Raw genomic sequence first — 230,686 nt, 5'->3', positions numbered from 1 at the left:
GACGAACGCGCAGCGTTGAAGCCTGCCGTGTTAGAGATGAACAAGTGTCCGAAGATGGGAAGCTAGGGAAGGGGCCCGAGCGTCAGATTCTGGGTCTGCTCAGACCTCAGTGCGTTCGGCCAGTTCCAAAGCGTCCTCAACGTCGACGCCCAAGTAGCGCACTGTGCTGTCGATCTTGGCATGGCCGAGGAGGATCTGAACGGCGCGGAGGTTGCCGGTCGCCTTGTAGATGATCGACGCTTTCGTGCGCCGAAGCGAGTGCGTCCCGTAATCTTGAGCCGGAAGGCCGATGCCGACGACCCACTCGTGCACGAGGCGGGCATATTGCCGCGTGCTCATATGGGCCATGTAGTCGTTTCGGCTTGGAAAGACGAAGTCGTTCAAGGTTCCGCCGCGACGCTCCAGCCATGCCCGCATCGTCTTTCGTGCAGTGTCCATCAGTTCGAACTGGACCGGCCGTCTGGTCTTCTGCTGAACCACGACAGCGCGGGCTCGGACGCGCCCGCCAGAAACTACATCTCCGATCCGCACCCTGACCACATCACAACCGCGCAGCTTGCTGTCGATCGCAAAGTCGAACAGCGCTCGGTCGCGCAGTCGTTTATGCTGGTCGAGCCAGAAGCGAATGGCCCATACCTGTTGCTGTTTCAGCGCGCGCTTCGCACCAATTAGCCGGCCTTCGTTCCAAGGTCGAAGTTCGCGAAAGGCGGGATCCATCGACGAGTGACCCATTGATCATCTCCACCGAACCAGACTGCCAAACGAGCATACGAAGGCACGGTAAATCGGCGGTTTCGAGATGCGGTTAATTGATCGGCGGTAACCCTGAACGAGTGGCCGATTCCGGTTCCCGCCTCGCAATCGTTAGACGACCGAACGTGGGTCTTTGCCGCCGTCGCGAGACGTGGCCGTGCGGAAAAGCTGCTACCTTCGATAGAACTCCGCCACCATCAGCAACTGCTGGATCGCCCGCAGCTCTGCATCCAGGTGGAGCGACAGCTTGTCTACGGTCGCGAGCATGTCAGCCTTGTACCATCGCCACTCCGATGGGGGCACGCGCAACCACCGCGTTTGGTATGCAACGAACTCTTGCCCCAATTCCATGCAGTCGATCTTCATGCCTCTGGCGACGATCTTGCTCGAAGTAGGGGCGTGAGCGACGATTGGATCGAAGATGCTGCCATGCTTCAGGCGTTGGTAGCGCTGGAAATGCAGGCCGAGCGCGGTTCGCCGATCCGTAAGCAAGGCGCATGCATCGACGCGGTCTTGTGTCACCAAAGTCCGGGCGCGCCGCATCATCAGGCTTGCCCGCAGGACGTAACCCTCGGCCTGAGTGCGCAACGCTGTCCGTTGATCGGTCGACCCGAAGAGGCTCGGTACCTCCGACAGGCTGCTGTCGATCACGCTGCCACGTCCTGCTTGACTGACGCCGTTTCGTTTGCGGCCGAGATCATGACACTCGAGAGGATGGCATAGGCGCTGGCCCATGCGGCCTCAGTCTCGGGGTCAAAGCGCGCACCCAGCGCCCCGCGCAGCGTCTCGATGAGCGCCACGCCGACGATCGAGTAATGCCGCTCCTCGACACCATAACCGACATGCCTGATGGCCAGCGCCCGGGCGACCGGCACCACCTTGTCGAATTGATCGAGCGCATCGACGACGGCTGCGAGCGTGAGAAACAGCTTGCGACCTTGATCGTCGATATCGCCGTGGAACAGCGCGCGCGTTTCCGGCGCCAGCGTGAACAGCCGATCATAGAAAGTGTGTGCTGCGCCGGCGGCCGCTGGCAGCACGTGGGCGAAGCTTTCCTGAACCAACTCAATCTGATCGCCGGTCATCATGAGCCGAAGGTACAGCGCAAAAGAGACCGGTGCGTTAACGGGGCGCGGTGATCGAGCCGGTCGGATCTCGGCTAAAAGAACGAGGGTTAAGGATATCCGGGATGCATGGGGCACGGTCTCAAATCCGTCAGAACGATGACCAGTCCTCCTGCGCGGTCGGCCGCAACGCGGTGACCCGCGGTGCCGAGCGCACCACTTCGAGCGTGGAACGCTGTCCACCGACATCGTGACGCTGCTGGGCCGGCCGATGGTCGCTCTTACCGGCAAGCGTGAAGCGCGCGACCTCCGTTGCCAGATCCTGCGCTTCCGACGCCAGGGTGCGGGTCGCCGCGGTCGCCGTCCGCAACCACCGACACATTGTTCAGCGTCGAGGCCATTGCCGTCATCGCGGCGTTGAAGTCGTGGCGGACCGTCTCGAATTGCGCAGCAAGCGGCGCGTCGATCTGTAGCGTCAGGTCGCCCGCCGCCATCCGTCCGAGCCCGGAGCCCAAAGCCTCGACCATCGCCTGCGAGTCCGCGGTGGCGCGTTGGATCGTCTCGGCATTGTCGCGGAAGACCCGCATCGCCCGGCTCATACGCCCGACACAGTCGCGGTGATCGGAGAACAGGATGTCGGCGTCGAGATCGCCCGCCGCGAGCGCTTCCATCCGCACCACGGTTGTGACGTAGGGATCGCTGATCAGCTTGCCGCTGTACCAGGTCAGCAGAACCGGCAACGACGCCAGCGCCGAGCCGCCCAGCATGATGCTCCACACCTCGGTCGCCGGCGACATCGCCGCCATGTAGATCAGGCTCAGGCTCAGCGCCGCGACGAGGATCTGAAAGGCGACGACTACACGAAATTTGACACGGATCGGGGCGTTGTTTCGGAACCAGGCAATCATCTTCGTACTCCTACCGGCCGGCAGAACTAGCGAAGCTCAATAAATTTCCATTGGCGAAATAGTGATTTGCCACGATCTGTGTAATCGAAAATGCATGGTTAAGGTTCGAAAGAGTTTGTCGGCTCTATTTAACCATATCTTGTCGCTTTACCGCTTCGAAAGCTAGAGAAGGCAGCCGCGACTGACGATATAACATTCATAGTAAAGACGTGTTCACCATTCCAATAGGCTTGCGAAACGCCCCGATTGCTAAAGCGCGATTAAAGAGCTCCAATATCTCGGGGGTTATAAGGAAAGGCAGTGTTTCGCGTTCTGCTCGTGATCATCTCAAACGAGCAGGAACACCGTCAGCGGGCATGGTGCTGGTGTAAGTTCGTCCGGCCATGTTTCGCGTCGAGTGAGAGGCGGGGCAGTTCGCGCCCCCTCCCACGAAGATTCTATGACGCGTCGGTCAAAGCCCCGGCGCTCCTGCCTCGGCAATCGGGCGCTCCATCAATCGTCGCATCGCATCGACAATTTCAAAGCGGTCGATTGGCTTGGGATAGAATTCCGCACGCTCCGGGAGCGACACGCTTTCGCGCGTGAAGTAGGCGGCGGTCAGGATGATCTCGATCGGTGGCCAGCGCTTCCTGATCGCCGCAGCAATCTCGATCCCTTTGCGACTGCGCGGCATGTCGAGGTCCATGTAGACCAGACGGATATCCAGCCGCTCTTCCAGAAGAGTGATCGCGTCGGCGCTGCTCATCGCTTCCACCGCTTCGAAGCCGGCATCCTCGACCATGCTGATCGCGTCGATTCGCAAGATCGGCTCGTCCTCGACGATCAGCACCGGCCATCGTGTCAGAGGTTCAGACTGTCCCATGCCTGTACGCGTTACGCCTCTTGCACCTGATACAGCGGTGCAGTCGCCTCTACGGTCAAACCTTCCGGTCCATAGGAAAGCGTAACGCCCCCGGAGCCAGTTAGTCCCATGCGGATCAGGCGCGAGCCAAACCCTTTGCGCGTCGGCTCCATCGCTGGCGGTCCGCCGCGCTCCGACCAGTTCAGACACAGCATGTCCTGCTCTTGATCACCGGTGACGGTCCACGATACCGCCACTTTGCCATTAGGCGCCGTGAGCGCGCCGTATTTGGCGGCGTTGGTGGCCAGTTCATGCAGCATCAGCGACAACGACAAGGTGGCCCTCGGACCGATAATCACCTCGGGGCCGGACAGCAGGAAACGATCTTCGCCGAAGGTTGCCAAGGCTACCTTTGCGACGTCGCCCAAACCTGCGCTCGACCATTGATCCCGCGTCAGCACGTCGTGCGCTGCGGCAAGAGCAGTCAACCGCTTCCCGAACGAGCGAACGGCCTCTTGATCCTCAACCTTGTTCAACGTCTGTTGCGCGAGCGCTTGCACCACGCTCAGCGTGTTCTTGATGCGGTGGGCCAATTCCTCGTTGAGGAGAAGCTGCTGCGCGTTTGCGGCGTCGCGATCGCGCCTCGCTACGACTTCGGAGGTGGTTTCCGTCACGACGAGGAAGATGCCTGCGACCCGGCCGTCCTCATCCCAGATCGGACTATGTGAATGCGTGAAGAACGCTTCTCTCGGCACGCCGTCGCGATCCGGCGTGTAACGTCCGTTCTCGACAAACACCGTCTTTCCGGCGCGCACCTGATCGAAGACCGGCGTCAGCTGGTCCCACATCTCCGACCACCAATCGCGCGCCGGTTGTCCCATATGCCGTGGATGCTTGCGGCCGAGACTCGGCGCATAGGCGTCATTGTAAAAGGTGAAGAGCTCCGGACCCCAATGCACCATCATCGGAAACCCGGAGGCGAGCACGATCTGGACCGCCGTTTTAAGCGTTGCCGGCCAGGCAATCGGATCGCCTAGCGGGTGATTGGTCCAGTCGATCGCCCGCAAGGTGTCCGCACAATCGCCGCCGATTTCCGTGAACGGGTTATGTGGGTCGTTGAGGACGAAATCAGTCACAAACCGGCCATATTGCCTTCTCTGCTGCTATGCAGCTGTTTTTTCATTTTTGCGTTGAGAACCCCCTCGTTGTTGGCGGTCTGAACGTCTGACCAGACTACGGCCTTCGGGCGGAGGCGCCATAGGGTACTAAGCGGGTAGAAGCGCATTCTTCGATTAGCCAACGCCCTCAGCGCAGCATAAACAGAGGCGGAGGGTTGCTCTGCCTCAACGGCAAATTTCGGTGGGATGCGGACCCAGCTCGCGGCGTCCCAAGTGCACCGAAGCTTGCTCGCCATGAGTGGGCTCAGGCCCGCATGGGACATATCGATCGATCAACAAGGATGTCCGATCGAGATGGCTGCGTGAGATCAAGAACGTCATGGAAAGCGCTTGCGGTGAGCGGTCGACTGACGTGGTACCCTTGGATCGTATCGCAACCTTCCGCGACTGAGAAGGCGAGTTGCTCGCTCGTCTCGACACCTTCAACAGTCGTTTTGATGCCGAGGCATGCGCTCATCGTGATGATCGCCCGGATGATTGCCGCGCTTTCCGGATCGTCGGGGATCTGACGCACGAAAGACTGATCGATCTTGATCTTGTCGAACGGGAATTTGCGCAGATAGCTCAGCGACGAGTAGCCGGTGCCGAAATCGTCCATGGAAATCCGCACGCCGGCCGTTCGGAGTTCGGCCAATGTCTCAAGCGTACCCGCCTCGTCGTTGAGCAACACGCCTTCCGTGATCTCCAACTCCAGACGGCTTGGTTCCAATCCGGATTCACGGAGCGCCGACAAGACAACCTTGCTGAGCGCAGGGTCACGGAATTGCGCAGGCGAAAGGTTCACCGCCACGCCGATGTTTGCGGGCCAACTTACCGCTTCGGCGCACGCTGTTCGCAACACCCAGTCGCCAAGCGGGAGGATCAGTCCGGTTTCCTCTGCCAGTCCGATGAAGTCCACCGGAGGGACGAGCCCCCGGTCGGGATGGTTCCAGCGCACCAGCGCCTCCGCGGACGTAATCGCGCCGGTTTGAGCGTCGACCAGCGGCTGGTAGTGCAATTGCAGCTCTCCGTGGCTGATCGCGTGCCGCAGGCCGATCTCGAGGCGACGCCGCTTCTGTGTCTCCTCATCGAAGTGCGGGTCGTAGCGCCGCCAGATCGCGCGACCGTCCGACTTCGCGGCATAAAGTGCCAGATCGGCGTTCCGCAGCAGTTCGGCCGGGTCGTTGCCGTCCTGCGGCGCCCAGGCGAAGCCGACGCTCGCACCAAGGTGCAGCGCCTGTCCCTGATAGATGAAGGGCCGACCGCCGATCGTTTGCACGATGCGCTCCGCCAGGATGGCAACGGAGTCGAGATGATCTGCGGCAATCTGCAAAACAGCGAATTCGTCACCGCCAAGCCGGGCAAGCACATCGCCGTCTCGCAGCGTCGCCTGGAGCCGCTCCGCCACCATCTGCAGGATGGCGTCACCTGCGGCGTGACCGAGCGTGTCGTTCACTGGCTTGAAGCGATCGAGGTCGAGCATGAGCACCGCGAAGGACTGATCGCGCTCCCGTCGCGAAGCCGTGTGGATTGAGAGCAGATCAAAGAAGCGCCCGCGGTTGGCGACACCGGTCAGCGAATCGCTGAATGCCAAGGTGCGCATGCGTGCCTCGGTCCGCAGCCGCTCACGCTGGTCACGTACGGCAATGACCGTCTGGAGCTTGTGCCCGAGCGCGACCTGCGCGCGCAGGATGCGGACCGGGATCGTGTCGCCACTCGCGCTGACGAGCTGTGCCTCACGCTCTTCCCGCTCGGGCATGCTGGCGAAGTCGACACCAGGGAGCAGTTGGCTGAGGAAGGCACCCGGAAGCGTGCCAGGCGCGTAGCCGGAGAGACGCTCGATGCTCTGATTGGCGGTAGTGACTTCGTCCTCGGTGCAGATCAGCAATCCTTCAAGCGCAACATCCGCGAGCTCGCGTAGGCGGCGCTGATCGAGGCGGAGCCTTGCTTTTGCGGCGAGGTCGAAGCGCCAACCAAATATCGCAAGGGTGAGGAGGGCGATCGACACGCCCGCTACCCACGGCGCGATGGTTGCAGGCGACATGGCGGTCGCCGGGAAACTAACAGTCGCATCGGGGCGAACGGTCATCGCCGCCATGCCGCAGAAGTGCAGAACGGCGATCGAAAGCAGTAGTAGTGGTGGCGCAGCGCGGCGAATGAAGCGGCGTCGGTGCGCCAACGTCATCATGCCCAGCCCGGTCAGCGGCACGCCAACGACGAGTGAGAGCAGCACCAGCACCGGATCCCATGCGATGCTGCCCCGGACGAGGTACGCCGACTGACCGATGTAGTGCAGCGCGGCGATGCCAACGCCGATGACGAGCCCTGCGACAAATTGCTGCAGGCGGCGGCGCGAGCGCATCGACACGAGAATGCCCCCGCCGATACCCACGATAGCACAAGCTAACGATGCGATGGTGACCAGCGGATCGAACGCGGCTTCAATGCCTGGCTGGTAGGCCAGAAGCACGATGAAATGCGTAGCCCATGCCGTACAGCCACCCGATACGATGCTGACGAGAGCCCATCGGAAGCGAAGCGCATCGACTGCTCGCGCCGCATGCCGCGCGATCGCGAATGTCGCGTAGACGCCGACAGCACAGACAGCAGCGGCAAGCGCCACAAGCCGCAGGTTATGACTTTGCGCCGTACAGTGCGCGATGGTATGGAGCAGACCCATAACGGCGCGGTACGCCGCAAAACTTAACGTTTACGGTAGCGCCTCTATGATCATGAGCGTGCTGCAGTGCCTGCTTCGAGTTCTAGCCATCGGCAGCCCGCCCTTTCAAAGGCCAATGCTACTTCAGCAAAAAGTTTGGGTGGGAGCCGGCTCAACACTCTCCTAGGGTCAGGACCCATTGATGTGAGCGTCGCGATCTGATTCAGGCTCCGCAAGGAGACCCGGATGAGCGACCTCTTTTGGCTGACGGACGATCAGATGGAGCGACTGCGGCCGTTCTTTCCCAGGAGCCACGGCAAGCCGCGCGTTGATGATCGACGAGTGTTGAGCGGCATTGTGTTCGTGAACCGCAATGGGCTGCGGTGGCGCGATGCGCCCAGCGCCTACGGGCCGCACAAGACGCTTTACAACCGGTGGAAGCGCTGTTGCGCGGCGGGCGTGTTCACGCGGATGATGGAAGGGCTTGCGGCGGCGGGAGCCGAGCCGAAGACGGTGATGATCGACGCCACCTACTTGAAGGCGCACCGCACGGCCTCGAGCCTGCGGGGTAAAAAGGGCGATCTCGGCCGTTTGATCGGCCGCACCAAGGGCGGCATGAACACCAAGCTCCATGCCGTTACCGACGCGAACGGCCGACCCTTGAGCTTCTTCATGACGGCGGGCCAGGTCAGCGATTATACCGGCGCGGCAGCGCTGCTCGATGATATGCCAAAAGCGCAGTGGCTACTGGGTGATCGCGGCTACGACGCCGATTGGTTCAGGGACGCTCTGCAGGCCAAAGGCATCCAGCCCTGCATCCCGGGCCGGCGATCCCGCAACGAGCCGGTCAGATACGACAAGCGGCGCTATCGGCGACGTAGCCGCATCGAGATCATGTTCGGATGCCTCAAAGACTGGCGCCGCGTCGCGACCCGCTACGACCGCTGCCCAACTGCATTCTTCTCCGCCATCGCGCTCGCTGCCACTGTCATCTTCTGGCTGTGATCAACGAGTCCTGACCCTAGGCTGTTCGGCACCAAAAGCGCTGACGGCTATCTGTCGTAATGAAGATGAACGAACGTCGGGTATGGGGAAGCTCTGCGAACCGACTGAGCGTCCGCATGTGGGTCATCTTCGTACGAGCGCTCTTCGATCAACCACCTCGTAATTCTCGCGTGAACGATTGTGCATCCTTGGCAAGCAGGCTCAGCGCGCTACCGAGCAACTGGCTGTTCTCCCGGAAGCGATGGACGGAGGCGACGTTTTCCTCCGCCGCGGACGAGATCTGCTTGCTCGCCTCTGCCAGACGGCGGCTGCGCTCGCGCACGCTTTCCAGCAATGCGTCCAGGTGACGGACCGAGGAGGTTTGACCGCGCGTCATCCCGACGACGTTCTGCGCGACCGTATCGAGGTCCGCGATCAGGCTATTGAGGCTGTCGGTGCCATCAACCACCGCCACGATTTGTTCCTGAACCGCGTCGATCTTGGCACGTGCGTCATTGGTGGACATGCTCGTACGGCTGGAAAGCGACTTGATCTCGGTCGCGACCACCGCGAAGCCCGTGCCGGCTGGCCCCGCGCGTGCAGCCTCGATCGTGGCGTTCAGCGCGAGCAGGTTCGTCTGCTGTGCGATCGCCTCAATCACGTCGACGATCTGCTCGATCGATTCCGCCTGCGCCTGGGTCCGCGCGACCGCGCTCTGCGCATTTACCGCATGTTCGTTGATCGAGCGGGCTGCCCGGCTTGTTCCCGCCACTTCTGTATCGATGCTGGTGAACGCGCACGCCATCCGCTGCGTCGCTTCGTTCGCCTCTCGCATCTCCTTGGTTAGCTGATGCGCGATCACGTCAAGATCCTGCGCGAGCTGTTGCTCCGCGCCGGCCGACGACAACAGGCTCTCGGCATGATGATCGAGATGCACCATCGCGCGCTGCGCCTCGCGGATCGCGCCTGCCACCCGGTCCTCGAAGGAACTGGCGAGCTGCGCCATGATCGCGCGGCGTTGCTGCTCCGCCTGTTCCTCGGTGTGGCGGATCGCCGCCGCGTTGCGCTGCTCACGCTCCTGTGCCTCGTCGCGCAACGCCGCCGCTTGTCGCTCGAGCTGTCGACCCGTTTCGCGCTGCGTCTGGAAAGTCTGCAACGCCGTGACCATCAGGCCGAACTCGTCGCGTCGATGATAAGATGACAGGTCCAGATGGTCCTCACCGTTCATGACCGCTCGGGTCGCACCCGCAATCTCGGTGATCGACTGCACCGTCGACCGGCTTATGACATAGGCGAAGCTCAGTCCGAGCAGGATCGCCACAGCCGACATGATCAGGATCAGCAAAATCGTGATGCGCGTGGTGAACACCGCTTCGGCGGCGCTGGCGTCGGCGTGGGCAACCCCTGCCGCGGACACCTGCCTGATCCGTCGCTCGACCAGCGCAGCATGGGCGCGAAAGGGTGCGATCATGGCGGCGGTGCTCCCGAAATCGAGCTCAAGCATCGACGTGATGACCCCTACGGTTTCGCGGTAGCGATCCAGCACGGCAACGGCGCGCGCGATCGTGTCGCGATCGGTCGGGTGCCCGGCGCGATAGCTGAGCAGATCGGCGCGCACCTGCAACAGGCCGTCCTGAATCTCCGCGGTATCGCGGGAAACGTCGAAGGTTGGATTGGCGGCCTTCGCGACGAGCAGACGGTAGACGCTTGAGTCGTTCGCGCCGAAGCGGCGCTCAATCGCATTCAGCTGCCCGACGTCGTGCATGTCGCCGTGGACGATCCCGCTGACGCTGCGATCAGCGACCAGCAACGCGGCTGCACTAAGCGCCGCAACCGCGACGAACAGTCCCAGCATCAGCAGCGGCGTCGCCGCCACCTTGGTGGCCAGCGAGCGATCAGCGAGCCGGATGCGGCGTTCGATCCAGTCTGCCAGCGTTGAGATCATGTCAGATGCTCAGCCGCAGGCCGGCGCGAATGCGGCGATCTGCCGGGATCGGCGAGCCGGCGACCCCGCCTGCGAGCGTGAGGTTTTCGGCTGCCACATAGGCGGCAACGTGCGGAGAGAAGCGGTAGCCCAGCCGCGCATCAATCCCCAGCGCATCGCGGACGCGGAACAGCGCGAGCTGCTGCCCGGTCGTGAAGGCGAACTGGCGGGTCGGGGAGGTGTAGCGGGCCAGCATGCTCGTGTACCAGCGCGCGCCGGCATCATAGCCAAGCTCGAAATTGGCTTTGTGCTGCGGTGTCGTAAATCGCGGTGAGAAGGCTAGCGCGATCGGTGCCACCAGGCTGCCGACCTGTTCGTCGGTGTGGGTCCACGTATAGTTGCTGCGCCACATTACGGCGCCGCGCGTGCCGGAGGCGGATAGCTCGACGCCATAGGTGTCGTAGTCACCGGCCACCTGGAAGCGGGCGACCGCCACCGGAGCCGGCACGAAGTGAAACTCGAGGAGGTCCTGCAATCCGTCGCCCGGCGATGCGATCGCCTTGTCGGTATGCGTGTAAAAGCCGGTCATCTCCAGGCGCGCACTGCCCAGCGCATGCTCGTAGCCGATCTCGCCGCTCCATGTGCCGACCGGGTCGAGCGCGGGCGCGCCCGCCACGAAGACCGGGAACGGCAGGGGGGTGGCGGTCACCAGCGGGATACGAACCCCGAACGTGGTCAGCGACGGTAGTTGGTATCCGCGCCCGCCATTGACGCGCAGCCGCCCGCTCGTGCCCACCTGCACCAGCAGCGCTGCGTTGAGGCTGACGCGGCTGAACGCACGGTCGAAGTCGTGCGGATCGTTGAAGGCCGGCTCCGCCACCGCGCCGCTCACCTTCAGCCACAGCCGGTCGAGTCGCGCTGCGGTGGTGAGCGCGACACGGTCACCGAAATGCATGTCAAGCATTCCGTCGATCGACGCCACGTCATAACTGACCTTGTCGGCGAACTGCGCCTCGCCGGTGATCCGGTTGTTGCGATATTCGCTTCCCAGCCGGAAGACGTTGTTCTCGCCAAAGCGATAAAGTCCGGCCGCCTTGAGCGAAACGATGCGGTTGCCGATATCGAGCGTGGCTTTCGGCTGGTCCTTGACCGCGTCGACCCCGTAAGTGGCATCGAGCCAGTTGACGAAGCCGTTGAAGGTCAGGCCGCCCCAGCCGGTATCGCGCGACACGGTCGCATGCAGGTTGCCGCTGCGATAGTTCTGGTTGGAGAGAATCTGGCTGGGCAGATACTCCATCTGCTCGTTTGTGGCGTAACCGCCGCCGATCGCTGCCGTCAGCGGGCCGACCCGCGCGTACAATTCGCTGGCCACGTGCGAAGCGGCCACGTCCCGGATGCGCCCGGGGGGCAGCAGCGTGTCGGGAACGCGCCGCTCGTCCTCGCGCATGTGCTGTCCGGACAGCTTGACGCCGGCGCCGGCCGCGATCGGTACCATCAGCGATCCGGCCAGTCGCGACCGGTCGTGATCGCCGATCGCGGCCACCGCCGTCACAGCCAGCGTCTCGTGCGGCTTCTTGGTGATTATGTTGACCACGCCGCTCGCGGCGTTGAACCCGAAGAGCGCGCTGGCGGGCCCGCGCACCAGCTCGATCTGCTGGATATCCTCGATCGGTACGCCAAGCAGGTTCCAGTCCGTCATGCCGTAATGGTCGAGATACACTTGGCGCCCGTCGACCAGCACCAGCAATCGCGCATTGTAGCTCTGCACGCCGCCGCGAACCGCGATGTCGCTTTGCCCCGCGGTCCAGCGGTTTACATCGATGCCGGCATATCCCTTGAGCAACCCTGGCACGTCATGCGCCGGCGAGCGAGCGATCTGCTCCGCGGTGATGATGACCGTGGAGGCCGGCACTTCAGAGGCACGTTGCGGTCGGCCGGTGACGCTGGTGGTCACCGGCTCGCCCATCGCTCCCGCGAGGGCCGAATAATCGACGGTCTGGGCAGCTGCGGGAAGAGCGGCCGGAGTGAACACGGCCAAGCCCAGCACCATGCGCAACAGGCGCATCATCAAATCTCCTTGACCAGCATCAGGAATGCCGATCCGAACTTGGCATCGACGGCGCGCGCGGCGGCGCGATTGACGGTGATCTGCACCCGCGGGCTCGTCGCGATTGCGACGACGCACCGGCCAGAGGTCACGCAGGACTGGTCGGAGGTAATCGTCACCGTATGCGCGCGCGTCGCCGCCTGCGCGATCTCATCCTGCTCCGCGCGCAAGCCGACGGTCACGAAGGCGACCTGCGCGCCGGGCAGTCCGGCGAGTGCGTTCGCCGTGATGCGCCTGGTACGGAGCCGTCCCTTGCTGGCGCTAATCGCCCGCTCGATCGCGGCCGCTTCTGCGACCGAATCGTCGTTGCCGGGCGCGAAGATGATCGCAGCCTGGATCGGTCCCGAGGGTGGCAGCTGGAGGAACGAGATGACCCGGGTCGCGACGGGCACGTTGAGCTCCGCCGCCGTCGGAGCAGCAAGACTCACAATCCAGATACTGGCGATGATGATGAAAGAGGCGCGCACCTGTAAATTCCCGTCGTTGCGCTCACGGCCTACGGAGGGCGCCTCACCATTTGGTTAACAAGAGAATTTTGTTGACCGCGGCGCTTGCAAGCTCGGGAGGCGCAAACCGACCGGTTCGGCAGCGGGAAGGCTCGGACTGCCGGCCGCTCTCAACATGCGAAAAACGCCGTTTCAAGCGCCCGCGCGAGCCCGGTCACCGAAGAACGCTACGAGAGACCAGCGATTACAGGGTTTTGTTTATGAGTATGGACTAATCGGGTTTGAAGACGAGCACGGCGCCACGGGCTTGGATTTGATGGGAACGTCCGTGAAGCCACGTTTACTGATCTCCGCCGCTTGCGTGCTGTCACTGCTCGCGCCGGCCGCGTCGGCGACGCTCAACGTGCCGGTTGCGGCGCGCGTCCTGTCGTTCGTACAGCCAGCGCCTTCGGGGATCATCCCGGTCGCCATCGTCTATCAGGCGGGAAATGCCGATTCAGAATCCGAGGCGTCAGGGATGGAGCGCGCGCTGGCGCGCAGTGCGGTCAGCGGTCAGGCGTTGATCCGCACGCGGCGGGTGATGGTGTCGAACTTAGCGCAGCTGTCGGGATCGCGCGCCGCCTTCGTCACCTCCGGATTGCACAATTACCAGAGCGATCTTGCCGAGACCGCCAGCGCTCAGGCGATATTGACGATCACTTCGGACACTGGCTGCGTGGTGGCGGGTCGCTGCGTGGTGGGCATTTCGGAAGGCGCCAAGACACAGATCGTCGTGAGCAAGGAGGCCGCGCGGCGCAGCAGGATCCGCTTTGGCTCGGCGTTCCTCATGCTCGTCAAGGAAATCTGATCCGTGCGCACGTTCCGTATTATGCTGACCTCCACGCTGGCGTTGGTCGCGCCTGCCGCCGGGGTCAATGCGCAGATTGTAGACCATGCTGCCTTGAACGAGGCTTTCGGCGAGCCCATCACCACCAGCGTGACGGGCAAGCCGCAGCGCGCTTCGGAAGCGCCTGCCTCGGTCACCATCATCACCAGCGACGAGATCGCGCGATCGCCGGCGAGGAACGTCCCCGATCTGCTGAAGGCGCAGGTGGGAGTCGACGTGAACCGCTGGACCGCCGGTCAAAGTGACATAGCGATCCGCGGTGGTGTGCAGACCTATAATGCGCGGCTGCTGGTGCTCGTTGATGGCAGGCAGGTGTATCTCGATCATTACGGCATGACGAACTGGAACCTGCTGGGTGTTCAGCTCGACAATATCCAGCAGATCGAACTGGTGCGTGGGCCGGCAAGCGCTTTGTTCGGGTTCAACGCAGCGAGCGGTGTCGTCAATATCGTCACGAAACGTTCGGGCACCGACACACGCTTTGCCGCGCGCGCTGAGGGCGGAACGCACGGCTACGGGCGGCTGAGCGTGACGACCGCACTGCCCCTGGCCCCCGACATCGGCTTAAGCTTGTCGGCTGGGCATCAGGAGGAAGACGAACGCCGCATTCCGGCTCGCCTCTACCAGCCGCCCTTTACCCGCGGCGTCGGGGCAGACCAGCTCAGCGGGACGTTGTTCGTTCAGGCCGCAGCGCGGACGTCCATCGAGCTGAACGGTGGCCTTGGCGGTAACCGTCAGCTCGAGTTTCTTCCCAGTCAGATCCTCACCGAGCAGCGGTTCCGCAACCAGACGTTGGGCGCGCTCGTCAATCATGACACGTCGTGGGGCAGCCTGAGCGCGCGCAGCTACACGAACTGGCTGCAGGCCGATTACGGCATAACCACTCCGGTCACCGATCCGTACAGCGCCGTTGCGGACCTGCGTGCGAAGAACCGCATCTCCGTCAGCGCGGGCTCCGCTCTGGTGCGGCTGGGCGCGATCGGCAGTGCCCGGGTCGGCGTGGAATATCGCGACAATCAGCTATCGTCCGAGCGACTGTATTCAAAACGGATTGGCTACAGGGTCGCAGCGCTCAGCGGAATGCTCGATCTGCATCCGACCGACCGCGTCGCGCTGACCGGCGCGGCGCGGGTCGACAGACTATGGCTGGAGCAGGGCGGGGCGATCCTTACCCCGCAGATCGACCCGGTCGCGGCCTATGACCGCACCATAACGCCGGTCAGCTTCAACGTCGCGGGTTCGGTGCAGATCGCCGAAGCCGGTCGCTTGCGCGTCAATGGCGGGCGCGGATTGCAGCTCCCGTCGCTGATCGACCTTGGTCTTCACGTCGCTATCCCTGCGCCTGACGTCCCTATCCCTGTCTACCTCGTCGGCGATCCTCGCCTGTCGCCCGTCAAGGTCGACAGTCTGGAAGCGGGCTACTCGCAGGGCTTCGCCTCGGGGCTGCGCATGGATGTCACCTTGTTCTACACACGGGTGGATCGATTGATCGCTTCGCCCGGAGGCGCGGTCGATGTGACAGTGGCGTTCACGCCCGAACCCGTGGCCGTCGCCCGTTTCGCGAACGTCGGCGCCTACACCAGCCACGGTATCGAGCTGGCAGCGAGCGGTCGCATTCAGTCCAGGATTGGCTGGTCGGCCAACTACAGCCTTGCCCGGATTGACGAGAACATCCCCGCAAACCGCAATGCGGCTTATTACGCGCTTTTCCCCGAAGCGGCGACGCCGCGTCACCGCGCGAACGTGACCGCGGATTACGCGGATGACATATGGTCGGCCGCCGTGGCGACACATCTGGCGACGTCCAGCCGACAAAGTAGCTTCCTGCCGGATACCAACCTCATCTCGATCCAGGTGCCAACATCAGTCAGCGTCGATGCGAAGCTGACACGGGCGGTCGGGACGCGGGCGAAGATCTATGTGGCCGGTGAGAACCTGACCGCGGCGCAAGGCGTCTATTCCTCGCCGATTCCCGCCGACCGCCGCATTCGCGTCGGCGTCAGTGCCCGGCTCTGAAGACCACCGCTGGCTGCGATCGACCTTCAGGCGGCGTGTGGCGATCATGCCAGATACGCCTCGGCCGCCTCCTGCGAGAGGAAAACATCCGGGTGTTGATTTCCACTGAGAGCTGACCCGGCGAAGGTATAAATTCCCACCGAGAAGTGACCCGTGTCTCAACCTCACCCCGGCTGGCTGCCGGGGGGTCAAGGAGTGATAGACATGGCGTTACTGAGCGTCATCCGGCGCTGGGCATTCCGGGATGGAATGTCGATCCGGGAGATAATCCGCCGCACGGGACTGTCGCGTAACACGATCCGCAAATACCTGCGGTCGGATGCGTTGGAGCCGAAGTTCCAGGTGGTCGACCGGCCGAGCAGGTTGGACCCGTATGCCGAGCGGCTGTCGGGCTGGCTGAAAACAGAGACGGCCAGATCGCGCAAGCAACGGCGCACGGGCAAGCAGATCCACGCCGATCTGGTCGCGCTGGGCTATGACGGGTCCTACAGTCGGGTAGCGGCTTTCATCCGGGCGTGGAAAGCGAACCGTCAGGTCCAGGAGCAGACAACGGGCCGGGGTACGTTCGTGCCGCTGGTGTTCATGCCCGGCGAAGCCTTTCAGTTTGACTGGAGCGAAGACTGGGCCGTTCTGGGCAGCGAACGGGTGAAGTTGCAGGCAGCGCACACCAAGCTGTCGCACAGCCGGGCGTTCATCGTGCGTGCGTATCCGCTTCAGACCCACGAGATGCTGTTCGATGCGCACCAGCATGCCTTCCGGCTGCTTGGCGGGGTGCCGCGGCGCGGAATCTACGACAACATGAAGACCGCAGTCGACCGTAGTCTCCGCGCACAACGCCACGCTCACTCGGCTCAAAGAACGCATAGAGAAGGCGAGAGCCGCGGGTGAGATCGATGGATCGGTGAACACGCAAACTCTCGCTCGCTTTGTACAAACCGTGCAGACTGGCATGTCGCTCATCGCGCGCGATGGCTCCGTCAAACCAAATGCACCGGCTGGTAACCCGGTAGGATAGGGCGGGGCCATGCCCCGCCCGCGTAAGTCCGCCTCGCCGTTCCGCTACTTCAACTCGTCGCCTGAGGTGATCCGGCTGGCGGTGTTAATGTACGTTCGGTTTCCGCTGAGCCTGCGGAACGGCGAGGATCTGCTGTTCGAGCGCGGGATCGACATCTGTCATGAGACGGTGCGGCTGTGGTGGAACAGGTTTGGTCCGCTGTTCGCCGGTGACATCCGCCGCCAGCGGGTGAGCCGAATGCGCGGCTTTCGTCACTGGCGCTGGCACCTGGACGAGATGTACGTGAAGCTGAATGGCGAGATGGTCTACCTGTGGCGAGCGGTCGACCATGAAGGCGAGGTGCTGGAAAGCTATGTCACCCGGGCCCGCGACAAGGCAGCCGCACTTGCGTTCATGAAGAAGGCGCTGAAGCGCCACGGCTCACCGGAGGCGATCACCACCGATGGTCTACGCAGCTATGGTGCTGCGATGAACGAGCTAGGCAATGCCGAGAAGCAGGAGGTTGGCCGCTGGGCGAACAACCGGGTCGAGAACAGCCATTTGCCATTCCGACGACGAGAGCGGGCGATGCAGCGCTTCCGCCAGATGAAGACGCTGCAGAAGTTTGCCTCGATCCACGCTAACGTTTACAATTACTTCAGCCTGGAACGCCACCTTATCGATCGACAGACCTACCGGGAACGACGCTCCGCCGCGCTGGCGGAGTGGCAGGCGCTTGTCAGCTGAACGTCGGCTTCAAAGATCGAAATGCGTCGTGTGGAGAGCGATTCGCATTAGACCGACAGCACCCTAGTGCGATCGATGGGTTGCGTGAACCACCATCGTCACCGCCTTCAAAGACGAACTCAGGATCAGGGTGGGTGGTTCTCGAAGACTTTCCTTCCGGATGCATTCCGCTGGAGAGTCTCTTCGTTCTATGGCGGCATGCGGTGCCGTGATCGGCAAGCCGCTCGTCAGCGTCCACGTCGCTCCCCATGATCTTCAATTCTCCGGTGATCATTAGTATGACTAAATGTAAGGCATGATCGGGTCCGTAACGCCGGGCCGCACTAGCCACACTACGCATTTTAGCCCTTGACGTTACATTGGTTTGTCATACCGTATACGAACTTAGCAGATAGAGGCATAGGTGGATTCGAGAACAATCTTGACCTTTTTGTTCACTGGATCAGCACCACCGTAAGGCCAGTGCAATGATATCGCTAACACAAATTTGTGTATGATACCGCAAGCCTCTGAAACCTCCTTAGATTTCACGGCTCTGGACTCATCATAACAGTGAATGGCAAGCGTTTCCTTCACAATTCTGGCGATGAGACCACAGAAAGACAAAGGATAAGTGGAGCGCCTCGTTCGTTCGATGGGTGAAGCTTACCAGTTATGTTACAATTTCTGGATCACTGATCTTTAAACGCAACTCGTTTTTAACGAACGCGTCAATATTCGCACCGGCAAAAATGTTGAGGGCATTAGCAAGCACCTGGAGGGGGAAAATGAAAATGCGACATCGTAAACTGACCGTTGGCGCCTCGGCCCTGATCCTTGGAATGAGCGCGCCGGTATCGTCGATTGCGGCACCAGCGACGCTACAGGCCGAGATTGAGCCGGCGAAGACCAGGGCCGAGATCGCGGCCGAACGACGAGAGGCGCGTCGCGCCGCGCGTGCAGGCGCGCGCCGGAAGGCGGCCGTGGCACGGTCCGGCGTCGCGACTCCCGAACGTGAAGGATTTGCAACGGTCGCCGGCGGCGACATTATCGTGACCGGCCTCCGCGAGAGCGTCAGCAAGTCCATCGACAAGAAGCGCAAAGCACGACAGATCGTCGATGTCATCACCGCCGAGGATGCCGGCAAGCTGCCCGACAACAACGTGGTCGAGGCGATGGCGCGCGTTACGGGCATTACCGTTACCCGCAGCGGCGGCCGCGCAAACGGCTTCAACATCCGCGGCTTGGCTGGTGTGCAGACCACGGTTAACGGCGTTGAAGGCGCAACTGCGCCGCTGCCGTTCTCCGAGGGACGCACGCTCGCGCTGGAAAGCGTACCAGCGGATCTCATTAAGTCAGTCGAAGTGTATAAGTCGAGGACGGCAGATCAGATCGAGGGCGGCATCGGTGGCTCGGTGAACATCGAACTGCGCCGACCATTGGACCTGAAGAAAGGTCTGACGGTCGCAGGCAGCGTCCGAGGCACCTATGCCGAGCAGGGCAAACTCTGGAGCCCGTCGATCAGCATGCTTGCGGGAAAGCGCTTTGACACCGGCTTAGGTGAGTTCGGAGTCCTGCTTAACGGCGCCTACGTCAAGCAGCGCTATGCCGAGGCATACAACAACAGCGAGTCTCCCGATTTGGTCGGCGGGCCGGATTCTCGCATCCGCGCCAGTTTGCCGGCTTCTCAACGCGCAACCGTCGTCACCCCGTACCGGGCGCTCTACGGCACGAATGACGGTGAACGTGAGCAGAAATCGATCAGTGGCGTGCTGCAATGGCGAGCCAACGAAAAGCTCAACATTGTATTGGAAGGCTCCTACTTTGGAGAAGAGTACTCCGATCAGTTCAGCTCACTCTATGTCCGGACACGAGAAGACTACTACGTCCTCAGCAACATTCGCAGCGCGCCAACCGGTGTTTTGCTCGGCTACGACATCACCAACCCCGCACTGGCAGATGGTACGCGTCCAAATTTCGGGAACATCGTCGCAGGCTTTGAAGGCGGAGAGAACCGAGGCAAGTCAGAAAACTACCGCACGAACCTAGAGGCGCACTTTGAAAGTGAAGGTGTCCGCATCGACGGAACGGCACAGTACCAGTGGAGCAACAACGATTACCACGGAATAGGTCACGGTGGCAGCTACGAGGGGCTTTCCAAGGTCCGAGTCGACTTTGACTCGCCGAAGGTGCTCGGCAATGGTCCCTACTTCGAGTTCGACGTCAGCCCAACCAACCCGGATCTCGCTCGCATCCAGTTCCTACGGGACAATCTCGGTCACGGCGACAATCAGCAGTTCTCCACGCAGTTTGACGTCTGGAAGGAGATCGACAGTGATGGGCTCCTACGTGCCGCAAAGTTCGGCGGCCGTTATGCGCGCAATACCGCCTTCTTTCGGGACAGCTATCGCTTCGCAGGCTATTTCGATCCGGCGTTGTCGCTTCCTACATCCGCGATACCGGGTGTTCAAACGACATCGGTGACCCCCAATCTACCAGGCGGCTCTCCGCTAAGTTGGGTTCAGCTCAACAATCGTCAACTCTACGATAACTGGGGCCAAGTGGTGCCGTTCATCGCCGGAAGCAAGTATCAATTCCTTGATGGGCCAGGCAGGGATCAAGGAGCAGCCGTTTTGTTCGGCAGCCCCGAACCATCGGCAGCCAACGCGATCTACACGAGCAACTCCGAAGAAAATACCTTCGCTTCTTATGCAACGCTCGATTATGCCGTGAAGGCATTCTTCCCGATCGATGGGAACATCGGCTTACGATATGTCAACACCTGGGGAGAAATCAACGGCGCGAGCATACGTCTCGGCACGCCGATCCTCGATCCGGTCACCAGATTGCCGACCGGCCAATTTGGTCCGGACAGCACCGACACCACGTCGGTAAGGGTGAACTATGTCGACCTGCTGCCCAGCGCCTTCAGCAACATACACCTGACCGACAAACTACAACTGCGTATCAGCTACAGTCACAATGTTCAGCGCCCAAGCCTTTTCCTGCTACGTAATTCCCGTGTCATCAATTATCGTGATCCGAACGACCGGCTATACGCAGGTAACCCGAATCTAAAGCCCACGACCACCGACGATTACAACGCCTCGCTTGAGTGGTATCCTGCTGCCGGAAGCACTATTTCCCTCGCGGCTTTCCGCAAGAACCAAACGGGGTTCATCTACGAGACTGCGCAGATCGAGCCGGTTCCCGAACTTGGAAATCAGAATCGCATCGTCGTTCAGCCCAGGAACGCCGGTCCTGGGCGTACGCAAGGTCTCGAGTTCCAAGCCACTGGCTTCTTCCGTTTCCTTCCCGGCTTTCTCCGGAACCTCGGCGCGACGGCAAACGCAACATGGATCCCAACGGCGGAAGTTTCCCTGCCACGCCAGATAGAGAGTGAGAACGCGACCGATCCGATCCAATACGAACTTGTTCGCAAACGTGCACCCTTTACGTCGAGAATGTCCTACAATCTCATTGGATATTACGAGACCCCCGCATTCAGTGCCCGCCTCGCTTACAATTGGCGCTCCAGCTATCAAACGGACGTGAACGCGATAAACGAGACCTACATCATTTCGTCGAACCCAACGCAACGTCTCGATGGGGCGATAAACTTCACTCCCGTGAAGTACCTCACGTTTAGTTTGGAAGGGCAGAACATTCTACGGAACGTCGATAGAAGCTACTATTATTTGTACCCAGAACTTCCAGTCGGTTTGCGAGCCATGGGTAGAACCATTACAGGAAGTGTTCGCTTCCGCTTCTGACCGCATCTACTGGACTAGGCGCCGCATCGCCTAGGCCCCGTCCGACCGGCCGTCTGGATCCGCCGCCCTGCTTCGACGACGGCGGAGATCCAGACGGTACGAGGCAGCGCTCACACCGTATCGACTGGGAATCGGTCATGCATCGTGGCCGCCGACACCGCCTAAGGCTCGGCGGAAATACTCGCTTGGCTGGTCCACGAGCGTGACATCCAGCGGCACATCCCGGTGTTCGACAAGTCCGCCCGCCACGACGGCACGTTCGAGCGCTATGCCTTCACCTACGACCATGACGACGACAGCTACGTCTGCCTTGGCGGCAGGCGCTTGCGCCCCAAGAACCGCAACTTCGCAATCGCGCGGCGCGATGTCGGGCAGGACGGCTTCATACGCTATCGCGCGCGAAAGCAGGACTGCGGCGGCTGCGCCCCGCGGCAACGCTGCACGTCCAACATGCCGGCGCGCAAGGTCACCCGAGTGACCTCTGGCTTGCGAGCCTGATCCCCTGCGCCCGCGCCGACAGGCGCATTGAATTTCATCGCTGAGCGATACGCTCGAAGTACGTAAATGCGGCGATCGGCATGACGCGGCAGATCGGCTCAACCCCATAGGCTTCGCGATAATCGTCGATGATGGCGATCATGGCCCGATCGGGCGGTCGAGCTCCGCCTAGGCAAAATACGCGGACGCCTTGCGAAGGATCTCATTGGCCTGACGCAGCCCGCGGTTCTCGCGCTCCAACGCCTTGAGCTTGTCGGTAACCTTGGTCAACAACCCGGCGCGCTTGCCGCTGTCAACCTCGGCCTTCTTCAGCCACTCATTCAGCGTCTGTGGCGCGCAGCCGATCTTCTCCGCAATGGGAAACCACCGCTGCCCATCGCGACGCGTGGTCACGCTCGTGATCAAGCACCATCCGCACCGCCCGCTCGCGGACCTCAGGCGCAAATTTGTTCGTCGTCTTGCTCATATAGGCTCCACTTTCTCAGGAGTTGGAGCCTCCGACAAACCCGGGGCGGTTCAGCTCTCTCGGTTACTTGCCGCGTCAACGGAACCACGACGGAGCCGGCGGTCGATAATCCCGCAGGCTCCGGCGGTGCATCAGCCCACCACGGTATGCCTATCGACTATCCACACCTGCGACACGGGCCCGGAATCGGCACGGCGTACCGTGGCGGTCTCCATGGCCGGCTGCGCCTGCTGCCTCCCACCCGCGTTGGCGCTGCCCGGCGCATACTCCACGCCGGAGCGACCGGGGAATTCGTGGATCGGCCCGCCCGTGCGGTTCATCCGCGCGAAGTTCGGGATCGCGGTCAGCGGCGAACCGTCCGCCCAGCGCCCGCGGATCGCGACCACGCCGCCCAGCAGGTCGCCGCGCCATTCCGGCACCAGCGCCTCGCTGCCGATCGGCAGGTCGATCCGTGGCTGGTCGGCCCGCTCGACATTATAGACCAGTGGCCCATACCGGAGCGCTACCTTGCCGCGCGTCGCCTCGATCCGCTCGTCGGCGGTGACGCGCTGCACCGCCAGCGGCAGCCCCAGCTCGACCTTGTCGCCCTTGCGCCATTCGCGCGTGATCACCGCATAGCCCTTCTCGATCCGCGGCGTCACCGCTTCGCCGTTCACCGCCAGCCGTACCAGCCCGCCGACCGCCGGCTCGGCGCGATACAGCGCGCTGGTCGTGCGCTGCGGCACCCGGATGCGCAGCGCGAAGCGGCGCGTTTCCTGCGGGTTGACGGTGATCACCACCGCACCCTTCCACGGATAGTCGGTTTCCTGCACCATCTCGACGGGCGTCCCCGCCACCTCGCCGACCTGGATGCGGCTGCCGACGAACAGGTTGACGTACAGCCCGTCGTCGCCCTTCACATAGGTCCAGGTCGGCATCATCAGCAGCGTGCGCGGGATGTTGCCGACGCAGCATGGGCAGGTGTGCCAGCGCGCGCGCTCGGTATCGACCAGCGGGTTGGTATAGCAGAAGCTGGTGCCGGCCAGATCGGTCGCGCCGAGCAGCGCGTTGTACATCGTCTCCTCGTACAAATCGGCGTATTTCGCGTCGTGGTACGACAGGTTGAGCTTGTACTGAAAGAAGATCAGCCCACAGCTCGAGCAGGATTCGCAATAGGCATTGTTGCGCAGCGCGTAATTGCCACCGAACCCTTCGGAGGTGTCGCCGCTCCCGACCCCGCCGGTGACGTAATATTTGCGGTTCACCATATTGTCCCAGAGCGACATTACTGCGCTCTGGTAATCGCGATCGCCGGTTTCGGCGGCGATGTCCGCCATCCCCGAATAGAAATAGACCGCGCGCACCGCATGGCCGACCGCTTCATATTGCTGCTCGGGCGGCAAATGGCTCTGGTCGTATTCCGCCCCGCCCTCGCGGGAATCGAGCAGGAAGCGCGCCAGCTTGATATAGGCGTCGCCGCGCGCATGGCCTTCGACATCGTTGACGAAGCGCCCGAAGCGTACCAGCGCCTGCTCCATCTCCTGGTGGCCGTCGAACCACGCCTTCTTGCCCGGCCCGATATGCGCGACCCAGCAATCCGCCAGCTTCTTGGCGGCGTCGTACAGCCGCAGGTCGCGCCCGCCGGTCAGCGTGTGATGATTGATCGCCGATTCGATGAAATAGCCCGCGACATAGCCTTCATGGTCGGCGCGATGCTCCGGCGACCAGCGCTCCGGCCAATGCCGGCGATCGGCCAGCGTATAGGCGGTGTGCAGATAGCCGTCCGGCTCCTGCGCGGCGAGGATGATCGGGATCCACCGCTCCAGCGTCGCGCGCATTTTCGCCTGCGCCTGCGCGATCTCGGCGTCGCCCTGCGCATCGACCATCAGCGCGATGCACATCGATTCCACCGTCTGGTGCACCCAGGCATTGGAGAAGACATAGCCCTTGTGCGGTGCATGGGCCTCGCCGCGCAGCGCCTTGCCCGCCTCGACGAAATTGTCGATCCCGCCCTGTCCGTCGGTCAGGTCGGTGCGTTCGCAATAAGCGATGCAATGCGGGATCCAGTTGACGATCAACGCCTTGGCACGCGCATTCCATAGCGGACTGTGGATCGCATAGGGCGTGGTATAGACGACATCGAGCCGCTTGGCCGGCGGCGCCGCCGCGGCGCGCAGCGCCACCGTCGCGGCAGCCTGCTTGCCCTGCCCCGTCGCCGCCAGCCGCAGCACGTAATCGCCCGGCTGGGTCACCATCGCGCGGGTCGTGGGTGCGCGGGCATCCGCGAACACCACCTTGCCCGGTCCGCTCACCTGCGACCAGCGGACGGTGTCGCCGGGCTGGCGCTGAAGCCAGTCGGCCTTTCCGGCGAGATACGTCTGCCCGCCGACCACCACCGTCCGGTCGATTCCCGCCCCGACCACCGGCGCGAAGGCGGGCACGGGCCCGGCGTTATAGACCTTCCACTGCAAAATGCCGACCGATTTGCTGCCGTCGCCGACGAACTCTAGCCTCAACCTGTCGGTCGTCACCCTGTCGAACGTCATGCGGTTGTAGCGGTCCAGCGCGATGCCGCCGCCGCGCACGTTGCGCACCGGTACGAAGTCGTACCCGTTCCAGTAGAGCAGGCGAACCGACCTAGGGGCAGCGATGCCCTGGTTGTCCCGCCACCAGTAGACGTCGATGCTGTCGGTCGTGACCGGTAGGCTCCAGTCGTAGACCACCCACTGCCGATCCGTAAGCGGCCAGGTGCCGTACACCCCACGCGCGGTGTCAGATGAATTCGCCGGTTCGGCGCCGTTGTTCAGCGCTTCGAAGGTGGTGTCACCAGAGACGAAGCCGCCGCTGGCCTGCGCGACCTTCGCCAGGTTCACCAGCCCAGCGAAGGCTTCGGCCTGCGCCTTCGAACCGGAAGCGAGCGGCAGACCCAGGCCGCTCGCGAGTCCCAGCAGCACATGCCGCCGGCCAATGTCGGCTCCGGACGCCTGCCCACCATGGTTATCGCCGCCTTGCGCCATCTCACCGAACTCCGCTCGCCATATTGTATGACTATCTTCATCTTCCATCGGCCTTCCTTGATCAGTCGAAGAAATCGGATTGGTCGATTTTCAGACTTGACCCGCCGCGTCCACGTCATACCGTATACGAATGAATTTCAGCGAGTCCAAGATGAAAATCGGGTCGTCGGCCGCAAACCTCCGACGAACACAATCATATGCAATCAGATGCAAAATGATAACGCTAACCTCTGGTGGTTGCGCACTTAAAGGACGTCCATCGGCGGGTTTCCGACGCAATGAACGGAAGCCTGACAAGAGAACATTTTGTCGTCGTGACGTAGGTCTCGCTTCCAGTAGTGGCAACGATGAAGTTGTCGAGAGACGACAACGAGTCGATACCGCGTGTTGCGGAGCGTCGATGTTCAGGCGCATACGATCATGGGGGCGGCGACTTGGACCGATGATCGGCTGGCATGCATCTCGGTGCTCGAAGGGGATCAGGGCCCTCGGCACCGATCGGACGTGATGATCGTCGAAATTTTGTAGGACAACAACCTGGTGGCATTTGCAACCACCGGGCCGGAGGATCGTCATCCTTCGCCGGCCGAACCGAGAGCTTCGAGACAATCAACCACGTGAGATGGACAAGGGAGAGTGTGGCATGAAGATCTTCAAACAAATGGGCGCTACGGCGATGATCGCATTGCTAGTGGGCTGCGGCGATGCCGGAGACGATCGGTCGTCGCCAAGTGCGACGGCCGACCTACAGTCGTACACCATGGCGCCGGCGCAATCGACCACGCTGGCATGCCAGAGCCGCTCCAGCCGTCAACCTTGGGGACGCGTGGACCTGCGAATCTGGACGCCGCGCGCGACACAGGAGGCGGAGCACCCGCTCGAAACTCCTGGTACCGTGACCGGCGCTCCGTTTTCCGCGCGCCTCGTGCAGGCATACGGCGAGGACTACGGCGAGGCGAGGCAGACAGTCATTCTCGAGTTGGCGGACGGATGCCGCCGCCAGTTCCGCGCGGAGTCCTTCATCGATGCAGATCGTGCGTTGATCAACGCCGAACAGGCCCGTCGACCTTCCGCACCGGACAGGACGGACTATCCCGTCAAATATCGCGATGGTGAGACTTCGCCGGAGTTGATCGCGGCCGGCACGCTGGCGGTCCACACCACGCAGCACTTCGCGATCTGGTACGGCAAGCGGACCGACGGCGAGTTCTACCGCACGATTGCCGATCAGGGCCGTCCGATGGATCAAGTGCTTCGCGAGACCGGCGAATGGCTTGAGAAGCAGTGGCTCATCAACCGGGACGTCGTGCAGGCGCCGATGCCGTACGCCGCCGGTACGGGACGCCACAAGCTTGACGTCTTCCTCTGCGGGACCGGGCGCCCGCTACCCGGCTACGACGATCTCGAAGGGTGCGGCGCGAGCGCCGCGGAGACGATGGGCGTCTCGGCGTGGGCGGTGGCCAAGGGGTCGAACGTGCTGACGCACGAGTTCGGCCACATGATCCAGTACTACACCGGCGGTTTCCGGGACAAGGGCGACGCCGGGATGATCTGGGAGACCGGCGCCGAGTGGAACGCGTTCACCGTCAACCCGGCCTTCAACGCATCCTCCGCGGATTACCTCAACCAGCTCGAAAACGGGTTCCTGTTCTCACCGGCACGGTACGGCGCCAACCCGATCATGACCTACCTGTACGAGAAGGATGCCACGCGGCCGCTCGTGCTCGGCACGTGGCTCCGCAACCTCCGCAATGCCGCCGGGGCGACCCACGAGGACTACCTGCCCGCGTTTGTGCGCCTGGCCAAGGAGGCCGGCATCTATCCGAACGGCTACGCCTCGTTTGCCGACGATGCCGGTTGGTACGGGGCGCGATTGGTGGCCATGGACTTCCTCAATCAGAGGGCGATGCTCGACCAGCTGCGCGCCACCCGCACCACGACTTGGCTGGCACACTTCTACACTCCGCTCGCGTCCGTCGCGACGTCCACCGACGCCACTCTCTTCACGCCGCCCGCACAGCGACCGCTGCTGCAGTGGGGCACCCACATCGTGCCGCTGACCTCTTCGGGGCAGCAGGTGAAGGTAACGCTCACCGGTGGTACCACCGCCAACCAGGCGGCGTGGCGCTTCACCCTCGTCGCGGTCGATGCGAACGGCGCTTCCACCTACGCTCCGCTGACTTCAGTCGTCGGCAAGGCCGCCGGTAGGGTCACCATGCTGCCGCCCTCAGGATCGAAGCTGTATCTCGCGGTGACGGCGACGCCGTACGCATACGAGACGCTGGGCTGGCAGGAGAATGGCCAGCCGGTTCGCGGCACCCGTTTCCCGTACCGTGTCAAGATCGAGGGCGCCACGCCCCGCACAGGCTCGGCGGAGGCGTGCGACCCGACGACGCAGCCGGGCGCCTGGACGACCAACTACACTCTGTCCGGCAACAAGGACAGCGGACGGCCGTGCGCCTGATGCGTCCGATCCCTCAACCATCGAACAGCAGGAAGACCTGGATGCCACTAATCAGTATGCTTGCGGTTGCGCTGATCGCGATCGCACCACTCGACGCCGCCGCAGCCGCGATGCCCATCAGCATAACCGGCACCTTCGACGGCACCTTCGACGGCAGATCGTTCACCGGCAGCTCTCTAACGTTCGTTGGCACGGCGGAGGATGATGCTCCAGAAGATGTCTTCGACGAATTCCACTATCGCCTCGCGTCGTTGTCGGTGACGATGAACGGGACAGAGCATCGGGTGACGGAAGCCGCCATGTTCTTCTTCGCACCTCTGTCGCGACTGGCCGGCATCGTCGATCCGGATGCGACCAAGGGTCTCGTACGATTCGACTACAGCGCGGGAAACCGCTTTCATTCCGACGGGCAGACGCAGCCCTTCATGACGTCCGGCGGGTATCTGCTGCTGAGTGCAGGAACGAACATTGCCTTGACCGGGGCGTCGGTGGCGGCGGTACCGGAGCCGGGAAGTTGGGCGTTGATGATGCTGGGGTTCGCGACGATTTGCTTCGCGCAGAGGCGGCGAGGCCGTTCCTCCTCGACGGACAGGGCCATCGCGACTGCTCAGCTGCATCGTTCGACTACTCGGTGGGTGGCCTAGCAGCGGGCCTTGGCCGCAAACAGGTCCGAAAGAGTCGTCGGTCGACGCGCCGTCGTCGATCAGTCGCGGGTGCGCCGTCGCACCCGCGACCGAGTCCCGTAATCGCCGCCGCCGCGCTCCGCGGAGCGGCGGGTGCCGCCTTGCCGATCCGGTGGCGGCGACGCACGGGCGGGACATACCAAATGGCGTGACGCTGGATTTCAGCCAGGTGGGCGACCCCACGGACAATGCCTTCGTTGAGCCGTCGACGGCAGCTAACTGACGTGCTCCCCAAAGCTCCTCCAGTCATAACTGGAGTCCGGGGTTGTCATGGTGCCCGTCGGGGCGGTGTTGCACAACCCGCTTGGCAGCATCGGCGGGCGTCAGGCCGCCAACACCACTATGCGGGCGCACATGGTTGTAATCGTCGCGCCAGAGCCGCAGCACCGAGCGGGCGTGGCCCAGCGATACGAACAGCGTCTCGTTGAGGCATTCGTCGCGCAGGCGGCCGTTGAAGCTCTCGACATAGCCGTTCTGCTGCGGCTTGCCGGGCGCGATGTAGTGCCACTCGACAGGCCGCTCCTGCGTCCATCTCAGGATCGCGAGACTGGTCAGCTCGGTGCCATTGTCGCTGACGATCATCAGCGGTGGTCTTCCCCTGGTAGCGATGATGGCGTCTAGCTCGCGAGCGACACGCGCGCCTGACAGCGAGGTGTCCGCCACCAGCGCCAGGCACTCGCGCGTAAAGTCGTCGACCACCGCCAGGATGCGGATACGTCGGCCACTGATCAGCGTGTCGCTGACGAAGTCGAGGCTCCATCGCTGGTTCGGTCCCTGTGGCAGCGCCATAGGCGCTCGGGTGCCCATGGCTCGCTTTCGACCACGCCGGCGCCTGACCCGAAGGTTCTCCTCGCGGTACAGCCGCAGCAGCTTCTTGTGGTTCATGACCAGCCCCTCGCGAGCCAGCATGATACCCAGCCGCCGATAGCCGAAGCGGCGGCGCTCCGCCGCGATCTCGCGCAGCCGCGACCGTAGGTCGCCATCATCACTACGCCGGGGCGCGTAGCGCACCGACGTTCGATCTACGCCGAAGATGGAGCATGCCCGACGCTCGCTGATGCCGAAGCGCTGCCGAGCCTCCTCGACAGCTCTCCGGCGAGCGGCAGGCTTTACCAGTTTTTTGCTGCCGCCTCCTTGAGCACGGCGTTGTCGAGCATCGCGTCCGCCAGCAGCCGCTTCAGCCGCGCGTTCTCGTCCTCCAGCACCTTCAGCTTGCGCGCCTGAGACACGTCCATGCCGCCGTATTTCGCCTTCCAGGCGTACAACGTGGCGCTGCTGATCCCGTGTTTGCGGCACACGTCGACGGTCTTCATCCCGCCTTCCTGCTCGCGCAGCACCGCGATGATCTGCTCCTCGCTGAACCTGCTCTTCTTCACGTCCGTCTCCTCACGAAGGCGGACTCTAGCTCAAACTGGCGGAGTTTCAGGGGAGCAAGTCAAGCAGAACGCCACTCTCTCGCAATGCGATGTCGAAGCCGTGCTCGCCGTGTTTTTTCAGGAAATTACCGGACGGTACTGTCAAACCAACGTACCGGCTCGCTCGTGAGCCGCGTAGGGTTGGTGCTTTCGCCTGCCTGAGCTTTGCTGGCGCCGCTGTCAGTGCTGTGAGCTTGCTTGGTATTCCCCGAGGTCGACCCTCTTTTGCCTGCTAAACAGCAGGCAAACGGGCAAGAAGCTCGCCTTCAATCGGCCATGTGCAGTTGCTTTGACAGCACCCGTCCGCCCCCTCAACGCCTTCTGGCGCGCCGAACACGCGGGTTCGGAAGTTAGCGGATTTCGCCGGATGGCAGGATTAGCCGTACAGGGTAAAGGCGTGTCGTCTTATCGTCCGCCGCCCCCCGCAGCGTGATTTGATCGGGGTCAGTCTCATCATACGCCATCGATGGAGCGAGAGCGCCGTAATCGGTCGCTCCCTTCAGCTTGTCCTTGGCGCGCCGTAGCGCTTGAAATTCAGCCTTGCCGAAGGTGCGACCGATGGTGCCAATCTCATCGTAGTTGACCGCGGCATAGCCTGCGCGGTCCAAAGTGGCGGGCGCGACCGGCTCGACGCCGGCCGCGTTGAGGCACGCGGCCACGAAGCCGCCGCACCACGGCACTTCTTCATCGCGCCACGCGACGCCGTTGAAGCGGCTTGCAGTATTGAGGAAGGCCAGCAGCTTGCTGTTGTGCGTCGGCCCGAAGATTTCGCGCGTGCCAAGTTGTGCCCGCGCCGTGACGAGCCACGGCGGTTAGGTTGCTATGTTGAACTGTCCTTTTTTGAGACTCGCCGACCCTTGCCAAGCGAGTTGGGGGTAGTCACGTTGACTGTGGGTCTCTTCGGGGGGGCCTGCCGCGTCCCGCTCGACCCCTAATCAGAGCGGGACGCGCGCCTTTATCGCCTCAGTGAGCGCACCTGCTGCTGGCGACGAAATATTAACCTCGCGGCTTTATGAAGGGATTGGGGTTTGGCCCCCTGTTGCTTAACGCGCCCTGCGGCTTCCTCCGATCCTGTCGCAGGGCGCAATAGGCTCAGCCCAGCTTGTCGATCTCACGCAACGTTGCCGCCATCTCCGGCGGGACCACAGACTATCCAGGAAGAGCGGCGTCCAGCGCGTTGATCGCGCTTTGTCCACGGCGCTTGAAGAAGCTGATGATGCCAGCGCTGACCGCGCCGGTGCAGGCTAGAGTTCTCAGAGCGCTGCTCTTCAATGCCGCATTAGCGTCGTGGACAGATTGACCGTCCCCGCGGATCGCGAAGCACTTCCTGACGAACATGCCCGTTGCGTGCCTTGCCTTGATACAGTGCGCAGCCTTTTGCATCGTACTCTATACGTGCGTCACGATAGCCCAGGCGCTTACCGACCCGCTGGAATGCTCTCACTTCGGCACTGGGGAGCGCATCGTTCTCGTACGAGCGACTGCCCGACTCACTCCCCAACTCTGCGGCAATACCGACAACGAGGCGGTCGTAGCTTGCTAGCTCGGCTGCACTGACGAAGCCTTGCTGATGCTCGAAGCCGGTCATTTGTCGTTGAGCCTGCATGAGTTGGTTGCGCAACGCCGCTGATCGTGCCGCGGAGAGCTTGCCGTGCTGTTCTGTTACGCGTACTCGGTCGATCGCAGCGGCAAGGCGTGAGCGCATGTCTTTGGTCTGTTGCGCATTGTCTGGCCGGTAGGCCGGATTACCGCGGGGCTGGGCAACCGCAATCGTAGGGGGCGTTGTGCCGGTTACGAGCAGAGCGGTCACGGGAAGAAGCAGCTTGTGGAACGTCATGGGTCAACTCGTGGGAAGTGGAGCAGCCAAGACGCTCGATGCAATGGTATGATCCGGTGTATCACCAATTTGGGTTAGGCCGCGTACGATTTGCTCCGAGTACAACACGATCGAACCAAGTGGTGAGAGTCGCGGAGGTGAGGAGCGGCTGCTAATTGGTCATCATAGCAGAAGCATAGTTGCGCCGGCAGCGGGAACAATCCGCGCGATGCCAGCATGAAGCGCTTATGTGCAATCGCTATCGCATGACCGAGGCGCAAATCGCGCTGGCCGCCCGCTACGGCATCGAGGCACCTTTTCCGCCCGATAACACGATCCCGCCGCCTGAGCTGTTTCCCGACAGGCCTGCCTTTGTCGTACGGCAACAGGGCGACAGCCGGGTACTAAATACCATGGCTTGGGGCTTCCCGCTCAAAGTGCCGGCTAAGCGGATCGACAAGGTGACTGACAAGCCTGTCCTGCTCAACAAAAGCGTGACGAACGTTCGCAACTACACGTCGCCATTCTGGCGATCGGCACTGATGAACCCGGAGCGGCGGTGCCTGGTGCCTTTCACGAGCTTCAGCGAATATGGGCAGACCCGCGGGGCCGACGGTAAGCTGCCACTGCATTGGTTCAGCGTGCCCAGCCGGCCGATCGTCAGCTTCGCGGGTGTGTGGCGGCCGGTTGAGGGCGGGGCGGTGTTCGCGTTCCTGACGACCGAGCCGAACCCACTGGTCGCGCCGATACACCCCAAAGCGATGCCTGTGCTTCTGCACGAGGATGACGAGGAGCGCTGGCTGACCGCTCACGTCGATCAAGCGATCCTGCTCGCGCAGCCATACCCGTCTCAGCTGATGTCAGTCGAGTGAGCCGCGCCCCGGCTCCGTTCCCACGACGCCGCGGCTTGTTCGGTTTCCTCAGCCAGTCGGATGATGGTGGCGCGATCGCTCTTACTGGTGAGGTTTTCCGCCACGCGGCGCCATCGCGCTGCTTCGCTTCGAAGCCGGGAGCCGTTTATTTCTTGCGATTGCTCGGCCACCCGTCACGTCTCCGATGCATGAGCTATCGATGAAGGTTGCGTGGCTAACGAGCTTTGCTGATTCAGGCCAGTGACCCTGTCGTACAATCTAGGCGGTTTGTCGGATTTGCAGTCTCTAGCGACGGGCGGCCGTGCTGCGATCCTGACGAGAGACTGCAAAACCGCGCATCCAATCGGCTCGCTCTCGTTCGACCAACGTTGTGCGATAAGGGCAGTCAGCAGTTGACGTCTGACGCACAGCGCCCGCCTTCAAGCCTTCAGCATACGCGTTTTGAACCATGTCGAACCCCTTGCGACTCGGACGGGTAATCGCCGCGTAGCCGTGTCCTACATTGGTTACAGTTACATAGTTAACGAAGATTAATGCGAAGCTCGAATTGGTCTTTCGCTAGGTAGATGGTGGGAGAGAAAACGCCCGGCACGATGGCCGGGCGAGGTCAGGAACCCTCCAGGCGGGGTATCACATAGGTATTTAGCAAGCAGCGAGGTTGCAAGCAAGCTAGCTATGCAATTCGCCTCTTGCTCGCGAGTCGCGCAAAGCCGATGAATTGCGCGCGCATGTGTGGGTCTGCCACGAGGCTGACGTCAGCTTTCACCTGCTCGACAAATCGCTCGAGATCCTCCCCCGGCCGCGGCGGCTGGTCCATTGACCAGTGTGGAAACTCGCGATGCTCGATCGCTCCGGCAAATATCTCCACGATATCGCTATGGTTCCGATTTCGCACAATGCGCGCCATGAGCCCCTCAACGGCCGGACGCTCGCCTTCGATAGCTTGAAGGAAGCGCACACCGTCATACAGGAATAAGCCGGTGATCCCGTCCTGCAGGTTACGTTGAGTGGATGTCTCGCAGAGCTCTCTCAACTCGTCTTCGTTCAGGAAGTGCGTGGCGCGACTGGAATAGATGATGCGAAAGAGCACTGCCGTTCCTTGACGGTGGAGGAGCTCTCATAGTCGGGCGCCCACTGCAAAACAGCTAATTGATCTGGATTGTAAATTTTCGCTGCGACAACGAAGCTCGCTGAAGATCGTCATTGTAATGTTCCGGGCTGCCTCAGAAGCTCATAGAGCTTGGCGACCTCATAGAGGCGATCGGCTTCAGCGGTTCGGCCAGCATGAAGCAGCTCATCGATCCGATCTTGAAGCCAGTATGGCGTGTCCGGGCCTCGGCGACGCTCGATCGCGATCAACTCGCTCCACTGGGCCCGGCGTATCGTCAAAAGTCCAGTCCTCGCCGGTCGATTTCGTCGGCCATCGCCTCCATCCGCGGGTCACCGCTATCCCACGTCGTCCGCGACCATTCGGTGATGAGTTCCTGATCCGTCCAGGTGGCGAGAGCCTCAGGTGTCGGTGGCCGCTGCGAATCATTGTCGGGCATTTGGAAAGGCTAGGCTAGTTAGATGACGGCGCAAGCCCGGAAGCGAGCCCCGTCCGGGCAACGGCGAGTCCCCCACGGATCCAACGCTCATCGAGCGATCTGACAGAATTGTAACGCCCGCGTAACTCGATTTGTGTTTGCAATCGTTATCAGCTGTATACGATCGGTTCCCACCCCCGCCCTCGATGGGCTCGCCGGTCGTGTAAAGGAGAGAAGTCTGTGACGCGCTCGCAGCTGAAAAGCGCCTTGATGCGGGGGAACCCGACCCTCTCCGCAAGAGACATTGACGCCGTGATGACCATCTTCTTCGAAGACATAACGGACCGCCTGACAGAAGGCGGCCGTGTTGAACTGCGAGGTTTCGGCTCGTTCGCGACACGTGCGCGGCAACTACGTGCCGGTAGGAACCCGAAGACTGGTGAGACGATTCAGGTAAAGGCGTCTCGCAGGCCGTACTTCAGGCCTAGCAAAATGATGTCCGACCGCTTGAACGTCGACACAATAAAATCGATTGAGGGTTGAGGGCACCGTCAAACCAAACGCACCGTCTGGTAATCTGGTGAGGGTGGCGTAGGGCCGGGAATGCCCCGCCCGCGCAAGCCAGCCTCGCCGTTCCGCTACTTCAACTCGTCGCCCGAGGTGATTCGGCTGGTGGTGCTGATGTACGTGCGGTTTCCGCTGAGCCTTCGGAATGTCGAGGATTTGCTGTTCGAGCGCGGGATCGACATCTGCCATGAGACGGTGCGGTTGTGGTGGAACAGGTTTGGTCCGCTGTTCGCCGGTGACATCCGCCGCCAGCGGGTGAGCCGAATGCGCGGGTTCCGTCACTGGCGCTGGCACCTGGACGAAATGTACGTGAAGCTGAACGGCGAGATGGTCTACCTCTGGCGAGCGGTCGATCATGAAGGTGAAGTGCTGGAAAGCTACGTCACCAAGACCCGCGACAAGGCAGCAGCGCTTTGCGTGGCTCCGTCAAACCAAATGCACCGTCTGGTAATCGGGTGAGGGTGGGGTAGGGCAGGACATGCCCCGCCTGCGCAAACCAGCCTCGCCGTTCCGCTACTTCAACTCGTCGCCTGAGGTGATCCGGCTGGCGGTATTAATGTACGTTCGGTTTCCGCTGAGCCTGCGGAACGGCGAGGATCTGCTGTTCGAGCGCGGGATCGACATCTGTCATGAGACGGTGCGGCTGTGGTGGAACAGGTTTGGTCCGCTGTTCGCCGGTGACATCCGCCGCCAGCGGGTGAGCCGAATGCGCGGCTTTCGTCACTGGCGCTGGCACCTGGACGAGATGTACGTGAAGCTGAATGGCGAGATGGTCTACCTGTGGCGAGCGGTCGACCATGAAGGCGAGGTGCTGGAAAGCTATGTCACCCGGGCCCGCGACAAGGCAGCCGCACTTGCGTTCATGAAGAAGGCGCTGAAGCGCCACGGCTCACCGGAGGCGATCACCACCGATGGTCTACGCAGCTATGGTGCTGCGATGAACGAGCTAGGCAATGCCGAGAAGCAGGAGGTTGGCCGCTGGGCGAACAACCGGGTCGAGAACAGCCATTTGCCATTCCGACGACGAGAGCGGGCGATGCAGCGCTTCCGCCAGATGAAGACGCTGCAGAAGTTTGCCTCGATCCACGCTAACGTTTACAATTACTTCAGCCTGGAACGCCACCTTATCGATCGACAGACCTACCGGGAACGACGCTCCGCCGCGCTGGCGGAGTGGCAGGCGCTCGTCAGCTGAAGGTCGTCGTTAAAGACCGAATTGCATCGTGTGGAGACGGGTTCGCATTAGACTGACAGCACCGCCACTTGCCTGTTTCAGCGGGCCAACCGAGCCGATCGTGGTGGGCATCGGCTGGCATGAATTCCCGTCGCCGCGCGGGCGGTCACCGCCAGCTCTGTTCGATCTAGAAGGCCGGCAGCACCGCGCCTTTGTAGGTTCGTTCGATGAACGCGCGGGTCTGCGGGCTACGCAGCGCCGCCACCAGCTTGCGAACGCGCGGATCGTTGCCCGCGCCGGGGCGGCCGACGACGACGTTGACGTAGGGCGACTCCTTGTCCTCGATCGCGAGCGCGTCGCGCGTCGGGTTGAGCTTCGCGTCGAGCGCGTAATTGGTGTTGATGAGCGCGAGATCGACCTCGCCGAGCACGCGCGGCAACGTCGCCGCTTCCAGCTCGCGGAAACGCAGGTTGCGCGGATTCGCCGCGATGTCGCCGATCGTCGCGAGTGGCTTGGCGGGATCCTTCAGGCGGATCAGCCCGGCCTTTTGCAGCACCAGCAGCGCTCGGCCGCCGTTGCTGGGCTCGTTGGGAATCGCGACGCTGGCGCCGGTGGGGACGTCCGCGATCGTCTTCCAGCGCCGCGAATAGGCGCCCAGCGGTTCGAGGTGGATGCCGGCGATCGACACCAGTTTCGTGCCGCGCTCCCTGTTGAATTGATCGAGATAGGGCTTGGTCTGGAAATAATTGACGTCGATCTGCCCCTGATCGACCTGCTGGTTCGGCTGGACGTAATCGTTGAAGACGCGGACTTCGAGAGCGACGCCTTCCTTTGCCAACACCGGCTTGACCTGCGCGAGGATCTCGGCGTGCGGCACTGCGGTGGCCGCGACGGTCAAGCGGTTCGTATCGCCTTTGCTGCCGCAGGCGGCGAGCAGCAGAGCGGCGGCGAGCAACGTGCGACGGGGAAGCATCAGGATCCTCAACGATGGTCCAGCCGGCGCGCGAGCCAGTCGCCGCCGAGCTGGAGGAGTTGGACGAGCACGACCATCAGCACCACCGTGACCAGCATCACGTCGGTCTGGAAGCGCTGATAGCCGTAGCGGATGGCCAGATCGCCCAGGCCGCCCGCGCCGACGACGCCGGCCATGGCGGTGAACGAGACGAGCGCGACCGCGGTGACGGTGGCACCCGAGACGAGCCCCGGCAACGCCTCTGGCAGCAGCGCGCGGGAGACGATCTGGCGGCGGCTCGCTCCCATCGCCTGTGCCGCCTCGATGGTCGCGCGCGGTACGTCGCGCAGCGCCTGTTCGACCAGCCGCGCGTAGAAAGGCGCGGCGCCGACGACGAGCGGCAGGATCGCGCCCGTCACCCCCAGCGAGGTGCCGACCACCGCAAGCGTGACCGGGATCAGCACGATCAGCAGGATGACGAACGGCACCGAGCGCAGCACGTTGACGGCGACGCCGAGCAGGCGGCTGAGCCAGCGCGCCTCCGCGATCTGTCCACGGCCGGTGACGAACAGCAGCACGCCGAGCGGCACCCCGGCGAGGATCGTCAGCGCCAGCGACGCGCCGAGCATCACCAGCGTGTCGCGCGTCGCCACGGCGATGTCGCTCCAGACGACGTTGGCGAACCAGCCGGTCATGCCGCTTCCCCGAGCAGCGCGCGGGTTGCGGCATGATCGCCGTGCAGCACCGCGTCGAGCGGGCCGCTGTCGACCATGCGACCGCGATCGAGCACTGCGACATGGCTGCACACCGCGCGGACGACTGACATTTCGTGGGTGATGAGCACGATCGTCAGCCCGAGTTCGCGGTTGAGGTCGCCGAGCAGCGCCAGCACCGAGCGCGTCGTCTCCGGATCGAGGGCGCTGGTCGCCTCGTCGCACAGCAGCACGTCGGGACGGGTCGCTAGCGCGCGCGCGATCCCGACGCGTTGCCGCTGACCGCCCGACAGCCGCGCGGGGTAGCTCGCCGCCTTGTCGGCGAGCCCGACGCGGTCGAGCAGCGTGGTCACGCGGGCATCGCGCTCGGCCCGCGGCACGCCGGCGAGTTCGAGCGGCAGCGCGACATTTGCGGCGACCGTGCGGTTCGCGAGCAGCCCGAACGACTGGAAGATCATCGCGACGCGGCGACGCAGCGTGCGCAGGCGGGACTGATCGAGCGTGGCAAGGTCGATGCCGTCGACTTGCACCGTTCCCACGCTGGGCCGTTCGAGGCCGTTGAGCAGTCGGAGCAGGGTCGACTTGCCCGCGCCCGAGCGACCGATCACGCCGAAGATCGCCCCGCGCGGCACCGCGAGCGACACGTCGTCCAGCGCGCGCGTGCCGTCCGGAAACGCCTTGCCGACGCCGTGCAGCGCGATCATGCCGCTTTCCTTGCGTAAGATGCGATGCATCCCATCGCATCGGCTGGCTGGCTGCGCACGAACGTCAACCAGACGGGCGGCGTGGGAGCGGCGGGATCGGAGGCGAAACGGTCGGCGTGGCGCGTACGATGGCCGGGCAGCGTCGCGTTCGACGTGGCGAACAGCTGCGCGGATCGTTGCGAGTGTTCGTGTAAGAGGGGCAGGGCGGTCATGCGGTTCCCGAAGTTGCCTGCGCTAGCTAGCCGGTACGGACGTGTAATGGTCAGCAATTCGGCTTTCGCGACGACTAGTGAAGCTTGAGCAGCGTCGGTTGCGCGCGCTTTGCGTGCGGCGTTCGGGGCGACGGGCACATTCGGGAATGGTCCGCTGGCGCATCTGAGCTTGTCAGCGAAATACCTACTGTCCAAACTTCACCTCTTCCCCGTTCGTCAATTTCGTATACGGTATCACATGAGAGCGGATCCTCAAGGCACATCGCGCCACGAGGATCATTGACGAACCGCGACCGGGACCGGCGCGCCTCGGATGACGTTCGTCAGACAAGAGATGCGGAGTGCGGATGGTGGGACACGATCGGATGGTGGATAGCGGCACGGTGGGGCACGCCATCGGGGTTGGACGGCGCAAGGTCCTCGCCGGACTGGCCACGAGCCTCGGACTGCCGCTCCCGTCCGGCGGTAGCGCCGAGGCGGCGACGACGGAGCGGGTCAATCTCGCCAAGGTGGCGCGGGCGAGTGGCGGCTTCGTGTCCGGGGATACGAGTTATGCGGCGCTGAACAGCGGCGCCGAGCCGCAGAATTCCGCCGATGCGTCGCGCGGCGCCTACGGGACATGGCCGCAGACCGGGCCGCAATGGGTGGTCTATGAATGGGATCAGCCGGTGTCGACCGACAGCGTCGACGTCTATTGGTGGCAGGACGGGCAGGGGATCGCGCTGCCGACCTCGTCGCAGCTTGCCTATTGGAACGGGTCGACGTTCGTGCCGGTTCGCAACCCGCGCGGCGGCGGGGTGGCGGGTGACCGCTTCAATCGCACCACCTTCGATCGGGTCACCACGCAGAAGCTGAAGCTGACGTTCGTCGGCGACGGCGAGAAGTCGGTCGGCGTGCTGCAATGGAAGATCTATAGCGCCGGACCCGTACCGGCCTTCGCGCCGGTGGTCGGCGCGGGTGTCGATCGGGCCGTGGTGGTCGGCGGGCAGACGTGGCTGGCGGGCAAGGCCGAGTGGCTCCAGCGCCGCCCCGGCGATACCGTCCGCTGGTCGCAGGTGAGCGGGCCGGGCAAGGTGGTGTTCGCCGATGCCGGCGCGACCGCGACGCGCGCAATGGTGACACAGCCCGGCGATTATGTGTTGCGGCTGGCGGCTGATGCGCAGGGCAAACGAGCGGAGTCGACGCTTGCCTTGCGCGCGGAGGCACCGCCGCCCGCCAAGCGGCTCGATGTCGTCTATACCACGCCCTACGCGATCCACAGCCCGCTATGGAAGGCGCGTGCCAAGGCGTTGATCGTCAACTGGATCCCGCATTGCATCGCGTATTGCGAGCGTACCGACCTGACCGACGGGCAGGGTGGGATCGACAATTTCGTCGAGGCGGGCAAGGCGCTGCGCGGCGAGGCCCATGCACCGCACAAGGGCTATGTCTTCTCCAATGCCTGGGTGCACCAGACGGTGGAATCGATGTGCATCGCGCTGATGGTCGATGCGCAGGGCGACGCCGAGATCGTGCAGGCGCAGGCGAAAATGCGCGCGACGCTGGAGCGGTGGATCCCGATCATCCTCGCCGCGCAGGAGCCGGACGGCTATCTGCACACCGCCTATACGCTGGCCGATCGCCGGCATTGGCCGGAGCGCTGGTCGCCGGAGCATCGCGCCGACCATGAAGGCTATGTCGCAGGCTATTTCATCGAATCGGCGATCAACCATCACACGCTGACCGGCGGGCGCGACCTGCGGCTATATGATGCCGCCAAAAGGCTCGCGGACTGCTGGGTCGCGCATATCGGGCCGGGCAAGAAGGCGTGGTTCGACGGCCACCAGGAGATGGAGCAGGCGCTGGTACGCTTCGGGCGCTTCGTCAACGATGTCGAAGGCCATGCGCGCGGCGACGCCTATATCAAGCTGGCGCGCTTCCTGCTCGATTCCCGCGAGGGCGGGGCGGAATACGACCAGAGCCATTTGCCGCCCGAGCAGCAATATGAAGCGGTCGGCCATGCAGTGCGCGCGGTGTATTTCTATTCGGGCATGGCGGACATCGCCGCCGAATCCGGGGACCGCGATTATCAGAGCGCGGTGATGTCGCTCTGGGACAACATGGTGAACCGCAAATATTATGTCACCGGCGGGGTCGGGAGCGGCGACACCTCCGAAGGGTTCGGCGGCAATTACGCGCTGCGCAACAATGCCTATTGTGAATCCTGTTCGAGCTGCGGGCTGATCTTCTTCCAATACAAGCTCAATCTCTCGTATCACGACGCGAAATACGCCGATTTGTACGAGGAGACGATGTACAACGCGCTGCTCGGCGCGACCGATCTGGCCGGCACCAGCTTCTGCTATACCAACCCGCTGGTCGATACCGAGCGCGCGCGCTGGCACACCTGCCCATGCTGCGTCGGCAACATCCCGCGCACGCTGCTGATGATGCCAACCTGGACCTATGTGAAGGGCGACGACGGGCTGTACGTCAACCTGTTCGTCGGCAGCCGCATCCAGGTCGGCGAGGTGGCGGGGACGCCCGTCGAGATGGTGCAGGAAACCGACTATCCGTGGAAGGGTGCGGTGGTGATCACCGTCAACCCGCAGGAAACGCGCCGCTTCGCGCTGCGCATCCGGGTGCCGCAGCGCACGACCAGCGCGCTGTATCGCGCCGAGCCGGCGGTCGGCGGGCTGGTACGGCTGGCGGTGAACGGCGAAGCGGTGACGCCGCGGATCGAGAAGGGCTATGCGGTGATCACGCGCGAATGGCGCAAGGGCGACAAGGTCGAGCTGGGGCTGCCGCTGGCGGTGCAGCGCGTCACCGCCGACGAGCGGATCGAGGCGACGCGCGGCAAGGTAGCGCTCCGGTATGGGCCACTGGTCTATAATGTCGAGCGGGCCGACCAGCCACGGATCGACCTGCCGATCGGCAGCGAGGCGCTGGTGCCGGAATGGCGCGGCGACCTGCTGGGCGGCGTGGTCGCGATCCGCGGGCGCTGGGCGGACGGTTCGCCGCTGACCGCGATCCCGAACTATGCACGGATGAATCGGACCGGGTGGGCGATCCCCGAATTCCCGGGTCGCTCGGGCGTCGAATATGCGCCGGGCAGCGTGCCGGCGGGTGGGGTGCAACAGGCGGTCGCGCAGGAGCGGCGCCGGGAGCCGGGGCCGCATTCGCTGGTATGGATCGCGCAGGGCGGGAAGGGACTGGCCTGAGATGCGGGCGATGAAGACGATCGGCCGTGCGCTGTTGCTCGCGGCCGGCAGCATGGCCGGCATCGCGGCGGCGCAGGCACCCGGCGACGACTATGTGGCCCACGCGATCGGGGTGCCGCCGGCGGAATGGAAGCTCGATCCCTTCTACAAACGCTATGTCGATGCGGTGGGCATACCGATCACGTCTTCGGCGGCGGTGCCCGATGCCGCATTGCTCCGCGCGCGCGACATCGTGACCGAAATGCTGATCGAGCGTCCTGACGTGCGGCACGTGATGATCGCGCAGCATATCCGCGTCGCGATCCTGGGTGTGCAGGAGGGCACGGTCGACTTGCCCGAACAGCGCGACTGGAAGAAGCCGACACGCGACGATCCGCGGCTGACGATCTGCGAACGCAAACATTATGACGAGCGGATCGGGCGGCTGACCGATGCGCAATATTGGAACGGTCGCGCGCGCGGCACGGGCGGGCAGCTCGTCAGCGCGGGCGCCGAGAATTTGCTCGGCATTCCCGGCACGCGCTATTTCGGTGAACATATCTTCGTCCATGAATTTTCGCATGGCATCCTGAGTGCGGTCGAGGTCGCCGATCCGGCGCTCTATGCGCGGGTCGAGCGTGCCTATGCCGCGGCCGCGGCGCGCGGCATGTGGAAGGGCGAATATGCGATGACCACGCTGCAGGAATATTGGGCGGAGGGCACGCAGACCTGGTTCAACTCGAACATGCAGGCGGTGGTCGACGGACAGGTGATCCTGAACGACGCCGACCTGCTGCGCTATGATCCGGCGCTCTATAACGTGCTGTCGGAGGTGTACGGCAGCAACCACCATCTGTCGGGGGATGTGTTCTACAGGCATCCAGCACGGGTGCGGCCGGGCGCGCCGGCCGGCGCGCCGCCGGTGGCAACGGCCGAGGTGTGTTGAGGGTGGCTGTTGATGTGTTGGGAAGCGGTTTGATAGTGCTGGGTTGAAGTGTCTACGCGCGTCACCCCGGCGAAGGCCGGGGCCCAGTTGGGAAGGCCGATGTAACAAAGCGCGACGCGCATCATCAGCGTCCCCCAACTGGGCCCCGGCCTTCGCCGGGGTGACGCGGTGATTTTGACGATGTGCGTTCTTTAGCTTCAACAAGCGGCTGGCATTTGCTTGTTTCTGTCGCCCCGGACCCTCCGGCAAGCTCAGGAGGGCCTTGATCCGGGGTCCCGGCTCGACCCTCGGTGACGAAGAAGCGGGGCCCCGGGTCAAGCCCGGGGCGACGAGCGCTTAGCCTCTCGACGCGTCGCAACTCGCGATCACGGTCGGCTTCGCCTTCGTCGGCGCCGCCGCGCGCGGGGCGAGAGCCTCCCATTCCTGCACCGCGACCCCGGCGTATTTGCCCGCGCTGCCCGAAGCATCGAAAACCGCGCGCAGGCAGCGGGTGGTGATCGCCGGGAAGCGCACCGCCTGCCAGCCGTCTACGGCGGTGCCGTAAGCGCTGGCGCGCGGCACCGGCTTCCATCCGCCCTGCCAATATTCGAGGTGCCACGCACGCGGCGGTGCGACGCCCTCGTTCGCACCCGCGGGGTGATCCCCCCAGAAGTAGATGCGGCTGCCGTCGAGCGTGACCGGAACCGGCCAGCGATATTCGATCCACTGCTGCGGCGGGTTGTTCGGCGACCAGCTTCCCCACAGGTCGGGGGGTAGCGGATTGTCCTTGATGATGCCGTCATTGAGCGACTTGATCCAATATTGCAGCGGGATCGGCTCGTTCGAGGCAGTGGCGTGCGCAGACGCGGCGATGTTGCGCGTCGGGGCGGCCGGCGGCTGCGGGCGGCGGGTCGGCGTGATCGGCCGGATCGCGGCGGGGGTGACGCCGTCGTCAAACTCCATCCGGTCGATCGCGACGCTGCGACGGAAATGCCCGCCGCCGACCGCATCGGCGGTATGGTAGGTCAGATACCATTGCCCCTTGAACGCGACCGCGCCGGAATGATCGGTGGTCGAGCTGACCGGCGGCAGCACGACGCCGCGATAGGTCCAGGGGCCGAGCGGGGAGGGCGCGCTGCCATAAGCGATGCAGGCGTGATAGACCGCGGGGGTGCAGGGCGATGTCGGCCCGGCATGGTTGCCCGCATAGAGCATGTAATAGGTGCCCTTGCGCTTCATCAGCCACGGCGCCTCGAAGAAGCCGGTGAGTGTGTTCACGCGGATCGCCTCGCCCTTCGGCGTCAGCATGTCCTGCGCCAGTTCCACCCCGCGCAACTGCCCGAACGTGCCCCAATAGAGGTAGACGCGCTTGTCGTCGTCGATTAGCACGGTGGGGTCGATGTTCTGGATATTGTTGGGGACGCCGACGCGCTGCGAGATGATCGGGCCGGACGGATGCGCATCGCGCCACGGTCCGGTGATGCGGTCGGCGACCGCGACGCCGATCGCGAACCGGTCCTCCGCGTCGCTGTTCCGCTCCAGCACCGGTGCGTACAGGTAATAGCGGCCGTCGAAGCCCTTGACGATCTGCCCCGCATAGGCGCGGCCCGGTTCCGCCCAGCTAAAAACCGCCTCCGGCCGCGCGATCGACGGATAGTGGCGCCAGCGACCCGACGCCGGGTCCTTTGTCGACAGCAACTGCCACTCGTTCATGATGAAGTCGTTGACGTTGGGTGCGGCCTCGTCGCGCCCGGCGAGGATCCACAAGGTGTCGCCTTCGACGAACGGTGCAGGGTCGGTGGAATAATAGCGGCCGTCGGCGAGGATCGGATTGCCCGGCGCGACGACCGGGACGCCGTCCTGCGCGAGCAGCGCGGCGGGGACGGCGACGAGGGTGGCGGCAAGGAGGAAGCGGTTCACTTTGCGGTTCCCTTTTCGGCGAGCAGCCGCGCTCCGAAGAGCGGACCGGCGGTTTGTCCCTCGTGCGGCACCACGCGGACCCGCAGCACCGTCTTGCCGCGGGTCAGCGCCTGCGGCAGCGGATAGTCGATGTCGACGAAGCGGCCGGGCGCGCTGCCCTTGAGCAATTCGCTGGCGACCTTCACGTCGTCTACCAGAATGTCGAAGCCGCGGTTGCTGTCGTCGCCCCAATAGGTCGCCTGCAGCACCAGCGGACCGGGCCGCGCCTTGAGCGTGAACGCCAGATAGCCGCCGGAGCGTATGTCGCGTCCGTTGCGGCCGCGATAGCTGACCGGCCACGACAGCTCGCTTTCGAGATTGTGGTCGCGCTCCGGCTGCATCTCGCCGAAGTGCATGACGTCGATCGATCGCGCGGCGACATCCTGCTGGCGGGCCTGTTCGGCGCGGAACGCGGCTTCCTCCTTGCGCCACTCGCCCTCGGTGAACTCGCGGAAATAGACCGCGCTGCGCCGCTCGTACTGGCGGTAGAAGGGGACGAACGTCAGGTCGCCGGGACGGCCGACGCCCGTGGTGGTGAAGGTTCCCGCCGCACCCGCGACCGGCGTGAAGGCGGCGAGGACGTTGTCGCCGACCAAGGCCGGCTCGACGCCCTGCCACGGCGTCTCCGCCGGCCCCATGTCGGCGGCGAGCACTAGCGGGCCGCGCAGCACCGCGACCGGGCCGCCGCCCTGCGCGACCTCGGTGCGGAGTTCCAGCGGGAGCGTGATCGCCAGCGTGTCGCCGACCTTCCAGCGCCGCTCTACGATCACATAGCCGCCGGCGTGCTCGGTTTCGACCGGCGCGCCGTTGACGGTGACCTGCTCGCGGCCCGCCGCCCAGGCGGGCACGCGCAGCGCGACCGGGAAGCGTCCGCGCTTGCCGAGCGTCGCGAAGGTCAGCCGCGCCTCGGGCTCATAAGGATAGCCGGTCGCCAGCGTGAGCGTCGCAGCACGCGCGCGCCATTGCGCCTGCGCGGGAATGTAGAGGTTGATCAGCAACATGCCGTCGCCCTCCCAGAAGATCGAGTCGCCGTGCTTGGCGTGCGCCTCCATTCCGCTGCCGCCGCAGCAGACGAAGCCTTCGTGACCGGCCGGTGCATGGTCGCGCGCCGCGCCCGACAGCATCGGGGTGAAATAGGTGAAGCCGCGCGTGCGCGGGTTGATCTGCGACAGCGTGTGATTGAGGTGCGCGCGCTCGTAATAGTCGAAATACGCGCCGTCGGGGGTCTGCGCGAACAACTGCCGCGACAGTTTGAGCATGTTGTAGGTGTTGCAATGCTCGCAGGTCGCCTCGCTCAAATTGCGGGCGATGCGATCCGGGCCGAAGAAATATTCGCGGTCGGCGTTGCCGCCGATGACGTAGCTGTGGTGCTTCGTCACGCGGTCCCAGAAGAATTGCGAGGCGGTGCGATAGCGTTGCTCGCCGGTCAGTTCGTAGAGCCGCGCCAGCCCGACCAGCTTGGGCACCTGCGTATTGGCGTGGAAGCCGGCGAGCTTGTCCTCCTGGTCGGCGAGCGGATCGAGCACGCGGCGATCGTAAATACGCCGCGCGACCGCCAGCCAGCGCGGGTCCTTGGTGCGTGCGTAGAGTTCGGCATAGCTTTCGTTGAGCCCGCCGTATTCGCAGCCCAGCACTTTCTGCATCTGCTCGTCGTCGAGCGCGGCGAGCACCCGCTCGAAATAGGTCGCGAGCCCGAGCACCACGGTCAGCGCCTGCGCATTGCCCCAGCCGGCATGGACGTCGAGCAGACCGGCGAACAATTTGTGCACCGTGTAGAGCGGCGACCACGAACCGTTGAGGTCGAACCCGCCCGAGCGGATCTCGCCGCGCATCAGCTCGGGGAAGATCTCCTCGCCATCGACGATCGCGCTCTCACCCTTCCGCTTGCGGCCGAGTGCGCCGACATAGCCGGTGCCACGCTTCGCCTGCGCTTCGGCGAGTTCGGCGACGATATAATCGGCGCGACGGCGGCATTCGGTGTCGCCGGTCTGTTGATGCATCAGCACCAGCGCGGTGAGGTAATGGCCTAGCGTGTGGCCGGCGAGCGAGTCGCTCTCCCAGCCGCCGTAGATCTCACCCTTGGGCTCCAGCCCGGCATATTTGCGGAAGTTGTGGAGCAGCCGGTCGGCGCTGAGTTCGAGCAGGTATGCGCGATCCGCCTCGACCGCGGTCGCGAAATCGGAGGGAGCAAGGCGGACGTCGGTAAGTGGTAGCGGTGCGGCGCGCGCCGGAAGACGCGTGCGCTGGGCGGCGTGCAGCGCACGCGGCAATACCATCGCGATCGAAAGCGTGGCCGCTCCAGTCATCAGCGCTCGGCGGGAAAGGGCCGACATCCAACTCCTCCTATTGATCGCCCGTCTTTACTCGGACAAGAAACGTATACGATATCTGCCATGGCGCAAGAGTGTTGGTCGGACGAGGGAAGAGAAACGATGAAGAAGCCTTCGGTGGCGCTGGCGATCATGATGGCAGGCGTTGCGTCGGCCCCGGCGCCGGCGCGTGTGGCGGTGCCTGAACTGCCGGCCAAGGCGGGAGCGACGCTGCGGGTCGCGTTCGACCGGCGTGCACCGCGTCCGGGCGTGCGGCTGCTGGAGCTGACGAGAACGCGGACCGGATGGGAGGGACAGCTCACCTCGGATTGGTATGGCACGATGGCGATGCGCAACATCGTCCGCAGCGGCGACACGATCCGCTTCGATGTGCGCAACATCAACACGCCGGGCCAGCCAGTGCGGCGCTGGACCGCGCGGCTTACGCCGGCGGGTGTCGCGCTGATCGGCGGTATCTGGTTCTCGAAGGTGAGGCAGATCGGAAAGCCGGTCGGCGCGGCGCGCGCCGCCGCGCTGGCGCATCATGAAGTGTCGCTGCCGCCGCTCGGTACGATCGCGCCCGACGGGCTGGCGGCGACGCCGCCGATGGGGTGGAGCAGCTGGAACAGGTTCGCCGAGCGGATCGACGACCGTACGATCCGCGCGATCGCCGACGCGATGGTGTCCACCGGGCTGCGCGACGCGGGCTATCGCTACGTCAACATCGACGACGGCTGGCAGGGCGAGCGCGGCGCGAACGGCGAACTGCGCCCCAATGCCAAATTCCCCGACATGAAGGCGCTGGCCGATTACGTTCATGCGCGCGGATTGAAGCTCGGCATCTACAGCTCGCCGGGGCTGAAGACCTGTGCGGGCTATACGGGCAGCTACGGCCATGTCGCGCAGGATGCGCGGACCTTCGCGCGCTGGGGCGTGGACTATCTCAAATACGATCTCTGTTCGGGCGAGTGGCAATATGACACCGCCGATACCGTACGCCGTAGCTATTACGAGATGGGCGCGGCGCTGAAGGCGACCGGGCGCGCGATCGTCTATTCGCTGTGCGAATACGGGCGGTTCGACGTGGCGGACTGGGGGCGCGCGGTCGGCGGGCATCTGTGGCGCACCACCGGCGACATCACCGACGATTATGCGAAGATGAGCGAGATCGGCTTCGAGCGGAACCCGCGCTTCGGCCATGCCGGCCCCGGCGGGTGGAACGATCCCGACATGCTGGAGATCGGCAACGGCGGGATGAGCGAGGACGAATATCGCACGCATATGACGCTGTGGGCGATGTCGGCCGCGCCGTTGATGATGGGGCATGACGTGCGCACGACCAGCGCGGCGGCGCTGGCGTTGTTGTCGCGTCGCGCGGTGATCGCGATCGATCAGGATGCGGCAGGGGTTCAGGGCAAGGCGGTGCGCGTCTTCGGCAAGCAGGAAATATGGGCGAAGCGGCTCGCGGATGGCGGTGTGGCGCTCGCGCTGTTCAATCGCGGCGCGCAGCCGGTGCGGATGACGGTGGTGCCGGCGGACGCGGGCCTTGCGCGCTTCTCGGCCTTGCGCGAACTGTGGCGCGATGCGGAGGTACCCGTGTCGGCGGCGACCTTCGACGTGCCGGCGCATGGAACCGTGCTGCTGAGAGCCGAGGGCGTGCTGCCGTAGTGGCGGATTCTTCTCGATCTCCGAGCGGCGAACGGCCGGACGTCATGCGCGCAGCCCTGCTGCGCGCCCGTACCGTGGCGATTGACGATGCCAATGACACTACAGGCTTGAAATTGGTAAGCTTTTGGTGCTCAAGACTTGCGATGGTTTTCGGGCGAGCGACTCCGCTATCTGACAAGTCATTGCGGCGTCTCCTTCCGTATACCATTGGCGGTGGAGGCAAAATTTACCGCAGACTGAGGTTTGCACGCGGGTAGCGCTTGACAAAAACACGGCGCTGCTTATTAAATAAAAAAGCCTTATTAAATAAAAGACGTTTTCAGGGATGAAGGGGAGGATCAATGCGTAAGATCACCATGCGCGGCGCCATGATGGCGGCCGCTTCGCCGGTCGTACTCACCATGGCGATGACCGCGAGCGCTTCGGCGCAGACCGCCACGCCCGATGCCGTGGCCACCTCGGCCGATCAGGTCGCCGCGCCGACGCAGACCGACGACGGCGCAGGCGATATCGTCGTCACCGGCATCCGTGCGTCGCAGGCGCGCGCGATCGAGGTGAAGCGCAACGCCGACAGCGTCGTCGAGGCGATCAGTGCGCAGGACATCGGCAAGCTGCCCGATGTCACGATCTCGGACTCGCTTCAGCGCATTGCGGGCGTCCAGATCCGTCGCGACGCGGGCGAGGGTGCGGCGATCAACATTCGCGGTCTGCCGCAGGTGACGACGCTGCTCAACGGCGAGCAGTTCCTCGGCGCCAATTCGGTGACGACCGTCCAGCCGAACTTCACCGACATCCCGTCGCAGCTCTTCTCGGGCGCGACCGTGTTCAAGTCGCCGACCGCGTCGTTGCAGCAGGCGGGCCTGTCGGGTACCGTCGACCTGCTGACGCGCCGCCCGTTCGACCTGAAGCGCGGGATGACCTTCTCGGCCGCCGCCGAGGGTCAATATGGCGACAAGACCAAGAAGTGGAATCCGTCCGCCAACGGCCTGATCGCCTTCCACGGCGAGCGCGTCGGCCTGCTGGTGTCGGCGGCGTATAGCGACCTGACGCTCGCCAACAGCTTCCGCGGGATTCAGGATTACGGCGTCGCCCTCCGCAACGAGAGCGGCAGCGCCACCAACGCCGGCGACTTCGCGGTCGGCAACAACGGCGTCAGCCGTGGCTCGCCGGTGCGCAACAGCAGCGGGGCGATCGTCGGCTATGACGTGAACGGCGACGGCGATGCCAATGACGCGTTCATCACGCCGCAGTCGCACACCGCCTGGAACCGCATCACCGACCGTCAGCGCTTCGGCGCGAACGCCTCGTTGCAGTTCGAGATCAACGATGCGCTGCAACTGACCGCCGACGCTTTCTATACGCGCCAGACGCAGTATGATCGCACCGCCGGCTTCCAGTTCCAGAACGTCGACTGGCTGTCGTCGCCGTTCCTGCCGACCAAGTCGCGCGACACCGGCGCGACGTCGGGTGGCTACAACGTCAACACCGTGCAGCAATACACCTACAGCCTGCCGAACTTCGACAGCTATGCGGAGACCTTCCGCACCAAGAGCGAGTCGCAGAACTACAATCTGCAACTCGACTGGAAGCCGTCCGAGACGTTCAAGGCGACGGTGCGCGGCATTTACGGCAAGGCGTATCGCAACCGCGACCAGTCCTATACGCAGTTCAGCCTGACCAACGGGCGGCAGTGGGCGTATAACGGCGTTGGCAATTATCCGGGCGGGGACGTCACCTTCAACCCGACCGGCTATTCGATCTACAGCGACACCGCGACCGTCGACTATTCGAGCGGTGCGCCGGTGTTCGGTTTCTCGCCTGGCTTCCTCGCGCAGGCGTCCGATCCGTCGCGCTACGGGTTGAAGACGATCTCGTCGGAGGGCAACGTCTATCAGAACGGCGACATCTGGGCGCTGCGTGGCGATGCCGAATGGCAGGCCAACGATCAGCTGAAGGTTGCGTTCGGCGGCCGCTATGGCGAGCGCAGCGTCAACCAGTTCACCTTCGACCGCGTCTCGCCCTTCTATGCCGGCAATCGCGACAATGCCGCCAACCCGGCGGCGGGCTGCCTCGTCAAGTGGAAGGCGTTCGACGTCAACCTCAACGACAAGTCGTGCCCGGTGCTCGACGCGCAGGGCAATGCCTATACCGCTGGCCTGACGCGGCAGGCGACCGATCCGATCTTCGCCGGGCTCATCAAGCAATATGCGCTGCCCGCGAACGGCGCGCCCAACCTCTACGTCCTTGATCCCAAGGCGATGGATGACAGCGAGGCGTGGCAGAACAAATTCTACCCGGGCAGCCAGAACCTCGTGAACCCGGCGCTGTCGTTCGACGTCCATACGCGCCAGATCTCGGGCTATGCGCAGGTGTCGGGCGAGGGCGAATTGCTGGGGATGCCGTTCCGCGCAAACGGTGGCCTGCAGGTCGTCAACACCAAGCTCAACGTGCGCCAGAACATCGTCGGCAACCCGCAGCCCTATGGCGTGTCGGGCGTCGACGCGGGTGATCTGGTCACCAAGCGCGAGTTCACCGACTTCCTGCCGTCGATCAACATCGCCTTCGACGTGACGAGCAAGCTGCGCGCGCGCGCCGCTTTCTCGAAGACGATGACGTTGCTCGACTTCCAGCAGTGGGGCGGCGGTCTCAACGTCGGTTACGCGATCAACACCACGATCAATCCGGCGCGGTTCGAGGCGCAGACCGCCACCTCGGTCGGCAACCCGAACCTCAACCCGTGGCGCGCGACCAATGTCGAGGGCAGCTTCGAATATTACACCGGGCGATCCAGCCTGCTGGCGGTGGGTGCCTTCTACATCGCGGTCGACAGCTTCATCGCGAACACGACCGAGATCCGCAACGACATCCCCGACAATGACGGCGTGATCCGCCGTCCGGTCGTCACCAACACGCTGGCGCAGGGCGAGGGCGGCACGCTGAAGGGCATCGAGGCGTCGGCGCGGCAGTCGCTGGCCGATTACGGCGTCAACGGCTTCCTCGGCGGGTTTGGTGTCGATGCGAACTACACGCTGTCGCTGGGTGATGCCGGGCTGGTCGATCTGGCCGGCAACAACCAGCCGTTCCAGGACAATTCGAAGCATCAGGTCAATGCGGCGCTGTGGTTCGAAAAGTACGGGTTGCAGGCGCGTGTCGCCTATAACTATCGCTCGAAGCGGCTGGTGTCGTCGAATTACGGCGGGATCGTCGGGCTGGCGCAATATCAGGCGCCGACCAACTATCTCGACGCGTCGATCTCCTACGACGTGACGCCGTTCATCACGCTGTACGGGCAGGCGTCGAACCTGACCGCCGAAACCGAGCGCTACTACCTGACCTGGACCGATCAGGTGTTCAACGAGAACATCTATGAGCGGCGCTTCATCGCCGGCGCGCGCGTGCGCTTCTGATCGTCTCGATGGCCGGGTCGTCACCGATTGACGATCCGGCCTTTTGCTGCGTCATTGCTTCGCTACGCTCGCGATGACGGGCCGCGGCGGGGACGGAAATCGACATGCGTGATCCGATACGATCGATCGTGATCGTCGGCGGGGGGACGGCGGGCTGGATGGCCGCGACGTTCCTCGCACGGCGGCTGGCGCATTTGCGGCTGACGATCACCGTCGTCGAAAGCTCCGCGATCGGGACGATCGGGGTCGGCGAGGCGACGGTGCCCGCGATCCGCGACTTCTTCGCGGCGATCGAACTCGGCGAGGCGGACGTGCTTCGCGAGACCGAAGCGACGATCAAATACGGCATCCGCTTCGCGGGGTGGAAGGAGCCGGGACATCATTTCTTCCATCCGTTCGGCCTCTACGGGGTCGGTGCGCAGGGCGTGGCCTTCCACCATTATTGGCTGAAGCTGCGCGCGGGCGGCGATCAGACCGCGCTCGGCGCTTATTGCCTGGCGACGCAGCTGGCGGAGCGCGGGCTGTTCCTGCCGCCGGTCGATCGGCCCGCCAACGATCTGGGCGTGTTCAATTTCGCGGTGCATTTCGATGCGTCGAAATTCGCGGCGCTGCTGCGGCGGCTCGCTCTTGCGAATGGCGTCGCGCACGTCGACGCACGGATCGCCGCTGTGTCGCGCGACGGCGAGGACGGGCGGGTCAGTGCGGTGACGCTCGACAGCGGACGTGAGATCGCGGGCGATCTGTGGATCGATTGTTCGGGGTTTCGCAGTCTGTTGCTGGGCGAGGCGCTGGAGGTGCCGTTCGTCGACTGGCGGCGCTGGCTGCCGTGCGACCGCGCGGTGGCGATCCCGTGCAAGGCGGCGCAGGTGCACCGGCCGTTCACGACCGCGACGGCGACCAGCGCGGGGTGGCGATGGCATATCCCGCTGCGGCACCGCGTCGGGAACGGGCACGTCTATTGCTCGGACTTCATCGACGATGCGGCGGCCGAGGATGCGCTGCTCGGCGCGCTGGAGGGCGAGGCGATCGCGACGCCGAACCGCATCCGCTTCACCGCCGGGCATCGCGCGCGCTTCTGGGAGAAGAACGTGGTCGGGCTGGGCCTGTCGTCCGGCTTCCTCGAACCGCTTGAATCGACGAGCATCACGCTGATCCAATCGGGGCTCGAGCGACTGATTCCGCTGTTCCCGACCCGCGACGTCGACCCGCGACTGGCGGCGACCTACAACCGGCAATCGGTGCTGGAGTTCGAGCGCATCCGCGACTTCCTGATGCTGCATTACAGCGGCAATCGTCGCTTCGGCGAGCCTTTCTGGGACCATGTCCGCGCGATCGAACCGACCGAGGGATTGCAGGGCAAGCTCGACGCATGGCGCGCGGCGGGCGAGTTCGTGCGGCGTGAGTGGGATACCTTTCAGGATGCGAGCTGGCTGAGCATGTATGCAGGATTCGACGATTTGCCCGCGCGTTACGCGCCGCTGGCCGACCAGATACCGGAGGCCGACCTGCGTGACAGCCTGACGCGGATGCGCGCGGCGATCGAGGCGACGTTGCGCCATGCCGAGCCGCATGCCGATTTCCTGAACCGCGTCCACGCAGGCCGGGCATGAACGTCGCCGCGCTGTTGCGCCTGACGGGCGCCAATATCGAACATGCCGGGCTCCACAACCAGCGCGTCGTGCTGCACGCGATCCGTGTCGCGGGATCGGCGACGCGCGCGGAGGTGGCGGCGGTCACCGGGCTGACCACTGCGACGGTCACCAATATTACCAACCGCTTGCTCGACGAGGGCTTGCTCGGTCGCGCCGGACAGCGGCGTGGCGGGCGTGGGCAGCCGGCGACGCGGCTGTGCGTCAATCCCGACGGGGCGTTCGCGATCGGGGTGAACATCGACCGCGATCACCTGACGATGGTGGTGGTTGATTTCGAGGGGCGGTCGCGCGCCAGGATCAGCCGCGAGGTCGCCTATTCGAGCCCCGAGGACGTGCGCGCCTTCTATCGCGAGCAAGTCCATACGCTGCTGAAACAGGGCGGGATTTCGCCCGCGGCGCTGAGCGGGATCGGGGTGGCGCGGCCCGACGATCTCGGCGCGATCGATCTGCCGGGGCGGCCGCGCGACTATGATCGCTGGTCGACGCATGACGTCGCCTCGCTGTTCGCCGGGCCGCTCGACCTGCGGGTGACGGTCGAGAACGACGCGGCGGCGGCGGCGATCGGGGAGATGCAGTTCGGGCTCGGACAGCAATATGCGAGCTTTTTCTATCTGTTGATTACGGTCGGGCTCGGCGGGGGCGTGGTGGTCAACGCGCTCTACGATCGCGGCGCGAACGGGCGGAGCGGCGAGATCGGCTTCCTGCTGGTCGAGGACCACGAGGGGCGGCGCGTGCCGTTGCAGGAGGTGCTGTCGATCGCCGGACTGACGCGGGCGCTGGAAGCCAAGGGGTTGGGCGGGAAGGCAATTCACGCGCTTGATCTAGGCGATCCGGCGGTGGCGGCGGTGACCGACGCATGGGTGGCGCGCGCGGCGGCGGTGCTGGCTCCGCCTTTGATTGCAGTGAGTTGCCTGCTCAACCCGGGTGCGGTGCTGGTCGGGGGGCGGCTGCCGGTCGCGCTTGTCGAGCAATTGGGGCAGGCGACGAGCGCGCTGATGCAGCGTGATGGCGGCTATGCGCCTGTTTTGGCGCCGATTCGTACGGCTGCGCTGGCGGAGGACTCGCCGGCGATCGGGGCGGCGTTGCTGGCGTTCGGGCATCTGCTGCTGCCCGCCGACACGCCGGGACGGCAGCCTAGCGCGATGATTTCACGAGACAAAGGGCGGTAGGATGAAGCGCGGGACTACAATGATCGCCGGAATGTTGCTGGCAGGGAGCGCGCAGGCGCAGGAAATCGGCAACGCCGGGCCGTATAATGCGCGCTTTCTACAAGGCGGTATCGGGATCGAGCGGCCGCTGGAGCGTGCCGACGCGCTGGTCGCCGCAGGCGCGCCGTACACGATCGCGACCTGGGTCGACGCGGGTGCGCAAAACGACGCGTCGGGGACGCTGATCCGCCTTGGAATACCCGCCTCCGCGCGCACCTTGTCGCTCGAAAACGGGCGAATCGTGCTGCGCGATGGCACGTCGGCGCTGCGCGGTGCCATCGTGCCGACGGGCTGGCATCATCTCGCCGCGGTGTCGGACGGTGCGCGGGTGACCTTGTATCTCGACGGCCGGCGCGTCGGTGGTGGCGCGGCGCGATCGAGCGCGGTCGCGCCGCAGATCGCGATCGCACCGGCGACGCCCGGCGAGCCGCATTTCGGCGGGCAGTTGATCGACGCGCGCGTCACCGGCACCGCGCTCGATGCGCGACAGGTGGCGGCGATCGCACGCGCCAAGCCGGATGCGGCTTTGGTGCAGATGACCGAGGTTGGGGTCGGCTGGCCGTTCCAGAAGCAGGCCAATATCGGGCTCACGACGCAGCAGGACGCGTGGACGCTGCCGCAGTCGCGCGATGGTGCCTATACCGCGCCGGTCGCCAAGCCGGTGGCGAACGCTGCGGTGATGCAGCCGCTCGACGACCATCGCTGGCAGGTGAATGGCTGGACGCTCGCCGCCGCGCCCGAGGTGAAGGGGGACGGTGCGGTGCTGTCGCGGCCCGGCAATCCTTCGGGGACGTGGCGCGCGGCGACGGTGCCGGGGACGGTGCTCCAGACCTTGGTCGATCGCGGCGTCTATCCCGATCCCTATTACGGGCTGAACAACCTCAAAATCCCCGAGAGCCTCGCGCGGCAGGATTATTGGTATCGCACGCGCTTCACCGTCCCCGCCGCGGTGGCGGGCAGAAGGCTGACGTTGGTGTTCGGCGGGATCAATTATGCGTCGGAGATCTGGGCGAACGGACAGCGTATCGGCGAGACGCAAGGCGCGTTCGTGCGCGGGCAGTTCGATTATGTGCCGGTCGCGGGGGAGAATGTCATTGCGGTGCGTGTCTCGCCGCCGCCGCATCCCGGCATCCCGCACGAGCAGTCGGTGAGCGCGGGGGTCGGCGAGAATGGCGGGCAGCTCGCGATCGACGGGCCGACCTTCGTCGCGACGGAGGGTTGGGACTGGATTCCCGGGATCCGCGACCGCAACACCGGGCTGTGGCGGCCGGTCGAGCTGGTCGCGACCGGCGCGGTGCGGATCGGCGATCCGCATGTCGTCACCGACCTGCCGCTGCCGCGCACCGACCGCGCCGACGTTTACGTCACGGTGCCGCTCGACAATGGCGGACCCGCAACGCCGGTGACGGTGCGCGTCGCGTTCGAGGGCGTGACGGTCGAGAAGCAGGTGACTGCGCCGACGGGCAAGAGCGAGGTGAGGTTCACCCCCGCCGAGTTCCGCCAGCTGAGCGTCGCCAACCCCAAATTGTGGTGGCCGAACGGCTATGGCGCGCCGCACCTCTACGACGTGACCTATCAGGTCGCGGATGCACGGGGCGTATCCGACACGCGCAAGGCGCGGTTCGGGATCCGCGAGGTCAGCTACGACCTGTCGCTGTTCGATGCGGCTGGCGCGCTGCGGCGTGTCAACGTCCAGACCACCGACGGCGGGCTGGCGGGGACGCCGCTGATCGACATCCGCCACGCCGCGATCAAGCAGACGCCGACCGGCTGGGCGGAGTCGCTGACTGCGGCGGGCGAGACGTCGCGCGGCGTGACGCCGATTACCGAAACCTTGCCCGAGCCGCACCTGACGATCCGCGTCAACGGCGTGCGGATCGCGGCGCGCGGCGGCAACTGGGGCATGGACGATGCGATGAAGCGCGTCAGCTATGATCGGCTCGCGCCCTATTTCCGCCTTCAGCGCGAGGCGCATATGAACATCATCCGCAACTGGATGGGCAACAACAACGAGGATGAGTTCTTCGACCTCGCCGACGAGAACGGCATGATGGTCCTCAACGATTTCTGGCAGTCGACGCAGAATTTCCAGATCGAGCCGGAAGACGCCTCGCTGTTCCTCGACAACGCCCGCGACACGATCGCGCGCTATCGCAACCATCCGTCGATCATCCTGTGGTTCGGGCGCAACGAGGGCGTGCCCTATCCGGTGCTCAACGAGGGGCTGGCGAAGGCGGTGTTCGAACTGGACGGGACGCGCTGGTTCACGGGCAGCTCCAATGTCGTCAATCTGCAGGGGTCGGGGCCGTACAATTACCGCGCGCCGGTCGGCTATTTCACCGATCTCGCCACTGGCTTCTCGGTCGAGACGGGGACGCCATCGCTGTCGACCGCGGAGTCGATCGCCAGCTATGTGCCGGCCGGCGACCGCTGGCCGCTGGGCGACGTGCTCGCCTATCACGACTGGCATTTCGGCGGGAACGGCGACACCAAGACGTTCATGGCCGCGCTTGACCGTATGTATGGCGCGGGCACCAGCTTCGCCGACTTCGAGCGCAAGGCGCAGATGATGAACCTCGAGACGCACAAGGCGATGTACGAAGGGTTCCTTGGGCATTTGTGGACCAAGAATTCGGGGCGGCTGCTGTGGATGACGCACCCGGCGTGGCCGTCGAACGCGTGGCAGATCTATTCGTGGGATTACGATACGCAGGCGTCCTATTACGGGGCGAAGAAGGCGGTCGAGCCGCTGCACGTCCAGTTGAACCTGCCCGGCAACGAACTGGTGGTGCTCAACACGACGCAGGCCGATGCCAAGGGGCTGACCGCGCGGGTGAAGGTGGTCGGGCTCGACAATCGTGAACTGTTCGCGCGCGACACGAAGCTGGACGCGCTCGCCAATCGCGCGACCGCGCTAGCGGCGGTGCCGCTGGGCGAACTGTTCGCGGCGAACCCGATGGTGCTGGTCAAATTATCGCTGATCGGCGCGGACGGGGCAGCGGTGTCGGAGAATTTCTACTGGCGCGGGCGCGACGAGAGCGCGTACCGGGCGCTCGACACGCTGGCCCCGGCGGCGCTGACCGCGCGCGCGGCGGCGGCGGTGGTCGAGGGCGATGATCGCGTCGTGCGCGTGACGCTGGCCAACGACACCGCGACGCCCGCGCTCAACGCCAAGCTGACGCTGGTCGATGCGCAGGGCAAGCGCATCCTGCCGGCCTTCTACGACGACAATTATGTCTCGCTGCTGCCCGGCGAGCGGCGGGAGATCGCGATCCGCTACCCGGCGGCGGTCGCGGGGGCGCCGCGCGTCACGCTGCGCGGGTGGAACGTGCCCGCCGCGACGATCCCGGCCGGGTGATTGACGGCAGGGGATAAAAGGGGTTGGCTGGCGCGATGAGCGACGATCGAACCCTGATGATGACGCGGCGCACCTGCGTCGGTGGCCTGCTGGCGCTGGGCGCATTGCCGGCGCGGGCGGCGGTGGCGGCGCCGGCATTATGGGTCGGCACCTATGTCGCCGAGGGCGGGGCGGGCGTGGTGCCGCTGCGCAAGGTCGGCGATGCGTGGGGGACCGGCGCGGCGGTGCCGGGCATTCGCAACGCCTCGTTCGCGGTCGGCGGCGCGCGCGGGCTGCGCTACGTGCTCGACGAGCAGCAGAAAGGCGGGCTGGGCGTCTACGATCGCGGCTTCCGCGGGGTTGCGACGTCGTCGACGCTCGGCGCGGACCCGTGCCATGCCGCGCTGTCGCCGGACGGCGCGATGCTGGCGGCGGCCAATTATTCGAGCGGGAGCGTCGCGCTCTGGACGCTCGACCGCGCGACCGGGCTGCCGAAGGGGCCGGTGCTCGCGCTCCAGCATCAGGGCAGCGGCCCCAACAAGGAGCGGCAGGCCGGGCCGCACGCGCATTGGGTCGGCTTCACGCGCGACGGGCGGACGCTCCATTCGGTCGATCTGGGTGCGGACGCGATCTTCGCGCACCGGCTTGGGCCGCAAGGTGTGACGGGCACCGACATCGCCTATCGTGCGACGCCGGGGTCGGGGCCGCGGCATCTGGCGCGGCATCCGCGGCTGCCGGTCGCCTATCTGGTCGCGGAGCTGGCGAATACGGTGACGGTGCTGCGCGCGTCGCCGGACGGGCGGTTCGTGGTGCGCAAGGTGCTGTCGACGGTGCCGCGCGCGTATCGCGGCGAAACCTATGCCGGGCATATCGCGATGAACGCGGCGGGCACGCGGCTGTATGTCTCGAACCGCGGGCATGACAGTATCGCGACCTTCGCGATCGATGGCGCGGGCGACCTGCGGCCGATCGGGCATGTCGCCAGCGGCGGGCATTGGCCCCGCTATTTCCGGTTGCTGGAAGCGAGCGGCGAAATGCTGGTCGCCAACCAGCGGTCGGGCGATGTCGCGCGGCTGCCGATCGGGCGCGACGGCGTCGTGGCGCGTCCGACGCAAGTGGTGCGAATCCCGTCGGCGGTGTTCATCGGCGTGTGACGACGATCTTCGCGCACGGGGCTTCCGTCGCGCGAAATGATTGTTATCCTGTGTTTCTGTCTCAAGATGGAGAGTGGGATGTCGATCGTCGTCAATGGCTTGGCGGTGGACCCGCCCGGCGATCCGCGCGTCTCGCTGCTGGATCACCTCCGCGAGACCTTGCACCTGACCGGCACCAAGAAGGGCTGTAATCAGGGGGCGTGCGGGGCGTGCACGGTGCTGGTCGACGGCGAGCGTATCCTGTCGTGCCTCGCACTCGCGGTGCAATATGACGGGCGCGCGGTCACGACGATCGAGGGGCTGGCGGAGGGCGATGCGCTGCATCCGTTGCAGGCGGCGTTCATCGAACATGACGGTTTCCAGTGCGGCTATTGCACGCCGGGGCAGATCTGCTCGGCGATCGGGATGGCCGCCGAGGCCAAGCGCGGCGTGCCGAGCCATGTCAGCGCCGATCTGGGCGGCGCGGTGACGCTGACGCGCGAGGAGGTGCAGGAGCGGATGAGCGGCAATCTGTGCCGCTGCGGCGCGCACAACGGGATCATCGACGCGATCCTGGAGACGGCCATGATGGAGGCGGGCGCATGACGCCGTTCAGCTACGAGCGCGCGGGTGACGTCGCAGAGGCGGTGCGGTTGGGCGCGACGCCGGGCACCGCGTATCTGGGCGGCGGGACCAATCTGGTCGACTTGTTGCGCGAGACGGTGGCGCGGCCCGAGCGGCTGGTCGATGTCTCGGCGCTGTCGGATGCGATCAACCAGACGGCGGACGGCGGATTGCTGATCGGGGCGGGCGTGCGCAACACCGCGCTGGCGGCGCATCCTTTGGTGCGGGAACGCTATCCGGTGTTGGCGCGCGCGATCCTCGCGGGGGCGTCGGCGCAAATCCGCAACATGGCGACGGTCGGCGGCAATCTGATGCAGCGGACGCGCTGCACCTATTTCTACGACACCGACGGATCGCGCTGCAACAAGCGAGCGCCGGGCAGCGGGTGCGACGCGCGCGATGGGTTCACGCGCATCCACGCGGTGTTGGGGGCGAGCGAGGCGTGCGTGGCGACGCATCCGTCCGATATGTGCGTGGCGCTCGCCGCGCTGGATGCGGTGGTGCATGTCGAGCGCGACGGCGCGACGCGGACGGTGGCGTTCGGGGACTTTCACCGGCTGCCGGGTGAGCGGCCCGATCTCGATACCGTGCTGGAACCGGGCGAGCTGATTACCGCGGTCGAGCTGCCGGTGCTGCCGGTCGCGGCGCGCTCGACCTATCGCAAGGTGCGCGACCGGGCGAGCTATGCCTTTGCGCTGATCTCGGTGGCGGCGGCGCTGGAGATGGACGGCGAGCGGGTTGCCGACGTGCGGGTCGCGTTCGGCGGGGTGGCGCACAAGCCGTGGCGCGCGACGCGGGTCGAGGACGCGCTGCGCGGCGCGGCGCTGACCGACGAGGCGATCGGCGCAGCGGCGGCGCGCGAGTTCGCGGACGCGCAATTGTTGCGCGACAATGCGTTCAAGCCGGCGCTGGCGACGCGGACTTTGGTGGCGGTGCTGAACGCGCTGAAGACGGGAGAGACGGCATGAGCATCGTCGACGACGCCAAGCAGGCCGCGCAGGGGCTGATGATGGGGGCGATGCAGAAACTGGTGCCGCTCGCGCCCGACAGCTGGATCCCGGGCGGGGTGCCGGACCCGCTGATCGCGCGCAAGCACGGGTTGATCGGGACGCCCGTGTCGCGGCTGGACGGGGCGCTGAAGGTCAAGGGCGCGGCGGCGTTCGCGGCGGAATATCGCTTCGAGCACATGACCTATGCCGCTTTGGTCTATGCGCCGATCGCGCGTGGGCGGGTCGCGGCGATCGACAGCACGGCGGCGGAACGCGCACCGGGCGTGGTGCTGGTGATGACGCATTTGAACGCACCGCGGATGAAGGACATGCCGGTGTTCGGATCGGCACCCAATGCGGTGGGGCCGCACAATCTGCCGGTGCTTCAGGACGATCGCATCCACTGGAACGGGCAGCCGGTCGCGTGCGTGCTCGCCGAGACGCAGGAGCAGGCCGATCATGCCGCGTCTTTGCTCAACGTCACTTACGACGCCGAGCCGTCGACCACGACGGTCGCGGGGGCGGTGGCGAGCGGGACCGAGCAGGCGATGTTCTTCGGCCAGCCGCTGCGCAACGACGTCGGCGATGCCGAGGCGCTGCTGGCGAAGGCGCCGGTGAAGGTGGATCAGGTCTATCGCACGCCGCGCCACAATCATAACCCGATCGAGCCGCACGCCGCGACGATCGCGTGGGTCGACGGCGGGCTGGTGATCCACGACGCCAGCCAGATGGTTTCGCAACAGGCGGAGTCGATCGGCGCGGTGTTCGGCCTGGCGGCGGACAAGGTGCGGCTGACCTCGCCCTATGTCGGCGGCGGTTTCGGCAGCAAGGGGCTGTGGGACCATCAGGTGATCGGCGCGGCCGCCGCCAAGCTCGCCGGACGCCCGGTGCGGATCACGCTGTCGCGCGAGGGCGTGTACCGGACGGTCGGCGGACGCACGCTGACCGAGCAGCGCGTCGCAATCGGCGCGCAGAAGGACGGGACGTTCGACGCGATCGTCCACACCGGCCTGTCGGTGATGACCCCGCACAACAATATGCCCGAGCCGTTCATCCTCGGCACGCGCTGCACCTATGCCGCGCGCAGCTTCGCGCTGAAGGTCGAGGTAGCGCGGATGAACATGCTCGCGAATACCTTCATGCGCGCGCCGGGCGAGGCGGTCGGCACCTTCGCGCTGGAGGTGGCGGTCGACGAGCTGGCCGCCGAGCTGGGGATCGATCCGGTCGAGCTGCGGATCCTCAACGAGCCGGAGAAGGACCCGCTGAGCGGTGTGCCGTTCTCGTCGCGGCATATCGTCACGGCGTGGCGGCAGGGCGCGGAGCGGTTCGGCTGGGCCGGGCGCGATCCGCGTGCGGGGGTGCGGCGCGAGGGCGAATGGCTGGTCGGCACCGGCTGCGCGACCGGCACCTACCCCTATTACCGGATGCCGGGGGCGGAGGCGCGGATCACGCTGACGCGCGACGGCGAGGCGGTGCGCGCGCAGGTCGAGGTCGCGGCGGCGGAGATGGGGATGGGCACCTCCACTACCACCGCGATCGTCGCGGCGGAGCGGCTGGGGCTGCCGATCGAGCAGGTCGAGGTCGGCTATGGTGATTCCGCGATCCCCGGCGCGATCATGGCGGGCGGGTCGCAACAGACCGCGGCGATCGGCGCGGCGGTGATCGCGGCGCATAACGCGCTGGTCGCCGAACTGCTGAAGCTGGCGGGCAACGACTCGCCGCTGGCCGGGCTGTCTGCGGATGAGGTCGGCAGCATCGACGGTGGGCTGGCGAGCCGTAACGATCCGGCGCGGCGTGAAAGCTACGCCTCGATCCTGTCGCGCGCGCAGCGCGGCGCCGTGTCGGTGACCAAGGCGGGGTCGATGCCGCTGGAGCTGATGCACTGGTCGATGCACTCGCACAGCGCGATCTTCTGCGAGGTGCGCGTCAATGCGGTGACGGGCGAGCTGCGGGTCAGCCGCTTGCTAGGATCGTTCGATTGCGGGCGCATCCTCAACCCGCGCACCGCCGCCAGCCAGTTCCGTGGCGGGATGATCATGGGGCTGGGGATGGCGCTGATGGAGGAAACCCAGTTCGACGAGCGCAACGGGCGGATCATGAACCCGAGCCTCGCCGAATATCACCTGCCCGTGCACATGGACGTGCCGGCGATCGACGTGATGTGGACCGACATCCCCGATCCGCACACCCCGATGGGCGCGCACGGGATCGGCGAGATCGGGATCACCGGCGTGGCGGCGGCGGTCGCCAATGCGGTTTGGCATGCGACGGGGAAGCGGGTGCGGGAGCTGCCGATTACGTTGGACAAGTTGTTGTAGGTCGATTGTCGTCCCGGACTTGGTCCGGGACCCCGCTTCTTCTTTCTTCGCCGCCGGCCGCCTCTGTCCACACGTCATTGCGAGCGTAGCGAAGCAATCCAGAGCCGGACCAGGACGCCCTGGATTTCCTCGCCACGATCGCAATGGCGAAGAAGCGGGGTCCCGGATCAAGTCCGGGACGACGGATTCGGGGTCGAAACCCGCGCTGCGGCGTTCACCGGCGATGACACAGGATGACGAACGCTGGATGCGCGAGGCGATCGGGGTCGCGCGGTCCAAGGGGAGCGACCCTTCCACCTCGCCGCTGGGATCGGTGATCGTGCGCGGCGGGCGGGTGATCGCCGCCGAGCGCAACCAGACCCACGAACTGCCCGACGCCACCGCGCATGCGGAAATGATGGCGATCCGGCGCGGCTGCGAAGCGGAGGGCGAGCTGGAGCTGCGCGATGCGACGCTCTATTCGACGCTGCAGCCGTGCGGGATGTGCACGATGGCGTCGATCTGGTCGAAGGTCGGGCGGGTCGTCTATGGCGCGGGGCGCGAGGACGTCCATGCGATGTATTTCGAGGCGAAGCATGTCGACACGCTGTCGTTCATCGCCGACGCCTATCGCGACGACATCGTGATCGAGGGCGGGTGCCTGCGCGACGAATGTGCGGCGCTCTACTATCCGCCGGATGCCGAACTGCCGGAGGAGGAGCAGGCGAACCTTTAGTGGGTGACGGCTTGCTTCTCCCCTCCCCTTCAGGGGATCGTTGCAAAAGGTCGGCGCAGCGCCCCTTTTCAAGCCGTACCCCGGCGGAGGCCGGGGTCCGATTGGAAAGGTCTTTCCGCTAGTTACAATCGCCTCCCGACTGGGCCCCGGCCTTCGCCGGGGTACAAGAAGGCGACTTTCGCAACGATCCCCTTCAGGGAAGGGGCCGAGGGTGGGGGACTCGCTCGCGCTACGTGCGCGGACAGGCCCCACCCCAACCCAGTCGCAGGTAAACGATGCCCCGCATCGTTTAGGTCATGCCGGCGGCATGACCGACCTGCAACTCCTGAAGGGGAGGGGCTTAAGAGAAGCACTGGTCAACAATATAAATCAGGTTTTACCGGGATATTTCGAACTGTTGCCGGGTTGGGCGCGCGAACGGTGGAGGAGCGCGGATCATGGCGACGGTGGCGGATACGCTTGGTGGAGGTTCACCGTCACACGCGGTGGAGCGGAAGCGCGCGACGCGGCCGCTTGAGGCGCTCAACTTCTTCATGGCGGACATGCAGGCGGGGATCGGCCCGTTTCTGGGCGTGTTCCTGCAGCAGCGTGGCTGGACGGCGGGGCCGATCGGATCGGTGATGACCGCCGGCGGAGTCGCCGGGATGTTGATGACCGTGCCCGCCGGCGCGTTCATCGACCATACCGAGAAGAAGCGGCTGGTGGTGATCGTCACCGGCATCTGCACCGTGATGGCGTCGTTCCTGATCCTGTTCTCGCAGGCCGGGTGGGTGGTGACGGTCAGTCAGGTGGCGACCGCGATCGCGGGAGCGGCGATCGGGCCGGCGGTGACCGGCATGACGCTGGGGATCGTCCGCCAGAAAGGCTTCAACGCGCAGAACGGGCGCAATCAGGCGTGGAACCATGCCGGCAACATGGTCGGCGCGGGGCTGTCGGGGTATCTCGGCTGGCGGTTCGGGATGCCGGCGATCTTCTATCTCGCCGCGGTGTTCGGGGTGCTGGCGATCACCAGCGTGCTGATGATCCCCGAGAAAGCGATCGACCACCGGGCGGCGCGCGGGCTGGAGAAGGGCGACGACACCGACGCGGAGGGCGGGCAGGCGGAGGGGTTCCGCACGCTGATCCGCAACAGGCCGATGCTGGTGCTCGCCGCGGCGCTGGCGTGTTTTCACCTCGGCAATGGCGCGATGCTGCCGCTGTACGGGCTGGCGGTGGTCGGCGCGGGCAAGGGCGACGCGGCGCTGTTCACCGCGACGACGGTGGTGGTGGCGCAGGCGGTGATGATCGTCGCGTCGCTGATCGCGATGCGGATGTCGGCGGGGCGCGGCTATTGGCTGGTGCTGCTGATCTCGTTCGCGGCGCTGCCGCTGCGCGGGGCGCTGGCGGGGACGTTCATCGAACATTGGGGCGTGTGGCCGGTGCAGGCGCTCGACGGGATCGGCGCGGGGTTGCAGAGCGTCGCGGTGCCGGGGCTGGTCGCGTGCCTGTTGAGCGGGACGGGTCGCGTCAATGTCGGACAGGGCGCGGTGATGACGGTGCAGGGCGTGGGTGCGTCGCTGAGCCCGGCGATCGGCGGGTGGCTGGCGCAGGAACTCGGCTATCACGTCGCTTTCTATGTGCTGGGCAGCTTCGCGCTGGTGAGCGTCGCGTTGTGGGTCGTGTTCGCGGGCGTGGTGCGTCAGGCGTGCGCGGCGGCGCAGGCGTGACGCGGACGCTGGCGGAGCAGCGGACGTTGGGGCAGGGGGGCGGCATGTTGATGCTGTCGGACCGCGCGCGATGATCCTTGCCACGGGAGCGACCTGGGGGATTTGCGCTGCCGCGACCGCGGGGGTGATCGCGCGCCCGTTTCGCTGGCCGGAAGCGATCTGGGCGGTGACGGGCGCGGTGGCGCTGATGCTGTTCGGGCTGGTGACGCCCGGCGATGCGCTGGGCGCGGTGGCGAAGGGCGCAGACGTCTATCTGTTCCTGATCGGAATGATGCTGTTGAGCGAGACCGCGCGCGAGCAGGGCCTGTTCGACTGGGTGGCGGCGACGGCGGTCGGCCATGCCGGGGGCTCGCCGACGCGGCTGTTCCTGCTGGTCTATGCGACCGGGGTGGTGACGACGACCTTCCTGTCGAACGATGCGACCGCGGTGGTGCTGACCCCGGCGGTCTATGCCGCCGCACGCAAGGCAAAGGCCGAGCCGTTGCCGTTGCTGTTCGCCTGTGCGCTGGTCGCCAATGCGGCGAGCTTCGTGCTGCCGATCTCCAACCCCGCCAATCTGGTGCTGTACGGGGGGAAGATGCCGCCACTGGGGGCGTGGTTCGCGTCGTTCGCCTTGCCGTCGGTGGCGGCGATCGTGGTGACATTCCTTGCCTTGCGCTATGTCGAGCGGGCGCGGCTGACGGGCACGTGCGAGGCGGCGGTGACGCGTGCGCCGCTGAGCGCGGCGGGCAAGGCGGCGCTGGCGGGGATCGCGGCGACGGCGGTGCTGTTGTTGCTGGTGTCGGCGCTCGACCGGCCTTTGGGGTTGCCGACCTGTATTGCCGGGGTGGCGACGATGCTGGGGGTGGCGGCGCTGGTGAAGCGCTCGCCGGTCGACACGATGCGCGCGGTGTCGTGGAGCGTGCTGCCACTGGTCGCGGGGCTGTTCGTGCTGGTCGAGGCGCTCGATCGCACCGGGGTGATCGCGTGGGTGGCGAGGGGCTTGCGCGGGCTGGCGGCGGACCCGGTGCGCGGCGCGGCGTGGAGCGGGACGATCCTCGCCTTCGCGTCGAACCTGATGAACAATTTGCCGGCCGGGCTGATCGCGAGCACCGCGGTGGCGCAGGCGCAGCCGCCGCGGGTGATCGTCGATGCGCTGCTGATCGGGGTAGACCTCGGGCCGAACCTGTCGATCACCGGGAGCCTTGCGACGATCCTGTGGTTGCAGGCGATCCGGCGCGAGGGGGAGGATGTCGGGTTCTGGCGGTTCCTGAAGGTGGGGGCGGCGACGATGACCCCGGCGCTGGTGGCGGCGTTGGGGGTAAGGGTGTTGATCGGTTGAGCCTTCTGCTCACCCCTCCCCCTCGGGGGAGGGGCCGGGGGTGGGGCAGTTCTGCGAGTGCGGCGCTTGTCACTGCCCCACCCCAACCCCTCCCCCGAGGGGGAGGGGCTTAACGGATCACCGTTGCGCGGTGCGCAGTCGGGCGACGCCGATGCTGTCCATCAGCAGCTCATATTGCGCGGGCGAGAAGCCGGCGCGGAGGAAGCGCTTCAGCTCGTCGGTCGGGATCGTATAGCCATAGTGCCAGCCGAGCACCGCGATGCGGCGCAGCGCCTCGAGCCGTTCGTCGGCGAGCATGTGGTTGTGCGGCGGCTTGAAGAGCACCGCCATCGCCTTGGCGATCCGGCCGGGCTTGTCGAGCGACCACAGCCGGTCCTTGCGCGCCAGCGCGACCACCGACCATTCGAGCGCGCTGAGCCGCGCCGGCGCGTCGGTCGGCAGCGGGTCGGCGCACGGCGTGATGGCGGCCGGCAGCGGGGCGGTGGTGACGACCGAGCGATCGTCGTCGAGCATCAGATAGGCCATGGGCGGACTCCCTTGGAAACGGACGGGCGCAGCCGTTCCCGGCGTCGCGGACGACGGGTGGAAGCGCTGGCAGGTGAAAGGCAAAGAGCGGGCGGGACGGCCCGTCAGGACGCGCCGGTACGAACGAAGTGACGAGGATCCATGAGCGGCTCCTGCGGTGAGGAGGAACCGCGCTGGCTCCTCATTCCATACCGTGTGGTATATAAAACGTCCGAACGCCCGTCAACGGCTTTGTGTACCGATCGGTAATTTATTTTTCGCTCAGGACGTCGGCCACATGGAGAGTGCGATCGACACGACCCCGTCGAGGTCGTCGCGCGTTGCGCCGGAGGTGGCGAGCACCGCCATCCCCTGCAGGATCGCGTAGAGGTAATAAGCCAGACGTTGCGGGTCGAGATGCTGTGGAAGGTCGCCGTCCTGTCGCGCCTGTTCGAAGCGCGCGACGAGCGCGGCGTTCGAGGACTGGCGGCGCTCCATGATGTGCGCCTTGATCGAATCGCCCTCCGCACCGCAGGCGGTGGCGCTGATGACGCCCATGCAGCCCTTGGGATCGCAGGTGCTGGTCTGCGCCGCGACCGCGCCGCGCATGAAATGCTCGGCGACCGCGCGCGCGGTCGGCTGTTTCAACGCCTCGCGGGTATAGGCCAGCTTCTCCGCCTCGTAACGGTCGAGCGCCTGGTGGAAGAGCTGTTCCTTGTTGCCGAACGCGGCGTAGAGGCTGGGCTTGGTGATGCCCATCGCGGCGGTCAGGTCCGCCATCGACGCGCCGTCATAGCCCTTCGCCCAGAAGACGCCGAGCGCGGCCGACAAGGCGGCATCGGGGCAGAATTCGCGCGGACGCCCACGGGTGGGAGCAGGGGCGTCGGCGGTGGTGATCGATTCCATAACGGGCGGTATATAATCATGCCGGCCCGCGGCGTCGAGGGGCGCTTGACCGGCCCTGCGTGCTCACCGATACCGGACGTGTCGATTTGGGAGAGACCGGGTGACGCCCGGCGCCGAAGGAGCAACCGCCCCGGAAACTCTCAGGCAGAAGGACCAGATCGGCGACGGACATCTGGAGAGAGGCGCGCGGTGATCCTTCGCGTCCGCCGACGGGATAGCGATCTCAGGCGCAACGGACAGATGGGGCATGATGGCGTCGCCACCGCGGCGTTCGGGGAGAGCACATGCACGTCGACACGACCCACCAGCCGCTCGATCGCTGCGCGACGCGCCCGATCAGCGTGGCGGAATTGTTCACGATCGGCGTCGGGCCGTCGAGTTCGCACACGGTGGGGCCGATGCGCGCGGCGTTCGATTTCGCACAGCGCGCGGTCGGGCTGGAGCAGGACGTGGTCGGCGTTCGCTGCGACCTGTACGGCTCGCTGGCGCTGACCGGGCGCGGGCACGCCACCGACACGGCGGCGATCCTGGGGCTGGCGGGGTGGGAGCCGGAGCGCGTCGACCCGGATCACGCGCCCGCGTTGCTGGAGGCGGTTCGCGAAACCTCCCGCCTACGGCTGGCGGGCGCGCGCGCGATCCCGTTCGCGGAGGCGGCGGACATCGTCTTCCACCCGCGCGACTTCCTGCCCGAACATCCCAATGGCATCAGCTTCACCGCGCGGCTGGCGGACGGGACCGGCTATGCCGAAACCTATCTTTCGATCGGCGGCGGTGCGATCCTGCGCAAGGGCGCGCCGGTCGCGGCGGGGAATGTCGCGGTGCGCTATCCCTTCTCGTCGAGCGCCGAACTGCTGGCGCTGGGCGACGCGACCGGGCTGACGATCGCGCAACTGGTGCGCGCCAACGAGGAAGCGTGGCGCAACGGCGCGGAGGCGGACGCGTTCCTCGATGCGGTGCACGCGGCGATGAACGCGTGCATCGACCGGGGGATCGCGCAGGACGGGCTGCTGCCCGGCGGGCTGAAGGTGCGGCGGCGCGCGCGGGCGCTGGAACAGGCGCTGACCGGCAACACGCCGGGCCGCAACCCGGCGGAGGTGTTCGAATGGGTCAGCCTGTGGGCGCTGGCGGTCAACGAGGAGAATGCGGCGGGCGGGCGCGTCGTCACCGCGCCGACCAACGGCGCGGCGGGGGTGCTGCCGGCGGTGCTGCGCTTCTACGAGACGCTGGTCGCGCAGACCAAGCCCGCGCCGGTGCGCCAGCAGGGCGTGCGGTGCTTCCTGTACACCGCGGCGGCGATCGGGATGCTCTACAAGAAGCGCGCGTCGATCTCGGCAGCGGAAATGGGTTGCCAGGGCGAGGTCGGCGTCGCCTGCTCAATGGCGGCGGGCGCGCTGGCGGCGGTGCTGGGCGGCAGCAACCGCCAGATCGAGAATGCCGCCGAGATCGGGATGGAGCATAACCTGGGGCTGACCTGCGATCCGATCGGCGGGCTGGTGCAGATCCCGTGTATCGAGCGCAACACAATGGGCGCGGTGAAGGCGATCAACGCCGCCTATCTGGCGCTGCGCGGCGACGGCAGCCACGTCGTCAGCCTCGATGCGGTGATCGAGACGATGCGGCAGACCGGCGAGGACATGCGGACGCAATATAAGGAGACCAGCCTCGGCGGGCTGGCGGTGAACGTCGTCGAATGCTGATCGGCGCGGACCCGATCGGTCTGTAACGGGTCAACGCGTCGACGGAAGACGGTTGTAGTCGAGGCGGCTTCATGCGTAATCCGTGTTTGGGACCCGAATGCGATCATGACCCCTACGCGGTCCTGTTCGGGCGAAGTGACCGAACCGGACCGGAGTGCGTGTGATCCCCGACCTTCCTGCCGCCTTGCTCGACTATCTGCGCCCGTCGCGGGTCGCGCTGGCGATCGCGTCCGCCGAGGACGACAATCCGCTGGTGGCGGTCAGCGACCGGTTCTGCGCGCTGACCGGCTATGATCGCGAAGACGTGATCGGACGGAATTGCCGCCTGCTCCAGAAGTCGGCCGCCAACGAGGAGCCGCGCGCGCGGCTGCGCGAGTTCCTTGGCAATCCGGCGCAGGAGAATGTCCGCACGCTGATCGTCAACTTCCGCAAGGACGGCACGCCGTTCGTCAACCTGCTCTATATGTCGCGGCTGCGCACGACCGACGGCACGCCGAGCTATATCTTCGCCTCGCAATTCGACGTCAGCCGCTCGCAACCCGATCTGTTGAGCGAGTATGACGAGGCACTCGGGCAGGCACTGGGACGGCTGACCCCGATCGTGGGCGAGGCCGGGATCGTCGTCGAGGGAACGTTGCTGACGATCGCCAACAGCGCGGCGACCGTGGCACAGGCCAAGGTGATGCTGGCGGGACTGGAGTACGCCGGCGGTGCCTAACCACGGCGCGGCCGACCACGCGGCCACCATCGGCGTGCCGGTGGTCGGGATCGGCGCATCGGCGGGTGGGCTGGAGGCGTTGCGCGAAATGCTCGCCCCCGCGCAACGCCCGACCGGGCTGGCATTCGTGGTGGTCCAGCACCTCGATCCCAATCACGAGAGCATGTTGGCGGAGTTGCTCGATCGGGCGACCAGCTTGCGGGTGTTGCAGAGCGCCGGCGGCGAGCGGATCGAGGCCGATACCGTCTATATCATTCCGCCCGGGCGCGGCCTGGCGATCCGCAACGGTGTGCTGGAGCTGACCGACTTCGCGCAGCCGCGCGGGATGCGGCGGCCGATCGACGACTTCTTCCAGTCGCTGGCCGGCGACCAGCAGTCGAACGCGGCGTGCGTGATCCTGTCGGGCACCGGCGCGGACGGGACCACCGGGCTGCGGGCGATCAAGGAAAACGGCGGGGTCGGGGTCGTCCAGCAGCCGGAGAGCGCCCGCTACGACGGGATGCCGCTGTCGGCGGTCGGCACCGGGCTGATCGACTTCGTCAAGCCAGCGGGCGAGATCCTGGAGTGCCTGCAAGCCTTCTTCCAGCGCCGTAATACCGAGCCGGGCGCGGCCGAGGCCGGGGTGGTCGCGGATCATGTCGACGATCTGTGCCGCGTGCTGCGCACCGCGATCGGACACGATTTCTCGGGCTACAAGCGTTCGACGCTGATCCGCCGTGTCGAGCGGCGGATGCACGTGCTGGGGATCGACACCGGGCGGGACTATCTGGCGCGGGTGCGCGGCGATTCGGCCGAGTGCGCGGCGCTGTTTCGCGACCTGCTCATCAACGTCACGCGCTTCTTCCGCGATGCCGATGCGTTCGAGACGCTGCGCAAGCAGGTGATCGAGCCGTTGCTGATCGGCCGCACCACCGAAGACGATCTGCGCGTCTGGGTGCCGGGCTGTTCGAGCGGCGAGGAAGCCTATACGATCGCGATGCTGTTCGCGGAGGCGGCGCGCAAGGCCGATCTGCCGCTGGCGGTGCAGATCTTCGCGACCGACATCGACGAGCAGATGCTGGCGATCGCCCGCGAAGGCAGCTATCCGGCGGCGGCGCTCGTCGACCTGCCGCCCGATTTGCGCGAGCGCTACACCGTTCCCCATGCCGAGCGCTTCACGATCACGAGCCAGATCCGCGACATGATCCGCTTTTCGAGCCACAGCCTGGTCAAGGACCCGCCCTTTTCGCGCGTCGATCTGGTATCGTGCCGTAACCTGCTGATCTATTTCGACGATCGCCTGCAGCAATCGGTGATGCCGCTGTTCCATTATGCGCTGCGTCCTGGCGGGTTCCTGTTTCTCGGCCCGTCGGAGAGCATCGGCCGGTTCGAGCAGCTGTTCACGGTGGTCGACCAGCACGCGCGGTTGTTCGAACGCGCGCCGGGCGCGCCGAGCTACCCGATCGATCTGCCCGGCAGCGCGCGCGCGATCGGCCCGCGACGTGAGCGCGAGAGCCGTGGCGACACCGCGTCGCTGAGCGCCGAGAGCGTCGCAATTCGCCGGATCGTCGATCGCTACGCACCGGCCAGCCTGATCGTCGATCAGGACGGCGGGATCACGGCGGCCTATGGCAAGCTGAGCCGCTACTTCGAATTTCCGGTCACACGCACCGGCGGGAGCAGCGCGATCAACCTCGCGCGGCCCGGATTGCGCACGGTGATCGGTCCGTTGCTGCGGCAGGCGCGCGACGAGCGACGACGCGTGGTGGCGCGCGATGTGGAGGTCGAAGCCGACTACGGCGTCCAGCCGGTCGAGGTGATCTGCGACCCGCTGGGCGACGGCACGCTGCTGTTCGTCTTCCGCGACAGCGGGGCGTTCCGGCCGTCGGATCAGAACGAGCTGACCGATCTTTCCGCCAGCGGCGACCATCTGGAGGCGATCGAGGACGAATTGCGGCTGACGCGGCATCGGCTGCGCTCGGCGATCGAGGAACTGGAAACCGCGAATGAGGAGTTGAAAAGCTCCAACGAAGAAATGATGTCGATGAACGAGGAGCTTCAATCGACGAACGAGGAATTGTCGACCGTCAACGACGAGTTGAAGAGCAAGGTTGAGCAATTGACGGTCGCGCTGTCCGACCTGCGCAATTTCCACCAGTCCACCGAATTGGCGGTGGTGGTGCTCGACGGCCAGTTGAAGGTGCGGACCTATACCGACGCCGCGGTGTCGATCTTCCCGCTGCAGCCCGCCGATCGCGGACGACCGCTGAGCGATGTCGCGAGCCGGCTGCAGGGCAGCGACTATATGGAGGATGCACGCGCCGTGGCGGCCGGCGCGCCGGCGACGCAGCGGCGCGTGACGACGAAGGACGGCGAGCGCGTGCTGTCGTTGCGCGTGTTGCCGTATCGTACCCAGACCGGCGCGATCGATGGCACGACGCTGGTGCTGACCGACATTACCGAGGCGCTGTCGCTGGAACGACAGCTCGCCGCCGAGCGCGAGCGGCTCGATCTCGCGATCAAGGCGGCCGGGATCGGGGTGTGGGAATATTGTCTCGAAACGGGCGAGGCGGTGCTCGACGCGGTCGAGCGGCAATTGTTCGATGTCGCCGGCGAGGACGCGGAGCGGATCGATCCGTTGCTCGACCGGATCGACCCCGACGACCGGGGCGCGGTGGAAACCGCGTTGCGGCAGGCGGTCGAGCGCAACGGCGACTATGAGGCGACGTTCCGGCTGCGCCCGGTCGCGGGCGAGACGCGCTGGGTGAAGGGGTTCGGTCGCGTGGTGGCGGGCAGCAACCCGCCGCGGCTGGTCGGCGTGTCGATCGACGTCACGCCCGACTATACGCTGGCGGAAACGCGCGAGTTGATGCTGCGCGAGATGAACCACCGCGTGAAGAACCTGTTTGCGGTCATCGCCGGGATGATCACGGTCGCGGCGCGCAACCATGACGAGGTGCGTTCTTTCTCGACCGACCTGCGGCATCGCATCGCGGCGTTGGGCGCGGCGCACTCGCTCGCCTCGCCCGCCGGGCAGCCGCAGGCGATCGGGCTGCGCGAACTGGTCGAGGCGACGCTCGCGCCGTACCGCGACCATTCGGATATCGTCGTCGAGGGACCGACGGTCGCGCTCAACCGCCAATGCCTGTCGTCGCTGGCGCTGATCCTCCACGAATGGGCGACCAATTCGGTGAAATATGGCGCGTTGTGTGGGCAGGGCGGTGCCGGAGACAGCACCGGCCTCGCCGTCCGCTGGCGCCTGACCGAGCCCGGGCTGGCGGTGGACTGGGACGAGGTCGGACGCGGGGATCAGGAAGCGGACGGGTCGCAACGCGGGTTCGGATCGTTACTGGTCGAGACGAGTGTCCGCCAACTGTCGGGCGAAGTATGGAGCGAGGTAATGGGACGATCGTTTCGGTTGCGCATGAAACTGCCGGCGAGCGTGCTGGCGCGTGACTGATCTCGCCACCGCCGACGTCCTGCTGGTCGAGGACGAATTGTTCATTGCGCTCGATCTTCAGGAGACGATCGAGGAAGCCGGGTTCCGGGTGGTAGGGCCGTGTGCGACCGTATCGGAGGCAGAGGCGGCGATCGCGGCGCATGCGGCGGGATTCGCGGCGGCGGTATTGGACGTGCGGCTGGCGGACGGGCCGGTGTTTCCGGCGGCGGACCGGCTGAGTGCCGCGGGCGTGCCGTTGCTGTTCCATTCGGGGCACGCCGACGATGTCGCGCTGCGCCAGCGCTATCCGGGAGCGGTGGTCTGTCCGAAGCCGAGCGCGCCCAGTGCGTTGGCGGATGCGCTGCGCGGGTGCGCGGCGGGGCGTCGAGCGGCGTAGGGAATAAGGTCGTCTGACCGAGAGAAGCGCGACCGTTCGCTGCGCTTCGGAAGCACGGAAGGAGGGGAGGCGGCTCCCCTCCTCGCCGCGTTTTACTTGCCGCGCAGCGTGTTGAGCAGCGCGAGGCCGATCACGCCACCCACAGCGGCGGCGGCGAACGGACGCTCGTTCATGAACCGGCGCGCCTGGTCGATCAGCGGACGGACGCTGTCCTTGGCCTCGCCATAGGTCTTCTGGACGGTGCCCTCGGCGCGGTCGGCGGTGCCTTCGGCGCGCAGCTTGTCGTCCCCGAATGCCTTGCCGAGGCCTTCCTTGAGCTTGCCGCCCAGATCGGTGGTCGTGCCGGTCAGCGTGTCGCTGTTCATCGAACATCTCCTTGTTTGGGTTCGCGGGGCATAACCGGGATCAAGAGCGGTTCGTTCCGCACAAGTTTTAGGCGGTCGCGAGCCTCGACCTCGCCGCTTCGCGCAGATGCGCTTCCAGTTCGGCGGCGCGGTGGTGGGCGGTGTGTTCGGCGAGAACGCGCGCGCGGCCGGCGGTGCCGATCGCGTCGAGATCGGGGCGGGCGAGCGCCGCGGCGACATCGTCGCTGGTGTCGGCGAGCAGGATCTCGGCGTCGGGCGTGAGCAGTTCCTCGATCCCGGGCCAGCGATCCGAGACGATCGGCGTGCCGCAGGCAGTCGCCTCGAACAGCCGTACCGACGGCGACCAGCCGGCGGCGATCATATCGGCGCGGGTGACGTTGAGCGTCGCGCGGCTTGCCGAATAGAAATCGGCGTGATCGGCCGGCGGAAGGTGCTCGATCCGCTCGACGTTGGCGGGCCAGTCGATCGTGGCGGGATATTGCGGGCCGGCGACGACGAAGCGCTTCTCCGGATGGCGGCGCGCGGGCTCGATCAGCAGGCGTTCGAGCGTTGGCTGGCGATCGTCGCTATAGGTCCCGAGATACGACAGGTCCCAGCGCTTGGCCGTGCCGGTCGGGCGGTAGCGGTCGGCGTCGACCGAGCAATAGAGCGCGCGCGCGGCGGGGCTCTTGTAGCGTTCCTCGATCAGCCGCAGCGTCGGGCCGCCGGTGAACGAGCAATAGACGTCATAGCCGGGGATCACCTCGGGCGAGACGTAATCGCACGCCCCGCGCGCGAGCTTGGCGAGCGTGACCGGCGTGTCGATGTCGTAGAAGGTCGTGACGCCGCGCGCCCATTGCTGGACCAGCTTGCCGACCTCGACGCCGTCGGGAACGTAGGAACCGACCATCACCGCATCGGCCTGCTCGATCTCCGCGCGCCAGTCCGCCAGCGCGGCGAGGCTGTCGTAGAGTTCGAGGCGGCAGTAATCGGGGGCGGGTTCGTCGCGATGCGCGGCATACCAGGGCATGTCGCGTTCGAGGAACAGCACCTCATGCCCGCGCGCGGCGAAGGCGCGGAGCAAGGCGCGGAAGGTGGTGGCGTGGCCGTTGCCCCAGCTGGAGCTGAGCGAGAGGCCGAGGACGACGAGCTTCATTACGCGGCCTCGCGCTGGCGGGCGACATGCGCCTTGAAGAGCGTGTCGACCTGCGCGCCGCGCAGGTCGTAGGTGTGTTCGGCGAGCACGCGCTTGAGCGCGGCCTGGCCGATCGCTTGCGCGCGCTCGGTGGTCAGCGCGGCGAGATGGTCGGCCACGTCCTGTCCGTCGCGTGCGACCAGCACCTCGTGGTCGGGGGTGAGAAACAGCTCGATCCCCTCCCACGCATCGGTGATGAGGCAGGCGGCTGCGCCGGCGGCTTCAAAGACGCGGGTCGCAGGCGAGAAGCCGATGTGCGCCATCGAATCGCGCGCGACGTTGAGGACCGCGCGCGGCGTGCAGTTGAAGGCGTTGTGCTCGGCGGTGAAGACATGGCCGCGGTGGCGGACGTTGCCGGGCATTGCCTTGCTGTCCCAGCCGTTGCCGCCGATCAGGAAACTCTGCTGCGGGAGCAACCCGGCGGGGCGGAGGAAGAATTCCTCGACGCGCGCCTCGCGGTCGGGAAGGCGGTTGCCGAGGAAGGCGAGGTCGCAGGCGAAGCGGTCGTCGGCGGGGACCGGATGATGGGTTTGCGGATCGAGCGCGTTGTAGACGGGGATGCACTGCGCCGCGCCGAAACCGCGATAGGCGTTCACGACCGGGTCGCCGCCACCGTAGGTGAGCACCATGTCGAGGTGCGGCAGCGCGGCGGTGACCGGGTGATCGGGGTCGGCGCGCATCTCGTCGAGCGTCGCGGCGGCGTCGACGTCCCAGAAGATCTTGAGCGCCTCGGGGCGGGCGTGCGCGATGATGCCTTCGAGCAATTCGCGGTCGAACACGCCGACGCCGTTCGCCTTGACGACGATATCGGCGTGTGCCGCCTCCGCCAGCACCTCGCGGAGCGCGTCGGGCGTCGCGGGGTAGACGACGACCTTGGCGTAAGCCGGCGGATCGATGTCGCGATGCTGCTGCCGCTCGAACGCGTCGGGTTCGTAGAAGGTGATGTCATAGCCGCGCTCGCCGAGCGCGCGCAGGATGCCGCGGTAATAGGTCGCCGCACCGTTCCAGTAGGAGGACAGCAGGCTGGACCCGTAGAAGGCGATCTTCACGCTGGAATGCTCCGTGAATGGGAGGGGGCGTCGAGCTGCGCGAGGATTGCCAGCAGTTCGTCGACGCGGTGCGCGCAGGTGTGGCGCGCGCGAATGGTTTCGAGCCCGGCGGCAGCGAGCGACGCGCGAAGGGCGGGGTCGTGGCGCAGGTCGCGGAGGATGCGCGTCATGTCGTCGGGGGTCTGCGCGAACAGGAAGTCGGTGCCGGGGCGGAAGAGCTGCTCGGCATCGTCCCATGGTGCGCTGGCGAGCGGCAGGCCGCAGGCGAGCGCTTCGAAGACGCGGATCGTCGGGATGCCGGGCAGGATCGTCGTGTAATAGCGGCGCGGGACGTGGACGGTCGCCAGCGCACGCGCGAACAGCGCGGGTGCGGCGGCGTTGGGTGCCCAGCCGTGATAGCGCGCGCGATAGGCGGCGAGCATCGCCTTGCCGTCGTCGGGATAGCGGACGCCGTAGATGTCGAGCGGCAAGCCGGCATCGCGCGCGGGAGCGAGCAGATAGTTCTCGATCTCGGCGGTGCGCTCGCCGTCGCCCCAATTGCCGATCCACACGAGCTTATCGCGCGCCTCGCCGTCGACGGGGAAGAAGCGGCGGGTGTCGGCGGCCTCGTGCCACGTCCAGACGCGGTCGCCCCAGCCCCAGCCGCGATAGACGCGCGACAGCGCCTCGCCGAACGCGAGCACGCCGTCATAGCCGTCGAGATCGTAGGCGCGCATCTCCCCGGGCGCACTGACCGCGCGGTGGTGCGTGTCGTGGAACAGCAGGGTGAAGCGCGCGCCCTCGCGGCGGAGTTTGCCGAGCGCGGCGACCAGATCGTGCGCGTTCCATTCGTGGACGATCACCACGTCCGCGTCGTCGACCAGTTCGGTCAGGTCAGCGTCGGGGGCGAAGGTCTGCGACGACAGTTCGGGATAGGCGGTGCGGTACGCGTCGAGCCCGGCCTCGCCATGGTCGGCGAGCAGGTTTTCGAGGCTCCATGCATTGGCGGGTTCGTAGACGCGGACGTCGTGGCCGCGCGCGATCAGCTCGGAGAGCACGCCGCGCAGGAAATGCGCGTTGCCGTGGTTCCAGCACGAGGCGAGGCTGTGGGTGAAATAGACCAGCCTCATGCCGCGACCCGCTCGCCGGTGGCGGTGACGCGGTCGAGCAGCGCGGCCATCGCACGCGCGGTCTGCTCAGGCGCGTAATCGAGCGCGCGGGTGCGGGCGAGCGCACCGCGGGCGAGGCGCAGGTCGGTGTCGGCGGCGAGGGTTGCGATGGCGCGTGCGAAGCCGTCCGCATCGTCGGCCGCTATGAAGGTCGCTGCGCCGTCCCACAATTCGCGGAAGGTCGGGATGTCGGACAGGACCAGCGCGCAACCGGTCAGCGCCGCCTCCAGCACCGCCAGCCCGAACGGCTCGTAATGAGCGGCCGAGGCGAAGATCGGGCGGGTCGACAGCGCAGCGGCGATGGCGGCGTCGCTGATCCGGCCGAGCGGTTCGAGATGGTGGAGCTTTTGATGCTCGCCATGCGGACCGCGCGCGGGGCCGGCGGCGCGGAACGGCAGCGGCAGCAGGGCGGCGGCGCGATCGAGCGTTTCGATATTCTTGGCGCGGTCCCACAGGCGTCCGGCGGTGAAGGCGCGCGCGTAAAGCGCACCGGTCGCTTCGGGCAGAGTTCGACCATTGTGGATCGCGCGCGGCGCGACCGGGAGCGCGTAGAGACGCTGGACCGTCGCGGCAAAGGCGCGGGTCGGGCAAACGATCGCATCGGCACGCGCGAGGCCGCGTGCGACCAATTCAGTCTGCCACGCGAGATCGGCGGGGAGCGGGCCGTGTTCGACCGCCTCCCACCAGCTCGCGACGCAGCTATGCACGACCGCGACGACCGGCATCGCGAAATCGGCGATGGCGAGCGCGGGCTGGTTGAGTTGCACCACATCGACCGCGCGTGCGGCGGCGAGCGCGGCGATCGCATCGGCGGAGTTGGCCACCGCCTGCGCATCCTTCGCGAGCCAGTCGAGCGGGAGGCGCGTGTCGATCAGCGTGACGCCGGCCGCCTCGGCCTGCGCGTGATGCGCGGGCGAGGGCGCGGGGCCGAGCGTGGCGACGTCGACCGACCAGCCGGCATGAACCAGATCGGTCGCGAGCTGAAGCGCATATTGCCAGACGCCACCGACCGCGTCGGCGGTCATCAACAATCGTCCTGTCACGCAGCGACCTCGATCGCGGGCGTTTCGGCGGCGGCCTGTTCGCGCTGCAACCAGTCGGCGAGTGCGCCGACGCCCTCGCGCCAGTCGCGGCGCGCGGGCAGGTCGAGCGTCGTACCGGCCGCGCGCGCGTCGGCGACGAAATAGCGCTGGTCGCCCGCGCGCCACCCGGAATAGCGCACGTCGACCGGGCGGCCGGTGAGCGTCGCGATATGCGCGAGCAACTGGCGGAGGCTGACCGCATTGTCGGGTCCGCCGCCGAGGTTGAAGGCGCGCCCGGCGACATCGTCGATCCGCCGCCACGCCGCGAGATAGGCGTTCACCGCATCGCGGACGTCGAGCACGTCGCGGACCTGATGTCCGTCGCCGTACAACGTGATCGGCTCGCCGTTGAGCGCGCGGATCAGGAAGTGCGCGACCCAGCCCTGATCCTCGGTGCCCATCTGGCGCTGGCCATAGATGCAGCTCATCCGGAAGACGCAGGTCTTGAGCCCGAAGCTGCGCGCATAATCGAGGACGTATTGGTCGGCGGCTCCCTTCGACACGCCATACGGTGTGTGGAAGTCGAGCGGGCGTGCCTCGCCGATGCCATGCGCGCGGACGTGCGGGTCGACGGGCCGATAGGCATCGTTTTCCAGCACGAAATCAAGGTCGGCGAGGTCCCCGTACACCTTGTTCGTCGAGGCGAAGATCAGCGGGACGTCGGGGGCGCGGGTGCGGATCGCCTCGAGCAGCTGGAAGGTGGCGGTGATGTTGGTGGTGAAGTCATCGGCGGGGTCGTCGAGGCTGGTGGTCACCGCGACCTGCGCGGCGAAGTGGAACACCGCCGCTGCGCCCGCGACCTCGTCGGCGAGCCGCGCGGCGTCGCGGATGTCGGCGTGGACGAAGCGGATGCGCGTGCCGTGGCGCTCGCGCAGCCAAGCGAGGTTGCGCTCCACCCCGGCGCGGGCGAGCGCGTCGTAGACGAGCACGTCATGCCCTTCGCCCGCCAGCCGGTCGGCGAGGTTCGAGCCGATGAAGCCGGCCCCGCCGGTAACGAGGACCGGCCCCCTCATGCGACCAGCCCGCGGCGCTCGAGCTCGGCGCGCATCGTCGCGACCTTGTCCTCGGCGGTCTGTTCGGCGACCCATTCGGCGAGTTCGGCGAGCCCGGAGGTGAAATCTTGGCGAGCGCGGAAGTCGAGCCGTTCCTGCGCGAGCGTCGTGTCGCAGAAGCAATGGCGGATGTCGCCGATCCGCGCCTTGCCGACGATCTCCGGGGTCAGATCGTTTTTGCCCATCGCCTTGGCGAGTTCGGTCGCAACCTCGGTCACGGAACGGTCATGCCCGGAGCCGATGTTGAACGTGCCGCCGACCGCCTGCGGGAGGAACAGTGCATCGGCGAAGGCGCGCGCGACGTCGCTGACATGCACGAAGTCGCGGCGTTGTTCGCCGTCCTCAAAGATCATCGGCTGCTGGCCATTGAGCAGGCGCGACGCGAAGATCGCGAGCACGCCCGTGTACGGATTGGAAAGCGCCTGGCCGGGGCCGTAGACGTTGAACAACCGCAGGCACACGCCCTCGATTCCATAGGGCGCCGCCATGATGTGCGTCGTGCGCTCCTGCACATATTTGTTGAGCGCGTAGATCGAGGCGAGGTTCGGCTGCTTCCACTCGGGCGTGGCGACGGGCGTGAGCGGGCGGCCCTGCGCATCGACCGGCTCCCAGTTGGTCAAACCGTCGCGCAGCCCCTTGCGCTCGGCGTCTTGGACCATATTGCCGTCAGCGTCGCGGTACAGCCCCTCGCCATAGATCGACATCGACGAGGCGGTGACGACGCGGCGCACCGGCTTGTCGATCAGTTTCTCGAACAGCACCGCGGTGCCGACGTCGTTGGTCGAGGTGTAGCGCTCGACCTCGTACATCGACTGGCCGACGCCCACCTCGGCGGCGAGGTGGATGACGCTGTCGACGCCGTCGAGCGCCTTGCTGACGACATCGCCGTTGCGCACGTCGCCGCGGATCAGCTCGACCGCATCGTTGAGGAGCGGCGGGCGCTCGCAATCGCCATGGACCTGCTCGATCAGGCTGTCGAGCACGCGCACTTCATGGCCGCGCGACAGCAGTTCATCGGCGACGAAACGCCCGATGAAACCGGCCCCGCCGGTGATGAGAATGGTTTCCACGAATATTCCTCCCGCCCCGCAATTGATCTCAATCAATGACACGCACGCGCATTGCTGATTGATTGCGCGAAGAAGAACATCTTCTACTTAGCTTGGTTCCGTATATTATTGCGTTACCGTAATTTTTATGGACAAAGCGGTTGAATTGATACAGATCAATCCGGCATGGCCATAAGTGTTTTGCTTGCCCGACACGGGCATCATGAAGAAGTCGGCCGCGTGCTGAGCGGTCGTTCCAATATTTCGCTCGATGGGCAGGGTCGGTCGGAGGCGGACGCGCTTGCACGACTGGTCGCGCCGCGGGGCGTCACGCGGATCGTCAGCAGCCCGCGCGCGCGAACCCGCGAAACCGCGGCGGTGGTCGCGGCGGCGCTGGGATTGCCGGTGGCGGTCGATGCGGCGCTGGACGAGGTGGATTTGGGTGATTTTACCGGACGCTCCTTCGCGGCGCTCGACGGCGATCCCGATTGGGAACGGTGGAACGCCGAACGCGGGGCGGCGCGCTGTCCGGGCGGCGAGACGATGGGCGAGGCGGTCGCGCGCGCGGTGGGGTTCGTCGCCGGGTGCGGGGAGGGCGTGACGTTATGCGTGTCGCATTGCGACGTGATCCGCGGGGTGGTGGCGCATTATCTGGGGTTGCCGCTGACGCGGATCTTCTCGCTCGGGTGCGATCCGGGGTCGGTGACGACGCTTTCGCTGGAGGGCGAGGGGGCGGTGGTGGTGGCGTTGAACGAGCGTTTGTTCTGACACATGGGCGGTGCGGTTGGGGCGGCGTTGGGGACCGACTTGAGAGACATGGGCCCCTGCCTTCGCAGGGGCCCATGGCTGTCTGATCTAGCGGTGTTGTCGCCCCGCGCACGCGGCGGCTGTGTCAAAAATCAATTCACCGCCGCATAGCTCTTCTCTTCGATCAAGTCCGATTCCAGTGCGACGTTGATCGCGCGCTTCAGCGCGGCGCGCTCATCGTTCTTGACGTAGACGGCGCGGGCCAGCCGGATGAACTCGCCACCGAAGCTGCGCGCGGCTTCCTCGCGGCGGATCGCGTCCTCGATCTCCCACAGGTCCTCGTTGACCGACTTCAGTCGCGCATAGAGCGAGGCGACCGCGTCCTGCCCGAGCACCCCCGCGCCGATCCGCGACAACAGCGAATGTTCGCGCGCGACATTGGCGCGCGCGTCGGCGCGATCGATGCGGTGCTGCTTGATCTCGAGGATCGTGATCTTGTCGAGCAACTCACCCCAGGACACGGGCACGGACGGGCTGGGGAGGCTGGCCATGGTCTTCTCCTTGAATCATGTCGAGATCGCGCGCGATGGCGGCGAGTGGCGTCTGCCAGTCGCCTGCGGTCGGCTGCGCATAGAGGCGGGTGTGCGGATACCAGGCGCTGTCGCGGCGGGCCGGGTCCCAGCGCCAGTCGGGCGCGGCCTTGAGCAGCAGCCATGTCGGGCGACCGAGCGCGCCGGCGAGATGGGCGATCATCGTGTCGACGGTGATGACCAGCGCGCAACCCGCGACGAGCGCGGCGGTCGCGGTGAGATCGAACGGGCAGCCTTCGGGGTTGATGACGGTCAGCGTGGTCGGCGCGCTGACCAGCGACAGGCACGCGTGCCGCGACGCGATCGGTGCGAGCAGCGCGGGCGGCACCCAGCGTTCGGCATCCCAGTCGCCGGCCTGCCAGCACAACCCGATCGTGTCGTCGGCAAGCGGGGCGGGCGCGGCGTTCAGATAGGGGACGGGAACGTCACGTGGCGTGCAGCGGAGCGCGGCGGGAAGCTCGGTGATCTCGATGTCGCACGCCGACGGCGGCAGCGGATGCGCGACGTCGAACGTGGCGAGCGTGACGCCGGGGAAGTGCAGCAAGGCGTGGAGCCGCGCCGGGGCCTCGACGGTCACCGATCGCGCACGCTGCGCCAGCACCGGAAGGAAGCGCGCGAATTGCAGCGTGTCGCCGAGCCCGTGATAGCAGCGCACCAGCACGGCGCGATCCTCGACCGGCCCGCCGTCCCACACCCAGCGCTGGTGATAAGGGAGCGCCGGATCGTCGCGCGTCGCGGGATCGCGTGCGGCAAGCACGTCCCGCTCGATCGCCCAGGCGTCCTCGTAGCGCTCCTCGCGCATCGCCCGGGTCCAGCCGTGATCGCTCATGCCGCCGCAAACGCCGCACACCCCGGCGGCGGTTCCGAACTATTAAGTTGAGCGAGATCAAGCGGGTGGAACGCGCCCGTCGAAGGATAGTTGATGCTGTCGAAGGGTGACGGGGGATCGATGACCGAAGATTTGCGCGCGCGGGTCGCCGAACTCGCCCCATGGTTTCACAACATTCATCTGCCCGGTGGCGTGCAGACCGCGCCCGATCACTTTCTGCTCGATTATCCCGGCAACAAGTTCGCCGAGTTCGGCGTCTGCCTGCCGGAGGATCTGACTGGCAAGACTGTGCTCGATATCGGCTGCAACGCCGGCTTCTATTCGGTCGAGATGAAGCGACGCGGCGCGGCGCGGGTGGTCGGGATCGATTCCGACGACCGCTATCTCGCGCAGGCGCGGCTGGCGAGCGAGGCGCTGGGCTTCGGCGACAGCGTCGAGTTCCGCAACCTGTCGGTCTATGACGTCGCGCAGCTCGGCGAGCGGTTCGACCTCGTGATCTTCATGGGTGTGCTCTACCATCTGCGGCATCCGCTGCTGGCGCTCGACCTGATCCGCGAGCATGTCGCGGGCGGTCTGATGCTGTTCCAGACGATGCAGCAGGGGTCGAAAGACGATGCGCAGGTGCCGGAGGATCATCCCTTCTACGTGCCCGGCACCTGGACCCCGCCCGACTATTTCGACGACCGCGATTATCCGAAGCTGCACTTCATCGAGCGCAAGTTCGCGGGCGACTGGACCAATTGGTGGGCGCCCAACCGCGCCTGTTCGGAAGCGATGCTGCGCGCCGCCGGCTTCACGGTGACCGCGCATCCGCAGGACGACGTCTATCTCTGCCGCATCAGCGACGTGCCCTTTGCGGAGCACGGGCCGGCGGCGGTCTATCCATTCAAGGGGGGAGTGCGCGCGTGATCGAAGCCGCGATGATCTGGAACGAGCCGAACAACAAGTCGCACTGGGATCCGGAGGTCGACCCCGACTGGTCGCTGTTCGCCGACACCGTGAAGCGTGCGGGCGCGTCGATCGCGGCGGTCAATCCGGCGGTGACGCGCGTGCTGGGGGGCATGTCGCCGATCGACCCGCTGTGGGTGAAGCGGCTGGAGGGGCACGGGTGCCTCGACGCGGTCGACGTGATCGCGGTGCACGGCTTCCCGCTCGACTGGAACCTGTGGTCGATCCACGACTGGCCCGCCAAGATCGCCGAGATCGAGGCGGTGACCGACAAGCCGGTGTGGGTGACCGAGGTCGGGGTCGGCTCGTTCGGCGCCGAGGAGGTGCAGGTGTTCGGGGTCGAAAAGACCGCCGAGCTGCTGATCGGGCGCGTGCCGCGCATCTATTGGTACTCGCTGTTCGACCTGCCGCAGGAATGGGGTGCGACCACGCGCCACCGCGAGGCGGAGGGATCGAGCTATTACCGGCACTTCTACATGGGGCTGATCCGCGAGGACGGGACGCCCAAGCCGTCGCTCGACAGCTATGCCAAGGTCGCGTCGGAGATGGGGCTGATGCAATGGTTCCACTTCGAGGACTCGCGGCTCGACGATGCGGTGACGTGGATGAAGCGACTGGGGACGAAGAAGCTGCGCACCGGATTGAGCTGGGCCGACAGCTTCCGCCCCAATGCGGTCGACTGGTTCGATCGGCAGATGGAGGCGCTCGCCGAGTTCGACACGACCGTCACCTTCTGCTTTACGCCCGAGCATCTCGGCATCCAGCCGCATCACACCAGCGCGGCGCGTGATCCGCAGGCGTTCGCTGATTTCTGCGCGTGTATGATCGACCGCTACGCGCCCGCCGCGGTCACGAGCCAGAAGGCGGTGGCGTAACGCGGTCGAGCGTGTCGAGCACGTCCTCGGCGCGGACGTCGCGTTCGATCTCCGGAATGTCGTCGGGGGGCGTGACCCCGACGCGTTCGGCGATCTGCCGGACCAGCGCGGTCAGGCGCGACAGTTCGTGTTCGGCGAGCAGGTTGATGTGCAGGTCGAGGTCGGCGCGCGCCTGCGCCTGCGCGGCCATGCGGTTCTGGCTGATGAGGACGAAGGTGGACAGGAAGATCGCCTCCACCGACGCGATCATCGCCAGGACGACGAAGGTCGGGTCGAACTTGGGTGTCAGCCACAGGTTCCACACGATCCAGCCGCCGAAGAAGGTCAGGTGCAGTGCGACGAAGGTCATCGACCCGGTGAAGCCGGTGATCCGGCCCGCGAGCCGGTCCGACCACGGCGCGTCGGCCTCGACGCGGCGCTGGCGCTCGGCGAGGCGATGGATGTTATCGGCGAGCGCGCCGTTCAGATCACGCGGTTCATTCATGGAAAGTTTAACGATTGTCGCACGGTAATGGAAGCATGATGCCCGCCGCGGTGCTGGTGGCGCCGGGTCGGTTCGAGGTGCGCGAGGCGCCGGTGCCGCAGCCCGGCGCGGGCGAGGTGCGCGTGCGGCTGGAGGGATGCGGCGTGTGCGCGTCGAACGTCGAGCCGTGGGAAGGGCAGCCGTGGTCGACCTATCCGAACGAAGCGGGCGGGATGGGGCATGAGGGCTGGGGCGTCGTCGATGCGCTGGGCGAGGGTGTCACCGATGTCGCGATCGGCGAGCGGGTGACGATGCTGTCCGGGCACAGCTTCGCGCCCTATGACGTGGCGGCGGTCGACCAGTTGGTGCGGCTGCCGCCCGCGCTCGACGGGCAGGCGTTTCCGGGCGAGCCGCTGGCGTGCGCGATGAACATCTTTCGCCGCGCCGACGTGCTGCCCGGGCAGACGGTGGCGATCGTCGGGATCGGCTTTCTCGGCGCGGTGCTGACCAAGCTGGCAAGCGACGCGGGGGCACGGGTGATCGCGATCTCGCGGCGCGCGGAATCGCTGGCGCTGGCGCGCGCGAACGGCGCGGCCGAGACGATCGCGATGGACGATCACTGGGCGATCATCGAGCGGGTCAGGCAATTGACGGGCGAAGCGCTGTGCGAACGGGTGATCGAGGCGGTCGGCAAACAATGGCCGCTCGACCTCGCCTCGGCGATCGTCGGGTTCGGCGGGCGGCTGGTGGTCGCCGGCTATCATCAGGACGGCGCGCGGCAGGTGAACATGCAGGACTGGAACTGGAAGGGGATCGACGTGATCAACGCGCACGAACGCGACCCGCGGGTGAATTTGCGCGGGCTCAACGAGGCAGTGGCGGCGGTGGCCGGCGGGCGGGTCGATCTCGCCGCGCTGCTGACGCATCGCTTCTCGTTGGCCGAATTGAACGAGGCGGTCGCGGCGACGCGCGACAAGCCCGCCGGGTTCGTGAAGGCGGTGGTGACGTTCTGAGGCGGGGCCACAGGCACACCAACTCCGTCATTCCCGCGAAGGCGGGAATCCAGACACGCTGACGGCGCTATTCTGTCGACACGGCATGGGTTCTGGATTCCCGCCTTCGCGTGAATGACGAATATAGTTCAGGATACGCACGCATGACCCACAGCAAACCCCGCATCGGTTTCCTCGGCACTGGCTGGATCGGGCGGCACCGGATGGCGGCGATGGTCGGCAGCGGGGCGGTCGAGGCGGTCGCGATCAGCGATCCGTCGCCGGAGATGGTCGCTGCGGCGGTGCAGGACGCGCCCGCCGCGCAGGTCTGCGCGTCGCTGGACGAGATGCTGGCGCTCGGGCTCGACGGGGTGGTGATCGCCAGTCCGAGCGCGCTGCACGCCGCGCAGTCGATCGCGGCGCTGGAGGCGGGGGTGGCGGTGTTCTGCCAGAAGCCGCTTGGCCGCGATGCCGCCGAGAACGAAGCGGTGGTGGCGGCGGCCCGGCGCGCCGACCGCTTGCTGGGGGTCGATCTGTCCTATCGCCATACCGCGGGGATGCGCGCGATCGCGCCGCTGGTGCGGGGCGGCGCGCTGGGGCGTGTGTTCGCGATCGATCTGACCTTCCACAATGCCTATGGGCCGGACAAGCCATGGTTCTACGACCGTGCGCGGTCCGGCGGCGGATGTGTCATGGATCTCGGTATCCACCTCGCCGACCTGGCCCTGTGGCTCAATCCCGGCGCGGTTGCCGAGCATGTGGACGCCGCGCTGTATGCGAGCGGCGCGCCGGTCACCGCGGCGGCGGTCGAGGATTATGCGGCGGCGACGGTGCGGCTCGACAACGGCGTCGTGGTGCGGCTGGCCTGTTCGTGGCGGCTCAACGCCGGGCAGGATGCGGTGATCGAGGCGGCCTTTTACGGCACCGAAGGCGGTGCGGCGCTGCGCAACGTCGGCGGCTCGTTCTACGACTTCACCGCCGAGCATTTCCGCGGCACCGCGCGCGAGACGCTGGCAGTGCCGCCCGACGATTGGGGCGGGCGCGCGGCGGTCGACTGGGCGGAGCGGCTGGCGGCCGGCGCGCGGTTCGATGCGGCGGCGGAGGACCATGTCGCGACGGCGCGGGTGCTCGATGCGATCTATGCGGCGGGACGGGGATAGCGGCACTCCCGTCATTGCCGCGGTGGCGGGATCCAGAGACGCTGACGGTTGCGCTTCTATCGACGGACCTGCGCGTCTGGATTCCCGCCTGCGCGGGAATGACGAAAGGAACGCGATGCCCGCCGCGGCAGAGCTGCGTCGTCGGTCGGGGCGACGCCCCGCCGGCCGGTCTTGGGCGGCCCGTCGCAGGATGCGGCGGGCCGCCCTGCCACCTAGAATTCCGACCAGTCGTCATCGGCGACCGCCAGCGCCGTTCCGCGCGTACCGGTCACGGGGCGACGCACCGTCCGGGCGAGGTCGCGGCCAGCCTGGGCGGCGCGCGTCTGAAGATCGTGGACCGACGCAGCGGGGGGCGCCGCGGCAAGGACCGGCCGCATCGTCGTCGCGGTGCGGAAGCGCGAAACTTCGCGGGTCAGGCGATCGGCTTCCTCGGCGAGGCTGCGCGCGGCGGCGGTGGCTTCCTCGACCATTGCGGCATTCTGTTGCGTGACGCCGTCCATCTCCGACACCGCGGTGTTGACCTGTTGCAAGCCGGTCGCCTGCTGCTCGGCGGATTGCGCGATCGTCGAGACGAGCGTGCTGATCTCGCCGATGCGCGCGATGATCCGCTGCAGCGCCTTGCCGGTCTCGCTGACCAGCGTCACCCCCGATTCGACCTGCTCGGACGAGGCGAGGATCTTGGTCTTGACGTCCTTGGCGGCGTCGGCCGACCGCTGCGCGAGCGCGCGAACCTCGCTGGCGACGACCGCGAAGCCCTTGCCCGCGTCGCCCGCGCGTGCCGCCTCGACCCCGGCGTTGAGCGCCAGCAGGTTGGTCTGGAACGCAATGCCGTCGATGACGCTGATGATCTCGCTGATCTCCGACGAGGCGCGCTCGATCCCGCCCATCGCGTCGACCGCGCGGCGCACCACGTCGCCCGAGCTTTCCGCCTCGGCGCGCGCGTCGCCGACCGCATCGTTGGCGCGGCGTGCGCCGGCCGCGGTCTCGCGCACGGTGGTGGTGATCTCGTCCATCGCCGCGGCGGTCTCCTCCAGCGAGGCGGCCTGTTGCTCGGTGCGCTGCGACAGATCGTCCGACGCCTGACGAATGTCCGCCGCGCCGCTGTTGATGCCGTTGGCCGCGCTCGTCACCGCCGCGATCGTGCCCGACACCGCCGCCATCGCCCGGTTGAAGTTGGTGCGCAGCGCATCGTAATCGGCGCTGAACGGCTGCTCGATATGGTAGGTCAGGTCGTTGTCGGCGAGCCGGCCGAGCCCGGTGCCGAGCGCCTCGACCACCATCTGCTGCGACTGTGCCGCGCTGGCCAGCGCCTTGCCGTTGCGTCGGAACACCTCCATCGCCTTGGTCATGCGGCCGACGCAGTCGCGATGGTCGGTATAGGCGATCGCGGTGTCGAGGTCGTTGGCGGCCAGCGCCTCCATCCGCACCACGGTCGCGACATAGGGCGCGCAGATCAGCGCGCGTGACGTCAGCGCGACCACGAGCACCGCCACCAGCGCCCCCGTCGCCAGGCCGATCGCGATCGTTCCAGGCAGCATGTCCTGCACGGCGGCGATCGTCGCGCCGAGCGACAGTGCGGAAAGCGCGCCGTACACCAGCGCCAGGATCGTGAACTTGGCGCGAATCGGCGCATGTTGCTGAAACCACGTGACCATTTCTGTTCCTTCCGCGCCCGACCGAAGCAAATCGACCAATCGAGATCAGTAGGGAATGTCTTTGCCGTGACTTGTTGAATCGCTGGTTAAGAAGTAGAAGGCCCGGAAGTCTGAAGATGAAGACGAAATGTTTCTATGGCCAGTGCCGGTAAAGGTGCTGGCCTGTTTTGTGATTTGGATCAAGGTTGATCCGGTGTGCTATGTGCTTAATCAAGCAAGGAAAGTGGCAGCCGCGATGCCACGACTTCGCGCAGGACGAAGCCGCTTTCCATTTGCGTGACGCCGGGCAGCCGGGAAAGTTCGTCGCGATGAATGTGCGCGAAATCGGCGAGGTCGCGCGCGCGTACGGTGATGAGATAATCGTAGCTGCCCGACATCAGGTCACAGCGCACGACCGACGGGCTGGCGGCAATCGCCGTCTCGAAGGCGTCGAGTACGTCGATACGCTGGCTTTCCAGCGTTACCTTGATGTGCACCGTCGTTGCGCGGCCGAGCCGTGCCAGATCGAGCCGCGCGGCGTAGCCGGTAATGATCCCGGCCTCCTCCAGCGCGCGCTGCCGCCGCGCGACCGCGGTCGCCGAGCGGCCGATCGCCTCGGCAAGCGTGAAGGCGGTGGCGCGGGCATTGTCGAGCAACAATGCGATCAACCGCCGATCGATTCGATCCGGAACGTAGCTTTTCTGCGTCATGCCGCCGGGTAATGCAGGAATCCGCCGCAAAGTCATCTGGCGTGCGTGCGGTTCGCCCGGTTCCGCCGTCGGGATCATGCTAGATCGCACGCAGACTAAGGAGACGGACCCATGCGCATCGGCGTGCCCAAGGAAATCAAGAACCACGAATATCGTGTCGGCCTGACCCCGGGCGCGGTGCGCGAATATGTCGCGCATGGCCATGAGGTGATCGTCCAGACCGGCGCGGGCGCCGGGATCGCCGCCGACGACGACGCCTATCGCGCGGCAGGGGCCGGAATCGTCGACACCGCCGAGGAAGTGTTCGCGACCGCGCAGATGGTGGTGAAGGTCAAGGAGCCGCAGCCCGGCGAGTGGGTGCAGCTGCGCGAGGACCAGATCCTGTTCACCTACCTCCATCTCGCGCCCGATCCCGAACAGGCGAAGGGCCTGCAGGCGTCGGGCGTGACCGCGGTGGCGTATGAGACGGTGGTCGACGCGCGCGGCCACCTGCCGCTGCTCGCGCCGATGAGCGAGGTCGCGGGACGGTTGTCGATCGAGGCGGCCGGCACCGCGCTCAAGGCGGTCAACGGCGGGCGCGGCGTGCTGATCGGTGGCGTCCCCGGCGTGCAGCCGGCGCGGATCGTCGTGCTGGGCGGCGGCGTGGTCGGCACCCATGCCGCGCGGATGGCGGTTGGGCTGGGCGCGGAGGTGACGATCATCGATCGCTCGATCCCGCGGCTGCGCGAACTGGACGAGCTGTTCCAGGGCCGCGTGCGGACGCGCGTCTCGACGCTGGAATCGATCGAGCACGAGATTTCGGAAGCCGATGCGGTGATCGGCGCGGTGCTGATCCCCGGCGCCTCGGCGCCGAAGCTGGTGACGCGGCCGATGCTGAAGCTGATGAAGCCGCGCGCGGTGCTGGTCGATGTCGCGATCGATCAGGGCGGGTGCTTCGAGACGAGCCATGCCACCACCCATGCCGAGCCGACCTATGAGGTCGATGGCGTGATCCATTATTGCGTCGCGAACATGCCGGGCGCGGTGCCGCTGACGTCGAGCCACGCGCTCAACAATGCGACCTTGCCCTACGGTCTGGCGCTGGCCGATCGTGGCTATGCCGCCGCCGAGGCGGACGCCGGGTTGATGGAAGGCGTCAACGTGCGTGGCGGCAAGATCGTCAACAAGGTGGTGGCCGAAGCGCTGGGCATCGCGGGGTAAAGCGTCCGTCATCCCGGACTTGATCCGGGACCCCGCTTCTTCTTCTCGCACGGCTGGAGATAAGCGGGGCCCCGGATCAGGTCCGGGGCGACGGTAGAGGGGTGGTGTGTCAGCCCCCCACCAATCTTACTTCTTCTTGCGTGCGCGCTTCGGCGCGGCGGCCGCCTCGGCGTCCTCCTCCTCGTCGTGTTCCTCTTCGCCCGCCTCGGTCAGCGCTTCGCCGAGCGACTTGAGCTTGTCCTGCGACTTCTCGGCCTTGTCGGCGATCTTGGTGGTCGCCGCGCCGAGCCGATGGAGCAGCGCATGGACGCGATCGGCGTCGGGCTCGTCCTTCTCCAGTTGCTTGCGCAGCGATCCGAGGTCGCGCAGGATGCCCTTCGCACCGGGCGTGTCGACGTCGGCAAGCGCAGCCTCCCAATCCTCGATCATGTCGACGCCCTTGGCGGGCTTGGTTTCGTCGAGTCCGCGATTGATCGCGTTCATGGTTCCGGCGAATTTCACGGCCATCGGCTGCTTCCTTTCGTGGGAGAAAAGTCCCGCGCCGCGGAACGTCAGGCCGTTGCACTTGGGTCCGTGATCCAGATCAAGTTGAAAGATAAAGGTTTGACTGTCGGATGTGTCACTATCATTTCGGTTCGGTGACGATGGCCGTCACTCAAACGTCGTCACGCTGACACCTCGCCGTCGCACAAGGGTCGCGGTTCCGGAGCCCGGTCGGGGTTCTTCAGCGAAGGTAAGCGGCGGGAATGACAGCGACGATGACGACGGCCGGCGTGGCGCTGGCCTATGATCGGTGGGCGCCGGTGTACGATCTGGTGTTCGGCCCGGTGTTCCGACAGGGGCGTGCCGCCGCGATCCGGGCCGCGGACCGGATCGGGGGCCGGATCCTCGAGGTCGGGGTCGGCACCGGCATCTCGCTGCCCCAATATGCCGCGACCAGCCGCGTGACGGGCATCGATATTTCGGAGGATATGCTCGACAAGGCGCGCGCGCGCACCAGACGGCTGAACCTGACCAATATCGATGCGATCCGCGTCGGCGATGCCGAGGCGCTGGATTATGCGGACGAGTCGTTCGACGTCGTCGTCGCGCAATATGTGGTGAGTGCGGTCGCCAACCCGCGACGCGCGCTGGATGAATTCGCGCGGGTCTGCCGGCCGGGCGGCGAGATCATCATCACCACCCGCGTCGGCGCCGAACAGGGACTGCGCGGCGGGATCGAGCGCGCATTGATGCCGATCACCGAGCGGCTCGGCTTCCGGACTGACTTCCCGTTCGCGCTCTACACCGACTGGATCGCGACCCGCAGCGACGTGTCGCTGACCGAGCGGCGCGCGATCCCGCCGTTCGGACATTTCTCGCTGGTCCGCATCGCCAAGGAGAAGGCATGATGCCGTCGCTTCGCAAGCTCCGTTTCGAGGATGAGCAGGGCAATCCCGGGTTCCGCGCGCAGTTGAAGGAGCAGCGCTGGGACGATCATCGTTACTACCATCACGATCTGATCAACCAGAGCCTGCATTTCGTCAGCGCGTGCACGTTCATCACCGCTTATGCGTTGCTGTTCGTCGATGCTGCGCTGGCAAGCCTGCTGGCGTGGGGCGTGGCGATGACCAGCCGGCAGGCCGGGCATTTCTTCTTCGAGCCGAAAGACTATGACGAAGAGAATGGCGTCAGCCACGAATATAAGGAAGAGGTGAAGGTCGGCTACAATCTGATGCGCAAATATGTGCTGATGGGATTGTGGCTGGCGATCCCGGTGGTGCTGGCACTGTCGCCGACGCTGTTCGGATTGCTGGAGCGGCCCGAGGGGGCGATGGACTTCCTGCGGCATGTCGGCTTCGGGTGGTTGTTCTTCGGTGTCGCGGCGGTCCTGTTCCGGGTCGGGCAATTGTGGATCGAGCGCGATCTGGAGACGGGGATCGTCTGGGCGACCAAGATCGTCACCGACCCGTTCAGCGACTTCCGCCTGTATCGCACCGCGCCAGCGCGATTGATCAAGCACGGGCGTAGCGACGACACGCACGCCGCGGCGTAACGGCGGGGGTGACGGGAGGCGTCGCTCCCGTTTCCCGTTCGCTTCGTCATCCCCGCGAAGGCGGGGATCCAGACGCGCGATGGCTGGTGAGGATCGGGACGGTAGCTGCCACTGTCTCGATCGAGCCGTAACGACATGGGTTCTGGATTCCCGCCTGCGCGGGAATGACGGAGTGGGGAGGGGACAGGCGCCCCATCACCCGCCCCTGATCCGCGCCGCCAGCGACTCCTTCAATGCCTGTCGCTTCAATTGCTTGTTGGTCGAAACCGGCCCGTCCCACCAGCCATCGGCCTGCATCGCCTGCCCCGCCGCGACGATCCGCGCGGCGATCTGCGCGAACAGCGCATCGTCGATGTCGAGGCTGAAGATCAGCCGCCCGGTGCCGACCCACGACAGCGCCATCTCCTCGGCGCGGAGGTAATATTGCAGCATCCAGTTGTAGCGCGACGGGCGGGTGTAGAGGATCGTCCACACCGTCTCGAGATGCGCGACCGACAGCGGCAGTCCCGCCTCCGCAAGCATCGTGTTGAGCCGTGTGGCGCGCGCGCTCCAGCGTTCGGTCATGCCGTCATACAGCGCGGCGACTTCCGGCGTGTCGAGCCGGCGCAGGAAGGCGTCGGTCGCGGCCATCACATAGGGATGCGCGTTGAACGTCCCGCGTGCGAAGCAGATGTCGACCGGGCGATCGTCGCGCCAGCGCTTCATCAGCGCCGCGCGGCCCGTCAGCACGCCGATCGGCAACCCGCCGCCGAGCGTCTTGCCCCAGACGATCATGTCCGGATCGATGCCCCACGCCCGCGCAACGCTGCCGGGTGCGAGGCGGAAACCCATGAAGACTTCATCGAAGATCAGCACGATGCCGTTGGCGCGGCAGGTTTCGGAGAGGCGACGCAGCCATGCGATATACGCGGGCAGATCGGCCCCTGCGGTGCGCGCGCTGTCGACCAACTGGCTGTCCGCTGGCGCGCCACCGTTGGGATGGAGCGCCTGCAACGGATTGACCAGCACGCAGGCGATGTCCTTGCGGCGGGCGAGCACTGCCAGCGTCTGCTCGGACTGGTCGGCGAGCGTCAGCGTGTGATCGGCCGGCACGGGGTTGCCGATGCCGGGCTGCACCTCGCCCCACCAGCCGTGATACGCGCCCGCGAAGCGCACCAGCCGGCGCTTGCCGGTGTGATAGCGCGCCAGCCGCACTGCCTGCATCACCGCCTCGGTGCCCGACATGTGGAAGGACACCTCGTCGAGCCCGGACAGCGCGCGCAGCCGGCGGACGTTGTCGGCGACGACCGGATGATAGCTGCCCAGCACCCCGCCGAGCGGTTCGGCGGTGTCGAGCGCCTCGCGCATCGTCGCCTTGTAGAAGTCGTTGCCGAACAGATTGACGCCGTAGCTGCCAGTCAGGTCGATCAAGCGGTTGCCGTCGAGATCGGTCAGCCACGCGCCGTCCGATCGCGCCATGAACGCGCCGACCGGCAGGTGTTCGCGCACCGTCGCGGCGAACGGGAAGGGCACGCGGTAGCGGCCGGTGAATTGCAGGTCGGACAGCCCCTCGCGCGTCTCGGCGGTGAGCGCGAGTGTCTTGGGGAAGCGCTCGGCATAGAGCGCCGCCAGCCGCTCGAACCCGGCACGGCGGCGGGCGGCGATGTTGGCGTCGCACGCGTCGGCGCGGAAGAAGCGTTCCTCGACATGCGCGTAATAGGGGATCTGCCCGGCGATGCGCTTGGCCATGCGGACGTGCCCGCCGGGGCCGGGGTGCTTGGCGCGCGACAGCGCGAGCCGCTCGCGGCCCTTGGTCGCGGCGAACAAAGTGCCGGCGACGAGCCCGGCGACGGCGGCGAGGGTCTTTTTCTCCATGGCGCCACTACGCGCGCCGCGATGACGCAGGTGTGACAATGCGAAGCGGACTGATGCGCGTGCTGCTGCAGGAAGACCTCAATTTCCTGCTGACCAACCGGCTGCCGCGGCGCTGGGCGACGAAGATGGTCGGGCGGATCGCGGCGATCGAGCATCCGTTGGTCGCGAAGCCGGCGCTGGCGGCGTGGCGGTTCTTCTGCGACGTCGACCTGCGCGATGCCGAGACGACGCGGTTTGCGAGCCTGCGCGACGGGTTCATCCGGCGGCTGCGCGACGGGGCGCGGGTGTTCGCGCCGGGTGATAACGTGGTGGCGAGCCCGTGCGATGCGATCGTCGGCGCGCATGGGCGGGTGGAGAACGGGCAACTCTATCAGGTGAAGGGGTTTCCGTATCGTCTCGAAGAGCTGGTGCCCGATGCGGCGGTGGCGGCGCGGTTCGCGGACGGGTGGTTCGTGACGCTGCGGCTGACCGCGGGAATGTATCACCGTTTCCATGCGCCCGCCGATTTGACGGTCGAGGCGGTGACCTATCAGTCGGGCGATTGCTGGAACGTCAATCCGATCGCGCTGCGCCGCGTCGAGCGGCTGTTCTGCCGCAACGAGCGCGCGGTGATCGAGGCGCGGGGGAAGGACGGGCGCGCGCTGCTGCTGGTGCCGGTCGCGGCGATTCTGGTGGCGAGCATCCGGTTGACCTTCCTCGACACCGCGCGGACGTTGCGCGAGCATGGGCCGGGGCGGCGGGTGTGCGACGTCGCGGTGACGAAGGGTGCGGAGATGGGGTGGTTCGAGCATGGCTCGACGATCGTGATGTTCCTGCCCGGTGGAGCGCGGCTGCGTGAAGGGTTGCAGGAGGGGCAGCCGATCCGCGCTGGAGAGGCGATCGCCGAATGGTGAGCGGTTCCTGCCCATTCTCGTCGCCCCGGACTTGATCCGGGGCCCCGCTTCTTCCCCGAGGGGCAGAAAGAAGCGGGATCCCGGATCAAGGCCGGGATGACGGTTAGGCCGCCGGTAACGTGAGCGTGACCCGCAGCCCTTGCGGCGCATTTTCCGCCAGCGTCACACCGCCCCCATACAGCCCCGCCAGCTCGGCGACGATCGGCAATCCGAAGCCGTGACCATCGCCACGCTCGTCGAGCCGCGTGCCGGGTTGCAGCACCTGCGCGCGGGCGTCGGCGGGGATGCCGGGGCCGTCGTCGGCGATCCTCACCGCGACGCTGCGCCCGTCACGCCGTGCGACGACGCTGATCCGCGACGTGGCATGGCGCGCGGCATTGTCGAGGAGGTTGCCGAGTAGTTCGTCGAGGTCCTGCGCATCGACCGCGACCGCGAGATCGTCCGCGATCGCGCGCACGATCGTCAGCGGCGGGCCGTCGTGCAGCCGCTCCACCACTGCGGCGATGTCCGCGATCGCAGGCGCGAGCGGCGTGACGACGCGGCGGTTCACCGCGGCGGCGCGGGCGCGGGCGAGATGATGGCGGATCGTGCGGTCGATCCGCGCGACCGTCGCGGCGAGGCGCGGCTGGTCGCGCAGGTCGATCGCCAGCGCCGCGACCGGCGTTTTGAGTGCATGGGCAAGATTGGCGGCCGAGGCGCGCGCGGTCGCGAGCGCCGCGGCGTTGTCCACCGTCAACGCGTTGAGTTCGCTCGCCAGCGGCGCGAGTTCGGCGGGCTGGTCGTCGTCGACCCGTTCGCGCGCGCCGGTGCGGATCGCCGCGACCTGTTCGCGCAACCGGCGCAGCGGTCGCAGCGCGACACGCAGCTGGACGAGCAAGGCGCCGGTCAGCAGTGCGGCAACGCCGGCGAGCGCCATCAGCAGCGGCGCGAGCGCGCCCTCGATCGGACGCGCGATCACCGCGCGCGGCGCGGCGGCGGTCAACGTCACGTCGCCGCGGCGCGTGCTGAACGTGATCGTCCGCGCGTGGAGCGCACCGCCGTCCGCCGCCTTCGCCTCGACCGGGTGCGGACCGGGTGGAGCGGGCGGGGCGGGGGGCTTGGGCGGCGTGGGCGGTCCGGCCGGCGGGGTCGGAATGTCGGCGGCACCGATCGCGCCGTCCGGCCCCGCGATCCGCCATTGCCAGCCGGGATCGCTGCCGAAGGCCGCCACGCGCTGGGTCAACCGCGCACGATCGACGCGCCCCTCGCCATCGACCACCGAGGCGAGCACCAGCAGTTGCGCGTCGAGCCGGCGGTCGAGCCCCTCGGTGACGAACCGCCCGAGCAGCCCGGCCATCACCGCGCCCGCCAGCACCAGCGCCAGCAACGTCGCGACCGCCGACACCAGCAGCATCCGCGCCTGCAACGATCGCGGCATCCACCGCGTCATGCCGGGCACACCAGCCGATAACCGCGTCCGCGCACCGTCTCGATCAGCGTCGCGCCGATCTTCTTGCGCAACCGGCCGACGATCACCTCGAGGCTGTTCGAATCGACATCGGCATCGCCCTCGTAGACGCGCTCGAGCAAGTCGAGCCGCTCGATCACCGCATTGCGGTGGAGCATCAGCTGCGACAGCACGCGCCATTCGAACGCGGTCAGCTTGAGCGGCAGGCCGTCGCGTTCGAACACGCCGGTTTGCGTATCGAACGACAGCGGCCCACACGCGACCCGCGCCTGCGCATGGCCCGCGGCACGGCGCATCAGCGCGCGGAGCCGCATCACCAATTCCTCGACGCGAAACGGTTTGACGAGAAAGTCGTCGGCGCCCGCCTTGAACCCGGCGACCTTGTCCGACCAGCCGTCGCGCGCGGTGAGGATCAGCACCGGCAGGTCACGGTGCGCGTCACGCCACGCCTTGAGCACCGAGATGCCGTCGCGCCCCGGCAGGCCGAGGTCGAGCACCGCGGCGTCGAACCGCTCGGTCTCGCCGAGATGCGCGGCGTCGATGCCGTTATCGGCGACATCGACCGCGAACTTCTCCTCGCGTAGCGCGCGCGCGATCGCCGGCCCGAGATCGCGGTCGTCCTCGACCAGCAGGATGCGCATCTTGCCCCTTCCTTCACACGCCAGCCCTATGCCGATCGCTTAAACCGAAACTGAACGATCCGGTTCAGCGCGGGTGGCAGGGCTTGCGCCTAACCATCGCTCATCAACCCGAAGAGGAGTGAGTGATGAAGGCTTCGATGATCCCACATCTGTCGCGCGGGCAGCGTCTCGCGTTCGGCGGTGCCGCGTTGCTGGCCATGGGGGCGGCGGGCGGCGCGGGCGCGGTGCAGCTGACCCGACCGAGTGTCGAAATGGCGCCGACCGTCCCGACCGCAATCGCCAAATTGCCCGCGACCAGCGGCATCGTGACGGTGCGTGGGCGGGTCGCGGGTGTCTATGGCACGCGCTTTCTGGTGGAGGATGCGAGCGGGCGGACGCTGGTCGATGCTGGCCGGGGCGCGGGCACGCTGACCAAGGGTGCGCCGGTGCTTGTGCAGGGTCGCTTCGACGACGGGCAGTTGCGCGCGCGCTTCCTCGCCGATCAGGGCGGGGTGCGCGAGGTCGGCGCGCCGCCGCCGCCCCCGCCGCCGCCCGCACCGGGGGCCGGTGCGCCTCCGCCCCCGCCGGGCGCTGGTGCCCCGCCGCCTCCGCCGCCGGGAGCCGGTGCGCCGCCGCCCCCTCCGCCGGGTGCGGGCGCTCCGCCTCCGCCGCCCGCACCGGGAGCCGGCGCGCCCCCGCCCCCGCCGGGTGCCGGCGCTCCGCCGCCGCCGCCGCCGGTGAACGGGCAGGTGCCGCCCGCGCCGGCCGCGCCGCGCGCGTAAGCGGATCGGGGAGCAGCGCCAGGCGCGCTGCTCCCCATTTCGTGGGTCAGGCGGTTTCGGGCACCGGGGTTAGCGCCGCGCCGGTGTCGAACCAGCTGATGAGGTTATCGACCACCAACTGCCCCATCGCCGCGCGGGTCTGTGCGGAGGCCGAGCCGAGGTGCGGCAGCAGCACGACATTGTCCATCGCACGCAATTCGGCCGGGACGTGCGGCTCGTCGGCATAGACGTCCAGCCCGGCGGCGAGGATCGTTCCCTCGCGCAGCGCGGCGATCAGCGCGGCCTCGTCGGAAACGCTGCCGCGCGCGACGTTGATGAAGATGCCTTGCTTGCCCAGCGCCTCCAGCACTTCTGCATTCACCAAATGCCGCGTCGACGCGCCGCCCGGCACGATCGCGATCAGCACGTCGCTCGCATGTGCGAGCGCGACCGGGCTGTCATGGTAGGCATAGGCCACGTCGTCGCGGCGCGTGCGCTGGTGATAGGCGATCGCGACATTGAACCCCTCCAGCCGGCGCGCGATCTGCTGCCCGATCGCGCCCAGCCCGAGGATGCCGACCGTGCGCCCGCGCAGCGTCGGCGAGAGCGGGAAGGGCGCCTGCTCCCAGCGCCCCTCGCGCACATAGCGGTCCGCCTGCGGCAGGCGCCGGACCGTCGCGAGTAGCAGCCCGAGCGCAAGATCGGCGACTTCGGCGTCGAGCACGCCGGGCGTGTTGGTGACCACGATCCCGCGCGCCGCCGCCGCCGCTGCGTCGATATTGTCATAGCCGACCCCGAAATTGGCGACGATCTCCAGCGCGGGCAGCCGGTCGAACAGCGCCGCATCGACCCGCCCGGCGAGCGTGTTGGCGGCCAGCCCGCGGATCGCCGCGCCATGCTCGGCGATGAAGGCGTCGGCGTCGGGCTGCTCCCACAAACGGTGCAGCGTGAAGCGCGCGTCGAGCGCGGCGATCACCGCGGCGGGCATCGGGGCGGGCATGAGGATGTGCGTATCGGTCATGCCCGCCGGTGTAGCGCGTCGTGCGCCGCGCGTCAGCCGACCGGACGCGCGCCGGGCGTGCCGCATTTGGCGAACTTGCCATTGGCGGTCTTGCAGCGCGTCGCTTTGGCGGGCGGGCATTTGACGAACTTGCCGGTCTTCGGATCCTTGCACGGCGCGGCGGCGACCGGCGAGGCGACCAGCGTCAGCGCGGCGGCGACAGCGAGCAGACGAAGCATCGGACATCCTCCAGCCCGATCATCGGGCACGATCGAGGTTAAGCTCTTCTTTGTGCGAGAGAAAGGGCTGGGGGCTTGTCCGATCAACGATTTACGGACGAAAGGTTGGCCAGAAAGAGAAGGAGGGGCAGGATGCGACGGATATTGTGGGCGAGTGTGGCGGCGGTGCTGGCCGGCGCGGCGGCGCAGGCCGAGCCGGCGAAGCTCGATCCGAAGACTGCGGTCTATGAGCTGCGCACCTATTACCCGGCGCCGGGCAAGGCGGCGGCGCTCAATGCGCGCTTCCGCGAGCACACGCTGGGGCTGTTCGCGAAGCACGGCATGACCAATGTCGCGTATTGGAACGAGATCGCCACCGAGGCTGCGCCGGAAGGACGGGTGGTGTACGTGCTCGCCTATCCGAGCCGCGCGGCGCGCGACGCGGACTGGGCGGCGTTCGGGAAGGATCCTGAGTGGCAAAAGGTCGTCGCCGCCTCTGAGGCCACGGGCAAGCTGGTGACCAAGGTCGACAGCGTGTTCATGACCGCCACGGATTATTCGCCGCCGATCCTTCCGAAATGATCATCGCCCCGGACTTGATCCGGGGCCCCGCTTTTTCCTGATGGGTCGGAGAAGAAGCGGGGTCCCGGGTCAAGTCCGGGATGACGGGGGCGTTACGCCGCGCCGCCGGGCTTGAGCAGGTCGAGCACCGCGGCGGTCATCGCGGTTGCGCCGGTTGTGACGACCGCCTGCGGATCGACCTTGAACAACGGGGAATGGTGCGAGGGGATCGGCGGGCCGCCTTTGGCGGCGGCGTCGAACGCCGCCTGCTGCGTGCCACCGACCGCGAAATAATAGCCCTTGATGCCGTATTTGGGCTCGATGAACGCGGCGAAGTCCTCCGCGCCCATCCCCTTCTGCTGGAAGGGGATCACCTTGTCCGCGCCCAGCGTCGTCGCCATCACCGCATTCAGCCGGCGGGCGAGCGCGGCGTCGTTGACCGTCGTCGGCGTGCCCTCGATCACCGTCACCACCGGCATCTTGTCGGCCGGCATCCCGTTCAGCTCGCCGATGCCGCGCGCGACGCGCCGGATCCCGGCGAGCAGTTGCGCGCGCGTCGCCTCGTCGTTGGCGCGCACCGTCACCTGCAATTTCGCCTGATCCGAGATGATGTTGTGCTTCAGCCCGGCGTGGAAGCTGCCGACGGTGATGACCGCGGGGCGCAGCGGCTGGCGCTCGCGGCTGACCAGTCCCTGCAGCGCGATGACGAGCTGGCTGGCCATATAGACCGGGTCCTTGCCGGCCTGCGGACTCGCGCCATGCGCGCCGATGCCGGGGACGACGATGTCGACGCTGTCCGACGAGCTGTACTGGATGTCCTCCGACGCCGAGACGGTGCCGGCCAGCCCTTCGGAATTGGAGTGATAGGCCAAAGCGTAATCGGGCTTGGGGAAGCGCGTGTAGAGCCCGTCCTTGACCATCGCCGCCGCGCCGCCGACGCGTTCCTCGGCGGGCTGGACGACGAAGACGACCGTCCCGGCCCAGCGATCCTTCATCGCGGCGAGCTGCCGCGCGGTCGCGACCAGCCCGACGATATGCGTGTCGTGCCCGCAGGCGTGCATCACCGGCGCCTCGACCCCGTCGATGCCGACCTGCCGCACCGTGCTGGCGTTGGCGAGCCCGGATTTCTCCTCGACCGGCAAGCCGTCCATGTCGGCGCGGACCAGCACGACCGGGCCGGTGCCGTTCCTCAGGACGCCGACCACGCCGGTGCCGCCGACCTTTTCGGTGACCTGTACGCCTTTGATCGCGCGCAGCGCCGCCGCCATCTTCGCGGCGGTGCGCTCCTCCTTGAACGACAGTTCGGGATGGCGGTGGAAGTCGTCCCACATCGCCGCCAACGATTGGTCGTAATCGGCGCGGATCGCCGCGGCGTAATCGGGCTCGGCGGACGCAGGCTGTGCGAGCGCACCGAGCGCAGCGGCGGCGAGAAGCAGATGGCGCATGGCAAGACCCCCGTTCGTTTTCCGCAGCGTACGGTCTGCGTCCGGTCACAACAAGCGACCTTTCCGACTGTCGTCGGTGCGAGCGCAGCGAAGCAATCGAGTGCCGCGCTACGCTCGCCATGACGGAGCTTACATCCGCAGCGTCGCCGACAGGTAGAAGCTGCGGCCGTAGAAGCTGCTCTCCTGCCAGATCGACGGATTGTTGTTGTAATAGGCCTCTTCGCGGCTGTTGTTGAGGTTGATGACCCCCGCTGCGAAGCTCAGGTAATCGGTCGGGGTGAAGCCCGCCGACAGGTCGAACTGCGTGCGCGCGCGCACCGTATGGCCTTCGGTCGCGAAGAAGCTGTCCGCGCCATTCTGTTCGTAGGAGCTGCGGTAATTGGCGGACAGCCGGAGACTGAACAGCCGGTCCTCCCAATAAGGCGTGATGTTCGCGGTGTTCTTCGACAGGTTGCGCACCGTGAAGCCGGTGCCGATCGCCACCTTGGTCGGGATCACGCGCGTGTAGTTCGCCAGCAAGCCGAAGCCGTCGACGGGCAGCCAGCGGTCGAACGACTGGTTCCAGCTGACCTCGACGCCGCGGATGCGGATCGTGCTGGGATCGTTCGAGGTCTGGGTAATGTTATAGATGTTGCCCGCGGCATCGACGCAGTCGCCGTTGGTCGCGCCGGTGCTGGCGCGCGACAGCGCGGTGCCGTTGAACGCCGACGGGCAGACCAGCGACGAGAAGGTGCCGTTCTTCACCCACTTATAGAAGCCGTTGATCGACAGCGCGCTGGCCGGGCCGTAATACCATTCGACGCCCAGATCGAGCTGGTCGGCGGTTAGCGGCTTGAGCCCCGACTGGCCGAGATCGATCGTCAGCGTGCGCGTGCCGACCGGGAAGGTGTTGGCGGTCGACGAGGTGGTCTGTGCCAGCGAGCTGCGCGAGTCGAGGATCGGGCGCACCAGCACCTTGGCGGCGGCGAAGCGCACCTGCAGCGTGCGGGTCGGCTCCAGCACGAGATTCAGGCTCGGCAGGACGTTGTCATATTCCTGCGTCTCGACATATTCGCCGATCTTCTGCGTTACGTCGGTGTAGCTGCCGGTGCGCGGCTGGGTGATGTTGCCGTTCACGACCTGCCGGGTGTGCTCGTAGCGCACGCCGAGATTGCCGCGCAGCGGCGCGCCGAACACCATGCTGTCGAGCGACGCCATTGCATAGACGGCGGGGATGTAGCGATCGACGGTATAGCTGCCCTCCGGCGCGGGCAGGTCCGGCACCGACAGCCCGGCTTTGGCGAGCGCCTGGCGATAGCCGGCGGTGTCGGGCGCGATCCACGCATTGGGCAGGTTGCCGTTGCCGTCGAGGAAGCCGCCGACGCCGTAGCTGGCTGCCGACAGCGCCGGGAACAACGTGCTGGTCGCGCCCGGACGATTGGCGATCGAGCCAAGATCGTGGCGGCCGACATCGCGCACGAAGCTTTCGTGGCGGAACTTGGTGCCGGCCGCGAATTGCGAGATCGGGCCGAGCGTCACGTCCTTGGTGACGTCGACCTGCGTCGAGACTTCCTTGCCGGTGGTGCGACGCGTCGCGCCGTTCGGGAATTCGTTCCGCACCAGCGTCGCCTGATTGTAGAGCGCCGGATCGGACAGGTTCGCCGCGACGGTGTATTTCGGCTTGCGCGGATCGGTGATGTCGAGCGTCGCCGACGAAATGGTGACGCCGAGGATCGCGGCATCCTCGCGCGAATAGGCGTGCCCGCGCGTGAAATTGCCGACCGCGCGGACCGCGAGCCCGTCCTCGTCCTTCCACTTCATCGCCAGCGTATAGCCCTGGCTCGACAGCTTGCGGCTTTCCTCCTGCCGGTTGTTCTCCAGCGTGAAGTTGGTGGCGGTAGTTACCTTCGACGCGCCGTCGCTGATACTGCCGGCGGTTAGCCGTGACGTGTTGAACAGGAACACCTGCTGGTTGACGTCGTATTTCGTGTCGTCGCGCGCGTAGATCGCGGTGGCGTCGATCTCGAGCCGGTCGGTCGGGCGCCATTGCACGCCGCCGCTGCCGGTCAGCTGTTCGATCGAGCGATCGATGCGGCGGTAGCGCGGGCGGCGTGGCACCGCGATCACCGCGCCGTCGATCGTCTGCGTCGCCCAGCGATCCTGGAACAGATAGTCGGCACGATCCTCCAGCTTCTGATACCCGACGTTGACGTACACGCCGAGCCGCCCGTCGGCGAACTGGTCGACGTAGCTTGCGCCGAATTTGGGCGTGATCGTCTTGCCGGCATATTCGCTGTTCTGCGCCTTGGCGGACAGCACGATCTTGCGGTTCTTATAGTCGAGCGGCTGGACGGTCTGGATGTTGATCGTCCCCGACAGCCCGCCGCTGTCCATATCCGGGGTCGGCGACTTCAGCACCTGCACGGCATTCGCCAGCTCGGTCTGGATGATGTCGTAGCGAAAGCCGTCGGTGAAGTCGGCGCTCTTGAAGGTCTGGCCGTTGATCGTGGTCAGCGCATATTGCGGGCCGAGCCCGCGAATGCTGATCGTCGCGCCGCGACCGTTGATGTTCTGCATCTGCACGCCAGAGATGCGCTGGATCGATTCGGTGATGTTCTGGCTCGGGAACTTGCCGAGATCCTCCGCCGAGATGCCGTCGCTGACGCGCGTGTCGCGGCGCTTGGCGTCGAGCGCGGTCGCGATCGAGGCGCGGAAGCCGGTGACGACGACCTCGCCCGCTTCCTCGGCAGCGTCGGCGGCGGCGATCGGCTCGCTGTTGGCGGGAGTCGGGGTGGTGGTCGTCGTGGGGTCGATCGGAATGGTCTGCGCCGATGCGGCCGGTGCCATCAGCCAGAGCATCGACCCCGCGGTGCCGAGCAGCATCGCCTGCACCGCACGCGTCGCGCGCATAGGTTCGCCCACAACAACAGCCATTTTTGCTTGTCCCCCGATCGTTGAGCATGTGACGCCGGTCGGTTTGTCCGATCGCGGGCCCTGCTCCTCCTGCTCGGATCAAGGTGCTTTGGTATTACCCGGCTGTCAATTGGTTTTACAGCGGTCATATATTGCCCTGACCACAACCGCTCTTAGTTCCTAATGGAACCTACTAATCCAAGGCAGGTTAGTAGCCTGAAATCGGCTGCATCTTGCGCCGATCGGGGGGAGTAAGCCGGGTGATCGTCTCGCGTTCGGCATGCCGCAAACTGGAGCCGCATGCAGCTGACTGTTGTCCGCGCATCGCGACCGAAAGACGTTAGACGGCCATCTTGGCCTCCACGCCGACCACGAAAGAGTAACAGGAGTGCGTATGGCAACGAACATTTCCGCCGGCATGGTGCCGCTGGACGACGGCGTGATCGTGCGCGCCGGGCGGCGCGTGTCGTGGGGCGCGATCTTCGCGGGCGTGGTGATCGCAGTGGCGGTGCAGTTGCTGCTCGGCATCCTCGGCACCGGCATCGGGCTGTCGATGGTCGATCCGGTCGAGGGTACCACCCCGGGCGCGGCGGGGTTCGGCATCGCGGCCGGGATCTATTGGCTGATCACCACCATCGTCGCGCTGGGATCGGGCGGCTATGCCGCTGCGCGCCTGTCGGGCGTGACCGAGAAGTTCGACGCGCTGTCGCACGGGCTAGTCGTGTGGGGCGTGACGCTGATCCTGACGCTGTACCTGCTGACCTCGGCGGTCGGCGGGATCATCGGCGGGGCGTTCCGCACGGTCGGTTCGGTCGCGGGTGCGGCGGGCGCGACGGTCGGGGCGGTCGCGCCCAAGGCGGCGCAGGTTGCGGGGGTAGATGCCCGTGACGTGCGTCAGGAGGCGTCGGCCTATCTATCGGACGCGCCGAACGATCCGGCACAGATGACGCCGGAACAGGCGCAGACCGAAATCGCGCGGCAGCTGCCAGCGCTCGCCCGCGGCGGTGCCGATGGTCAGCGCGCCGAAAGCCGGATCGTCGACGTGGTCGCGGCGCAGCGCAAGATCAGCCGCGAACAGGCGCAGGCGCAGGTCACGCGCGCCAAGGCGCAGTTCGTGAAGACCAAGAACGATGCGGTGGAGACCGCCAAGTCGGCGACCGACGCCGCCGCCGGTGCCGCCGCGAGCACCTCGTTCATCCTCGTGCTCGCGCTGCTCGCCGGCGCCGGCGCGGCCGCCTTTGGCGCGACGACGGCCACCCGCCGCCGCCTGCGCTGAGTGCCCGCGGCGGGCCTGCGTATCCGGCCCGCCGCACCCCTTTTCCTGAGAGGAGACGAACATGGACCGCAAGATCGCCCTCGCCACCGCCGCATTCGCGATGCTGGCGCTGTCCGCCTGCAACACCGTTCACGGTGCGGGCAAGGACATGACGTCCGCCGGGAAGGCAGTGACCAAAGCCTCCGGCGAGAAATAACCCGGTTATGAGGCGCGCCGCTTAGCGTTGGGCACGCCTCCGATCGACTGTGACGGCCCGCTACGACTCACGTCGTGGCGAGCCGTTTGTTTTTACATGTGAGTATTCGCTCTTTCCGTTCGCCCTGAGCTTGTCGAAGGACGGGTGCCGGGCCGGTGCTTCGACAAGCTCAGCACGAACGGGGAGAGGGGGAGTGCCTACCTTTATGCCGACGGAAGTTACCGCCCCAGCCCCGCCGCGGCGCGGGCGCGGGCCTCGATCTCGGGCAGCGTGCCCTCGGTCACCCAGCTGCCGCCGACGCACAGCACCGATCCGATCGCCAGCCAGTCGGGCGCGCTCGCCTCGGTGATTCCGCCGGTCGGGCAGAATTTGCACTGGTAGAAGGGCGCGGCGAGCGCCTTGAGCGCCTTCACCCCGCCGCTGGTTTCGGCCGGGAAGAACTTGAAATGCTCCAGCCCCATGTCGAGCCCGCGCATGATGTCGCCCGCGGTCGCGACGCCCGGCAGCCACGGAATGCCCGCCTCGAGGATCGCGTCGCCGGTCTTCGCCGACAGGCCGGGGGAGACGATGAACTCGACGCCTGCATCCTTCACCTGCGCGACCTGTTCGGTCGACACGACGGTGCCCGCGCCGACGATCGCACCGGGCACTTGGCGCATCTCGCGGATCGCATCGAGCGCGGCAGGGGTGCGCAGCGTCACCTCCAGCACCTTCAGCCCGCCCGCGACCAGCGCCTCGGCGAGCGGGCGCGCCTGTGCGGCGTCGTGAATGACCAGCACCGGGATCACCGGGCTGGTGCGCATGACGGTTTCGATGTTGCTCACGATTGATGCTCCTGCGCGAAGGCGGCCGCGGCGCCGAACAGGCCCGGCTGCGGATGGGTGATGAGCTTGACCGGGATCGCCGACATCAGCGACTGGAACCGGCCCTTGGCGACGAAGCGCTGGTCGAAGCCCGAGCGCAGCAATTTGTCCTTGATGCGCAGCCCCAGCCCGCCGGCGATCACCACGCCCTTCGCGCCATGCGCCAGCGCGAGGTCGCCCGCAACCGCGCCGAGCGCGAGGCAGAAGCGGTCGAGCGCGGCGAGCGCGATCGAGTCGGTGCCTTCCAGCGCCTCGCTCCAGATCGCCTTGTCGTCCTTGTGGATATAGGCGCGGCCTTCCAGCTCGGCGAGCGTCTCGTAGATCGCGACGATCCCCGGTCCGGCGACGATCCGCTCGACCGAGACGCGGGTGAAGGTCTTGCGCAGCCGCTTGAGCAGCGCATCCTCGATCCCGTCGAGCGGCGCGTAATCGGTGTGTCCGCCTTCGGTGGGCAGCACGCGGTAGCGGCCGTCCTGCTTGTAGACCTGTGCGACGCCCAGCCCGGTGCCGGGGCCGCACACCGTCGTCACGCCGTCGGTCGGCAACGGGGTGTCGGGGCCGCACAGATGCTCGAAATCCGCGTCGGGCAGCTGACCGACCGCATGGCCGATCGCGCCGAAATCGTTGATGATCGTCCAGGTCGATGCGCCGAGCCGTTCGGGGATCAGCGACGGGCGGATCACCCACGGATTGTTGGTCAGCCGGATCACGTCGCCGGTGATCGGCGAGGCAACCGCGATCGCCGCCGCATCGGGCAGTGTTCCGCCCATCCGCTCGCGGAACGCCTCATAGGCGGTCTGGAGGCTGGCGTGCTCGGCGGTCTTGAGCGTCGTCGGCTCACCCAGCGAGACGACGTGCCCGCCTTCGACCTCCGCGATGGCGAACCGCGCATGCGTGCCCCCAATATCGACCGCTACGACCTGCATAAACTAACTCCCTCTCCCCTGCGGGGAGAGGGTTGGGGTGAGGGGTCGTGTGTCATAGCACCCGAGCCTCACTGCCCCTCTCCCAACCCTCTCCCCGAGGGGGAGAGGGCTAATCTCGCGTTACAATCCAGCGCCGGCCAGAATCGCACTCGCGCCCTTCTCGGCTTCATCCGCCAAGCCGCGGAACATGCCGAACAATTCGCGACCCATGCCGCTGGCGGGCGCCGGCATCGGCGCCTGCTCGCGCGCGGCCCATTCGTCGGCGGGTACCAGCGCCTCGAGCGTTCCCGCCTCGGCATCGACGCGGATCAGGTCGCCGTCGCGGATCAGGCCGATAGCGCCGCCACCCAACGCCTCGGGCGAGCAGTGGATCGCGCACGGCACCTTGCCGCTGGCGCCCGACATCCGCCCGTCAGTGACCAGCGCGACCCTGAACCCGCGGTTCTGGAGCACGCCGAGCGGCGGGGTGAGCTTGTGCAATTCGGGCATCCCGTTGGCGCGCGGGCCCTGGAAGCGGACCACGACCACCACGTCACGCTCCAGCTCGCCGTTTTTGAACGCCTCGAGCACCTCGAGCTGGTCGGCGAAGACGCGTGCCGGCGCCTCGACGATCCAGCGGTCGCGCTCGACCGCCGAGACCTTGATGCACGCCCGCCCGATATTGCCTTGGAGGATGCGCATCCCGCCATCGGGCGAGAAGGGCGCATCGGCCGGACGCAGGATCGTTTCGTCGCGGCTGTCGCCGGCCGGCACCCACGTCAGCGCGTCGCCGTCGAGCGTCGGCGCAGCGGCATAGGCGGTCAGGTCGTCGCCGGCGACCGTCATGATGTCGCGGTGCAGATAGCCGCCCGCCAGCAATTCCTTGATGACATAGGGCATTCCGCCCGCCGCCTCGAAGCCGTTCACGTCGGCCGATCCGTTCGGATAGACGCGCGCGATCAGCGGCACCGCCGCCGACAGCCGGTCGAAATCCTCCCAGTCGATCACGATCCCCGCCGCGCGCGCGATCGCGGGCAAGTGGAGCAGATGGTTGGTCGACCCGCCGGTGGCCAGCAGCCCGACCGCCGCGTTAACCACCGCCTTTTCGTCGACGCACGCACCGAGCGGGCGGTAATCGTCGCCGTGCGCGCCGATCTTCGCGAGCCGGTGAACCGCGGCGCGGGTCAGTTCCTGCCGCAGCCTGGTGCCCGGATTGACGAACGCCGCGCCCGGCATGTGCAGGCCCATCACCTCCATCATCATCTGGTTGGTGTTGGCGGTGCCGTAGAAGGTGCAGGTGCCCTGCGTGTGGTAGGCGGCGATCTCCGCCTCCAGCAGCTCCTCGCGCCCGCAATCGCCGGTCGCGAAGCGCTCGCGCACCGCCGCCTTGGCCTTGTTGGGCAGCCCCGAGGGCATCGGGCCGCCGGGGATCAGGATCATCGGCAGATGCCCGAAGCGCAGCGCGCCCATCAGCAGGCCCGGCACGATCTTGTCGCAGATGCCGAGCAGCGCCGCGCCCTCGAACGTGCCGTGGCTCAGCGCCACCGCGGTCGACAGCGCGATCGTATCGCGGCTGAACAGCGACAGCTCCATGCCGGCATAGCCCTGCGTCACGCCGTCGCACATCGCGGGGACGCCGCCGGCGACCTGCGCGGTCGCGCCGGCCTCGCGCGCCCAGACCTTCATCTGCTCGGGATAACGATAATAGACCGCGTGCGCGGACAGCATGTCGTTGTACGCGGTCACCAGCCCGATGTTCATCGCCTGTGCCCGCGTCTTCATCGCCTCGCGATCTTCGGGCGTGCCGGCATAGGCATGGGCGAGATTGGCGCAGCCGAGCCGCGGGCGGCCGATCCACCCCTGCCGCTCGCGTTCGATCAGCGACAGATACGCCTGCCGCGTCGGGCGGCTACGCTCGATGATCCGGTCGGTGACGGCGCTGACGGCGGGGTTCATGATCTTGCGTCCTCGTCATGCCGGGGGCGTCCCGGCAATCGTTGCCTTGAATGAAGGCCGTAGCGGCAGTCTTTGCGGCAGCATCGTTCGCGGGACAAGGGCCGGAACATGCTGACGCCTCTCGATGGCTTTCCTTGAAGCCCCTCCCCTTCAGGGGAGGGGTTGGGGTGGGGCCTGTCCTTGGAACGCCAGACGCCAGAGAGTCCCCCACCCCCGGTCCCTCCCCTGAAGGGGAGGGGAGAATCACGCCGCCCAGTGGATGTCGACGGGCAGCTCGGCGTCGGCCAGCACGCGGCCGATCGGATAGGGCGAGCCGGCGCCCTCCTTGATCGCGTCCTCGATCACCTTGCGCTTGGCGTCGCCGGTCACCGCGATCATCAGCGCGCGGGCGGTGACGATCCCCTGCCGGGTCAGTGTGACCCGCGCGACCGGCGCCTCGGGCGGCAGCGGATCGGGCATCACGCCGATCGCGCGGCGTTCTTTCGGGCCGTTGAGCGCCTCGTCATAATCGGGGCCGGGGAAGATCGACGCGGTATGCCCGTCGCCGCCGACGCCGAGCAGGCACAGGTCGAGCGGCCAGTGCAGGTCCTGCATCAGCGCATCGGCCGATCGGCCCGCCGCCTTGTAATCGTCGGTCGCCTTGGGGACGATCGGCATCACGCGCGCACCGCGCGGGATGAAGATCTTGCCGAGCGCGGTGACGTTCGACAGCGCATCGCCCAGCGGCACGATCCGCTCGTCGCCGGGGATGATCGTCACGCGCTTCCAGTCGAGCTTGGCCTTCGCCAGCTTTTCATAGGCGGGCAGGGGGGTCTTGCCGCCCGAAAGCGCGATCACCGCCGAGCCGCGCGCGTCGATCGCGCTTTCGATGACGAACTGGATGTCGCCCGCGACCGCATCGGCCAGCTCGGCGGCGTCGTCATATTCCCACCATTCGATTTCGGTCATCTTTGATCCTCTTCTCCCTCTCCCCGTCGGGGAGAGGGCCGGGGTGAGGGGCAGTGAGGCTCGGGCCCGTGCCTCACTGCCCCTCACCTTTCCGCCGCCTGCGGCGGCTCCCTCCCTCTCCCCGTTGGGGAGAGGGACACAACAATCAATCGTCCTGCCAGGTCACATTGTCGCGCTCGGTCAACGCGATCGCGCCGGCTGGGCCCCAGGTGCCCGCGGAATAATGTTTCGGCTTGGTCTGGTTGGCGGCCCAGCCGGCGCGGATCGCGTCGATCCAGCGCCATTGCGCCTCCACCTCGTCGCGGCGCACGAACAGCGTCTGGTCGCCCTCGATCAGGTCGAGCAGCAGGCGCTCGTACGCGATCCGGCGGCGCTTGCCCGCGAATTCGGCGTCGAGACTGAGGTTGAGCGGCACCTCGCGCAGCTTCAGCCCGTCGCGGTCCAGCCCCGGCTCCTTGGTCATCACCAGCAACTGGATATATTCCTCCGGCTGGAGGCGAATGATGAGCGTGTTCGGCTGCAGCACCCCGCCGCGTCCCGAGAACATCGAATGCGGCACCGGCTTGAACTGGATCGCGATCTCGCTGCGGCGCTTCGCCATCCGCTTGCCGGTGCGCAGGTAGAAGGGCACGCCCTGCCAGCGCCAATTGTCGATATGCGCCTTGATCGCGACGAACGTCTCGACGTCGCTGTCATAGCCCAGCTCGGCGTCATAGCCCTTGACGACCTTGCCGCCGACCGCACCCTCTTCATACTGGCCGGTGACGGTGTTCTGCGGAACCTGCTCGGGCGTCAGGCGGCGCATCGAGCGGAACACCTTCGCCTTTTCGTCGCGGATCGCGGTGCCGTCGTACAGGGCGGGCGGTTCCATCGCGATCAGCGCGACCAGTTGCAGCATGTGATTGGCGACCATGTCGCGCAACGCACCCGCACCCTCGTAATAGCCGGCGCGGTCCTCGAGCCCGACCGTCTCGGCGATCGTGATCTGGACGTTGTCGATCCCCTGCGCGTTCCAGATCGGCTCGAACATCGAATTGCCGAAGCGCAGCGCGAGGATGTTCTGCACCGTCTCCTTGCCGAGATAATGGTCGATGCGGAAGATGCGCTCCTCGGGGAAGACCGCCGCAACGGTGTCGTTGATCTCGCGGCTCGATTCGAGATCGTAGCCGAGCGGCTTCTCCAGCCCGATCCGCACCGTCTCGCCGGCCAGCCCGACGCTCTGCAAGCCCTTCACCGCCGGCTCGAACAGCGACGGCGCGGTCGACAGGTAGATCGCCAGCCCGCCCGAGACGTCGCCGATCTTGTCCGCCAGCGCCTGGAAGGTCGTCGGGTCGGACAGGTCGACCGGCTGGAAGAAGATCCGCGCGAGGAACGACGACAGCGCGCTCTCGTCCTTGCGGTCGGCGGGCAGAAATTCGTCGAGCGCCTTGCGCGTCGCGTCGCGGAACTGGTCGTCGGTGAGGTCGCCGCGCGCCGAGCCGGTGATCGTCAGCCCCTCCGGCAGCAGCCCGTCGGCGTGCAGGCCGTACAGCGACGGCAACAGCATTCGCTTGGCGAGATCGCCCGTCGCACCGAACAACAGCAGCTTGCCGACCGGGTTGCGCTCCAACTCGCGTCTCCTTCTTACAGCGTCAGGCCGGCAACGGGATCGAGCCCGGCCATGATGTTCAGATTCTGCACCGCCGCGCCCGCCGCGCCCTTGCCGAGATTGTCGAGCGTCGCGATCAGCAGCGCCTGCCCCGAAGCCTCGTTCCCGGTGACACGCAGCGTCATGCGGTCGGTATTGGCGTCGTCCTCGATCCGCACCATTGTCGTCGCCTCGTGCGCGAAGCGGACGACGCGATTGCCGTCATACGCGCTCGCCAGCACCTCGGCGACGTCGGTCAACGTCGCGCGACGCGACAGCTGCGCGAGATGCAGCGGCACCTGCACCACCATCCCGCGGTACGCACGCGCCACCGCCGGCTGGAAGATCGGTGCGTGAGTCAGCCCGGCGTGGCGGCGCATTTCCGGCGCATGTTTGTGGTTCAGGCCCAGCGCATAGGCGCGATAGGCGGTGCTGGTTTCACCGCCCTCGAACTCGGCGATCATCGCCTTGCCGCCGCCCGAATAGCCCGAGGTGGCGTTGACGCTGAGCAACGCATCGGCCCCGATCAGCCCGGCGCGCACCAACGGGCGGACGAGCGCGAGGAAGCCGGTCGGGTAGCAGCCGGGGTTGCTGACGAAGCGTGCGCCCGCGATCCGTTCGGCCTGGTCGGGCTCCAGCTCCGCGAAGCCATAGGTCCAGCGGTCGGCGGTGCGATGCGCGGTCGAAGCGTCGACGGTTCGGGTGCGATCGTTGGCGATCATCGCCACCGCCTCGCGCGCGGCATCGTCGGGCAGGCACAGCACGACATAATCGGCGTCGTTGATCGCCTCGCGCCGCGCCGCCTCGTCCTTACGGCGCGTCTCGTCGAGCGTGACGAGCGTGATGTCGCGCCGCGACTCCAGCCGCTCGCGGATCTCGAGCCCGGTGGTGCCGACCGCACCGTCGATGAAGACCTTGATCGTCATTGCGGCTGCACCGCGTCAGCGTCGAGATACCCGACCGTCCCATGATCCACGGCAATCCCCCAGGCGACCCCGCCGGTCAGGTCGAGCAGGTCGAACGCCGCGCCCGCCGGAAGCGTGGCGAGCGGTGCGGCGGCACGGTCGCGCGCGTCGCGCAGCACCGCCTCGCGCAGCAGCGTGCGGCGCAGCGGGGCGGCATAATGTGGGGCGAAGACGCGGTCGGCGAGGCGCACGTCGGCGATATCGGGACGCACCGCATGGGTGCGCGGATCGAGCACGCGCGACCGGCCGGTGAGCGCGAATCCGTTACGCCCGGGCCGCATCCCCGGTGCCGTGGGCGCGGACGGCGGCAGGGGCGGCGTCCCCTTCGCCGATGAACTGGCCGAACTCTTCAAGAAAATCTGCCCCTTCGGTCGTGCGGGCGACGAAGATATTGCGTTTGTCGCTGTCGTCGCGTTGGCGGCGCAGATAGCCCAGCGCACCCAAGCGATTCAAGGCGCGCGTCACGACCGGCTTCGACACGTTCAAAATGCGCGCCAACCCCCGCACCGTATGCGGGCCCGGCCGCAGGTAGACCACCAGCAGGAGCGCCATCTGGCGGTTGGTGAGGTCGGGCTCGCCCGACCGCACGTAATCGACCAGCGCATTCATCCACGAACTCAGTTCGGGTTGAGCCAATGTTGCCACGTCCTCGTCCCGCATCGAAAGAAACCCGGATCATCCCGGACTTGTCGGCGGATTAACGCCCGCTTTCACGGCTGGTTTCAGCTATGTCACGAATTTGGCACGCGGCTTGTCCGGGGCTGGCGGGCGGCGCGGTTGATCCTGGCGCGCTGCTCCCCTATGTGGCGCGTGATCCGGGGCCGCCACGCGGCGGACCACCGGCTGTTTCTCGCTTCGGAATCGCGCCCAGCCCATGTTCACCTTCCTGATCGTCCTCCAGGCCATTATCGCGGCGGCGCTCGTCACCGTGATCCTGATGCAGCGGTCGGAAGGCGGCGGCCTGACCTCGTCGGGCAGCCCGTCGGGGCTGATGTCGGCGCGCGGTGCGGCCGATTTCCTGACGCGCGCCACCTCGGTGCTCGCCGGGCTGTTCATCCTGATGAGCATCGTGCTGGCGTTCCTCGCGGCAAGCCGCGGCGCGGTGTCGGTCGACACCTCGCTGAATCGCCGTGCGCCGGCGGCGCAGACGCAGGCCCAGCCGCCGGTCGCAGCGCAGCCTGCCCCGGCGACCGCCGACAATGCGGTCGCCCCGGCGCCGGCCGACAACGGCGTGCCGCTGGCCCGCTGATCGCGACAATATCGTCGTTTCGTCGCGCGCGGGCTTCCCGCGCGCTTGCCCTTTTGCGCATTTGAAGGTTAGGGGTTGCGTCCCATGGCGCGGTACATTTTCATCACCGGCGGCGTGGTTTCCTCGCTCGGCAAGGGTCTCATGGCGGCGAGCCTCGCGGCATTGCTGCAGGCACGCGGCTATCGCGTCCGCATCCGCAAGTTCGATCCGTATCTCAACGTCGATCCGGGCACGATGAGCCCGTATCAGCACGGCGAGGTGTACGTCACCGACGACGGCGCAGAAACCGATCTCGACCTTGGCCATTACGAGCGCTTCACCGGCGTTTCGGCGCGCCAGTCGGATAACGTCACGAGCGGGCGCATCTACAAGACGATCATTGAGCGGGAGCGGCGCGGCGACTATCTCGGCGCGACGGTGCAGGTGATCCCGCACGTCACCGACGCGATCAAGGCGTTCGCACGCGCGGAAACGGATGATCTGGATTTCGTGCTGTGCGAGATCGGCGGCACGGTCGGCGATATCGAGTCGCTGCCGTTCATCGAGGCGATCCGCCAGCTCAAGAACGAGGTCGGGCGCGGCAATGCGATCAGCATCCACGTCACGCTGGTGCCGTACATCGCCGCGGCCGGCGAGCTGAAGACCAAGCCGACCCAGCATTCGGTGCGCGAGATCGCGGCGCTGGGCGTGCAGCCGGACGTGATCGTCTGCCGCTGCGAACAGCCGCTGCCCGAGTCGGAGCGCGCCAAGATCGCTTTGTTCTGCAACGTCCCCGAAAGCGCGGTCATCCCCGCGCTTGACGCCAAGAGCATCTATGCGGTGCCGCTCCAGTACCATGGCGAGGGGCTCGATTCGGAGGTGCTGCGCGCCTTCGGCATCACTCCGTCGTCGGCGCCCGACCTCAGCCGCTGGGAAGAGATCGTCGAGCGGCTGATGCACCCTGAGGGCGAGGTGACGGTCGGCGTTGTCGGCAAATATGTCGGCCTGCAGGACGCGTACAAGTCGCTCAACGAGGCGCTGGTGCACGGCGGGATCGCCAACCGCGTCAAGGTCAACATCCGCTGGATCGACGCCGAACTGTTCGAAGGCGACGACGATGGCGAGATCGCCGCGCACCTCGAGCCGTGCCACGCGATCCTCGTTCCCGGCGCGTTCGGGTCGCGCGGGGCGGAGGGCAAGATCGCCTCGGTCCGCTTCGCGCGCGAGCATAACGTGCCCTATTTCGGGATTTGCTTCGGGATGCAGATGGCGTGCGTCGAGGGCGCGCGCGATCTCGCCGGGATCGCCGGCGCCTCGTCGACCGAATTCGGGCCGACGCCGGAGCCGGTCGTCGGGCTCATCACCGAATGGATGAGCGAGCGCGGGCTGGAGAAGCGCGCCGAGAACGGCGATCTCGGCGGCACGATGCGGCTCGGTGCCTATCCGGCGTCGCTGGCCGGGAACAGCGTCGTCGGCTCGATCTATGGCAGCGATTCGATCAGCGAGCGCCACCGCCACCGTTACGAGGTCAATACCTCGTACCGTGAGGCACTGGAGAAGGGCGGGCTGGTGTTCTCCGGCATGTCGCCCGACGGCACGCTGCCCGAGATTGTCGAGCGCCCCGACCATCCGTGGTTCGTCGGCGTGCAATTCCACCCGGAGCTGAAGAGCAAGCCGTTCGAGCCGCACCCGCTGTTCGCCAGCTTCATCGCCGCCGCGGTCAAACAGAGCCGGCTGGTATAAGATTGATCGTCATTGCCTGTCGCTTACGTCCACGTTAACCTCTCGTTTACAAAGATAAATGGGAGGATGGCATGATCGGACGGGTGGCGACGCTGCTGTGCGCGGCGGCGATGACGATAGCGGTTCCGGCGGCAGCGCAGACGACCCCGCCGCCCTTTTCATCGCTCACCGTCTTCGGGGACAGCCTCGTCGACGCCGGCAACATCCGCGCGCTGCGGCTCGGTGCCGATCCGGCGCAGGGCTATGTCGCCGGGCGCTTCACCAACGGGCTCGACTATACCGACCTGTTGAGCCTCGCGATGTACGGGACGCCGACCGTGGCCTCGCTCAACGGCGGCAGCAATTACGCCTTCGGTGGTGCGCGCGCGACCAGCACGACGCCCGTGTATGACGCGCTGGAGCAGGTCGCGCTTTACGATCTGGCGGTGAAGAGCGGAAAGGCCGTCGATCCCAACGGGCTTTACGTCCTGAACTTCGGCGGCAACGACGTGTTCGCCGCGGTCGAGGGCGCCAGCGCCGGCGTCACCGATCCGGATGCCTTCCTGCGCGAGGCGGCGAACAACTATGTCGCGGCGGTCGCGGCGCTCAACAAACTCGGCGCGCGCAACATCCTGCTGACCGGCTTCCCGGTCGCGACCGAAGGCGCGCCGCTGGCGCTCTCGATCAAGGCGGAAGGATATCTGACGGATGCGCTCGACGCCTTCAAGCCGGCGGCCGGCACGCGGCTGATGCGCTACAGCTATCTCGACTTCTTCCAGCGCGTGCAGACCAATCCGGCCGCCTTCGACCTGCCCGTGCCGCTGATCCTGCCCGCGGCGGGGCAGCCCGGGACGACCTGCCGGGGCGCCAACGCCTTCCCGGCTTGCACCGGCTATTTCTCGTTCGACGGCGTCCATCCGACCACCGCGATCCATCGCGCGCTGTATAATGACATCAACAGCAAATTCGGTTTCGGGCTGGCGGCGGTTCCGGAGCCGACGACCTGGGCGATGCTGATCCTCGGCTTCGCGACGATCGGCGCGGCGCTGCGTCGCGACCGCCGGCGGCGGGTGGCGGCCTGACCGCGGCAGGACCGACTCCGAGCGGCGCTAGCCTGTAAAAGGAAAGGCGCCCGAGCCTTGCGGCCCGGACGCCCCCACCGGCGTCTCGAAAGGGAGCAAAGAGACGCCGATTCCGATCAGGCGGCCTGTGCTTCGTCGGCCGCCTTGTTCTCGACCGCGGTCAGCGGCGCGCCGGTCTTGATCGCGATGCTCTTCGGCTTCATCGCCTCGGGCACTTCCCGGACCAGATCGACCACCAGCAGACCGTCGTTCAATCGTGCATCCTCCACGAACACGAAGTCGGCGAGTTCGAACCGCCGCTCGAAGCTGCGGTTCGCGATGCCGAGATGGAGGAACTGATTGTTGTCCGCCTTGTCGTCCTTCTTGCCGGTGACCAGCAACAGGTTCTGCTGCGCGACGATCTCGATCTCGTCACGGCTGAACCCGGCCACGGCCAGCGTGATGCGATAACGGTCGTCCGCTACGCGCTCCAGGTTGAACGGCGGGTAATTCTCCGCAGCACTCCGTGCATTGGCCTCGATGAGGTCGAACAGCCGATCGAAACCGATCGTGGAGCGGCGATAGGGGGTCAGGTCGAAACGCATCGTCAAATCCTCCAGTGAGCTATTTGAAAGCGGCGCCCGCCTGTGCGCGGCGCCTGTTTCGTGCGGCCCGGTGTCCGGCACCGCACGATCATGAATTTGGGGCCGATGCGAAGCGTTTCAAGGGGTCGACAAACCCCTAGTTTGTTGATGGGATATGGGAGGTGCGGCAAAGAGTCGGTTCGAAGACCAAAAGGGGTATCTGAATGTCCGTCACGCTCGCTCTGCTACTGGCCGCCCAGGCGACGGCGCCGCAGCAACCGCCCGCACCGGTCGTCGTCGGGGAGCGCGAGACGGTGCCGACCACGCCGGGTGATCCGGACCGGACCGAGGAGCAGGTGCAACGCAGCTCTGCCGCGGCCGACGTGGTCGTCACCGCGCGGCGGCGCGCCGAGTCGGCGCAGAACGTGCCGATCCCGATTTCGGTGGTCGGGGTGAAGGAACTGGATGCGACCGGCAGCTTCAACGTCCAGCGGCTCCAGCAACTCCAGCCGACGCTGCAATTCTATTCGACCAACCCGCGCAATTCCTCGGTCAACATCCGCGGGCTCGGCGCGCCGCTCGGGCTCACCAACGACGGGATCGAGCAGGGTGTCGGCATCTATATCGACCAGGTCTATCTCAGCCGCGTCGCGGCGGCGACGCTGGATTTCCTCGACGTGCAACAGATCGAGACGCTGCGCGGACCGCAGGGAACGCTGTACGGCAAGAATACCGTCGCGGGCGCGATCAACATCACCAGCAAGGCGCCGAGCTTCACGTTGCAGGGCCGCGCCGAGGTGTCGGTCGGCAATCTGGAGTTCAAGCAGGCCAAGGCTTCGATTTCTGGCCCGCTGACCGACAAGGTCGCGATCCGGCTCGGCGTGTCGACCACCGACCGGCGCGGGACGATCTACAATGTCGCGAGCAATCAATACGTCAATGCACAGGACAATCTCGGCCTCCGCACCGCGATCCTGTGGAAGGCGACCGACGATCTCGATCTGACGCTGTCGGGCGATTATTCGCGCCAGAACCCGAATTGCTGCGCACAGATTTTCGTGCGCGTCGGCAAGACCCAGCGTTCTCCCGATCGCCAGTTCGATCAGCTTGCCGCCGCGCAGGGCTATGCGCCGCCGAGCCGCAACCCGTTCGACCGGCTGACCGATCTCGACGCCAAGCTCAGCGCGCGCAATGAATTGGGCGGGCTGTCGCTGCGCGGCGAGCAGCGGCTGGGCGAGGGGACTTTGACCTCGATCACCGCCTATCGTTTCTGGGACTGGCTCCCCGCCAACGATCGTGACTTTACCGGGCTGCCGATCACGACGCTGTCGCAGAATCCGACCCGGCAAGAGCAATATACGCAGGAGTTCCGCTACGCCGGCAAGGCGGAGCATTTCGATTACGTGCTGGGGTTGTTCGGTTTCTATCAGACGATCCACACCACCGGCACGCAGCGGCAGGGGCCGGCGGCGAGCCGCTGGCTCATCAACCCGTCGAGCGCACTATCGCGCGATCCGTCGGTGCTTAACGGTCTGACTGCCGCGAACGACATCCGGCTCAATAACTTCTCCGGCGCGATCTTCGGCAAGGTCAACTGGAACCTGACTGACGCCTTCACGCTCTCGCCGGGCGTGCGGCTCAACTACGACGACAAGACCGGCAGCTATGTCAGCGTCGTGCGCGACGGGCAGGGCAATCTGGTTCCCGCCACCGGCGGCACCGCGCGTCAGGCGGCACAGCGCGATGCGATCCAGCCGCAGGAATTCCGCGACCAGACGTTCCGCGAATGGAACGTCTCCTACGACCTCACCGCATCGTACAAGCCGTCGCGCGACGTGCTGCTGTACGGTACCTACGCGCACAGCTTCAAATCGGGCGGGCTCAATCTGAACGGCGTGCCGGTCGTCGGCGGCGTGGTGCAGACGCAGCTGGCGCAGGTCGCGCCGGAAAAGGTCGACCATTTCGAGATCGGTGCCAAGTCGCAATTCTGGGATCGCAAGATCACGCTGAACGTCACCGGCTTCTGGACGGAGATCAGCGACTATCAGGCGGTGGTCAACAACAGCTCGACCTCGACGCTGCGCGGCTATCTCGCCAACGCCGGCAAGGTGCGGGTGCGCGGTGTCGAAGCCGACTTCTCGGTGCGGCCGAACGACCGTTTCAACCTCTACACGAACGGCGCCTTCACCGATCACAAATACGTCGACTTCAAGAACGCGCCGTGCCCGCCGGAATTGTCGGGCGGCACCAACAGCCCGGTCGCGTGCGACATTTCGGGTCAGTGGTTGCCGGGCATCTCGAAGTTCGCGGTGTCCTATGGCGGCGAGTATAATCTGCCCGGGACGGTGTTCGGCAAATCGGGGGAAGCGTATGTCGGCGTCGACGCCAATTCGCGGACCAAATTTTCGTCCAATGCTTCGCGATCGATCTACACTGACGTGAATGGCTATACGCTGGTGAATGCGCGGCTCGGCTTCCGGACCGACAGCGGAGTCAACGTGTTCGGCTGGGTACGCAACCTGTTCGACACCGAATATTATGAGGTGCTCGCGACGACGCCGGGGAATACCGGGCTGATCGCGGGCAACGTCGGCGATCCGCGGACCTACGGTCTGACGGTCGGGTTCGGGTTCTGATCGTCATTGCGAGCGGAGCGAAGCAATCCAGGGCGTCCTGGTCTGGCGCTGGATTGCTTCGCCACGCTCGCAATGACGTGGGGAAGGTTGTCACCCCGGCGAAGGCCGGGGCCCAGTTGGGATAGCTTTCCCGCATCAACCCCCAACGCCAGCCAAAGGCCGCCGGCAAAGCCGCCGCTGACGTCGGACGGGATCGGCCAAGGCCGACCCGCCGGCCGGTTCGGTCGCCGCTTTGCGACGCCCGGTGCTGGCACCGGGCTGCGACCGAACGGCAAACGCCCGGGCCGTTATCCACGACCCGGGCGCCTGCGTGACGATCGCTCGTCAGCCCCCTATCCAGCCCTAAGCCCGCACGCTTTTCCCGAAGGATCAGCGGGGCTTGATGGCGTTCCCCGAACCACGGCCTTTGCCTGTGTGCCAGTGCCCGCAGGTATGCGGCGCGGCTTGTTCGCTGTCGATACAAATGAACGGCGGCAAAACCGATTGCGGCGACTATGTGACGATTCCGCAACAGCCCCCATTGCGCAACCTCGGGCGGCTCCCTATCGAAACGGCCATGTTGCTGTCGCGCTATGAGAGCATGATCGCGCGGCGGTATCTGCTGCCGGGCAAGGGTGAACGCTTCATCGTACTGGTGGCGGGCTTCTCGCTCGGCGCGGTGATGCTCGGAGTCGCCGCGCTGGTGATCGTGATGAGCGTCATGAACGGCTTCCGTGCCGAGCTGTTCGACAAGATCGTGGGGCTGAACGGCCATGCCGTGGTGCAGGGCTATAACAATCGGCTCGACAATTGGCAGCGCGTCGTCGAACTCGCCAGGGCGACGCCGGGCGTGACCAGCGCGGTGCCGATGATCGAGCAGCCGCTGTTCGCGACCTACAACGGCCGTGCCGAGGCGATCCTGCTCCGCGGAATGCGGCCGGAGGACATCCGCACCAACGCCACGATCCGCACCAAGATCGTCGCGGGCAGCCTCGCGACGCTGACCCCGAACAGCGGCAATGTCGCGATCGGGGCGCGCCTCGCCGAGCAGCTGGGCGCGACGATCGGCTCCGATATCACCGTCATCAGCCCGCTCGGCCGCTCGACGCCGTTCGGCACGATGCCGCGCAGCGTCAGCTACCGGGTCGGCGCGATCTTCGAGGTCGGAGTCTACGATTACGACAAGGCGTATGTCGTCATGCCGTTGCAGGATGCGCAGACCCTGCTGCTGACCGGCGACACGGTCGGCATGATCGAGTTGCAGACCACCCATGCCGACAAGGTCGGCGAGATCCTCGCCCCGCTCGCGAAACAGGTGCAGCCGTACGGCGTCGTCAGCGACTGGCGGCGGCTCAATTCGGAGCTGTTCGACGCTTTGGCGGTCGAGCGCGTCGCGATGTTCGTGGTGCTGTGCATCATCATCCTCGTCGCCGCGTTCAACATCGCCAGCTCGCTCATCATGCTTGTGCGCGCCAAGACGCGCGACATCGCGATCCTGCGCACGATGGGCGCGAGCCGCGGCGCGATGCTGCGGATCTTCATGACGGTCGGCACGACGATCGGCGTGCTCGGCACCTTCGCCGGGCTCGCGCTCGGCGCGATATTCCTGTTCTTCCGCCAGTCGGTGGTCAATTTCGTCCAGCTGGTCACCGGGCAGAACCTGTGGGACCCGTCGATCCGTTATCTCACCGAATTGCCGTCGAAGGTCGATCCGGTCGAGGTGACCGCGATCGTCATCATCACCTTGCTGATGACCTTCCTCGCCACCGTCTATCCGGCGCTCAAGGCCGCCAATACCGATCCGGTCGAGGTGCTGCGTTATGAGTGATGCAAGCGAAGAGGCGCACGGCCGGCGCGGCTTTGCCGCGTCCGACGGCGTCCCCGCGGTTCTCCAGACCACCGGCCTCGCGCGCAGCTTCACGCAGGGGGAGACGACGATCCACGTCCTGCGCGGCGTCGATCTCGCGGTCCGCCCCGGCGAGATCGTCGCGCTGCTCGGTCCGTCCGGGTCGGGCAAGTCGACCCTGTTGCAGGCGGTCGGGCTGCTCGAAGGCGGCTTCTCCGGCTCGATCCGCATCGCCGGCACCGAAGCCGCCAGGCTCGACGCCGCCGGGCGCACCGCGCTCCGCCGCGACCGGCTCGGCTTCGTGTACCAGTTCCACCACCTGCTGCCCGACTTCAACGCGATCGAGAATGTCGTGCTGCCGCAGCTGATCCACGGCGCGGACCGGGCGGCAGCCGAGGAGCGCGCGGCCACGCTGCTCACCGCGCTCGGCGTCGGGCACCGGCTCACGCATCGTCCCTCCGCACTGTCGGGGGGCGAGCAGCAGCGCGTCGCGGTCGCACGCGCGCTCGCCAACCGCCCGGCGCTGGTGCTGGCCGACGAGCCGACCGGCAATCTCGACGAAGCCACCGCCGATCGCGTGCTGGCCGAGTTCCTGCGGCTGGTACGCGAGGAGGGCTCCGCCGCCTTGGTGGCGACGCATAACGAACGGCTGGCGGCGCGGATGGACCGCGTCGTCCGGCTCCACGAGGGGCAGCTGGAGATCGCGGGATGAGCGACGCGGTGTGGCAGACCGTACCGACGCTGGTCGGACGCCATGTCACGCTGCGCCCGCTCGATCGCGCCGATCGCGCCGCGCTGCTGACGGCGTTCAGCGGGCTGACGCAGGTCTTCGCGACGGCCGTCCCCGGTCCCGCGACGATCGACACCTGGTTCGACACGCTGGAGGCGCAGCAGGTGGCGGGCCGCGCGCTGCCCTTCACCCTGCTCGCCGCCGACGGGCAGATCGCCGGCGCGACGCGACTGCTGCGGATGAACCTTGGCCATGACCGTGTCGAGATCGGCGGCACGCTCTACGCACGCCGCGTACAGCGTACCGCACTGAGCACCGAGATGAAGCGGCTGCTGCTCGGCCATGCCTTCGACCGGCTCGGCTGTCAGTGCGTGCAGGTGCGCGCCAATTGGCGCAATCCGGATTCGCGCGCGGCGATCGAGCGGCTGGGCGCGCGCAAGGACGGCGTGCTGCGCTGGCATACCGTCAGCGGGACGGGGGAGGTTCGCGACACCGTCGTCTATTCGATCCTCTCGCACGAATGGCCGCAGGTCCGAAGCAATCTCGACCATATGCTGGAGCGCACACGATGACCGTGATCGCCCGACTGACGAAATGCGTCGCGCGGCTCCGCGAAGCGCGACGGGAGATCGCGAAGTGACCGATGCGGCGTGGCGGACCGTGCCGACGTTGATCGGACGTCATGTCACGCTGCGCCCGCTCGCCCGCGCGGATCGCGCCGCGCTGCTGGCGGCATTCGACGGGCTGACGCACCTCTTCGCCACGATCGTTCCGACCGTCGCGACCATCGACGGCTGGTACGACCTGCTGGAGGTGCAACAGGCCGCCGGGCGCGCGCTGCCGTTCACCGTGCTCGATGCCGATGGACGGGTTGCGGGCGCCACGCGCTTCCTGCGGATGAACGAGGCGCATCGGCGCGTCGAGATCGGCGGCACGCTCTACGCGCGTCGCGTGCAGCGCACCGGATTGAATACCGAGGCGAAGCGGCTGTTGCTCGCGCACGCCTTCGAGGTGCTCGGCTGCCAGTGCGTGCAGTTGCGCACCAATTGGCACAATCGTCCCTCGCGCGCGGCGATCGAACGGCTGGGCGCGCGGATGGACGGCGTGCTGCGCGGGCATATGGTGACGGCAGAGGGCGAGGTGCGCGACACGGTCGTCTATTCGATCCTCGACCATGAGTGGCCGCAGGTCCGCCGCAATCTCACCTATCTGCTGGAGCGCGCACGATGACGACGATCACCGACCTGACCGTCACCGGCGCCGATGGCGCGCCGGTACCGCTCGCGCCGTGGCGCGGGCAGGTGCTGCTGATCGTCAACACCGCCTCCAAATGCGGGTTCACGCCGCAATATGAAGGGCTTGAGGCGCTCCACCGCCGCTTTGCCGACCGCGGCTTCGCGGTGCTCGGCTTTCCCTGCAACCAGTTCGGCGCGCAGGAGCCCGGCGATGCGGCGGAGATCGCCACCTTCTGCTCGCTGACCTATGACGTGACCTTCCCGGTCTTCGCCAAGATCGACGTCAATGGCGCGCACGCCGCGCCCCTGTTCGAGCGGCTGAAGGTCGAAGCGCCGGGCGTGCTCGGGACCAGGGCGGTGAAGTGGAACTTCACCAAATTCCTGGTCGACCGCGACGGCAAGGTCGTGCGCCGCTACGCGCCGACGACCAAGCCCGAGGAGATCACCGCCGACATCGAGGCGTTGCTGTAGGCGATGTTCGGCGATCGCGTGGTGCTTGGCTGCATGTTCGGGCTGATCCTCGCGATCCTCGCGCTGCTGCTGGTCGCGATGGCGCTGGTGCACGTCGCGGCGCGGTGAACCCCTTCTTCCGTCATTCCCGCGAAGGCGGGAATCCAGATGCGCAGGTCCATCGATAGAAGGCGGGTGTCAGAGCTTCTGGATTCCCGCCTTCGCGGGAATGGCGGAAGGGGGGCGGGGGCACGTCGCTTGCGCCCGCCCACCACGCATCTCACCCCGGCATCGCGAACGCATCCGCGCCCTTGCGGTGGTCGCTCGCCGCGGTGATCGCGGTCACGCCGCCGACCAGAAAGCTTACCCCAAGGATGAACCCCGGCAGCGTCAGTGCCGACCACGGCACCGTCGCGAGGATGAACCCGGCCAGCAGGATGTTGACCACCCCCAGCGCGATCATCAGCCCGCGTCGCCGCCGCATCCGCAAGCCGAGCACCACCTCCAGCACGCCGCGCACCAGCAGCCAGACGGTTACCATCAGCGTCAGCGACAGCGCGCCGGTCACCGGTTCGAACACCATCACCGCGCCGACGATCACCGACAGGACGCCGAACAGCACCGCATAAATACGCCCTTCATGCCCTTGACCGAACAGCCCGGCAGCGATCGAGAACACGCCCGAGACGAACAGCAGCGTGCCGATCACCACCGTCGCGGCATAGGTCGCGGCGAACGGCCAGACGAATGCGGCCACGCCGAGCAGCACCGACACCACGCCATACGCCATGATCCAGCCCCAGCCCGCGCCGGTCGCCGCGCCGGGGATGCCGAACCCACGTTCCGATGAAGCTCCGAATCGTGCCATGTCGATCACTCCATTCCGGCTGGGCGAACGGGTCGGCGTGTTTGCGGTTCCGCGCGGGCCGTCGGGGATGGTCGAATCGGGTCGGCGGGCCTAGGTTGCAGCGATGCCGCATTCCGGGTTCGTGCCACTCCGCATCTTCTCCAGCTACACCATGCTCGACGGCGCGATCGAGCCGAAGGCGATCGCCAAGCGCGCGGCGAAGCTCGGCTTCCCCGCCGCCGCGCTGACCGACCGCAACGGCCTGTACGCCGCAATGGCCTTCTCGGACGCGGCGATGGGCGCGGGCGTGCAGCCGGTGATCGGCACGATGCTCGGCGTCGCGCGGCCGGACATGCCAGAGGGAATCGCGACCGCGACCGACTGGATCGCGCTCTATGCACAGGACGAGACCGGCTACGACAATCTCTGCGCGCTGGTCAGCCACGCGCATCTCGACCGCCCGCTCGAACTCGCGCCGCATGTCCCGTTCGAGGTGCTGGAGCGTCATTCCGCCGGGCTGATTGCGCTCACCGCCGGGGGCGAGGGCGGGGTGGCGCGGCTGTTCGCCGAGGACCAGCCCGAGCGCGCCGCCGCTTATGCCGATCGCCTCCACGCGATCTTTGGCGACCGGCTCTATATCGAATTGTGCCGCCGCGACGACGCGATCGAGGACAAGGCCGAGCCGCTGCTGCTCGACCTCGCCTATGATCGCAACTGGCCGATCGTCGCCACCAATCCGTGCTGCTTCGAGGAAGCCGATTTCGGCGACGCGCATGACGCGATGCTGTGCATCGCCTCGTCGAGCTATGTCGAAAGCGAGGATCGCCCGCGCAGCTGCGGCCATGCGTGGATGAAGCCGGCGATCGACATGGCGGCGCTGTTCGCCGATCTGCCCGAGGCGCTCGCGAACACGCTCGTCGTCGCGCAGCGCTGCGCGGTCGCCGCGCCGAAGCGCAAGCCGATCCTCCCCAGCCTCGCCGGCGACCGCGAGGGCGAGGCGGCGATGCTCCGCAACGACGCCGCCGCCGGGCTGGAGGCGCGGCTCGACCGGATCGAGGAACTCGGCGCGCAACCGGCCGATGACCCGAACTGGCGCGAGACCTATCGCCAGCGGCTGGCGTTCGAGGTCGACGTCATCATCCAGATGGGCTTCCCCGGCTATTTCCTGATCGTCGCCGACTTCATCAAATGGGCGAAGGACCACGACATTCCGGTCGGGCCGGGGCGTGGGTCAGGTGCGGGCTCGGTCGTCGCCTGGGCGCTGACGATCACCGATCTCGATCCGATCAAGCTGGGGCTGCTGTTCGAGCGCTTCCTCAACCCGGAACGCGTGTCGATGCCCGACTTCGACATCGACTTCTGCGAAACCCGGCGGGGCGAGGTGATCCGCTACGTCCAGGAGAAATACGGCCGCGACCAGGTCGCGCAGATCATTACCTTCGGAAAGCTCAAGGCGCGCGCGGTGCTCAAGGATACCGGGCGCGTGCTCCAGATGAGCTATGGCCAGATCGATCGCCTCGCCAAGCTGGTCCCCAATCACCCGACCGATCCATGGGACCTCAAGCGCGCGCTGAACGGCGTGCCGGAGATCGCGCGCGAATATTCCAACGACAATCAGGTCCGGCACCTCTGGGATCTCGCGACCAAGCTGGAGGGGCTGCCGCGCCACTCCTCGACGCACGCCGCGGGCGTGGTGATCGGCGACCGCCCGCTCGCGCAACTGGTGCCGCTCTATCGCGACCCGCGCTCGGACATGCCGGTCACGCAGTTCGACATGAAATATGTCGAGGGCGCCGGTCTGGTGAAGTTCGACTTCCTCGGGCTCAAAACCTTGTCGGTGCTCAAGAAGGCGGTCGAGCTGCTCAAGAAGCGCGCCATCCACGTCGATCTCGACGCGCTGCAATGGGACGACGAGGGCGTCTATAAATTGCTCCAGCGCGGCGACACGGTCGGCGTGTTCCAGCTCGAATCGGAGGGGATGCGCCGCACGCTGTCGGCGGTGCGCCCGACCAATTTCGGCGACATCGTCGCGCTCGTCTCGCTCTATCGGCCCGGTCCGATGGACAACATCCCGTCGTTCGGACGCCGCAAGCAGGGGACGGAGGAGATCACCTATCCGCACCCGCTGCTGGAGCCGATCCTCGCCGAAACCTACGGCATCTTCGTCTACCAGGAACAGGTGATGCAGGCCGCGCAGGTGCTGGCGGGCTATTCGCTCGGCGGCGCGGACCTGTTGCGGCGCGCGATGGGCAAGAAGATCAAGGCGGAGATGGACGCGCAGCGCGCCACCTTCGTCACCGGTTGCGCCGAGCACAACCAGATCCCCGCGCCCTATGCGAACCAGCTGTTCGACTTGATCGACAAGTTCGCGGGTTACGGCTTCAACAAGTCGCACGCCGCCGCTTATGCGCTGCTCGCCTATCAGACCGCGTGGCTCAAGGCGCATCACCCGGCCGAATTCTTTGCCGCGTCGATGTGCTACGACCTGCACCTGACCGACAAGCTCGCGATCTTCGTCGACGACGCGCGCCGGCTCGGCATCCCGCTGCTCCCGCCGTGCATCAACGGCAGCCTCGCGGAGTTCGATGTCCAGCCCATCGCAAGCGCCTCCCCCGAGGGGGAGGGGCTATATGGCGTCCGCTACGCGCTCGCCGCGCTCAAGTCGGTCGGTGAGGGCGCGATGGAGAAGCTCTGCGAGGAACGCACCACCGCCGGACCGTTCAAGAGCCTCGACGATCTCGCCGCGCGTGTCGACCCGCGCCTGCTCAACAAGCGCCAGCTCGAAACGCTCGCGGCGGGCGGCGCGTTCGACGGTTTGGAGCCTAACCGCGCCGGCGTCCATGCCGTCGCCGAGACGGTGCTCGCGATCGCCGCGCGCACGCACGAGGGGCGGACCAGCGGGCAGGGCGGGCTGTTCGGCGACGATGCCGGCGCGGGCGATGCGATCAAGCTGCCCGCCAACGCGCGCTGGTCGCTCGCCGAGCGGATGGAGCAGGAGAAGGAAGCGTTCGGCTTCTATTTCTCGGCGCATCCGGTCGACCGCTACCGCCACCTCGCCAAGACGCACGGCGCGCGCAGCTACGTCACGCTCGGCGAGTTGCAGATCGCCGATGGCGCGCGGGTGATGGCGACGATGGCAGTGCTCGTCGAGGAAGCGCGCTGGCGCACCTCGGCGCGCGGCAAGCGCTACATGATGGCGACGCTCTCCGACGCGACCGGCCAATTCATGGCGACCTGCTTCGACGACGGCCCCGCCGCCGACCTGGAGGAGGCCGCCAAGAACGGCGGCTGCGGGCTCGCGACCGTCGAGCTGGATCGCCGCCCCGGCGAGGAAACGCCGCGCGTGACGGTCAAGTCGATCAAGCCGTTCGAGACGCTTGCCACGTCGACGCGCTTCGCGCTGGAGGTGCATGTCGCCGACGCGGGCGCGGTGGCGGGGCTCGCCGCGCTGATCGGTCCCTTGCGCGGCGCGCGCGGCAAGGTGACGCTCAAGGTGCCGATCGGGGAGGGCGAGATCGCGACCGTGATCCTCGACCGCGATTTCGCGCTCGACGCCGAACTGGCCGAGCGGATCGAGGCGCTGCCCGGCGTGACCAAGGTCGATTTCGAGGTCGAGGAAACCCGCCTCCGCTCGGTGGGATGACGATGCTTCACCCCTCCCCTTCAGGGGAGGGGCCGGGGGTGGGGCAGTTCGCTGCCCCCGCCACGATCCCCGCGACATAGGTCCGCAGTACCGCGCGCACCTGATCGGGCGGCAGCGGCACGCCGCCATCCAGCGCCAGCGTCGCCAATCCGTGGACGATCGCCCAGCACCCCAGCGCCGCCACCGGATCGTCTTTCCCCACCAGCGCCGCGACGCGCCGGGTCAGGACCGCGAATGCCGGTGCGTCGGGCTGCTTCGGCGCCGCCGCGCCGCGAGCGAACATCGCGCGGAACAGCGCAGGATGGGCACAGGCGAAATCGACATAGGCGGCTCCCTGCGCGACCAGCCGTTCGGCATCGCTACCCTCGGCATCCGCCGCCGACAGCGCCGCCAGAAACATCGCGAAGCCGCGCTCGGCAACCGCCGCCAACAGCGCCGCCTTGTCCGCGAAATGCCGGTAGGGCGCCATCGCCGACACCCCCGCCGCACGCGCCAGCGCGCGGATGCCCGGCTCGGCGTCGCCCGCCTCCAGCATCGCGATCGCATGATCGAGCAGGGTGTCACGCAAACCTGTCGCGGGAACCATCGTCTGTTTACACCGTATACATAACCGTCTATGTGTACGGTGTAAGCAGCGGAGCGACGATCATGCAAGCCAGCGATGCCAAAAGGATGACCGTCGATCTGGCCGCGTGGCCCGATCTGGTGGTGGTGATGCTCGGCTTCCGCGTCGGCAGCCTGCGCGGCGTGTCCTCGTTCCTCCGCATCGGCCGCGGGCTGCGCGAGATCGCGCAGTCGCACCCCGATGGCCTGCTCGCCGCCCACCAATGCCTGCACGGCTGGAACCATGTCGGCATCCGGCAATATTGGCGCGACCTCGACAGTCTGGAGGCATTCACGCGCTCGATGCCGCATGCTGGCTGGTGGAAGGACTTCCTCGCCGACCGGCACGGCAACGGCTTCTGGCACGAAGCCTATGCCGCCCGCGGCGGGATGGAGGCGATCTATGTCGACATGCCGCACGCCCCCGGCCTCGGGGCCTTCGCTCCGGCGGTGCCCGCGCACGGGCGATTGATGTCGAGCCGCAGCCGGTTGGGACGGTGAGATGGGAAATGCTGGCATCACCATGTTCGTCATCAACTCAGTTGCGCGGCATCATCGCGGATTTTAGCGTTGGCGATGGTGATGAGTTTTCGCATGGCGGCGGTTAGGGCGACGATGGGTTTTTTGCCGCTGTCACGGAGGCGCTGGTAGAAGGCCTTGATGTCGGGCGCGAAGCGGACGGCGGAGAGGGCAGCCATGAAGGTGACGCGCCTGACCTCCGGGCGGCCGCCGCGGGTGCGGCGATAGCCATCGACGGTGCCGCTTTGGCGGGGATGGGGTGCAAGGCCGGCGAGGCTGGCGATCTGGCGCCGTCCGAGCGTGCCGAGTTCGGGCAGGAGGGCGATGAGCGCCGCGGCGGTGGTCGCGCCGATGCCGGGGATGGTGCGCAGGACGCTGGCGGTGCGGGCGAGTGATGCGCAGCCGGCGAGCAGCGCCTCGATCCGGGCCTCGAGCGCGGCGATGGCCTGGTCGTGCGCGGCGACCAGCGCGCGCAGCTCGGCGGCGACCGGGCCGGCGCCGGGGGCCTTGAGGCGGTTGGTGCACGCGGTGCGGGCACGGACGAGATCGCTGCGGGTGTTGACCAGCGTCGCGAGCTCCTGGCGGTGTTCATCGCGCGGGTGCCAGCGGTCGAGGCGCTCGTGGCGCTCCTGCCCGTAGCGCGCGAGCGCACGGGCATCGAGCGCATCGGTCTTGGCCAGCGTTCCCAGCGAGCGGATGAACGCCTTGACGCGGCGGGCATCGGCACGGTGGATGGCATGGCCGGCGCGTGACGCCGCCGCGAGCAGCGCGGCCTCGTAGCCGCCGGTCGCCTCGCAGACCAGCAGGCGCCCGGGCGGCAGCGCGGCGGCAAAGGCGTCGAGCGCAAGCGGCGTGTTGGCGATGGTGGTGGCGCGGCCGGTGACGCTGTCGAAGACGGCGATGCCGGCCTTGCCGACGTCGCAGCCGACGAACCCGGTCGGCGTGGTGGCGGCGGCGTCAGTGGCGGGGTTGGCGGAGCGGGTCATGACGGTTATCCTCGGCGATAGCCTGCGATTGTCTGCGGGCGTCGTCGAGCGGCCCCTGCAACTCACCAGGCGTGACGGGAAGCGGGCAACCGACCGGGATGACGACGGGCGAAAAGCCCTATTGCGAGACGGCCCGGTTGCCCGCGCCCGGCATCAGGTGGCCACCTGATGCCGGGCATCCCGCTCATGCAGGACACCACCCCCCTACGTCATCTCCAACAGACAATTGCGAGCGTAGCGAAGCAATCCAGAGCCGAACCAGGACGCCCTGGATTGCTTCGCTCCGCTCGCAATGACGACTAAGCCACTAAAACAACTCCCCCTGCGCCCCTGCCGGCTTGCGGAATAGATCGCAGCGCAGGTCGAGCGTCCGCCGCCGGTTCGGAAACCCCGCCTTGCCGCGCGCGATTCGGAAGCGCGTGCGCAGCAGCTCCGCCCACGGTCCCTGACCCTTCATCCGCATGCCGAAGCGCGGATCATTGTCCTTGCCCCCGCGCAGCGACTGCACGATCGCCATCACCTTGCCCGCGCGATCGGGATAATGTTCGTCGAGCCACGCGCGAAACAGCGGCGCGACTTCCCACGGCAGCCGCACCGGAATGTACGACACGCCCAGCGCCCCCGCCGCCGCCGCCCGCGCGACGATCGTCTCGACCTCGCCGTCGGTGATCGCCGGGATCACCGGCGCCATGTTGACATAGGTCGGCACGCCCGCGTCGGTCAGCGTCCGCACCGCTGCCAGCCGCCGCTCCGGCGCGGTCGCGCGCGGCTCCAGCGTCATCGCAACGCGCGGATCGAGCGAGGTGACCGACATCGCCACCGCCACCAGCCCCTTGGCCGCCATCGGCGCGAGCAGGTCGAGGTCGCGCACCACCCGGTCGGATTTGGTGGTGATGACCACAGGATGGTCGCATTCCGCCAGCACCTCGATCAGCGATCGGGTGATTCGCCATTCGCGCTCAATCGGCTGATAGGGATCGGTGTTCGTCCCCATCGCGATCGGCGCGCAGGCGTAGCCGGGCTTGCGCAATTCGTCGCGCAGCAGCGCGGCGGCATCGGGCTTGGCGAACAATTTCGTCTCGAAATCGAGCCCCGGCGACAGATCGTGGAACGCATGGCTCGGCCGCGCGAAGCAATAGATGCAGCCATGCTCGCAGCCGCGATAGGCGTTGATCGAGCGGTCGAACGGCACGTCGGGTGACTGGTTGCGCGAAATGATCGTGCGCGGATGTTCGATGGTTACCGTCGTGCGCACCGGCGGCGGCGCGCCGTCGATCAGCGTGCGCGCATCGCGCCAATCATCGTCCTCCTCCGCCTGCGGCAGATTGAAGCGCGCACTCCGCGTGTTGAGGGTCGCGCCGCGGTGCGGCCGTGGATTCGCCATTGCGCGAGGCTATCGCGCCATATAGAACACATCAAGAACAAACAGGGAGAAGCGATATGGCCCGCCTCTATTATCTCGAACTGCCGACCAGCGACCGGGCGAAGGCGAAGAGTTTCTACGCGCAGGCATTCGGCTGGACGTTCACCGACTTTGGCCCCGATTATGCGGCGACGCTCAGCGGCGATACGGACATCGGGCTCGACGCCGCGTCCGATCGTGTCGCTGCGCCCTTGCCGGTGATCGAGGTGGAGGATCTGGAGGCGGCGCAGGCCGCGGTCGAGCAGGCCGGCGGCACGATCACGGTGCCGATCTTCGCCTTCCCTGGCGGCCGGCGTTTCCACTTCCGCGATGTCGACGGGCACGAACTGGCGGCGTCGCAGGCGGGGTGAGTTATCCGTCATTGCTTCGCTACGCTCGCAATGACGACCGCCCCTACCGCTCCAGCAACCGCGGCATCAGCTCGACGAAATTGCACGGCCGATGGCGGCTATCCAGTTGTGAGGACAGGATACCGTCCCACGCATCCTTCACTGCGCCGGTCGACCCCGGCAGCGCGAACACATAGGTGCCGCGCGCCACGCACGCGCAGGCGCGGCTCTGCACCGTCGAGGTGCCGATCGTCTGGAAACTCAGCCAGCGGAACAGTTCGCCGAAGCCGGGGATCATCTTGTCCGCGACCCGCTCGACCGCCTCGGGGGTCACGTCGCGCCCGGTGACGCCGGTGCCGCCGGTGGTGATGATGCAGTCGACCTGCGGATCGTCGATCCAGCGGTGGAGTTGCGCGACGATCGCGTCGACATCGTCGCGCAGAATCGCGCGTTCGGCCAGCACATGCCCGGCGTCGGACAGCCGCGCGACCAAGGTGTCGCCCGAGCGATCCTCCGCCAGCCCGCGCGTGTCGGACACGGTCAGCACCGCGATGCGGACGGGCAGGAAGGCGCGGCTTTCGTCGATCGGCATCGTTTGGAGGTAGCGGGGCAGGGAAGGGGCGTCCAGCGGACGACCTGTCTTGTGTAGAACAACCTTTATCGAGGCGCCGCCCCGGCGACGGCCGGGGTCCAGTCGGGGGGACGCTGATGAGGCGCGTCACGCTTCGTTATGACGGCCTTCCCGACTGGACCCCGGCCGTCGCCGGGGTGACGAAGAAGTTGGTTCAGGTGGGATGGTAGCGACGCCGGGAACGGGGCGCTATCAGCACCAGTCCTTCGCCCTAATTCCTTGTCACCCCGGACTTGTTCCGGGGTCCACCGTTCCGAAAAATTAATGGTCTATGAGATAGCTGATTGGTGGATGCCGGAACAAGTCCGGCATGACGGGTGACTTCGCAGGGATCCCGGATCAAGTCCGGGATGACGGCCTAAAATCCGGCGCCCTCAGTTCGACTGGATCGGCGTCTGCACTCCGACGCTGGCGTTGACCGCCAGCGCGGTGTTCGGCGCGGGGTTCATCCGCACCGCGCTCGCCCCCGGCAATCCGGGGAAGCGCGGCCACATGCCCTGCGCCAGCGCGGCGCGGCTCGGGCTCTTCGCCTTGCCGCCCTGCGCCTCGTACATCCAGTAATTGCGCAGCACCGTCACCACGTATCCGCGCGTCTCCCAATAGGGGATGCTCTCGATATAGAGCAGCGGATCACCGTTATCGTGGACCAGCGCGTTCCATTCGCCGACCGGCTTCGGCCCGGCATTATAGGCGGCGATCACCTTGGGGAGCAGCCCGCCGGTCAGCCCCATGTCGCGCAATTTCTCGATATGCCGCTGCCCGATGTCGATATTGGTAGAGGGCCGGGCCAGCGCGTCCTGATCGATCGTCAGCCCACGCTCGCGCATGTAATCGGTCGCGGCGGCGGGCATGATCTGCATGAGCCCGAACGCGCCCGCCGGGCTGCGCACCTTGTTGCGAAAGCCCGATTCCTGCAGCGTGTGCGCATAGACCAGCGCCTTGTCGATCCGCCAGCCGGTGTCCGGCGTCCAGTTCGGCATCGGATAGCGCGTGTCGGCGCTCGCGACCGCGCCCTGCGGCAGGTTGTGCGCCAGCCACACGGTCGTCGCGGGCAGGTTGAGCGACTCGCTGAAGCGGACGAGGCTGGCGAACTCGCCCGGCGCGCCGATCCGCGCCTGTTGCCGCACGACGCGGTCGGCATCGTCGCTCTCGCCGATCTCGGCCAGCGCCGCGGCGACGCGAATGTTCGGGCGTCGCTCGAGCCGCGTCCAGTCGGCGGAGACGCGCTGCGGGCGCACGGCCGGCATCCCGAGCCCCAGCGTCTGTCGCGCGAGCAGTCCGTAAAAGGTCTCGCCGTATTGCGCGGCGATCTTCAGCCGTGCCTCGACCTTGTCGGGCCGCCCGCACGCCATGTCGGCGCGCGCCGCCCAGAACAAGGCGGTGGCGCGCAAGTCGATATCGGGGCTGCGCGCCGCGACATTCTCGAACTCGGTCTGCGTCGTCGCGCAATCCTGCTGCCGCCATGCCGCCAGCGCCTGCGTCCAGCGCCCGTGGATCGCCCAGTCGCCGCTGCCCAGCGCCGCCTTCGCGCCCAGCGCGCGCGCCTGCGGATCGAGCCCTTGCAGGAAATAGATCCACGCGATCCGCGCCTGCCATTCGGTCTGCGCCTCGGGCGACAGGCCGGGGGTGCTCTCCAGCAACGCCTGCGCCTCCGCCCCCAGGTCGCCCTTGACGAACGGCTGCATCTTCACCGCCAGATCGGCGGCGATCTGGTCGCTGGCGGTTGCCTTGGCGCGGGCGCGGATCGGCGCGCCGTCGTTCCAGATCAGCCGTTGCTGCTCGGGAAGGATCGGCAGATCGCTCAGCCCGCGCGCCTTCGCCACGCGCAGCAGCGCATCGCCCTGCGGCAGTTCGGGCGCCTCGGCGAGCAGCCGCGCGACCGCGGCCCCGTCCGCCTTGGGCGAGCCCTTGGCGGTGTACAGCTCGGCGCGCGCATAGGCATGGAGCGGCCCGGTCGCCATCGCGTCGAGCGCGAGCTGCGCATCGCTCCACCGTCCGTCGTGCAGCGCCGCGAACACCGCGCGATAGGCGCTGCGCTGTTCGGGGGTCAGCTGCGCCGGGATGCCGGCATCCTCGCTCGCCGAGGGCGGCGGGGCAGGGGGCGCCACCACCGGCAGCCCGCCGCCGACCGGCGCGGCCTGTGCGACCGATGCGAAAGCGGTCGCGATCAACAGCCCGAAGGCCCACGCACTTTTCACGATTCGACCTCCCCGGTCAGCAACAACAGGTCCTTCCACGCTTCCGCCTTGGCGGTGGGCCGATCGAGCAGAAAGCGCGGATGATGGCTCGCCACGACCTGCGTGACTGTGCCGTTCTTATGGTTAAGTGCATGAAAACGTCCGCGTGCATCCGCGACGTTCATCGTCAGGACCGCACGGCTGGCCGCATCGCCCATCACCAGCAGCCGTTTCGGGGCGGCGAGCGCGACATGATGCCGCGCGATCTCGCCGAGCCGCGCCTCGATGTCGCGCGGCACGCGTCCGGTCGTCGGCCGCCGCACGCACACCGAGGCGAGCGCGACATCGGCGCGCGACCGCCCGATCGCCGCGAGCATCCGCTCGAACAACCGCCCGACCTCGCCTTCCATCAGCAGCTCGCGATCGTCACGCTCGGGGCAGTCGACGAACACCATCAGTTCGGCGTCGGCCGGCCCGCTCGCCGCGATCGCGCCGCCGCCCCAGCGTGCCTCGGGCGCGGCGTCGCCGATGCGCCACGCCGCGAACGCCGCCGCGTCCTCTGGCAGCGCGTCCCCGGCCGGCACGACCTCGGCCACCACCGGTCGCACCGCCTGCCGTGCCGCGAGCTGTTGCGCAGCGCTGTCGAGCCACGCGAACCCCTCGTCGCCGACCACCACGTCGACCCCGGCGTCGTGCCACCAGTCGAGCGCGCTGGCCGCCGCCTTCGTCCAGTCGAGATTCTGATCGGCCCCCATGCCGCCATAGGATGGAGAGTTGACGCGAAGGTCAACTTACTGGCACCGCCGATGCCGATAGAACGTTGGCACGATACGACGAGCGCCCGGTGCGGGTGCGCGCGCAGGAGATGACGAAGTGAGCGACCGCGAATCCATGCCCTATGACGTGGTGATCGTCGGTGCCGGCCCGGCCGGGCTGTCGGCGGCGATCCGCCTCAAACAACTGGCCGCCGAACGCGAAGCGGACATTTCGGTGTGCGTGCTCGAAAAGGGGTCCGAGGTCGGCGCGCACATCCTGTCGGGCGCGGTGATCGACCCGCAGTCGCTCGACGAACTGCTCCCGACGTGGCGCGACGACGGCTGCCCGCTCGCCGAGGTGCCAGTGACGCAGAACCTCCACTGGGTGCTGACCAAATCGGGCAAGTTCAACCTCCCGCACCTGTGGACCCCGCCGTTCCTTCACAACAAGGGCACCTACACCGGTTCGCTCGGCAACCTCTGCCGCTGGCTGGCGGGCAAGGCCGAGGAGCTGGGCGTCGAGATCTTCCCCGGCTTCGCCGCCGCCGAGATCCTGTTCAACGACGACGGCAGCGTCAAAGGCGTCGCGACCGGCGACATGGGCGTGGCGCGCGACGGCACGCACAAGCCGGATTATCAGCCCGGCCTCGAACTCCATGCCAAATACACCTTCTTCTCGGAAGGATGCCGCGGGCATCTCTCCAAGGAGCTGATGCGGATTTTCGACCTGCGCCGCGATTGCGATCCGCAGGTCTATGGTCTCGGCGTCAAGGAATTGTGGGACATCGACCCCGCGCTCCACGAACCCGGCAAGGTCGTCCATACGCAGGGCTGGCCGCTCAGCGAGCATGGCGGCAACGGCGGCGGCTGGATTTATCATCAGGCCGGCGGGCAGGTGTCGATCGGCTTTGTGACCTGGCTCAACTATTCCAACCCCTATGTCTCCCCGTTTCAGGAGATGCAGAAGTGGAAGACCCACCCGCAGGTCGCGGCGCTGCTCAAGGGTGGCAAGCGCGGCAGCTACGGCGCGCGCGCGATCAGCGACGGCGGGTTGCAGTCGATCCCGAAGCTGGTCTTCCCCGGTGGCGCGCTGATCGGCGACAGCGCCGGCTTTCTCAACGTGCCGCGGATCAAGGGCACGCACACCGCGATGAAGAGCGGGATGCTCGCCGCCGAGGCCGCGGTCGACGCGATCCTGTCGCAGCGCGGCGGTGACGAGCTGGTCGCCTATCCGGAAGCGTTCGAGCGCAGCTGGGTGAAGAAGGAGCTGTCGATCGTCCGCAACGTCGTGCCGCTGGTCAAGAAGTTCGGCGACTTCCTCGGCTCGGGGCTGGCGGGCGTGACGATGTGGGCGGAATATCTCGGGCTGAAGATGCCGTTCACGCTCCACCACCACCCGGATCACGAGACGCTATGGCGCAAGGATCTGGTCAAGAAGATCGCCTATCCCAAGGCGGACGGCGTGCTGACCTTCGACCGCCTGTCGTCGGTGTTCCTGTCGAACACCAATCACGAGGAGGACCAGCCGGTCCACCTCACGCTGAAGGACCCTGAGGTGCCGATCGCCTACAACCTCCCGCTCTACGACGAGCCCGCGCAGCGTTACTGCCCGGCGGGGGTGTACGAGATCGTCGGCGAGGAAACGGGCGACCCGAGGTTCGTCATCAACGCGCAGAATTGCGTCCATTGCAAGACCTGCGACATCAAGGACCCGACGCAGAACATCAACTGGGTCGTGCCGGAGGGCGGCGGCGGGCCGAACTATCCGAATATGTGAGGAAGCTGCCGTTATCGTCGCCCCGGACTTGATCCGGGGTCCCGCTTCTTTCTCGCGATCATGGGAAGGAGCGGCGTGCCGGGTCGGCTACGGCGTCAGGGGCTGTTGCCAGTTCTCCGTCTCGCAACCGCCGTTTCGAGATAGAACAATCGGGAACAGGTTTCGGGAAAGCGTGAGCCGCGGGCGGTCGTCAACAAGATTCGCGCGGTGGGACTCCTATCGCAGGTTCCCCATCGAGAAAGCTCCTAGCCTTCAGCCATTTGCACGGGCGAGCGTGTCAACGGCTTGCGACCTCTGTTCTGACCAATTATTCGGAGCGCAGGTGGCAATGTAAAATGAGATTTGCAGAGGAAAATCTGTAATGTCGTCGATTACCTCCGGCAACCGTGAGCAATATAGCGACAGTCAGAAACTAGTCGCTCGTGCTCGTCTCCACAACAATTATACCGTCGCCGAAATCGACTGGTTTCCTTGGGTGATGAAGCAACTCCCTTTTGAAGCTGGGAATAATGTGCTCGACGTCGGCTGCGGCCCAGGCTGGTTTTGGGAATCCAACGCGAGCGAGCTACCCAAAAATCTGCAACTCACCCTGTCAGATTCATCGCCAGGCATGGTTCAGGAAGCTGTTGGCCGGTGCCAGTCTCTGCCGTTCGCGTCGGTCGTCGGCAGGCAGGCGGACGCGACTGACCTTCCCTTCGAGGATGAGTCCTTTGACGCCGTCATAGCCATGCACATGCTTTATCATCTTCCAGACCCATCGAAGGGACTCGCGGAGATGCGTCGCGTCTTGAAGCCGGGCGGTTTCCTTGCCGTGACCACAAACGGAGCAGGTAACAGACGCGAACTGTATCGGCTAACGACCGTGTTTGGTAGCGAACCGTTCGACCCGGCCGGCGCAGCCTTCGGATATGCCGAGGCCGAGCGGTCTATGCAGGCTGAGTTTGGCAACGTGAACATGGCGGAGCACCCGGCCATCCTGCGGGTAACAGAGCCGGAGGACGTGTTTTTAGCCCTCACCTCTTATCCCCCTGGTGACAGGGCCGACGAGGCACAGCTTGCCGCGTTTCGTGAGGCCATCGCGGAAGCATTCAGGGCAGGAAATGGCGTTCTCGAGGTCGGTAAGGAAAGCGGACTTTTTATCAGCCGAAAGGCGGCATGAAGAGGGGCGCGCAGCTACCGCTTTCCCAATTCACCATACCAAACGCTAAAGGCCTTCCGCACCGGGTCGAACCTCACGCAACTCGCTTGGCCGTGCGAGCGATCTCCTTGCCGGCTCGCCGTTATGAATTATTATGAATGCCTAGATGGATGCGAGTTTGGCAATGGCAGGATATGCCAGAATGACCGTCGTGGTCCCCGAACCGATGGTGGAAACGATCCATGCCGCCATTGCCGCGGGAGAGTATGCGTCGGCGAGCGAAGTGGTGCGCGATGCGATGCGCCTGTGGAACGAGCGCCGGGCGTTTCGTGAAGAGGAATTGCGGCTGCTGCGCGATGCTTGGGACAAGGGCAAGGCCAGCGGCATTGCCGGTCCGCTCGACATGAAGGCGGTGATCGCTGAAGCCCGAAGCGAGGCTGACGCCGCACGCTGAGATGACCGCGATCGTCATTTCGCGCCGCGCCCGCGAGAATTTCAAACGGATCTGGACCTATATCGCGCAAGATGACCAGCGTGCCGCCGACGCGCTGTTGCTGGCGCTGAACAGAAAGATCGTGCGGTTACGGGATTTCCCCGCCACCGGTACGCTGCGCGACGACATCCGGCCCGGTGCGCGTATGCTCGTTCATGGCCGCTATCTGATCCTTTACGAGCATGACGCCAGCGCCGATCAGGTCGAGATCGTTGCGGTCGTCGAAGCGATGCGTGACCTCGATCGCCTGTTGTAAATCGGGCTCTTCAGACCTTACCCGCATCCCCACCTGAACGCACCCGCCCCCTCGCGTGTTGAGCCACGCATGACCCGCCGCCCGCCGCCACTGGACCTCGCCGCCCACTCCCTCTACCCCGATCGGCCATCCACCGCCCGCATCCGAAAGCTCGCCATCACGCTCACCCGCCGCCTCGCGCTCCCGCTCGCCGCGACGCTCGCCGGCGCCGCGCTGCCCGCGTTCGCCGCGACCGTCGACCCCGCCGCCTATGCCCGCGCGCGAATCGCGGAAGCGGATGGCGCGGTCGCCAGCGCGGCGCAGGATTACGCGCGCGTGCTCGCCGACGATCCGCAGGACGTCGCGATCGCGCTGCGCACCTTCCGCGCCGCGGTGCGCGCCGGCGACATGCCGCTCGCCGATCAGGCCGCCGCCGCGCTCGCCGCGCAAAAGGCCGCGCCGTCCGACACCGCGCTGCTCGCGCTCGCCCGCGCCGCACGCGATGGCGACCGCGCGGGCGCGGAGGCGGCGGTCAAGCGTTTCGACGGCGACCGGCTGCGCATCCTCGCGCCGCCGCTGCGCGCGTGGCTGGCGCTCGAGAGCGGCGGCGATCCGTTCGCGGCGCTGGCGCAGGTTCCCGATGAGCCGGTCGCCCGACGCTTCGCCGCCGAGACGCGCGCGCTGCTGCTGATCGCCACCGGTCGCACCGACGAAGGCGTGGCGGCGGTGCGCGCGCTTGGCGGGGCGGCCGATCTCGCCGCGCTGGACGAGCGGGTCGCGGCGGCGCGATTGCTGATCGGGCAGGGGAAGGACAAGGCGGCGCGCGCGCTGCTCGACGACGATGCCGGCGCGACCGCGCTGCGGATCGAGCCGACGCGCGGCGCGCGCCCGACGCTCGCATTCGGCGCCGCGCATCTGTTCACGCGCATCGCCGCCGATCTCGCGACCGGCGAGGATCCCGGCGTGCTCACCTATACGTTGCTGCGCGCCGCGTTGCGCGCCGATCCGGCCAACGATCGCGCGCGGCTGTTGCTCGCCGGGGTGTTGGCGGGGGACGATGCGCTCGACGCCGGGCTGGCGCTGCTGGGCGAGGTGCCCGCCGACAGCCCCTATGCGTCGCTCGCCGCGACCGGGCGCGTCCAGATGCTGGCGGACGGCGGGCGCGAGGACGAGGCGTTGGCGGCGCTCGACGCGCTGTCGGTGACGAAGAAGACCCCGATCGGCGACGTCCAGCGGCTCGCCGACCTGCAGATGCGGCTCGATCGCCCGGCGCAGGCGGTGCCGCTCTATGCGCGGCTAGTGAAGCGGGCCGGCGTGGCGGCCGACTGGACCGACTGGCTGCAATATGGCGCGGCGCTCGACGGGGCGGGGCGCTGGCCGGCGGCGCGCGATGCGCTGGAAAAGGCGGTCGCCAAAGGTCCGGAGCAGCCGCTCGCGCTCAACTATCTCGGCTATGCGCTGACCCAGCATCGCGAGCGGATCGACGAGGCGCAGGCGATGCTGGAGAAGGCCGCGCGGCTGAAACCCGACGATGCCGCGATCGCCGACTCGCTGGGCTGGGCGTTGTATTTGCGCGGGCAGCCGGCGCGCGCGCTGCCGCTGGTCGAGCGGGCGGCGGAGGGCGATCCGCTCAGCGCCGAGATCGGCGAGCATCTCGGCGATCTCTACTGGCAGGCCGGTCGCCGCTACGAGGCCCGCTACGCCTGGACCGCCGCGCAGGCGACCGCGACCCCGGCCGAAATGGCGCGGCTCGCCACCAAGATCGAACAGGGACTGCCGCAGTGACGATCGTCGAAACCGCCCCCGCCAAGCTCAACCTCGCGCTGCACGTCCGCGCGCGGCGGGCGGACGGCTATCACGAGCTGGAGACGTTGTTCGTCTTCGCGCGCGACGGCGACCGGGTGACGGTCGCGCCCGCGACGACGCCGGGCTTCACCGTCACCGGCCCGTTCGCCGGGGCGGTCGGCCCGGTCGCCGACAATCTGGTGACGCGCGCCGAGGCGGCGTTCCGGCAGGCGTTCGCGCCCGATGCGATCCACGCGGTGACGCTCGACAAGCATCTGCCGGTCGCCTCCGGGATCGGCGGCGGCTCGGCGGACGCCGCGGCCACCTTGCGCGCACTCGCGCGGCTATATGGGCTGCCGGTGGATGCCCCGCGGCTGCTGACGATCGCCGCCGATCTGGGCGCGGACGTTCCCGCCTGCCTGCTCGGCCGCCCCACCTTCGGCCGCGGCCGCGGCGATGCGCTCGCGCCGGTTGCGGGGCTGGGCGACATGCCGGCGCTGCTGGTCAACCCCGGGGTGGCGGTGTCGACCGCGCAGGTCTTCGCGCATTGGGACGGCGTCGATCGCGGCGCGCTCGATCTGACCGGAACGACACTGGAGCGCGCCATGGCGGGCAGAAACGACCTCCAACCGCCCGCCGAAGCGATCGCACCCGTGATCGAGGGGGTTATTTCCCGGCTTTCCTCGGCACCGGGAGTGGTTTTGACGCGCATGTCTGGTTCCGGCGCGACCTGCTTCGCGCTGTTCCACGATGCTGCGGCACGCGACTCCGCCGCTGCACAGATCGCTGAAGCGGCGCCCGATTGGTGGCTGTGTCCAACCACGATCGGCTGAACAGCTTGTATTCAAGCCAAAGTTCGCTACTTGTTCTTATGGAACAAACTGAATACAACAGTGCGGCGCGTTGAATGCGGCGCGCGGTTGCTCTAGCGAAAGGCTCCACGGCAATGGCCGCCAAACTTCAGGTGATCGATACCGGCATGGCAACCGCGAACACAGACCGTCAAAAGGCACTCGACGCCGCCCTCGCGCAAATCGATCGTGCCTTCGGCAAAGGCTCGGCAATGAAGCTGGGTCAGAAAGAGACGATGCAGGTCGAGGCGATCTCGACCGGCTCGCTCGGGCTCGACATCGCGCTCGGCGTCGGCGGGCTACCGCGCGGGCGCGTGATCGAGGTCTATGGCCCGGAAAGCTCGGGAAAGACCACGCTCGCGCTCCACGTCATCGCCGAAGCCCAGAAGACCGGCGGCACCGCCGCATTCGTCGACGCCGAGCACGCGCTCGATCCGGTCTACGCCAAGAAGCTGGGCGTGAACATCGATGAGCTGATCGTTTCGCAGCCGGATACGGGCGAGCAGGCGCTGGAGATCGTCGACACGCTGGTGCGCTCGAACGCAATCGACGTGCTGGTGGTCGATTCGGTGGCCGCGCTGGTGCCGCGCGCCGAGATCGAGGGCGAGATGGGCGACAGCCACGTCGGCCTTCAGGCGCGCCTGATGTCGCAGAGCCTGCGCAAGCTGACCGGTTCGATCAGCCGCTCGCGCTGCATGGTGATCTTCATCAACCAGCTGCGCATGAAGATCGGTGTGATGTACGGCAATCCGGAGACAACGACCGGCGGTAACGCGCTGAAGTTCTACGCCTCGGTCCGGCTCGACATCCGCCGCACCGGCGCGATCAAGGACCGCGATGAGGTGATCGGCAACGCCACGCGCGTGAAGGTCGTGAAGAACAAGGTCGCGCCGCCGTTCAAGCAGGTCGAGTTCGACATCATGTACGGCGAGGGCATCTCGAAGATCGGCGAGATCCTCGACATCGGGGTCAAGGCCGGGCTGGTCGAAAAGGCGGGCGCGTGGTTCTCCTATGACTCGGTACGGATCGGGCAGGGGCGTGAGAACTCCAAGAACTTCCTTCGCGACAATCCGGAGATGAAGGACCGGCTTGAAAAGGCGATCCGCGGCCGCACCGAGCAGGTCGCCGACGGGATGATGGCCGGGCCGAGCGAGGACGACGACATCTGATCGGCACGGCTGATCGGTTTGCGTGATCCTCGCTCGGGCGCGCGGACCGTATCAGACGATGATTTAGACTGCGCATGTCGAAGTTTGTTCTTTGATTGTGTCAGGACGGTCGAGATGCGGGGGGGCCACCTGGATCGTTGATGGCGCTCTGATCGCGTCGCCCGGCAGGCGCACCCGCCGGTGCGGCGGTCATTCCAGTCGGCGGCGAGGCACCGCGCTCGCACGGTGAAAGCGGAACCACCTGTCCAAACATGGATACGTGGTACGGCCGTTGCGTTAACGGCTGCGATCCGTGCCGGGTCGTGCATGCAGGAGCCGACATGACGATCATCGTCCACCATCTCGAGAATTCCCGCTCGCAGCGTATTCTGTGGATGCTCGAGGAACTGGACCTTCCCTATGAGGTGAAGCGCTACGAGCGCGACAAGGCGACGATGCTCGCACCGCCCGAACTGCGCCGCGTCCATCCGCTCGGCAAATCGCCGGTGATCGAGGATACCGCCGCGCATGGGGGAGGTGATCCGCGCGTGATCGCGGAGACCGGCGCGATCGTCGAATATCTCGTCGACCGTGCCGACGGGAAGCTGGGGGCGCCATCACGGCGTGACGATGCGCTCGCCTACCGCTTCTGGCTTCACTATGCCGAGGGTTCGCTGATGCCGCCGCTGCTCGTCAAGCTGGTCGTGTCGCGCATCCCGCTGGTCGGATCGCGGGTCGCGGCACAGATTCAGCCGATGGTCGACCGCCATCTCGATTACGTCGAGGACGCGCTCGCAGACCATCCGTGGTTCGCCGGTGACACGTTCACCGCCGCGGACGTCATGATGAGCTTCCCGCTGGAGGCGGCGCGCAGCCGTGCCGGGCTCGACGCCAGCCGCCCGAACACGACCGGTTGGCTGGAGCGTATCCATGCCCGCCCCGCCTACCAGCGCGCGCTCGCGGCCGGCGGGCCTTACGCCTATGCGTGATCGCTGCACGAGCGAGCGGCCTCGGCTCGCGGGATCGGGTTCAAGGCGACGATCTGCTCGAAGCGATCAATCGTCGCCGCCTTGAAGTCGCGTTGGATCAGAACCGCGTGCGCAGCGTCAGGCCGTAGGTGCGCGGTTCGCCAAGGAACGAGGTGAACAGCGAATTTGCGGCCGCGAAGCTCGGGCTGCCGAACGCCTGCACCTGCGATTGCGAGCCAGACCCCTGGAACGGTGCGGTAAAGGCGACCTGCTGGTAATTGGTGTCGAGCAGGTTTTGCGCCCAAAGCTCGACCGCCCAGCGCTGTTCGTTGCCGCGCAGCCCGATGCGGGCATTCATCAGGAAGAAGCCGTCCTGCATCTTTTCGATGAACAGGTCCGACCCGGTGTTGTAATCGCTCGTCATACGCCCGTCGACGTAGAACAAGGCGCTCATCCCGCTGCCGCCGATCGCCGGCGTCCAGCTGAACGAGCTGGTAACGGTGTTACGCGGAGCGTTCGACATCTGCGCACCGGGCAGCAGGAACAGCGCCGCACTCAGTGGCTCGCCCGCCTTGCTGCCGACGAGGTTGCGCGCATATTTCGCATCGGCGAGAGTGTAGCCGATGTTCACCGTCACGTCCGGCGCCGGATACATGCCGACTTCCAGCTCGATCCCCTGCGTCACCAGTCCCTTGCCGACCTTGCCGGTACAGGTGCCGGTCGCGGTCGCGTTGTCGCGGTCCGCGCCGTTCAGCGATTGGTCGCAGCCGCCGATGTTCTGGACGATGTAATTGGTGCCGTTGAAGGTGTTGAGCTGGAAGTTGGTGAATTCCGACCGGAACGCCGCGACATTCGCGGTGAACTGGCGCGAACTGTACTTCACGCCCACCTCATAGGCGTTCACCGTCTCCGGATCGAAGCGCAGATTGCGGACGCTCGACGCTGGCGGGGTCGACAGCACCGTCTCGCTAAGGTCCGAACGGTCGAGATTGTAACCGCCGGCCTTATAGCCCCGCGCGTAGGATGCGTAGAGCAGGGTCGACGCGAACGGCTTCCACGACAGCACGCCGGTGCCGGTCAGCTGCCCCTCGCGAATCTGGTCGTTCAGCGCCACGTTGGTCAGCGCGGCGCTCGAGTTGCCGATGCACGACAAGGTGACGATCCCGCCCGCCACGGCGCGGAGCGTGGCGTTGCTGCCGGCGAGCAGCGGGCGCAGTGCCGCCTGCTGCGCGGGGCAGATCGTGTTGTTGTTGTTGAACCCGGCCGCGAGCGTCTTGTGCTCGTTGGTGTACCGCAACCCCACCGTGACGTTGAGCCGCTCGGTCAGCCGATAGATGTTGTGCGTGAAGAAGGCGAAATTTTCGCTTGTCTGACGATAGACGTCGCGCAGGCTGCCCAGATTGTTGAGCGTGCTCAGCCGGTCGATACCCGCCACCGCCGTCGCGCCGATCCCCGCCGTCAGCGCGGCGCGGCCAACGTTGCTCAGGCAGCCCGGGTTGGCGGCGTTGCGCAACGCGGCGGCCGGGTTGATCGACAGCACCGCGCGGCAGGCCGCGAAGGCACCATATTGCGCGCCGAAATGCAGATTGTCGACGAGCGCGAGGTTTTCATGCGCGTAATAGCCACCGACCAGCCAGTCGAGCTTGTTGTCGAGGATCGTGCCGGAGAAGCGACTCTCGTGGCTGAAGACCTTGAACTGACGGTAATTGTTGCCGTCGTCAGGACGATAGATCAGGTCGACGTTGGAATAGTCCATGTCGCCCGCCCCACCCGACTTGTATTCGCGATAGGCGGTGAGCGAGGTGAGCTGGGTCGCGCCGAGATTCCAGCGGACACGCATCGATACGCCGCCGTCGGTGGTCAGGTTGCTGTATGCACGACCGGCGGTCTGCGCGATCCGGCGGTTGTACGGATCGCCTTCGCTGGGCAGCACGCCGCCCAGACTGCGCAGGATCCCGGTGACCGGGTTCGTGGCGCTGACCGCATAGTCGCCCGGCACGCCCGGCGTGGGGTCGGTCTTCTCGCGCGTGTCGGCATAGACGGCGCCACAGCATTTCTCGTCGCGCCGCGTATAGTCGCCGATGAAGCGGACGGCGAGATCGGGGGTGATCGTGAACAGCAACTGGCCGCGCACGAAATAGCGCTCGCGATTGTTGAAGTCGGTATCGTTGACGACGTCCCTCAGGAAGCCATCGCGACGGCTGGCGACGCCATCGATGCGAAAGGCGAGCAGGTCCTTGATGACCGGCCCCGTCAGCGCGGCCTGCACGCGAACGGCGTCGTAATTGCCGTAGCTGACCTCGCCCATGCCACCGAACGTGAACTCGGGCAGCTTGGTATAGATGCTGATCGCGCCTGCCGACGAATTGCGTCCCGACAGCGTCCCCTGCGGACCGCGCAGCACCTCGATCCGCTCGACCTCGCCGAGGTCGTTGAGCCCCGATCCGGTGCGGCTGCGATAGATCCCGTCGATGAACACCGCGACCGAGCTTTCCAGCCCCGGATTGTCGCCGACGGTGCCGACGCCGCGGATGCGTGCCGAGGCGTTGGCCTCGCTGCCGGTCGAGCTGACCAGCAGCGACGGTGCGATCTGGGTCATCTGGCGGATATCGGTCGCGCCGGAGTTCTGCAGCGCGGCCTGCCCGAATGCCGACACCGCGATCGGCACATTCGACAAGCGCTCCGAGCGGCGGGTGGCCGTGACGACGATATCGGCGGTGTTGGGCGAGGCGGCTTGCGTCGCGTCCTTCGGCTGGTTGGCCGCCGCGCCGCGCAGATCCTGCGCCGCCGCGGGTGCGGCGATGATCGCGAACATCGCCACCGACCGATACAAACGCGCCTTACGCATGCGGCATCCCCCTCGAACTTCGACGTAAATTGTGACCGTGCTCGTACGGGATGCCGGATAAGGATTGGTTAATTCGCGTTCGGCGAAGCGCGTCCTTTCAAGGACTTGCTCGTTGAGAGGCACAAGAGGCCCGATGCTGCGCGCGCCGCAGGCGCGATTGTGCGATTCGACCTCTCAACCGCGCGAATCAAAGGTGATAAGCCCGCAGTCATGATCTCGTTTGCCAAACACAGCCTTTCGCTCGCCGCGCTCGTTGCCGCGATCCCGTCCGTCGCGCAGGTTCCGGTAACGCCCGAAACCGCCGCGCCGACACCGATCCCGCTGGTCCAGCCGCAGTTGCCGCTCCCGACGCTCAACGATGCACAGCGGCAGGAACTGGCGCGGTTGATCGCGAAGGACGAAGTGGCGCAGGGGCTTAGCCGTACACCGCGGACCGATCTCGACCGGCTCGACAGCGCCTCGCTGGTGCGGGTCGCGCTCGATCATGCGCGGGCGGTGCATGGCGGGCGACTGATGCCTTCCGATTTCCAGAAGGATTGGGGCATCCGTCCGACTGCCTACGACCCGTTGCCCGGCTTTGCCGACGCGGTCGCGCGCGATCGGCTGACGAGCTGGATGCGCTCGCTCCCGCCGCCCTATCAGGGGTATGACACGTTGGCGGAGGGGCTGGCGCGCTATCGCAAGATCGCGGCGGCGGGCGGTTGGCCGATGCTGACCGTCGCGCCGAGCTACGGCAGCAGCGGCCCGGCGGTCGGCCGACTGCGGGAGCGGCTGGCGATCGAGGACCCGGAGCTGACCGGCACCGGTGACCGCTTCGACGCGGCGTTGCTGGAGGCGGTGCGCCGCGCGCAACGCCGCTATGGCCTCAACCCGGCCGGCCAGGTCGGCGCGCAGACGCTCGCCGCGCTCAACGTGCCGGTTGAGCAGCGCATCCAGTCGATCATGGCCAATCTGGAACGCTGGCGCTGGCTGCCGCCGACGCTCGATCGCCGACGCGTGCAGGTCAATATCGCGGCGGCGGTGCTGACCGCGTTCGATGGCGATCGGCCGATCATGTCGATGCGCGCGGTGACCGGACGGCCGGGCAACGAAACGCCGATGCTTGTCTCGCAGATCAGCAGCATCGTCATCAATCCGCCGTGGAATGTGCCCAGCTCGATCGCGACCAAGGAGTTGTGGCCCAAGGAGCGCGCCAATCCCGGCTATCTGAAGCGCAACGGCTTTCGCGTGATCGACACCGGTGACGGCGGCAAGCGACTGCAACAGGCGTCCGAGCAGAGCGCGCTGGGGCGGTTCAAGTTCGATTTTCCGAACGATTTCGCGGTCTACCTGCACGACACGCCCGCGCGTTCCGGCTTCTCGAAGTTCGACCGGCTCGCCAGCCACGGCTGCGTGCGGCTCGAGAAGCCCGAGGATCTCGCCAAATTGCTGATGGCGACGACGCCGGAGTGGCAGCCTGACGCGATCGATGCGGCGGTGGCCGCAGGGAAGACCGTGCGCGCGAAAATGGCCGAGCCAGTCAGCGTGTATCTGCTGTACTGGTCGGCATTTGCGGGTGCCGACGGACAGGTCGGCTTCCGCGAAGATCCCTATGGCTGGGACGGCAAGCTGGCTGCTACGGTCGAACGACGGTCCGCCGCGCAGGCGCTGGCGGCGAAGTGAAGGAAGTACGAATGACGGTATGGCGGCATCGGTTGGCGTTGGTCGCGCTCCTGGGTCTGGGCGTGGCCGGCTGTTCGAAATCCGAGCCGGAGCCGCCCGAGATGAACATGACGGTGCAGGAGCTCGAACCGACTCCCGAGCCGACCCCGACCGAGGAACCGACACCGTTCGTGGAGCCGAGCCCGACCCCGAGCAACGACACGGCGATCCTGCCGCCACCCGAAGACGCCGCACCCGATGCACAGATGATGGATGACGCCTCCGCGACTGGCATGACGGCACGCAGCGATCGCAGCGGCCGTGAGGATGATGTCGACGCGGCGTCGGCGGAGACGCGGCGGCGCGACTGAGGCGAACGTCGCAGGGGGGGCGGTTGCCGATTTCTCCGGCAACGGTTGTGTCACTCAATCGTTGATCGTGAAATTGGCCGATCGCACCCGGCCTTTCTGATTTTGAGTAAAATCAAGACTTAGCGGATCAGACTGTCTGATCCGGGTCGCGGTGTGCTTGCGACGCTCTCGCCGTTGATCAAGGTGATGCAAGGGGCGAAATCGATGTAAGCGGAGCTGAGATGAAGACGCGCGAGCGCGCGACCTTGCGGTACGTCGCTTTTATCGTTTTCGTCGATATGGCTGGCGTCGGTCTTGTCACGCCGGGTATGCCGCAACTCATTCGCGATCTGGCCCAAGTAGATATCGGGCGTGCCGCGCAGATCGGCGGCTATATGTTCGTCGCTTTTGCGGCCATGCAATTTCTGTTCTCTCCGATCATCGGCAGCCTCAGTGATCGGTTCGGACGACGGCCAATTCTACTCGTGACGCTTGCCTCGTTCGCGATCGACTACGGTGTGATGGCGGCGACATCGTCGCTGACCTTGCTTGTTATTGGACGGATGATTTCTGGCGTTACCGGCGCAACGTGGGCCGCAGCCAATTCATGCATTGCGGATGTGGTGCCGCCTTCAGAACGGAGCGCGGCGTTCGGGGCAGTGGGCGGCGCGGGTGCGGCGGGGCTTGTTTTTGGGCCTGCGATCGGTGGCCTCGCCGGGGAGTATGGTTTACGGCTACCCTTCGTTCTAGCGGCACTGTTCGCCGCGGTTGGCGTCGTCATCGGCTTTTACAGCTTTGCCGAAACCCTTCCCGAGACGGCTCGACGTCCGTTCAGCCTAAGCCGTGCGAACCCGATCGGATCATTGATCGCGATGCGCACGTCCCGCTTTATTCGACACGCGATCATCGTGCTCTTCCTCATCCAATTCGCGTTACAGGCGCAAATCGCGGTGTGGCCCTATTACGGTGCGGCGAGTTTCGGCTGGACACCCCTCACAACCGGATTAACGACGGCGCTGTACGGTATATTGATGGTGATCGTTCGCGCGCTGCTAACGCGGCGAGCCGTGAGCCGCTTTGGCGCAGGTACGACTGCGCGGATCGGAACCGTATTTGCCATTCCGTCTTACATCATTCTTGGTCTGGCACGGAACACGGAAACTGTCGTGTTGGCGATTCTGATTGGTTCGCTTGCGGGAATGACTTACCCAGCGCTCCAGACGTTGATGACGGCTAAAACCCGGCTTGACGAACAGGGGGAGTTGCAAGGTATTATGGCCAGCTCCAACGCCATCACCGCAATACTCGGCCCGGCGCTGATGACGTCGTTGTTCGAACGTTGTGTCGATCCGCACGGTGTCTATTTGCCGGGTGCTCCCTTTTTGTTTGGGGCGGTGCTGTTAATGATTGCCACAGCGCTGACGTGGCAGCTCACCGCATTCGATGATGTCAAAGCGCGCAGCGAGTGAAGCGGCGCCGATCCATGACCTCATCTTCATAAGTACCAGCCTGCTGTCCGGCGAACTCTCTCAAGCCGTCTCCAGCAATCGCTCCGCCTGTGCGCGCGCCTCTGCGGTGACGGTCGCGCCCGACAGCATTCGCGCGATTTCCTCGCGGCGGCCTTCCGCATCGAGCGGGCGCACGCCGGTGCGGGTTACCGTGCCGTCGCTGGCCTTGGCGATCAGCAGGTGCGTCGCGCCGCGCGCGGCGACCTGCGGGCTGTGCGTCACGACCAGCAGCTGGGTCGCCTGCGCCAGTCGTCCGAGCCGCTCGCCGATCGCGCTTGCCACCGCGCCGCCGACGCCGCGGTCGATCTCGTCGAAGATCATCGTCGCCGCCCCGCCCTGTTCGGCGAGTGCGACCTTGAGCGCGAGGATGAAGCGCGACAATTCGCCGCCCGACGCGATCTTGGCCAGCGGACCGAACGGGGCGCCCGGGTTGGTGGCGATCTCGAACTCGACACGGTCGCGTCCTGATGCCGACCACTCGCTTTCGGGCAACGGCACGACGACCGTCCGGAAGCGGGCCGCGTCCAGCTTGAGCGGTGCCAACTCGCCCGCGACCGCCGCGTCGAGACGCGCGGCGGCGTCGGTGCGGATCGCGGTCAGTTGCTCGGCGGCGCGATCATAAGCGGCGCGCGATCTGGCGACGGCTTGCTCCAGATCGGCCAAGCCCTGCTCGCCGGCATCGAGCCGTACCAGCCGGTCGCGCAGATCGGTGGCGAGCGCGGCCAGCGCATCGGGCTGGACGCGATGCTTTCGCGCCATCGCGCGCAACTCGAATAGCCGCGCCTCGTCCTCTTCGAGCTGCCGCGGATCGTAGAGCATCGCGAGCGCGGCGTCGCGCAGCTTTTCCTCGGCAACGCCAGCCTCGATCAGCGCGCGATCGATCGCCGCCAACGCTTCGCCGAGCGCGGGATGGTCCTCGGCAATCCGTTCCAGCACCCGCGCGGCCTGCCGCAAATGGCTCAGCGCCCCGGCGCTGCCCTCCAGATGTTCGGTGACCGCATCCAACTCGCCCGCGCTCTTTTCGGCGCGCTGCATCGCGCGGCGGCGCTCGGCAAGTGCGTCCTCCTCGCCGGGCTCGGCGGCGAGCGACTCCAGTTCCGCGACGGCATGTTCCAGCCAGTCGCGATCGGCCTGCGCCGCCGCGATCCCCTCACGCGCCTCGGCAAGCGCGACCCGCGCCTCGCGCCAGGTTGCATAGGCGCTGGCGACGTCGCGCACGCCCTGGCCGGCGTAGCTGTCGAGCAACGCGCGGTGCCCGGCCGCGGCCAGCAGCCCGCGATCGTCATGCTGACCGTGGATCTCGACCAGCATCGGCCCGATCTCGCGCAGCAGTGCGGCAGAGGCGGGCTGGTCGTTGACGAACGCGCGGCTGCCCCCGTCGGCCTTGACCAGCCGGCGGATGATGAGCGGTTCGCCGGGATCGATCTCCAGCCCGTTGTCGGCGAGCAGCGCGGCGACCGCGAGCGGCGTGTCGAAGGTGGCGGTTACCACCGCCTGCGTCGCGCCGGCGCGCACCAGCGTGCTCTCGCCGCGGCGGCCGAGCGCGAGACCCAGTGCGTCGAGCAGGATCGACTTGCCCGCGCCGGTCTCACCGGTCAGCACGCCGAGGCCGGGGCCGAACTCCAGCTCCAGTGCCTCGATCAGCACGACGTCACGAATGGCAAGCGCGGTCAGCATGGGCAGCCGCTCCTTACCCGCAAAACGCGCGGGTGGTTACCCTTTTTGTTCCGGTGGGCCGCGATCAACCGCCGGTCGGATTGGTCGCGGGCGATGGCGAGCCGACGCCCGGGGCCGGAACGCCCGACTGTGCGTCGCCGCCGGTCGTCGCCGGCGTCGAGGGAAGCGGCGCATCGGCCTTGGGCGCAGCGCCCGTCGCCTCCCCCGGAACCGCGGTGCGCACCGGGGTCGCGACGACCGGCTGTCCCGGCGCCAGCGGCGCGATCGTCGCCGGCGGGTTTTCCTTCATCATCTTGTAGGCGCGGCCATACCAATCGGTGCCGGGATAATTGGCGCCCAGTACTGCCGCCGCCTTTTCCGCCTCGTTGCGGACGCCGAGCGCAAGATAGCCTTCGGTCAGTCGCATCAGCGCTTCCGGCGTGTGCGTCGTGGTCTGATACTGATCGACGACGCGGCGGAAGCGCAGCGTCGCGGCGAGCCATTGACGACGACGCTCGTAGAAGCGCCCGATCTCCATCTCCTTGCCCGCGAGGTGATCGCGGACCAGATCCTGCTTCAACCGCGCATCGGCGGCGTAGCGCGAGGTCGGATAGCGGCGCATCAGCTCGCCGAGCGAATCGAGCGACTGTTGCGTGATCTTCTGGTCGCGGGTGACGTCGCTGATCTGCTCATAATAGCTCATCGCGATGAGGTAATAAGCATAGGGCGCATCGCGATTGCCGGGGTGGACGGACAGGAAGCGCTGCGCGCCCTGAATCGCCTGCGTGTAATCGCCGCTGAGATAATAGCTGAACGCGCCCATCAACTGTGCGCGACGCGCCCATACCGAATAAGGGTGCTGGCGCTCGACCTCGTCGAACAGCGCGGCGGCTTCCTTGTAGCGGCCTTGATCGAGGCGCTGCTTGGCAGCGGAGTAGAGCGTGCCGACGTCGCGCGCGACATAGGGCAGGTCCGCGCGGTTGCGCGCGCCGCCCGAGCAACCGGCAAGCGACACGGCCAGGGCAGCGACAACGCCGATCGCGAGCGAACGGTTGGGGAGCGGGCGAAGGGTGAGGGTACGCATCGCCTCTGCTCTTAGCTTAGAGGAACCCCCGCGAACAACGGCTTTCGCGCACGCGCAACAGTGGCTAGCGGGAAGGCGTTGATGCGCCTGTCAGCGACCCGAACGAAGGATTACGCTTATGCCCGCGACCCTGCTCGCCACCAAGCGCGTCGAAAAGCCGTGGGGGCGGCACCATCTCTACCCGGGCTTTCCCGATCCGGCACCCGACGCTGAGCCGATCGGCGAAATCTGGTTCCAGTCGCCGCATCCGGAAGAGCCCGAGCTGCTCATCAAATATCTGTTCACGAGCGAGAAGCTGTCGGTGCAGGACCATCCGTCCGACGAGGAGGCACAGAAGCGGGGGCTGCCACGCGGCAAGGACGAATGTTGGACGATCCTCGCTGCCGAACCCGACTCGACGATCGCCATCGGCCCGCTCGCCCCGATGACCAAGGACGAACTCCGCGCGTCCGCCGAGGACGGAAGTCTGGAGCACAAGCTCGACTGGAAGCCGGTGAAGGCCGGCGACTTCTATTACTCGCATTCCGGGTTGATTCACGCGATCGGTGCCGGCCTGACGGTGATCGAGGTCCAGCAGAATTCGGACACCACGTACCGCCTGTTCGACTATGGCCGGCCCCGCGAGCTTCATCTGGATGACGGTGTGGCGGTTGCCGATCTCAACCCTTATGTGGCTCCGCCGCAGCCGGGTGAGGTGGCGCCAGGCCGCAAGATCCTGGTCGAAGGGCCGAAATTTGTGCTCGAGCGCTGGACGGGTGGCAAGCGCGACATCGCGCTGCCGGAAGGCAAGACCGGCTGGCTGGTCCCGATCCGCGGCGAGGGCGTCGTCGCTGGCGTTCCGTGGAAAGCTGGCGAGTGCGTGATGGTGACCGGGCGTGAGCAACTCCACGCATCGGAAGACGCCGACCTGCTGTTCGCCTATCCGGGTGATGAGCGGCTCTGATCGAGCGATAACGCTCCCATATGCGACCATAATGATGTTGCGTCGCATTGAGTTTCTTGTGATGTTCCTGTCAGACGCTCCCGGCTGGACGGTCGGGAGCGATCACAGGGAACGGGGATATCGGGGACATGGATCGGGCCGTCGACCGGGCGGGGGCGCGGAAGCTTTTAAGCTGTCTGACCGACGAGCAACTGCGTATAGTCGATGCGGACGAAGGCTATGGCGCGGCGCTCGGCTACAAGCGAGACGCGCTGATCGGGCGTGACGTTCTTGAGTTTACCCATCCCGACGATCGCGACGTCAATCGCGAACTGGCCGATACGTTGATCGCCGACGGTACGCCGTTCTCGATCACCAAGCGCTATATCGGCGCAGACGGACGCCACATCTGGGTCACCAATCATATCAGTCTTTTCCACGCCGGTCCGATGCGCCGGATGATGGCGACGGTGGAATTGATCGACGGGCCGCCGATGGAGGACGAGAAGCGGCTATTGCGCGTCGCCGCCCAGCGCATCCTCGCCAAGCGACGCCTGCGCACGCGATTTTTCGAGGACGAGATGTTCGGCGAGCCAGCGTTCGACCTGCTGCTCGACCTGTTCGCGCAGGAGCTGGCTGGGCGCGACACCTATACGACCAGCGCTGCGATCGCTTCCGGCGCCCCGCTTACCACCGCGCTGCGTCAGATCGCGATGCTGGTCGAGCGGGGTTTGGTCGCGCGTGATCCCGATCCCACCGACCGGCGCCGGGTGCGTCTGCGCATGACCGATCCCGGCGCGGTGCGCATGCGCGACTATCTGCTCGCCGCCGAGAACCTGTAGGCGCTGGCCACGCCGGGAATGGCGCGTGCTAGCGCAGTCGCTCGATCGCCTGCGCCAATGCGACGTACAGCTTGCCCATGTCCGACGACAGCAAGGTCACGCCCAGCGGCGACGCGTCGGGCTGGGCGAGGATCGTGCGCAACATCGCCTCGAAATCGTGAATGTAGCGGTTCACCTGCTCGCGGAAGCCACCGTCCTCGTCGTAGAGGCGCGCGACATCGCGCTGTTCGGAGCCGTCCAGCAGGCGCACCGCGCGGCGGGTAAAGACGCCGCGATCACCCTTCAGATAGGCCGCCCACGCGCTGTCGGAGATTTCCGGTGCGAAGGTGCGGGTAAGATCGATCGACGCCGAATTGAGCGACTCGATCAGCAGCGACGCGCGCCGGGCGAAGGTGTCGCGCTCATTTGCCTCGCTGGCCTCACGCGCTTCCTCGAGCCGCCGGTCGATGACCGCAATGGTCTTCTCGATGCCCTCCAGTTGCGTCTGCAGGCGGTCGCCGGCGCGGCTCGCGGCGGCCACAGCGGTTTCGGAAATGCGCGCGACCTGTTCGACCTGTTTCTGCACCCCGCTGTCGACCGCGCGCTCCAGCGCGGCGACACCGGCGCTTTCCAGCGCGCTGGCCGCTTCGGGGATGACGCGCGCCAGGGCCTCGCGCGCATGTTCCGCGGCGGCAGCAGCGGTTTCGCGAACCCGGAGCAACGCCTCCAGCAAACGCGGCGCAGCCTCTTCGGCGAGATCGTCGGCGCGGCGGGTGGCATCCTCGACCGCATCGCCGATCAGCCCGGCCTGCGCACGGCCGCGCTCCAGCCCCTCGCTGAGCCGCGTCGTCAGCGTCTCTACGGTCTGACGCTGCTCGGCGACGACCTGCGCCACCGCTTCGATCGCGTCATGCGTGCTTTCCGCGGCGGTGACGAGCGCCAGCAATTCCGGCTTGGCGGCGACGATCACCTGCTTGGTCGAGCCGACCCGCGATTCGAGCCGCGCGATCGCGTCGGGCATCGTCTCGTCCATCTCGCGCGCCGCAGCGTCTAGTGCGACGAGCAGATGCTCGGTGGTGGCGATGGTGCGCTCCGCGGTGCCGTTGCCGCTGTCCATCGCGGCAATCAGCGCCTCGGTGGTCGCCTGCAACGCGCTGATCGTCGCGGCGAGTTGCCGGCTGCGCTCGGTGCCATCGGCATGAAGCGCGTCGAAGCGCGCGCCGGCCTGGTCGATCGCATCGTCGAGCGTGCTGAACAGCATCTCGCCCGCGCCGCGCTGCGCATCCAGACGTGCCGCGATCCGCTCGATCACGACCTCGACCAGTTCGATCCGCTCACTGAGCGCCTCGGCATTGCCGCGTGCGGCGTGATCGAGCGCCTGCTGGCTGGCGGTGACCATCGCCAGCATCGCTTCACCCTGCGCGACGATGCCCTTGCGCGATTCGTCGATGGCGATGGCGGTGCGTTCGAGCAGCGCATCGACCGCGACCGCGGCGTCCGAGGTGACGCCTTCCAGTCGCAATCCGGCGGTGGCGCTGGTCGCCTCCATCCGCTGCATATAGGCGGCGAGTTTCTCGGCGGCACCGCCCGCGACGCTCTCCGCCTCGCGTCCGCGCGCGGCGAGTGCCGCCACTTGCGCATCGAGCGCGGCGCTATGTTCGTAGGCGACCAGCCCGGCCTGATCGATCGTCGCGGCCAGCGTGCGGGTTTCGTCGGTCGCACGCGGCAGGGCACCGAGCAGCGCCTCCAGCTGATCCGCGGCATGACCGGTAGCGCTCGCCAGTGCGCGCGCATGCGCATCGGCCCGCGCGATCTCGTTCGACAGACCCTCGCCGATCGTCGTGAGGCGCGCGGTCGCCGCATCGCCGAGCGCGGTCAGCAGTCGCACCTGTTCGGCCAACGCCGTGCGCCGCTCGTCGATCTCCTCGCCCAGCGCCGCGACGGCACCTTCCAGCGCGAGCGATTCGCTGCGCATCGCGCGCGCGGTGGCACCGAAGCGGCGCGCCTCGGCATCGCTGGTGCGGAGCGTCAGCAACCAGATGATCCCGGCCAGCGCCGGTACGGTCGCGGCAGCGGCACCGAATTGCGCCAGCGCCAGCGGCGGCATCGTCGCCAACGCATCGCGTGCGATCCACAGCAACGCGGCGACCCAGGCGGCAGCCAGTATGATCGCGATCCAGCCCAGCACGGCACGACGACGCAGCGGCGCCACGGCGTCCTCGTCATCGGAGAAGACGGGATCGGTCACGTAACGTTGCGGCTCCGCATAAGGCGTCGGGACGAGTTGTTCTGCCGGCGTCTCGGCGCCTGCTGGTCGAATGTCGAAAATGGAAGACGGCCCCCCGTTCATTCCAACGGTGTAACACGTTTGCCGCGTCCGGAAACCCGTTTCAGAGGCGCGGCGCGGCTCGGTTCGGCGCAAGCGCCGGTCGTGTCAGGGATTGTTGCCAGTCGTCCGCGGCCATCCTAACAGCCATGACCATGCTTGCTGGCCTGTTATTCGCGACCCACGAGGCGGAGGATCGCTCCGGGATGCTCGCGGCGACGCTTCCGTTCGCGGCGGCAACGCTGATCGAATATCAGGCGCGACTGCTGGTGGCGTGCGACGTGGCGCAGATCGTCGTCGTGGTGTCGCGGCTGACCCCCGAACTGATCGGTGCGATGGCGCGGATCGGACGGCGGGGCGTGGCGGTGGATGCCGTGCGCAGCGCCGCAGACGCGCTCGCCAAATTGCATCCGCTGGCGCGTGTGGTGATGATCGCGGACGGGCTGGTCACGACCGAGGATGTCATCAGCCGCATGGCGGGGGAGGCGGGCGACGCGCTGCTGGTGGTGCCGGGCACGCAGGCCGGGACGACGTTCGAGCGGGTCGGCGGTGGTGCGGCCTGGGCGGGGGTGGCGCGGATCGACGCCGGGCGTGTCGCCGACGCTGCGCGGCTCCCCGAGGATTACGACCTGCAATCGACCTTGCTCCACGCCGCCGAACAGGCAGGCGCGCGACACGTGACGCTGCGGCTGGACAATATGGCGATGGGACACGGCATCGAACGCCGCGCCGTGGCACTGGAGGAGCGCGGCCGCGCCGTGCTGTCGGCGTCAATGGCCGTGCGGCCGAGCTGGTTCGAGCGGCTGGTGCTGCGCCCGCTGGCGCGGATGGCGATCCCGTGGATCGCGCGGCAGGGCATCGGGACCGAGGCGTGCAGCGCGGCGGCCGGAGCGGCGATGGCGGCGGGGCTGGTGACGGTCGGTGCAGGCTTCACGGGGATCGGGCTGGCATTGGTGCTGGCGAGCGTCCTGGCTGCGGAACTGGCGGGGGCGCTGGCGCTCTTCCGCGACGAGCCGGGGTTGCTCCGCGCCAACCGTGCCGCGATCCTGATAGCGCCCGCGCTGGCCGTGCTGTTGCTGGCGCATGTCGTCGATGGCGTCGCTGCGTCGACGAGTGCGCGCCTGCTCGCCTTGCTCGCGCTGGTGGCAGGGGGTGTCGGTGAGCGTGCGGCGAGCGCCGGGAGCCGCCGGCCGTGGTGGGGCGTCGCCCCTGCCTATCTCGCGCTTCTGACGCTGTTCGCGCTGCTCGGCCACCCGGCGGTAGGCATCGGGATCGTGGCGGGATATGCGATCGCGACGCTGATCGCGGCGGTGGAGCGGCTACGGCAGGCTTAGCCGCCCGTTAACTTACACGCCATAAGAGGGGAGCATGTCGGCTTCCTCCCCCAATGCCAGTGTTTTGGGCGACCCGGCGCGGTTGGCATCCTATGCCGCCGACGCCGAGCGTGCTGCCGAACGACGGCTTGCCGTGGCAGTCGAGGACATTTTCCTGTCGCAGCCCGGGAGACTGGACGATCGAACCCGCGCGGCCACCTTGCGACTGGCCGAGGCGACGATCTGCGCGGTCGAGCAGCATGTGTCGGGCGACGCCGCGCGCGCGCTGATGGCAGTGGGCCGGCGGGAGGCGGCGGCGATCCTGGGCTCGAACCGTTCGTTGGCGTGGCCGCGCCTGCTGGACGCCGGATTGATGCGCGACGCCGACTTGATCGCCGCGCTGATCGCGCAGGCACGCATCGACCTTCTCGACGAGTCGCTGGCCGCACAGCGCGCGCCGGATGCGGGGATGACGATCGTCACTGCGCTGATCCAGAACGGCGATGCGGCGCAGCGCGCGGCGGCGGGCGAGTATCTGTTGGCGGACGGGATGCGCCGGGCGGTTTCGGAGGGACGCCATGCGGTGCTGCCGGCGGCGATCCAGGCGCGAATCGTCTGGTGGGTCGCCGCGGCGCTGCGCGAACGGCTTGGCGCCGCGGGTGGAACAGCGGCGGACGCCGCCTTGTGCGAAGCGGCGCAGCACCGGATCGCGCGCGCCAACGAAGGTCAGATCGGCGAAGCCGCAGCGCGGCTGGTGCGCGCGCTGGCCCCATCGCGAACCGATCGGGGAGCACTGATGGTGCGCGCGCTGGAGAGCGCGCGCACCGCATTGTTCGCCGCGTTGCTGGCCGACGGGATCGGGGTCGATGCCGAAGCGGCCTTGTCGCTGGTGCTCGATTCGGCGAGTGACCGGCTGTGGCTGGCACTGCGCGCGGCCGGGCTCGATCGCGATACGATCGCCCGCGCGGGCTTCCTGTTGTCCGAGGCGGACCGCGAACGCGATCTGACGATGTTGATCGAGGTGCTCGATCCGCTCGGCGCGCTCGACCCTGGCGTGGCTGCAGAGGCGATCGCGACCCTGCGGCTGCCCGGTGACTTCCGCGCGGCAGTGCACGCGCTGACGTCGCGCGCGTCGGTTGAACGGACGAGGACATGACGCGCGGGGCATTCAATGCCTTGCTCGATAGCGACGAGCGCGTCCTGAGCGCCGATACACGGTTCGCCGAGCTCAACGGCCGCGCCAGCGGGCCGCGTGACAGTGGACTGGCGCTGGCGGCAGTGTCGGCGCTGGTGCGGATCGCACGCGGGCTGCGCGTGCCGGTCGCGCGTACGATCACGATCGGCGATGACGAAACGGACGGCGACTGGTACGTTCGCGTCGTGCCTGACGAAGGCGGGGCCGTCGCACTGGCAGGCACCCTGTTGCGCGAGCGTCCGGGCGCGACGCTGGCTCCGGCAGCGACGATCGCGAACGAGCCGCCCGCCGATGCATCATGGTCGTGGGAGGTCGATGCCGGGCTGCGGCTCACGCGGCTCGATGTGGTGGCGGCAGCCCGCCATGGCATCGATCCGGTGGCGGTGCTGGGTCAGCCAATCGCGATGCTATTCGTGCTTGAGGCTGGAGTCGATGGGGCGATGCCGTTGCTGGAGGCGATGTCGAACGTGCGCGACTTCGCGGGGCAGTCGGCGATGGTGCGCGCGAGTGGGGCGCGGGTGACACTGGCGGCAAGAGTGGCACTCGACGCCGCGGGCGGCTTCGCCGGGTTCGTGGGCGGGGTCTACACCGGGGTCGCGGCCGGCATCCGCGACGGGCTGACCACGGCGTTCAATGCGCGCCTGCGTCGCACCCTGCGCGAGCCGCTCGGCACGATCATTGCGCAGGCGGAGAGTATCAGCGGTGCAGCCGATGGCGGCCTCGATCCACATTATCGCGACTATGCGCTGGATATCGCCAGCGCCGGGCGCCACCTGATGGGGCTGGTCGACGATCTGGTCGATATGGAGGCGATCGAACGCGGCGATCTGGCGGTGGCGCGCGATGCGGTCGACCTCGTCGCCGTCGTGCGCGAGGGAACGGTTCTGGTGGCCGCGCGCGCGGCGGCACGCGGGGTGACCATTGCGCCGTTCGCCGGCGATACGATCGCGGCCTGCGGCGATTACCGGCGTGTGTTGCAGATCGTGGTCAACCTGCTGGGCAACGCGGTCGATTATTCGCCTGCGGGCGGGGTGGTGCGCGTGCGCGCGCGGCTTCGCGACGCGGAGATACGGCTGAACATCAGCGATCAGGGGCGCGGGATCGCGGTGCACGAGCAGGCACGGATTTTCGAGAAGTTCGTGCGCGGCGACGACAGCGTGCCGGGCGGCAGCGGCCTGGGCCTCTATATCGCGCGGCGGCTGGCGCAGGCGATGGGCGGATCGCTGACCGTGGAGAGCGAGATCGGCCAAGGCGCGTGCTTCACGCTCGCGCTGCCTGCCGCGTCAGCGCAGGCGCCGGGCGAGCAGGATCAGCAGCAAGCCGAAGATCGCTAGGCCGCTGCCGTAATCGGCCCATATGCCGCGCCCCAGCATGAAGCTGGAGCGCGGCCAGTTCACATAGCCTAGCCCCTGCGCGATCCACAGAGCCCCCATGAGCGCGCAGAGCACGCCGAGGACGGTGAGGAGCGGGCGGAGCCGGAACATGCGGGCCTAGCGCTGGCTGACGGGGACGTAGCTGCGCTGCGTCGGGCCGGTGTAGAGCTGGCGCGGACGGCCGATCTTTTGGTCGGGATCGGTGATCATCTCGTTCCACTGCGCCACCCAGCCGACGGTGCGGGCGAGCGCGAACAGCACGGTGAACATGCTGGTCGGGAAGCCGATCGCCGAGAGGATCACGCCCGAATAGAAATCGACGTTCGGAAACAGCTTCTTCTCGACGAAATACGGATCGTTGAGCGCGATCTCTTCCAGCCGCAGCGCGGTCTCGAACAGCGGGTCCTGCACGTTAAGCGCCTCGAACACTTCGCGCACCGTCTTCTGCATGACGGTCGCGCGCGGATCGTAGTTCTTGTAGACGCGGTGGCCGAAGCCCATCAGGCGGAACGGATCGTTCTTGTCCTTGGCGCGCGCGATGAACTCGGGGATGCGCTCGGGCGTGCCGATCTCGTGCAGCATGTTGAGCGCCGCCTCGTTCGCGCCGCCATGCGCCGGGCCCCACAGGCAGGCGATGCCCGCCGCGATGCACGCGAACGGGTTGGCACCCGACGAACCGGCCAGACGGACGGTCGAGGTCGAGGCGTTCTGCTCGTGATCGGCGTGGAGGATGAAGATCCGGTCCATCGCCTTCTCGACCGCCGGGTTCACCACATACGGCTCGGCCGGGACGCCGAAGGTCATGCGCAGGAAATTGCCCGTGTAGGACAGCGAATTGTCCGGATACAGGAACGGTTGCCCGACGCTGTACTTGTACGCCATCGCCGCGATCGTCGGCATCTTGGCGATCAGCCGGTGCGACGCGATCATGCGTTGCTGCGGATCGTGAATGTCGGTCGAATCGTGGTAGAAGGCCGACAGCGCGCCGACCACGCCGCACATGATCGCCATCGGGTGCGCGTCGCGACGGAAGCCGCGGAAGAATTGCGCGAGCTGCTCGTGGACCATCGTGTGGCGGGTGATCGTGCGCGAGAACGAATCCAGCTCGCCCTGGTCCGGTAGCTCGCCGTTGAGCAGCAGGTAGCAGACTTCCATGAAGCTCGACTGTTCGGCCAGCTCGCCGATCGGATAGCCGCGGTGAAGCAGGACGCCCTCGTCACCGTCGATATAGGTCAGCTTCGACTGGCACGAGGCGGTCGAGGTGAACCCCGGATCGTAGGTGAAGGCGCCGGTCTGGCCGTACAGCTTGCGGATGTCGACGACGTCCGGGCCGACGGAGCCCGAAAGGACCGGATAATCGAGCTCTTTGCCCGACAGCGTGAACTTGGCGGCTTCGGTCATGATCTTCTCCTGTCAGGCCCCGGTCGGGGTCATGTGGTCCGCAATGCGGGCCAGGCTTTCCGCGCGTCCTAGAAGGACGAGTACGTCGAAGATGCCCGGCGAGGTCTTCCGGCCGGTCAGCGCGACGCGGAGGGGTTGCGCGACCTGACCGAGCTTGACGCCCGCGTCTTCGGCCACCGAACGCACCACCGCTTCGGTCGTCTCCGTATCCCAGTTGTGCACCGCGTCAAGCGCCGTGTGCAGGCGCGAGAGCAGGGCGGGCGCCTCGCCGCCGAGCAATGGCTGCGCGGCGTCTTCCACCGCGAGCGGACGCGCGGCGAAGAGGAAGGCAGTCGCCTCGGTCAACTCGTTGAGGTTCGCGGCGCGCGGCTTGAGTGACGGCATCGCCGCGCGCAGGATCGAACGACGGGTATCGTCGTGGTCGAACTCGAGTCGCTCCGCCACCAGATCGGCGAGCCGCGCATCGTCTGCAGCGCGGATGTAATGGCCGTTGAGGTTCTCCAGCTTCTTCAGGTCGAAGCGGCTCGGCGACTTGCCGACCCCGGCGAGATCGAACCATGCGATCGCCTCGTCGCGCGAGATGATCTCGGCATCGCCATGCCCCCAGCCGAGCCGGAGCAGGTAATTGTCGAGTGCTTCGGGCAGGATGCCCAGTTCGTCGCGATAGGCCTCGATCCCGACCGCGCCGTGGCGCTTCGACAGCTTCGCGCCGTCGCTGCCGTGGATCAGCGGGATGTGCGCATAGACCGGATCGGGCCACCCGCCTTCGATGGCGTCCATCGCGCGATAGATCGGCAGTTGGCGGAAGGCGTTGTTGAGGTGATCGTCGCCGCGGATGACGTGCGTCACGCCCATGTCGTGGTCGTCGACCACCACCGCGAGCATATAGGTCGGGGTACCGTCGGAGCGGAGCAGGACGAGATCGTCGAGCTCGGCATTCTGGACGGTGACGCTGCCCTGCACGCGGTCCTCGATCGTCACCGCACCCTCGGTCGGCGCGCGCAGCCTGACGACATACGGCTTGTCGGCGGGATAGTCGGTGCGGTCGCGCCACGGCGAGCGGATGCGCAGCGGCTGCTTGGCGGCCTGCGCCGCGGCGCGCATCGCGTCCAGCTCTTCCTGGGTCAGATAGCAGCGATAGGCATGGCCGTGCTCGATCATCGTCTGCGCGACCGCGGCGTGGCGATCGGCGCGTTCGAACTGATAGACCTCCTCGCCGTCCCAATCGAGCCCGAGCCAGCGCATCCCCGAGAGGATCGCGTCGATAGCGGGCTGCGTCGAGCGGGCGCGGTCGGTGTCCTCGATCCGCAGCCGGAAGGTGCCGCCGTGATGGCGCGCATACAGCAGGTTGAACAGCGCGGTGCGCGCGCCGCCGATGTGAAGGAACCCCGTCGGCGACGGGGCGAAGCGGGTGACGACGGCGCGGCCGTCCGCGCTGGCGGTTTTGTCGGTTGCGCTCAAGCGCGCTTGCTCCCAGGCTGGAAATTCGAATGGCCAGTTCAGCCGCGCCCGCCTCTAGCAAAGCATCGTCGGCGCTTCAAACACGCGCCGCGCATGGCATCGCTTTGATACAGGGGGCGGTCGAGCGCCGGCTGGAGGCGGAGCGCGACCAGCTCGTGCTGTGGGTACCGGTTGCGCTGGGTGCGGGGGCGGCGGCCTGGTTCGCGTTGCCCGACCCGCATGGCTGGCTGGCGGTGCTGCTGCTGGCGCTGGCGACCGCATCCGGAGCGCTGGCCGTGGCGCGGGGCGGGCGAGGACCGGTGCTGGTGGCGGTGCTGTCGCTGGCGGTGGCGATCGGGCTGGCGCTGACGTGGGCGCGGGCCGAACGGGTTGCCGCGCCGGTGCTGACGCGGCCGACGATCGCGTGGGTGAGCGGGCGCGTCGAGCAGGTCGAGCCGCTCCCGGCGCGCCGGCTGACGCGGGTGACGCTAGCGGTGCTGGGGTGGGACGGGGAAGGGGCCGCGCCGGCGTGGGTACGGGTCAATCTGGAGACGACCGCGGTGCCGACGGGGCTGGCGCGCGGGGCGGCAATCAGGGTGCGCGCACGGTTGATGCCGCCTGCGCCGCCGGCGGTGCCCGGCGGATATGACTTCGCGCGGGTGGCGTGGTTTGCGAGGCTGGGCGCGACCGGGCGCGGCTTTGCGCCGGTTCAGGTCGTGACCCCCGCTGCAGCTGGCGCGGCCGACGTCCGCGCCACCCTCACCCGGCATATCGAAGCGCGGCTGGCGGGCAGCGCGGGCGGGATCGCGGCGGCGCTCGCGACCGGCGACACCGGCGCGATCGATGAGGCCGATGCCGAGGCGATGCGGCGTGCCGGGCTGGCGCATCTGTTGTCGGTCAGCGGGTTGCACATCACCGCGGCGGTGGGGTTGGTGATGTGGCTGACGTTGCGGCTGCTCGCGCTGTCGCCGCGGCTGGCGTTGACCGGGCGGCTGCCGCTGGTCGCCGCGGCGGCGGGGGCGGTCGCGGCGATCGGCTATACCTGGCTGACGGGATCGCAGGTGCCGACGATCCGGAGCTGTGTCGCCGCGCTGATGGTGCTGGTGGCGCTGGCGCTCGGGCGTGAGGCGCTGACGCTACGGCTGGTCGCGGCGGGGGCGGTGGTGGTGCTGGTGTGCTGGCCCCAGTCGGTTGTGGGGCCGAGCTTCCAGCTGTCGTTCGCGGCGGTGACGGCGATCATTGCGTTTCATGAACATCCGCGGGTTCGTTCGTGGTTCGGGGAGCATGAAGAGGCGCGGTGGCGGGGGGTGCTGCGGGCGGCGGCGTCGCTGCTGCTGACCGGGTTGCTGGTCGAGCTGACGCTGATGCCGATCGCAGTCTATCACTTTCATCAGGCGGGACTTTATGGCGCGATCGCCAACATCGTCGCGATCCCGCTGACGACCTTCGTGGTGATGCCGGCCGAGGCGGTGGCGCTGCTGCTTGATCTGGTCGGCGCGGGGGCGCCGGGGTGGTGGATCGCGGATCAGGCGCTGGCACTTTTACTGTGGATTGCCAAGACGGTAGCGGCGGCGCCCGGTGCGGTGACGGCGTTGCCGGTGATGCCACAGGCGGCGTTCGGCGCGATGGTGGTGGGCGGGCTGTGGCTGGCGATCTGGCGGACGGGATGGCGCTATGCCGGATTGCTGCCGGTGGCGATTGGAGCGGCGTGGACGATCATGACGCCAGTGCCGGACCTGATCGTCACCGGCGACGGAAGGCATCTGGCGCTGCGCGGCGATAGCGGCGGCGTGGCGATTTTGCGTGATCGCACAGGGGATTACGTCCGCGATCTGCTCGCCGAGGCGGGCGGGCTGGACGGGGAGCCGGGGCTGCTGAGCGAGGTGGAGGGCGCACGATGCAACCGCGAGCTGTGCTGGATAGAGCGGCATGCGAACGGGCGCGTCTGGCGGGTACTGGCGACGCGGAGTCTGTATCTGGTGCCGGCTAACGAGTTGATATCGTTATGCCGCCGGGCGGATGTGGTGGTCAGCGAGCGCCGGCTGCCGCGTGGGTGTCGGGCGCGGTGGCTGACGCTCGACCGGACGACGCTGGCGCATACCGGCGGGGTGCGGGTGACGTTTGCGACCGGGCGGGTGGCGACGGTGCACGAGGTGGGGGATGCGCATCCGTGGGTGCTCGCCGGGCACCAAAGGGTGGGAGAGGGAGCGAAACACTCGTCGATATTGGCGAGGTGGTTGTCGATGTTGCCGGTTGCGGGCTCGAAGGCGACGCGGCCGTAAAGGGTTGGGTGCGGCGCCGGGCGGTCGTTGGCTTCGCTTGGCGATGGGCGCTAAATCATTGCGAAGATTCGCCCAACTGGGCCCCGGCGTTCGCCGGGGTGGTGGGTGAGGGAGGCAGCGCGGGGCTTGCGAAGGCCCCGATGTTTGCGAAGGTTGTGCCTACGCGGTTCGTTTTGGTTTGATCGTCCAGAAGAAGCGGGACCGGATCAAGTCCGGGGCGACGGCCTCAACTCCTATGAGTAACGCCGCAATAGCCCCGCGAGCTTGCCCTGTACGCGGACCTGCGCCGGGGCGTAGCGTTGCGGGTCGTAGGCGCGGTTGGCGGGATCGAGGCGGATCATCGCGCCCTCGTGGCGGAAATATTTGAGCGTCGCCTCGCTGTCCTCGATCAGCGCCACGACGATTTCGCCGTCACGCGCCACTTCCTGGCGACGGATCAGCGCGTAGTCGCCGTCGAAGATGCCGGCCTCGACCATCGAGTCGCCCGCCACCTCCAGCGCGAAATGCTCGCCCGCGCCGAGCAGCGCGGCGGGCACCGGGAGCATCGTCGAGCCCTCGAACGCCTCGATCGGCACACCGGCCGCGATCCGGCCGTGCAGCGGGATCTCGACCACGTCGTTGGCGGGCTCGGGCATATTGCGCTTGATCGAGGGCGGCGCGGGGCGCTTCGCCTCGGGACCACGCTCGGGCGCCTTGATGACCTCGAGCGCACGCGCGCGATTGGGGAGGCGGCGGAGATAGCCGCGTTCCTCGAGCGCGCTGATGAGACGGTGGACCCCGGACTTGCTCTTCAGCTCCAGCGCGTCCTTCATCTCCTCGAACGAGGGCGAGACGCCCGTGTCGGCGAGGCGGTCCTCGATGAAGCAGATCAGCTCGTGCTGCTTGCGCGTCAGCATGTCCGGGCGCCTTCCTAGTGAACGGATTGCGAACCTTTATGGAACATAGCGCTGTCCGTCAAGCGATCATCAGGATTTCCGCCGAGTCGCCCGCGCGCGCCGCCGGGGCGTGCGGATCGCGGACGATCAGGCAGGTCGAGCGCGCCAGCGTGCGGAGCATCGAGCTGTCCTGAATTGTCGAAGCGAAGGCGCGGCCGTCGCGCAGTTCGGCGCGGAGGTAATCGGTGCGCTCGTTGTTGGCGGGCAGATCTTCGCCGAGCAAGGCGCGGGAAACGGGGGGGAACGGGTCGGCGGCGCCGGCGAGATGCGCCACGAGCGGGCGGACGAAGAGCAAAGCGGTGACGAACGCCGAGACCGGATTGCCGGGCAGGCCGACGACTGCCATGTCACCGCGCCGTCCGGCAAGCATCGGCTTGCCGGGGCGCAGCGCGATCCGCCAGAAATCGAGCGTTGTGCCCGCGGCGAGCAGCGCGGGGCGGACCAGATCGTGGTCGCCGACCGATGCGCCGCCAGTGGTGACGAGGACGTCGGCGTCGACGGTAGCGAATGCCTCGGTCAGCCGGTCGAGCCGGTCGGGGAGGATGCCGAGGTCGACGATCTCGACGCCGGTGCCCGCGAGCAGCGCGCGGAGCAGCAGCCGGTTGGATTCGGGGAGCGCGTCGCCGGGGGTGCCGGGCTCGACCAGCTCGTCGCCGGTCGCGGCGAGCGCGACGCGGACCGGGCGCGCGACCGCGATCTGTGCCACCCCGCCGGTGGCGGCGACCGCGAGCCGGGCGGGCGTAAGCCGCTGACCTTGCTCGACGAGCACGTCGCCCTTCGCGAAGTCGAGCCCGCGGCGGCGGACGTTGCGGCCGACGTGTGGGGGGCCTTCGCCGTCGAGCCGGAGCGTGTCGCCGTCGCGCGCGGCTTCTTCCTGGACGAGCACGGTGTCCGCGCCGGGCGGCATCGCAGCGCCGGTGAAGATGCGAACCGCCTCGCTCGCGCCGACCGTGCCGGAAAAGGGCGCACCTGCAGCGCTTTCGCCGATCACGCGGCAGGGGCCGGGCAGGTCGGCGAAGCGGAGGGCATAGCCGTCCATCGCCGACAGATTTGCCGAGGGCTGGGTGCGGCGGGCGATGACGGGGGCGGTGGCCCACCGGCCGAGGGCCTGATCTAGCGGCACTTCCATCGTGTCGACCGGGCGGCCGAGCGCCAGCACGCGCGCCTGCGCCTCGGCGACCGGGAGCGGCGTCATGGCGCGCGCCAGTCGCCGGAGCGGCCGCCGCGCTTTTCGAGCAGACGGATGTCCTTGATCGTCATCGCTTTGTCGATCGCCTTCGCCATGTCGTAGACGGTCAGCAAAGCGGTCGAGACGGCGGTCAGCGCCTCCATTTCGACGCCGGTCTTGCCGTCGGTCGCGACGGTGGCGGTGGCGGTGATGCCGTCTGCGACCGGTTCGAGATCGAGCGATACGCGCGTGATCGGGAGCGGGTGGCACAGCGGGATGAGGTCGCTGGTGCGCTTTGCGGCCATGATTCCCGCCACGCGGGCGACCGCGAGGACGTCGCCTTTCTTCACAGCGCCGTTGCGGATCGCGGTCAGCGCCGCATCGGACATGGTGATCGCGCCGGTCGCGACCGCCTCGCGGCGGGTGACGGCCTTGTCGCCGACATCGACCATGTGCGCCGCGCCATCGGCATCGAGGTGGGTGAGGTTCGTCACTTGCCGGGCGGCGTGCCGTGGGCGCGTGCTTCGACAAGCTCAGCACGAACGGTTGAGAGGAGGCGGGGCACTAGCCGACCATCGCGCGCGTCGCGGCGGCGACGTCCGCGTGGCGCATCAGCGCTTCGCCGATCAGGAAGCAATGGACATCGTGCGCCGCCAGTTCGTCGAGGTCGGCGCGGCTGGTGAGGCCGCTTTCGGCGACGAACGTACAGCCGGCGGGCGCGTGCGCGATCAGCTCGTAGGTAAGGCGGAAGTCGACCGCGAAGGTGCGCAGGTCGCGGTTGTTGACGCCGATCAGGCGGGACGTGAGCCGCGCGGCGCGTTCCATCTCCGCGGCGTCGTGGACCTCGACGAGCACGTCGAGCCCCTGTTCGATCGCGGCGGCCTCGCATTCGGCCATGCAGGCGTCGTCGATCGCGGCGGCGATCAGCAGGATCGCGTCGGCGCCGATGCTGCGCGCCTCGACCACCTGCCACGGATCGACGGTGAAATCCTTGCGGAGCACGGGGAGATCGCAGGCGGCGCGCGCGGCGATCAGATAATCCTCGTGACCCTGGAAATAGGGCGCATCGGTGAGCACCGACAGGCAGGTCGCACCGCCTGCGGCATAGGCGCGGGCGTGCGCGGGCGGGTCGAAATCGGCGCGGATCAGCCCCTTGGACGGGCTGGCCTTCTTGATCTCAGCGATCAGCGCGTGGCGACCGGCGGCGACGGTCGCGTCGAGCGCGGCGCGGAAGCCGCGCGGGGCGCTCTGCGCAGCGGCGCGCGCGGTGAGGTCGGCGAGCGAGGTGGTGGCCTTGCGCGCGGCGACCTCGCTGCGCTTGGTCGCGCAAATGTCGGCGAGGATGGTCATGACCAGGCGATCCAGCGATCGAGGAGCGTGTTGGCCTGGCCGGCGTCGATCACCTCGGCGGCCTGCGCGGCGGCGGCGGGCAGCTCGGTCTGGCGGCCAGCGAGGACCAGCGCGGCGGCGGCGTTGAGCAGCACCGCGTCGCGATAGGCGCCGTGCTCGCCGGTCAGCAGGCGGCGGAGCGCGGCGGCGTTATAGGCCGGGTCACCGCCGCGGATCGCGATCGTCGGATGACGCGCGACCCCGGCATCCTCGGGAACGATCCGCGCGGGGAGCGGCACCGCGCCGACCGTGACGACGCGGGTGGGGCCGGCGCCGGAGATTTCGTCGAGCCCTTCCTCACCCGCCACCACCGCGGCGGCGTCGCTGCCGAGCTGGTCCAGCGCCTCGGCATAGATCGGCGCGTAATCGGGGCGTGCGATGCCGATCAGCTGGCGGGTGACATGCGCAGGATTTGCGAGCGGCCCCATCAGGTTGAAGATCGTCCGCCGGCCGATCCTGCGGCGGATCGGGGTGATGCGGCGCATCGCGGGGTGATGGTTGGCGGCGAACAGGAAGCAGATGCCCAGCTCGCGCAGCGTTGCCTCGGCCTGTGCGCCGGCGCGCTCCATGTCGAGCCCGAGCATCTCGAGCGTGTCGGCGGCGCCGGCCTTTGACGAGGCGGCGCGGTTGCCGTGCTTGGCGACCGGTACGCCGCACGCGGCGACGACGAGGCTGACCGCGGTCGAGACGTTGAGCGTGTGCTGGCCATCGCCGCCGGTGCCGCAGACGTCGATCGCATCCCCCGGGGCGGCGATCGGGATCAGCCGCTGACGCAGCGCGCGCGCCGCCTCGGCGATCTCGATGCTGGTTTCGCCACGCTCGGCGAGGCGGATCAGGAAGTCGGCGACCGCTTCCTCGCTGGTCTTCGCGTCGAGGATGTCGGCGAACGCCTGCGCCGCCGACTCGCGCGCGAGCGGTGACGACGGATCAGGCAACAACGCCACGGTCGTCACGCGGCGATCCGTCCCGCATGATCGACGCCCGCCAGCCGCAGGAAATTGGCGATCAGCTCGTGGCCGTGCTCGGTGGCGATGCTCTCGGGATGGAATTGCACGCCGTGGATCGGCAGCTCGCGGTGGCGCAGCCCCATCACCGAGGCGTCGCCGGCCGTCGCATTGACGACGAGGCAATCGGGCACGTCGGTGACGATTAGCGAATGATAGCGCGTCGCGGTGAACGGTGAAGGGAGCCCGGCGAACACGCCGGTGCCGTCATGCTCAACCGGGCAGGTCTTGCCGTGCATCAGCCCGCCGCGCACGACCTTGCCGCCGAAATGCTGGCCGATCGCCTGATGGCCGAGGCAGACGCCGAACAATGGCCGGCGTGCCGACGCGCAGGCCGCGACGAGCTCGAGGCTGACCCCCGCCTCGTTGGGCGTGCACGGGCCGGGCGAGATCAGGATCGCCTGCGCGCCGCTCGCTAACGCCTCGGCGGCGGTGAGCGCGTCGTTGCGGACCACGCGGACCTCTGCGCCCAGTTCCATGACGTAATGGACCAGGTTCCACGTAAAGCTGTCGTAATTGTCGATCACCAGGATCATGCGCCCGCCATAGCCGATGCGCCGCCGACCGCAACCGCCGAGCGATCCCGCGCACGACAGGAATATTGCAACGGCGCAAAGATTCGTCATGGCTGGGCAAATCGTGGCGCGGAGAAAAGCGCCACCCTGCGCGTTCGCGGGACCAAGGAGAAAGACGATGCGCCGTCCGATGATCGCCGTGCTGAGTGCCGCCATGCTGGTGCTGCCGACCGGGGCCATGGCGCAGGTCGAATCGGCGGGGGATGCCGGACGCGCGCCGCAGCGCGTGCGCAGCGTCACGCTGGAGGGCGACGAAAAATGCCCCGTCGCGCAGGGCGACGAGGTGGTGGTGTGCAGCCGGCTCAATCCGGACGAACAATTCCGCATCCCCAAGCCGCTGCGCGACAGTGCCGAGCCCGCGGCGAAGAACCAGGCGTGGACCAATCGCGTCGCGACCGCCGATCAGGTGAGCCGCGTGGCGGGCGGCTTGCCGGATACGTGCTCGCCGGTCGGATCGGGCGGGCAGACCGGCTGCGCGCTGGCGATCAACCGCGCCTGGGCCGCGGAGCGTCGCGCGGCGGAGAAGAACGACTCGATGATCCCGGGCGGGCGGTGAGGGGATCGTTCCAACCGTCGTCTTCGGGATGACGGACGGGCTTCCGGTCCGCCGGACGAGTGCGCATGTCGTTCGTTGATCGGCTAACGCTCGATCTGCCTCTGGTCCAGGCGCCGATGGCGGGAGTGTCCACCCCCTTGCTGGCGGCGCGCGTGTCGGAGGCGGGCGGGCTCGGGTCGATCGGGGTCGGTGCGGTGGATGCCGAGATGGCGCGGGCGTTGATCGCGGCGGTACGGGAGCGCACCGCACGGGCGTTCAACGTCAACCTGTTCGTTCACCGACCGGCGACCTCCGACCCGGCGCACGAGGCGGCGTGGCTGGCGTGGCTCGCGCCGCTCTTCGCGGCGTTCGGTGCGTCACCGCCGATCGCCTTGCGTGAGATCTACACGAGCTTCGCCGATGATCCGGCCATGCTGGCGATGTTGCTGGAGGTCGCGCCGCCGGTGGTCAGTTTCCACTTCGGCTTGCCCGGCACGGGCGTGATCGAGGCGCTACGAGCGCGCCGCATCTACACGATGGCGACCGCCACCAGCCTCGCCGAGGCACGGCAGGTCGCAGCGGCGGGCGTCGATGCGATCGTGGCGCAGGGGATCGAGGCGGGCGGGCATCGCGGCATCTTCGATCCCGACGCCGCAGACGATGCGCTGGGAACGGTCGCGCTGACGCGGCTGCTGGTGCGCGAGACGCCGCTTCCAGTGATCGCGGCGGGCGGGATCATGGACGGCGCAGGGATCGCCGCCGCGCTCGATCTGGGCGCGGTCGCGGCGCAGCTTGGAACGGCGTTCATCGCCTGTCCCGAGTCGGCGGCAAGTGACGCGTATCGGACGGCGCTGGCGGGGGAGGCGGCCTATCACACCGTGCTCACCTCGCTGATCTCGGGGCGGCCGGCGCGGGCGCTCGCCAACCGCTTCACCGCGCTCGGCGAGCATGTTTCCGGGCACCGGCCGCCAGATTATCCGATCGCCTATGACGCCGGTAAGGCGCTCCATGCCGCGGCGGCGGCGACGGGTGAGCATGGATTCGGCGCGCATTGGGCGGGGCAGGGCGCGCCGCTGGCGCGGGCGATGCCGGCGGCCGAGCTTGTCCGGCTGCTGGGGGAGGAACTCGCGGCGTGTGGCCGATAAAGGGAGAAGCGGGATCCCGGGTCGAGCCCGGGATGACGTAGAAGGTAGACCTTACTGCCCGAAGTCGGGCGTCGACGCTTGCCGCACCGCCTCGCGCGCGGCGGCGAGGAGCGCGCCGGCCTTGGCCTCGCATTCGCGCTGTTCATAGGCCGGATCGCTGTCGGCGACGATGCCCGCGCCGGATTGGACGTGGATCGTGCCGTCCTTGACCACTGCGGTGCGCAGCACGATGCATGAATCCATCGACCCGTCGGGTGAGAAATAGCCGACGCCGCCGGCATAGGCGCCGCGCTTCTCGGGCTCGAGTTCGGCGATGATCTGGCAGGCGCGGACCTTGGGCGCGCCGCTGACGGTGCCGGCCGGGAAGCCCGCGAACAACGCATCGATCGCGTCATGTTCCGGCGCGAGCCGGCCGATGACGTTCGAGACGATGTGCATGACGTGGCTGTAGAATTCGATGCCGTAGCTGTCGGTCACCTGCACCGTGCCCGGCGACGCGACGCGCCCGACGTCGTTGCGGCCGAGGTCGAGCAGCATCAGGTGCTCGGCGCGTTCCTTGGGATCGGCGAGCAGGCTGTCGCGGTTGGCGGCATCCTCCAGCGCGGTCTTCCCGCGCGGGCGGGTGCCGGCGATCGGGCGGATCGTGACCTCGCCGTCGCGCGCACGGACGAGGATCTCGGGGCTCGACCCGGTGAGTGCGAAGCCGGGCAGGTCGAGATGGTAGAGGAACGGCGACGGGTTGATGCGACGCAGCGCGCGGTACAGCTCGAACGCCGGGAGCGAGAAGGGCGCGGTGAAGCGCTGCGCGAGCACGACCTGAAAGATGTCGCCGGCTGTGATATAATCCTGCGCGCGAGCGACCATCTCCGCATAGCGACCCGGCGCGAGCGTCGGGGCGAGCGCGACCTCGGTCAGGTCAGCGCGGGCACGCGGCGGGAGCGCGGCGGCGGCGAGCCGTGCCTCGACCGCATCGAGGCGTTCTTCGGCGGCGGCGATCTGGCGGTCGGGCGCCTGCGCCACATCGGGCCAGACCGGTGCGACGAGGAACAGTTCGTCGGCGAGCCGGTCGAACATCAGGATGACGGTCGGGCGCACGAACATCAGGTCGGGGAGGCCGAGCGCATCCTGTTCGGGCTGCGGCAGTTTCTCGACCAGTCCGATCGTCTCATAGCCGAAATAGCCGACGAGGCACGCCAGCGCGCGCGGCAGTTCGGGGGGCAGGTCCATGCGGATCGAGGCGACGAGGTCGCGCAGCGCCGTCAACGTCGGTGCGGCGCACGGCGTGAAGGCGTCGCGATCCTCCAGCCAGCGCGGGTTGATCTCGGCGCGGTCGCCTTGCGCGCGCAGCACGAGATCGGGGGCGAGGCCGATCATCGAGTGGCGACCGCGCACCGCGCCGCCCTCGACCGATTCGAGCAGGAAGTCGCCGCGGCCGGGCTCGATCAGCTTGAGCGCGGCGGCGACCGGCGTCTCGGTGTCGGCGATCCGCCGCCGCCAGACCAACGCGGGACGGCCGGCGGCGAGCGCCGCGGCCGCCGCAGCCGGGGCGTCACTGTCCGGCGTCGCCACCGAGCAGGTCCTTCTTCAGCGTGGCGATGGCGTCGGGATAGCGCTTGGCGCCCTGCGCGGCGGCGACGGCATTGGCGAATTGCTGCGCATATTCGCCGCCGATCGAGCGGCCGAGGTCGGCGCGGGTCGCCTGGATCGCGGCGGGCTGCTTGCTGGCGTCGCCCGGCACGATCTGCTCGACGCGCAGCACCAGCCAGCCGCGCCCGTCGGGGGCCTGGATCGCGCGCGCGCTTCCCTGCTTCATCCCGAACATCATTGCGAGTACCGGGTTCACTTGCCCCTGATTGGCGGTGATCTGCGCGCGGGTCGCCTCGACGCGCTCGACCGGTGCCTTGACGCCGGCCTGCGCGACCGCGGCGGCGAGCGGGGTGCCGGCGTTGACCTTGGCGACGATCGCGTTGGCGGCGGCCTGCGCGGCGCGGCGCGCGCGCTCGGCGGTGAGATCGGCGACGACCTTGGCGCGTGCCTGTGCGAGCGGGAGCGGGGTGGCGGGGACGATGCGGTCGAGCGCGGCGATCGCGAAGCCGCCGTCCTGCCCGATGCCGACCGTGGTCGGGGTGTCGCCGTCCTCGGCCGCGAAGCCGGCGGCGATCACCGGGGCGAGCGTCGCATCGGGCTGCGCCTGCGGCTGGTCGGGGTTGATCCCGCTCGACAGCACCGCCGGCGTCGCCTGCACATTGAGCTTCTGGTCGCGGGCGACCTCGGCGATGTTGGCGTTGTCGGCCAGCGCATCCTCGACCGCGTCGCGGATCTTGCCGATCGCGTCGTTCGCCTTCTGCTTGGTCAGCGCAGCGACGATCTCCGGGCGCGCCTGCGCCAGCGTCTTGCCGGGATCCTGCGTCGCCTTCTCGACGCGCGCGACGACGAAGCCGATCGACCCACGCAGCGGGCCGACGACATTGCCCTGCGCGGCGCCGAACAGCGCGGCGGCGACCGCGGGCGAGGTCTGGGTGGCGAGCGCGGATTGCTCGACCGCGGTGATCGTCCGCGCCTCCAGTCCGGCGGCGCGTGCGGCGGCGGCGAGCGGGGTGCCGGCCTTCACCTTGTCGGCGAGCGCCTGTGCGGCCTTCTGGTCGAGCACGGTGGCGATTGTCACGTCGCGGAGCGGCTTGGGAGCGTATCTCGCCTTGTCGGCGTCATAGGCCTTCTGGATTTCGGCGTCGCTGGGCACTGCCTGCGCGGCGACCTGCTGCGGGGTGACCAAAGCGTAGCGGATCACGCGGCGCTCGGGCGTGGTGTAGCGCGCGACGTTACGCTTGTACCAATCCTGCACCTCGGCATTGGTCGGGGCCGGACCGGACACGCTGGCGGGGATCAGCGCCGCCTGACCGGCGCGACGCTCGAGCAGCAGCGAGGCGTAGCGCAGCGCGAGCTGCTGCGGCACCTGGCTGGCGCCGACCGTCGGCACGATCAGGAATTGCGCCATCGTCTCGCGCGCGATCTCGCGCTGGACCTGCGCGTCGGTCATCCCGCGCTGCGCGATCAGGCGCAGGTACGCCTGCTGGTCGAACTGGCCGGTTGCGCCCGCGAAGGCCGGGATCGCCTTCAGCTCGCTGCCAACGAGGGCGCGGCTGACGCGCATTCCCTGTTCCTCGCCGAACGTCTCCAGCGCCAGCCCGGTCAGCGAGCGGGTGATGAGGCTCTCCACGCCGCCGGCGCGCACGAAGGTCGCCATGTCGAGATCGGGCTGCTGCTGGCGCGCGGCGCGGATCTCGTCCTGCGCGCGGCGGCGGATGTCGTCCGCGGTCACCTTCTCGCCGTCGACCGCCGCCAGCGGGTGGCCGAGGATGCCACCGCCGCTCGCCAGACCGGTAACGTCGCCGGCCGCGAACGCCAGCGCGATCACGATCAGGATGCCGAAGGTGACGATCATGCCGACCTTCGAATGGATGATGCCGCGGAGGAAGCTGAGCATGGAAGAGGCAGACCGGGACAGGAGTGAAGCTCGCCGCTTTAGGCACAGGTCCGGCTGGCATCAAGCCGCACGGTCGTATAACAGGTTTAACAAGCGAGTAGGAGAATGACGGTGCGGCGCAAGCTGGTGGCGGGCAATTGGAAGATGAACGGCGATCTAGCGCTACTGACGGAGCTGGACGCGGTGGCGGCGGTGGCGGCGGCGCACCCCGATGTCGATGTCGCGATCGCCGTTCCGTCGACGCTGATCGCGCCGGCCGCCCAGCGGGTGCCGGGGCTCGCGATCGGGGCCGAGGACGTCCACGAGGCGGACAGCGGCGCCTATACCGGGAGCGTCTCGGCGGCCATGGTGCGCGAGGCGGGGGCGCGGTTCACGATCGTCGGGCATTCGGAGCGGCGCGAGTATCAGAACGAAACCAGCCAGGATGCGTGGGCGAAGGCGGCGGCGGCGCGGCGCCAGGGCTTGTCGGTGATCCTGTGCTGCGGCGAGACGGGAGCGGAGCGCGATGCCGGTCGCGCAGAGCGCGTGGTGCAGGCGCAGATCGAGAAGTCGCTGCCCGAGCAGGCGCATGGCGACTGGCTGACGCTGGCCTATGAGCCGCGCTGGGCGATCGGGAGCGGGCGCACGCCGACGCTGGACGAGATTGCCGCGATCCATGCGATCGCGCGCGCGAAGATGCGGCAGCTGATCGGCGAAGCGGCGGACGGCGTGCGGATCCTGTACGGCGGGTCGGTGACCGGCGACAATGCGCGCGAGATCATGGCGGTGCCGGATGTCGATGGCGCGCTGGTCGGCGGGGCGAGCCTGACCGCGGCGAAGTTCGTGCCGATCATCGAGGCGGCGGGGTGAGGGTGCTGCGGTCAGATAAGGTGGCGTCTGTATAGCGCCCCTGCGGAGGCAGGGGCCTATGGCTGTGTCGTTTCCCGGGCGGTTTGACACATGGGCGTTGGTTCGTGTGTCAGACCTTACGCGGCGCGAGACAGACATGGGCCCCTGCCTGCGCAGGGGCGACGGGGGGCTGACATGTGCTCTCTCCACGTCGCCCCGGACTTGATCCGGGGTCCCGCTTCTTCTTTTCGGCGGCGGGGCAAAAAGAAGCGGGATACCGGATCAAGTCCGGGATGACGTAACCCTATCAGGCGAACCTTTTCTTCAGCAGTGCCCATGTCGCGCGCAGGCCGTAGGCCTCGCCGCCTTTCGGTCGGCCGGGACGCGGCGACGGGCGCCACGCGAAGGTGTCGAAGTGCGCCCACGGCACGCTCGCGGGCACGAAGCGGCGGAGGAACAATGCCGCGGTGATCGAACCCGCGAAGCCGCCGTCGGGGGCGTTGACCATGTCGGCGACGTCCGACTTGAGCATGTCGTCATAGCCGTCCCAAAGCGGCAGCCGCCACAGCGGATCGTGGACCGCCGTCCCTGCCGCGAGCAGCTCCGTCGCCAGCGTTTCGTCCTGTACGAAGGTCGCGGGCAGGTCCGGCCCGAGCGCGACGCGCGCCGCGCCGGTCAGCGTCGCGAAGTCGATCAGCAGGTCGGGCGCGCCCTCGACCGCCCTGGTCAGCGCGTCGCCGAGGATCAGCCGGCCTTCGGCGTCGGTGTTGGTGTTCTCGACGGTCAGCCCCTTGCGCGTCGTCAGCACGTCGCCGGGGCGGAAGGCGTTGCCGGCGATGGCATTCTCCACCGCCGGAATTAGCAGGTGGAGCCGCACCTTCAGCCGCGCCTGCATCACCAGCGCAGCGAGCGCGAGCGCGTGCGCGGCGCCGCCCATGTCCTTCTTCATCAGCCGCATCCCCGATGACGGCTTGATGTCGAGCCCGCCCGAATCGAAACACACGCCCTTGCCGACCAACGCGACACGCGGGGCGGCGGGGTCGCCCCATTCGAGCTCGATGAGGCGCGGCGCACGGTCCTTGCTCGCCGCCTGACCGACCGCGTGGATCATCGGATAGCCGGTGGCGAGCGCGTCGCCGCGCGTGACGGTGACGGTCGCGCCATGCTGCGCGGCGAGCGCATCGGCCTCCGCCTCCAGCTCGGCCGGGCCGAGATCGCTGGCGCCGGTGTCGACCAGATCGCGGACGCGCGCGGTGGCGGCGGCGAGGCGGACGGTTTCGTCGATCGCGGCGACGTCGCTGGTGAGCAGGACGCGCGGTGCGGCGGGCTCGACCTTGCGATAGCGGGTGAAGCGATGCTGCGCGAGCAGCCAGCCGAGCCCCGCCGCACCGGTCGCGCCGCCGTCCGCGAGCCGGTACGTGCCCTCGGGCAGCGTGTCGGCGAGCGAGGCGATCCGCCACGGCGAGTCGAGCGGCTCGTCGCAGACCAGCAGCATCGCCCAGTCGTCCGCCGCCTCGCCCGGCAGGATCGCGCGATTGCCGGCGCGCCCGGTGACCTTGTTGGCGGCGACCGCGGTGCGGACGCGGACCGGCTGCGCGGCCAGCCAGTCGGCGAAACGATCGGGGTGGACGACGTGAATGTCGCGGGCGGGCTGGCCGCGATCGGGCTGAAGCAAGGCGCTAAAGTCGGTCATCGCGGGACCAAAGCAGGACTTGGCGCGGGGTGCAACGCGCGCGGTTCCCTTGCGCGACGCGCCATCCTACATCGCGCGCATGACGACACATTCGACTCGCATGTTGATCCTGGGCTCGGGCCCGGCCGGGCTGTCCGCCGCGATCTATGGCGCGCGCGCCGGGATGGCGCCGATCGTGGTGCAGGGCATCCAGCCCGGCGGCCAGCTGACCACCACCACCGACGTGGAGAATTATCCCGGCTTCAAGGAGGTGATCCAGGGGCCGTGGCTGATGGAGCAGATGCAGCGCCAAGCCGAGCATGTCGGCACGCGGCTGATGTGGGACACGATCGTCGCGGTCGACCTGACGTCGCGCCCGTTTCGGCTGATCGGCGATGGCGGCGACGTCTACGAAGGCGAGGTGCTGGTGATCGCGACCGGCGCGCAGGCCAAGTGGCTGGGGCTCGACAGTGAGGACGCGATGAAGGGCAAGGGCGTCAGCGCGTGCGCGACGTGCGACGGCTTCTTCTACCGCGGCAAGAAGGTGGCGGTGATCGGCGGCGGCAATACCGCGGTCGAGGAGGCGCTGTACCTGACCAACCACAGCGACGACGTGACGCTGATCCATCGCCGCGACACGCTGCGCGCCGAGCGGATCCTGCAGGAGCGGCTGTTCGCACATCCCAACGTCAAGGTGCTGTGGAACAAGGAAGTTCGCGAATTTGTCGACGGCGGCGGGACTGCCGGGCTGGTCGCGCTCGAACTGGAGGACACCGTCACCGGCGCGCCGTCGCGAATCGATGTCGAGGGCGGGTTCGTGGCGATCGGGCACCATCCGGCGACCGAGCTGTTCCGCGGGCATCTCGCGCTTGACGAGGACGGCTATATCGCGGTCGAGACAGGCTCGACGCGCACCAGCGTGCCGGGCGTGTTCGCGTGCGGCGACGTCATGGACAAGGTGTACCGCCAAGCGGTCACTGCGGCCGGGACCGGATGCATGGCGGCGCTGGATGCCGAGCGGTTCCTCGCGGCGGCGGAGTTCGAGGCGGTCAAGGAAGCGGCGGAGTGATCGACTCCTCGTCGCCCCGGACTTGATCCGAGGTCCCGCTTTTTTTGTCCGGTGGCGAGAGGAAGAAGCGGGGCCCCGGCTCAAGGCCGGGGCGACGAACAAACGTCATTCCCGCAAAGGCGGGAACCCAGACGCGCGGGTCTTCGCAAGGGTCGCGAGGTCAGAGGTTCTGGCTCCCCGCCTTCGCGGGGATGACGATCAATCTCAGACCAGCGCCTTGCCGGCCGCGAAGGTCACCAGCGCGCCAAACGTTTCCAGCATCTCGCCGTCGACCTCGTCGTCCTCGATGACGATGCCGAGCCGGTCCTCCAGCTCGGTGAGCACGCCCGCCACCGCCATCGAGTCGAGTTCGGGCAGCGCGCCGAACAGCGGCGTGTCGGCGTGGAAGGCGGCGACGCGTGCCGGGTCGAGCGCCAGCACGTCGACCAGCACCGCGCGCACGGTCGTCTCGATTTCGCTCGTGCCTTCGGGAATCACGCAACCTCCACCTTTGCCGCATTGATCCGGCGGCAAGCCGGCGTCGCGTTAGGCGCAAGGGGTGGATTCCGCAACGCCTGAGCCTAGAAGCCAAACACATGGTGTCCCCTGATGCTACGCCGCGCCCGATCGACCATGTGTTGCGTGGGGAAGCGCACGCGCCCGCGCTGATCGATCGCGAGGGGGTGGTCGCTTTTACCGACGCCGAAGACGCGGTGGCGCGGCTGGCGGGGTGGCTGGCGGGGCTGGGACTTGCGCCGGGCGCGCGGGTCGCGACGTGGCTGCCGAAGACGCGGGTGGCGTGCTGGATGCCTTTGGCGGCGGCACGCGCGGGGCTGGTGCATGTACCGGTCAATCCGGTGCTGCGGCGCGCGCAGGTCGCGCATATCCTCGCCGATAGCGGCGCGGCGCTGCTGCTGACGCAGGACACGCGGGCAGCGACGCTGGAGACGGATGATGTGCCTGACGGTTGCCGCGTCGTGACCGATGCCGGGGCGGGTGATCCGTTGCCGCCGTCGGCCGCCGATCCCGATGCTTTGGTCGCCTTGCTCTATACCTCGGGGTCGACCGGCCGGCCGAAGGGGGTGATGCTCAGCCATGCGAACCTGTGGCTGGGGGCGATCGGGGTCGCGCACTATTTGGAGATCGCGCCCGACGACCGGGTGCTCGCGGTGTTGCCGCTCGGGTTCGATTACGGGCAGAACCAGTTGCTATCGAGCTGGTCGGCGGGGGCGTGCGTCGCGCCGCTCGACTATCTGACGCCGCGCGACGTGGTGAAGGCGGTGGCGCGGGTCGGGGCGACGACGCTGGCGGGGGTGCCGCCGCTGTGGACGCAGCTGCTGGAGAGCGACTGGCCGGCGGAGGTGGCGGGGCAGTTGCGGCGGCTGACCAATTCGGGCGGCGCGCTGACGGCGACGATGGTGCGGGCGTTGCGCGCGCGGTTTCCGGCGGCGCAACTGTTCCCGATGTACGGGCTGACCGAAGCGTTTCGCTCGACCTTTCTCGACCCCGCGCTGGTCGATGCGCATCCCGATTCGATCGGGCGCGCGGTGCCGTTCGCCGAGGTGCTGGTGGTGCGGCGCGACGGGACGCTCGCGGCGGCGGGGGAGCCGGGCGAGCTGGTCCATGCCGGACCCTTGGTGGCGCAGGGCTATTGGCGCGATGCCGAGCGCACCGCGCTGCGCTTTCGACCGGCGCCGGCGGGGTCGCATTACGGCGGGACGGCGGTCTGGTCGGGCGACACGGTGGTGGCGGATCGCGACGGGTTGCTGCGGTTCGTCGGACGTGATGACGAGATGATCAAGAGCGCCGGACACCGCATCAGCCCGCAGGAGATCGAGGAAGCGGCGACGGCCGGACCGGAGACTGCCGAGGCGGTGGCGGTCGGGGTGCCCGACGCACGGCTGGGGCAAGCCATTGTGCTGGTCGCGCGGGGCGATGGGGCATCTGAGGTGGCGTTGCGGGGTCGGTTGAAGCGCGAGTTGCCCGCCTACATGCAGCCGGCGCGGATCGACTGGCACGCGGCGCTGCCGCGCAACGCCAATGGCAAGCTGGATCGCGCGGCGATCGCCGCTGCGGTGATGGAGCGGCGCGCATGAAGCCGATGGGGCCGCTGCCGCCCGCGTTCGCCGCGCAGCGCGGCGCGCTGATGATCGGCGGGCATGATGCGACAGCGTTGGTCGCCGCGCACGGTGCGCCGCTGTTCGTTTATGACGCCGGGCTGGTCGCCGCGCAGGTGGCGCGGTTCCGCGCGGCGATGCCGGCGGAAATCGACCTGCATTATGCGATCAAGGCCAATCCGTTGCCGGCCTTGCTGGAGCGAATGGCACCGCTGGTCAACGGGCTTGACGTCGCCTCGGCGGGCGAGCTTGCGCGCGCGCTGGCCGTGAAACCGGGTGCCGCGATCAGCTTCGCCGGGCCGGGCAAGCGCGACGACGAACTGGCGGCGGCGATCACGGCAGGCGCGACGATCAACCTCGAATCCGCTGGCGAGGCGCGACGTGCCTTGGCAGCGGGTGAGCGACTGGGGATCGTGCCGCGGTTGGCGGTGCGGGTAAACCCCGATCTGGAATTGCGCGGGTCGGGGATGAAGATGGGTGGGCGCGCCTCGCCGTTCGGGATCGACGCGGAACACGCCGCCTCGGTGGCGCGCGCGGTGATCGCGGCGGGCGCGGACTGGCGCGGCTTCCATATCTTCGCGGGGTCGCAGGCGCTGGACGCCGCGGCGGTGATCGAGACGCAGGCGGCGACGCTGTCGCTTGCGGCGCGGCTGGCGGAGGAAGCGGGGGCGGTGCCGCCGCTGGTCAATCTCGGCGGCGGGTTCGGGGTGCCATATTTCGCGGGGGACGTCGCGCTGGATGTCGCCGCGGTCGGGGCGGCGCTGGGCGAGGCGGTGGCGGCGCGTGGCGAGGTGCTGCGCGACAGCCAATTCGCGATCGAACTCGGGCGCTGGCTGGTCGCGGAGGCGGGCGTGTACCTGACGCGCGTCGTCGACGTGAAGCAGAGCCGGGGCGAGACGTTCGTGGTGGTCGATGGCGGGCTCCACCACCAGCTGGCCGCAAGCGGCAATTTTGGGACGGTGGTGCGGCGCAATTATCCGCTCGCGGTGGCGGGGCGGATGGGCGCGGCGGCGGAGGGCGAGGCGTCGGTGGTCGGTTGCCTGTGCACGCCGCTCGACCGGCTGGGCGATCGCGTAGCGCTGCCGCCGGTCGACGTGGGGCAGGTGATCGCGATCTTTCTGGCCGGGGCTTATGGCGCGACGGCGAGCCCGGCGGCGTTCCTCGGCCACCCCGCACCCGTGGAGATCGTGGTGTGAGCCGATCAGCGTCCAGCCAGAGCGTGATCCACCGCGCTAGTTCGTCATTGCGCGCTTAGCGAAGCCGTAACGGATCAAGTTGACGTCTTGCCGTTCTAGCGGAACAGCAGCGCCAGTGCGCCGATCAGGGTGGCGCCGCCGATCGGCGCGACGAGCAGCAGCACGACGTTGAAGCCGAGGATCGCCGCCAGTACCTTCTCCTGACCCGCGGTCAGCCGCGGGCAGGGGCGCGGGGGTTGCCACGGCGGGGGCGGTGGCTGATCGCGGAAGTCGACGAACATGCGCGTCTTTCGGAAACGGACGACCGCGGCATTGTAGCAGGAATGATCGCGTGTCGCTTGCTGTTTCGCTATGCCGCCTGCGGGATCGGATCGCGGCGGCGGTGGCGGATGTGGTCGTCGATCGCGGCGACGATCTGCTCGACCAGTTCGGGCGGCAGCGTGTGACCCATCCCCTCGATCTCGAGCAAGCGCGCGCCGTGGATCGCCTGTGCGGTGGCACGACCGCCCGCGACCGGGACGAGCGGATCGTCGCTGCCGTGGATCACCAGCGTCGGCGCGGTGATGCGGCGCAGGCGATCGGTACGGTCGCCGTCGGCGATGATTGCGGCCATCTGGCGCAGGAAGCCGGTCGGGCAGCGGTTGCGCAGTGTTTCGGCGCGGATTCGTTCCGCCATGATCGCATCCTCGATCGGGAAGCGTCCGCCGACCGCGCGAGCGGCCATCGTGCCGTGCGCGACGATCGCCTCGATATCGTCGCTCTTCGGATGGCGCAGCAGCAGCGCGGTGGCGCGCATCGTCGGACGCGAGCAATGCGGATGGCCGGTGGTCGACATGATCGAGGTGAGCGTGCGGACCCGCTCAGGCCAGCGCGCCGCGATCAGTTGCGCGATCATCCCGCCCATCGACGCGCCGACGACGTGCGCGCGGTCGATGCCGAGCGCGTCGAGCAGGCCGATGCCGTCCTGCGCCATGTCGGTGAGCGTGTAGGGGACTGCGGGCACGCGGCCGAACTGCATCTGCATCGCGGTCCAGACGATGTGCGGCGCGCCGCACTCGTCGAACTTGGTGGAGAGGCCGACGTCGCGATTGTCGAAACGGATGACACGATATCCACGCTCGACCAGTGCATCGACCATCGACTGCGGCCAGCGAACCAGTTGGGCACCGAGGCCCATCACCATCAAGATCGGTTGTCCGTCGCGCGGACCTTCGTCCTCATATTCGATCTGGATGCCGTTCGCCGTGATCGTTGCCATCGCCTGCTCCGTTGCGCCTCCCGAATGTGACTCCGTGAAAGTGATACAGTGTCCTTGTGCCCTGTGTCACATTAATGCAACGTTTCGGGTTCTGGTTCCGATCGTTTCTTTCCCGTACTTTGCTGGGTGTCCCATGGTAGAACGCCTCCATCTCGAGCAGTTTCTCCCGTATCTGCTCTCGGTCACCTCCAATCGCGTCAGCGGGCGGATCGCAGGCGCCTATGAGGCGCTGTTCGGCCTGAGTGTGCCCGAGTGGCGGCTGGTGACGCTGATCGCCGAATATGCGCCCGTCACGCAGGCGCAGCTCGGCGAGCGCAGCCGGATGGACAAGGTGACGGTCAGCCGCGCCGCGATCGCGCTGACCGAGCGCGGATTGCTGACGCGTACCCCGAACGCCACCGACCGGCGCTCGCACCATCTCCGCTTGAGCCCGGAGGGCGAAGCGCTGTACGCGCAGGTCGCGCCGCAGGCCGTCGCGCTGGAGCGCCGGATCTTCGGGCGCTTCGACGCGGAAGAACTGGCGCAATTCACGGACATGCTGCGGCGGATCGACGCCGCGGCCGAGGAGGAAGACTGAATGGCGCAGCTGCCGTTGATCGCGGGCGTGGAACTGGGCGGCACGAAGTGCATCGCGGTGCTCTCCAGCGGACCCGACGCGATCCTGGAGGAAGTGCGCGTTCCGACCACCCGGCCCGAGGAAACGCTGCCCGCGCTGGAGGCGGCGATGGACAAATGGCGCGGCGTCGCGGCGATCGGCATCGCCAGCTTCGGACCGGTCTCGATCGACCCGCAATCGCCCGATTACGGCAAGATCACCTCGACTCCCAAGCCGCATTGGGCGGGGACCGATATCGCGCGGCGGCTGGCGGCGCGCTATGACGTGCCGGTCGGCTTCCACAGCGACGTGGTCGGTGCGGCGATGGCCGAGGCGCGCTGGGGCGCAGGGCAGGGGCTGGGCGACCTCGCCTATGTCACGGTCGGCACCGGCGTCGGCGCGGGGATGATCGCGCATGGCCGTCCCGTCGACGGGCTGACGCACAGCGAATTCGGCCATGTCCGCCCGCCGCGGCTGCCCGGCGACGACTGGGCGGGATCGTGCCCCTATCACGGCGCATGCGTCGAGGGGCTGGCCGCCGGTCCGGCGATCGCGGCGCGGACCGGGATCAAGGGCGAAGACCTGCCGCACGACCATCCGGCGTGGGAGACGGTGGTCGGCGCGCTGTCGTCGCTGTTCGCGACGCTGACGCTGACCGGCGTGCCGCGCCGGATCGTGCTGGGCGGCGGCGTGATGGTCGGCAATCCGTGGCTGCTGCCGCGACTGCGCGCGGCGACCGCGGCGAGCCTGAACGGCTATGTCGCGCTGCCGGCGGTGGCGGATATGGACACGTTCGTCGTGCCGGCGGCGCTGGGCGGAAACGCCGGGCCGCTCGGCGCGGTGGTGCTCGGCGCACAGGCGCTGGAGGACCGGACCGGGATCAAGGTGCTGGTTTCCTGACCATCGTCACCCCCGAACTCGATCCGGGGTCCCGCTTTCTGCGCACCGTAGGAGAAGAAGCGGGGCCCCGGCTCAAGGCCGGGGCGACGGGTTAGTTAGCTCAGCGCGTACGCCTCTGCCGCCGCGACCTGTGCGTCGGTTGGGCGGACGCCGGTGTAGAGCACGAATTGCTCCAGTGCCTGGAGCGTCGCGATCTGCGCGCCGGTGACGACCGTCTTGCCCGCCGCGGTCGCCGTGCGGAGCAACGGGGTTTCGACCGGCTTGGCGACCGCATCGATGACGATCTGCGCCGCGGCGATCTGGTCGGGCGTGAAGGCGAGCGCATCCTGATCCGCGCCGGTCATGCCGAGCGGGGTGACGTTGACGAGCAGCGGCGCGTCGCCGGTCGCCTGCGCCTGCCAGCGGCAGCCGAGCCGCTCGGCGAGCGCGCGGCCCGCACCCTCGTTGCGCGCGACGATCGTGCCGTCGGGGAAGCCGGCGTCGACCAAAGCGGTTGCGACCGCCTTGCCCATCCCGCCGCTGCCGCGCAGCAGGAACGGTACGCGCGGCAGGTCCGCGATCAGGTCGCGCACGGCGCTGTAATCGGTGTTGTAGCCGAGCAATTCGCCGTCGGTGTTGACGATCGTGTTGACGCTGTCGATCGCCGCAGCACTGTCGCGCAGGCTATCGAGCATCGGGATGACCGCTTCCTTGAACGGCATCGACACCGCGCAGCCGCGGATGCCGAGCGCGCGGATGCCGGTGATCGCGCCCGCGAGATCCTCGGTGGTGAACGCCTTGTAGACGTAATCCAGCCCGAGCGCGTCGTAGAGATGGTTGTGGAAGCGCGAGCCGAACGTGCCGGGGCGCGCGGCGAGCGACATGCACAGGCGGGTGGCGGGGCCGATCGGCGGCTTCATCGGCAATTCCTTGTAGATCAAAGGGGAAGGGCGGGCTGCACGAATTCCTCGTCGCGCAGGATGCCCGACAGCGTCAAGCCGAGCAGCCGGATGCCGCCCGGGGTCGGCAGCAGCGGGGCAAGCAACCCGCGCCCAAGATCGAGCAGCTGGTCCTGCGTCGCGATGATGCCGGTGACTGACCGCGCGCGGGTGAGCGTCGTGAAATCGGCGCGGCGCAGCTTCAGCGTCGCGGTGCGCCCGCGCACGTCGGCACGCTCGACGCGCGTCCAGGCGGCGGCGGCGACCGTCTCCAGCGCCGCGTCGATCTCGATCGGGTCGGTGAGGTTGGTGTCGAAGGTGCGTTCGGCGCCCACCGACTTGGTCTGGCGCTCGGCGCGGACCGGGCGGTCGTCGACGCCGCGCGCCGCGCCGTGCAGATAATCGGCGTGGCTGCCGAAATGCGCGCGCAGGAACTCGATCGGGCGGTCGCGCAGATCGGCGCCAGTGTGGATGCCGAGCCGCGCCATCTTCTCGGCGGTGACCGGGCCGATGCCGTGGAAGCGCTTGACCGGGAGCGCGGCGACGAACGCCGCGCCTTTGGCGGGTGGGATCACGCACAGGCCATCGGGCTTGTTCTGGTCCGAGGCAAGCTTGGCGATGAATTTGTTGTAGCTGACGCCCGCCGAGGCGGTGAGCCCGGTGTCGGCCTTGATCCGCGCGCGGATCTCGGCGGCGATCGCGCTGGCCGAGCCGAGCGCGCGGCGGTCCTCGCTGACGTCAAGATAGGCTTCGTCGAGCGACAGGGGTTCGATCGCATCGGCGTAATCGGCGAAGATCGCGTGGATCTGGCGGCTGACCGCGCGATAGACGTCGAAGCGCGGCGGCACGAACACCAGCTCTGGGCAGCGCCGCGCCGCGACCACCGACGGCATCGCCGAGCGTACCCCGAACACGCGCGCTTCGTAGCTGGCCGCCGCGACCACGCCGCGCGCGCGATTGCCGCCGACCGCGACCGGCCGTCCGCGCAACGCGGGGGCATCGCGCTGTTCGACCGACGCATAGAAGGCGTCCATGTCGATATGGATGATCTTCCGGCGGGCAGCGACTCGATCGGCCATGCAGTTCAACGACGTAACGGCTCCGTGGCAGATAATGGCATCGGCGCTGCCATCGACGGCGAGGTTACCCGACGATCGGCATCCATGCCAGTCCGATGAAGAACAAACATGGAATATCGCCACGCGGCTGGCTTCGATAGCGCAAGGCATGGGGGTGGAGCCGCTGATACGCGTTCGACGACATGGCTTGCGCCATTGTGGCTAAACTCGCGGGCAATTTGCGCTACATGCAACGCGATGCGCACCCTCTCTCCCGCAACCCTGCTGTCCGCCCTCGCCCTCGCCACCAGCATGGCGGGCCATCCGGTGTTCGCCGCCGATTATGCCACGCGCGACGTCGGCGCGTGGATCGTCGCCGCGAGCAGCGACCAGAAGGGGTGCTTCATCACGCGCACCTATCCGGCGCCACGGGGCACCACGCTCCAGTTCGGTCTCGATATGGACGGCAGCAACCGGCTGACGTTGCTCAACCCCAATTGGTCGATCCGCGCACGCGAGCAACTGCGCCTCGACTTCCAGCTCTCCCATTCCGCCTTTCCGCGGCACCTCGCGATCGGCATCGCGCCGCAGGGCAAGCGCGGCTTCGTTACCGACTTTGGCGCGACCTTCCCGCGCAGCTTCGCCACCTCGGCCTTTCTCAAGGTGCGGCGCGGCGACGTGCCGGTCGAGGAGCTGACACTGGACGGGAGCGGTGCCGCCGTCGCCGAGTTGCGTCGCTGTGTCGATCGGCAGCGCACGCCCGTGGCAGGCAAAGCGGCGCGAGAGGGCGGGGCCCGCATTCCGCTCGACCCGTTCGCCGGCGACGTGCGACGCGATTCGGGCAAGTGAAAACCAAAGTCGTTCTGGTTCAGCAATGGTTAATGGTGAAGTATTTCCCGCGTTTCGGAAAGAGCTAGGCCAGCTTACCACGAACATTTGGGTGAACCATACCTCGTTTCGACGTGCGCATGGCTCATTTGGTCGCCTCGACTATTGCCGCTGCGTTACGTTCCGGGCTCCCTTCGCGGGCTAGAGATTATTTGGAAGATTGTGATGCTTACCTCCTTTGTCAAACTCTCCCCCGCGATTGCGATCCTGCTCATCGCGCCGACGCTGGGCGGCTGCGCCACCAAGAGATATGTGCGCGAGCAGATCGAGCCGGTCAGCGCGCGGGTCAGCACGCTGGAGACGCAATTGCAGGCCACCGACGGCACCGCGAAGCAGGCGCTCGCCGAGGCGCAGGCCGCGTCGGGGCAGGTCCAGCAGCACGGGCAGCGCCTCGATCAACTGAACGGTCGCGTCGACGGTGTCGAGCAGCGGCTCCAGCAGCAGGAGCAGCGCGGCAAGCGTCCGCGCCACTAAGTAGGCTGCGCAAGCGCGGCCGTTAGCCGGCGGGACGGCGGCACCTCGAAGGCGCCGCGCGCGACGGTTGACAAGATCCGGCGGCCGTCCGCAATGGACGGCCGCTTTCGTTTCGTGGCGTTAGACAATGATTTCACCGATATTTGCCGGCCTCGCGCTGGTCATCGCCGCCGCGCCGTCCGGCGCGAAGACGAAGCCGCATCGGCCAGCCGCGACGCCGGTCGCGGCAGCGACGGTCGAGCCGACGCCGTCGCCGTCCGCCGACGCGCTGCGCGTCGCCGACTGGATCGCATCGTCGAGGGACAATCACGCGCTGCCCTATGCGGTGATCGACAAGCACGCCGCCGCGCTGTTTCTGTTCGACGGCAGCGGGAAGATGGTGTCGCAGGTGCCGGTGCTGATCGGGATCGCACCAGGCGACGATGCGACGCCGGGCGTCGGGAGCAAGAAGCTCGGCGAGATCGGCCCGGCCGAAAAGACCACGCCGGCCGGACGCTTCCTCGCCAAATTCGGTTATGCCGCGGGGCGCCAGCGCGTGCTGTGGGTCGATTACACCAACAGCGTCGCAATCCATCCGATCCCCGGCGATGCCGCCCGTTCCGAGAACCGCCGCGCGCGAATGCTGTCGCCTGAACCCGGCGACAATCGCATTACCTTCGGCTGCATCAACGTCCCGCGCAGCTTCTACGCCACAGATTTGCGCCCGTTGTTCCAGAGGAAGGGCGGTTATGTGTACGTCCTGCCCGATACCAAGGCGCTGGAGGAGGTCTTCCCCCGGCTGCGCGTCCATGCGCTGATGGCGGGGCAGGGCGTCTAGGGTCGCGACCCGCACGGTCGCGAGACGCTTCTAGCGCATCGCCCGTACTGCCGGCGTGTCGAGGCAGGCGAGCATCGTGGCAGGCGTCGCCGTCGGCTGTGAAGGCGGGGTGGTGGCGAGCGGGATCTCGACCGTTCGCCCGATCGCCGCGGCGTCGAAGCCAATCCTGCCGAGGCAGCGCATCGCCGCCGACAGCATCCGTGGCGGTGTATCGCGCGCCTCGTAGGAGAGGCGGAACGTGCCCCAGTGAATCGCAATCGCCCGCGCGGCGCGTAGCCGCTCGAACACCAGCGCGGCATGCGCAGGGCCGACATGCGCGCCCGATGCCATCTGGCCGGGAACGAAGCGGAACGCCCCGATGGGCAGCAACGCGAGCCGGATCGGGCCGAGCGCGGTGGCTTCGGCGGCCCATCGTCCATCGCCGAAGCCGGTGTCGCCCGCGAAGAACAGGTTGCCGCCGGTGGGGAACTGCACGACGAAGCTGGACCAGAGCGCGCGGTTGCGATCGGCGAACCAGCGGCTGCCCCAATGATGATTGCGCGTGACGGCGACGCGGATGCCGGGGCGCACCTCCACCGTGCCGCGCCAGTCGAGCGCGGTGGCGCGCGCGCCGGTCTGCGCGATGACGCTGTCGTTGCCGAGGCTGGTGACGATCGTCGGCCGGTCGCGCTGCCACAGCCGCTTGAGCGTCGCCTTTTCGAGATGGTCGTAATGGTTGTGGCTGACCAGCACGAGGTCGATGCGTGGCAGGTCTGCGAAGCGGATGCCCGGCGCGGCGACACGGCGCGGCCCGAGGCTGAGCGGGCCGGCGCGCTCGCCCCACACCGGATCGGTGAGGATGTTGAGCCCTTGCGTCTGAATCAGCACGGTGGCGTGGCCGACCCATGTCACGAGCATCCGCGTCCCGTCGACGCGCGCCGGCGGGCGGGCGGGGGTGACCGCGACCTTCTCGGGCCACGCGGGGCGGTCGTCGTTTTCGGTCAGTTGCCGCCACAGGAACCCGCCGCGGCTGCCGCCGGCGGGCGGGGCCATGGTGTCGTCGCCATCGGGGTTGAAGAAGCGCGCGCCGTCGAAGTGATCGCTCGCCGGGCCTTCGTAATAGCCTCGGTCGAGGAAGCGTGGGACGATCGTGATCGCGAGGCCGATCGCGATGACGAGCAGCAGCAGCGCGGCGAGGACGGTCCTGACGATCTTGCTGACGACCGGCACGCGCCGTTCCTTCCGCGGGAGGTGAAGTGGCGGAATGATCGCGGAGGCGGTTCGATCCCGATGCGGACCGGCGTTCGTCATTGCGAGCGTAGCGAAGCAATCCAGAGCGTCCTGGTCCGGCTCTGGATTGCTTCGCTACGCTCGCAACGACGTAGAGCGCGCGCCGCCGACTTCGGCCTTCGCCGGAGCAACGACTAACCGTTTACTGGCAGGCGAGGCACTCGTCATAGTCGGTCGTCTCGCCGATCGAGAATTTCGGCGTGGCGATCGTGTTGTCGGCCTCGACCCCGCCCGATCCCTCCGAGCCCGCGAAGCCGGCGCGCTGCACCGACTTGGAACGGAGGTAGTAGAGCGACTTGATGCCCAGTTCCCACGCGCGGAAGTGGAGCATCAGCAGGTCCCACTTTTCGACGTCGGCCGGGATGAACAGGTTCAGCGACTGCGCCTGATCAATGTACGGCGTGCGGTCGCCGGCGAGTTCGAGCAGCCAGCGCTGGTCGATCTCGAACGAGGTCTTGTAGCAGTCCTTTTCCTCCTGCGAGAGGAAGTCGAGGTGCTGCACCGAGCCGCCATGTTCGAGGATCGAGTTCCACACCGAATCGGCGTTCTTGCTCTTCTCGCTCAGCAGCTTCTCCAGATACGGGTTCTTGACCGCGAAGCTGCCCGACAGTGTCTTGTGCGTGTAGATATTGGCCGGGATCGGCTCGATGCACGCGCTGGTGCCGCCGCAGATGATCGAGATCGACGCGGTCGGCGCGATCGCCATCTTGCAGCTGAACCGCTCCATCGCGCCGACGTCGGCGGCGTCGGGGCACGGCCCACGCTCATGCGCGAGCACCATCGACGCTTCGTTCACCTGCGCGTTGATCTGCTTGAAGATGCGCAGGTTCCAGCTCTTGGCCATCGCGCCCTCAAACGGCAGCCCGCGTGCCTGAAGGAACGAGTGGAAGCCCATCACGCCCAGACCCACCGAACGTTCGCGCGCCGCGCTATAGGCCGCGCGCTCCATGCCGGGTTCGTGGCGGTCGATGTAATCCTGCAGGACGTTGTCGAGGAAGCGCATTACGTCCTCGACGAAGCCCTTCTCGTCCTTCCACTGGTCCCACGTCTCGAGATTGAGCGACGACAGGCAGCAGACCGCGGTACGGTCGTTGCCGAGGTGGTCGGTGCCGGTCGGCAGCGTGATCTCGCTGCACAGGTTCGAGGTCGACACCTTCAGCCCCAGCTCGCGGTGATGCTTGGGCATCGTCGAGTTCACATGGTCGGCGAAGACGATGTACGGCTCGCCGGTCGCGAGGCGGGTCTCGACCAGCTTCTGGAACAGCGCGCGCGCGTCGACGGTCGCGCGGACCGAGCCGTCCTTGGGCGACTTGAGCTGCCATTCGGCGCCATCGCGCACCGCTGCCATGAAGGCGTCGGGGATCAGCACGCCGTGGTGGAGGTTGAGCGCCTTACGGTTGAAGTCGCCCGAAGGTTTGCGGATCTCGAGGAATTCCTCGATCTCGGGATGCGAGATGTCGAGATAGCAGGCCGCCGAGCCGCGGCGCAGCGAACCCTGCGAGATCGCGAGCGTCAGCGAGTCCATGACGCGGACGAATGGGATGATGCCGCTGGTCTTGCCGTTGAGTCCGACCGGCTCGCCGATCCCGCGGACGTTGCCCCAATAGGTGCCGATCCCGCCGCCGCGCGAGGCAAGCCAGACATTCTCGTTCCACGTCTTGACGATGCCGTCGAGGCTGTCGGGGACCGAGTTAAGATAGCAGGAGATCGGCAAGCCGCGCCCGGTGCCGCCGTTTGACAGAACGGGCGTTGCCGGCATGAACCACAGCTTTGAGATATAGTCGTAGAGCCGCTGTGCATGCGCCTGATCGTCGGCATAGGCGCTGGCGACGCGGACGAAGAGGTCTTGGTAGCTTTCGCCGGGGAGCAGGTAGCGATCCTTGAGCGTCTCCTTGCCGAAGTCGGTCAGCAGCGCGTCGCGGCCGTGATCGACATCGAGCGGGAAGGGCGCGGTGCGCGCGCCGTGCCTGGCGATCGTCTGGTCGGTTGCCGTCGCCTCCGCGGTTGCCGTAGCCGTCATCGCTTCGATCATGTCGGCGCTCATCGCCTCGGCGTCCGTGGTCGTGAAGTTCATGGTCTCGCGTCCCGCCTGTCGTTGGTGCGATCCTTTCGGATCGGCTCATCGAAATGTCCGGCCGATCGCGCCAGCGATGGTGTGCGCCCCACGCCACCTTACCACCACTAGCGGCGCGACCCAGCCTCTACCTCTACAGATTGTGGCAGATGCCGCCGCCGGGCAAGCCCCAGTTCGCGTTCTGCAAACTGGCGAAGACAGCGACGCGCGGACTTCCGCCGCTTTTCAAAAGTGCAAGCGGGACAAAATATTTTTCGTCGCATCGACGATGCCACCACCGACGCGGCGTGCTGTTGCTCCGGCCCCGCCACGCTTATAGAGCGTCGCCATGACGACCGTGATCCGTACCGCCGACCTGATCGAGAGCGTCGCCGACGCGCTCCAGTTCATCAGTTACTATCACCCGATGGATTATATCCGCGCGCTGGGCACCGCCTACGAGGCCGAGCAATCGCCCGCCGCCAAGGATGCGATAGCGCAGATCCTGACCAACAGCCGGATGTGCGCGGAGGGGCATCGCCCGATCTGCCAGGACACCGGCATCGTCAACGTGTTCGTCAAATGGGGCATGGACTGCCGGCTCGACGACAACAGCCGCTCGATGCAGGAGGTCGTCGACGAGGGGGTGCGCCGCGCCTACCTGCACCCGGAGAACAAGCTGCGCGCCTCGGTGCTCGCCGATCCGGCGTTCACGCGCCGCAACACCAAGGACAATACGCCGTGCGTGCTGCACGTCGAGATGGTGCCGGGCAGCACCGTCTCGGTCGACGTAGCGGCGAAGGGCGGCGGCAGCGAGAACAAGTCGAAGTTCAAGATGATGAACCCTAGCGACTCGATCGTCGACTGGGTGGTCGAGATGCTGCCGCAGATGGGCGCGGGCTGGTGCCCGCCGGGGATGCTCGGCATCGGCATCGGCGGCACCGCCGAGCATTGCGTGCTGCTCGCCAAGCAGGCGTTGATGGAGCCGATCGACATGGGGCCGCTCAAGGCGCGCGGGCCGCGCAACGACATCGAGGCGCTGCGCATCGAGATCTTCGACAAGGTCAACGCGCTTGGCATCGGCGCGCAGGGGCTGGGCGGGCTGTCGACGATCCTCGACGTCAAGATCAAGGACGCGCCGTGCCATGCCGCGGGCAAGCCGGTGGCGATGATCCCGAACTGCGCCGCGACCCGCCACGCGCATTTCACGCTCGACGGCTCGGGGCCGGCGTTCCTCGAGGCGCCGAAGCTCGCCGAATGGCCCGACGTCAACTGGACGCCCGACAAGGCCGCGATCCGCGTCGATCTCGACACGCTGACGCCGGAGGTGGTGCAGTCGTGGAAGCAGGGCGACCGGCTGCTGCTCAACGGCAAGATGCTGACCGGCCGCGACGCCGCGCACAAGCGGATCGCCGACATGCTGGCGAAGGGTGAGGAACTGCCGGTCGAGTTCAAGGGCCGCGTCATCTATTACGTCGGGCCGGTCGATCCGGTCGGCGAGGAAGTGGTGGGGCCGGCGGGTCCGACCACCGCGACGCGGATGGACAAGTTCACGCGAATGATGCTCGATCAGGGCTTGCTGGCGATGGTCGGCAAGGCCGAGCGCGGCCCGGCGGCGACCGATGCGATCCGCGACGCGAAGAGCGCCTATCTGATGGCGGTCGGCGGCGCGGCCTATCTGGTCGCGCGTGCGATCAAGGGCAGCAAGGTCGTCGGGTTCGCGGATCTCGGAATGGAGGCGATCTACGAGTTCGAGGTGTCCGACTTCCCGGTGACGGTGGCGGTGGATGCCGAGGGCAACAACGTCCACCAGCTCGCGCCGCTGGTGTGGCGCGAGAAGATTGCGCGCGAGGGTTTGCTGGTCGGGGCGTAACAAAGCCTCGTCATTGCTTCGCTCAGCTCGCAATGACGAACGGGTTTACGTCCGCGGTTTGCGCCCCCACGGTTCCTCGCGGAACCACTTGGTGATGATGTACTTCGTACCCTCCAGCACCGCCATCCCCTCGTGCAGCGTCGCGGTGTTCGGGCTGCCGTCGGGGTTCATGTTGTTCCACGCCAACAGCATCCCCTTGCGCGGCGCGACGCGCAGGCCGCCCTTGGGGAACCAGGTCGCGCCGCCTTCCTCGACATCGTTGAGGTAGATCATCGCGGTGAAGGTGCGCTGCCCGCCGTTCTCGCGCATCGCCGGCCAGTAGCTTTCGGCCTCGTGGAAATAATCGTGGTGCGCGCGGAACAGCTGGCCGGGCGCATAGCGCTGCCCCTGCATCGTCTCGCCGAGTTCGGGCGCGATGCCGAGCGAGGCGGCGATATATTGGTCGATCTGGCGGATACCGTCGGCGTTGCGGTCCATGTCGCAACTCTCGCTGGTGCGGCTGGCCGGGCCGCCGCGATCGCTGAACAACGTCGAGGGGCGGCGGTTGCCGTCGATCACCTGCACCAGCCAGTCGCAATTGGCGGCATCAAGGAAATCGGGACAGCGCCATGCCGCGACCGTATCGCTGGGCAGGCGCTGCATCCGCGGATCGGCGTCGAGCCACGCCGCCACCGCCGCGCCCTGCTGGGCGCGGACGGCGGACGGGTGGCCGGGTGGCGTGGTGGCGAGCGACATGACCGCCGGTGTGTCGCGCTCCGCCGCCACTTTCAAGCCGCTGCTACTCGAAGATGTCGTGGATCACGTCCACCACCGTGCCGTCTTCGATATCGACCAGCAGCGCATCGTCGTAATAGCGGACCCAGCGATACGGCTCCTCGGCATAGGGTAGCCGGTACGTATAGGGATCGTAGATCCAGTAACGCGGCGTGTAGAGCACCGGGGCGAGCGCGAAGCCGATATCGAAGCGACGATAGCCGCTGGTCCAGCCATAAGGCGCGTAATAGCGCGGCAGCCGGAACGCGGCGCGCCGCTCGCTCCGATAGCGGTTCCAGTCATATTGCGGTTCGCGCCGCCAGCCACGATCCCAGCGGCCATCGCGTTCCGACCGCCAGACTGCGGCGGGCGGCGGTGCGCCACGACGGTCGTACTGGCGCCGACCCGGCTCGGCGCTCCAGCTCCGGTCAGGGGCGACGCGTGCCGGGCCGCGCCAGTCGTCGCGGCGGACCTGCACGTCGCGGTCGCGCCGCCAGTTTCCGCGCGGATCGTCGGGTGCGCGGGCGCTCCGCCAGTCGCCGTTGGGGGCGGGCGGACGCGGTACGCCATCGGCGCGGGGGGCGCCCTGCTCACCACCTCGCGCCCAGCGCGGCGCGTCGCGCCGTTCGCCGCCACCCTGACGATCCCAGCGTTGCGGCGCAGCCTCCGGCGGGCGCGGCGCTTCGGCGGCCCGCGCAGGTCGTTCGGGCAACCCAGGGGGCGGCACCGGGCGTTCCGCGCGCCCACGCCGCCACTCGCCACTGTCCATGGACCGCTCGTCCCGCTGCTGCGCCAGAACCGGCGGCACCAGTGCCGTCATCGACAACAATCCCGCCACGATCGCCTTCAGCATCGCCATCCTCCGACCATCATGCCGTGCTTGTCGCACGGCAAGCGAGAACGATGACTGAACCGCGCGTGCAGCCGATTGAAAGCTATGCGCCGTCCTCGGCAAGGATCGCGCGGACGCGCTCCAGCAGCAGGCGGCGCGGATAGGGCTTGCGGATCAACCGTTCCTCACTGACGCCCTCCATATCGGACGGATCGGCATGGCCGGTGACGAACAGCACCTCGACGTGACGGTGCAGGTCGTGCACGCGCCGCGCGAACTGGATGCCGGTCATGCCGGGCATCGCGATATCGGTGACGACCAGCCGGATCGCGGGTTCGTGGAGCAGCGCCTCAAGCGCCGACTCGCCGTCCGCTGCCTCGACCACGCGGCATCCCGCCTCGCGCAGTGCCTCAACCGCGACCTGGCGGACGCGATCGTCGTCGTCGAGCACCAGCACCGTGACGCCGTTCAGCAACCCGACGGCCGGGGTGACGTGACTGTCGGAAGGCGGCGGAGTGGCTTCGCTGGCGGCACGGGGGACGAACACGCTGACCGTGGTGCCCACGCCCGGCGTGCTGTCGATCCGCACGCCGCCCCCCGATTGCTTGGCGAAGCCGAACACCTGCGCCAGCCCGAGCCCGGAGCCCTTGCCAACCTCCTTCGTGGTGAAGAACGGCTCGAACGCGCGCGCCAGTACCGCTTCGGACATGCCGGTGCCGGTATCGGCCACGGCGACGCGCACATAATCGCCGGGCGGCGGTTCCTCGGCGCGTTCGGGCCGGCCGAGCGTGGCGTTCTCGACCGACAGCACCAGCGCCCCGCCATCCGGCATCGCATCACGCGCGTTGATCGCGAGATTGAGGATGATGAGTTCCATCTGCGTCGCGTCGACCAGCGCCGGCCAGATGTTGGGCGGAGTCCGGGTTTCGATCGTGATATCGCGCCCCAGCGTGCCGCCGAGCAGATCGAGCAGGCCGGTGACGGTGCGGTTCAGGTCGACGACCTTCGCCTCCAGCCGCTGCCGCCGCGAGAAGGCGAGCAATTGGGCGGTCAGCGCGGCACCGCGTTCGGCAGCGATGCGAACATGCTCGAGCCGGGTTTCGAGCCGCGGATCGAGCAACCCACGTTTGCCCGCGGCGACGAGCGAGTCGACGTTGCCGAGGATCACCGTCAGCAGATTGTTGAAATCGTGCGCGACCCCGGAGGTAAGCTGCCCGATCGCCTCCAGCCGCTGCATCTGGTGGAGCGCTTCCTCGACGCGCTCGCGCTCGGCGATCTGCTGGGTCAGCGCGGCGGTGCGATCCGCGACACGCGCCTCCAGCCGCTCGCCGGCGAGGTGCGCGTCGGTCACGTCGATCGCGCAGGCGGTATAGCCTTGGAAAGCCTCGCCGATGAAGCGGGGGCGCGCCTCGATATGCATCCAGCGCGTCGCGCCGTCCCGCCGCAGCAACGGATGCTCGCCGCTGAGCGGGCGGGGTCGCGCGAACCATCCGGCCCTTGCCTCCAGCGCGGCCGCGCGCCGATCGGGCCGGAGCAAGTCGGTCCAGCCCCGCTCGCCGACCTGGTCGGGCGTGACGCCCAAAATCGCCTCGAAGCCGCGGTTGGCGAAGGTGACGCTGCCATGCGGGTCGGTCATCCACACCAGAGCGGGCAGGCTGTCGGCGAGCGTACGGAAACGTGCCTCGCTTTCGCGCCACGCCTCGGTCTGTAGCTTGCGTGCAGTGATATCGATGATCGTGCCGACGACGCGGACGCAGCGATCGCCATCGAAAATGCCGCGCCCGCGCACCGACAGCCAGCGGACGCCGCCGACACGCTCCTGTGCAACGCGATATTCGACGTCGAACGCGGCCCGTACCGCCGGATCGACGACCGGCGGGAAAGCCTGCTGCAATATCGGGAGATCGTCGGGTTCCACCAGCGTCTGAAACGCCTCGCGCGTCAGCGGCTGGCTGTCGGGCGCGAGCGCGTAGAGCGCCATGCCGAGCGGGGAGCAGGTGAAGCGATCATGCTGGACGTCGTAATCCCACGTCCCGATCTCCCCCGCTTCGGTCGCCTGTTCAAGCGACGCGCGACCGCGTGCCAGCGCCTCGCGTGCGCGGTGGCGGTCGGTACGGTCGATCCCTTCGATGAAGATCGCGGTGACATCGCCAGCTTCGTCGGTGATCGGCTGGCAGATGAAGTCGATCCAGAAGTCGCGCAGCACGCCCGGCGTGCTGGTCGGCAGCCGCACCGGCATATCGACCGCACGGAACGGCTCGCGGGTGCGACGAACCTCATCGAGCCGCTCGATGAAGCCGGCTTCCGCCACCTCCGGCAAGGCATCGGCATACCGTCGCCCGACCAACGTGCGCCCGCCGCTCATCCGCTGATAGGTCGCGTTGGCGAGTTCGATCATATAGTCCGGCCCGCGAAGCACCGCGATGAAGCCGGGTGCCTGATCGAACATCTGGCGAAGACGCTCACGTTCGCGCGTCGCGGTCTCGACGATGCGCACCCGTTCGGTGATGTCCGATACCACCCCCAACACCCCGCCGACCGTGCCGTCGTCCTGCATCACCGCGGACAGCGACATGTCGAAATGAACGGTGGTCGGCTGTCCGTCGGCGAGCAGGTCGAAGCGATGATTGCCGACCGTCATCGTCCGTCCGGTCGAGAACACGTCGTCGACCATCGGCGACACCACGTCCCAGCCGCGATGCCAGCGCTTGTCGGCGGGCTGTCCCAGCGCGGCCGGGTGCCGCTCGTGCAGCAGCGCGGCGTAAGCCTCGTTGTAGAAGACGCGACGCTCGGCACCCCAGATCAACAACACCTGTGCGCCCGCCGGCAACAGCAATTCCAGCGCATCGCGCAACGCCGCCGGCCACGTCTCGATGGGGCCGAGCGAGGTGGCCGACCAGTCCGTCGCGCGAAGCAGCTTCCCAATTTCTCCGCCCCGCGCAAAGGGTTGCCGGGAATCATCCGCGCGGGAAGAGGGAGGCATCATCCTGACTGATGTAGCTTAGCGGATGCACCGCGAACAGTTGGCAAAGTCGGCATGGCACCGGTATTCGAGCGACATGAACCCAGCCTTCCGCTCGCTGCATCGCCACGGGATGGTGCGTGTCGCCGCCGCCACCCCGCTCGCCACCGTCGGGGACGTCGCGGCCAATGCCGAAGCGGCGATCACGGTCGCGCGGACAGCGGATGCGGCGGGGGTCGATCTGGTCGTCTATCCCGAACTGAACCTGAGCAGCTATGCGATCGACGACCTGCACCTGCAATCGGCCCTGCAGCGCGCGACCCGCGCGGCGATCGCGGCCGTGATGGCGGCGAGTGTCGATCTGCGCCCGGTGCTGCTGGTCGGCGCGGCGCTGGAGCGCGGCGGGCGGCTCTATAATTGTGCGCTCGCGATCGCGCGCGGGCGGGTGCTGGGGGTGGTGCCGAAGACCTTCCTGCCCAATTATCGCGAATATTACGAGAAGCGCTGGTTCGCGAGCGGGGCGGGGCTGACCGGGTTGACGATCGCGATCGACGGTGAGGAGGTGCCGTTCGGGACCGACCTGATCTTCGCTGCCGACGATCTGCCGAACTTCACGGTTCATGCCGAGATTTGTGAGGATTATTGGTCGCCGACCCCGCCCTCGACGATGGGGGCGCTGGCGGGGGCGCTGATCTGCGTCAATCTGTCGGCATCGAACGTCGTGATCGGCAAGTCGCGTGAGCGGATGATGTTGTCGGCATCGCAATCGGCGCGCGCGATGTGCGCGTATGTCTATTCCGCCGCGGGGCCGGGCGAGAGTACGACCGATCTGGCGTGGGACGGGCAGGGCAGCGTCCATGAACTGGGCGAGTTGCTGGCGACCTCCGAGCGGTTCGCGCACGAGCCGGGGCTGACGATCGCCGACGTCGATACCGAGCGGCTTGTGCAGGAGCGATTGCGCAACGGCACCTTCAACGACGCCGCCGCCGTCGCCGGGCATCCCGAGACGCGTTTTCGTCGCATCGGCTTCCAGCATCGGCCTGATTTCGCCGACGTCGGCCTGAAGCGCGAGATTCGCCGCTTTCCGTTCGTGCCCAATACGCCCGACAAGCTCGACGAGGATTGCTACGAGGCCTTCAACATCCAGGTCGAGGGGATCGCGAAGCGATTGGTCGCCGCGCGCGCGCAGCGGCTGGTGATCGGCGTGTCGGGCGGGCTCGACAGCACGCACGCCTTGATCGTCGCCGCCAAGGCGCTCGACCGGCTAGGACGACCGCGCAGCGACATCCTCGGCATCACGATGCCCGGCTTCGCGACAAGCGAGGGGACGAAGGGCAATGCGTGGAAGCTGATGCGCACGCTGGGGATCACCGCCGAGGAGATCGACATCCGCCCGGCGGCGACGCGGATGCTGGAAGATATGGGGCATCCGTTCGGGCGCGGCGAGCCGGTCTATGACGTGACGTTCGAAAACGTCCAGGCCGGGCTGCGCACCGATTATCTGTTCCGCATCGCCAACCAGCGCGATGGGCTGGTGGTCGGCACCGGCGATCTGTCGGAGCTGGCGCTCGGCTGGTGCACCTACGGGGTCGGCGACCAGATGAGCCATTATGCGGTCAATGCCGGCGTGCCGAAAACGCTGATCCAGTTCCTGATCCGCTGGGCGATCGGCACCGACCAATATGATCGCGACACCGATGCGGTACTGGAGGCGATTCTGGGGCAGGAAATCAGCCCCGAACTGGTTCCCGGCGAGGCGTTGCAGAGCACCGAGAGCAAGATCGGGCCGTATCCGCTCAACGACTTCTTCGCACATTATCTGATCCGCCATGGCCTTGCGCCGTCGAAGGTCGCGTTCCTCGCCTGGCACGCATGGCACGATGCATCCGCCGGCCGCTGGCCGCTCGGCTATCCGGAAAATGCACGCACCGCTTACGATCTGGCGACGATCATGCACTGGCTGGAGCGCTTCCTGATCCGCTTCTTCCAGACCAGCCAGTTCAAGCGCTCGGCGATCCCGAACGGGCCGAAAGTGTCGGCGGGCGGCGCGCTGTCGCCACGCGGCGACTGGCGTGCGCCGTCGGACGGAACCGCGGCGGCATGGCTGGCCGAGCTGAAGGCAAACGGGCCGGGCGTTTAGAGCGGCTCCGATAGTCCTCGTCACCCCGGACTTGATCCGGGATCCCGCTGCTTTTCGGCGATCCGGGCAAGAAGAAGCGGGGCCCCCCTGAGTTCACAAACGAAGTGCAACACCTGAAACAGGTGCGGCCATGTCGACCTATCGCCAGCTATCGCTTGAGGAACGGTGTTCGATTGCCCGGCTTCATGAAGCCGGGCAATTGATCCGGAAAATCGCTGCAGCTCTGGATCGCGAGCCGTCGACCGTCTCGCGTGAGTTGAAGCGCAATGCCGGTGCCAGGATCGGATACCGCCCCGGCTATGCGCGGGCGCAGGCCGAGGCTCGCCGCTGGCATGGCTGCCGGCTGGAGCGCGAGGACGCGCTGCGTGAAAACATCCTCGACCGTCTCGCCGCCGGCTGGTCGCCCGAGCAGGTTTCAGGCCGCCTCGCCCGCGAGGCCGGCCACCGGATCATCAGCCACGAGACGATCTACCGCTTCGTCCATGCCCAGCTCAAGCGCACCAACGACCGGCGGTGGCGGCATTATCTGCCGCGCGCCAAGTACAAGCGGGGCTGGCGCACCAAAGGCGGATGGCCGCGCCGAACCGGCCCCTCGATCCACGATCGGCCGCCGCATGTCGCCACCCGCCAGGAACCCGGGCATTGGGAGGCAGACGCCATGCTCTTCTCCAAGCCCGGACATGCGGTGATCATCGCACACGAACGCACGTCGCGGCTCACCATCGCGGTGCGTCAGGACAGCCTCAAGGCCGATCCCGTCGCCGCCGCGCTCGTGCGGATGCTGCGCGCGGTCCCGCCGCGCGCACGACGATCCATTACCTTCGATAACGGCTCGGAATTCGCCCGCTACCCACAGATCGAACGCCAGCTCGGGCTCGATACCTGGTTCTGCGATCCCCGCTCGCCGTGGCAAAAGGGCGGCGTCGAGAACGCCATCGGACGACTCCGCCGCGACATCCCCCGCAAAACCGATCGCCACGGCTTGTCACAGCAAACGCTCGGCGCCATCCTTGCCAGACACAACCATACACCAAGAAAATGCCTCGGCTTCCAAACCCCAGCCGAGGCCTTCTTCCCGTTGCACTTCGATTGTGAATCCACACCCGGATCAAGTCCGGGGCGACGGGGAAGGGATCGGGGCGGTGACCCCGAGCTTCGCCCGCAGGCTTCCCTTCCTTACAAGCGGGTCGTAAAAGGCGCCATGCTACAGGCAAGCCCGGGTTTCTCGCTCTCCACGCGTCCGGCGGCGCTCGCGCGCTGGCTCTACTGGGTCGCGGCGCTGATCGTGGCGATGGTGGTGATCGGCGGGATCACGCGTCTGACCGAATCCGGGCTGTCGATCACGCAGTGGAAGCCGATCAGCGGCGTCGTCCCGCCGCTGACGCAGGCGCAATGGCAGGCCGAGTTCGCCAATTACCAGCGCATCCCCGAATATCAGCAGCTCAACCGCGGCATGACGCTCGACGGGTTCAAGGCGATCTTCTTCTGGGAGTATCTGCACCGGCTGCTCGGGCGCGTGATCGGGCTGGCCTTTGCGCTGCCGCTCCTGTGGTTCGCGGTTAAGCGGCAGATCCCGCGCGGCTATGGCTGGCGGTTGACGGCGCTGCTGGCGCTCGGCGGGTTGCAGGGGGCGATCGGCTGGTGGATGGTCGCCTCGGGTCTTTCGGTGCGCACCGACGTCAGCCACCTGCGGCTCGCGACTCATCTCGGCACCGCTCTGTTCATCCTCGGCGGCATCATCTGGACCGCGCGCGACCTGAGCGCGCTTGCCGCCAATCCGCTCGCGCGCCCGGCGGCGCTGCGCACCGGCCCGGCGCTGGTGATCGCGGCGCTGGCGGTGCAGATCACGCTCGGCGCGCTGACCGCCGGGCTCGACGCCGGTTATGCCTTTTCGAGCTGGCCGCTGATGGGCGACGCGTGGTTCCCCGCCAACGCGCCGATGCTGGCGCCGGTGTGGAGCAATGCGATCGACAATCCGGTTGTCGTGCAGTTTCTCCACCGCTGGATCGCATTCGTCGCGGCCGGGGCGCTGGTGTGGCTGGCATATCAAGCGCGCAAGATGCGGGCGGACCGGATCGCGGCGGCGCTGACGCTGCTGGTCGTGGTGCAGATCGCGCTCGGCATTGCGACACTGCTCACGGGGGTCGAGATCATGGTCGCGGTGGCGCATCAGGCGAATGCCGCGCTGCTGCTGATCGCGACGGTCGTGGCCGCGCATGCGGTCAGCCGCCGCCGGGCTTAGCAGCTGGCGACGACGCTGCTGGTATCAGAATACCCGTCAGCAAACCCGCGGAAACCTTGACAGGATCGTCACCGCGCGGCATTGCGCCGCCATCGACGCGTGCACCCGGCGGGGTGGCGCGTTTTTTCTCTTTCGACGCGAAATGAAGGTCACCAGGCACCATGAAGGCGCTGATGAAGACCACCAAGGCGGCCAAGCCGCACGAGGTGGAAAAGAAGTGGCACATCGTCGACGCCACCGACCTCGTGGTCGGTCGTGCGGCGGTGGTGATCGCCAACGTGCTGCGCGGCAAGCACAAGACCAGCTTCACCCCGCACGTCGATTGCGGTGACAATGTCATCGTCATCAACGCGGACAAGGTGCGGTTCACCGGCAACAAGCTGACCGACAAGGTCTATTACAAGCACACCGGTTATGCCGGCGGCATCAAGGGCATCACGCCCGCCAAGGTGCTGGAGGGCAAGTTCCCCGAGCGTGTGCTGGAAAAGGCCGTCGAGCGCATGATCCCGCGCGGTCCGCTGGGCCGTCAGCAGATGCGCAACCTGCGCATCTTCGCGGGCGCCGAGCACCCGCACGAAGCGCAGAACCCGGAAGTCCTCGATATCGCGGCGATGAGCCGCAAGAACAAGGTGGGCGCATAATGTCCGACAACCGCCAGTCCCTTTCCGATCTGGGTGCGGCGCTCCAGCAGCAGCAGCAGACCGCGGTCGAGCAGGCCGACAACACCGCCGAGGCGTATCTGGCCGGCGACGTGCAGGAGCCGGTGCAGCGCGCCCCGCTGCGCGCGCAGGAGATTGACAAGTACGGCCGTGCCTATGCGACCGGCCGTCGTAAGGACGCCGTCGCGCGCGTCTGGCTGAAGCCGGGCTCGGGCAAGATCACGATCAACGGTCGCGATCAGGAAGTCTACTTCGCGCGTCCGACGCTGCGTCTCGTCATCAACCAGGTGTTCGGCATCACCGAGCGCGAAGGCCAGTATGACGTGATCTGCACCGTCAAGGGTGGTGGCCTGTCGGGTCAGGCCGGTGCGGTGAAGCACGGCATCAGCCAGGCGATCACCCGCTACGAGCCGGCGCTGCGCGCTCCGGTGAAGGCGGCAGGCTTCCTGACGCGCGATCCGCGCGTCGTCGAGCGTAAGAAGTACGGCCGCGCCAAGGCACGTCGTAGCTTCCAGTTCTCGAAGCGCTAAGATCAGGCGGATGGTGCCGGCTCGATCGGCATCGCTCGACGATCTGGCTTGCCAGCGATGGTACGAAGAGGCGGTCCGGCAACGGGCCGCCCTTTTCGTGTGAAATCGAGCCGGTGTGTCAGGAGGGATGACGAGCATGACGGGCATAAGCGTGTCATGATGTCGTTGTCATTCTTCCCTATGTTTACGTCATGACGCTGACGAATCTGCTCGTGCCGACCTACCGACAGATGCTGGAAACGCTGGCCGGCTTGCTGGACAAGGCGCAGAAGCACTCGCCGGATCACGCGGAAAGCTTGCTGACGGCGCGCCTTGCCGAGGATATGTTGCCGCTTGCTGCGCAGGTTCGCTTCGCGGCTTTTCAGGCGCAGGAGGCCGTCTTTCGATTGCGCGGCCAACCCGTTCCAGAGTGGCTGAATGCGATTGCCGCGGAGGGACGGAGCGCCGGTGAGGCCGCCGGGACCATGGCAGATGCCCACGCTCGCCTTGACGACGCGCTATCGTTTTTGGCGGACGTGTCGGAGAAGGCGTTGGATGCTGGCGCGGACCTCATGGTCACGATCGAACTGCCGGGCGGCCTGACGTTCGACATGACCGGTGAACAATATGCGCGCGACTGGGCGTTGCCGCAATTCTACTTCCACGTCATCACCGCTTATGCGATCCTCCGCCATACCGGCGTGACGATCGGCAAGGCGGATTATGTGCCGCACATGTTCGCGTACTTGCGGCCGGGCACAACTTCCGCAGGCTAGGCGCAAGCCTGTCGCCGGTGCTGTCCTCCGAAGGAAGATCGTAGACCGGGTCCGGCTACGCTGCGTCGTTCTGCGCCACGAACGCGCGCAACCGGTCGGCCATATCCTGCAGAGTCACTTGGCCGATGTCGTCTGCCGCGCCATTCGAGGTGCGCAGCAGGTCGGCGATCGCGAGCTGGATCTGCGTTATATGGTCGATGCGCTGAAGGCTGGCCATGTGCCGGCGCAATGTCGCGCCGTCGCTGCCTAGGTCGTAGGCGAGATCCGCCAACATGCTCGACGCGAGCACCAGCTCGGCGGCGAGCGCCTGCGCCAGCGGGCGCGGCACGCCGCCGGCCGGCACCTCCCCCTCCGGCGAGGGCAGCGCCGCCGCAGCGGTCATTTCGAGCACATCTTCATGACGCCGGCGACCAGCGCGTCGCTGGCGACCGGCTGCGACACCATCCCGCGCGTCAGCGTGTAGCCACCGCCGCTTTCCGCCGGCGCGAAGGCATAGCCGCCCGCCGCGTTGAGCGCGCGCAAGCCGCCGGCGCCATCCTCGTTGGCGTCGAGCAACAGCACACCGACCGCGTTCGCCGCCGCCGCCTTCGCCGCGGAGGCGAACAGCAGCGAGATCGACGGACGCTCGCCCGCGACCGGATCCTTGGCGAGCAGGCGCAGCGTGCCGTTCGGCCAGCTATCGATCACCAGATGCGCGTCGCCGTGCGGGGCAAGGTAGATCGTGCCCTGTTCAGGCTTCATCCCGTCGGTGGCGACCACCACCTTGGCCGCGCATTGCTCGGCGAGCTTCTCGGCCATGCTCTCGACCATGCCCGGTCCGAGATGCTGGACGACGACGGTCGGCGGGCAATTGGCGGGGAATCCCGCGAACAGGTCGAAGATCGACTTGGTGTTCGACGCATCGCCGCCGACCAGCAGCAGACGTCCGTTCCAGTCGATCGGCGGGGATTTGGCGGACTTGGGCGCGCTCTTCGGCTTCAGGTCAGCCTTCTTGGCGGCTTTGAGGCGCTTGGCGAGCTTGGCGATGATCGCATCCAGCTCGGCTGGCGCGGCGACGCGCGGCTTGGGGAAACAGTCGATCGCACCAAGCCGCAGCGCCTCGATCGATTCCGCCGCACCGTCCTGCGTGCGGGTCGAGAACATGATGACCGGCATCGGCTTGGTGTCCATGATCTCGGCGAGATAATCGAGGCCGCTCATCCCCGGCATCTCGACGTCGAGCGTCATCACGTCGGGGCGGGTGCTCTCCACCAGCCCGCGCGCTTCCGCCGCGCCATCGGCCATGCCGACCACTTCCACGCCCGGGATCCGCTCGAGCGCACCCGAGATCAGCGCGCGCATGGTCAACGAGTCGTCGACCACCAATACCTTCGTTCCAGCCATGACCCAGTCCTACCTTACGCGCATTAACTATTCGTTTTCAGGCGGCATCCGCCATCGCAGCCCGCTCCACCAGCCGCTCGAGCGCGAGCACGAGGATCAGCCGCTGATCGATCGTCGCGAGGCCGTCGAGGAATTGTTGGGCGGCGGTGTCGCCCATGTCGGGGAGCGGTTGCATGTCCTCGGTCTGGACCGTGACGATATCGTTGACCGCGTCGACGATAATGCCCTGTAATTGCTCGCCGATCCGCACGACGATGATGACGTGGCGCGCAGTCGGGTCGGTCATGCCCCAGCCGAGCCGGTGACGCAGATCGAGCACCGGGAGCACAACACCACGCAAATTTACCACCCCGCGGACGTGGCTGGGCACGTTCGGGAGCGGGGTTGCGGGCGACCAGGCGCGGATTTCGCGGATCGCCATGATGTCGACGCCCAGATACTGATCGCCGAGCTGGAAGGTGATGAGCTGACGGGACATGGGGTTCGTTCCTTGTGACATCAGTGCAGCACGCGCCGGATCGCGGCGGCGAGCTTTTCGGGGTGGAAGGGCTTGACGATCCAGCCGGTGGCGCCGGCCTGACGCGCGCGCTGCTTCTTCTCGTCGGAGCTTTCGGTGGTCAGCACCAGGATCGGCAGCGTGCGGCGGCCGTCGGCGCGCACGTTCTCGATCAGCCCGAACCCGTCCATGCGCGGCATGTTGATGTCGGTGATGAGCAGGTCGGGCTCGTCCTCCTCGTCGAAGCTGGCGAGCGTTTCCAGCGCATGGACGCCGTCCTCGGCCTCGACGACGTGATAGCCGAGGTCGGTCAGCGCGGCGCGCAACAGCATTCTCATGCTGGGCGAGTCATCCACGGTCATGATCGTCTTGGTCACGGGTAACGGCTCCTGGGCAGAATTCGGGGCGGGATCAGAAGAATTCGACGTCGCCGAGCGACGCGGGCGGGGGGGGCGGCGGGGCGGGACGCGGGCGGATCACCGGCGCCGCGATCGCCTGTTCGGTCACGACGCGGCACCGGGCGAGCCCCACCGCAGGGCGGAATTCGACCCGCCGCGCGCCGTTGCCGCCGACATCCTCGCCGACCAGCGGGATGCGCTCGTCGCGCAGGAACCGCCGCGCGAACGCGATGTTGTCGCCGCCGATGTCGCGAAAGCCGGTGCGCATCGTCGCGCCGCCGAAGATCCGCGCCTTGAGCCGCGACCGTGCCCCGCCCATCGCCAGCATGGCGTTGATGAGCACTTCCATCGCATAGACGCCGTAGCGCTGCATCGAGGCGGGATCGGAGGCATGGCCTTCCGCTAACAGGTAGTGGTTAATACCTCCTACCCTGGCGACCGGATCGTAAAAACATGCCGCGATACAGCTGCCAAGCACCGTGGTGAGCACCACGTCGGTTTCGTCGCTGACGCGCGTCTCGCCCTGCGCCACGGTGACCCGGCGCAGTCCGTCGCGGAGCGCGAGCCCCGTCATGCACGACACTCCTGAAGTAGCCGGGCGGCGATCCGGCGCAGCGGCATCTGTTGCACGACCGCGCCGATGCGATGCGCGACCGCGGGCATCCCGTAGACGACGCTGGACGATTCATCCTGCCCGATCGTCACGGACCCGGCCTGACGCATCGCCAGCATCCCCTCGGCACCGTCCGCGCCCATGCCGGTCAGGATCGCACCGACCGCATCGCCGCCGGCGATCCGCGCGACCGAGTGGAACAGCACGTCCACCGACGGCTGATGTCCGCTGGCCTTCGGGCCGGCGAGCAAGCGGCAGTAGCGGCGCGTCGCCGGGCCGGCGATCTCGAGATGCTGATCGCCGCCGGGCGCCAGATAGACCTTGCCGGGGCGCAGCACCGCGCCGGCGCGCGCTTCCTCGACGCTCGGTTTGCACAGCCGGTCGAGCCGCGCGGCGAAGCTGGCGGTGAAGCTGGGCGGCATGTGCTGCACGATCACGGTCGGCGGGCAATTGGCCGGGAAGCCGGACAGCAGCTCGATCAGCGCCTCGACGCCGCCGGTCGACGCACCGACCGCGATCATCGATTGATCGCGCGGAACGTAATCGGCCTGCGGCACGGGTTCCGCGGCGCGCGGCGCGGCCGCGGCGCTGCGTCCGCGCGACCCGGAGGCGGCGCGCACCAGCGCGGGCAGCCGGATCGCCTCTTCGGGGCGGCGCAGCGCCAGCTTGTCGAAACATTCGAACGCGCCGAGTTCAAGCGCGGCGATGCTGGCGTCGGCGCCTTCGGAGGTCAGCGTCGACAGCATGACGACCGGGGTCGGGCGCAGCCGCATCAGCCGTTCGAGGAAGTCGAGGCCGTTCATGCCCGGCATCTCGATATCGAGCGTCACCACGTCGGGATCGAGCTCCTTGATGCGCGCGCGCGCTTCCTCGGCGCTCGACGCGGTGCCGACGACCTGAATGTGCGGATCGCTGGCGAGCGTGCGCTGGATCAGCGCCTGCATGGTCAGCGAATCGTCGACGACAAGCGTTCGGACGCTCATGCGCGCACCTTCAGATAAGCGGTGCGGCCGACGCATTCGAACCGCGAGGCAATCTCGGGCGCGAGGCGCTCCGAATGGCCGATGTAGAGCATCCCCCCGGTCTCCAGATGATCGGCCAGCCGTGACTGCAGCTTGGCCTTCGTTGGTTCGTCGAAATAGATCATGACGTTGCGACAGCAGATCGCGTCGAAACGCCCCTTCATCGGCCACGCACCGAGCAGATTGAGCGGCCGGAACGAGATCGCCTCGCGAAGCGCCGGGTCGACCGTCAGCCGGTCGTCGACCCAGGTCGCGCGGAGCTTGGGCGGCACGGTGCGCAACGTGTCGGCGGAATAACGGCCGGCCCGCGCCGTCTCCAGCACGCTGGGCGACACGTCGGTGGCGAGCATCCGCAGATCGCCCTTCAGCAACCGTTGCGCCGCCGAACGATCATGACCGAGCGCGGCCATCAGCCAGGTATAGGGCTCCTCGCCGCTGGAGCAGGCCGCCGACCACAGCCGGACGCGCCCGCCATTGGCGAGCCGCTGCGACAGCGTCGGCCACAGCCGCTCGACGAAATCGTCGAAATGATGCGCCTCGCGAAAAAAGCTGGTGTGATTGGTGGTCAGCGCATCCAGCATCCGGTTGCGCTCTTCCTCGTCATTCTCGATCACCTTGAGATAGGCCGAGACGCTGGTCAGCCCGCAGGCGCGCACGCGCGGCGCGACGCGGCCATAGACGAGCTGCGACTTGCCGTCCGGCAACAGGATGCCGAGTGTGTCGTAGACGATCCGCGCGATCCGCTGGTGATCGGCGGGCGCGAAGTCGAACTCGCGCTTCGCCGCGGCGATCGGGAGTGCGGCGCTCACGCCGCGTGCGCCAGCTGCCCGCGCCGCGCGCGTTGCGAGGTGAGCGCATCGACGTCGATGATGAGCGCGACGCGCCCGTCGCCGAGGATCGTCGCACCGGCCAGCCCGTCGATCGCCTGATAATTGGCCTCGAGGCTCTTCACGACCACCTGTCGCTGATCCTGGATCGAGTCGACCAGCAGCGCGGCCTGACCCTGATCGCCTTCGACGACGATCAGCACCGCCTTTTCGGGATCGCGCTCGCCGCTGCCGATGCCGAGCTGTTCGGCGACCGGGTAGATCGGCACGTAGGAGCCGCGCACGTCGAGCACCGCGCCGTTGATGCCGATCGCCGTGACCGCGCGATCGGACGGGCGCAGGCTCTCGACGATGTGGCTGAGCGGGATGACGAACGTCTGGTCGCCGACCGTGACGATCATCCCGTCGACCACCGCCAGCGTGAGCGGCAGGCTGAGCGAGAAGCTCGATCCCGATCCGAAGCGCGAGTGGATGCCGATCCGCCCGCCGAGCGCCTGCACGTTCTTGCGCACCACGTCCATGCCGACGCCGCGCCCCGAGATGTTCGAGACGGTCGCCGCGGTCGAGAAGCCCGGCGCGAAGATCAGATTGTCGACTTCCTCATCGCTCAGCACCGCGTCGGGCAGGATGATCCCGCGCTCGACCGCCTTGGCGCGGACGCGCGTGCGATCGATCCCGCGGCCATCGTCGGCGACGGTGATGACGATGCGCCCCGAATGATGCGCGGCAGACAGCGTGACGACGCCGGTTTCGGGCTTGCCCGCCTTGATGCGCTCCTCGGTGGTTTCGAGACCGTGGTCGACCGCGTTACGGATCAGGTGGGTCAACGGCTCACCGATCCGCTCAACGACGGTCTTGTCGACCTCGGTCATCTCGCCTTCGATGTCGAGGCGGACGCGCTTGCCGGTTTCACCCTCCAGCTCGCGGATGATGCGCGGCACGCGGCTGAACACCGTCTTCATCGGCTGCGCGCGGATCGCCATCGTCGATTCCTGTAGCTCGCGCGTCAGGTGATCGAGATCGGTCAGCTCGGAGATGCCGGCCATGTCGTTCTCGCTCAGCCGCTGCGCAAGCATCGCCTGGGTGATGACGAGTTCGCCGACGAGGTTCACGAGCCGGTCGAGCTTGTCGAGATCGACGCGGATCGTCTGCGCCACCGGGGTCGGCGGCGCGGCCGGGGCGGCCGGGACCGGGCGCGCAGCGGGCGCGACGGCGGCAGGCGCGGGCGCCGGGGGTGGCGGCGCGACCACCGGCGGCGTCACGGCCACCGGCGTCGGGGCGACCGGCTCGGCCGGCTGCGGGGCGGGAGCGGGGGCCGGGTCCGGCGCGGCGGCGACGACGATCGTCGGCGGCGACACCGGCGGCAGCGCCGCGACGCGCTCGAGCGTCAGCGCGCAACCGTCGGTGAATTCGAAGACGCCACGGATGTCGTCTTCCTCGACCGTCGCGGGCACCGCGATCCGCCACGCCAGATACGACCATTCGGGGTCGAGGGTCGCGAGCGGCGGCAGCGCGTCGGCGTCGCACGACAGGACCTGCGCGCCCATCCGCAGCAACTCGCGGAGCAACAGCAGCGGCTCGCCGCCATTGTCGAGCGCGTTGGCGGGCGGGCGGAAGGTCAGCAGCCATCCGGGCGTGGTTCCTTCGCCGCCGTCAGCGGCGGGTGCCGCTGCGGCCGGGCCGCCGACGTCGTCGAGCATCGCCATCAGATCGTCGAAGTCGTCGCCGATGCCGGCCGGCGCGGTGTCGACGACCGTTCCGGTCGCCACCGGCTCGGCCGCGGGCGCCGCTTCACCGCTCGCCGCCGCGATCAGCCGCGCCAGCATCGCCGCATCGTCTGGCGCGTCGCCGCCGTCGCGTGCCGCGGCGACATGATCGGCGAGCATGTCGAACGCGGCGACGATCAGGTCGACCAGCGCCGGGGTCAGCGCCAGCGACTCGCTGCGCAACAGGTCGAGCAGCGTCTCATATTGGTGGGTATAGGCCTGAAGCCGCTCGTGCCCGAACGCGCCCGCGCCGCCCTTGATCGAGTGGACCGCGCGGAAGATGCCGTTGATCGTCTCGCCGTCATATTGCTGGTCGCGAAGCGCGGCGAAGGCGCTTTCCATGCCGGCCAGACCTTCTTCGCATTCCTGGAAGAAGATCTGCTGGATTGCATCGAGGTCCAAGGTCGGGCTCCTGCGCGAATAGGTCTTGAGGTCAGGCGGCGGTGAGGACGTCGAGCGCGGCGAGTTCGCCGGCCTCGACCATCGCGACGCTGGGGAAGGCGACCTGCCACGACAGCCCGCGCGACACCGCGGCGGCGCGCGCCGCGGCGAGCACCTGAAGGCACGCCTGTCCGATCTGGTCGACCGCGCCGGCATCGATCGCGATCGGCTCGGCAGCCTCGACCAGCTTTTGCAGCGACTGGCGCAGCGGGGCTGCCGCGGCGGTATCCAACCGGGAGCTGAGAACGATCGACATCGCGGACTTTCCTGTCAGATGACGCGGGTACGGCGCAGGCCGAAGCGATGTGCGATCACGGTCGTCCCTCCCGTCCCAAATAAAGGTCGGTCCCCCGCGCTTGATCCGCCGACGAGGAACCGTCAGCGGCCGATCTGCCCGATCTCTCCTAAGATGACGTTAAACGTGCCGGAGCGCGGCAAAGTAGCTGACAAGAGTTCGGCGGTTAATACGATCACAACCAATGACTTGCATGGCTGATCGTGGAACGGCGACGGTGCCGGCGGGGGTTCGTTTGTTGCAGTCGGTAAGGACGGTGATGCCGGAGGATCGATCGGGCGAATTGCTGCGCCAGTCGGCGGTGATGCGCGCGATCGGATCACCGTTCGTGGCCGAGGTGCTGGCCGCCGCCGCGCGGCAGCTGGCCTCTGCGCCGCTGACCCGCGCGCTGCTCGCGGATTGGCCGGGGGATCCGGCGGCGGCGGCGGTGGCGATGCGGTTGAACGCGGCGCTGCATGCGCTGGCGCGGCGAAATACGCCGCCGGTGCTCGGCGCATTGTATCGCGGCGCCCATCGCGATTTCGACGGTGCGGTGCGCGCGGCGTTGCTGGCGCATGACGCCTTCATCGCGCGCTGGCTGCGCGACATGCCGCAGACCAACGAAGTCGGGCGCGCCGGCGCGATCCTGGGCGCGTTGATGGAGGTGGTCGGGCGAGCGGCGCTACCCGTCGAATTGATCGAGCTGGGCTCCAGCGCCGGATTGAACCTCAACCTCGCACGCTATCGTTACGATCTGGGCGGCGTCGGCGCGGGACCGGCCGATTCGCCGGTGCGGATCGCGCCCGAGTGGCGCGGCGCGGCGGCACCCGATCGCGCGGTCGACGTCGTGGCGGCCGAGGGAGTCGACCTCGACCCGCTCGATCCGCATGATCCGGCGACCTGCGAGCGGTTGATGGCCTATGTCTTCGCCGACCAGCCGGCGCGCGCGGCGCGGCTTGCGGCGGCGTTGGCGGTCGCGCGGCAGCATCCGCCGCGGGTCGCCCGCGCCGACGCCACGACGTGGCTGGCGCACCGGCTGGCCGCGCCGCAGCCTGCAGGACGGTGGCGCGTGATCTTCCATTCGATGATGGCGCAATATGTCGACGCGGCGGCGCGCGCCTCGCTGGAGCGCTGCATCGCCGACGCGGGCGCACGGGCCGACGCCGATCGACCGCTGGCGCGGATCGCGTTCGAATGGGACGCGACGCGCAGCGCCGTTGAGCTGCGGCTCAGCTGCTGGCCGGGCGGCGACACCCGCGTGCTCGCGACCTGCCATCCCTATGGCGCGTGGATCGACTGGATCGGGTAAAAATCGCGCCTTTATCCATGTTTAACTAACTGGCGATAGACGCAGAACGTACATACAAGCCCGCGCGGCAGAAAGAACAGAGATGTTCAAGACTTTGAGCATACCGAGGAAGCTGGGTTTCTCCTTCCTCGTCATCAATGCCTCGGCGGCGATCATGATGGTCGTCTTCTTCGCCAATATCTGGATGATCCGATCGGCGACCGCGAGCAACAACCACAGCCAGGAGGTCTTCGCCAAGGCACTGACGCTCGAGACGTCGATCCTGCGCGAGAACAGCCAGTTGCGCGGCTATCTGGTGACGGCCGATCCGACGTATCTGAAGTCGTACAACGAAGCGCGGGCGGAATATGACCAGACGACGGTCGCGCTCGAACAGATGCTGACCAGCCCGGCGCAGCGTGCGCTGGTACTCACCTCGCGCGAACAGACCGCCAAATGGCGGCGCGACTGGAGCAACCGGCTGGTGGCGATGGTGAAGGCCGGGCAGCGCGAGGCCGCCGAACAGGCGGTGCGCGACGCCGGCAAGAAGGTGCTGACCAGCGCGATCGTGCTGCCGCTGCGCGACCTGCGCGATCAGGAAACCGCCGCCATCGACGAGAATGCCGCGGAGCAGGCGCAGGCGCTGACCACCGCGACAATCGCGCTGGTGCTGGGCGGGATCGCGCTGATCGGGATCGCGGTGCTGTTGCAGACCGCCTTGAGCCGTAGCATCGCGCGGCCGGTCAGCGCGCTGACCCGCCGCATGGCCGATCTCGCCGCGGGCAAGAGCGCGATCGACGTGCCGGATACGGCGCGCGGCGACGAACTGGGCGACATGGCGCGAGCGGTGCTGGTGTTCCGTGATGCCGCACAGGCCAAGCTGACCGCCGATCAGGAGCGTGAGCTGGCGATGCGCACGATCGGCGACGGATTGCACCGCCTGTCGGAGGCGGACCTGACCGTGCGGCTGGCGGCGCTGCCGGGTTCCTATGCGGTGCTGTCGAAGGATTTCAACGGCGCGGTCGGCAAGCTGTCCGACCTGACGTGCAACGTGCGGCGCAGCGTCGAGACGATCAAGCAGAACGCCGAGGAGATCAGCCAGTCGGCGCGCGATCTGTCGTCGCGCAGCGAGCAGCAGGCGGCGTCCTTGCGCGAGACCGCCGCGGCGATGGACGAGATCACCGGCACGGTGCGCGAGGGTGCGACCAACGCCGCCGACGCCAACAAGGCGATGGCCGAGGCGCGCAACGCCGCGCAGCAGGGCGGGGAGGTCGTCCGCAAGTCGGTGGCGGCGATGAACGGGATCGATCAGGCGAGCCGCGAGATCGCCGACATCATCAGCGTGATCGACGGCATCGCGTTCCAGACCAATCTGCTCGCGCTCAATGCGGGCGTCGAGGCGGCGCGCGCGGGCGAGGCAGGCAAGGGCTTCGCCGTCGTCGCCAGCGAGGTGCGCGCGCTGGCGCAGCGCTCCGCCGATGCCGCTGCCGATGTGAAGACGCGGATCATGTCAGCGATCCACCACGTCAAATCGGGGGTCGAACTGGTCGACGAGACCGGGCAGGCGCTGGAGCGGATCATTGATCGCGTCGGCAGCGTCAGCGACGTCATGGCGACGATCGCGCGCGCGTCGGACCATCAGGCCGAGAGCCTGGGGCAGGTCAATATCGCGATCAGCGAGATGGACGGGGTGACGCAGCAGAACGCCGCGATGGTCGAGGAATCGACGGCGGCCGCGAACCTGCTGGCGCGCGAGTCGGAACAACTGGCGGGGGCGGTGGCGATCTTCACGGTCGACGAACCGGCGGTGCGTTCGAAGCCGACGCCGGTGAATGCGCCGCGCGCGCGCCACATCACCGCACCGGCGCGTCCCGTCGCGCGCACGATCGGCAACACCGCGCTGAAGGCGAGCGAGGACGACTGGTCGGCGTTCTGAGGTCGGCTTCCTGCCCGGGGATCGCCCGTATGGCTTTTTCGGCCTTTCGTCATTGCGAGCGCAGCGAAGCAATTCAGGGCCGGATCAGGACGCCCTGGATTGCTTCGCTACGCTCGCAATGACGGATACCGGCCAGGGCGACGGCTTACGTTCATCACCCCGTGAACGCGCCGACCTCCGCCACCGTCAGATTGCCCGCCGGGATCGCCGTGGCGGCGAAGCGCAGGCGCAGGTAGCGCGCCTGTCGTACCGCGAAGGCCACCCGCTGCGTGGCGAGCGCATAGGCGATGTTGCCGAACTCGCCCGTCGCGGCGGGCACCCAGGTTTTGCCATCGGCACTGGTTTCAACGTCATAGCCGCGCGGCGGGGCGGTGTCCTTGGCGATGGTGCGCGACGGGGTCAGGCTGAAGCCGGCGAGTGGCAGAACGCGACCGAGATCGATCGTCACGCTCGCAGGATTACTCGCGGTCGGTGAGGGCACCGTCCAGCGGGTTTGCGCGTCGCCGTCGATCAGCTTTTCCGCGCCGGGTCCGCTGGCCGTGACGATCGACCAGCCGCGCTGCGGGATGATCGTCGGGTCGGACACCTTGGGCGGGGCGACCGGCACCGGCTCGACCTGCCGGAACAGCGAAATCTCGCTGATCGCGGGGCAGGCGGGCGCGTCGAGGATGCGCAGCCGCAGCCGGCGCGCCGACGATGGCTGGGGCAAGCGCACGATCCGCTGCGCGCTGATGCACTCATGTTCGGCGACGGTGCTCCATTGCCCGCCTTCCTCAAGGTCGATCGCGAACCTGGTCACGCGGACGCCGAGCGGGAGATATTCGCGCAGCCGGATCACGTCGAAGGTCCGGCCCGGCGGCAGGTCGAGCGTCAGCGTCGGCGTCTTGTCGCCATCCGGGGTCGACCAATAGGTGTCGCGTCGTCCGTCGAGCACCCGCGACGCGGCGAAGGCGCGCCCGCGCTCGGCGCTGGCGTGCGCGACCGCGCCTTGCGCCAGATCGCGGGCATAGGTCTGCGCCTGCGCCACACCGAAGCTCTTGAGCACCGCGACGTCATGATCGGCGATTCGACCGCGGCGGTCGGGCGGGATGTTGAGGTGCATGTTGGTGCCGCGCCCGACCGACTCGTCGAAATAGCGCAGCAGCCGCGCCGGGCTCTTCACCTTCGCATCCTCGTCCGCGTGGTAGAACCAGCCGGGGCGGATCGAGGTGTTGGTTTCGGCCGGCCACCAGAGCGGTGCGCCGCGCACGCCCGAATTGCCTTCCGACTGGACATAGGGATGCGCGGGCATCGTCGGCCAGCACGGGTCGCCCGCGACGCCGTCCTCGTTGCCGACCCAGCGGATGTCTGCGCCATAAGGGTCGAAGGTGCAGGCCATCGGCTGATGCTGGTGCACAAGTGCGATGATCGACGGCCAGTTGTAGTATTTCGGCGCGTCGATCTTCCGCGTCTCGCGCGCGCCGCCGTAATAGCCATCGCCGCCGTTCGCGCCGTCGAACCAAAATTCGAACAGCTCGCCATAGCGCGTGCAGAGTTCGACGACCTGCTTGCGGTAGTAATCGATGTATGCGGGGCGACCATATTCGGCGTGATTGCGATCCCACGGTGAGAGATAGAGGCCGAAGGCGAGCCCGGCGCGACGCGTCGCCTTTTCCATTTCGCCGACGATATCGCCCTTGCCACCCTTGTACGGGCTGTTGCGGATGCAATGTTCGGTCAGCAGCGTCGGCCACAGGCAGAAGCCGTCGTGATGTTTGGCGGTGAGGATGATCCCGCGCATCCCGCCCGCTTTGGCCGCGGCGACGATCTGGTCGGCGTCGAAGTCGGTGGGGTTGAAGAGCGTCGGGCTCTCGTCGCCATAACCCCATTCGCGATCGGTGAAGGTGTTGATCGAGAAATGGATGAAGGCATATTGCTCACGCATGTGCCACGCGGCCTGCCGCTTAGAGGGCGTTGCGCCCCACGGCTTCGGTGCGGCACCGCCCTGCGCGAGCGCAGGGAGCGCGGTGGTGGCGGCACCGGCGGCGATCAGCGCACGACGGGTGAGATCGGTCATCGGGGGCTCCTGAAGGAAACACGTTCCGCCCCGGCAGACGCCGGGGCCCAGTTGGGGGACGCCACCGCATCTCGCGAGCCGCCCGATACTGGACCCCGGCGTTCGCCGGGGTGGTAGAAATAGAGTGGGTGCGGGACGCTCACGCCGGGGTCCGCCCGAACGACGGCGGGCGGTCGGCCAGCGCACGCCCGAACGCCGGGTTCGGCGTCGCGCTCATCGTGAAGCGCAAGGTCCCGCCCTTCACCAGATCGGCGTGCGCGATCCAGCTTTTCGTCCACGGCCGGCCGTTCCACGTCACCGCGGTGACATAGGGCGTGGCGGCGGTGTTGCCCGGCGCCTCGACCACCAGCCGCTTGCCGCCGGGCAGGGCCAGCGTCGCGCGCTCGAACAGCGGCGAGCCGAACACATAGACCGCCTCGACCGGATCGACCGGGTAGAAGCCGAGCGACGACATCACGAACCACGCGCTCATCTGCCCGCAATCGTCGTTGCCGATCACGCCGTTCGGATCGTTCCGGTACATCTCGGTGAGCAGCCGGCGCACCATCCGCTGCGTCTTCCACGGCGCACCGACGAAGGCGTAGAGATAGGCGACATGCTGGTCGGGTTCGTTGCCGTGCGCATATTGGCCGACCAGCCCGCTGATGTCGGGCGGGGCGTTCTTGGGGAGCGTCGAGGGTGCGCTGAACAGTCCGTCGAGCTTGGCCTCGAACTTCGCATCGCCGCCCATGTGCGCGATCAGGCCGTAGACGTCGTGCTGGTTGAGGAAGGTCGCCTGCCAGCCGTTCGCCTCGGTATAGTCGCGCCACCACGGTTTGGGCATGTGGCCGAGCTGGATCGGGTCGTACTCCTTCCACCACGAACCATCCGCGAAGCGCGGGCGCGCGAAGCCGATCGAGGCATCGATGACGTTGCGCCAATTGCCCGAGCGCTTGAGCAGCCGGGCTGATTCTGCCTCCGCTCCCGCGACGCGCGCGAGCTTGGACGACGCCCAGTCGTCATAGGCATATTCCTGCGTGCGGCTGACGCTTTCGAACCATTTGTCGGCCGGGACATAGCCCTTGGCATCGTACAGGTCGCGCCCCTTGCTGTTGTCGAGGTCGGGCGCGCTGAAGTCGAACGAGCGTTTGGCGATCGCCGGCCAGGCGGCGGCATAATCGGCGGGGATGCCTTTGGCGTGCGCCTCGGCGAGCACCGACACGCCGTGCCAGCCCATCATCGTGCCGGTCTCGACTCCCTGCAGCGGCCAGATGAGCGGGCCATAGGGGCTTTGCTGCGTCTGGCGGATCAGGTCGTCGACCAGCGACCTGGCGCGTTCCGGCGCGACGATCGTCAGCAAGGGGTGGAGCGCGCGATAGGTGTCCCACAGCGAATAGGTCGAATAGGCGCGCTGCCCGGCGGCGACGGTGTGGACCTGCCGGTCGAGCCCGACGTAGCGGCCGTCGACATCCGAGAAGAGCGTCGGCGCGACCATCGTGTGATAGAGCGCGCTCGCCATGATCGTGCGCTGGTCGGCGGTGCCGCCCTCGACGGTAACCGCGGCCAGCGCCTCCGCCCAGCGGCGCGCGGCGGCGCGGCGGATGGTGTCGAAGTCGCCGCGCGATGCCTCGGCCTTCAGGTTCGCGCGCGCGCCCGCCACGTCGACCGCCGAGATGCCGCAGCGGATCACGATCGGTGCCGCGCCGGCATCGTCGTAGAACAGCACCGCCTTGACGCGCTTCGCCGCCACGGAGGTCGCGCCTTTCGGTTGTTCGACGTCATCGTCGCCGTAGAAGGCAACCCGATCCGGCTGGCGCGACAGCTGCATCGCGAAATGGATGCGGCGGCCCTTGGCCCAGCGATGGACGCGGCGGCTGCCGGTCAGCGTGCCGTCGGCGTCGAGCGTTAGGCTGCCGTCGTCGATCAGCGGCCCGCTGTCCCATTTGTCGAGGATCATGTGCGCCATGTCGATCAGGATGTGACCGGCGCCTTTCGGGAAGGTGTAGCGGTGCCAGCCGGTCCGCTCGGTGACGGTCAGCTCGGCGCGCACGCCACTTTCCAGCGCGACGCGGTAATAGCCGGGTTCGGCCTGTTCGTCCGAATAGCGTTGGCGGTAGCCCTGGTCGGGGTTCTCGATCGGGCCGGGCTGGAGCTGTACCGGTCCACGCGTCGGAACGACCAGCACGTCGAGCATGTCCCCGATCCCGGTGCCCGACAGATGCGTGTGGCTGAACCCCATGATCGAGCCATCGTCGTGATGGTAGCCGGAACAGGTGTCCCAGCGCGCGACGTCGGTGTCGGGGGAGAGCTGCACCATCCCGAACGGCAAGGTCGCGCCGGGATAGGTGTGGCCGTCGCCGCCGGTGCCGACGAACAGGTTCGGGGCGGCGCGTGTCGGTCGCGCGGCGAAAGCCGGGAGCGGGGTGACCGCGACGGTGGCGGTGGTCGCGAGCAGGGCGCGGCGGGTGAGCATCAAAGGGCTTCCTTGAGGATCGCAGGGTTGGTGCGCGCGAGCCGCACGATCAGTTCGCCGAACAGGCCGTTCGCCCAGGCGAACCAGTGGCGGGTCCATTTGGCGGGGTCGTTCATGTCGAAGGTTTCGTGCATGAAGCCGGTGCCCGCATCGGTGTCGCGCAGGGTCTTCAGGCAGGTGCGGATGACGCCTGCGTCGGTGGTGGAAAGCGCACGGACGATCAGCGACATCGGCCAGATCTGCCCCAGCCCGACGTGCGGGCCACCGATCCCTTCGCCCGCCGAACCGCGGAAGAAATAGGGGTTGGCCTCGCTCCACGCCGCCGCCTCGGTCCGCCGCCACAAGGCGTCGTCGCGCGCGACGCAGCCGAGATAGGAGAGTCCGGACAGCGACGGGACGTTCGCGTCGTCCATGAAGAGTGCGTTGCCGAAGCCGTCGACCTCATAGGCCCAGACCTCGCGGCCGTCGCGCAGCCGCATCGTGCCCCATTGCTTGAGCGCGGCCTCGACCTCGGCGGCAAGGGCGGTGGCGTCGCGGGCGAGCGCATCGTCGTGCGCGGCTTCGCTGGCGACGCGCGCCATCTCGCGCAGGGCGGTGACCGCGAACAGGTTGGACGGGATCAGGAACGGATATTGGCAGGCGTCGTCGGACGGGCGGAAGCCGGAGACGATCAGCCCCACCGGGCGCATCGGATTGCCCCAGCCCTCCAGCGGCATCGTCTCGGTGTTCCGGTTCGAGCCGCGCAGGAAGCTGTACGGGCCGCGCCCGTCCTTGCGCTGTTGCTCGCGGAAGGTGCGGACGCTCGCGCGTGCCGCCGCCGCCCAGGTGCTGTCGAACGGACGTGGGTCGCGGGTCGCCTGCCAGTACCCATGCGCGAGCCGCATCGGATAGCAGAGCGAGTCGATCTCCCATTTCCGCTCGGCGACACCGGGCTTCATGTCGGTCTGGTCCTTGAGCGACCACGACAGGTCGGTCTTCGCCGCCGGGTCCTGCATGAAGGCATTGGCATAGGGGTCGATCAGGATCGACCGCGCCTGTCGCGCGATCAGGCCGCGGAACAGCTCGCGCAGCTTCGGGTCGTCCTTGACCAGATGGAGGTACGGCGTGACCTGCGCCGAACTGTCACGCAACCACAAGGCGTTGATGTCGCCGGTGATGACGAAGGCGTCGGGCTGACCGTCGACCGTGCCCATCTTGACGGTGGTGTCGAGCGTGTTCGGATAGCAATTGCCGAACATCCAGCGCAGCTTCGGCTCGGCGATCTGGTTGGAGACGCGCGCGAGTTCGCGCTCGACCGCGGGGGAGGTGAAGCGGCGGTCGGTGCGCGCTGGGCGCTTGCTGGCGAAATCCGAGGGCGCGCCAAGGGCGGGTGTCGCGGCCAGCGCGGCGCTGCCGGCGAGGAAGTGGCGGCGGGTGGGGGTCATGCGGGGGTCCTTCGTGTCCCGGCGGAGGCCGGGACCCAGTTGCGGAACAGGCGTGGCGAAAGACTGTCCTCGATAACAAAGGCCTTCCCGACTGGGCCCCGGCCTTCGCCGGGGAACAGGGCGCGCGCGCTCACTTCGGCAGGTCCACGTCCGCCCCGGTCACGGCGAAGTCGGTCCATGCGCCCGCGGCACTCCCCGGCTGGCCGCCGCCGACCCACAGGCGGTACGCGCCGGGCAAGATGTGCCGCCGCCCGTCGCGCTCGACGACGCTCATCATGCGCGGATCGATCGTGAAGCGCGCAATCGCGCTCTTGCCGGCGCGCAGCGGTACGCGCTGGAAACCGACCAACTGGCGCTGCAGGACCGGCGCGGTGAAGCCGCCCCCGCCGACCTTCTGCGGAACAAGATACGCCTGCACCACTTCCTCGCCGTCGCGCCGACCGGCGTTGGTGACGCGCGCGGTGACGGTCAGCGGCTGTCCGCTCGTCACGCTGGTGGCAGCGGCCAAGCGATCATAGGCGTAGGACGTGTACGACAGACCGTGACCGAAACCCCATAAGGGCGTGCCGGTGAAATAGCGGTAGGTGCGCTCCTTCATCCCGTAATCGACGAAGGCGGGCAGGTCGGTGGTCGTCTTGTAGAAGGTGACCGGCAACCGGCCCGACGGGTTGGTCGCGCCGGTCAGCACGTCGGCGAGTGCGGTGCCGCCGGCCTCGCCCGGATACCAGAGCGCGAGCACCGCATCGGCCATGGTCGGGTCGACCGCCACCGCGCTGCCGCTTGCCAGCACCAGCACGATCGGCTTGCCGGTCGCTTTCAGCGCGGAGAGCAGGCGTTGCTGGGCGTAGGGCAGGGCAATGTCGCTGCGGTCGCCGCCGATGAAGCCGGGCACCTGCACCTGCAACGCCTCGCCCTCCAGATCGGGGGACAGGCCGCCGACCATCACCACGACGTCGGACGCCTGCGCCGCCTTGACCGCCTCGGCGACCAACGGCTCCTCGGGCGGGAGCCACAGCAGACGGAACGTCTCGTCCTGGCTGCTGTGGTCGAGCGTGAGGTCGAACGGCTGCGGCTGGCCGTCGCTGTCCCACGCGATCTCGACGCGGCCCCTGGCGATCGCGCCTTGATGAAGCACGCGCCCGCCGACCGACAGCGTCGCGGTGTCGTGCGTCTTGCAATCCTTCCAGCATTGCGCCTGATCGAGCACCAGCCGGTACGCGCCCGGCCCCGGCGGGGTCAGCGTACCGGTCCAGCGCGCGACATAGCCCTGCACCGGCAAGCCGGCGGCAGCGGGCACGCGGGTCAGGTCGAGGTCGATGTGGCGCTCGGCGCGCGTCAGCACCTCGCGTCCCGCGACGCTGTAGCTGGCGGTCAGGTCCTTGAGCGCGGTTTCCGGAAGCACGACGGGCGCGCCATCGGCGAGCACGGAGCCCTGCGCATAGGCGACATTCGCGAACCGCTGGCGCAAGCCGGCGAGGGGGGTGACCGGCTGAACCGCGGTGCCGTGGTAATTGCCCTGCAACACGCCGAGATCGTCGGCGTTCGCGCCGATCACCGCCAGCTTCGTGCTCGGGGCGAGCGGCAATCGCTGGCCGTTGTTCTGGAGCAGCACGATCGCCTTGCGCGCCGCTTCCAGCGCGAGCGCGCGGTTGCCGGGCGTGTTGATCGCGTCGGGCTTGATGCTCGCCCACGGGCTGGTCGCGCCGAACGCGATCCCGAGCCGCCGACGCGCATCGAGCGAGCGGTGGAGCGCGGTGTCGACTTCCGCCACGCTGACCAGTCCGCGCGCGACCGCTTGCGGCAGCGCCGAATAGGTGTTGCCGCAATTCAGGTCGTTGCCGCCCTTGACTGCCGCTGCCGCCGCCGCCGCGGCATCGAGCCGGAAATGGTGGAACATGTGGATGTTCGCGACCGCGTCACAATCCGAGACGGTGAAGCCCGTGAACCCCCAGTCGCGCCGCACGCGATCGTTGAGCAACGTGCCCGACGCGCAGGCGGGGGTGCCGTGGATCGAATTGTACGCGCACATCAGCGACTGCGCCTTGCCCTCGGTCACCGCCATGCGGAACGCGGGAAGATAGGTCGCCTCGAGATCCTGCGGGCTGGGATCGACGTCGAAGCCGTCGCGTCCGGCCTCGGGCCCGCTGTGCACCGCGAGATGCTTGGGCGTGGCGATCACCTTGGGGTGGAGCGGGTCCGGTCCCTGCAGGCCGGTGACGAACGCCACCCCCAGCTTGCCGGTGAGATAGGGGTCCTCGCCATAGGTTTCCTGCCCGCGGCCCCAGCGCGGATCGCGGAAGATGTTGATGTTGGGCGACCAGATCGTCAGCCCTTCGTAGATGCGGCGGTCGGCACCGACGGCGTGCGCGTTGAACTTGGCGCGCGCCTCGGTGGCAACGACGTCGCCGATGCGGTGGACCAGCGCGGTGTCCCAGGTCGCCGCCATGCCGATCGCCTGCGGGAAGACGGTCGCATGGCCGTTACGCGCGAGCCCGTGCAGCCCCTCGTTCCACCAGTCATAGGCGGGCAGCCCGGCCTTGGCGTCGGCGGGCGCGGTGCTTTGCAGCTGTGCGGCCTTCTCCTCGATCGTCATCGTCGCGATCGTCGCCGACACCGGGTCGGCGGCGGCGCTTGCCAACAGCAGCCAGATCATATGCGTTCTCCCCGCGAGCGCAGCGTCGGCGCGCGCGTCAATTGTACAAATGTCGGGTTTCGTTTCGTCAGTCGCGGCGTCGCCGACGGCGGCATGGCCAGCGACCGCATCAGCGGCGCTCGGTCAACTGGACGCTGGCGACCGCGTAATAGGGATCGCTGAGCGGCGAGGTGAACTGAAAACAGATGTCCTGATCTCCCGCCATCTTCGGCAGCGTGCCTTCGAAGGTGAAGCGTTGCGGCGCGCGCGCGGGATCGGGCAGCGGAAACGCGCCGATCGCGACAGGCCTGGCGGTCTTGTCGCCAGCGTCCTGCGCCTTGGTCGCGGCCACGCAGCCGAACTGGACCAGCAACTCGCCATAGGGTGACACCGCATGATGCTGTCGCGACTTCGCGCCGTCGTGGCCGAGCGCCCAGTTGCGCGCTAGCCGCACCACCTCGACCTTATACCCGCCCGCGACGTCCAGCGGCGCAGCCGGATAGACGGCGCAGGTGTTGAACAGATTGAGGTTGTACGCCGGGGACGCTTCGGTCGCATCGGGGGTCAGCGGCACGCGCAGCCCGAACGGCCCGGTCCCACACGGGGCCAGATCGTTGTTGCCGCGCAGCAGCAACGCGGTGCGTGACGTGTCGAAGGTGCGCATCGCGGCGGTCGGCCGCCCGGCTTGATCGAAGGCGGCCGCGCGCACCGTCACGCCGGGCGTCAGCGACAGCGGCGCACGATATAGGCGCGATCCGGCGCCTGGTGTGCTGCCATCGGTGGTATAGCGGATCGTGCCATAGCCCGCCTGCGTCGACAGTGTCAGCGGGACGCGGTTCGCGCGCAGGGCATCGCCGCGCGATCCGCCGACCGCGAAATCGACCGCGAAGGCGCTGTCGGCGACGGTGATGCCACCGCTCGCCCAGCGCGCCGACTGACGCTGCACGCGTGGCAGGAAGCCGGTGAGATCGCGCCGGTCCTTCGCCGACCAGGTGATCTCGGCGATCGCCGCCGCACGCGGGAACAGATGGAACTCCACTTCGGCCGGCGTGACCATATACTCGCTCCACGCATTGCCCTGCGCGCCGAGCACGTGATGCGCGCGGTCGGCAGGGATGCCGGCGGGCATCGGATCATAGGCGTAGACGTCGGCAAGCGAGCTGACGACATTCTGCCCCGGCACCTCGGTGGCCAGCCGGCTTTGCACGCGATCGAGGTAAAGCGGCGTGCCCGGCGACAGCACGACGTCATGCCCCAGATTGGCGGCGGCGACCGCGCCCTGCTCGCCGCGCCACGACATCACCGATGCCGATGCCGGCAGGCCGCCCTCTAGAATTTCGTCCCAGCCGATCAGGCGCCGGCCCTTGCCCTGCAGATAGGCGCCGAACTGCTCGATCATCCAGCTTTGCAGCGCGTCCTCGTCCTTGAGGCCCATCGCCTTGATCTGTGCCTGCACCACCGGGCTGCGCTGCCACTGGTCCTTGAGCGCCTCGTCCCCGCCGAGATGGATATAGGTGCCCGGGAAGACGTCGGTCAGCTCGTCGAGCACCTCCTTAACGAAGGCGATCCCCTTCGGCCCCGGATTGAACAGATAGGGTTCGATTCCCCAGCGATTGCCGACCGGCGGACGGTCGCCGAGGATGCCCAGCTCGGGATAGGTCGCGACCAAGGCGGTGGCATGCCCGGGCAAGTCGATCTCGGGCACGATCGTGATCGCGCGCTCGCCGGCATAGCCGACCAGCGCGCGCAACTCGTCTTGCGTATAGAAACCGCCGACACGCGTCGTTGGGGCGGCGCCGCCGGTCGCGGGCGGGGTGCGCCACGCACCAATTTCGGTCAGCTTCGGATAGCGCTTCACCTCGAAGCGCCAGCCCTGATCGTCGGTCAGGTGGAGGTGGAGCGTGTTGAGTTTCACGGCCGCCATCTGGTCGACGATGCGGCGCAGGTCGGCCATCGGCAGGAAGTGCCGCGCCGGGTCGATCATCAACCCGCGCCAGCCGAACCGCGGCGCATCGTCGATCGTCACCGCCTTGACGCGCACCGGCTGGCTGACACGCGCATCGGGGCTGAGCAGCTGCACCAGCGTCATCGCGCCATGCACGAACCCTGCGGGCGTCGCGGCGCGGATGCGGATCCCCTCACGCGTCGCGATCAGGCGATAGGCTTCCGCGCCCGTGATGCCGGCATCCTGTTCGAAGCGGATCCGTGCCGGGCCATCGGCGACGGCGAGGCGCAGCCCGCGCGTGGCGCGGACATGCTCGACCAGCAGCCGGGCCGCGGCACCGGCGGCGGCGGGCGCACTGACGGTCGTGCCATCCGCGATCGTCACGCTTCCCGATCCGGGCACCATCGATTGCGGCAGCGGCAACAACGATTGCGCAACGCCGGGCGTCGCGAGGCAAGTCATTGAAATGGCCGCAATGGCGGTCACGCAGAGACGGCGCATCGCTGCTCCTTGGTTCTGTTTTGGTATTTAGGGCATCATGCCGACCGCAGCCGCGCACGTCCATGCCGCGGACAAAAAAAATGGGCCCCCGCGGATGCGGAGGCCCAGGGCAGGAAAACATCAAGTTGTTGAGATTATAGGCGGAACGTGATGCTGCCCACATAAGTGCGGCCGTTCTTGTAGAAGGCCGACGGGCGATCGGGCGTCCCGCTGTACTGCAGATAGGTTTCATCGAGCAGGTTCTGCGCGTTGACCGTCAGCGAGATGTTCTTGGTCAGCGCCAGCGACGCCGATGCATCGAGCTGGTTGTACGGCGCCACCATCTCGAACGAGTTTAGGCGTCCGATCGAGCGGAAGTAGGACGAACGGTAGTTATAGCTGACGCGCGCCTGGAACGGCCCCTTCTCGAAATAGGGAATGACGTTGACGGTGTGCTTCGACAGATACGGCAGGTTCAGCGAGCCGGTGATGCCCGGGATCACCGAGGTCGAGCTGTCCTGATAGGCATAGTTCGCCTGGATACCGAACCCGCCCCAGATTTCGGCCTGACCGTTGACCAGCACGCCGTTGACCTTCGCCTTCCCGGCGTTGATCGGGCTGTTGACGCGGTAGGTGTTGATGACCCGGCCTTCGAGCGAATTGTAGAAGCTCTGCCCGGTCTGCGTCGTGGTGATGATGTAGTTGTTGATCTCACGACGATACAGTTCGACCGACAACAGCGCACCGGCACGCGGGTAGAATTCGGCGGTGATTTCGTAGTTGGTCGACTCGTACGGCTTCAGGTTCGGGTTGCCGCCGCCGGCATCCAGCGTGACGTCGTTCTGCGAGATCGAGGCGGCCAGATCCTGATAACGCGGCCGCGAGATCACCTTTGCCGCCGCGCCGCGCACGATGAACTGCGGCGACACTTCGTAGGCGACGTTCAGCGCGGGCAGGAACTTCAGATAGTCGGTCGAGGTGCTGGTCGGCACCGGCGTCGGGTTCGGGTTGGTCGCGGTCGGCAGCGACAGCGCATAATACGACGCGTCGTGGGTATAGACCAGACGACCGCCGAGGTTGCCGCGCAGCCCGCCCTGGTCGAAATTGACCTGGATATAGCTCGCCGCGGTCCGCTCCTCGACGCGCGTCGAGGCGCCGACCTTGTAGAACAGCGGGGTGTTGATGCTGTTCGCAAGGATCTCGATCACCGCCTCGCGCGGCAGGTTGAGATACTTGGTCGCGGTGCCCGACCCGCCCGAACCGTCGAAGATCCCGTCCGGCGTGGTCAGCGTCGTGACGCCGAGCTGCGAGCCGTCCTTCGACGTGGT

Annotated in this window: 190 protein-coding genes, 4 pseudogenes, 1 riboswitch and 1 other annotated feature (1 of these 196 cut by a window edge); of the genes and pseudogenes, 93 read left to right on the top strand and 101 right to left on the bottom strand. The window is 67.3% G+C overall.

Translation table 11 applies throughout. The features are described from left to right. Positions 1 to 99: 99 nt before the first annotated feature. The 7 genes from PGN12_16395 to PGN12_16365 all read right to left on the bottom strand — a co-directional run bounded on the left by PGN12_16395 (position 100) and on the right by PGN12_16365 (position 7,403). On the bottom strand, positions 100 to 717 hold the full coding sequence (locus tag PGN12_16395) for a tyrosine-type recombinase/integrase (GenBank protein MEH3105466.1): 618 nt from the start codon (positions 715 to 717) through the stop codon (positions 100 to 102). 207 nt (positions 718 to 924) lie between these two features. Next, the gene (locus PGN12_16390) at positions 925 to 1,404 is read right to left on the bottom strand and encodes a hypothetical protein (GenBank protein ID MEH3105465.1); all 480 of its coding nucleotides are present in this window, start codon (positions 1,402 to 1,404) and stop codon (positions 925 to 927) included. After that, positions 1,401 to 1,838 (bottom strand): globin family protein, encoded by a 438-nt coding sequence (locus PGN12_16385; protein ID MEH3105464.1) that lies wholly within the window; start codon positions 1,836 to 1,838, stop codon positions 1,401 to 1,403. The genes PGN12_16390 and PGN12_16385 overlap by 4 nt, the downstream gene beginning before the upstream one ends. A 260-nt stretch (positions 1,839 to 2,098) precedes the next feature. Beyond that, the gene (locus PGN12_16380) at positions 2,099 to 2,725 is read right to left on the bottom strand and encodes a methyl-accepting chemotaxis protein (GenBank protein MEH3105463.1); all 627 of its coding nucleotides are present in this window, start codon (positions 2,723 to 2,725) and stop codon (positions 2,099 to 2,101) included. 451 nt (positions 2,726 to 3,176) lie between these two features. After that, a complete protein-coding gene (locus PGN12_16375) occupies positions 3,177 to 3,554 on the bottom strand; it encodes a response regulator (GenBank protein MEH3105462.1) in 378 nt (125 codons plus the stop codon). 44 nt (positions 3,555 to 3,598) lie between these two features. Then, a complete protein-coding gene (locus tag PGN12_16370) occupies positions 3,599 to 4,702 on the bottom strand; it encodes a PAS domain-containing protein (protein ID MEH3105461.1) in 1,104 nt (367 codons plus the stop codon). A gap of 286 nt (positions 4,703 to 4,988) precedes the next feature. Beyond that, positions 4,989 to 7,403 carry an EAL domain-containing protein gene (locus PGN12_16365; protein ID MEH3105460.1) on the bottom strand — a complete coding sequence of 805 codons (2,415 nt, stop codon included), beginning with the start codon at positions 7,401 to 7,403 and terminating at the stop codon, positions 4,989 to 4,991. 225 nt (positions 7,404 to 7,628) lie between these two features. On the opposite strand from PGN12_16365, the gene PGN12_16360 reads away from it, so the two are divergent. Beyond that, on the top strand, positions 7,629 to 8,387 hold the full coding sequence (locus PGN12_16360) for an IS5 family transposase (GenBank protein MEH3105459.1): 759 nt from the start codon (positions 7,629 to 7,631) through the stop codon (positions 8,385 to 8,387). Between the two features lie 148 nt (positions 8,388 to 8,535). Here the strand turns inward: PGN12_16360 and PGN12_16355 are convergent, their stop codons facing one another. From PGN12_16355 to PGN12_16345, 3 genes are read right to left on the bottom strand one after another with little or no spacing between them, the layout of a single operon-like run. Next, positions 8,536 to 10,311 (bottom strand): methyl-accepting chemotaxis protein, encoded by a 1,776-nt coding sequence (locus tag PGN12_16355; GenBank protein ID MEH3105458.1) that lies wholly within the window; start codon positions 10,309 to 10,311, stop codon positions 8,536 to 8,538. Position 10,312: 1 nt separating this feature from the next. Further along, positions 10,313 to 12,358: a TonB-dependent receptor gene (locus PGN12_16350; GenBank protein ID MEH3105457.1), complete on the bottom strand. Its 2,046-nt coding sequence runs from the start codon at positions 12,356 to 12,358 to the stop codon at positions 10,313 to 10,315. Next, positions 12,358 to 12,864, bottom strand: a complete 507-nt coding sequence (locus PGN12_16345; GenBank protein MEH3105456.1) for a YfiR/HmsC family protein — start codon at positions 12,862 to 12,864, stop codon at positions 12,358 to 12,360. The genes PGN12_16350 and PGN12_16345 overlap by 1 nt, the downstream gene beginning before the upstream one ends. Before the next feature lie 295 nt (positions 12,865 to 13,159). Here PGN12_16345 and PGN12_16340 point away from each other — a divergent pair, with 295 nt between their 5' ends. The 6 genes and pseudogenes from PGN12_16340 to PGN12_16315 all read left to right on the top strand — a co-directional run bounded on the left by PGN12_16340 (position 13,160) and on the right by PGN12_16315 (position 21,712). Then, positions 13,160 to 13,690 carry a YfiR/HmsC family protein gene (locus tag PGN12_16340; protein MEH3105455.1) on the top strand — a complete coding sequence of 177 codons (531 nt, stop codon included), beginning with the start codon at positions 13,160 to 13,162 and terminating at the stop codon, positions 13,688 to 13,690. A 3-nt stretch (positions 13,691 to 13,693) separates the two neighbouring features. After that, on the top strand, positions 13,694 to 15,745 hold the full coding sequence (locus PGN12_16335; protein ID MEH3105454.1) for a TonB-dependent receptor: 2,052 nt from the start codon (positions 13,694 to 13,696) through the stop codon (positions 15,743 to 15,745). 204 nt (positions 15,746 to 15,949) lie between these two features. Beyond that, positions 15,950 to 16,564: pseudogene (gene istA / locus PGN12_16330) on the top strand (IS21 family transposase). Between the two features lie 205 nt (positions 16,565 to 16,769). Next, positions 16,770 to 17,486, top strand: coding sequence for an IS6 family transposase (locus tag PGN12_16325; protein MEH3105453.1), 717 nt, complete (start codon positions 16,770 to 16,772; stop codon positions 17,484 to 17,486). Between the two features lie 767 nt (positions 17,487 to 18,253). Beyond that, positions 18,254 to 21,238, top strand: a complete 2,985-nt coding sequence (locus PGN12_16320; GenBank protein ID MEH3105452.1) for a TonB-dependent receptor — start codon at positions 18,254 to 18,256, stop codon at positions 21,236 to 21,238. A 153-nt stretch (positions 21,239 to 21,391) separates the two neighbouring features. Continuing rightward, positions 21,392 to 21,712, top strand: a pseudogene (locus PGN12_16315) (IS5/IS1182 family transposase). Here the strand turns inward: PGN12_16315 and PGN12_16310 are convergent. Together PGN12_16310 and PGN12_16305 are read right to left on the bottom strand one after the other, a co-directional pair. Continuing rightward, a pseudogene (locus PGN12_16310) lies at positions 21,706 to 22,202 on the bottom strand (transposase). The pseudogenes PGN12_16315 and PGN12_16310 sit on opposite strands and share 7 nt — an antisense overlap. Beyond that, positions 21,804 to 21,920 (bottom strand) — a sequence feature (AL1L pseudoknot). Its footprint overlaps the pseudogene before it by 117 nt. A 131-nt stretch (positions 22,203 to 22,333) precedes the next feature. Then, on the bottom strand, positions 22,334 to 25,246 hold the full coding sequence (locus tag PGN12_16305; protein MEH3105451.1) for a glycoside hydrolase family 127 protein: 2,913 nt from the start codon (positions 25,244 to 25,246) through the stop codon (positions 22,334 to 22,336). A 595-nt stretch (positions 25,247 to 25,841) separates the two neighbouring features. On the opposite strand from PGN12_16305, the gene PGN12_16300 reads away from it, so the two are divergent. Both PGN12_16300 and PGN12_16295 read left to right on the top strand, forming a co-directional pair. After that, entirely contained in the window at positions 25,842 to 27,662 is a 1,821-nt protein-coding gene (locus tag PGN12_16300; GenBank protein ID MEH3105450.1) for a DUF6055 domain-containing protein, read from the top strand. Positions 27,663 to 27,703: 41 nt separating this feature from the next. Further along, positions 27,704 to 28,306 carry a PEPxxWA-CTERM sorting domain-containing protein gene (locus PGN12_16295; GenBank protein ID MEH3105449.1) on the top strand — a complete coding sequence of 201 codons (603 nt, stop codon included), beginning with the start codon at positions 27,704 to 27,706 and terminating at the stop codon, positions 28,304 to 28,306. A gap of 285 nt (positions 28,307 to 28,591) precedes the next feature. Here PGN12_16295 and PGN12_16290 read toward each other — a convergent pair. The 3 genes from PGN12_16290 to PGN12_16280 form a co-directional block, all read right to left on the bottom strand. Beyond that, positions 28,592 to 29,721, bottom strand: a protein-coding gene (locus tag PGN12_16290) for an IS3 family transposase (protein MEH3105448.1) whose coding sequence is annotated in 2 segments (ribosomal slippage) — positions 28,592 to 29,472 and positions 29,472 to 29,721 — 1,131 coding nt in all. Because the reading frame shifts where the segments join, the coding sequence is not laid out codon by codon here. Between the two features lie 389 nt (positions 29,722 to 30,110). After that, a complete protein-coding gene (locus PGN12_16285; GenBank protein ID MEH3105447.1) occupies positions 30,111 to 30,419 on the bottom strand; it encodes a hypothetical protein in 309 nt (102 codons plus the stop codon). Between the two features lie 620 nt (positions 30,420 to 31,039). After that, entirely contained in the window at positions 31,040 to 31,597 is a 558-nt protein-coding gene (locus PGN12_16280; protein MEH3105446.1) for a hypothetical protein, read from the bottom strand. Positions 31,598 to 31,824: 227 nt separating this feature from the next. Between PGN12_16280 and PGN12_16275 the strand changes: the two genes are divergently transcribed. Then, positions 31,825 to 32,448, top strand: coding sequence for an SOS response-associated peptidase family protein (locus PGN12_16275; GenBank protein MEH3105445.1), 624 nt, complete (start codon positions 31,825 to 31,827; stop codon positions 32,446 to 32,448). Between the two features lie 673 nt (positions 32,449 to 33,121). On the opposite strand, the gene PGN12_16270 is transcribed toward PGN12_16275, so the two are convergent. Next, entirely contained in the window at positions 33,122 to 33,538 is a 417-nt protein-coding gene (locus PGN12_16270) for a BLUF domain-containing protein (GenBank protein ID MEH3105444.1), read from the bottom strand. Positions 33,539 to 34,214: 676 nt separating this feature from the next. On the opposite strand from PGN12_16270, the gene PGN12_16265 reads away from it, so the two are divergent. From PGN12_16265 to PGN12_16255, 3 genes are read left to right on the top strand one after another with little or no spacing between them, the layout of a single operon-like run. Next, positions 34,215 to 34,517, top strand: a complete 303-nt coding sequence (locus PGN12_16265; GenBank protein ID MEH3105443.1) for an integration host factor subunit beta — start codon at positions 34,215 to 34,217, stop codon at positions 34,515 to 34,517. A 60-nt stretch (positions 34,518 to 34,577) separates the two neighbouring features. Next, positions 34,578 to 35,000, top strand: a complete 423-nt coding sequence (locus PGN12_16260; GenBank protein MEH3105442.1) for a DDE-type integrase/transposase/recombinase — start codon at positions 34,578 to 34,580, stop codon at positions 34,998 to 35,000. Positions 35,001 to 35,019: 19 nt separating this feature from the next. Next, positions 35,020 to 35,736, top strand: coding sequence for an IS6 family transposase (locus tag PGN12_16255; protein MEH3105441.1), 717 nt, complete (start codon positions 35,020 to 35,022; stop codon positions 35,734 to 35,736). A gap of 166 nt (positions 35,737 to 35,902) precedes the next feature. Here PGN12_16255 and PGN12_16250 read toward each other — a convergent pair whose 3' ends face one another. The 3 genes from PGN12_16250 to PGN12_16240 are packed head-to-tail and all read right to left on the bottom strand — an operon-like array spanning position 35,903 to position 38,084. After that, positions 35,903 to 36,688: a MetQ/NlpA family ABC transporter substrate-binding protein gene (locus PGN12_16250; protein MEH3105440.1), complete on the bottom strand. Its 786-nt coding sequence runs from the start codon at positions 36,686 to 36,688 to the stop codon at positions 35,903 to 35,905. Positions 36,689 to 36,696: 8 nt separating this feature from the next. After that, positions 36,697 to 37,362 (bottom strand): ABC transporter permease, encoded by a 666-nt coding sequence (locus tag PGN12_16245; GenBank protein MEH3105439.1) that lies wholly within the window; start codon positions 37,360 to 37,362, stop codon positions 36,697 to 36,699. Next, on the bottom strand, positions 37,359 to 38,084 hold the full coding sequence (locus PGN12_16240) for an ATP-binding cassette domain-containing protein (GenBank protein ID MEH3105438.1): 726 nt from the start codon (positions 38,082 to 38,084) through the stop codon (positions 37,359 to 37,361). The genes PGN12_16245 and PGN12_16240 overlap by 4 nt, the downstream gene beginning before the upstream one ends. A gap of 559 nt (positions 38,085 to 38,643) precedes the next feature. On the opposite strand from PGN12_16240, the gene PGN12_16235 reads away from it, so the two are divergent. Then, positions 38,644 to 41,496: a glycoside hydrolase family 127 protein gene (locus tag PGN12_16235; GenBank protein ID MEH3105437.1), complete on the top strand. Its 2,853-nt coding sequence runs from the start codon at positions 38,644 to 38,646 to the stop codon at positions 41,494 to 41,496. Between the two features lie 10 nt (positions 41,497 to 41,506). Next, the gene (locus PGN12_16230; GenBank protein ID MEH3105436.1) at positions 41,507 to 42,421 is read left to right on the top strand and encodes a glycoside hydrolase; all 915 of its coding nucleotides are present in this window, start codon (positions 41,507 to 41,509) and stop codon (positions 42,419 to 42,421) included. Between the two features lie 336 nt (positions 42,422 to 42,757). Here PGN12_16230 and PGN12_16225 read toward each other — a convergent pair whose 3' ends face one another. Further along, positions 42,758 to 44,320, bottom strand: coding sequence for a family 43 glycosylhydrolase (locus tag PGN12_16225; GenBank protein MEH3105435.1), 1,563 nt, complete (start codon positions 44,318 to 44,320; stop codon positions 42,758 to 42,760). Beyond that, positions 44,317 to 46,665: a glycoside hydrolase family 127 protein gene (locus tag PGN12_16220; GenBank protein ID MEH3105434.1), complete on the bottom strand. Its 2,349-nt coding sequence runs from the start codon at positions 46,663 to 46,665 to the stop codon at positions 44,317 to 44,319. Before PGN12_16220 ends, PGN12_16225 begins: the two co-directional genes overlap by 4 nt. A gap of 126 nt (positions 46,666 to 46,791) precedes the next feature. Between PGN12_16220 and PGN12_16215 the strand changes: the two genes are divergently transcribed. From PGN12_16215 to PGN12_16160, 12 genes are all read left to right on the top strand, one after another. Then, positions 46,792 to 48,336, top strand: a complete 1,545-nt coding sequence (locus PGN12_16215; protein MEH3105433.1) for a glycoside hydrolase family 27 protein — start codon at positions 46,792 to 46,794, stop codon at positions 48,334 to 48,336. A gap of 341 nt (positions 48,337 to 48,677) precedes the next feature. After that, positions 48,678 to 51,743: a TonB-dependent receptor gene (locus tag PGN12_16210; GenBank protein ID MEH3105432.1), complete on the top strand. Its 3,066-nt coding sequence runs from the start codon at positions 48,678 to 48,680 to the stop codon at positions 51,741 to 51,743. Positions 51,744 to 51,847: 104 nt separating this feature from the next. After that, positions 51,848 to 53,353 carry a tryptophan 7-halogenase gene (locus tag PGN12_16205; protein ID MEH3105431.1) on the top strand — a complete coding sequence of 502 codons (1,506 nt, stop codon included), beginning with the start codon at positions 51,848 to 51,850 and terminating at the stop codon, positions 53,351 to 53,353. After that, on the top strand, positions 53,350 to 54,564 hold the full coding sequence (locus tag PGN12_16200; protein MEH3105430.1) for an ROK family transcriptional regulator: 1,215 nt from the start codon (positions 53,350 to 53,352) through the stop codon (positions 54,562 to 54,564). Before PGN12_16205 ends, PGN12_16200 begins: the two co-directional genes overlap by 4 nt. A gap of 1 nt (position 54,565) precedes the next feature. Next, positions 54,566 to 57,961, top strand: coding sequence for a glycoside hydrolase family 2 (locus PGN12_16195; GenBank protein MEH3105429.1), 3,396 nt, complete (start codon positions 54,566 to 54,568; stop codon positions 57,959 to 57,961). Between the two features lie 35 nt (positions 57,962 to 57,996). Next, positions 57,997 to 59,094 (top strand): lactonase family protein, encoded by a 1,098-nt coding sequence (locus PGN12_16190; GenBank protein ID MEH3105428.1) that lies wholly within the window; start codon positions 57,997 to 57,999, stop codon positions 59,092 to 59,094. Positions 59,095 to 59,172: 78 nt separating this feature from the next. Beyond that, on the top strand, positions 59,173 to 59,679 hold the full coding sequence (locus PGN12_16185; GenBank protein ID MEH3105427.1) for a 2Fe-2S iron-sulfur cluster-binding protein: 507 nt from the start codon (positions 59,173 to 59,175) through the stop codon (positions 59,677 to 59,679). Next, positions 59,676 to 60,665 (top strand): xanthine dehydrogenase family protein subunit M, encoded by a 990-nt coding sequence (locus tag PGN12_16180; protein MEH3105426.1) that lies wholly within the window; start codon positions 59,676 to 59,678, stop codon positions 60,663 to 60,665. The genes PGN12_16185 and PGN12_16180 overlap by 4 nt, the downstream gene beginning before the upstream one ends. After that, complete coding sequence (locus PGN12_16175) at positions 60,662 to 63,004, top strand: xanthine dehydrogenase family protein molybdopterin-binding subunit (GenBank protein ID MEH3105425.1); 2,343 nt, start codon at positions 60,662 to 60,664, stop codon at positions 63,002 to 63,004. The genes PGN12_16180 and PGN12_16175 overlap by 4 nt, the downstream gene beginning before the upstream one ends. Positions 63,005 to 63,227: 223 nt before the next feature. Beyond that, positions 63,228 to 63,719, top strand: coding sequence for a nucleoside deaminase (locus PGN12_16170; protein MEH3105424.1), 492 nt, complete (start codon positions 63,228 to 63,230; stop codon positions 63,717 to 63,719). Between the two features lie 437 nt (positions 63,720 to 64,156). After that, on the top strand, positions 64,157 to 65,425 hold the full coding sequence (locus tag PGN12_16165; protein MEH3105423.1) for an MFS transporter: 1,269 nt from the start codon (positions 64,157 to 64,159) through the stop codon (positions 65,423 to 65,425). A 70-nt stretch (positions 65,426 to 65,495) separates the two neighbouring features. Beyond that, on the top strand, positions 65,496 to 66,746 hold the full coding sequence (locus PGN12_16160) for an arsenic transporter (GenBank protein MEH3105422.1): 1,251 nt from the start codon (positions 65,496 to 65,498) through the stop codon (positions 66,744 to 66,746). A 117-nt stretch (positions 66,747 to 66,863) separates the two neighbouring features. Here PGN12_16160 and PGN12_16155 read toward each other — a convergent pair whose 3' ends face one another. Then, positions 66,864 to 67,271 (bottom strand): hypothetical protein, encoded by a 408-nt coding sequence (locus PGN12_16155; GenBank protein MEH3105421.1) that lies wholly within the window; start codon positions 67,269 to 67,271, stop codon positions 66,864 to 66,866. A 261-nt stretch (positions 67,272 to 67,532) separates the two neighbouring features. Further along, the gene (locus PGN12_16150) at positions 67,533 to 68,156 is read right to left on the bottom strand and encodes a TetR/AcrR family transcriptional regulator (protein MEH3105420.1); all 624 of its coding nucleotides are present in this window, start codon (positions 68,154 to 68,156) and stop codon (positions 67,533 to 67,535) included. 77 nt (positions 68,157 to 68,233) lie between these two features. Further along, positions 68,234 to 68,322: riboswitch (glycine riboswitch) on the top strand. A 118-nt stretch (positions 68,323 to 68,440) separates the two neighbouring features. Here PGN12_16150 and PGN12_16145 point away from each other — a divergent pair. From PGN12_16145 to PGN12_16130, 4 genes are all read left to right on the top strand, one after another. After that, positions 68,441 to 69,853: an L-serine ammonia-lyase gene (locus PGN12_16145; protein ID MEH3105419.1), complete on the top strand. Its 1,413-nt coding sequence runs from the start codon at positions 68,441 to 68,443 to the stop codon at positions 69,851 to 69,853. Positions 69,854 to 70,007: 154 nt separating this feature from the next. Continuing rightward, a complete protein-coding gene (locus PGN12_16140; protein MEH3105418.1) occupies positions 70,008 to 70,571 on the top strand; it encodes a PAS domain-containing protein in 564 nt (187 codons plus the stop codon). Then, positions 70,564 to 74,010, top strand: coding sequence for a PAS domain-containing protein (locus PGN12_16135; GenBank protein MEH3105417.1), 3,447 nt, complete (start codon positions 70,564 to 70,566; stop codon positions 74,008 to 74,010). The genes PGN12_16140 and PGN12_16135 overlap by 8 nt, the downstream gene beginning before the upstream one ends. Beyond that, complete coding sequence (locus PGN12_16130; GenBank protein ID MEH3105416.1) at positions 74,003 to 74,386, top strand: response regulator; 384 nt, start codon at positions 74,003 to 74,005, stop codon at positions 74,384 to 74,386. The genes PGN12_16135 and PGN12_16130 overlap by 8 nt, the downstream gene beginning before the upstream one ends. Before the next feature lie 92 nt (positions 74,387 to 74,478). Here the strand turns inward: PGN12_16130 and PGN12_16125 are convergent, their stop codons facing one another. From PGN12_16125 to PGN12_16095, 7 genes are all read right to left on the bottom strand, one after another. Then, positions 74,479 to 74,751: a CsbD family protein gene (locus tag PGN12_16125; protein ID MEH3105415.1), complete on the bottom strand. Its 273-nt coding sequence runs from the start codon at positions 74,749 to 74,751 to the stop codon at positions 74,479 to 74,481. A 67-nt stretch (positions 74,752 to 74,818) separates the two neighbouring features. Further along, positions 74,819 to 75,886, bottom strand: coding sequence for a glycosyltransferase (locus PGN12_16120; GenBank protein MEH3105414.1), 1,068 nt, complete (start codon positions 75,884 to 75,886; stop codon positions 74,819 to 74,821). Then, complete coding sequence (locus tag PGN12_16115; protein ID MEH3105413.1) at positions 75,886 to 76,974, bottom strand: glycosyltransferase; 1,089 nt, start codon at positions 76,972 to 76,974, stop codon at positions 75,886 to 75,888. Before PGN12_16115 ends, PGN12_16120 begins: the two co-directional genes overlap by 1 nt. Then, positions 76,971 to 78,083: a glycosyltransferase gene (locus PGN12_16110; protein MEH3105412.1), complete on the bottom strand. Its 1,113-nt coding sequence runs from the start codon at positions 78,081 to 78,083 to the stop codon at positions 76,971 to 76,973. Before PGN12_16110 ends, PGN12_16115 begins: the two co-directional genes overlap by 4 nt. Next, positions 78,080 to 79,147, bottom strand: coding sequence for a glycosyltransferase family 4 protein (locus tag PGN12_16105; protein ID MEH3105411.1), 1,068 nt, complete (start codon positions 79,145 to 79,147; stop codon positions 78,080 to 78,082). The genes PGN12_16110 and PGN12_16105 overlap by 4 nt, the downstream gene beginning before the upstream one ends. A gap of 14 nt (positions 79,148 to 79,161) precedes the next feature. Next, positions 79,162 to 80,217 (bottom strand): SDR family NAD(P)-dependent oxidoreductase, encoded by a 1,056-nt coding sequence (locus tag PGN12_16100; protein ID MEH3105410.1) that lies wholly within the window; start codon positions 80,215 to 80,217, stop codon positions 79,162 to 79,164. Beyond that, positions 80,214 to 81,326, bottom strand: coding sequence for an NAD-dependent epimerase/dehydratase family protein (locus PGN12_16095; GenBank protein MEH3105409.1), 1,113 nt, complete (start codon positions 81,324 to 81,326; stop codon positions 80,214 to 80,216). Before PGN12_16095 ends, PGN12_16100 begins: the two co-directional genes overlap by 4 nt. A gap of 165 nt (positions 81,327 to 81,491) precedes the next feature. On the opposite strand from PGN12_16095, the gene PGN12_16090 reads away from it, so the two are divergent. Then, positions 81,492 to 82,073 (top strand): histidine phosphatase family protein, encoded by a 582-nt coding sequence (locus tag PGN12_16090; GenBank protein ID MEH3105408.1) that lies wholly within the window; start codon positions 81,492 to 81,494, stop codon positions 82,071 to 82,073. 131 nt (positions 82,074 to 82,204) lie between these two features. On the opposite strand, the gene PGN12_16085 is transcribed toward PGN12_16090, so the two are convergent. Together PGN12_16085 and PGN12_16080 are read right to left on the bottom strand one after the other, a co-directional pair. Then, positions 82,205 to 82,603, bottom strand: a complete 399-nt coding sequence (locus PGN12_16085; protein MEH3105407.1) for a DUF6165 family protein — start codon at positions 82,601 to 82,603, stop codon at positions 82,205 to 82,207. Next, complete coding sequence (locus PGN12_16080; protein ID MEH3105406.1) at positions 82,560 to 83,471, bottom strand: hypothetical protein; 912 nt, start codon at positions 83,469 to 83,471, stop codon at positions 82,560 to 82,562. Before PGN12_16080 ends, PGN12_16085 begins: the two co-directional genes overlap by 44 nt. A 120-nt stretch (positions 83,472 to 83,591) precedes the next feature. Between PGN12_16080 and PGN12_16075 the strand changes: the two genes are divergently transcribed. Both PGN12_16075 and PGN12_16070 read left to right on the top strand, forming a co-directional pair. Further along, complete coding sequence (locus PGN12_16075; GenBank protein ID MEH3105405.1) at positions 83,592 to 84,380, top strand: TIGR04290 family methyltransferase; 789 nt, start codon at positions 83,592 to 83,594, stop codon at positions 84,378 to 84,380. After that, positions 84,377 to 85,294, top strand: coding sequence for a glycosyl hydrolase (locus PGN12_16070; GenBank protein MEH3105404.1), 918 nt, complete (start codon positions 84,377 to 84,379; stop codon positions 85,292 to 85,294). Before PGN12_16075 ends, PGN12_16070 begins: the two co-directional genes overlap by 4 nt. On the opposite strand, the gene PGN12_16065 is transcribed toward PGN12_16070, so the two are convergent. Beyond that, positions 85,269 to 85,778: a DUF1003 domain-containing protein gene (locus tag PGN12_16065; GenBank protein ID MEH3105403.1), complete on the bottom strand. Its 510-nt coding sequence runs from the start codon at positions 85,776 to 85,778 to the stop codon at positions 85,269 to 85,271. The genes PGN12_16070 and PGN12_16065 overlap by 26 nt on opposite strands. Positions 85,779 to 85,816: 38 nt before the next feature. Here PGN12_16065 and PGN12_16060 point away from each other — a divergent pair, with 38 nt between their 5' ends. Both PGN12_16060 and PGN12_16055 read left to right on the top strand, forming a co-directional pair. Then, complete coding sequence (locus PGN12_16060; protein MEH3105402.1) at positions 85,817 to 86,770, top strand: zinc-binding dehydrogenase; 954 nt, start codon at positions 85,817 to 85,819, stop codon at positions 86,768 to 86,770. Positions 86,771 to 86,913: 143 nt separating this feature from the next. Beyond that, positions 86,914 to 87,909, top strand: a complete 996-nt coding sequence (locus PGN12_16055) for a Gfo/Idh/MocA family oxidoreductase (GenBank protein MEH3105401.1) — start codon at positions 86,914 to 86,916, stop codon at positions 87,907 to 87,909. 212 nt (positions 87,910 to 88,121) lie between these two features. Here the strand turns inward: PGN12_16055 and PGN12_16050 are convergent, their stop codons facing one another. Together PGN12_16050 and PGN12_16045 are read right to left on the bottom strand one after the other, a co-directional pair. Next, the gene (locus tag PGN12_16050; GenBank protein ID MEH3105400.1) at positions 88,122 to 89,564 is read right to left on the bottom strand and encodes a methyl-accepting chemotaxis protein; all 1,443 of its coding nucleotides are present in this window, start codon (positions 89,562 to 89,564) and stop codon (positions 88,122 to 88,124) included. Between the two features lie 206 nt (positions 89,565 to 89,770). Continuing rightward, positions 89,771 to 90,400: an Lrp/AsnC family transcriptional regulator gene (locus tag PGN12_16045; protein MEH3105399.1), complete on the bottom strand. Its 630-nt coding sequence runs from the start codon at positions 90,398 to 90,400 to the stop codon at positions 89,771 to 89,773. On the opposite strand from PGN12_16045, the gene ald reads away from it, so the two are divergent. Continuing rightward, positions 90,365 to 91,453 carry an alanine dehydrogenase gene (gene ald, locus PGN12_16040; GenBank protein ID MEH3105398.1) on the top strand — a complete coding sequence of 363 codons (1,089 nt, stop codon included), beginning with the start codon at positions 90,365 to 90,367 and terminating at the stop codon, positions 91,451 to 91,453. The genes PGN12_16045 and ald overlap by 36 nt on opposite strands. A gap of 126 nt (positions 91,454 to 91,579) precedes the next feature. On the opposite strand, the gene PGN12_16035 is transcribed toward ald, so the two are convergent. Further along, a complete protein-coding gene (locus PGN12_16035; GenBank protein MEH3105397.1) occupies positions 91,580 to 91,960 on the bottom strand; it encodes a hypothetical protein in 381 nt (126 codons plus the stop codon). Positions 91,961 to 92,211: 251 nt separating this feature from the next. Between PGN12_16035 and PGN12_16030 the strand changes: the two genes are divergently transcribed. After that, the gene (locus PGN12_16030; protein ID MEH3105396.1) at positions 92,212 to 92,844 is read left to right on the top strand and encodes a class I SAM-dependent methyltransferase; all 633 of its coding nucleotides are present in this window, start codon (positions 92,212 to 92,214) and stop codon (positions 92,842 to 92,844) included. Then, positions 92,841 to 93,488 (top strand): hypothetical protein, encoded by a 648-nt coding sequence (locus PGN12_16025; protein MEH3105395.1) that lies wholly within the window; start codon positions 92,841 to 92,843, stop codon positions 93,486 to 93,488. The genes PGN12_16030 and PGN12_16025 overlap by 4 nt, the downstream gene beginning before the upstream one ends. A 195-nt stretch (positions 93,489 to 93,683) precedes the next feature. Here PGN12_16025 and PGN12_16020 read toward each other — a convergent pair whose 3' ends face one another. Then, positions 93,684 to 95,342, bottom strand: coding sequence for an aminotransferase class III-fold pyridoxal phosphate-dependent enzyme (locus tag PGN12_16020; GenBank protein ID MEH3105394.1), 1,659 nt, complete (start codon positions 95,340 to 95,342; stop codon positions 93,684 to 93,686). A gap of 53 nt (positions 95,343 to 95,395) precedes the next feature. Between PGN12_16020 and asd the strand changes: the two genes are divergently transcribed. Beyond that, positions 95,396 to 96,235 (top strand): archaetidylserine decarboxylase, encoded by an 840-nt coding sequence (asd, locus tag PGN12_16015; protein MEH3105393.1) that lies wholly within the window; start codon positions 95,396 to 95,398, stop codon positions 96,233 to 96,235. A 103-nt stretch (positions 96,236 to 96,338) separates the two neighbouring features. Here asd and PGN12_16010 read toward each other — a convergent pair whose 3' ends face one another. Together PGN12_16010 and PGN12_16005 are read right to left on the bottom strand one after the other, a co-directional pair. Then, positions 96,339 to 97,664, bottom strand: a complete 1,326-nt coding sequence (locus tag PGN12_16010; protein MEH3105392.1) for a HAMP domain-containing sensor histidine kinase — start codon at positions 97,662 to 97,664, stop codon at positions 96,339 to 96,341. Further along, entirely contained in the window at positions 97,661 to 98,323 is a 663-nt protein-coding gene (locus PGN12_16005) for a response regulator transcription factor (GenBank protein MEH3105391.1), read from the bottom strand. The genes PGN12_16010 and PGN12_16005 overlap by 4 nt, the downstream gene beginning before the upstream one ends. 125 nt (positions 98,324 to 98,448) lie before the next feature. On the opposite strand from PGN12_16005, the gene PGN12_16000 reads away from it, so the two are divergent. Next, on the top strand, positions 98,449 to 99,084 hold the full coding sequence (locus PGN12_16000) for a hypothetical protein (GenBank protein MEH3105390.1): 636 nt from the start codon (positions 98,449 to 98,451) through the stop codon (positions 99,082 to 99,084). Positions 99,085 to 99,130: 46 nt separating this feature from the next. On the opposite strand, the gene PGN12_15995 is transcribed toward PGN12_16000, so the two are convergent. After that, entirely contained in the window at positions 99,131 to 100,084 is a 954-nt protein-coding gene (locus PGN12_15995) for a 2-hydroxyacid dehydrogenase (protein ID MEH3105389.1), read from the bottom strand. Between the two features lie 32 nt (positions 100,085 to 100,116). Next, complete coding sequence (locus tag PGN12_15990) at positions 100,117 to 100,302, bottom strand: hypothetical protein (GenBank protein MEH3105388.1); 186 nt, start codon at positions 100,300 to 100,302, stop codon at positions 100,117 to 100,119. Between the two features lie 132 nt (positions 100,303 to 100,434). On the opposite strand from PGN12_15990, the gene PGN12_15985 reads away from it, so the two are divergent. Beyond that, positions 100,435 to 100,863 carry an NIPSNAP family protein gene (locus tag PGN12_15985; protein MEH3105387.1) on the top strand — a complete coding sequence of 143 codons (429 nt, stop codon included), beginning with the start codon at positions 100,435 to 100,437 and terminating at the stop codon, positions 100,861 to 100,863. A gap of 92 nt (positions 100,864 to 100,955) precedes the next feature. Here the strand turns inward: PGN12_15985 and PGN12_15980 are convergent, their stop codons facing one another. After that, on the bottom strand, positions 100,956 to 102,287 hold the full coding sequence (locus PGN12_15980) for an amidohydrolase (protein ID MEH3105386.1): 1,332 nt from the start codon (positions 102,285 to 102,287) through the stop codon (positions 100,956 to 100,958). 129 nt (positions 102,288 to 102,416) lie between these two features. Next, positions 102,417 to 105,176, bottom strand: a complete 2,760-nt coding sequence (locus tag PGN12_15975; protein MEH3105385.1) for a TonB-dependent receptor — start codon at positions 105,174 to 105,176, stop codon at positions 102,417 to 102,419. A 397-nt stretch (positions 105,177 to 105,573) separates the two neighbouring features. On the opposite strand from PGN12_15975, the gene PGN12_15970 reads away from it, so the two are divergent. Further along, the gene (locus tag PGN12_15970) at positions 105,574 to 106,455 is read left to right on the top strand and encodes a hypothetical protein (protein ID MEH3105384.1); all 882 of its coding nucleotides are present in this window, start codon (positions 105,574 to 105,576) and stop codon (positions 106,453 to 106,455) included. 61 nt (positions 106,456 to 106,516) lie between these two features. Further along, complete coding sequence (locus PGN12_15965) at positions 106,517 to 106,651, top strand: entericidin A/B family lipoprotein (GenBank protein MEH3105383.1); 135 nt, start codon at positions 106,517 to 106,519, stop codon at positions 106,649 to 106,651. A gap of 218 nt (positions 106,652 to 106,869) precedes the next feature. On the opposite strand, the gene eda is transcribed toward PGN12_15965, so the two are convergent. The 8 genes from eda to PGN12_15925 all read right to left on the bottom strand — a co-directional run bounded on the left by eda (position 106,870) and on the right by PGN12_15925 (position 114,524). Then, a complete protein-coding gene (gene eda / locus PGN12_15960) occupies positions 106,870 to 107,475 on the bottom strand; it encodes a bifunctional 4-hydroxy-2-oxoglutarate aldolase/2-dehydro-3-deoxy-phosphogluconate aldolase (GenBank protein ID MEH3105382.1) in 606 nt (201 codons plus the stop codon). Beyond that, the gene (gene glk / locus PGN12_15955) at positions 107,472 to 108,440 is read right to left on the bottom strand and encodes a glucokinase (protein ID MEH3105381.1); all 969 of its coding nucleotides are present in this window, start codon (positions 108,438 to 108,440) and stop codon (positions 107,472 to 107,474) included. The genes eda and glk overlap by 4 nt, the downstream gene beginning before the upstream one ends. A gap of 120 nt (positions 108,441 to 108,560) precedes the next feature. Continuing rightward, on the bottom strand, positions 108,561 to 110,375 hold the full coding sequence (gene edd, locus PGN12_15950; GenBank protein MEH3105380.1) for a phosphogluconate dehydratase: 1,815 nt from the start codon (positions 110,373 to 110,375) through the stop codon (positions 108,561 to 108,563). 243 nt (positions 110,376 to 110,618) lie between these two features. Further along, positions 110,619 to 111,323 carry a 6-phosphogluconolactonase gene (gene pgl / locus PGN12_15945; protein ID MEH3105379.1) on the bottom strand — a complete coding sequence of 235 codons (705 nt, stop codon included), beginning with the start codon at positions 111,321 to 111,323 and terminating at the stop codon, positions 110,619 to 110,621. Between the two features lie 145 nt (positions 111,324 to 111,468). Beyond that, the gene (gene zwf / locus PGN12_15940) at positions 111,469 to 112,932 is read right to left on the bottom strand and encodes a glucose-6-phosphate dehydrogenase (protein MEH3105378.1); all 1,464 of its coding nucleotides are present in this window, start codon (positions 112,930 to 112,932) and stop codon (positions 111,469 to 111,471) included. 14 nt (positions 112,933 to 112,946) lie between these two features. Next, the gene (gene argC / locus PGN12_15935; GenBank protein MEH3105377.1) at positions 112,947 to 113,876 is read right to left on the bottom strand and encodes an N-acetyl-gamma-glutamyl-phosphate reductase; all 930 of its coding nucleotides are present in this window, start codon (positions 113,874 to 113,876) and stop codon (positions 112,947 to 112,949) included. Beyond that, a complete protein-coding gene (locus tag PGN12_15930; GenBank protein MEH3105376.1) occupies positions 113,873 to 114,196 on the bottom strand; it encodes an SH3 domain-containing protein in 324 nt (107 codons plus the stop codon). The genes argC and PGN12_15930 overlap by 4 nt, the downstream gene beginning before the upstream one ends. Continuing rightward, positions 114,180 to 114,524, bottom strand: coding sequence for a MarR family transcriptional regulator (locus PGN12_15925; GenBank protein ID MEH3105375.1), 345 nt, complete (start codon positions 114,522 to 114,524; stop codon positions 114,180 to 114,182). The genes PGN12_15930 and PGN12_15925 overlap by 17 nt, the downstream gene beginning before the upstream one ends. 265 nt (positions 114,525 to 114,789) lie before the next feature. Here PGN12_15925 and secG point away from each other — a divergent pair, with 265 nt between their 5' ends. The 3 genes from secG (at position 114,790) to PGN12_15910 (ending at position 117,947) form a co-directional block, all read left to right on the top strand. Then, positions 114,790 to 115,164, top strand: a complete 375-nt coding sequence (gene secG, locus PGN12_15920; protein MEH3105374.1) for a preprotein translocase subunit SecG — start codon at positions 114,790 to 114,792, stop codon at positions 115,162 to 115,164. Between the two features lie 84 nt (positions 115,165 to 115,248). Further along, positions 115,249 to 116,886: a CTP synthase gene (locus PGN12_15915; GenBank protein MEH3105373.1), complete on the top strand. Its 1,638-nt coding sequence runs from the start codon at positions 115,249 to 115,251 to the stop codon at positions 116,884 to 116,886. Between the two features lie 71 nt (positions 116,887 to 116,957). Beyond that, positions 116,958 to 117,947 (top strand): SGNH/GDSL hydrolase family protein, encoded by a 990-nt coding sequence (locus PGN12_15910; GenBank protein ID MEH3105372.1) that lies wholly within the window; start codon positions 116,958 to 116,960, stop codon positions 117,945 to 117,947. 116 nt (positions 117,948 to 118,063) lie between these two features. Here PGN12_15910 and PGN12_15905 read toward each other — a convergent pair whose 3' ends face one another. After that, positions 118,064 to 118,531 carry an Hsp20 family protein gene (locus tag PGN12_15905; GenBank protein ID MEH3105371.1) on the bottom strand — a complete coding sequence of 156 codons (468 nt, stop codon included), beginning with the start codon at positions 118,529 to 118,531 and terminating at the stop codon, positions 118,064 to 118,066. A gap of 203 nt (positions 118,532 to 118,734) precedes the next feature. On the opposite strand from PGN12_15905, the gene PGN12_15900 reads away from it, so the two are divergent. The 6 genes from PGN12_15900 (at position 118,735) to PGN12_15875 (ending at position 125,407) form a co-directional block, all read left to right on the top strand. Beyond that, entirely contained in the window at positions 118,735 to 121,146 is a 2,412-nt protein-coding gene (locus PGN12_15900; GenBank protein ID MEH3105370.1) for a TonB-dependent receptor, read from the top strand. A 556-nt stretch (positions 121,147 to 121,702) separates the two neighbouring features. Next, on the top strand, positions 121,703 to 122,953 hold the full coding sequence (locus PGN12_15895; GenBank protein ID MEH3105369.1) for a lipoprotein-releasing ABC transporter permease subunit: 1,251 nt from the start codon (positions 121,703 to 121,705) through the stop codon (positions 122,951 to 122,953). After that, positions 122,946 to 123,683 (top strand): ABC transporter ATP-binding protein, encoded by a 738-nt coding sequence (locus PGN12_15890; GenBank protein ID MEH3105368.1) that lies wholly within the window; start codon positions 122,946 to 122,948, stop codon positions 123,681 to 123,683. Before PGN12_15895 ends, PGN12_15890 begins: the two co-directional genes overlap by 8 nt. Next, a complete protein-coding gene (locus tag PGN12_15885) occupies positions 123,680 to 124,273 on the top strand; it encodes a GNAT family protein (protein MEH3105367.1) in 594 nt (197 codons plus the stop codon). Before PGN12_15890 ends, PGN12_15885 begins: the two co-directional genes overlap by 4 nt. Positions 124,274 to 124,337: 64 nt before the next feature. Then, positions 124,338 to 124,931, top strand: coding sequence for a GNAT family protein (locus PGN12_15880; GenBank protein ID MEH3105366.1), 594 nt, complete (start codon positions 124,338 to 124,340; stop codon positions 124,929 to 124,931). Next, on the top strand, positions 124,928 to 125,407 hold the full coding sequence (locus PGN12_15875; GenBank protein MEH3105365.1) for a glutathione peroxidase: 480 nt from the start codon (positions 124,928 to 124,930) through the stop codon (positions 125,405 to 125,407). Before PGN12_15880 ends, PGN12_15875 begins: the two co-directional genes overlap by 4 nt. 259 nt (positions 125,408 to 125,666) lie before the next feature. Here PGN12_15875 and PGN12_15870 read toward each other — a convergent pair whose 3' ends face one another. Further along, complete coding sequence (locus PGN12_15870) at positions 125,667 to 126,254, bottom strand: DUF308 domain-containing protein (GenBank protein ID MEH3105364.1); 588 nt, start codon at positions 126,252 to 126,254, stop codon at positions 125,667 to 125,669. Between the two features lie 103 nt (positions 126,255 to 126,357). On the opposite strand from PGN12_15870, the gene dnaE reads away from it, so the two are divergent. Next, positions 126,358 to 129,876, top strand: coding sequence for a DNA polymerase III subunit alpha (dnaE, locus tag PGN12_15865; protein ID MEH3105363.1), 3,519 nt, complete (start codon positions 126,358 to 126,360; stop codon positions 129,874 to 129,876). A gap of 7 nt (positions 129,877 to 129,883) precedes the next feature. Here the strand turns inward: dnaE and PGN12_15860 are convergent, their stop codons facing one another. Then, complete coding sequence (locus tag PGN12_15860) at positions 129,884 to 130,462, bottom strand: TetR/AcrR family transcriptional regulator (GenBank protein MEH3105362.1); 579 nt, start codon at positions 130,460 to 130,462, stop codon at positions 129,884 to 129,886. Between the two features lie 86 nt (positions 130,463 to 130,548). Between PGN12_15860 and PGN12_15855 the strand changes: the two genes are divergently transcribed. After that, positions 130,549 to 130,980 carry a DUF4188 domain-containing protein gene (locus PGN12_15855; GenBank protein ID MEH3105361.1) on the top strand — a complete coding sequence of 144 codons (432 nt, stop codon included), beginning with the start codon at positions 130,549 to 130,551 and terminating at the stop codon, positions 130,978 to 130,980. Between the two features lie 32 nt (positions 130,981 to 131,012). On the opposite strand, the gene PGN12_15850 is transcribed toward PGN12_15855, so the two are convergent. Continuing rightward, complete coding sequence (locus PGN12_15850; protein MEH3105360.1) at positions 131,013 to 131,984, bottom strand: IS110 family transposase; 972 nt, start codon at positions 131,982 to 131,984, stop codon at positions 131,013 to 131,015. Positions 131,985 to 132,291: 307 nt separating this feature from the next. Then, a complete protein-coding gene (locus tag PGN12_15845) occupies positions 132,292 to 133,368 on the bottom strand; it encodes a PA0069 family radical SAM protein (GenBank protein MEH3105359.1) in 1,077 nt (358 codons plus the stop codon). Positions 133,369 to 133,424: 56 nt separating this feature from the next. On the opposite strand from PGN12_15845, the gene PGN12_15840 reads away from it, so the two are divergent. After that, the gene (locus tag PGN12_15840) at positions 133,425 to 133,757 is read left to right on the top strand and encodes a VOC family protein (GenBank protein ID MEH3105358.1); all 333 of its coding nucleotides are present in this window, start codon (positions 133,425 to 133,427) and stop codon (positions 133,755 to 133,757) included. Positions 133,758 to 133,800: 43 nt separating this feature from the next. On the opposite strand, the gene moaB is transcribed toward PGN12_15840, so the two are convergent. The 3 genes from moaB to PGN12_15825 all read right to left on the bottom strand — a co-directional run bounded on the left by moaB (position 133,801) and on the right by PGN12_15825 (position 137,299). Continuing rightward, entirely contained in the window at positions 133,801 to 134,328 is a 528-nt protein-coding gene (gene moaB / locus PGN12_15835; protein ID MEH3105357.1) for a molybdenum cofactor biosynthesis protein B, read from the bottom strand. A gap of 413 nt (positions 134,329 to 134,741) precedes the next feature. Next, positions 134,742 to 136,478 (bottom strand): lytic transglycosylase domain-containing protein, encoded by a 1,737-nt coding sequence (locus tag PGN12_15830; GenBank protein MEH3105356.1) that lies wholly within the window; start codon positions 136,476 to 136,478, stop codon positions 134,742 to 134,744. A gap of 83 nt (positions 136,479 to 136,561) precedes the next feature. Further along, complete coding sequence (locus PGN12_15825) at positions 136,562 to 137,299, bottom strand: uracil-DNA glycosylase (GenBank protein MEH3105355.1); 738 nt, start codon at positions 137,297 to 137,299, stop codon at positions 136,562 to 136,564. A gap of 118 nt (positions 137,300 to 137,417) precedes the next feature. Here PGN12_15825 and PGN12_15820 point away from each other — a divergent pair, with 118 nt between their 5' ends. The 8 genes from PGN12_15820 to PGN12_15785 all read left to right on the top strand — a co-directional run bounded on the left by PGN12_15820 (position 137,418) and on the right by PGN12_15785 (position 145,715). Beyond that, positions 137,418 to 139,076 (top strand): electron transfer flavoprotein-ubiquinone oxidoreductase, encoded by a 1,659-nt coding sequence (locus PGN12_15820; GenBank protein MEH3105354.1) that lies wholly within the window; start codon positions 137,418 to 137,420, stop codon positions 139,074 to 139,076. A gap of 361 nt (positions 139,077 to 139,437) precedes the next feature. Further along, entirely contained in the window at positions 139,438 to 140,235 is a 798-nt protein-coding gene (locus tag PGN12_15815; protein ID MEH3105353.1) for a class I SAM-dependent methyltransferase, read from the top strand. A gap of 181 nt (positions 140,236 to 140,416) precedes the next feature. Beyond that, positions 140,417 to 140,668, top strand: a complete 252-nt coding sequence (locus tag PGN12_15810; GenBank protein ID MEH3105352.1) for a type II toxin-antitoxin system ParD family antitoxin — start codon at positions 140,417 to 140,419, stop codon at positions 140,666 to 140,668. A 1-nt stretch (position 140,669) separates the two neighbouring features. Beyond that, positions 140,670 to 140,963, top strand: a complete 294-nt coding sequence (locus tag PGN12_15805) for a type II toxin-antitoxin system RelE/ParE family toxin (protein MEH3105351.1) — start codon at positions 140,670 to 140,672, stop codon at positions 140,961 to 140,963. Between the two features lie 69 nt (positions 140,964 to 141,032). Beyond that, the gene (locus tag PGN12_15800; protein MEH3105350.1) at positions 141,033 to 142,727 is read left to right on the top strand and encodes a hypothetical protein; all 1,695 of its coding nucleotides are present in this window, start codon (positions 141,033 to 141,035) and stop codon (positions 142,725 to 142,727) included. After that, complete coding sequence (locus tag PGN12_15795) at positions 142,724 to 143,560, top strand: 4-(cytidine 5'-diphospho)-2-C-methyl-D-erythritol kinase (GenBank protein ID MEH3105349.1); 837 nt, start codon at positions 142,724 to 142,726, stop codon at positions 143,558 to 143,560. The genes PGN12_15800 and PGN12_15795 overlap by 4 nt, the downstream gene beginning before the upstream one ends. Positions 143,561 to 143,673: 113 nt before the next feature. Next, on the top strand, positions 143,674 to 144,747 hold the full coding sequence (gene recA, locus PGN12_15790) for a recombinase RecA (GenBank protein MEH3105348.1): 1,074 nt from the start codon (positions 143,674 to 143,676) through the stop codon (positions 144,745 to 144,747). Between the two features lie 320 nt (positions 144,748 to 145,067). Continuing rightward, the gene (locus PGN12_15785; GenBank protein ID MEH3105347.1) at positions 145,068 to 145,715 is read left to right on the top strand and encodes a glutathione S-transferase; all 648 of its coding nucleotides are present in this window, start codon (positions 145,068 to 145,070) and stop codon (positions 145,713 to 145,715) included. Between the two features lie 97 nt (positions 145,716 to 145,812). Here PGN12_15785 and PGN12_15780 read toward each other — a convergent pair whose 3' ends face one another. Continuing rightward, the gene (locus PGN12_15780; GenBank protein MEH3105346.1) at positions 145,813 to 148,542 is read right to left on the bottom strand and encodes a TonB-dependent receptor; all 2,730 of its coding nucleotides are present in this window, start codon (positions 148,540 to 148,542) and stop codon (positions 145,813 to 145,815) included. 210 nt (positions 148,543 to 148,752) lie between these two features. Here PGN12_15780 and PGN12_15775 point away from each other — a divergent pair, with 210 nt between their 5' ends. The 3 genes from PGN12_15775 to PGN12_15765 all read left to right on the top strand — a co-directional run bounded on the left by PGN12_15775 (position 148,753) and on the right by PGN12_15765 (position 152,002). Further along, positions 148,753 to 150,204 (top strand): L,D-transpeptidase family protein, encoded by a 1,452-nt coding sequence (locus PGN12_15775; protein ID MEH3105345.1) that lies wholly within the window; start codon positions 148,753 to 148,755, stop codon positions 150,202 to 150,204. An 11-nt stretch (positions 150,205 to 150,215) separates the two neighbouring features. After that, positions 150,216 to 150,554, top strand: a complete 339-nt coding sequence (locus tag PGN12_15770) for a hypothetical protein (protein MEH3105344.1) — start codon at positions 150,216 to 150,218, stop codon at positions 150,552 to 150,554. Positions 150,555 to 150,775: 221 nt separating this feature from the next. Continuing rightward, complete coding sequence (locus PGN12_15765; GenBank protein MEH3105343.1) at positions 150,776 to 152,002, top strand: MFS transporter; 1,227 nt, start codon at positions 150,776 to 150,778, stop codon at positions 152,000 to 152,002. Between the two features lie 60 nt (positions 152,003 to 152,062). Here PGN12_15765 and recN read toward each other — a convergent pair whose 3' ends face one another. Both recN and bamD read right to left on the bottom strand, forming a co-directional pair. Continuing rightward, positions 152,063 to 153,718, bottom strand: a complete 1,656-nt coding sequence (recN, locus tag PGN12_15760) for a DNA repair protein RecN (protein ID MEH3105342.1) — start codon at positions 153,716 to 153,718, stop codon at positions 152,063 to 152,065. Positions 153,719 to 153,782: 64 nt separating this feature from the next. Beyond that, a complete protein-coding gene (gene bamD / locus PGN12_15755) occupies positions 153,783 to 154,781 on the bottom strand; it encodes an outer membrane protein assembly factor BamD (protein ID MEH3105341.1) in 999 nt (332 codons plus the stop codon). Between the two features lie 118 nt (positions 154,782 to 154,899). Here bamD and PGN12_15750 point away from each other — a divergent pair, with 118 nt between their 5' ends. Further along, the gene (locus PGN12_15750; protein ID MEH3105340.1) at positions 154,900 to 155,724 is read left to right on the top strand and encodes a phosphoheptose isomerase; all 825 of its coding nucleotides are present in this window, start codon (positions 154,900 to 154,902) and stop codon (positions 155,722 to 155,724) included. Positions 155,725 to 155,852: 128 nt separating this feature from the next. Then, positions 155,853 to 156,545 carry a PAS domain S-box protein gene (locus PGN12_15745; protein ID MEH3105339.1) on the top strand — a complete coding sequence of 231 codons (693 nt, stop codon included), beginning with the start codon at positions 155,853 to 155,855 and terminating at the stop codon, positions 156,543 to 156,545. Positions 156,546 to 156,573: 28 nt separating this feature from the next. Here PGN12_15745 and PGN12_15740 read toward each other — a convergent pair whose 3' ends face one another. Then, positions 156,574 to 158,772 (bottom strand): hypothetical protein, encoded by a 2,199-nt coding sequence (locus tag PGN12_15740; GenBank protein MEH3105338.1) that lies wholly within the window; start codon positions 158,770 to 158,772, stop codon positions 156,574 to 156,576. 227 nt (positions 158,773 to 158,999) lie between these two features. Between PGN12_15740 and PGN12_15735 the strand changes: the two genes are divergently transcribed. The 3 genes from PGN12_15735 to PGN12_15725 are packed head-to-tail and all read left to right on the top strand — an operon-like array spanning position 159,000 to position 162,692. Next, positions 159,000 to 160,184 (top strand): hypothetical protein, encoded by a 1,185-nt coding sequence (locus PGN12_15735; GenBank protein ID MEH3105337.1) that lies wholly within the window; start codon positions 159,000 to 159,002, stop codon positions 160,182 to 160,184. 34 nt (positions 160,185 to 160,218) lie between these two features. Next, positions 160,219 to 161,319 carry a DUF2336 domain-containing protein gene (locus PGN12_15730; protein MEH3105336.1) on the top strand — a complete coding sequence of 367 codons (1,101 nt, stop codon included), beginning with the start codon at positions 160,219 to 160,221 and terminating at the stop codon, positions 161,317 to 161,319. Next, positions 161,316 to 162,692: a HAMP domain-containing sensor histidine kinase gene (locus PGN12_15725; GenBank protein MEH3105335.1), complete on the top strand. Its 1,377-nt coding sequence runs from the start codon at positions 161,316 to 161,318 to the stop codon at positions 162,690 to 162,692. Before PGN12_15730 ends, PGN12_15725 begins: the two co-directional genes overlap by 4 nt. Here the strand turns inward: PGN12_15725 and PGN12_15720 are convergent. Genes PGN12_15720 through gltX form a run of 3 tightly spaced genes read right to left on the bottom strand, consistent with a single transcriptional unit; the run spans position 162,642 to position 165,593 of the window. Then, positions 162,642 to 162,842, bottom strand: a complete 201-nt coding sequence (locus tag PGN12_15720) for a hypothetical protein (protein ID MEH3105334.1) — start codon at positions 162,840 to 162,842, stop codon at positions 162,642 to 162,644. The genes PGN12_15725 and PGN12_15720 overlap by 51 nt on opposite strands. A 6-nt stretch (positions 162,843 to 162,848) precedes the next feature. Continuing rightward, a complete protein-coding gene (gene gltA, locus PGN12_15715; GenBank protein ID MEH3105333.1) occupies positions 162,849 to 164,132 on the bottom strand; it encodes a citrate synthase in 1,284 nt (427 codons plus the stop codon). 12 nt (positions 164,133 to 164,144) lie between these two features. Further along, positions 164,145 to 165,593: a glutamate--tRNA ligase gene (gene gltX, locus PGN12_15710; GenBank protein ID MEH3105332.1), complete on the bottom strand. Its 1,449-nt coding sequence runs from the start codon at positions 165,591 to 165,593 to the stop codon at positions 164,145 to 164,147. Positions 165,594 to 165,697: 104 nt separating this feature from the next. On the opposite strand from gltX, the gene PGN12_15705 reads away from it, so the two are divergent. After that, the gene (locus tag PGN12_15705; protein MEH3105331.1) at positions 165,698 to 167,854 is read left to right on the top strand and encodes a ComEC/Rec2 family competence protein; all 2,157 of its coding nucleotides are present in this window, start codon (positions 165,698 to 165,700) and stop codon (positions 167,852 to 167,854) included. 233 nt (positions 167,855 to 168,087) lie between these two features. On the opposite strand, the gene lexA is transcribed toward PGN12_15705, so the two are convergent. The 6 genes from lexA to PGN12_15675 all read right to left on the bottom strand — a co-directional run bounded on the left by lexA (position 168,088) and on the right by PGN12_15675 (position 172,886). Further along, a complete protein-coding gene (gene lexA, locus PGN12_15700) occupies positions 168,088 to 168,750 on the bottom strand; it encodes a transcriptional repressor LexA (protein MEH3105330.1) in 663 nt (220 codons plus the stop codon). A gap of 58 nt (positions 168,751 to 168,808) precedes the next feature. Beyond that, positions 168,809 to 169,984, bottom strand: coding sequence for a molybdopterin molybdotransferase MoeA (locus PGN12_15695; GenBank protein ID MEH3105329.1), 1,176 nt, complete (start codon positions 169,982 to 169,984; stop codon positions 168,809 to 168,811). Next, positions 169,981 to 170,451, bottom strand: a complete 471-nt coding sequence (gene moaC, locus PGN12_15690) for a cyclic pyranopterin monophosphate synthase MoaC (protein MEH3105328.1) — start codon at positions 170,449 to 170,451, stop codon at positions 169,981 to 169,983. The genes PGN12_15695 and moaC overlap by 4 nt, the downstream gene beginning before the upstream one ends. Before the next feature lie 70 nt (positions 170,452 to 170,521). Continuing rightward, positions 170,522 to 171,307: an indole-3-glycerol phosphate synthase TrpC gene (gene trpC, locus PGN12_15685; protein MEH3105327.1), complete on the bottom strand. Its 786-nt coding sequence runs from the start codon at positions 171,305 to 171,307 to the stop codon at positions 170,522 to 170,524. Further along, on the bottom strand, positions 171,304 to 172,299 hold the full coding sequence (gene trpD, locus PGN12_15680) for an anthranilate phosphoribosyltransferase (GenBank protein MEH3105326.1): 996 nt from the start codon (positions 172,297 to 172,299) through the stop codon (positions 171,304 to 171,306). The genes trpC and trpD overlap by 4 nt, the downstream gene beginning before the upstream one ends. After that, the gene (locus tag PGN12_15675) at positions 172,296 to 172,886 is read right to left on the bottom strand and encodes an aminodeoxychorismate/anthranilate synthase component II (protein ID MEH3105325.1); all 591 of its coding nucleotides are present in this window, start codon (positions 172,884 to 172,886) and stop codon (positions 172,296 to 172,298) included. Before PGN12_15675 ends, trpD begins: the two co-directional genes overlap by 4 nt. Positions 172,887 to 173,043: 157 nt before the next feature. Between PGN12_15675 and PGN12_15670 the strand changes: the two genes are divergently transcribed. Further along, a complete protein-coding gene (locus tag PGN12_15670) occupies positions 173,044 to 173,481 on the top strand; it encodes a hypothetical protein (GenBank protein MEH3105324.1) in 438 nt (145 codons plus the stop codon). A 65-nt stretch (positions 173,482 to 173,546) separates the two neighbouring features. Continuing rightward, positions 173,547 to 174,605 carry a nitronate monooxygenase gene (locus PGN12_15665; protein ID MEH3105323.1) on the top strand — a complete coding sequence of 353 codons (1,059 nt, stop codon included), beginning with the start codon at positions 173,547 to 173,549 and terminating at the stop codon, positions 174,603 to 174,605. Positions 174,606 to 174,656: 51 nt separating this feature from the next. Here PGN12_15665 and PGN12_15660 read toward each other — a convergent pair whose 3' ends face one another. Then, positions 174,657 to 176,174, bottom strand: a complete 1,518-nt coding sequence (locus tag PGN12_15660) for a chorismate-binding protein (protein ID MEH3105322.1) — start codon at positions 176,172 to 176,174, stop codon at positions 174,657 to 174,659. Continuing rightward, positions 176,155 to 178,089, bottom strand: coding sequence for a peptidyl-prolyl cis-trans isomerase (locus tag PGN12_15655; protein ID MEH3105321.1), 1,935 nt, complete (start codon positions 178,087 to 178,089; stop codon positions 176,155 to 176,157). Before PGN12_15655 ends, PGN12_15660 begins: the two co-directional genes overlap by 20 nt. A 105-nt stretch (positions 178,090 to 178,194) precedes the next feature. Here PGN12_15655 and tpiA point away from each other — a divergent pair, with 105 nt between their 5' ends. Continuing rightward, entirely contained in the window at positions 178,195 to 178,938 is a 744-nt protein-coding gene (tpiA, locus tag PGN12_15650) for a triose-phosphate isomerase (protein ID MEH3105320.1), read from the top strand. A gap of 286 nt (positions 178,939 to 179,224) precedes the next feature. On the opposite strand, the gene PGN12_15645 is transcribed toward tpiA, so the two are convergent. Continuing rightward, positions 179,225 to 180,610 (bottom strand): leucyl aminopeptidase family protein, encoded by a 1,386-nt coding sequence (locus PGN12_15645; GenBank protein MEH3105319.1) that lies wholly within the window; start codon positions 180,608 to 180,610, stop codon positions 179,225 to 179,227. Between the two features lie 79 nt (positions 180,611 to 180,689). Here PGN12_15645 and trxB point away from each other — a divergent pair, with 79 nt between their 5' ends. Then, positions 180,690 to 181,658: a thioredoxin-disulfide reductase gene (trxB, locus tag PGN12_15640; GenBank protein MEH3105318.1), complete on the top strand. Its 969-nt coding sequence runs from the start codon at positions 180,690 to 180,692 to the stop codon at positions 181,656 to 181,658. A gap of 204 nt (positions 181,659 to 181,862) precedes the next feature. Here the strand turns inward: trxB and PGN12_15635 are convergent, their stop codons facing one another. Beyond that, positions 181,863 to 182,135, bottom strand: coding sequence for an acyl carrier protein (locus PGN12_15635; GenBank protein ID MEH3105317.1), 273 nt, complete (start codon positions 182,133 to 182,135; stop codon positions 181,863 to 181,865). 98 nt (positions 182,136 to 182,233) lie between these two features. Here PGN12_15635 and PGN12_15630 point away from each other — a divergent pair, with 98 nt between their 5' ends. Together PGN12_15630 and PGN12_15625 are read left to right on the top strand one after the other, a co-directional pair. Beyond that, entirely contained in the window at positions 182,234 to 183,733 is a 1,500-nt protein-coding gene (locus tag PGN12_15630; protein ID MEH3105316.1) for an AMP-binding protein, read from the top strand. Then, a complete protein-coding gene (locus tag PGN12_15625) occupies positions 183,730 to 184,950 on the top strand; it encodes a pyridoxal-dependent decarboxylase, exosortase A system-associated (protein MEH3105315.1) in 1,221 nt (406 codons plus the stop codon). Before PGN12_15630 ends, PGN12_15625 begins: the two co-directional genes overlap by 4 nt. A gap of 95 nt (positions 184,951 to 185,045) precedes the next feature. Here the strand turns inward: PGN12_15625 and PGN12_15620 are convergent, their stop codons facing one another. Next, positions 185,046 to 185,231: a hypothetical protein gene (locus tag PGN12_15620; protein MEH3105314.1), complete on the bottom strand. Its 186-nt coding sequence runs from the start codon at positions 185,229 to 185,231 to the stop codon at positions 185,046 to 185,048. A gap of 68 nt (positions 185,232 to 185,299) precedes the next feature. Next, a complete protein-coding gene (locus PGN12_15615; protein MEH3105313.1) occupies positions 185,300 to 186,208 on the bottom strand; it encodes an alpha/beta hydrolase in 909 nt (302 codons plus the stop codon). A gap of 133 nt (positions 186,209 to 186,341) precedes the next feature. On the opposite strand from PGN12_15615, the gene PGN12_15610 reads away from it, so the two are divergent. Together PGN12_15610 and PGN12_15605 are read left to right on the top strand one after the other, a co-directional pair. After that, the gene (locus PGN12_15610; GenBank protein ID MEH3105312.1) at positions 186,342 to 186,785 is read left to right on the top strand and encodes a MarR family transcriptional regulator; all 444 of its coding nucleotides are present in this window, start codon (positions 186,342 to 186,344) and stop codon (positions 186,783 to 186,785) included. Beyond that, positions 186,786 to 187,703 (top strand): ROK family protein, encoded by a 918-nt coding sequence (locus tag PGN12_15605; GenBank protein MEH3105311.1) that lies wholly within the window; start codon positions 186,786 to 186,788, stop codon positions 187,701 to 187,703. A gap of 95 nt (positions 187,704 to 187,798) precedes the next feature. Here the strand turns inward: PGN12_15605 and PGN12_15600 are convergent, their stop codons facing one another. Continuing rightward, the gene (locus tag PGN12_15600) at positions 187,799 to 188,608 is read right to left on the bottom strand and encodes a shikimate 5-dehydrogenase (protein MEH3105310.1); all 810 of its coding nucleotides are present in this window, start codon (positions 188,606 to 188,608) and stop codon (positions 187,799 to 187,801) included. A gap of 11 nt (positions 188,609 to 188,619) precedes the next feature. Next, positions 188,620 to 189,699 (bottom strand): DNA polymerase IV, encoded by a 1,080-nt coding sequence (gene dinB / locus PGN12_15595; protein ID MEH3105309.1) that lies wholly within the window; start codon positions 189,697 to 189,699, stop codon positions 188,620 to 188,622. 237 nt (positions 189,700 to 189,936) lie between these two features. Here dinB and PGN12_15590 point away from each other — a divergent pair, with 237 nt between their 5' ends. From PGN12_15590 to PGN12_15580, 3 genes are all read left to right on the top strand, one after another. Further along, complete coding sequence (locus PGN12_15590; GenBank protein ID MEH3105308.1) at positions 189,937 to 190,527, top strand: hypothetical protein; 591 nt, start codon at positions 189,937 to 189,939, stop codon at positions 190,525 to 190,527. Positions 190,528 to 190,731: 204 nt separating this feature from the next. After that, positions 190,732 to 191,040: a hypothetical protein gene (locus PGN12_15585; protein ID MEH3105307.1), complete on the top strand. Its 309-nt coding sequence runs from the start codon at positions 190,732 to 190,734 to the stop codon at positions 191,038 to 191,040. A gap of 127 nt (positions 191,041 to 191,167) precedes the next feature. Continuing rightward, on the top strand, positions 191,168 to 191,857 hold the full coding sequence (locus tag PGN12_15580) for a hypothetical protein (protein ID MEH3105306.1): 690 nt from the start codon (positions 191,168 to 191,170) through the stop codon (positions 191,855 to 191,857). A gap of 30 nt (positions 191,858 to 191,887) precedes the next feature. On the opposite strand, the gene PGN12_15575 is transcribed toward PGN12_15580, so the two are convergent. Together PGN12_15575 and PGN12_15570 are read right to left on the bottom strand one after the other, a co-directional pair. Continuing rightward, positions 191,888 to 193,066: an MBL fold metallo-hydrolase gene (locus PGN12_15575; protein MEH3105305.1), complete on the bottom strand. Its 1,179-nt coding sequence runs from the start codon at positions 193,064 to 193,066 to the stop codon at positions 191,888 to 191,890. Positions 193,067 to 193,268: 202 nt separating this feature from the next. Continuing rightward, positions 193,269 to 195,200, bottom strand: coding sequence for a ribonucleoside-diphosphate reductase subunit alpha (locus PGN12_15570; GenBank protein ID MEH3105304.1), 1,932 nt, complete (start codon positions 195,198 to 195,200; stop codon positions 193,269 to 193,271). Between the two features lie 328 nt (positions 195,201 to 195,528). Between PGN12_15570 and PGN12_15565 the strand changes: the two genes are divergently transcribed. After that, entirely contained in the window at positions 195,529 to 197,052 is a 1,524-nt protein-coding gene (locus tag PGN12_15565; GenBank protein ID MEH3105303.1) for a fumarate hydratase, read from the top strand. Between the two features lie 45 nt (positions 197,053 to 197,097). On the opposite strand, the gene PGN12_15560 is transcribed toward PGN12_15565, so the two are convergent. The 3 genes from PGN12_15560 to PGN12_15550 form a co-directional block, all read right to left on the bottom strand. Next, positions 197,098 to 197,787 (bottom strand): 2OG-Fe(II) oxygenase, encoded by a 690-nt coding sequence (locus tag PGN12_15560; protein MEH3105302.1) that lies wholly within the window; start codon positions 197,785 to 197,787, stop codon positions 197,098 to 197,100. Positions 197,788 to 197,830: 43 nt separating this feature from the next. Next, the gene (locus PGN12_15555) at positions 197,831 to 198,658 is read right to left on the bottom strand and encodes an RcnB family protein (GenBank protein ID MEH3105301.1); all 828 of its coding nucleotides are present in this window, start codon (positions 198,656 to 198,658) and stop codon (positions 197,831 to 197,833) included. Positions 198,659 to 198,740: 82 nt separating this feature from the next. Next, the gene (locus tag PGN12_15550) at positions 198,741 to 201,491 is read right to left on the bottom strand and encodes a PAS domain S-box protein (GenBank protein MEH3105300.1); all 2,751 of its coding nucleotides are present in this window, start codon (positions 201,489 to 201,491) and stop codon (positions 198,741 to 198,743) included. Between the two features lie 205 nt (positions 201,492 to 201,696). Between PGN12_15550 and PGN12_15545 the strand changes: the two genes are divergently transcribed. The 3 genes and pseudogenes from PGN12_15545 (at position 201,697) to PGN12_15535 (ending at position 205,981) form a co-directional block, all read left to right on the top strand. Beyond that, positions 201,697 to 203,739, top strand: a complete 2,043-nt coding sequence (locus tag PGN12_15545; protein MEH3105299.1) for an NAD(+) synthase — start codon at positions 201,697 to 201,699, stop codon at positions 203,737 to 203,739. Positions 203,740 to 203,869: 130 nt separating this feature from the next. Then, a pseudogene (locus tag PGN12_15540) lies at positions 203,870 to 204,766 on the top strand (IS30 family transposase). A gap of 174 nt (positions 204,767 to 204,940) precedes the next feature. After that, a complete protein-coding gene (locus tag PGN12_15535; GenBank protein MEH3105298.1) occupies positions 204,941 to 205,981 on the top strand; it encodes a COX15/CtaA family protein in 1,041 nt (346 codons plus the stop codon). Here the strand turns inward: PGN12_15535 and PGN12_15530 are convergent. Further along, on the bottom strand, positions 205,962 to 206,168 hold the full coding sequence (locus tag PGN12_15530) for a hypothetical protein (GenBank protein ID MEH3105297.1): 207 nt from the start codon (positions 206,166 to 206,168) through the stop codon (positions 205,962 to 205,964). The two genes, PGN12_15535 and PGN12_15530, sit on opposite strands and share 20 nt — an antisense overlap. Here PGN12_15530 and rplM point away from each other — a divergent pair. The 3 genes from rplM (at position 206,143) to PGN12_15515 (ending at position 207,925) form a co-directional block, all read left to right on the top strand. Further along, complete coding sequence (rplM, locus tag PGN12_15525) at positions 206,143 to 206,622, top strand: 50S ribosomal protein L13 (protein ID MEH3105296.1); 480 nt, start codon at positions 206,143 to 206,145, stop codon at positions 206,620 to 206,622. The two genes, PGN12_15530 and rplM, sit on opposite strands and share 26 nt — an antisense overlap. Further along, positions 206,622 to 207,170: a 30S ribosomal protein S9 gene (gene rpsI, locus PGN12_15520; protein ID MEH3105295.1), complete on the top strand. Its 549-nt coding sequence runs from the start codon at positions 206,622 to 206,624 to the stop codon at positions 207,168 to 207,170. Before rplM ends, rpsI begins: the two co-directional genes overlap by 1 nt. Positions 207,171 to 207,361: 191 nt before the next feature. Beyond that, positions 207,362 to 207,925 (top strand): DUF1993 domain-containing protein, encoded by a 564-nt coding sequence (locus PGN12_15515; GenBank protein MEH3105294.1) that lies wholly within the window; start codon positions 207,362 to 207,364, stop codon positions 207,923 to 207,925. 55 nt (positions 207,926 to 207,980) lie between these two features. On the opposite strand, the gene PGN12_15510 is transcribed toward PGN12_15515, so the two are convergent. Genes PGN12_15510 through PGN12_15470 form a run of 9 tightly spaced genes read right to left on the bottom strand, consistent with a single transcriptional unit; the run spans position 207,981 to position 215,127 of the window. Then, entirely contained in the window at positions 207,981 to 208,307 is a 327-nt protein-coding gene (locus PGN12_15510; protein ID MEH3105293.1) for a hypothetical protein, read from the bottom strand. Continuing rightward, positions 208,304 to 209,308, bottom strand: coding sequence for a response regulator (locus PGN12_15505; GenBank protein ID MEH3105292.1), 1,005 nt, complete (start codon positions 209,306 to 209,308; stop codon positions 208,304 to 208,306). Before PGN12_15505 ends, PGN12_15510 begins: the two co-directional genes overlap by 4 nt. Positions 209,309 to 209,345: 37 nt before the next feature. Beyond that, positions 209,346 to 209,786 carry a chemotaxis protein CheW gene (locus tag PGN12_15500; protein MEH3105291.1) on the bottom strand — a complete coding sequence of 147 codons (441 nt, stop codon included), beginning with the start codon at positions 209,784 to 209,786 and terminating at the stop codon, positions 209,346 to 209,348. Between the two features lie 20 nt (positions 209,787 to 209,806). Next, a complete protein-coding gene (locus tag PGN12_15495) occupies positions 209,807 to 210,181 on the bottom strand; it encodes a response regulator (protein MEH3105290.1) in 375 nt (124 codons plus the stop codon). A gap of 34 nt (positions 210,182 to 210,215) precedes the next feature. Next, complete coding sequence (locus tag PGN12_15490) at positions 210,216 to 210,776, bottom strand: chemotaxis protein CheD (GenBank protein ID MEH3105289.1); 561 nt, start codon at positions 210,774 to 210,776, stop codon at positions 210,216 to 210,218. Next, the gene (locus PGN12_15485) at positions 210,773 to 211,798 is read right to left on the bottom strand and encodes a chemotaxis response regulator protein-glutamate methylesterase (protein MEH3105288.1); all 1,026 of its coding nucleotides are present in this window, start codon (positions 211,796 to 211,798) and stop codon (positions 210,773 to 210,775) included. Before PGN12_15485 ends, PGN12_15490 begins: the two co-directional genes overlap by 4 nt. Then, on the bottom strand, positions 211,795 to 212,646 hold the full coding sequence (locus PGN12_15480) for a protein-glutamate O-methyltransferase CheR (protein ID MEH3105287.1): 852 nt from the start codon (positions 212,644 to 212,646) through the stop codon (positions 211,795 to 211,797). Before PGN12_15480 ends, PGN12_15485 begins: the two co-directional genes overlap by 4 nt. After that, positions 212,643 to 214,832 (bottom strand): chemotaxis protein CheA, encoded by a 2,190-nt coding sequence (locus tag PGN12_15475; GenBank protein ID MEH3105286.1) that lies wholly within the window; start codon positions 214,830 to 214,832, stop codon positions 212,643 to 212,645. Before PGN12_15475 ends, PGN12_15480 begins: the two co-directional genes overlap by 4 nt. A gap of 31 nt (positions 214,833 to 214,863) precedes the next feature. Next, positions 214,864 to 215,127 carry an STAS domain-containing protein gene (locus tag PGN12_15470; protein ID MEH3105285.1) on the bottom strand — a complete coding sequence of 88 codons (264 nt, stop codon included), beginning with the start codon at positions 215,125 to 215,127 and terminating at the stop codon, positions 214,864 to 214,866. 232 nt (positions 215,128 to 215,359) lie between these two features. On the opposite strand from PGN12_15470, the gene PGN12_15465 reads away from it, so the two are divergent. Continuing rightward, complete coding sequence (locus PGN12_15465; protein MEH3105284.1) at positions 215,360 to 216,454, top strand: DUF2332 family protein; 1,095 nt, start codon at positions 215,360 to 215,362, stop codon at positions 216,452 to 216,454. An 82-nt stretch (positions 216,455 to 216,536) separates the two neighbouring features. Beyond that, positions 216,537 to 218,369: a methyl-accepting chemotaxis protein gene (locus PGN12_15460; protein ID MEH3105283.1), complete on the top strand. Its 1,833-nt coding sequence runs from the start codon at positions 216,537 to 216,539 to the stop codon at positions 218,367 to 218,369. A gap of 154 nt (positions 218,370 to 218,523) precedes the next feature. Here the strand turns inward: PGN12_15460 and PGN12_15455 are convergent, their stop codons facing one another. The 6 genes from PGN12_15455 to PGN12_15430 all read right to left on the bottom strand — a co-directional run. Next, positions 218,524 to 220,425: an alpha-L-fucosidase gene (locus PGN12_15455; protein MEH3105282.1), complete on the bottom strand. Its 1,902-nt coding sequence runs from the start codon at positions 220,423 to 220,425 to the stop codon at positions 218,524 to 218,526. Positions 220,426 to 220,564: 139 nt separating this feature from the next. Beyond that, complete coding sequence (locus tag PGN12_15450) at positions 220,565 to 222,877, bottom strand: GH92 family glycosyl hydrolase (protein MEH3105281.1); 2,313 nt, start codon at positions 222,875 to 222,877, stop codon at positions 220,565 to 220,567. Next, the gene (locus PGN12_15445) at positions 222,877 to 224,301 is read right to left on the bottom strand and encodes a glycoside hydrolase family 125 protein (protein ID MEH3105280.1); all 1,425 of its coding nucleotides are present in this window, start codon (positions 224,299 to 224,301) and stop codon (positions 222,877 to 222,879) included. The genes PGN12_15450 and PGN12_15445 overlap by 1 nt, the downstream gene beginning before the upstream one ends. Positions 224,302 to 224,431: 130 nt before the next feature. After that, positions 224,432 to 226,954 (bottom strand): glycoside hydrolase family 3 C-terminal domain-containing protein, encoded by a 2,523-nt coding sequence (locus PGN12_15440; protein MEH3105279.1) that lies wholly within the window; start codon positions 226,952 to 226,954, stop codon positions 224,432 to 224,434. A gap of 109 nt (positions 226,955 to 227,063) precedes the next feature. Next, positions 227,064 to 229,379 (bottom strand): family 20 glycosylhydrolase, encoded by a 2,316-nt coding sequence (locus PGN12_15435; GenBank protein MEH3105278.1) that lies wholly within the window; start codon positions 229,377 to 229,379, stop codon positions 227,064 to 227,066. Between the two features lie 134 nt (positions 229,380 to 229,513). Then, on the bottom strand, positions 229,514 to 230,686 hold the final stretch of the coding sequence (locus PGN12_15430; GenBank protein ID MEH3105277.1) for a TonB-dependent receptor. Its footprint extends 1,620 nt past the window's final position; only the last 1,173 of its 2,793 coding nucleotides appear in the window; the start codon falls outside the window, past its right edge; it ends in the stop codon at positions 229,514 to 229,516.

The organism is Sphingomonas phyllosphaerae (assembly GCA_036946405.1).
Taxonomy (GTDB): Bacteria; Pseudomonadota; Alphaproteobacteria; order Sphingomonadales; family Sphingomonadaceae; genus Sphingomonas; species Sphingomonas phyllosphaerae_D.
The sequence above is the reverse complement of the archived record's forward strand: the minus strand, read 5'-3'. Positions and strand labels throughout refer to the sequence as shown.

Excerpts from the sequence above, each read along its gene's own strand:
- PGN12_15785 (MEH3105347.1), top strand. The coding sequence starts at position 145,068 with ATGACGATCATCGTCCACCATCTCGAGAATTCCCGCTCGCAGCGTATT.
- PGN12_15840 (MEH3105358.1), top strand. The coding sequence starts at position 133,425 with ATGGCCCGCCTCTATTATCTCGAACTGCCGACCAGCGACCGGGCGAAG.
- PGN12_16145 (MEH3105419.1), top strand. The coding sequence starts at position 68,441 with ATGCACGTCGACACGACCCACCAGCCGCTCGATCGCTGCGCGACGCGC.
- PGN12_15980 (MEH3105386.1), bottom strand. The coding sequence starts at position 102,287 with ATGCGCCATCTGCTTCTCGCCGCCGCTGCGCTCGGTGCGCTCGCACAG.
- PGN12_15440 (MEH3105279.1), bottom strand. The coding sequence starts at position 226,954 with ATGATCTGGCTGCTGTTGGCAAGCGCCGCCGCCGACCCGGTGTCGGCG.
- PGN12_15875 (MEH3105365.1), top strand. The coding sequence starts at position 124,928 with ATGACGACGATCACCGACCTGACCGTCACCGGCGCCGATGGCGCGCCG.
- bamD (MEH3105341.1), bottom strand. The coding sequence starts at position 154,781 with ATGCGTACCCTCACCCTTCGCCCGCTCCCCAACCGTTCGCTCGCGATC.
- PGN12_15885 (MEH3105367.1), top strand. The coding sequence starts at position 123,680 with ATGAGCGACGCGGTGTGGCAGACCGTACCGACGCTGGTCGGACGCCAT.
- PGN12_16195 (MEH3105429.1), top strand. The coding sequence starts at position 54,566 with ATGAAGCGCGGGACTACAATGATCGCCGGAATGTTGCTGGCAGGGAGC.
- PGN12_15855 (MEH3105361.1), top strand. The coding sequence starts at position 130,549 with ATGACCGTCGATCTGGCCGCGTGGCCCGATCTGGTGGTGGTGATGCTC.
- PGN12_16295 (MEH3105449.1), top strand. The coding sequence starts at position 27,704 with ATGCCACTAATCAGTATGCTTGCGGTTGCGCTGATCGCGATCGCACCA.
- secG (MEH3105374.1), top strand. The coding sequence starts at position 114,790 with ATGTTCACCTTCCTGATCGTCCTCCAGGCCATTATCGCGGCGGCGCTC.
- PGN12_15870 (MEH3105364.1), bottom strand. The coding sequence starts at position 126,254 with ATGGCACGATTCGGAGCTTCATCGGAACGTGGGTTCGGCATCCCCGGC.
- PGN12_15810 (MEH3105352.1), top strand. The coding sequence starts at position 140,417 with ATGACCGTCGTGGTCCCCGAACCGATGGTGGAAACGATCCATGCCGCC.
- trxB (MEH3105318.1), top strand. The coding sequence starts at position 180,690 with ATGACGACACATTCGACTCGCATGTTGATCCTGGGCTCGGGCCCGGCC.
- moaB (MEH3105357.1), bottom strand. The coding sequence starts at position 134,328 with ATGCCGATCGACGAAAGCCGCGCCTTCCTGCCCGTCCGCATCGCGGTG.
- PGN12_16075 (MEH3105405.1), top strand. The coding sequence starts at position 83,592 with ATGACCGAAGATTTGCGCGCGCGGGTCGCCGAACTCGCCCCATGGTTT.
- PGN12_16120 (MEH3105414.1), bottom strand. The coding sequence starts at position 75,886 with ATGAAGCTCGTCGTCCTCGGCCTCTCGCTCAGCTCCAGCTGGGGCAAC.
- PGN12_15605 (MEH3105311.1), top strand. The coding sequence starts at position 186,786 with ATGGCGCAGCTGCCGTTGATCGCGGGCGTGGAACTGGGCGGCACGAAG.
- PGN12_16165 (MEH3105423.1), top strand. The coding sequence starts at position 64,157 with ATGGCGACGGTGGCGGATACGCTTGGTGGAGGTTCACCGTCACACGCG.
- rpsI (MEH3105295.1), top strand. The coding sequence starts at position 206,622 with ATGTCCGACAACCGCCAGTCCCTTTCCGATCTGGGTGCGGCGCTCCAG.
- PGN12_15750 (MEH3105340.1), top strand. The coding sequence starts at position 154,900 with ATGCCCGCGACCCTGCTCGCCACCAAGCGCGTCGAAAAGCCGTGGGGG.
- PGN12_15850 (MEH3105360.1), bottom strand. The coding sequence starts at position 131,984 with ATGACCCGCTCCGCCAACCCCGCCACTGACGCCGCCGCCACCACGCCG.
- trpC (MEH3105327.1), bottom strand. The coding sequence starts at position 171,307 with ATGACCATCCTCGCCGACATTTGCGCGACCAAGCGCAGCGAGGTCGCC.
- PGN12_15925 (MEH3105375.1), bottom strand. The coding sequence starts at position 114,524 with ATGAATGCGCTGGTCGATTACGTGCGGTCGGGCGAGCCCGACCTCACC.
- PGN12_16230 (MEH3105436.1), top strand. The coding sequence starts at position 41,507 with ATGAAGACGATCGGCCGTGCGCTGTTGCTCGCGGCCGGCAGCATGGCC.
- PGN12_15745 (MEH3105339.1), top strand. The coding sequence starts at position 155,853 with ATGGATCGGGCCGTCGACCGGGCGGGGGCGCGGAAGCTTTTAAGCTGT.
- PGN12_16220 (MEH3105434.1), bottom strand. The coding sequence starts at position 46,665 with ATGACTGGAGCGGCCACGCTTTCGATCGCGATGGTATTGCCGCGTGCG.
- glk (MEH3105381.1), bottom strand. The coding sequence starts at position 108,440 with ATGCAGGTCGTAGCGGTCGATATTGGGGGCACGCATGCGCGGTTCGCC.
- PGN12_16210 (MEH3105432.1), top strand. The coding sequence starts at position 48,678 with ATGCGTAAGATCACCATGCGCGGCGCCATGATGGCGGCCGCTTCGCCG.
- PGN12_16325 (MEH3105453.1), top strand. The coding sequence starts at position 16,770 with ATGCCCCGCCCGCGTAAGTCCGCCTCGCCGTTCCGCTACTTCAACTCG.
- PGN12_15615 (MEH3105313.1), bottom strand. The coding sequence starts at position 186,208 with ATGGCAACGATCACGGCGAACGGCATCCAGATCGAATATGAGGACGAA.
- PGN12_15780 (MEH3105346.1), bottom strand. The coding sequence starts at position 148,542 with ATGCGTAAGGCGCGTTTGTATCGGTCGGTGGCGATGTTCGCGATCATC.
- PGN12_15555 (MEH3105301.1), bottom strand. The coding sequence starts at position 198,658 with ATGCTGAAGGCGATCGTGGCGGGATTGTTGTCGATGACGGCACTGGTG.
- PGN12_15735 (MEH3105337.1), top strand. The coding sequence starts at position 159,000 with ATGACCATGCTTGCTGGCCTGTTATTCGCGACCCACGAGGCGGAGGAT.
- PGN12_16355 (MEH3105458.1), bottom strand. The coding sequence starts at position 10,311 with ATGATCTCAACGCTGGCAGACTGGATCGAACGCCGCATCCGGCTCGCT.
- PGN12_15585 (MEH3105307.1), top strand. The coding sequence starts at position 190,732 with ATGCTTACCTCCTTTGTCAAACTCTCCCCCGCGATTGCGATCCTGCTC.
- PGN12_16365 (MEH3105460.1), bottom strand. The coding sequence starts at position 7,403 with ATGGGTCTGCTCCATACCATCGCGCACTGTACGGCGCAAAGTCATAAC.
- PGN12_16300 (MEH3105450.1), top strand. The coding sequence starts at position 25,842 with ATGAAGATCTTCAAACAAATGGGCGCTACGGCGATGATCGCATTGCTA.
- PGN12_16245 (MEH3105439.1), bottom strand. The coding sequence starts at position 37,362 with ATGACCGGCTGGTTCGCCAACGTCGTCTGGAGCGACATCGCCGTGGCG.
- PGN12_15965 (MEH3105383.1), top strand. The coding sequence starts at position 106,517 with ATGGACCGCAAGATCGCCCTCGCCACCGCCGCATTCGCGATGCTGGCG.
- PGN12_15545 (MEH3105299.1), top strand. The coding sequence starts at position 201,697 with ATGAACCCAGCCTTCCGCTCGCTGCATCGCCACGGGATGGTGCGTGTC.
- PGN12_16275 (MEH3105445.1), top strand. The coding sequence starts at position 31,825 with ATGTGCAATCGCTATCGCATGACCGAGGCGCAAATCGCGCTGGCCGCC.
- lexA (MEH3105330.1), bottom strand. The coding sequence starts at position 168,750 with ATGCTGACGCGCAAGCAGCACGAGCTGATCTGCTTCATCGAGGACCGC.
- PGN12_16200 (MEH3105430.1), top strand. The coding sequence starts at position 53,350 with ATGAACGTCGCCGCGCTGTTGCGCCTGACGGGCGCCAATATCGAACAT.
- PGN12_15970 (MEH3105384.1), top strand. The coding sequence starts at position 105,574 with ATGGCAACGAACATTTCCGCCGGCATGGTGCCGCTGGACGACGGCGTG.
- PGN12_15895 (MEH3105369.1), top strand. The coding sequence starts at position 121,703 with ATGTTGCTGTCGCGCTATGAGAGCATGATCGCGCGGCGGTATCTGCTG.
- PGN12_15695 (MEH3105329.1), bottom strand. The coding sequence starts at position 169,984 with ATGACGCCGCTCCCGGTCGCCGAGGCGCAGGCGCGCGTGCTGGCGCTC.
- PGN12_15515 (MEH3105294.1), top strand. The coding sequence starts at position 207,362 with ATGACGCTGACGAATCTGCTCGTGCCGACCTACCGACAGATGCTGGAA.
- PGN12_15620 (MEH3105314.1), bottom strand. The coding sequence starts at position 185,231 with ATGTTCGTCGACTTCCGCGATCAGCCACCGCCCCCGCCGTGGCAACCC.
- PGN12_15590 (MEH3105308.1), top strand. The coding sequence starts at position 189,937 with ATGCGCACCCTCTCTCCCGCAACCCTGCTGTCCGCCCTCGCCCTCGCC.
- PGN12_15450 (MEH3105281.1), bottom strand. The coding sequence starts at position 222,877 with ATGCTCACCCGCCGCGCCCTGCTCGCGACCACCGCCACCGTCGCGGTC.
- PGN12_16030 (MEH3105396.1), top strand. The coding sequence starts at position 92,212 with ATGACGACGGCCGGCGTGGCGCTGGCCTATGATCGGTGGGCGCCGGTG.
- gltA (MEH3105333.1), bottom strand. The coding sequence starts at position 164,132 with ATGACCGAAGCCGCCAAGTTCACGCTGTCGGGCAAAGAGCTCGATTAT.
- PGN12_16060 (MEH3105402.1), top strand. The coding sequence starts at position 85,817 with ATGCCCGCCGCGGTGCTGGTGGCGCCGGGTCGGTTCGAGGTGCGCGAG.
- PGN12_16255 (MEH3105441.1), top strand. The coding sequence starts at position 35,020 with ATGCCCCGCCTGCGCAAACCAGCCTCGCCGTTCCGCTACTTCAACTCG.
- PGN12_16360 (MEH3105459.1), top strand. The coding sequence starts at position 7,629 with ATGAGCGACCTCTTTTGGCTGACGGACGATCAGATGGAGCGACTGCGG.
- PGN12_16155 (MEH3105421.1), bottom strand. The coding sequence starts at position 67,271 with ATGGCCTATCTGATGCTCGACGACGATCGCTCGGTCGTCACCACCGCC.
- PGN12_16055 (MEH3105401.1), top strand. The coding sequence starts at position 86,914 with ATGACCCACAGCAAACCCCGCATCGGTTTCCTCGGCACTGGCTGGATC.
- recN (MEH3105342.1), bottom strand. The coding sequence starts at position 153,718 with ATGCTGACCGCGCTTGCCATTCGTGACGTCGTGCTGATCGAGGCACTG.
- PGN12_15460 (MEH3105283.1), top strand. The coding sequence starts at position 216,537 with ATGTTCAAGACTTTGAGCATACCGAGGAAGCTGGGTTTCTCCTTCCTC.
- PGN12_16080 (MEH3105406.1), bottom strand. The coding sequence starts at position 83,471 with ATGAGCGATCACGGCTGGACCCGGGCGATGCGCGAGGAGCGCTACGAG.
- PGN12_15845 (MEH3105359.1), bottom strand. The coding sequence starts at position 133,368 with ATGGCGAATCCACGGCCGCACCGCGGCGCGACCCTCAACACGCGGAGT.
- PGN12_15900 (MEH3105370.1), top strand. The coding sequence starts at position 118,735 with ATGTCCGTCACGCTCGCTCTGCTACTGGCCGCCCAGGCGACGGCGCCG.
- PGN12_15445 (MEH3105280.1), bottom strand. The coding sequence starts at position 224,301 with ATGACCCCCACCCGCCGCCACTTCCTCGCCGGCAGCGCCGCGCTGGCC.
- PGN12_16215 (MEH3105433.1), top strand. The coding sequence starts at position 46,792 with ATGAAGAAGCCTTCGGTGGCGCTGGCGATCATGATGGCAGGCGTTGCG.
- PGN12_15665 (MEH3105323.1), top strand. The coding sequence starts at position 173,547 with ATGTCGTTCGTTGATCGGCTAACGCTCGATCTGCCTCTGGTCCAGGCG.
- PGN12_16110 (MEH3105412.1), bottom strand. The coding sequence starts at position 78,083 with ATGAGGCTGGTCTATTTCACCCACAGCCTCGCCTCGTGCTGGAACCAC.
- PGN12_15485 (MEH3105288.1), bottom strand. The coding sequence starts at position 211,798 with ATGAGCGTCCGAACGCTTGTCGTCGACGATTCGCTGACCATGCAGGCG.
- PGN12_15975 (MEH3105385.1), bottom strand. The coding sequence starts at position 105,176 with ATGCGCGCGACGCGTGCGGTGCAGGCGATGCTGCTCGGCACCGCGGGG.
- PGN12_16000 (MEH3105390.1), top strand. The coding sequence starts at position 98,449 with ATGAAGGCTTCGATGATCCCACATCTGTCGCGCGGGCAGCGTCTCGCG.
- PGN12_15465 (MEH3105284.1), top strand. The coding sequence starts at position 215,360 with ATGGCTGATCGTGGAACGGCGACGGTGCCGGCGGGGGTTCGTTTGTTG.
- PGN12_16205 (MEH3105431.1), top strand. The coding sequence starts at position 51,848 with ATGCGTGATCCGATACGATCGATCGTGATCGTCGGCGGGGGGACGGCG.
- dnaE (MEH3105363.1), top strand. The coding sequence starts at position 126,358 with ATGCCGCATTCCGGGTTCGTGCCACTCCGCATCTTCTCCAGCTACACC.
- ald (MEH3105398.1), top strand. The coding sequence starts at position 90,365 with ATGCGCATCGGCGTGCCCAAGGAAATCAAGAACCACGAATATCGTGTC.
- PGN12_15630 (MEH3105316.1), top strand. The coding sequence starts at position 182,234 with ATGGTGTCCCCTGATGCTACGCCGCGCCCGATCGACCATGTGTTGCGT.
- PGN12_16035 (MEH3105397.1), bottom strand. The coding sequence starts at position 91,960 with ATGGCCGTGAAATTCGCCGGAACCATGAACGCGATCAATCGCGGACTC.
- PGN12_15580 (MEH3105306.1), top strand. The coding sequence starts at position 191,168 with ATGATTTCACCGATATTTGCCGGCCTCGCGCTGGTCATCGCCGCCGCG.
- PGN12_15720 (MEH3105334.1), bottom strand. The coding sequence starts at position 162,842 with ATGTTCCGGCTCCGCCCGCTCCTCACCGTCCTCGGCGTGCTCTGCGCG.
- PGN12_15535 (MEH3105298.1), top strand. The coding sequence starts at position 204,941 with ATGCTACAGGCAAGCCCGGGTTTCTCGCTCTCCACGCGTCCGGCGGCG.
- PGN12_15500 (MEH3105291.1), bottom strand. The coding sequence starts at position 209,786 with ATGTCCCGTCAGCTCATCACCTTCCAGCTCGGCGATCAGTATCTGGGC.
- PGN12_16380 (MEH3105463.1), bottom strand. The coding sequence starts at position 2,725 with ATGATTGCCTGGTTCCGAAACAACGCCCCGATCCGTGTCAAATTTCGT.
- dinB (MEH3105309.1), bottom strand. The coding sequence starts at position 189,699 with ATGGCCGATCGAGTCGCTGCCCGCCGGAAGATCATCCATATCGACATG.
- PGN12_15905 (MEH3105371.1), bottom strand. The coding sequence starts at position 118,531 with ATGCGTTTCGACCTGACCCCCTATCGCCGCTCCACGATCGGTTTCGAT.
- PGN12_16010 (MEH3105392.1), bottom strand. The coding sequence starts at position 97,664 with ATGACGCGGTGGATGCCGCGATCGTTGCAGGCGCGGATGCTGCTGGTG.
- PGN12_15730 (MEH3105336.1), top strand. The coding sequence starts at position 160,219 with ATGTCGGCTTCCTCCCCCAATGCCAGTGTTTTGGGCGACCCGGCGCGG.
- PGN12_16385 (MEH3105464.1), bottom strand. The coding sequence starts at position 1,838 with ATGACCGGCGATCAGATTGAGTTGGTTCAGGAAAGCTTCGCCCACGTG.
- asd (MEH3105393.1), top strand. The coding sequence starts at position 95,396 with ATGCGCGTGCTGCTGCAGGAAGACCTCAATTTCCTGCTGACCAACCGG.
- PGN12_16395 (MEH3105466.1), bottom strand. The coding sequence starts at position 717 with ATGGATCCCGCCTTTCGCGAACTTCGACCTTGGAACGAAGGCCGGCTA.
- PGN12_15815 (MEH3105353.1), top strand. The coding sequence starts at position 139,438 with ATGTCGTCGATTACCTCCGGCAACCGTGAGCAATATAGCGACAGTCAG.
- PGN12_15775 (MEH3105345.1), top strand. The coding sequence starts at position 148,753 with ATGATCTCGTTTGCCAAACACAGCCTTTCGCTCGCCGCGCTCGTTGCC.
- PGN12_15995 (MEH3105389.1), bottom strand. The coding sequence starts at position 100,084 with ATGACCGATACGCACATCCTCATGCCCGCCCCGATGCCCGCCGCGGTG.
- PGN12_16180 (MEH3105426.1), top strand. The coding sequence starts at position 59,676 with ATGACGCCGTTCAGCTACGAGCGCGCGGGTGACGTCGCAGAGGCGGTG.
- PGN12_15435 (MEH3105278.1), bottom strand. The coding sequence starts at position 229,379 with ATGCGCCGTCTCTGCGTGACCGCCATTGCGGCCATTTCAATGACTTGC.
- PGN12_16050 (MEH3105400.1), bottom strand. The coding sequence starts at position 89,564 with ATGGTCACGTGGTTTCAGCAACATGCGCCGATTCGCGCCAAGTTCACG.
- PGN12_15725 (MEH3105335.1), top strand. The coding sequence starts at position 161,316 with ATGACGCGCGGGGCATTCAATGCCTTGCTCGATAGCGACGAGCGCGTC.
- PGN12_16260 (MEH3105442.1), top strand. The coding sequence starts at position 34,578 with ATGCCCCGCCCGCGCAAGCCAGCCTCGCCGTTCCGCTACTTCAACTCG.
- PGN12_16100 (MEH3105410.1), bottom strand. The coding sequence starts at position 80,217 with ATGAGGGGGCCGGTCCTCGTTACCGGCGGGGCCGGCTTCATCGGCTCG.
- PGN12_15565 (MEH3105303.1), top strand. The coding sequence starts at position 195,529 with ATGACGACCGTGATCCGTACCGCCGACCTGATCGAGAGCGTCGCCGAC.
- PGN12_15645 (MEH3105319.1), bottom strand. The coding sequence starts at position 180,610 with ATGACCGACTTTAGCGCCTTGCTTCAGCCCGATCGCGGCCAGCCCGCC.
- PGN12_15560 (MEH3105302.1), bottom strand. The coding sequence starts at position 197,787 with ATGTCGCTCGCCACCACGCCACCCGGCCACCCGTCCGCCGTCCGCGCC.
- PGN12_15570 (MEH3105304.1), bottom strand. The coding sequence starts at position 195,200 with ATGAACTTCACGACCACGGACGCCGAGGCGATGAGCGCCGACATGATC.
- PGN12_16150 (MEH3105420.1), bottom strand. The coding sequence starts at position 68,156 with ATGGAATCGATCACCACCGCCGACGCCCCTGCTCCCACCCGTGGGCGT.
- PGN12_15765 (MEH3105343.1), top strand. The coding sequence starts at position 150,776 with ATGAAGACGCGCGAGCGCGCGACCTTGCGGTACGTCGCTTTTATCGTT.
- PGN12_15770 (MEH3105344.1), top strand. The coding sequence starts at position 150,216 with ATGACGGTATGGCGGCATCGGTTGGCGTTGGTCGCGCTCCTGGGTCTG.
- PGN12_15805 (MEH3105351.1), top strand. The coding sequence starts at position 140,670 with ATGACCGCGATCGTCATTTCGCGCCGCGCCCGCGAGAATTTCAAACGG.
- PGN12_15890 (MEH3105368.1), top strand. The coding sequence starts at position 122,946 with ATGAGTGATGCAAGCGAAGAGGCGCACGGCCGGCGCGGCTTTGCCGCG.
- edd (MEH3105380.1), bottom strand. The coding sequence starts at position 110,375 with ATGAACCCCGCCGTCAGCGCCGTCACCGACCGGATCATCGAGCGTAGC.
- PGN12_15860 (MEH3105362.1), bottom strand. The coding sequence starts at position 130,462 with ATGGTTCCCGCGACAGGTTTGCGTGACACCCTGCTCGATCATGCGATC.
- PGN12_15510 (MEH3105293.1), bottom strand. The coding sequence starts at position 208,307 with ATGACCGCTGCGGCGGCGCTGCCCTCGCCGGAGGGGGAGGTGCCGGCC.
- PGN12_15910 (MEH3105372.1), top strand. The coding sequence starts at position 116,958 with ATGATCGGACGGGTGGCGACGCTGCTGTGCGCGGCGGCGATGACGATA.
- PGN12_16350 (MEH3105457.1), bottom strand. The coding sequence starts at position 12,358 with ATGATGCGCCTGTTGCGCATGGTGCTGGGCTTGGCCGTGTTCACTCCG.
- PGN12_16235 (MEH3105437.1), top strand. The coding sequence starts at position 38,644 with ATGGTGGGACACGATCGGATGGTGGATAGCGGCACGGTGGGGCACGCC.
- argC (MEH3105377.1), bottom strand. The coding sequence starts at position 113,876 with ATGACGATCAAGGTCTTCATCGACGGTGCGGTCGGCACCACCGGGCTC.
- PGN12_15625 (MEH3105315.1), top strand. The coding sequence starts at position 183,730 with ATGAAGCCGATGGGGCCGCTGCCGCCCGCGTTCGCCGCGCAGCGCGGC.
- PGN12_15610 (MEH3105312.1), top strand. The coding sequence starts at position 186,342 with ATGGTAGAACGCCTCCATCTCGAGCAGTTTCTCCCGTATCTGCTCTCG.
- PGN12_16105 (MEH3105411.1), bottom strand. The coding sequence starts at position 79,147 with ATGACCGCCGACGCGGTCGGTGGCGTCTGGCAATATGCGCTTCAGCTC.
- pgl (MEH3105379.1), bottom strand. The coding sequence starts at position 111,323 with ATGACCGAAATCGAATGGTGGGAATATGACGACGCCGCCGAGCTGGCC.
- PGN12_16280 (MEH3105446.1), bottom strand. The coding sequence starts at position 31,597 with ATGACGTTCCACAAGCTGCTTCTTCCCGTGACCGCTCTGCTCGTAACC.
- PGN12_16065 (MEH3105403.1), bottom strand. The coding sequence starts at position 85,778 with ATGAATGAACCGCGTGATCTGAACGGCGCGCTCGCCGATAACATCCAT.
- PGN12_15990 (MEH3105388.1), bottom strand. The coding sequence starts at position 100,302 with ATGCTTCGTCTGCTCGCTGTCGCCGCCGCGCTGACGCTGGTCGCCTCG.
- recA (MEH3105348.1), top strand. The coding sequence starts at position 143,674 with ATGGCCGCCAAACTTCAGGTGATCGATACCGGCATGGCAACCGCGAAC.
- PGN12_16305 (MEH3105451.1), bottom strand. The coding sequence starts at position 25,246 with ATGGAAGATGAAGATAGTCATACAATATGGCGAGCGGAGTTCGGTGAG.
- PGN12_15800 (MEH3105350.1), top strand. The coding sequence starts at position 141,033 with ATGACCCGCCGCCCGCCGCCACTGGACCTCGCCGCCCACTCCCTCTAC.
- tpiA (MEH3105320.1), top strand. The coding sequence starts at position 178,195 with ATGACGGTGCGGCGCAAGCTGGTGGCGGGCAATTGGAAGATGAACGGC.
- PGN12_15985 (MEH3105387.1), top strand. The coding sequence starts at position 100,435 with ATGCGACGGATATTGTGGGCGAGTGTGGCGGCGGTGCTGGCCGGCGCG.
- PGN12_16340 (MEH3105455.1), top strand. The coding sequence starts at position 13,160 with ATGGGAACGTCCGTGAAGCCACGTTTACTGATCTCCGCCGCTTGCGTG.
- PGN12_16020 (MEH3105394.1), bottom strand. The coding sequence starts at position 95,342 with ATGGAGAAAAAGACCCTCGCCGCCGTCGCCGGGCTCGTCGCCGGCACT.
- PGN12_16025 (MEH3105395.1), top strand. The coding sequence starts at position 92,841 with ATGATGCCGTCGCTTCGCAAGCTCCGTTTCGAGGATGAGCAGGGCAAT.
- PGN12_15505 (MEH3105292.1), bottom strand. The coding sequence starts at position 209,308 with ATGGCTGGAACGAAGGTATTGGTGGTCGACGACTCGTTGACCATGCGC.
- PGN12_15670 (MEH3105324.1), top strand. The coding sequence starts at position 173,044 with ATGCGCCGTCCGATGATCGCCGTGCTGAGTGCCGCCATGCTGGTGCTG.
- PGN12_16240 (MEH3105438.1), bottom strand. The coding sequence starts at position 38,084 with ATGATCGCGCTGCACGGCGTCGGCAAGGCGTTTCCGGACGGCACGCGC.
- PGN12_16250 (MEH3105440.1), bottom strand. The coding sequence starts at position 36,688 with ATGCTTCCCCGTCGCACGTTGCTCGCCGCCGCTCTGCTGCTCGCCGCC.
- PGN12_16160 (MEH3105422.1), top strand. The coding sequence starts at position 65,496 with ATGATCCTTGCCACGGGAGCGACCTGGGGGATTTGCGCTGCCGCGACC.
- PGN12_16005 (MEH3105391.1), bottom strand. The coding sequence starts at position 98,323 with ATGCGCATCCTGCTGGTCGAGGACGACCGCGATCTCGGGCCGGCGATC.
- PGN12_15455 (MEH3105282.1), bottom strand. The coding sequence starts at position 220,425 with ATGACCGATCTCACCCGTCGTGCGCTGATCGCCGCCGGTGCCGCCACC.
- PGN12_15470 (MEH3105285.1), bottom strand. The coding sequence starts at position 215,127 with ATGTCGATCGTTCTCAGCTCCCGGTTGGATACCGCCGCGGCAGCCCCG.
- PGN12_16190 (MEH3105428.1), top strand. The coding sequence starts at position 57,997 with ATGAGCGACGATCGAACCCTGATGATGACGCGGCGCACCTGCGTCGGT.
- PGN12_16185 (MEH3105427.1), top strand. The coding sequence starts at position 59,173 with ATGTCGATCGTCGTCAATGGCTTGGCGGTGGACCCGCCCGGCGATCCG.
- rplM (MEH3105296.1), top strand. The coding sequence starts at position 206,143 with ATGAAGGCGCTGATGAAGACCACCAAGGCGGCCAAGCCGCACGAGGTG.
- PGN12_15490 (MEH3105289.1), bottom strand. The coding sequence starts at position 210,776 with ATGACGGGGCTCGCGCTCCGCGACGGACTGCGCCGGGTCACCGTGGCG.
- PGN12_15930 (MEH3105376.1), bottom strand. The coding sequence starts at position 114,196 with ATGCGGCCCGGGCGTAACGGATTCGCGCTCACCGGCCGGTCGCGCGTG.
- PGN12_15825 (MEH3105355.1), bottom strand. The coding sequence starts at position 137,299 with ATGGGGGCCGATCAGAATCTCGACTGGACGAAGGCGGCGGCCAGCGCG.
- PGN12_16085 (MEH3105407.1), bottom strand. The coding sequence starts at position 82,603 with ATGGCCAGCCTCCCCAGCCCGTCCGTGCCCGTGTCCTGGGGTGAGTTG.
- PGN12_16175 (MEH3105425.1), top strand. The coding sequence starts at position 60,662 with ATGAGCATCGTCGACGACGCCAAGCAGGCCGCGCAGGGGCTGATGATG.
- PGN12_15675 (MEH3105325.1), bottom strand. The coding sequence starts at position 172,886 with ATGATCCTGGTGATCGACAATTACGACAGCTTTACGTGGAACCTGGTC.
- PGN12_16125 (MEH3105415.1), bottom strand. The coding sequence starts at position 74,751 with ATGAACAGCGACACGCTGACCGGCACGACCACCGATCTGGGCGGCAAG.
- PGN12_16320 (MEH3105452.1), top strand. The coding sequence starts at position 18,254 with ATGAAAATGCGACATCGTAAACTGACCGTTGGCGCCTCGGCCCTGATC.
- PGN12_16170 (MEH3105424.1), top strand. The coding sequence starts at position 63,228 with ATGACACAGGATGACGAACGCTGGATGCGCGAGGCGATCGGGGTCGCG.
- PGN12_15915 (MEH3105373.1), top strand. The coding sequence starts at position 115,249 with ATGGCGCGGTACATTTTCATCACCGGCGGCGTGGTTTCCTCGCTCGGC.
- PGN12_15655 (MEH3105321.1), bottom strand. The coding sequence starts at position 178,089 with ATGCTCAGCTTCCTCCGCGGCATCATCCATTCGAAGGTCGGCATGATC.
- PGN12_16090 (MEH3105408.1), top strand. The coding sequence starts at position 81,492 with ATGGCCATAAGTGTTTTGCTTGCCCGACACGGGCATCATGAAGAAGTC.